135 protein-coding genes, 3 tRNA genes and 3 pseudogenes (2 of these 141 only partly in view) are annotated in these 230,686 nt (G+C 59.0%); 57 read left to right on the forward strand and 84 right to left on the reverse strand.

Going from position 1 to position 230,686, the window contains the following annotated elements; genetic code table 11:
• On the forward strand, positions 1-339 hold the final stretch of the coding sequence (rsmA, locus tag OZX73_RS00185; RefSeq protein WP_277149514.1) for a 16S rRNA (adenine(1518)-N(6)/adenine(1519)-N(6))-dimethyltransferase RsmA. Its footprint begins 624 nt before the window's first position; the window shows 339 of its 963 coding nt (coding positions 625-963); the start codon falls outside the window, past its left edge; the stop codon is at positions 337-339.
• Positions 340-674: 335 nt separating this feature from the next.
• The gene (locus tag OZX73_RS00190) at positions 675-1,310 is read left to right on the forward strand and encodes a LytR C-terminal domain-containing protein (protein ID WP_277149516.1); all 636 of its coding nucleotides are present in this window, start codon (positions 675-677) and stop codon (positions 1,308-1,310) included.
• Between the two features lie 138 nt (positions 1,311-1,448).
• On the opposite strand, the gene OZX73_RS00195 is transcribed toward OZX73_RS00190, so the two are convergent.
• Positions 1,449-2,876 carry a CCA tRNA nucleotidyltransferase gene (locus tag OZX73_RS00195; protein WP_277150856.1) on the reverse strand — a complete coding sequence of 476 codons (1,428 nt, stop codon included), beginning with the start codon at positions 2,874-2,876 and terminating at the stop codon, positions 1,449-1,451.
• 190 nt (positions 2,877-3,066) lie between these two features.
• On the opposite strand from OZX73_RS00195, the gene OZX73_RS00200 reads away from it, so the two are divergent.
• The 6 genes from OZX73_RS00200 (at position 3,067) to OZX73_RS00225 (ending at position 14,512) form a co-directional block, all read left to right on the forward strand.
• Entirely contained in the window at positions 3,067-3,723 is a 657-nt protein-coding gene (locus OZX73_RS00200; RefSeq protein ID WP_277149518.1) for an NUDIX hydrolase, read from the forward strand.
• A complete protein-coding gene (locus OZX73_RS00205; protein WP_277149520.1) occupies positions 3,720-6,569 on the forward strand; it encodes a DUF6049 family protein in 2,850 nt (949 codons plus the stop codon). The genes OZX73_RS00200 and OZX73_RS00205 overlap by 4 nt, the downstream gene beginning before the upstream one ends.
• Complete coding sequence (locus OZX73_RS00210; protein WP_348519454.1) at positions 6,566-8,857, forward strand: lipid II flippase MurJ; 2,292 nt, start codon at positions 6,566-6,568, stop codon at positions 8,855-8,857. Before OZX73_RS00205 ends, OZX73_RS00210 begins: the two co-directional genes overlap by 4 nt.
• A 215-nt stretch (positions 8,858-9,072) precedes the next feature.
• Positions 9,073-11,682, forward strand: a complete 2,610-nt coding sequence (locus OZX73_RS00215; RefSeq protein ID WP_277149523.1) for a hypothetical protein — start codon at positions 9,073-9,075, stop codon at positions 11,680-11,682.
• A gap of 178 nt (positions 11,683-11,860) precedes the next feature.
• The gene (locus tag OZX73_RS00220) at positions 11,861-13,225 is read left to right on the forward strand and encodes a PLP-dependent aminotransferase family protein (protein ID WP_277149525.1); all 1,365 of its coding nucleotides are present in this window, start codon (positions 11,861-11,863) and stop codon (positions 13,223-13,225) included.
• 183 nt (positions 13,226-13,408) lie between these two features.
• Positions 13,409-14,512, forward strand: coding sequence for a D-alanine--D-alanine ligase (locus tag OZX73_RS00225; protein ID WP_277149527.1), 1,104 nt, complete (start codon positions 13,409-13,411; stop codon positions 14,510-14,512).
• Between the two features lie 285 nt (positions 14,513-14,797).
• Here the strand turns inward: OZX73_RS00225 and OZX73_RS00230 are convergent, their stop codons facing one another.
• The gene (locus OZX73_RS00230; protein WP_277149529.1) at positions 14,798-15,541 is read right to left on the reverse strand and encodes a rhomboid family intramembrane serine protease; all 744 of its coding nucleotides are present in this window, start codon (positions 15,539-15,541) and stop codon (positions 14,798-14,800) included.
• Positions 15,542-15,763: 222 nt separating this feature from the next.
• On the opposite strand from OZX73_RS00230, the gene OZX73_RS00235 reads away from it, so the two are divergent.
• Both OZX73_RS00235 and OZX73_RS00240 read left to right on the forward strand, forming a co-directional pair.
• A complete protein-coding gene (locus OZX73_RS00235) occupies positions 15,764-15,979 on the forward strand; it encodes a hypothetical protein (protein ID WP_277149531.1) in 216 nt (71 codons plus the stop codon).
• Between the two features lie 232 nt (positions 15,980-16,211).
• Positions 16,212-16,628: a sterol carrier family protein gene (locus OZX73_RS00240; protein WP_277149533.1), complete on the forward strand. Its 417-nt coding sequence runs from the start codon at positions 16,212-16,214 to the stop codon at positions 16,626-16,628.
• A 286-nt stretch (positions 16,629-16,914) separates the two neighbouring features.
• On the opposite strand, the gene OZX73_RS00245 is transcribed toward OZX73_RS00240, so the two are convergent.
• A complete protein-coding gene (locus tag OZX73_RS00245; RefSeq protein WP_277149535.1) occupies positions 16,915-17,325 on the reverse strand; it encodes a DUF3073 domain-containing protein in 411 nt (136 codons plus the stop codon).
• Between the two features lie 152 nt (positions 17,326-17,477).
• On the opposite strand from OZX73_RS00245, the gene trpS reads away from it, so the two are divergent.
• Positions 17,478-18,587 carry a tryptophan--tRNA ligase gene (gene trpS, locus OZX73_RS00250; RefSeq protein ID WP_277149537.1) on the forward strand — a complete coding sequence of 370 codons (1,110 nt, stop codon included), beginning with the start codon at positions 17,478-17,480 and terminating at the stop codon, positions 18,585-18,587.
• A gap of 101 nt (positions 18,588-18,688) precedes the next feature.
• Here trpS and OZX73_RS00255 read toward each other — a convergent pair whose 3' ends face one another.
• Positions 18,689-20,245, reverse strand: coding sequence for an ATP-binding protein (locus tag OZX73_RS00255; RefSeq protein ID WP_277149539.1), 1,557 nt, complete (start codon positions 20,243-20,245; stop codon positions 18,689-18,691).
• A 273-nt stretch (positions 20,246-20,518) separates the two neighbouring features.
• A complete protein-coding gene (locus tag OZX73_RS00260; RefSeq protein ID WP_277150857.1) occupies positions 20,519-22,180 on the reverse strand; it encodes a threonine/serine exporter family protein in 1,662 nt (553 codons plus the stop codon).
• Positions 22,181-22,844: 664 nt separating this feature from the next.
• On the opposite strand from OZX73_RS00260, the gene OZX73_RS00265 reads away from it, so the two are divergent.
• The 5 genes from OZX73_RS00265 to OZX73_RS00285 all read left to right on the forward strand — a co-directional run bounded on the left by OZX73_RS00265 (position 22,845) and on the right by OZX73_RS00285 (position 30,899).
• On the forward strand, positions 22,845-25,712 hold the full coding sequence (locus OZX73_RS00265) for a phosphoenolpyruvate carboxylase (protein ID WP_277149541.1): 2,868 nt from the start codon (positions 22,845-22,847) through the stop codon (positions 25,710-25,712).
• Between the two features lie 215 nt (positions 25,713-25,927).
• Positions 25,928-26,146, forward strand: a complete 219-nt coding sequence (locus OZX73_RS00270; RefSeq protein ID WP_277149543.1) for an ATP-binding protein — start codon at positions 25,928-25,930, stop codon at positions 26,144-26,146.
• Complete coding sequence (locus OZX73_RS00275; protein WP_277149545.1) at positions 26,130-27,560, forward strand: ATP-binding protein; 1,431 nt, start codon at positions 26,130-26,132, stop codon at positions 27,558-27,560. Before OZX73_RS00270 ends, OZX73_RS00275 begins: the two co-directional genes overlap by 17 nt.
• Before the next feature lie 738 nt (positions 27,561-28,298).
• The gene (locus OZX73_RS00280; protein ID WP_277149547.1) at positions 28,299-29,618 is read left to right on the forward strand and encodes an ATP-binding protein; all 1,320 of its coding nucleotides are present in this window, start codon (positions 28,299-28,301) and stop codon (positions 29,616-29,618) included.
• A 33-nt stretch (positions 29,619-29,651) separates the two neighbouring features.
• Complete coding sequence (locus OZX73_RS00285; protein ID WP_277149549.1) at positions 29,652-30,899, forward strand: AbiH family protein; 1,248 nt, start codon at positions 29,652-29,654, stop codon at positions 30,897-30,899.
• A 54-nt stretch (positions 30,900-30,953) separates the two neighbouring features.
• On the opposite strand, the gene OZX73_RS00290 is transcribed toward OZX73_RS00285, so the two are convergent.
• From OZX73_RS00290 to OZX73_RS00300, 3 genes are all read right to left on the reverse strand, one after another.
• On the reverse strand, positions 30,954-32,144 hold the full coding sequence (locus OZX73_RS00290; RefSeq protein WP_277149550.1) for an ATP-binding protein: 1,191 nt from the start codon (positions 32,142-32,144) through the stop codon (positions 30,954-30,956).
• A gap of 595 nt (positions 32,145-32,739) precedes the next feature.
• Entirely contained in the window at positions 32,740-34,554 is a 1,815-nt protein-coding gene (locus OZX73_RS00295) for an FAD-dependent oxidoreductase (RefSeq protein WP_277149553.1), read from the reverse strand.
• A 150-nt stretch (positions 34,555-34,704) separates the two neighbouring features.
• Positions 34,705-35,268 carry a redoxin domain-containing protein gene (locus OZX73_RS00300; protein WP_277149555.1) on the reverse strand — a complete coding sequence of 188 codons (564 nt, stop codon included), beginning with the start codon at positions 35,266-35,268 and terminating at the stop codon, positions 34,705-34,707.
• Positions 35,269-35,828: 560 nt separating this feature from the next.
• Here OZX73_RS00300 and OZX73_RS00305 point away from each other — a divergent pair.
• Positions 35,829-36,590, forward strand: coding sequence for a carbonic anhydrase (locus OZX73_RS00305; protein ID WP_277150858.1), 762 nt, complete (start codon positions 35,829-35,831; stop codon positions 36,588-36,590).
• Positions 36,591-36,689: 99 nt separating this feature from the next.
• Here the strand turns inward: OZX73_RS00305 and OZX73_RS00310 are convergent, their stop codons facing one another.
• The 4 genes from OZX73_RS00310 to OZX73_RS00325 form a co-directional block, all read right to left on the reverse strand.
• The gene (locus tag OZX73_RS00310; RefSeq protein WP_277149557.1) at positions 36,690-39,044 is read right to left on the reverse strand and encodes an alpha-galactosidase; all 2,355 of its coding nucleotides are present in this window, start codon (positions 39,042-39,044) and stop codon (positions 36,690-36,692) included.
• Positions 39,045-39,148: 104 nt separating this feature from the next.
• Positions 39,149-40,081 (reverse strand): carbohydrate ABC transporter permease, encoded by a 933-nt coding sequence (locus OZX73_RS00315; RefSeq protein WP_277149559.1) that lies wholly within the window; start codon positions 40,079-40,081, stop codon positions 39,149-39,151.
• 6 nt (positions 40,082-40,087) lie between these two features.
• Positions 40,088-41,011 (reverse strand): sugar ABC transporter permease, encoded by a 924-nt coding sequence (locus tag OZX73_RS00320; RefSeq protein ID WP_277149561.1) that lies wholly within the window; start codon positions 41,009-41,011, stop codon positions 40,088-40,090.
• Positions 41,012-41,167: 156 nt separating this feature from the next.
• Entirely contained in the window at positions 41,168-42,433 is a 1,266-nt protein-coding gene (locus OZX73_RS00325; protein ID WP_277149563.1) for an extracellular solute-binding protein, read from the reverse strand.
• 251 nt (positions 42,434-42,684) lie between these two features.
• Here OZX73_RS00325 and OZX73_RS00330 point away from each other — a divergent pair, with 251 nt between their 5' ends.
• A complete protein-coding gene (locus OZX73_RS00330) occupies positions 42,685-43,704 on the forward strand; it encodes a LacI family DNA-binding transcriptional regulator (protein ID WP_277149565.1) in 1,020 nt (339 codons plus the stop codon).
• Between the two features lie 55 nt (positions 43,705-43,759).
• On the opposite strand, the gene OZX73_RS00335 is transcribed toward OZX73_RS00330, so the two are convergent.
• Complete coding sequence (locus OZX73_RS00335) at positions 43,760-46,294, reverse strand: leucine-rich repeat domain-containing protein (RefSeq protein WP_277149567.1); 2,535 nt, start codon at positions 46,292-46,294, stop codon at positions 43,760-43,762.
• Positions 46,295-46,621: 327 nt separating this feature from the next.
• On the opposite strand from OZX73_RS00335, the gene OZX73_RS00340 reads away from it, so the two are divergent.
• Positions 46,622-47,959, forward strand: a complete 1,338-nt coding sequence (locus tag OZX73_RS00340; RefSeq protein WP_277149569.1) for a hemolysin family protein — start codon at positions 46,622-46,624, stop codon at positions 47,957-47,959.
• Between the two features lie 6 nt (positions 47,960-47,965).
• On the opposite strand, the gene OZX73_RS00345 is transcribed toward OZX73_RS00340, so the two are convergent.
• A complete protein-coding gene (locus OZX73_RS00345; protein ID WP_277149571.1) occupies positions 47,966-48,499 on the reverse strand; it encodes a DUF1643 domain-containing protein in 534 nt (177 codons plus the stop codon).
• Positions 48,500-48,648: 149 nt separating this feature from the next.
• Here OZX73_RS00345 and OZX73_RS00350 point away from each other — a divergent pair, with 149 nt between their 5' ends.
• The 4 genes from OZX73_RS00350 to OZX73_RS00365 all read left to right on the forward strand — a co-directional run bounded on the left by OZX73_RS00350 (position 48,649) and on the right by OZX73_RS00365 (position 52,784).
• Positions 48,649-49,719 carry a Fic family protein gene (locus tag OZX73_RS00350; RefSeq protein ID WP_277149573.1) on the forward strand — a complete coding sequence of 357 codons (1,071 nt, stop codon included), beginning with the start codon at positions 48,649-48,651 and terminating at the stop codon, positions 49,717-49,719.
• 189 nt (positions 49,720-49,908) lie between these two features.
• A complete protein-coding gene (locus OZX73_RS00355) occupies positions 49,909-50,127 on the forward strand; it encodes a hypothetical protein (protein ID WP_277149575.1) in 219 nt (72 codons plus the stop codon).
• 228 nt (positions 50,128-50,355) lie between these two features.
• Positions 50,356-51,879 (forward strand): PadR family transcriptional regulator, encoded by a 1,524-nt coding sequence (locus OZX73_RS00360; RefSeq protein WP_277149576.1) that lies wholly within the window; start codon positions 50,356-50,358, stop codon positions 51,877-51,879.
• A 407-nt stretch (positions 51,880-52,286) separates the two neighbouring features.
• Complete coding sequence (locus OZX73_RS00365; RefSeq protein ID WP_277149578.1) at positions 52,287-52,784, forward strand: DNA starvation/stationary phase protection protein; 498 nt, start codon at positions 52,287-52,289, stop codon at positions 52,782-52,784.
• Between the two features lie 347 nt (positions 52,785-53,131).
• Here OZX73_RS00365 and OZX73_RS00370 read toward each other — a convergent pair whose 3' ends face one another.
• Both OZX73_RS00370 and OZX73_RS00375 read right to left on the reverse strand, forming a co-directional pair.
• Positions 53,132-53,959: an SDR family oxidoreductase gene (locus tag OZX73_RS00370; protein WP_277149580.1), complete on the reverse strand. Its 828-nt coding sequence runs from the start codon at positions 53,957-53,959 to the stop codon at positions 53,132-53,134.
• A 440-nt stretch (positions 53,960-54,399) separates the two neighbouring features.
• Positions 54,400-55,002 carry a SprT family zinc-dependent metalloprotease gene (locus tag OZX73_RS00375; protein WP_277149582.1) on the reverse strand — a complete coding sequence of 201 codons (603 nt, stop codon included), beginning with the start codon at positions 55,000-55,002 and terminating at the stop codon, positions 54,400-54,402.
• A 167-nt stretch (positions 55,003-55,169) separates the two neighbouring features.
• Here OZX73_RS00375 and OZX73_RS00380 point away from each other — a divergent pair.
• Both OZX73_RS00380 and OZX73_RS00385 read left to right on the forward strand, forming a co-directional pair.
• Positions 55,170-55,243 (forward strand) — tRNA-Ile (locus OZX73_RS00380).
• 57 nt (positions 55,244-55,300) lie between these two features.
• Positions 55,301-55,373, forward strand: a tRNA-Ala gene (locus tag OZX73_RS00385).
• Positions 55,374-55,723: 350 nt separating this feature from the next.
• Here OZX73_RS00385 and OZX73_RS00390 read toward each other — a convergent pair.
• Together OZX73_RS00390 and OZX73_RS00395 are read right to left on the reverse strand one after the other, a co-directional pair.
• The gene (locus tag OZX73_RS00390; protein ID WP_277149584.1) at positions 55,724-56,011 is read right to left on the reverse strand and encodes a CopG family transcriptional regulator; all 288 of its coding nucleotides are present in this window, start codon (positions 56,009-56,011) and stop codon (positions 55,724-55,726) included.
• A gap of 3 nt (positions 56,012-56,014) precedes the next feature.
• Complete coding sequence (locus tag OZX73_RS00395; protein WP_277149586.1) at positions 56,015-56,287, reverse strand: hypothetical protein; 273 nt, start codon at positions 56,285-56,287, stop codon at positions 56,015-56,017.
• A gap of 428 nt (positions 56,288-56,715) precedes the next feature.
• Between OZX73_RS00395 and OZX73_RS00400 the strand changes: the two genes are divergently transcribed.
• From OZX73_RS00400 to OZX73_RS00410, 3 genes are all read left to right on the forward strand, one after another.
• The gene (locus OZX73_RS00400) at positions 56,716-56,955 is read left to right on the forward strand and encodes a ferrous iron transport protein A (RefSeq protein ID WP_277149588.1); all 240 of its coding nucleotides are present in this window, start codon (positions 56,716-56,718) and stop codon (positions 56,953-56,955) included.
• A 435-nt stretch (positions 56,956-57,390) separates the two neighbouring features.
• Positions 57,391-59,805, forward strand: a complete 2,415-nt coding sequence (feoB, locus tag OZX73_RS00405; RefSeq protein ID WP_277150859.1) for a ferrous iron transport protein B — start codon at positions 57,391-57,393, stop codon at positions 59,803-59,805.
• Entirely contained in the window at positions 59,802-60,194 is a 393-nt protein-coding gene (locus OZX73_RS00410) for a hypothetical protein (RefSeq protein ID WP_277149590.1), read from the forward strand. Before feoB ends, OZX73_RS00410 begins: the two co-directional genes overlap by 4 nt.
• Before the next feature lie 215 nt (positions 60,195-60,409).
• Here the strand turns inward: OZX73_RS00410 and OZX73_RS00415 are convergent, their stop codons facing one another.
• From OZX73_RS00415 to mscL, 6 genes are all read right to left on the reverse strand, one after another.
• Positions 60,410-64,399, reverse strand: a complete 3,990-nt coding sequence (locus OZX73_RS00415; protein WP_277149592.1) for a CshA/CshB family fibrillar adhesin-related protein — start codon at positions 64,397-64,399, stop codon at positions 60,410-60,412.
• 1,123 nt (positions 64,400-65,522) lie between these two features.
• A complete protein-coding gene (locus OZX73_RS00420) occupies positions 65,523-69,017 on the reverse strand; it encodes a CshA/CshB family fibrillar adhesin-related protein (protein ID WP_277149594.1) in 3,495 nt (1,164 codons plus the stop codon).
• Between the two features lie 516 nt (positions 69,018-69,533).
• Entirely contained in the window at positions 69,534-72,920 is a 3,387-nt protein-coding gene (locus tag OZX73_RS00425) for a CshA/CshB family fibrillar adhesin-related protein (protein ID WP_277149596.1), read from the reverse strand.
• Positions 72,921-73,488: 568 nt separating this feature from the next.
• Complete coding sequence (locus OZX73_RS00430) at positions 73,489-77,436, reverse strand: CshA/CshB family fibrillar adhesin-related protein (RefSeq protein ID WP_277149598.1); 3,948 nt, start codon at positions 77,434-77,436, stop codon at positions 73,489-73,491.
• 526 nt (positions 77,437-77,962) lie between these two features.
• Complete coding sequence (locus OZX73_RS00435) at positions 77,963-78,988, reverse strand: helix-turn-helix domain-containing protein (RefSeq protein ID WP_277149601.1); 1,026 nt, start codon at positions 78,986-78,988, stop codon at positions 77,963-77,965.
• A gap of 293 nt (positions 78,989-79,281) precedes the next feature.
• Complete coding sequence (mscL, locus tag OZX73_RS00440; protein ID WP_277149603.1) at positions 79,282-79,791, reverse strand: large conductance mechanosensitive channel protein MscL; 510 nt, start codon at positions 79,789-79,791, stop codon at positions 79,282-79,284.
• Positions 79,792-80,240: 449 nt separating this feature from the next.
• Here mscL and gdhA point away from each other — a divergent pair, with 449 nt between their 5' ends.
• Complete coding sequence (gene gdhA / locus OZX73_RS00445; RefSeq protein ID WP_277149605.1) at positions 80,241-81,587, forward strand: NADP-specific glutamate dehydrogenase; 1,347 nt, start codon at positions 80,241-80,243, stop codon at positions 81,585-81,587.
• 111 nt (positions 81,588-81,698) lie between these two features.
• Here the strand turns inward: gdhA and OZX73_RS00450 are convergent, their stop codons facing one another.
• From OZX73_RS00450 to OZX73_RS00560, 23 genes are all read right to left on the reverse strand, one after another.
• A complete protein-coding gene (locus OZX73_RS00450; protein WP_277149607.1) occupies positions 81,699-83,249 on the reverse strand; it encodes an ATP-binding protein in 1,551 nt (516 codons plus the stop codon).
• 705 nt (positions 83,250-83,954) lie between these two features.
• Positions 83,955-85,187, reverse strand: a complete 1,233-nt coding sequence (locus OZX73_RS00455; RefSeq protein WP_277149609.1) for a VanZ family protein — start codon at positions 85,185-85,187, stop codon at positions 83,955-83,957.
• Between the two features lie 335 nt (positions 85,188-85,522).
• The gene (locus tag OZX73_RS00460) at positions 85,523-86,086 is read right to left on the reverse strand and encodes a DUF3566 domain-containing protein (protein ID WP_277149611.1); all 564 of its coding nucleotides are present in this window, start codon (positions 86,084-86,086) and stop codon (positions 85,523-85,525) included.
• 163 nt (positions 86,087-86,249) lie between these two features.
• A complete protein-coding gene (gyrA, locus tag OZX73_RS00465; protein WP_277149613.1) occupies positions 86,250-88,880 on the reverse strand; it encodes a DNA gyrase subunit A in 2,631 nt (876 codons plus the stop codon).
• 103 nt (positions 88,881-88,983) lie between these two features.
• Positions 88,984-91,026, reverse strand: coding sequence for a DNA topoisomerase (ATP-hydrolyzing) subunit B (gene gyrB / locus OZX73_RS00470; protein WP_277150860.1), 2,043 nt, complete (start codon positions 91,024-91,026; stop codon positions 88,984-88,986).
• Positions 91,027-91,372: 346 nt separating this feature from the next.
• On the reverse strand, positions 91,373-91,870 hold the full coding sequence (locus OZX73_RS00475; RefSeq protein WP_277149615.1) for a DUF721 domain-containing protein: 498 nt from the start codon (positions 91,868-91,870) through the stop codon (positions 91,373-91,375).
• Positions 91,867-93,096, reverse strand: coding sequence for a DNA replication/repair protein RecF (locus OZX73_RS00480; RefSeq protein ID WP_277149617.1), 1,230 nt, complete (start codon positions 93,094-93,096; stop codon positions 91,867-91,869). Before OZX73_RS00480 ends, OZX73_RS00475 begins: the two co-directional genes overlap by 4 nt.
• A gap of 112 nt (positions 93,097-93,208) precedes the next feature.
• Positions 93,209-94,333 carry a DNA polymerase III subunit beta gene (gene dnaN / locus OZX73_RS00485; protein WP_277149619.1) on the reverse strand — a complete coding sequence of 375 codons (1,125 nt, stop codon included), beginning with the start codon at positions 94,331-94,333 and terminating at the stop codon, positions 93,209-93,211.
• 649 nt (positions 94,334-94,982) lie between these two features.
• Positions 94,983-96,767, reverse strand: coding sequence for a chromosomal replication initiator protein DnaA (gene dnaA / locus OZX73_RS00490; RefSeq protein WP_277149621.1), 1,785 nt, complete (start codon positions 96,765-96,767; stop codon positions 94,983-94,985).
• A 393-nt stretch (positions 96,768-97,160) separates the two neighbouring features.
• Complete coding sequence (locus tag OZX73_RS00495) at positions 97,161-102,923, reverse strand: BspA family leucine-rich repeat surface protein (protein ID WP_348519455.1); 5,763 nt, start codon at positions 102,921-102,923, stop codon at positions 97,161-97,163.
• A gap of 575 nt (positions 102,924-103,498) precedes the next feature.
• The gene (locus OZX73_RS00500; protein WP_348519456.1) at positions 103,499-109,477 is read right to left on the reverse strand and encodes a BspA family leucine-rich repeat surface protein; all 5,979 of its coding nucleotides are present in this window, start codon (positions 109,475-109,477) and stop codon (positions 103,499-103,501) included.
• Positions 109,478-110,119: 642 nt separating this feature from the next.
• On the reverse strand, positions 110,120-115,831 hold the full coding sequence (locus tag OZX73_RS00505) for a hypothetical protein (protein WP_277149623.1): 5,712 nt from the start codon (positions 115,829-115,831) through the stop codon (positions 110,120-110,122).
• A gap of 108 nt (positions 115,832-115,939) precedes the next feature.
• On the reverse strand, positions 115,940-116,266 hold the full coding sequence (locus tag OZX73_RS00510; RefSeq protein ID WP_277149624.1) for a hypothetical protein: 327 nt from the start codon (positions 116,264-116,266) through the stop codon (positions 115,940-115,942).
• 85 nt (positions 116,267-116,351) lie between these two features.
• Positions 116,352-117,782: an ATP-binding protein gene (locus OZX73_RS00515; protein WP_277149627.1), complete on the reverse strand. Its 1,431-nt coding sequence runs from the start codon at positions 117,780-117,782 to the stop codon at positions 116,352-116,354.
• 877 nt (positions 117,783-118,659) lie between these two features.
• Complete coding sequence (locus OZX73_RS00520; RefSeq protein WP_277149628.1) at positions 118,660-118,782, reverse strand: hypothetical protein; 123 nt, start codon at positions 118,780-118,782, stop codon at positions 118,660-118,662.
• Between the two features lie 35 nt (positions 118,783-118,817).
• Positions 118,818-124,046, reverse strand: coding sequence for a BspA family leucine-rich repeat surface protein (locus tag OZX73_RS00525; RefSeq protein WP_277149631.1), 5,229 nt, complete (start codon positions 124,044-124,046; stop codon positions 118,818-118,820).
• Positions 124,047-124,464: 418 nt separating this feature from the next.
• Positions 124,465-125,262 (reverse strand): hypothetical protein, encoded by a 798-nt coding sequence (locus tag OZX73_RS00530; RefSeq protein ID WP_277149633.1) that lies wholly within the window; start codon positions 125,260-125,262, stop codon positions 124,465-124,467.
• Positions 125,255-125,476, reverse strand: a complete 222-nt coding sequence (locus OZX73_RS00535) for a hypothetical protein (RefSeq protein WP_277149635.1) — start codon at positions 125,474-125,476, stop codon at positions 125,255-125,257. The genes OZX73_RS00530 and OZX73_RS00535 overlap by 8 nt, the downstream gene beginning before the upstream one ends.
• Before the next feature lie 574 nt (positions 125,477-126,050).
• A complete protein-coding gene (locus tag OZX73_RS00540; protein ID WP_277149637.1) occupies positions 126,051-131,459 on the reverse strand; it encodes a BspA family leucine-rich repeat surface protein in 5,409 nt (1,802 codons plus the stop codon).
• 426 nt (positions 131,460-131,885) lie between these two features.
• A complete protein-coding gene (locus OZX73_RS00545) occupies positions 131,886-133,553 on the reverse strand; it encodes an ATP-binding protein (protein ID WP_277149639.1) in 1,668 nt (555 codons plus the stop codon).
• A gap of 531 nt (positions 133,554-134,084) precedes the next feature.
• Entirely contained in the window at positions 134,085-139,838 is a 5,754-nt protein-coding gene (locus OZX73_RS00550; RefSeq protein WP_277149641.1) for a leucine-rich repeat protein, read from the reverse strand.
• 1,049 nt (positions 139,839-140,887) lie between these two features.
• Positions 140,888-141,160: a hypothetical protein gene (locus OZX73_RS00555; protein ID WP_277149643.1), complete on the reverse strand. Its 273-nt coding sequence runs from the start codon at positions 141,158-141,160 to the stop codon at positions 140,888-140,890.
• A 13-nt stretch (positions 141,161-141,173) separates the two neighbouring features.
• Positions 141,174-141,350 (reverse strand): hypothetical protein, encoded by a 177-nt coding sequence (locus tag OZX73_RS00560; RefSeq protein WP_277149645.1) that lies wholly within the window; start codon positions 141,348-141,350, stop codon positions 141,174-141,176.
• Positions 141,351-141,739: 389 nt separating this feature from the next.
• On the opposite strand from OZX73_RS00560, the gene rpmH reads away from it, so the two are divergent.
• From rpmH to OZX73_RS00600, 8 genes and pseudogenes are all read left to right on the forward strand, one after another.
• On the forward strand, positions 141,740-141,874 hold the full coding sequence (rpmH, locus tag OZX73_RS00565; RefSeq protein ID WP_277149647.1) for a 50S ribosomal protein L34: 135 nt from the start codon (positions 141,740-141,742) through the stop codon (positions 141,872-141,874).
• A 17-nt stretch (positions 141,875-141,891) separates the two neighbouring features.
• Positions 141,892-142,338: pseudogene (gene rnpA, locus OZX73_RS00570) on the forward strand (ribonuclease P protein component); the annotation flags it as partial.
• A 320-nt stretch (positions 142,339-142,658) separates the two neighbouring features.
• Entirely contained in the window at positions 142,659-142,949 is a 291-nt protein-coding gene (yidD, locus tag OZX73_RS00575) for a membrane protein insertion efficiency factor YidD (protein WP_277150863.1), read from the forward strand.
• Positions 142,949-143,971 (forward strand): membrane protein insertase YidC, encoded by a 1,023-nt coding sequence (gene yidC / locus OZX73_RS00580; RefSeq protein ID WP_277149649.1) that lies wholly within the window; start codon positions 142,949-142,951, stop codon positions 143,969-143,971. Before yidD ends, yidC begins: the two co-directional genes overlap by 1 nt.
• Before the next feature lie 107 nt (positions 143,972-144,078).
• The gene (locus tag OZX73_RS00585) at positions 144,079-144,753 is read left to right on the forward strand and encodes a R3H domain-containing nucleic acid-binding protein (protein ID WP_277149651.1); all 675 of its coding nucleotides are present in this window, start codon (positions 144,079-144,081) and stop codon (positions 144,751-144,753) included.
• 191 nt (positions 144,754-144,944) lie between these two features.
• Entirely contained in the window at positions 144,945-145,631 is a 687-nt protein-coding gene (gene rsmG / locus OZX73_RS00590; protein ID WP_277149653.1) for a 16S rRNA (guanine(527)-N(7))-methyltransferase RsmG, read from the forward strand.
• Positions 145,632-146,441: 810 nt separating this feature from the next.
• Complete coding sequence (locus tag OZX73_RS00595; RefSeq protein WP_277149655.1) at positions 146,442-147,389, forward strand: AAA family ATPase; 948 nt, start codon at positions 146,442-146,444, stop codon at positions 147,387-147,389.
• Position 147,390: 1 nt separating this feature from the next.
• On the forward strand, positions 147,391-148,719 hold the full coding sequence (locus tag OZX73_RS00600; protein WP_277149657.1) for a ParB/RepB/Spo0J family partition protein: 1,329 nt from the start codon (positions 147,391-147,393) through the stop codon (positions 148,717-148,719).
• Between the two features lie 235 nt (positions 148,720-148,954).
• On the opposite strand, the gene trxB is transcribed toward OZX73_RS00600, so the two are convergent.
• The 3 genes from trxB to OZX73_RS00615 form a co-directional block, all read right to left on the reverse strand.
• The gene (trxB, locus tag OZX73_RS00605) at positions 148,955-149,998 is read right to left on the reverse strand and encodes a thioredoxin-disulfide reductase (RefSeq protein ID WP_277149659.1); all 1,044 of its coding nucleotides are present in this window, start codon (positions 149,996-149,998) and stop codon (positions 148,955-148,957) included.
• Positions 149,999-150,390: 392 nt separating this feature from the next.
• Positions 150,391-151,467, reverse strand: a complete 1,077-nt coding sequence (locus OZX73_RS00610) for a class E sortase (RefSeq protein WP_277150864.1) — start codon at positions 151,465-151,467, stop codon at positions 150,391-150,393.
• A gap of 431 nt (positions 151,468-151,898) precedes the next feature.
• A complete protein-coding gene (locus OZX73_RS00615; RefSeq protein ID WP_277149661.1) occupies positions 151,899-152,774 on the reverse strand; it encodes a DUF881 domain-containing protein in 876 nt (291 codons plus the stop codon).
• 83 nt (positions 152,775-152,857) lie between these two features.
• Between OZX73_RS00615 and crgA the strand changes: the two genes are divergently transcribed.
• The 6 genes from crgA to OZX73_RS00645 all read left to right on the forward strand — a co-directional run bounded on the left by crgA (position 152,858) and on the right by OZX73_RS00645 (position 165,400).
• Positions 152,858-153,493, forward strand: a complete 636-nt coding sequence (crgA, locus tag OZX73_RS00620) for a cell division protein CrgA (RefSeq protein ID WP_277149663.1) — start codon at positions 152,858-152,860, stop codon at positions 153,491-153,493.
• A 1,711-nt stretch (positions 153,494-155,204) separates the two neighbouring features.
• Positions 155,205-157,484, forward strand: coding sequence for a hypothetical protein (locus tag OZX73_RS00625; protein WP_277149665.1), 2,280 nt, complete (start codon positions 155,205-155,207; stop codon positions 157,482-157,484).
• On the forward strand, positions 157,382-159,235 hold the full coding sequence (locus OZX73_RS00630; protein WP_277149667.1) for a hypothetical protein: 1,854 nt from the start codon (positions 157,382-157,384) through the stop codon (positions 159,233-159,235). Before OZX73_RS00625 ends, OZX73_RS00630 begins: the two co-directional genes overlap by 103 nt.
• Before the next feature lie 859 nt (positions 159,236-160,094).
• The gene (locus tag OZX73_RS00635) at positions 160,095-162,011 is read left to right on the forward strand and encodes a SpaA isopeptide-forming pilin-related protein (RefSeq protein ID WP_277149669.1); all 1,917 of its coding nucleotides are present in this window, start codon (positions 160,095-160,097) and stop codon (positions 162,009-162,011) included.
• Between the two features lie 251 nt (positions 162,012-162,262).
• Entirely contained in the window at positions 162,263-164,095 is a 1,833-nt protein-coding gene (locus OZX73_RS00640) for a SpaA isopeptide-forming pilin-related protein (RefSeq protein WP_277149671.1), read from the forward strand.
• Positions 164,096-164,305: 210 nt separating this feature from the next.
• A complete protein-coding gene (locus tag OZX73_RS00645) occupies positions 164,306-165,400 on the forward strand; it encodes a class C sortase (RefSeq protein ID WP_277149673.1) in 1,095 nt (364 codons plus the stop codon).
• Between the two features lie 322 nt (positions 165,401-165,722).
• Here OZX73_RS00645 and pknB read toward each other — a convergent pair whose 3' ends face one another.
• The 13 genes and pseudogenes from pknB to OZX73_RS00710 form a co-directional block, all read right to left on the reverse strand.
• Complete coding sequence (pknB, locus tag OZX73_RS00650) at positions 165,723-167,777, reverse strand: Stk1 family PASTA domain-containing Ser/Thr kinase (protein WP_277149675.1); 2,055 nt, start codon at positions 167,775-167,777, stop codon at positions 165,723-165,725.
• Positions 167,778-168,340: 563 nt separating this feature from the next.
• Positions 168,341-169,192 (reverse strand): annotated as a pseudogene (locus tag OZX73_RS00655) (serine/threonine-protein kinase); the annotation flags it as partial.
• Positions 169,189-170,658: a penicillin-binding protein 2 gene (locus tag OZX73_RS00660; RefSeq protein WP_277149677.1), complete on the reverse strand. Its 1,470-nt coding sequence runs from the start codon at positions 170,656-170,658 to the stop codon at positions 169,189-169,191. The pseudogene OZX73_RS00655 and the gene OZX73_RS00660, both read right to left, overlap by 4 nt.
• Positions 170,655-172,370, reverse strand: a complete 1,716-nt coding sequence (locus OZX73_RS00665) for an FtsW/RodA/SpoVE family cell cycle protein (RefSeq protein ID WP_277149678.1) — start codon at positions 172,368-172,370, stop codon at positions 170,655-170,657. The genes OZX73_RS00660 and OZX73_RS00665 overlap by 4 nt, the downstream gene beginning before the upstream one ends.
• A complete protein-coding gene (locus OZX73_RS00670) occupies positions 172,367-174,409 on the reverse strand; it encodes a PP2C family serine/threonine-protein phosphatase (RefSeq protein WP_277149680.1) in 2,043 nt (680 codons plus the stop codon). Before OZX73_RS00670 ends, OZX73_RS00665 begins: the two co-directional genes overlap by 4 nt.
• A gap of 7 nt (positions 174,410-174,416) precedes the next feature.
• Positions 174,417-174,980 carry an FHA domain-containing protein gene (locus tag OZX73_RS00675; RefSeq protein ID WP_277149681.1) on the reverse strand — a complete coding sequence of 188 codons (564 nt, stop codon included), beginning with the start codon at positions 174,978-174,980 and terminating at the stop codon, positions 174,417-174,419.
• Positions 174,981-175,005: 25 nt separating this feature from the next.
• Positions 175,006-175,707: a DUF3662 and FHA domain-containing protein gene (locus OZX73_RS00680; RefSeq protein ID WP_277149683.1), complete on the reverse strand. Its 702-nt coding sequence runs from the start codon at positions 175,705-175,707 to the stop codon at positions 175,006-175,008.
• Between the two features lie 253 nt (positions 175,708-175,960).
• Positions 175,961-176,920: an Abi family protein gene (locus tag OZX73_RS00685; RefSeq protein ID WP_277149685.1), complete on the reverse strand. Its 960-nt coding sequence runs from the start codon at positions 176,918-176,920 to the stop codon at positions 175,961-175,963.
• Positions 176,921-177,478: 558 nt separating this feature from the next.
• Entirely contained in the window at positions 177,479-178,858 is a 1,380-nt protein-coding gene (locus tag OZX73_RS00690; protein ID WP_277149687.1) for an AAA family ATPase, read from the reverse strand.
• A gap of 483 nt (positions 178,859-179,341) precedes the next feature.
• A complete protein-coding gene (locus OZX73_RS00695) occupies positions 179,342-183,604 on the reverse strand; it encodes a BspA family leucine-rich repeat surface protein (RefSeq protein WP_277149689.1) in 4,263 nt (1,420 codons plus the stop codon).
• 880 nt (positions 183,605-184,484) lie between these two features.
• The gene (locus OZX73_RS00700) at positions 184,485-185,909 is read right to left on the reverse strand and encodes an RNA-binding domain-containing protein (protein WP_277149691.1); all 1,425 of its coding nucleotides are present in this window, start codon (positions 185,907-185,909) and stop codon (positions 184,485-184,487) included.
• 356 nt (positions 185,910-186,265) lie between these two features.
• Entirely contained in the window at positions 186,266-188,701 is a 2,436-nt protein-coding gene (locus tag OZX73_RS00705; RefSeq protein ID WP_277149694.1) for a PASTA domain-containing protein, read from the reverse strand.
• A gap of 90 nt (positions 188,702-188,791) precedes the next feature.
• Positions 188,792-190,918: a PASTA domain-containing protein gene (locus OZX73_RS00710; protein ID WP_277149696.1), complete on the reverse strand. Its 2,127-nt coding sequence runs from the start codon at positions 190,916-190,918 to the stop codon at positions 188,792-188,794.
• Between the two features lie 46 nt (positions 190,919-190,964).
• Here OZX73_RS00710 and OZX73_RS00715 point away from each other — a divergent pair, with 46 nt between their 5' ends.
• The 3 genes and pseudogenes from OZX73_RS00715 (at position 190,965) to OZX73_RS00720 (ending at position 194,514) form a co-directional block, all read left to right on the forward strand.
• A complete protein-coding gene (locus OZX73_RS00715) occupies positions 190,965-191,399 on the forward strand; it encodes a hypothetical protein (RefSeq protein WP_277149698.1) in 435 nt (144 codons plus the stop codon).
• Between the two features lie 166 nt (positions 191,400-191,565).
• Positions 191,566-192,216: pseudogene (locus OZX73_RS08810) on the forward strand (peptidase); the annotation flags it as partial.
• Positions 192,205-194,514 carry a prolyl oligopeptidase family serine peptidase gene (locus tag OZX73_RS00720; protein WP_348519465.1) on the forward strand — a complete coding sequence of 770 codons (2,310 nt, stop codon included), beginning with the start codon at positions 192,205-192,207 and terminating at the stop codon, positions 194,512-194,514. The pseudogene OZX73_RS08810 and the gene OZX73_RS00720, both read left to right, overlap by 12 nt.
• Positions 194,515-194,609: 95 nt before the next feature.
• On the opposite strand, the gene OZX73_RS00725 is transcribed toward OZX73_RS00720, so the two are convergent.
• Genes OZX73_RS00725 through OZX73_RS00735 form a run of 3 tightly spaced genes read right to left on the reverse strand, consistent with a single transcriptional unit; the run spans position 194,610 to position 196,232 of the window.
• Positions 194,610-194,768: a hypothetical protein gene (locus OZX73_RS00725; RefSeq protein WP_277149702.1), complete on the reverse strand. Its 159-nt coding sequence runs from the start codon at positions 194,766-194,768 to the stop codon at positions 194,610-194,612.
• Between the two features lie 40 nt (positions 194,769-194,808).
• Entirely contained in the window at positions 194,809-195,720 is a 912-nt protein-coding gene (locus OZX73_RS00730) for a GAF domain-containing protein (RefSeq protein ID WP_277149704.1), read from the reverse strand.
• On the reverse strand, positions 195,717-196,232 hold the full coding sequence (locus tag OZX73_RS00735) for a hypothetical protein (protein ID WP_277149706.1): 516 nt from the start codon (positions 196,230-196,232) through the stop codon (positions 195,717-195,719). The genes OZX73_RS00730 and OZX73_RS00735 overlap by 4 nt, the downstream gene beginning before the upstream one ends.
• 307 nt (positions 196,233-196,539) lie before the next feature.
• On the opposite strand from OZX73_RS00735, the gene OZX73_RS00740 reads away from it, so the two are divergent.
• Together OZX73_RS00740 and OZX73_RS00745 are read left to right on the forward strand one after the other, a co-directional pair.
• On the forward strand, positions 196,540-197,820 hold the full coding sequence (locus OZX73_RS00740) for an alpha/beta hydrolase (protein WP_277149708.1): 1,281 nt from the start codon (positions 196,540-196,542) through the stop codon (positions 197,818-197,820).
• A gap of 127 nt (positions 197,821-197,947) precedes the next feature.
• Positions 197,948-199,159 (forward strand): aminotransferase class I/II-fold pyridoxal phosphate-dependent enzyme, encoded by a 1,212-nt coding sequence (locus OZX73_RS00745; protein ID WP_277149710.1) that lies wholly within the window; start codon positions 197,948-197,950, stop codon positions 199,157-199,159.
• Positions 199,160-199,285: 126 nt separating this feature from the next.
• Here the strand turns inward: OZX73_RS00745 and OZX73_RS00750 are convergent, their stop codons facing one another.
• The 5 genes from OZX73_RS00750 to OZX73_RS00770 form a co-directional block, all read right to left on the reverse strand.
• Positions 199,286-199,543, reverse strand: coding sequence for a Txe/YoeB family addiction module toxin (locus tag OZX73_RS00750; protein WP_277149712.1), 258 nt, complete (start codon positions 199,541-199,543; stop codon positions 199,286-199,288).
• A complete protein-coding gene (locus OZX73_RS00755) occupies positions 199,540-199,851 on the reverse strand; it encodes a type II toxin-antitoxin system prevent-host-death family antitoxin (RefSeq protein WP_277149714.1) in 312 nt (103 codons plus the stop codon). Before OZX73_RS00755 ends, OZX73_RS00750 begins: the two co-directional genes overlap by 4 nt.
• Positions 199,852-200,002: 151 nt before the next feature.
• Positions 200,003-201,001 carry a 2-dehydropantoate 2-reductase gene (locus OZX73_RS00760; protein ID WP_277149716.1) on the reverse strand — a complete coding sequence of 333 codons (999 nt, stop codon included), beginning with the start codon at positions 200,999-201,001 and terminating at the stop codon, positions 200,003-200,005.
• A 105-nt stretch (positions 201,002-201,106) separates the two neighbouring features.
• Positions 201,107-201,418, reverse strand: coding sequence for a hypothetical protein (locus OZX73_RS00765; protein WP_277149718.1), 312 nt, complete (start codon positions 201,416-201,418; stop codon positions 201,107-201,109).
• A 66-nt stretch (positions 201,419-201,484) separates the two neighbouring features.
• Entirely contained in the window at positions 201,485-202,489 is a 1,005-nt protein-coding gene (locus OZX73_RS00770; RefSeq protein ID WP_277149720.1) for a ketopantoate reductase family protein, read from the reverse strand.
• A 362-nt stretch (positions 202,490-202,851) separates the two neighbouring features.
• Between OZX73_RS00770 and OZX73_RS00775 the strand changes: the two genes are divergently transcribed.
• Together OZX73_RS00775 and OZX73_RS00780 are read left to right on the forward strand one after the other, a co-directional pair.
• On the forward strand, positions 202,852-203,424 hold the full coding sequence (locus OZX73_RS00775) for a TIGR00730 family Rossman fold protein (RefSeq protein ID WP_277149722.1): 573 nt from the start codon (positions 202,852-202,854) through the stop codon (positions 203,422-203,424).
• A 628-nt stretch (positions 203,425-204,052) separates the two neighbouring features.
• The gene (locus OZX73_RS00780; protein WP_277149724.1) at positions 204,053-204,217 is read left to right on the forward strand and encodes a hypothetical protein; all 165 of its coding nucleotides are present in this window, start codon (positions 204,053-204,055) and stop codon (positions 204,215-204,217) included.
• Here OZX73_RS00780 and OZX73_RS00785 read toward each other — a convergent pair whose 3' ends face one another.
• Positions 204,218-204,823 (reverse strand): recombinase family protein, encoded by a 606-nt coding sequence (locus tag OZX73_RS00785; protein WP_277149726.1) that lies wholly within the window; start codon positions 204,821-204,823, stop codon positions 204,218-204,220. It lies immediately after the preceding gene.
• 233 nt (positions 204,824-205,056) lie between these two features.
• The gene (locus OZX73_RS00790; RefSeq protein WP_277149728.1) at positions 205,057-205,650 is read right to left on the reverse strand and encodes a hypothetical protein; all 594 of its coding nucleotides are present in this window, start codon (positions 205,648-205,650) and stop codon (positions 205,057-205,059) included.
• Between the two features lie 120 nt (positions 205,651-205,770).
• Between OZX73_RS00790 and OZX73_RS00795 the strand changes: the two genes are divergently transcribed.
• Positions 205,771-206,295: a hypothetical protein gene (locus tag OZX73_RS00795; protein WP_277149729.1), complete on the forward strand. Its 525-nt coding sequence runs from the start codon at positions 205,771-205,773 to the stop codon at positions 206,293-206,295.
• Positions 206,296-206,317: 22 nt separating this feature from the next.
• Here the strand turns inward: OZX73_RS00795 and OZX73_RS00800 are convergent, their stop codons facing one another.
• The 6 genes from OZX73_RS00800 to OZX73_RS00825 form a co-directional block, all read right to left on the reverse strand.
• Entirely contained in the window at positions 206,318-206,827 is a 510-nt protein-coding gene (locus OZX73_RS00800; protein WP_277149731.1) for an RNase H family protein, read from the reverse strand.
• 509 nt (positions 206,828-207,336) lie between these two features.
• The gene (locus OZX73_RS00805) at positions 207,337-208,404 is read right to left on the reverse strand and encodes a hypothetical protein (protein ID WP_277149733.1); all 1,068 of its coding nucleotides are present in this window, start codon (positions 208,402-208,404) and stop codon (positions 207,337-207,339) included.
• Positions 208,405-208,537: 133 nt separating this feature from the next.
• Positions 208,538-210,007, reverse strand: coding sequence for a plasmid recombination protein (locus tag OZX73_RS00810; RefSeq protein WP_277149735.1), 1,470 nt, complete (start codon positions 210,005-210,007; stop codon positions 208,538-208,540).
• Positions 210,008-210,036: 29 nt separating this feature from the next.
• On the reverse strand, positions 210,037-211,119 hold the full coding sequence (locus OZX73_RS00815; protein ID WP_277149737.1) for a hypothetical protein: 1,083 nt from the start codon (positions 211,117-211,119) through the stop codon (positions 210,037-210,039).
• Positions 211,116-211,703, reverse strand: coding sequence for a hypothetical protein (locus tag OZX73_RS00820; RefSeq protein WP_277149739.1), 588 nt, complete (start codon positions 211,701-211,703; stop codon positions 211,116-211,118). Before OZX73_RS00820 ends, OZX73_RS00815 begins: the two co-directional genes overlap by 4 nt.
• 197 nt (positions 211,704-211,900) lie before the next feature.
• On the reverse strand, positions 211,901-212,188 hold the full coding sequence (locus OZX73_RS00825; protein ID WP_277149741.1) for a hypothetical protein: 288 nt from the start codon (positions 212,186-212,188) through the stop codon (positions 211,901-211,903).
• A gap of 125 nt (positions 212,189-212,313) precedes the next feature.
• Between OZX73_RS00825 and OZX73_RS00830 the strand changes: the two genes are divergently transcribed.
• Positions 212,314-212,775, forward strand: a complete 462-nt coding sequence (locus tag OZX73_RS00830; protein ID WP_277149744.1) for a helix-turn-helix transcriptional regulator — start codon at positions 212,314-212,316, stop codon at positions 212,773-212,775.
• A 32-nt stretch (positions 212,776-212,807) separates the two neighbouring features.
• A complete protein-coding gene (locus OZX73_RS00835; RefSeq protein WP_277149747.1) occupies positions 212,808-213,917 on the forward strand; it encodes a site-specific integrase in 1,110 nt (369 codons plus the stop codon).
• 101 nt (positions 213,918-214,018) lie between these two features.
• On the opposite strand, the gene OZX73_RS00840 is transcribed toward OZX73_RS00835, so the two are convergent.
• From OZX73_RS00840 to tgt, 3 genes are all read right to left on the reverse strand, one after another.
• Positions 214,019-214,101: transfer RNA gene (locus tag OZX73_RS00840), tRNA-Leu, on the reverse strand.
• A 238-nt stretch (positions 214,102-214,339) separates the two neighbouring features.
• Positions 214,340-215,212: a nitroreductase family protein gene (locus OZX73_RS00845; RefSeq protein WP_277149749.1), complete on the reverse strand. Its 873-nt coding sequence runs from the start codon at positions 215,210-215,212 to the stop codon at positions 214,340-214,342.
• Between the two features lie 83 nt (positions 215,213-215,295).
• Positions 215,296-216,585 carry a tRNA guanosine(34) transglycosylase Tgt gene (gene tgt, locus OZX73_RS00850; RefSeq protein ID WP_277150865.1) on the reverse strand — a complete coding sequence of 430 codons (1,290 nt, stop codon included), beginning with the start codon at positions 216,583-216,585 and terminating at the stop codon, positions 215,296-215,298.
• 765 nt (positions 216,586-217,350) lie between these two features.
• Between tgt and OZX73_RS00855 the strand changes: the two genes are divergently transcribed.
• The 4 genes from OZX73_RS00855 (at position 217,351) to OZX73_RS00870 (ending at position 225,987) form a co-directional block, all read left to right on the forward strand.
• Positions 217,351-219,639 (forward strand): trypsin-like peptidase domain-containing protein, encoded by a 2,289-nt coding sequence (locus OZX73_RS00855; RefSeq protein ID WP_277149751.1) that lies wholly within the window; start codon positions 217,351-217,353, stop codon positions 219,637-219,639.
• A gap of 750 nt (positions 219,640-220,389) precedes the next feature.
• Positions 220,390-222,897 (forward strand): heavy metal translocating P-type ATPase, encoded by a 2,508-nt coding sequence (locus tag OZX73_RS00860; protein ID WP_277150866.1) that lies wholly within the window; start codon positions 220,390-220,392, stop codon positions 222,895-222,897.
• 65 nt (positions 222,898-222,962) lie between these two features.
• On the forward strand, positions 222,963-224,264 hold the full coding sequence (locus OZX73_RS00865) for an adenylosuccinate synthase (protein WP_277149755.1): 1,302 nt from the start codon (positions 222,963-222,965) through the stop codon (positions 224,262-224,264).
• Positions 224,265-224,463: 199 nt separating this feature from the next.
• Positions 224,464-225,987 (forward strand): ClC family H(+)/Cl(-) exchange transporter, encoded by a 1,524-nt coding sequence (locus tag OZX73_RS00870; RefSeq protein WP_277149757.1) that lies wholly within the window; start codon positions 224,464-224,466, stop codon positions 225,985-225,987.
• Between the two features lie 210 nt (positions 225,988-226,197).
• Here OZX73_RS00870 and OZX73_RS00875 read toward each other — a convergent pair whose 3' ends face one another.
• Positions 226,198-229,509 carry a BspA family leucine-rich repeat surface protein gene (locus tag OZX73_RS00875; protein ID WP_277149761.1) on the reverse strand — a complete coding sequence of 1,104 codons (3,312 nt, stop codon included), beginning with the start codon at positions 229,507-229,509 and terminating at the stop codon, positions 226,198-226,200.
• Positions 229,510-229,902: 393 nt separating this feature from the next.
• Positions 229,903-230,686, reverse strand: the 3' end of a protein-coding gene (locus OZX73_RS00880; RefSeq protein ID WP_277149763.1) for a BspA family leucine-rich repeat surface protein. Its footprint extends 2,513 nt past the window's final position; 784 of the gene's 3,297 nt are visible here — the last part of the coding sequence; its start codon lies beyond the right edge, outside the window — the gene reads right to left on this strand; the stop codon is at positions 229,903-229,905.

A 230,686-nucleotide genomic window follows, 5' to 3' on the forward strand; every position in this document is an offset into this window, starting at 1 on the left:
TACGGCACCCCAAGCGTGAAACTGGCGTGGTACGGCCATACCGAACGCGTCGGGCTCGTTGGCCGCAACGTCTTCTGGCCCGCGCCGAACGTCGACTCCGCGTTGGTCTCATTCACCCGGTACGGCAAAGACGACAAACGAAACATGGCCGCAAAAGCCAATCGCGAGAAGGTGTTCCAGCTCATCGACGCCGCCTTCGGCCAGCGCCGCAAGACCCTGCACGCGGCCTTGAAAAAACTGGTGCCAGCCGAGGCGTTCGCAAAAGCCGGTATCGACCCGACCAGGCGTGGCGAGACCCTGACCATCGGCGAATTCACCTCCCTTGCCGCTGCAATCTAGTCAGGTAATGTTGCCAAGTTTCAGCGCTTTGACGGCGCGAATCAGCGGCCCAAAAATGGCGATAGCTGAAACTTGTGCCATAAACAAGCCACTCACCGCCACCCAGCGATGCAAAAATGGCGCAACTAGAAATTAACGCCATAAATAAGCCGCTTGATGCGACTCAGTGGCTTATTTATGGCGCAACCGTAATATGCTGCGCCGGGCACACTAGGCCACCTCACGCGTCAGACTCTCACGGTAGAGTGAAACCGTCGATATTTCGCCAAATCCCCTACGCGTCGGGGCAAACCCACGCGCTGAAAAGGAGACGGCACGGTTGACAGGAACGAACAATGCAGCAATTTACCGATGAACGCCAGGCACGCAAGCAATATGTGCATCACCGCCAGGTGCGCATATTCTCGACGATTGCGGCGGTCATGGTCGTCGCGCTCATCGCCTCCGTCCTCGTCTTCTTCCACACCATCGGCAAAAGCAACGCCGGCGTGCCGCAGGCGCAAACGAATTTCGGAGCACCGCTGGTCTGCGCCTCCAACGCCGCGGATAAGAGCGTGACCTTCTACCAGCAGAACGGGAATGTGAAGGTCAGCGTTTACAACGGCACGAAATCCGTCGGTTTCGCCAGGGCCGTCGGCGACGCGCTGCAGAACCGGCATTTCAACGTCGTCAGCGTCAGCAATTTCGATTCCCGCAAGGTGGAGCGCACCACCATTTACTACGGGCAGAACAACATCACCCAGGCGTACACGGTCTACGCCAATTTCACCGATGCGAAACTGGTGATGGACAACAGGACGGACGATGTCGTCAGCGTGGTGCTGGGCTCGACGTTCAACAACCTGGCCAGCAAGGAATCAGTGCCGGCGCCGGGCTCTCAAATCAAGAACAAAGACGGTTGCACGCCACCTGATAAGGTCAACAAGGCGAAGCTTCCCGCCGACGTCACCCGTCCAGCCGCCCAAAAGTAGCCGACGAGAATCATCCGCTCCCGCTTAGTTTTTAACTTCCGCGCAGCTTGATTCATCACAAATTCAAGAGGCCTTAGAAAAGCCATGAGTTTGTGCGGCCGCTGGCTTTGAAACCACAGACCGCACGCGTTTCCCGCGCTATTCGGCGATCAAACCAACTTCCGAGGCCCAACGCTTGAGCTCGGCGACAGCGGTGTCGTGGTCGGCGGGGCCGTGATCCAAGCGGTAGTCGAGCATGTGCTTGTAGGCGTGGCCGACTTCGGGGCCAGGCGCAATTCCCAGGATTTCGATGATTTCGTTGCCGTTGATGTCCGGGCGAATCGCGTCGAAGTCCTCCTTCTCCTTGAGCTCTTTGACGCGGGCCTCGAGCTCGTCCATCGCGTCCGAGAACATCAGCGCCTTGCGCTTGTTCTGCGTGGTGGCGTCAGCGCGGGTCAGGCGGTTCAGACGCTCGTAAAGATGGCCGGAATCCTTGACATACCGGCGCACGGCCGAGTCCGTCCAAGGCTCGTCGACGTAGCCGTGGAAACGCAGGTGCAGGTTCACCAGTTCGCTGACGTCAGAGACGATATGGTGGTCGAAACGCAACGCCTTCAAACGCTTGCGCACCATCTTGGCACCCACGGCGTCGTGATGGTGGAAGCTCACCTTGCCATGCGGCTCGAAGCGACGCGTGGCGGGCTTTCCAATATCGTGTAGCAGCGCGGCCAAACGCAACGTCAGGTCGGGAGCCGGCACGGGGCCGTCGGGGCCGGTTTCCAGAGCGATCGCGCGGTCGAGCACCATCAGCGTGTGCTCGAAGACATCCTTATGACGGTGATGCTCGTCAATCTCCAGCTTCAGCGCGGGAATTTCAGGTAATACAATATCGGCCAAGCCGGAATCGACCAGCGCCTCGATGCCCTCGTGCGGGCGTTCGGAAAGCAGCAGCTTCGTGATTTCGTCACGCACACGCTCGGCGGAGACGATGGAGATGCGGTCGACCATGTCGGTGATGGCCTCGGCGGTGTCCGGCTCGATACGGAAGCCGAGCTGGGCGACGAAGCGCACCGCACGCATCATGCGCAAGGGGTCGTCCTCGAAGGATTGCCGCGGATCGACCGGCGTGCGCAGGATTCCCTTGGCCAAATCGCTAGCCCCGCCGAACGGGTCGACGAATTGCAGATCGGGCACACGCAGAGCCATGGCGTTGACGGTGAAATCGCGCCGCGAAAGGTCGCCTTCCAGCGAATCGCCGTACTCAACGGCCGGCTTGCGGGAATCGGGATCGTATTTGTCGGAGCGGTACGTCGTGACTTCGACCTTGACTTCGGTGCCGTCCTTGCGACGCCGCATCGCGCCCAACGTGCCGAATTTGCGGCCCATATCCCAAAAGCCGTCGTGGCCGAACCGCTTCAGAATCGGCTCGAACTGCTCAGGCCGCGCGGAGGAACAGAAATCGAGGTCATGGCTTTTGCGGTGCAGCAGCAGGTCGCGCACGGGCCCGCCCACCAGCGAAAGCTCGTAGCCTTGCTCTGCGAACATGCGCCCCAGCTCGATGGCCTCAGGCCACACCTCAAACTCCACGATTTGCCTCCAACGTTCGAATTTCACGCGCTTCCAGCATACCGTCACCGTTGCACGCATGTGCCATTACTGAACACATACCTTGATATATAGATGAACGACGCGAAACGAGCGGGCACGACTGGCCGGTTTTGTGCCCTTTGATAAGCCGTTACCCTACCTGCACATCCGTCTGAGTAAGCTGGGTTGTATGATAACGCCCGCAGACCTGGCTCGCATGATAGCCAACGCCTCGGGCGAGCGCGCCCAAAATGGCGAGAAACATGACAAGTTGCTGTATACCTCGCAGTCCGAGGAGCACATCGTCCGCTTCATCGAGCCGGACGGGGCGCCGACACCGAAGATGATGCCGCACCACCGCGCCGCCCACGGGCCCACGAAATTCGCCACGCTCGACGCCCAGGAACTGCCGGTCGCCCGCGAATATTCAGCCGGCGGCTTGATTTTCGACGACCGCAACCGCGTCGCGCTCATCGCCCGCCATTCCCGCAGTGGCCACCTCGAGTGGTGCCTGCCGAAAGGCCATATCGAAAAGGGCGAGACGCCTGAGCAGACCGCCGTGCGCGAGGTGCACGAAGAGACCGGGATATTGGGCGAGGTCGTGGATTCCATCGCCACCATCGATTATTGGTTCACCGGCCAGTCCGAGCGCGTTCATAAATTGGTCCATCACTTCGCGCTGAAGCAGATCGGCGGGACGCTCACGGTGGAAGGCGATCCGGACCACGAGGCCGAGGACGCCATCTGGGTGGATTTCGATGACCTTGACAACGTGCTGAGCTATCCTAACGAACGTAAAATCGCGTGGCTTTACGCCAAGAAACTGAACAGGCAGGCAGAAGGTTGAAACACTCGCACCCCTGCGTCACCGACGCCAATGCGCCCGGCTTGCGGCCAGCCATATCCAAGCGGATATCGGCTGTTGCGGCGACGGTGACCGCGATGCTGTGCGCTTTCGCCTTGATGGTGCCATCGGGCGCGGCCTTCGCGAGCAACCCATCGGAGGCGGATCCGCCGGAAAGCTCCTCGGAGGGCGGCGGCTCGGTGGATCCGAGCAGCTCGCCCGAGACGCCTAACCCCGGTGAATCCGGCGGCGAGCAACCCAAGCCGGCGACACCGACGCAACCAACGACCCCGCAGGGAAACGCGACTTCCAAAGAGCCATCGCCAAACCGGCAGACGACATCGCCCCGCTCCTCGAATTCCTCGGTATCCAGACAATCGACGCAAAGCGGCTCACAGGACGACACGGCGGCCGACGACCAAACCAGCGATGTCGATGACAAAACCGCCAAGCTCACCATCGACGCTTCGACGCCCGTGGTCACTTCGAACTCCGGCTATCACCTGAGCGTGACCATCAAGAACATCAGCGACGACGCGTTGCCGGAAGGCACGCTGACGGTCTCCGTCAATGACTATTACACGTTCGCCTCGCGCTCGGACCTGCAGCAATGGGCGCAGGGCAATTCGCGGATCCAAGTGCCCAACCAAATCGGGCAGGTCGCCGTCCCGTCGATCGCGAAAGGCGAGAAGACCAGCCTCACCATCGACGCGAATCCGGACCAGCCGAGCCTCAAGAACATGCTCTCGTGGGGGCCAAAGCCGGTCCGCATCGATTACTCATTCGGCACGCTGCCGCAAAGCAACGGCAGGACCCGCACGTTGCAGAAGCAGACGTACCTCAACACCACCCACACCTTCCTGACCCGGTCGACCGACGGCCTCAAAACCGCCAACACCCCGCCGATGGACATCACCCTCGCCATGCCGCTGACCAGCGACAGCTGGCAGACCGACGGCAACAAGATGACGCAGCTGATGACCGCGGGCGAGGTCGATGCCAGCAAAATCGTGAACGCAGGCAAGCTTTCCCAAGCCGTCGACCAGCTCATCAGCAAGCACCAGAACCTGCAGGTGATTACCGACCCGACGCTGGCGCAAAGCCTCGCCGTGCCGCCGTTGTCGAGCGGGATCATGCAGCCGGGTGATTTCGACATCACCACGTATTCGGCGATCAACGACGGCGCCGCCTACGAAAAGGCCGGCATCGCAGCCAAGGCGTGGAATGCGGAGACCGGCGTGCAAGAATACCGCGCGGCGCTCGGCGACAACAAGGCCAATCCGGCGCTTTACGCCTGGCCGGGCCACGGGCAGTGGACGATAGCATCGCTGGAAGCGGCCAAAGCGCAGGGTTATTCCACCGTCATCGCTCCCGACGCGACAGGCGCCGCAGATAGTAATACAAATTCCACCATCCGCACGGGCAAGTACATCATCCATACCAACGCTGGCGACATCACCGTGCTCACCGCGCAGGACGAGCTAAGCAGGCTTGCGCAAGGCAAGCCCACCGACAAGAAGGTGGACGGGGAATCGAGCGCCGCGGGCAGGCTCGCCCGGTTCATGGCCCAAAGCGCCTTCTACCAGATGGAAAGCCCTTACGCCACACGCAACCTGCTGGTCTGCTTCGACACCAGCACCGCCAATTCCGAAAGCTCGGCGCAGGACGCGGGCACCCTGATGCAGACCGTGGAGCAGGCCCCGTGGCTCAAGCTGAGCAATCTGGGCGAGCTGAACCAGGCCGAAGCCTACCTTTCCGGGGAGAAGGCCGCCGCGATGGTGCCGAGTTCGCCGGACATCCACGCTTCCGCGCTGAACCGTACGCGACAGGCCCTTTCGGATCTCACGGCCAGCGAAAACGACATCGACCGCTTCAACACCTCCATCCTCGACGAGTCTTCCGCCCAATCGTCGACGGGCAACGGCGAGAAAAGCGGGCAGACCGGCTCTTCGAACGGAACGGGTTCAGGGGCGGATTCGAAATCGGGTTCGGGGTCGCAGTCCGGGTCGGCTTCGGATTCCAATTCAAGCTCGAGTTCCGCTTCGAGCTCGGACGCAAATTCCGGTTCCAAAACCAACGGAGACACCAGCGGCAAATCAGGCCAATCAACGAATTCCAGTACGTCCGGCAACGCCGACAAATCCGGCAAAACCTCCGATTCCAGCAAATCCAACGATTCAGGCAACGCCTCGTCCTCAACGCCCACGAACGGCAGCGGCAATGGCAACGGCAATGCAAACAACCAAACCGACACCGGCGACGCGCAGGCTCTCGCCCGCCAGGACGCCGACGCCACGGCCAAGCGCTCCAAAAACGGCTGCGACTGGATCGCCGCCATCACCACGCTGCAGAACACCATCGCCCTGCACGCGCTTTCGACCAGCGACGTCGTCACCAAACGGATGACCGCGAGCGCCCAAAACCTCGCCGCCCAGCTGATGAACGGCATCACCATCACCCCTTCGGAGTCCATCACTGTCCTGAGCGAGACCGCGAAAATGCCAGTGACGGTGAGCAACAACCACCCTTACCCAGTCAAGGTGAAGATCTCATCGCTTTCCGATTCGATGGAAATCGTCACGTCCCGATTCGCCACGCTTTCCATCCCCGCCCGCAGCGAAGCCCAGACCACGTTCAACGTCCGCGTCGCCACAAGCGGCACGGCCACGGCGCACCTGACGCTCACCGACCGCAAGGGCGACGCCTTCTCCGCCCCGCAATCGACACGCATCACCAGCACCTTGCGTCTGAGCGACAAGAGCGGCATCATTTTCATAGCCGTCGCGCTGGTCCTGGGCGCGCTCGGCCTGTGGCGCCAATTCAACCGTAAGAAAGATCCTGACGAATGAGCTCTTCTGTAGGTCATAATTCCATGGTCATGGCCGTGGGCACGGCGGCGAGCCGCGTCACCGGCCAGGTTCGCACGATCCTTCTGGCTGCGGCACTCGGCACCACCGGCCTCGCCGCGAACGCCTACCAAGCCGGCTCCACCATCCCGCAGGTCATCTTCACGCTCGTCTCCGGCGGCATCTTCAACGCCGTGCTCGTCCCGCAGATCGTGCGCACGCTCAAGGCCAAGGACGCCGAGGACCGGCTCAACAAGCTCATCACCTTCGCCATCGTCCTTTTGGCGGGCGTCACCGCGCTGGTCGCCGCGCTCACCCCGCTGCTCGTACGCCTCTATGTCCATGCGGGTTCGGACATGATGGCCCTGTCGACCTCGTTCACCTTCTGGTGCGTTCCGCAGATCTTCTTCTACGGCCTTTACACGGTGGTCGGGCAAATACTGGCGGCGAAGGACCATTTCGGCACGTACGCCTGGAGCTCGGTAGGGGCCAACGTCATCAGCTGCATCGGCTTCACCGCCTTCATCCTGATGTTCGGCCGCGCCAGCCACCAGCCGCTGGGCTACTGGACCCCAGACAAGATGGCGCTGACCGCCGGCACATGGACGCTCGGTGTGGCCTTCCAGGCGCTCATCCTCTTCGTCCCGCTCTTCCGCATCGGCATCCATTACCGCCCGAGCTGGGGCGTCCGCGGCATCGGCCTGCGCTCGATGGGCTCGGTGGCGGGCTGGAGCCTCGGCATCGTGGTCATCGGCCAGATCGCCAACATCGTCAACACCCGCATCCTCACCAGCGCGCCCGAAAAGGCCGCCGCGATGCAGCACATCAGCCAGTTCGACATCGCCGGCAACGCCTCGTACCAGAACGCCTACACCATCTACATCCTGCCGTATTCGCTCATCGCGGTGTCGGTGGCCACGGCCATCTTCCCGAAAATCGCGCAAGCCGTCGCCGACCACGACATCGCCGGCGCGCGCCGCGACCTGAGCGAGTCGCTGCGCAACGTGTGGCTGTTGATGTGCTTCTTCACCGTCGCCTTCGTGGTGATGCCCACGCCCATCGCGCTGGCCCTGCTGCCGAGCGTCAACGTCAAGGAAGCGATACTGATGGCCGGGCCGATGAGCCTGCTTTCGCTGAGCCTGCCGATTTCCTCGGCCTACCTGCTCATCCAGCGCACGTTCTACGCCTTCGAGGACGGCTACCACCCCTTCCTCTTCGTCGTCCTGCAGAATGGCATACAGATCGTGCTCGTGCTGGTTGGAGAGCTGTTCATCTCGCCGTTCAACTGGGCCTCGCTGATGGCGTTCTCCATCTCCATCAGCTACGTGCTCGCCTTCCCGCTACTGCTGGTGATGATCCGCAAGCGTTTCAACGGCAACATCGACGGCAAACGCATCACCGCCAGCTTCGCCAAGGCCATCATCGCCACGTTGGTCGCCGTCGCCGGCGGCTACCTGCTGCGCTACCCGGTCTACGGGCTTTTCCGCGCGGACATCGAGGCCGGTGCCGGGGTACGCGGTGGACACATGAACTGGTTCCAGGCTGTGGGCGTCTGCTTCGTGCTCGCCATCGTCGTTTTGGTGCTCTATGTGGGTACATTGTGGGTACTTCGTACACACGAATTGATGCCCATCGCACGCATGCTGGCCGGCAAGTTCGGCATCAGAATCCCCGGCGGAGCGCACGCCGAGAGCAACGAAAACACCGAGCATTCGGAGCATGGCGTCAGAGTGGTTTCCAGCAATGGCGCCAATAGCGTTATCGGAAACAGCGATGACATTGAGAACCATGACAACGACATCGACAGTTCACGGCAGAACAATAATTTCGGCATGACCGAGGAAATCGAGAACGCCGGAATACCCGGTAATTACGGTGTCCCCGATGAACCCGAAGCGCCCGCCAACGACGATGACGATGACAACAATTCCGGCAACGCCAATAGCAAAGGCGCCAAAGCCGCGCCGACGACCCCAAACCCGAACGCTTCATCCGCACAACCAGCGCGACCGCAAGACGGAATTGCGGAACCGACCTCTTCCGATGATTCAATTCCAGCGCTGCCCATCGAACCGCTTGAGCCCAACGATTCCAACGAATCAGGCAACGGTGTAGCCCCGTTGATCGACGTGTCCGACTGGCCGGTCCCGCGCAGCGAGGACGCCCCGCAAGCCACGCATGCCAACAACGCCAGCTGGCTCACCCCGCGCTCTCTTGGCCTGCCCTACGACATCGACAACGTGCTCGACAAACCGCAGCAATCACTGGTGCCCCGCCACGCAAAGGACTGAGACCCGGTCAGGGTCCCTACCAAGTCCAAAACCATCACCCCGCCAAACCCGGCACAATCGCCCGTCAACCCCATCGTTTGTAATACAAAACCAAACCAACACAAAACCTTGCCAGAAAAACTTTCGCCACGGCCACGGCCACGGATAGAATGAAAGGGCGGTTTTGCCGTCGGAGTCCGTTTACACAAGTTTTCGCATGTAGGGTCGAGGATATTATGAAGCCACAGCTGGGAGACATCGTCATCAGCCGATACACGTTGGTGACGCCGCTGCGTAGCGTGCCCGGCCTCGAGGCATGGAAGGCCAACGACCGCATCCTCGCGCGCGACTGCCAGCTCTTCATCGTCACCGACAAGGCCGCTATCCCGAGCTTCGAGGCCATCGCGTCCACGCTTACCCTTTCGCGCAACCCGCATTTCACACAGGTCATCCAGATCCAGCACGTCGGCGACCTGCCCGTGCTCATCACGCATCTCGACCAGGGCCTTTCGCTCAACAATTTCCTCGGCCACGGCACCCGCAAGCTCGGCTACGAGGCCATGCGCTCGATCGTCGCCGAGACCGCCGACGGCCTGGAAACTCTGCTTCACGACGACTTGAAAATGGACGCCTTGGGCACGGACATCATTCGTATTACATCAAAAGGCGTGCAGATCGCCGACGCCCCGCTCGAGGCCCTGTTCGCCGACACCCTGCACATGCCGCACATGGATCCGGAGATGCTGGCGGTCCACGAGCTCGCCGCGTTGCTCTATGCCATGATCGTCGGCGAATGGACCACGGAGATCAAGGGCTTCGACCTCTCCGCGCTGCCCGACGACGTGCCCGAGGAATTCCGCATCATCTGCGAGCGTGGCCTCAAGGTGCAGGACATGGACGGGCAGTCCACCCTTTCGATGGTCTCGCTCGCCGAGCTCGTCGCACTCCTCGGCGATTGGAAGCCGCTCGCCGATCTGCCGGCCAGCGAGGTGAAACGGCCCACCAGCGACGGCGAGGCCTCCATCCTGCGCCTGCCGCTGCGCCATGTGAAATCGAGCGGATTGCTTGATTTCCCACAGAACCTTTCATCCAGCCAATTGCAGTTCCGCGCGAGGCAGGCGGCCAGCACCGCAGGCTCCACGGCCGCCGCGAACGCCGGTGCCGCTGCGCTTGCAGGCGCTGACGCCGCCAGCGCTGGTTTGGCCGCGATGGCCAATCAATCGAAGAAGCAGGCAGGCAAGGCCGCTTCTTCCGCCGGTTCCGCCGCCAACAAAGCTGCTGCCGCCAATTCATCGCCTTCAGTCTCAAATGCGGCCAACGCCACGGCAAACTCCAAATCCGCCAAGATAACAGGCAACGAAAAATCAGCCAAAAACGCGAGCGTCAAAGCCGATGCCGCGAATACGACGAATGACACCGAGGCCACTTTACCCGGCAAAGCCATTTCATCGAAGACCTCTCCAGCGGTTGTGAACACAGGCAAGGGCACGGACGCCAGCGCAAGCAATAAAGCCGCCGATACCAATAACAATGCCTCCAACAACAAAGGCAATGCCAGCAACGCGACCGAATCAACCGCTAAACCCGCCACGCCCAAAGCCCCCGACGCCTCCGCTCCAGTACCGCAAGACAAATCCAACAAGTGGTGGCGCCAGCGCGGCCGCAACCGCAACGAGGAGCAGGTCAACCTCGACTCCGGTCTCGACGGGGAAGGCACCGTCCCCCGCATGGATATACACGACCTGACCGCCGCGGAAATGGCCGACGCCTTCAAATCCTTCGATTCAACCGCCGACGACTCGATCTTCCCCGATTTTGGCCCGGGCACCACGCAGAACACGAACCCGACGATGCAATTCGACTTCGCGCTCAAGCCCAACGGCGACGCGCCCCACGTCGACGGCCCGATGAACCGGACCGAGGCGACAGGCCGCATCCCGCTGCTTGACACCGACGGCAACCTCATCGAGCCTGGCCACGAGTCCGCGCAGGCGCTCGAAGCCGAGCAGGAGGCCATCGCCGCCGCGAACCCGGCAATCACACCCCCCAGCTTCACCCCGCAGCACAACGGCCAGGCGGCCCAGACGGGCAATCCCACCGACGATGACATCGCCGACACCCCGCTTTTCGGCAAGCTCAAGACCAAAGTGGTCGCCATCATCGTCGTGGTCGTGTTGATCATCGCGGCCGCGGGCGTCGCGGCGTACGAGCTCATCAGCCACAACCAAGCCAAGCCCAGCGCGGGCACGACGTCGTCGCAGTCCAGCTCCAACCCATGGCCCGACATCGACGTCAACAAGGTACCGTTCGGCGCCCAAGGCAACGGCAGCGAAAGCGAGAACGGCGGCGAAAGCGGCACAAGCGGCGAATCCGGAAAGAGCGCCGACACCAGCAAGCAAGGCAAGAAGGGCAGCGGCTCGTCGTCGAAGAGCGGCGAAAAGTCCGGGGCCTCGTCCAAGGTCTCCAACGCCGACAAGATCGCCAAGGCCGTGCCCGCCCCCTCGATCCCGGTGAACAACACGCCGCTGACCATCGACAAGCAGGAGTTCTACCACAACCCCGCCGGTCAGAACGGCCTTGCGTATTACATGCATCTGAGCAGCCCCGCCGCGGTCACCCGCTTCGAGGTCCAGATCCGCACGTCCGGCGGCACCGGCTACCTGATCGCCAACACCGCGCAGGACCCCAACGCCGGCCAGCAGGTCGCCCAGTTCACCTTCGACCAAAGCGGCACCACCGAGGTCAAGCTCCAGAAGCCCGTCAACTCGCAGGACTTCTTGCTCTGGGTCCCCATGGACTCCCTGCCAAACCACTCCCTCTACATCCAGCACGTCCAGCTGTTCTAGGGTTCACGGCCAAAGAACCACCGGAAGCGTGTTGAAGCGGTGCTGTTTTCACTTGGGCGTTTACGGGACGGCGGATGACGACTAAAATCCTCTCTTATATTCTTAATCACATGAAGTAACTGATTGATAGGTCGCGGCCGGACGAACCCGGTTGTAGCCGAAGAAAGGCATGAAATCAATGTCTGAGCCCAAGAACATTTCCGGAAGTTCAAGCGAACCGAAAGCCACAAGCACGAAGGCCGCGACCGCTGAGACGAAAACTCCCGAATCCAAGGTCTTCAAGAACGACCCATGGTATGACTCCTACGCGGCACGCGCCGACAATATGCGTGCCTCCGAGATCCGGGCTTTGTTTGCGACCGCCTCGCGCCCAGACGTGGTCTCGCTGGCCGGTGGCATGCCCTATTTGGACTATCTGCCATTCAAAGAGCTTTCGGAGCTTATCGCCAAGATGCTCGTGGACAAGGGCGACGTGGCCTGGCAATATGGCTCGGCGCAAGGCGACCCGCACCTGCGCGAAGATGTATTGCAAATCATGGCGCTTGAGGGCATCAAGGACGTGCAGCCTGACGACGTGGTGATCTCCAACGGTTCGCAGAACGCCATCGATCTGGTCACGCGCATCATGTGCGACCCGGGCGATGTCGTGATCGCCGAAGCCCCGAATTACGTGGGTGCGCTCGGCGTCTTCTCGTCCTTCCAGGTCGACGTGGTCAACGCACAAACCGACAAGGACGGGCTGATCCCCGAATCGTTCGAAAAGACCATCAAGGCCCAGCTTGCGGCCGGCAAAAAGGTCAAGTTCCTCTATACCGTCCCCAATTTCCACAACCCCGCCGGCGTGACGATGAGCGTCGAACGCCGCCCGCGCATCATCGAAATCGCGCGCAAATACCACGTGCTCATCGTCGAAGACAATCCTTACGGCCTGCTCGGTTTCGACGGGCAGACCTACCCCGCGCTGCGTTCGATGGACTCCGAAAACGTCGTCTACCTTTCCAGCTTCTCCAAGATCATCGCGCCAGGCATGCGCATCGCGTGGATCGTGGCGCCTCCGGGAATCCGCAAGAAGCTCATTCTGGCCAACGAGGCGTCGATCCTCTGCCCGCCGAACATGAGCCAGATGACCATCACCACCTACCTCGACAACTTCGACTGGAAGAACCAGATCAGCCAGTACCGCGGCATGTACAAGGAACGTTGCGACACCATGGACGCGGCGCTGCGCGAGTATTTGCCGTACTGTTCGTGGAACAAGCCCAAGGGCGGCTTCTACATCTGGCTGAAGATCCCCGAAGGCCTGAATTCCAAGGAAATGCTGCCTCGCGCCATCACCGCGAAAGTCGCCTACGTGGCCGGCACCGGCTTCTACCTCGACGGCAGCGGCACGCACCACATGCGCCTTTCGTTCTGCTACCCGACGCCGGACAAAATCACGCTTGGCATCAAGCGACTTGCGGGCGTGATGAACAACGAGCTCAAGACCGCCGAACTCTTCGGCACCGCCAAGGCCGACGCGGACAAGACGAACAAGAAAGACTGAACGGAAATGACGGCAAGAAGCTGCACACGAATCGCACAGCACGAACGGAAGGTGCTTTCCGGCATGGCCATCGCACCATTCTCCCGCCTCCGCCGTCGACCCGTACGCCTCACCGAAAACGTCCGGTATCATTCCTAAATCGCAATAATCATCAACTTATATTCATTATCGAAAGGTGATATCATGGCACGTCATATCAAAGCCAGCAGCACCGCAAACGCGAGCAAAGCTGCCAGTCTCGCCAAGTCCCCTTCAGATTCGGCGTCCCTCAAGGCGCGTCACGGCAAGCACAGCGCGAACCAGCACGAGGCCATCAATCACGCGGCGACCAAAGTGCTCGTCATCTGCGGCGGGATGAGCCACGAACGCGACGTCTCGCTCGACAGCGGCCACCGCGTCGGCGGCTACCTTGAGGAGGCCGGCTGGAACGTCGCCATCCACGACATGGACAGCGAGCTGCTGCCGTACCTGAGCGACCCCGAGACCCGTCCCGACATCGTCTGGCCGCTCTTGCACGGGGCCAACGGCGAGGACGGCTCGATCCGCGACATCCTCGAGATGGAGGGCCTGCCCTACATCGGCTCGCGCGCGAAGGCCTCGCGCACAGCCTGGAGCAAGCCCATCGCCAAGAACGTGGTGCGCAAGCTCGGCGGGCTCTCCACCCCGGTTTCGGTGGCGCTGCCCGAATCGACGTTCCGCGAGCTGGGCGCGAAGAAAGTGGTCGATCTGCTGGTCGATTCGCTGAAACTGCCACTGTTCGTCAAGCCCACCCAAGGCGGCTCGGCGATGGGCTGCACGCATGTCGACAAGGCGTCGGAGCTCCCGCAGGCGATGGTCAACAGCTTCGCATACGGCAACGTGGCACTGGTGGAGAAGGCCGTCATCGGTACCGAGATTTCGGTCTCCGTGCTGGAGATCGACGGCGAGCCGCTCGTCCTGCCACCGCTCGAGGTGGCCACGCCCGACGGTGACTACGATTACGAGGCCCGCGTGACTCCCGGCCCGACCGATTTCTACGTCCCCGCGCGCCTGCCCGAAGCCGTTCTCGAAGCGGCACAGGAAGCGGCGCTCACGGCTCACAACACGCTGAGCCTGCGCGACATCTCCCGCACCGACTTCATCGTCGACGAATCTGGCACCCCGCAATTTCTCGAGTCGAACGTGGCCCCCGGCATGACCGCGACCTCGCAACTTCCGCAGGCCGCCATCGCCGCCGGCTACCAACTGGACGACCTTTACTCGCAGCTAGTAGAGTCCGTCCTCCGCCAGCATCGCGCGGAGAAGTAAGAACCTAGCTGATTCCTGCTGGCCAACTCACCTAAAAATGTGCAATCTGCTTTAGGTAGGTTGCACATTTTTCATGTAATACGTTGACTATGTATATCTACACAAACTTAAGTTGCACTTTCCAAGTCGGCGTCAGAAAAGTGCAACTTGTCCACTGCAAAATGCACTTCCTGAACGTTACCGTCGAGAAAATGCGCTTAACCAATGTCAAAGCGCACTTTCCTAATAATTACGTCGAAAAAGTGCGACTTAATACCCGCCCGCCACCGAGCAGACGAAGCAAGCTCAGCGCCCGAAACGCAACACCCACGCCGGGGTCAGCACCACCGCGAGGATGACGAGCAGGACCACGACGATCGCGCCATAGACCAGCATCCGCGCCCAGAGCGGGCGGCGACGCAACGCGGGGACACCGTCAAGCAACAACCACGTCAGAACGATTCCGACGACGAACCCGCCGACGTGGGACTGCCAGGCCACGCGCGGCACGAAAAGCGGCATCGCGAAATTGATGGCGACGCACGCCAGCATCGCGCGGATGTCCGTGTGCGTGCGCCGGAAAACCAGCAGCAGCGCGCCGAAAAGCCCGAACAGCGCGTCCGAGGCGCCGTACGCGGAGATGGCCCAGTTCTGGGTGACCGCGCTATACACCATCAGTCCGTCGGAACCGCCGAGCCCGCAGATGAGGTAGAGCGCGAGGAAATTCCAATGACCGAGCAGCCCCTCCAAATACGGCCCGATGGCCACCAGCGTGAGCATGTTGCACAGGACGTGCAGCACGTTCGGATCGTGCAGGAACATCGAGGTGAACCACGTCCACGGCTTGACGATCGCGAGGCCGGGAATGAACGACCCGCTGTAGATGATATTGGCGAATTGCCGCGGCGCGGCGTACCTGCAGAAAATCTCGACCAGCCACATCGCCACGCAGATCACGACGATCGCCCACGTCACGACCGGCCCGCTGGCCCGCCATTCATACCGCAGTTTTCGATACCCGCGCTGGATGGCGCCGCTCTGATTGGTCATTGCTCCATTTTATCGGCGAACGGGTACAAGGCGTTCGGTTTCACCCCGCATTTTCGTTGCGATTCCAACGAATTCCCGAGCTTGAAATCTTGACTTCGATATCAAGAAACCTTGAACTTTTCGTTTTTCATGGGTTTTCCACCCAATTGTCACAAAACATCGGCTAGGATAGAAGCAACGTTGGCTTGGACGCGCAAGCCGGCACTTAAGAAAGGAGCCGTCATGGAGAACAAGTCTTCTAACGGTTGGAAGTTCTTTGCGCTGCTCTTCGGCGGTCTGCTCGCTGCAGTCGTCGGTCTGTACATGTACAAGCAGCAGAACCCCGACTATGATCCGTGGGAAGAGCCGTGGGAAAACAGCTCATCGCCAGTCGATTTGGGTCTGGATAAGGAAGCCGATCCGAAGCCCGAAGAGGGCCCGGAAGCCGCTACCGCCTGATTCGTATTTATTTACGTTTTCAAAACCGCCGCATTGCCTTGGGGTAGCGCGGCGGTTTTGTTTTGCTTGGCAAGCCTTCTATCCGCGCCAAACAGACTTCGTTTCAGAGATTACCAACAGGTTTAAAGCATTACACCTTTTTTGATTACATCCAACAGAACGCAGCAGCACAACGGATTGGCCACATTACTTCTCACCTCATCCCGTCCACAACGCGAGGGACGATGGCGCTATGGCAGCGATACGGGAACAGGATATTTCGAAGGGCATGGCGGCGCTCGACCAATGGCGCAAGGCGGCGGACGCGCACCGTGGCGATCCGCTTGAGGCAAGACTTGCGTTTTCACCAGACGACCTGCCGCGCAACACCTGGGCGATGGCCGTGCGATATTCGCTCTATCTCTTGGAAAACAAAGCTCCCGGTCCTGGCGTCGAGGTGCGCGTGGCACCTTGGGGCGCAGTGAAAATCCTCGACGGACCCGCCTCAGACCCGCATAACCTCACCCCGCCGGACGTCATCGAGCTCGACCCGGACGTGTGGCTGCGACTGGCCTGCGGCTTGACGAAATGGGACGAGGAAAAGGACGCCGGACGCATCAGCGCCATCGGCGAGCGCGATGATTTGAGCGCGCTACTTCCCTTGGACTAACCGTCTCATCCCGATGATGCCGCGTTGCGCCATAATCAAGCCGCTGAATGCGCACCAAAGGCTCAAAAATGGCGGAAATATAAAATTACGCCACATCCAAGCCACTGAGCACACACCAATGGCTCAAAAATGGCGAGATTATTAATTTGCGCCATAATCACGCCACTCACCAATCCGCACTGGCTCAAAAATGGGGGAATCTCAAAATTGCGCTACATTTGAGCCGCTTACCATCAGGCAGGGGCTAAATATGGCGCAACTTTATTCAATTAGGACAAGAATCGACTCAGGCCGCGCTGGCACTGGGCTTTGGCTTGCGCAAAGCGCTGGGAACGGGCATGTGGATGGGCTTGTGCGGCTTGGGCGCCGCGACTTTCTTGGCACCGGACTTGGACTTGTCATCGCTGGAAGCCTTGGCTGCGGCCTCGGCAGCCCACTTGGCGTAATCGTCCAGATCATCGTCGGCAACCGGCGAATCGTCATGCTGGCCCGCAACGTTCACGCTCTCGTCTTCGTCGACCTTGCCGTGATTGCGGGAATATTCCTTTTCGACTTCGGTGAAGGGATCGGCCGAACCGCTCCCTGGTTCCTGCGCGCCAAGTTCTTTGGCCAGCTCGTCATAATCGGTGTCGGTTGTCAAATACTTAAGCTTACGGGCTATTTTCTTCTGTTTCGCCTTTTGACGTCCGCGGCCCATTTGACCCCCCGAATAATTTTCAGTCGCATTTAATCCATCAATAAGTAGGATACCACCCAATCCGTCACGTTTCATTGTCGGCTCAGACTTTTACCATAAAAACAAGATTTCAAGCCATTTTCTACAGAACAGTAAACGATTGAGGACGGGCCATGGCGGACACACAAAACAGCGGAGAAGACGAACAGGTCACGGCGGCGGGCAACGAGATCAGCGCGAGTTTCGTCGCCGCGAAGAAACGTTCGGACGCCGTTTCGGCGGAGCTTGAGAAGAATCCCGGCAAGTTCACCATGCTCACCGGCGATCGGCCGACCGGGCGCCTGCACCTCGGGCATTACTTCGGCACCATCCGCGAGCGTGTAGAGATGCAGAACAAGGGCGTGCACACCAACGTGCTCATCGCCGATTACCAGGTCATCACCGACCGCGACACCACCGAGCACATCCAGGACAACACACTCAACATGGTTTTGGATTATCTCGCCGCTGGCATCGACCCGAACAAGACCATGATCTTCGCACACTCCGCGACGCCGGCCGAAAATCAACTCATGCTGCCGTTCTTGTCTTTGGCGACTGAGGCGGAACTCCTGCGCAACCCGACCGTCAAGGCCGAAGAAGAGGCGAGCGGCCATGCCTTGACGGGTCTGCTGTTGACCTACCCCGTCCATCAGGCTTGCGACATCCTTTTTTGCAAGGCCAACGTCGTGCCGGTCGGCAAAGATCAGCTGCCGCACATTGAGATCACGCGCACCATCGCACGTCGGTTCAATGAGCGGTATGCGAAGAAGAATCCCGTTTTCCCCGAACCGACGGCCATCCTTTCCGACGCGCCAGAGATTCCGGGACTCGACGGCCGCAAGATGAGCAAGTCCTACGGCAACGCCATCTCGCTGAGCGCCACTGCGGAGGAGACCGCCAAGCTCATCAAGAAAAGCCCGACCGATTCCGAACGTCGTATTACATTTGATCCGATCAACCGCCCGCAGGTTTCGGCGCTTTTGACCACCGCCGGCCTCGTCACCGACCGTGACCCGAAGGATATCGCCGAGGAAATCGGTGACGCGGGTGCAGGGGCTTTGAAGCAGTATGTCATCAAGTCCGTCAACGAATTCCTCGCCCCTCACCGTGAGCGCCGCGCCGAACTGGCCAAGGACATGGACTCGATCCGCGACATCATCCACGACGGCAACCAGCGCGCCGAAGCCATCGCCGAGGAAACCCTCGACCAGGTCCGCGAGGCCATGGGCATGAAGTACTGAGCCTCAAAATTACTCGTCGAACATCGAACCAAAAGGTCGGTCGATACGAAATCCGTCAATGGCAATCATCCATCCCTAATTTGTATCGACCGACCTTTCTGCTATTCGACCGCCCGGTAGGTCTGCTTGCTACTGTTCGGTTTCTCCGGTATCCCCAATGCCAACTTACCTTCGCGCACCAACGGATTCACGTATCGTTGCATGGTATATCCACTGCCCAAACCGACAAATTCCGAAAGTTCCTTACGGGTACGCGGTATACGACAATATTCAAGTATTGCTTCAGGATTACGATGAGAATCCTTTTCTTGCAGCATTTGCACCGCAGACATGCCCAAACCAATACCGGGCGCACCATAAGATATGGGGTTGTTGGTTTCTGCTGCAAGCTCAGAAAGCCCTGTTCCTCTACGACTAAGTTTTCTTGCCAGATTCTCGCTCTTCGACAATCTCAGAATCGCCCGAAACTCACCATTCTTGCTTTCAAATTCCGGCGCGGGCAAACCAGCTACCTTGGTCAAGTAGCGAACGGCAGGAATACCAGAATAACGGTTTTCTGTTAATCCCATAATTTCCATCGTATTCGCGATGACCGGGTTTCTGGTGTCCGGTTGCGCTTTTCCGAGTTTATCCACCGTCATGCGCCCGTACAAGCCGCCAGGATTGGTGACTACCAAACGATCAGCAAAAATCTGCAACTGAATTGGCATACCTTGGATATGAATGCTGTAATCCCTGTGGACAAGGGCATTGAGGATTAATTCTCGAACAGCATCCAACGGATACTGTGGCCGGTCAACCCGCTGACCTTCTTTGGTGATTGTGACGGATGTCCTTATATTTTTCCGCACAAAATCCATTGCCTCTTGGAGCTGCTGGTCAAGCGTGCCATCAATTCTCTGATTATCGACAAAACGTTCGCCTGAAACCCCAGCCTCTCCAACTTCGGTTCCCGGCAATACAGTCGCAATAATGTCAAGCTGAGGGAAGAAAGCCTGAGGGTATTCTCCTAATATCAACATGCCGGCGAGTGTCGGTGCCCCATCTTTAGTCATTCCCATAAGATCAAGAACTCGGGAATCGTCAAGCTTTGCCAGATTTGGTCTGCCTTCAACCAGCTTCGCTTTATATTCCATCAATTTTACAGTCGAAAAATCCTCTATGCCAGCTCTTTCAACCGGCCTCAATTCATCTTCATACTTCTTGCGAAACGCCTCATAACCATAAATCTCATTCTCATCCATAGGCTCATCGGCATCGCCTACACGAACATACGAGCCTTTGTAACGTCCTTTGCTCGCATAAAAACATGGACGCTCGGAGACATCGAGTGAAGGGATTTCGGCGCTAACAACCGTTTTGCCATCAATATTACAAAGGGTAAAAACCGCACGGACTTTAGGTCGCATCTGATTGCATTGCTCAGTGACACGTTTTTGTAAATCTTGGGCATCATAGACACCACAAACCGCATAATCTTCCTTTTCATCGATTCCAAAGACGATGGTCCCGCCAGCATCCTGATTTGAAAAACTCGATAACGTGTCATAAAGATGCGTTGGACAACCAGACCTTGCGGCTTTAAGCTCAATCGTCGGTGATTCTGCTTTTACCTTTTGAATTTTCTCAACCAAACTTTGCAATTCGATTTCTATCACGACAATCCTTTGCCTAAATTTATTAAATCTTAATTTCAAATTTATCAAATTTGTAAAAATTTATCAAATTCTTGTACACAGTTTATCAAATTTATTTTTAAAGAATCAAAATTCTATAAAATTCTGTTAATCGATACATATAATTCTAAGAATTTTACTGCATATTCTAAGAATCTGATTAAGAGTTCTTAGAATTATAAATCAAGTTTTTAGAATTCTAAGAATTCATAAAATCAAAACCATCAACATCGGTTTTTCGACAAATCTCCCGTTTCACACGTCGTAGCGCCAGGACTTGTCGGTGATCACGCGGGCCATCGCCAGGCCGATGGGCAGGCAAAGGATGACCATGAAGGCGCGGAAGGTCCAGTCGAGGGCGTTCAAGGTGTCGAACTGGCCGAGGTAGAACATCGCGCGGTACATATAAAGGCCGGGCACCATGATGACGATGGCCGGAACGGTCAGGCAGATGCGCGGATAGCCGAGGTAGGGCGGCAGAAAGCCGTGGCGCACCGACGAGCGCCAAAGCGAGGCGAGCAGACCGGCAAGCATCGCGCCCAGGAACGCGGCGGCTTCCGGCGGCATGCCCATGTCGACTATCGTCAGACGCAGGGTGTCGGTGATGGCGCCGATGACGGCGGCAGTGAAGCACATGCGCTGCGGCGAATTGAAGAGGACCGAGAAGCCCCAGACCCCTCCGAACGCGGTGAGCAAGCGCAGGCCGGCGTTGACCCACGGATTGAGACCGAGCGGCTCGAAACCTTGCGGATTGAGGTGGACGATGGTCGCGACCATCCAACCGGCGAGCGTGGCCATCAAGATGAGCGCCATCGTATAGACCAAGCGCTGAATGCCGCTTGGCAGGTCCATTTTGGCGATGTCAAGACCACCGGTGATCAGCGGGAAACCGGGGATCACGAAGAGCATCGCGCCGATGTAGGCGGTGTCGTGCCGGAGCGCGACCGGGTCGATGAAACCTATAAGGCGTAGTGTGCCAATACAGGCGAACGCTGCCGCGGCGACGGCGACGAAAGTGACGAAGAATTGGTTCAGATGGTAGGCAAAAAGCCGCCGACGAGCCCACTGGCCGATACCCGCGCCCACGAATGCGCCAATCATGTCAAACGGGCCGCCGCCGAGCAGGAAAACGAAGGATGCGCACGCCACGGCCGCCGCGAGTCCCGAGAACCACGGGGCGTATAGCGGTTTGCGGTGCTGGATCAGGCTCAGTCGCTCGTGCGCCTGCCGCACGGTGATGCCGTGACTGGCTTTTGCTGTGACCTTAGGTTTGGATTTAAAGTCTGTTGTTTTCTTGGAAACCGTTTGTGATGCTTGCTGAGATTGGGCAACCTGCTCGGCTGCGACGTCTTCGCGCGTCTTGCCGATGTGCTCGAAATGCTCGGCATACTGGCCTTTCGGCGGGCGGAAACCGCGCTTTTTAACGCGCTTGACGGCCTTGTCGTGGACACGCTTGCGCTTCTCGAGTTCGCGGTGGGCCTTTTGCGTGGCCAGCAACACCGAACGCTGGGCTTCGGGATTATCCAGCTGTTGCACGACCTCCTGCGAAACCGTGGGCTGGGCGTGATATGTCGTCCCAGGCTCGCCGATATTGACGCTGAACCAGTCCGCGAAATGCTCAAGCAGCCAGATCCGCTCCGTATTGACTCCGGTCGTCGGCAAATCGACAACCTGCGTGATCCTGCTGACGCCATCGCTGCACGACGCCTCCATGTCAGTCAGGTTGACGTTCGCGCGGACGTGCACGCCAAGCGGAAAACCGATGCGGTGCATCATCTCATGAACGCGGAAACTTCCGGTGCCCGCACCGAGATCGAGCAAACCGACCCGCACGATGATGCTGGCCTTCGCCGCGATACCAGCGTCGACCACCGGCATATCCCAATCCCGCTCGATGTCGGCGGTGTCCAACGGCATGTAATGCGTCAACCGGTCGTGCACTTTGGCCCGGTGGTCGCCGCGAGCGCCAGAACCTGTGGCATCGCCCCTGCTTTCGCCATCGTCAATAGAGGCCACCGCTTCGGCCACGCGCCTGTATTCCTCGGAATCGGATTCATCCAAATCCCCAAAAATGTCATCCAGCCCGGAATCGTCTCCACCTTCAGCGTCGTCATCGCCACCGTTCACCGTTTTCTCGATGTCCTCGGCCACCGCGTCCCTGCCGATTTCCTCGTCCTTGTCGCCGTCAATCGATCCGGAATCTTTCATCGTCATGCTGCTTCCCCGTGTTCTTCTCGCCATTTCAGTGTCTCTCGCGCCAATAAGCCGAGTTCTCCGCACTCACGCTTCATTGGAATTTAATAAATATTGACAAACCACATAAAACTGGCATATCTCGATACACCATTTTTAGCACGCTCGCCCTAAGTTCGCGCCCATGCACAGTAATCGGCGCCAATACGTCCGGAATATGGCCAATGTCGGGTTTCGTTACGCAAATGTCGGTTAGGTCACCCTACAATCGGAAACGTACTCGCCAGGCAATGGCTTTGGGTTCGCAACAGATGGCACCACAACCGCGGAGGAGCCGCGGAACGCCAACAGATCGAACAACCGGACGCTTGGTTTGAAGGAGGTCTGAATGGCTAAGAACACCAAAAATCAGCCAGACAACAATCAACCAATCACGCAGCCCGATGCCGCATTATTCACATCCGGAGTAGGGACCAAAGGCCCCGAGGAACGTGATCTTCCCCAATCGCTCAAAGACGATCTCGCGCTGTGCCTTGAAATTCTGCGCACCGTGCTCGGGGAATACGACAAGAACCTGCTCTCCACGTTCGACACCGTCCGCGACTATGCGGTCAAGGCGAGCGCCGAGCATTACGCGGAGACCATCGGCAAGGAAAAGCCCAAGGAAGACAACCTGGAGAAGGCCGAAAAGGTCATCGACAGCCTCGACGTCCACGAAGCCCAGCTTCTCGCGCGAGCGCTCACCACGTACTTCCACCTGGCGAACCTCTGCGAGGAGAACTACCGCGTCTCCGTGCTGCACAAGCGCGAATCGAACGTGGGCGAGGACGCGGCCACCGATCCGGTCAACGAACTGACCGGCGCCTACCACCAGCTCATCAACGAGATGGGTCCGGCCAAGGCCAAGAAGCTTTTGAACAAGCTCGAGTTCCACCCGGTCTTCACCGCCCACCCCACCGAGGCCCGACGCAAGGCCGTCGAGGGCAAGATCCGCCGTATCGCCACGCTTCTGAGCGCCGGCAAGCTGCTGGGCGGAAGCGACAAGAAAGAGAACTACCGTCGCCTGTACAACGAGATCGACGCGCTTTTCCGCACCTCGCCGATCGGCGCCAAGAAGCCGACACCGGTCGAGGAAGCCGACACCATCATCGACATTTTCGACAACACGTTGTTCGACACCATCCCGCAGGTCTACCGCCGCTTCGACGATTGGATTCTCGGCGATCAGGCCGGAATCTCGGAGCCGCAGTGCCCCGCGTTCTTCCACCCTGGCTCCTGGATCGGCACCGACCGCGACGGCAACCCGAACGTCACCGCCAAGGTCAGCCGCGCCGTGGCACGCAAGTTCAGCGACCACGCCATCGAGGCGCTTGAGAAGGCGACCCGCACGGCCGGCACGAACCTTACGATGGAAGCCGTCACCACGCCTCCGAGCGACGAGCTCGTCAACCTCTGGAACCATCAGAAGGAGATGAGCGAGCGCCTGACCGACAAGGCCGCAGCCACCTCTTCGCACGAGCTGCATCGCGCGGTCATGCTGGTCATGGCCGACCGTTTGCATTACACTGTGGTGCGCGACGCCGATCTTATGTACAAGAGCTGCGACGACTTCATCACCGACCTGAAGATCGTGCAGCGTTCGCTGGCGGCCGCCGGCGACAAGCGCGCGGCTTATGGACCGGTGCAGGATGTCATCTGGAAGGCGCAGACCTTCGGATTCCATCTTGTCGAGACGGAATTCCGCCAGCACTCGCTCGTCCATTCCCGTGCCCTGGAGGACATCCGCGAGCACGGCCTGCACGGCGAACGTGGCGAACTGCAGCCGATGACGCACGAGGTGCTCGACACCTTCCGCGCACTCGGCGCCATCCAGAAGCGCAACGGCCAGAAAGCCGCACGCCGCTACATCATCTCGTTCACCAAGTCCGCGCAGAACATCCGCGACGTCTATGAGCTCAACCGCATGGCGTTCTCGAACCCCGAGGACGTGCCGACCATTGATGTCATCCCGCTCTTCGAGCAGCTTCAGGATCTCGAGAACTGCGTCGACGTGCTTGACGAAATGATCAAGATCCCCGAGGTGCAGGCCCGTCTGAAGGCGACCGGCGGCAAGCTCGAGGTCATGCTCGGCTACTCCGACTCCTCCAAGGACGCCGGCCCCACCACCGCGACGCTCGCGCTGCATTCGGCGCAGGGACGCATCGCACAATGGGCCAAGAAGCACGACATCGACCTGACGCTCTTCCACGGACGCGGCGGCGCTGTCGGCCGTGGTGGCGGCCCTGCGAACCGCGCGGTGTTGGCCCAGCCGAAGGGCTCCGTCAACTGCCGCTTCAAGCTCACCGAACAGGGCGAGAGCATCTTCGCCCGCTACGGCAACCAGGCGCTGGCCATCCGCCACGTCGAATCCGTCGCGGCGGCGATCTTGCTGCAGTCGGCTCCGAGCATGGAGAAGACGAACACCGAGATGACCAAGAAGTACTGGGGCATGGCCGAAAAGCTCGACGAATCGGCGCACAACCGCTTCCTCGACCTGATCAACGCCCCGGACTTCGCCCCATGGTTCTCCACGGTGACGCCGCTGACCGAAATCGGCCTGCTGCCGATCGGCTCACGCCCCGCCAAGCGCGGCCTCGGCGCCAAGTCGCTCGACGACCTGCGCACGATTCCGTGGGTGTTCTCCTGGGCTCAGGCTCGCATCAACTTGGCCGCCTGGTATGGCCTCGGGACCGCGTGCGAAGATTTCGGCGACCTCAAGACGCTGCGCAGCGCCTACAAGGAATGGCCGGTATTCTCCACGTTCATCGACAACATCGAGATGTCGCTGGCCAAGACCGATGAGCGCATCGCCAAGATGTACCTGGCGCTGGGCGATCGCGACGACTTGCGCGACAAGGTCTTGAACGAGATGGAACTCACCCGCAAGTGGGTGCTCGCCATCGTCGGCGACGACTGGCCGCTGCAGCACCGCCACGTGCTCGGCCAGGCCGTCCGTGTGCGTTCGCCGTACGTCGACATTCTTTCCGTCATCCAGGTGCTCGCCCTGCGCGACCAGCGTGCGTTGCAGAAGAAGCAGGACGCCGAAAAAGCCGCCAAGGCGAAAGCCAACGGCGAGAACCCGGCCGAGGCAGGCGCCGTCGAGCCCAAGAAGACGGACAACGATGAGCTGGCCCGCGACCAACAGCGCGGCGGCTACACCTACCTCATCCTCTGCACGGTTTCCGGCGTGGCCGCCGGCCTGCAGAACACCGGCTGAGTTACTCTGTCAATAAGCGCCAAGCGAAGTCCTGCTGAAACGAATCCTTTGGATTCCAGCGGGGCTTCGTCATATCAGGCAGAAACCTCTCTCGTTGAACTCACACATTTAAATCATTGTTTCAGAAATCCCCAATCCAATTTTCATAGATAAGCTTCCACGTATAATAAAAGCCATACAGAATTGGCGAAGGAAACAGGGAGGGGATTGATACTGTGCCAGACGAGGACGACTTACAGCTACTGAATGAACTTATCAGCGAATGGGAAAACGAAATCGTCGAGTTCAAAGAAGCGAGCGGTAATTTCTCCACCGACGAAATCGGAAGGTACTTTTCTGCACTTTCCAATGAGGCAAACCTCCGCGGAGCAGCAAGTGCATGGCTCGTCTTTGGCGTCAAAGACAAGATGCACCAAATTGTCGGAACACCTTAACCAGCTCAAAGCCCAAATAGCACAGAGCACCGAACCGACTTCTTCGTTTCGAAGCATCCGAGTCGTCGATACCGTCCAAGGCCGCGTCATCCTTTTCGAGATTCCTCCAGCGCCAAAAGGCCTGCCGGTTTCCTGGCATGGCCATTGGTACGGGAGGCACGGCGAAAGCCTTTCACCATTGGAAATCGGGAAAATCGAGAAGATACGGTCACAGACAATCGCGACAGATTGGACCGCAGAAATCATTCCCGGGGCAACCGTTGCCGATCTGGACAAAGAAGCACTCGCCCATGCCCGTGCGGCGTTTGCAACAGCCCATGCAAACCGTATTGACGAGAAAGAGGTCGAGGCTTGGAGCGACAAGGAGTTCCTTGCGAAAGCTCATATCACACGTGACGGCGGCATCACGCGGGCATGTTTGTTGTTGCTCGGTTCTCCGGAATCCGCTTTCAACTATCTACCCGCATACATGCTTGAAATCACTTGGAAACTAGTCGGGCAGGAACAGGCTTACGAGCACTTCGGGCTACCGTTCCTTCTGAGCACCACGACGTTGTACCAACGAATTCGCAACGTACAGATCAGACTTATGCCTGCTAATCAGCTACTTCCCCAGGAAGTTGCGAAATACGATGAGAAATCAGTGTTTGAAGCAATGCATAATTGTATTGCACATCAGGACTACACGCAGCGAGGTCGCATCGTCATCACCGAGTATCCCGACAAACTCACCTTCGAGAACCTTGGCTCTTTCTTCGACGGCGAACCCGACGACTATGTGCTTCGCAATCGCACACCGCGGCAATACCGGAACCCGTTCCTCGTTTCTGCGATGAAGGAACTCAACATGATCGACTATATGGGTTATGGCATCAACAAGATGAACCACGTGCAAGCCAAGCGCTATCTACCATTGCCCGACTACGATTTGAGCGAACCAGGCGGAGTGAAACTCACGATGTATGGGGAAGTAGTCGACCCTGCATACACGCAGATGCTTCTGCAACGCACGGATCTCGAGTTTGAAGACGTGCTCGCGCTGGATCGCGTGCAGAAGGGCCTGCGCATACCACGAGATGAGGCCAGACGCCTGCACAAAGAAAATCTTATAGAGGGACGCTCACCGCATTTGAGCGTAGCAGCTCAAGTCGCTGCCGCCACAAACCAGCAGGTTTCTTACATTCGCAATCGAACTTTTAACGACGAATACTATATGAAGCAAATCGTTACCTATTTGGAGAGCTTCGGGAAAGCCACCCGGAGAGATATCAATGAGCTAATAAAACCAGAGCTGGGTGACAACCTAAGCGACGAACAGAAGAACCGCAAAGTTCATAACCTTTTGAGTAAAATGCGCATAAACGACATGATTCATTCTCACGGGTCGCGCCGCGACACTATATGGACCTTATAACAAATAGAAATTTAACAAATAAAAAAACAATGGAATTAACCAATAAATTAAAAGCGGCGCACATTGGTTCATACCGTTATAAGCTCTCAAAACCTTTGATTTCACGGGGTTTGCGGTCTTTCAACAAAAATAAAACTAAGTTAAATTAGGAGCAAATTAACCAATACTAAACCATAAAATTCCCCAATAGATGCTTTAGATTGTTTCAATTGGAACACAGGTATCGCTCAAATTCTTTATTTCACAGGGTTTTCGAGCTTTTCTACGCCAAACAGGCATCGGGGAAATTAACCGAAATTAACTAATCCATTCCCCTGATATTTAACCAACTTTTACCCCCTATCGGCCGAATCCATGAATCGTCTCAACCGCGAAAACGGCTATCCCACTGGGTTTCGACGCCGGCAAGGGCGAATGTGGTTTAATGTCAACCAACCGAAATCAACCGACTATTTAACCGGCTATTGACGCTACCCAACACGACAAGAATCACAAGCTGGCATATTCGCAGATTTTTCCGACTTGATTTTCCATACCCTTCAATCACTAAAATCAGTGAAAACGTGTAAGCAAGTGCCCAAAATATTAGTGAAAACGTACATAAATCTACCTAAAAGTGCAATGAAAACGTACATGAAACAGCTCAAAACACCAATGAAAATGTGTATGATAGAGATAGAAATAGGTATGAAAGCGTGCAGCACTACTCTAAAAACGTTGGAATAAGGCGGAAACGACATGAAACGACAATTGATGGCAAAATTGGCGGAATGGAAAGACAGTCCACAACGTAAGCCACTGGTACTTGATGGCGCCCGCCAAACTGGCAAAACATGGCTCGCCCAGGAATTCGGACACACTCATTTCAAGCACCTTGCTTACGTTTCGCTGCAAGACAACGAAGCCATGAAAACGCTGTTCGAAGGTTCATTGTTGCCAGAGCGCCTAATTCCTGGTATCGCGTTGGCTGCCGGTACCAAAATTGACCCAAATGACACTTTGATCGTGCTTGACGAGGTGCAGGAAGTACCGCGTGCAGTGGAATCGCTGAAATACTTCGCTGAAAACGCACCGGAATACCCAATCATCGCAACCGGCTCGACACTCGGCATCACTATTCACCGCAACGTTTCATTCCCTGTCGGCAAAGTCGATATCCTGCGCCTTTATCCACTAACGTTCCGGGAGTTCCTCGACGCTTGCGGCCAGAATGAGCTGTTGCAGATTCTTGACAACGCCGACACCGACATGATGACCGTGTTCCACGAGAAGTTCATGGAATATCTCAAGTATTACATGGTGGTTGGTGGCATGCCTGAGGCCGTACAGACCTTCGTCAATACTTATCCTGGCGTCGATTTCTCCGCTATCACGCGCATCCAAGCCGCCATCGAACGCGGCTATCGTAGCGATTTTTCGAAATATCCCGATGACATGCCGCAAGGTTTTCCGTTGCGTCTGGCACAATTGTGGGATTCTCTGCCCCGCCAACTCTCGCATGAGAACAAGAAATTTGCGTATAATGCCATCAAGAAAGGCGCACGAGGACGCGAATACGACCTTGCGATCCAGCGTTTGCAGGATTCGTCACTCGTCACGAAGATTCCGCGAGTGCAAACCGTCGAATACCCGCTGGCAATATTCGAGGACCAATCCGCCTTCAAACTTTTCGTACTCGACGTGGGCCTATTACGCGAAATGAGCGGCATCGCGCCGCAAGTCATCCTCAACGGCGACGAGGTATTCCGTACAGCCAAAGGCGCGCTGGCCGAGCAACTCATCTGCCAAGAACTCATCGCTGCTGGTTTCACACCCTATTATTGGACCGACACCAACGCCACCCACGAGCTAGACTTCATCATCCAGCTCGCCGATAAAGTTATGCCGATTGAGGTCAAAGCCGGCACAAACCTCAATGCAACCAGCCTCAAATACGCGATAAAAAAGTTCGGCCTACCATCCGCCGTCCGTTTTTCATCCCTCGCCCCACGCCACGACGGCTCCATCTACGATTTACCGCTGTACGCCGTGGCTGTATTAAATCAACAAAATATATAACGATATATTCTCAAATGTAGTATGGTATTCTTCATGGTCAAAGAACTAGACTCATCACCAAATCAACTTATAATTCTTGGCAATGGATTCGATCTCGCTTGCGGACTTAAATCCTCTTACTCTAGTTTTTTCAGAGATCGATACAGCTTACATCATTGGAATACAGAAAGCACTGATATAGGAATCATCAACGACCTACTCTTAAAGAGTGGAACACTAAGCACTAAATTTTGGAAGATAGATTCGCCAACTATATGGGACATTATATTTCTTTCAAATTGTAAAACTACTCAAGAAAGCGAAACGAATTGGTGCGATATCGAAACGCTTATTCAAAGTTCAATTGACTATTGGTATAGTGAACCATATTGGGATGATTATTCGCCCGGACCATGGACATTACAGTATTGGATAAATGGTGGAAAAGAACATTCGGACCATCCTGAATTTGCATCTTATATTGAAGATTTCCTTATTCATGAGGGGAAACTAGTGAACGCCTCAGCAAAAACATTTCTCAATGAATTAAAGACTCAACTCAATCAACTTGAAAAAGCATTCGGCCGTTATCTTAATACTTACTATGCTTTTACTAAATTTCCTGGCCAATATTCCAACCCAAACAAAGAAGATGAGCGTCAAAAACAAGTACAAAATCAGAAAATACCTACTTATCAAAAATACGCAAGGGGATTGTTGAAGACCATACGCGGTAAAAATATACGTGGGAATCCACAATTATGTTCTGTTTTATCGTTCAATTTTACGACGCCTTTCACCGAGAACGCGAAAAATAATGATCTCGTTCGCAATATTCACGGGATAACAGAATATCCAATTTTCGGTATCGATCCTGTTTACACAGACCGAGATGGCACTACTCACGTTATTACCGATGAGAGAAGTGCCTTCACTAAAAGTTTTCGAGTCCTGGAGCTACCTACAGATCGACGATACGAAAAAACCCTTCATCCATTTAGAAGTGATGAACCACTTGATTTTATTAAATTCTTTGGTCATTCACTTGGAGATGCGGACTATTCTTATTTCCGCACACTTTTTGATGACGTTGATTTAGTAAACGGTAATACCGCACTTATGTTCCTCTACACAGATGACAGTGTAAGAACTGACCTAAACACAAACGTAACACATCTCATTAATAAATATGCTTCCGACCTCCCTTCACAAAATCAGCGTACAGATTTAATGACTAAGCTGATGCTCGAAGGAAGACTCAGCATTTTAAAAATTCAAGATCCGAAAGAAACGAATCAATAAAAAATATTCCCGTCGCCTCTTGCGCTTATTGACGCGCAAAAGATTCTGGCCTCTTCACACCACAAGCTGAGCAGCATCGTCCAGCGTTAGCAACCGACCGAAACGGGTGGTGAGGGGTTGATCGCCGCCGTAGACGACGATGCGACGGTCGGTGGGTAGGCCGATGGTTTCGCCTAGCTCGTCGACTCGAGCGAAAGCGTGCAAATCGTAGGTGGCAGAAGCTTTGACTTCGACCAGATACTGAACCTCGCCGCCTTTTTCTATTATCAAGTCGACTTCCTTTTGGTTGGTGTCACGCCAGAAATAGAGGGTCGGCTTTCGGCCGCGCACGTAGTATTCCTTGGCGACCGCATTGATTACCGTGTTCTCGAAGAGCGGCCCACGGTACTTGCTCAAGGCGAGGCTTTCCGGTGAATCGATACCCAGCAGGTAAGCGGCCAATCCGGTGTCGTAAAAATACAGTTTCGGAGTCTTCACCAGACGCTTGCCATAATTCTTGTAATACGGATAAATTCGATAGACAATGAAACTGGATTCGAGCACGGAAAGCCAGTCCTCGACCGTTTTCCTGTCGATTTCACAAGCCTTGGCCAACGCCGAATAATTAAGTAGCTCACCGTCGCGCACTGCACATTGCACCAAAAAGTTCTCAAAAGCCGCCAGTTTGCGTACACCGAGCTCGGCCCGGACATCACGCTCGAGGTAGGTATTGATATAGTTCGGGAAATAATCGGCTGGTTTGATTTTGGAATCGTAAAGCCTGGGATATCCGCCTCGCCACATCCATTCGTCCATCGCACCGGGGTTCCTACCGGCATCCTTGAGCTCTGCCCGAGAGAAGGGCATAAGGTAAAGTAGCGCGACACGACCGGCAAGCGATTGCGAGATCGACTTCATCAACAGAAAATTCTGCGAGCCAGAAAGGATGAACTGCCCGGGTTCCTGCCGGCGTTCGTCGACAATGCCCTGAAGGTACGAGAAAAGTTCCGGCACACGCTGAGCCTCATCGAAAATGACGTGATTGCCATACTGACTGAAGAATGTGTCGGGATCGGTCTGCGCGAGTGCCCGCAGTTTCGGATTCTCAAGCGAAACATAGGTGTAGTCACTGAACACTTCGCGAAGCAGAGTGGTTTTGCCAGTCTGCCGTGCGCCAGTAAGCGAAATGACAGGAAACTGCTCGGCAAGTTCCCGCATTTTTGCCGTGATTTTCCGAGGAACCATTTTCACGTTAACTTCACTCATAATTGGCCTATTCTCAACAATTATCGTCACCTATTCCACAATTAACATAAGTGCTACTACCCAATTAACATAAACCCTACTCCACAATTAACATAAAGTCCATTCCACAATTAACATGGGTTCTACTACCCAATTAACATAAACCCTACTCCACAATTTGCATAAATATCCACGCCTAAGCCAAGCGGCAAGAACACAAATATGGTCGGTCTCATCGCCGAACGTTCAGTAAACTTAGACATCAAGCTATATATCGGTTTCGTTGTGTATCGGCAGATACAAGATTGATTCAGCCTTCCTAGAATGCGAAAACAGCCAAAACCACCATTTAGCTCACAAAAATTCTTCCCCTAAAGTACGAAATCGGTCAAAATCGATGCTTAGCACATCGAAATTAACGTTCTAAAGTGCGAAAATGGCCAAAACCATCATTTAGCATACCAAAAGCGACAGCCTAAATAACGAAAATCGGCAAAATCAACATTTAGGTTGATTCCTGCTTGAACTAAATGATGATTTCTGCAGAAAACAATGTTTAACGAAAAGACCTCCGCGGAATCAGCCGGGGAGGTCTTGGGAATGGTAGTTTATTCCGCTACGCTTCGTCGATGAGGTCGAGCATTTGCGGGACCGTTTTTTTGCCGAACTCGACCTTTTGGGTGGTCTTGCCGGAAGCGTCGGTCTTGTTGACGACGATGCAGGGGACGCTCATCGCGCCGTATTGGCTCTGCAGTTCGGGGAAGTGCGAGATGTCGTACGCCTCGGCCTTCACCTTCGGGTTGCCAGCGGCAATGCGCTGTGAGGAAAGCACCGTGGTCGGGCACATCGTACAGGTCAGCGAGACGAGCACCATCACGTCGGTGGTGCCGCCGTCCGCGTCGAGCTTCTCGATGCGTTGCTGGGTGTCGTTGTCGACGGACTGGCCGGGGCCAGCCGCGTTGTAGAGCCCAAGCACGAACGAATTGAATTCGTGACCGCTCGGCACACCATGGAACGCAAGCCCGGTAGGTTGCGACTTGCCGTCGGAACCAACCTTGCACAGACGCACGCAAGGACGGGCCATCGGCATCACGCCTTCGACATCGAACGTGGCACGGCCTTCCGCATCCTCCTCGCCTTCAGCCGGATCGGGCGCAACGACGGAAGAAAGCTTGCCGCCGCTCAGAGATACCAGCTCATCGATGAAACCCTTGAGTTCCTGCGAAAGCTTGGTCTTGTCGAGCGAAAGCTCGAGCACCAGTGGCTGGCTCATGCGGCCGAAAACCACGTCCAGCTGCTTGCGGATGGCGTCGTCAAAGAACCCGGAGGTCTTGACTGGACCAGCGGCCTGACCACCAGTTGCGACATCGGAAGCAGCGGCCGGAGCCGGGGAAGTCCCGGAATTGGCGGCTTTCTTGGCTTGCTCGGCCTCACGCTTCTCGTAATTCGAACTGGTCGGGCGAGGCGGCACAAGGCCAGTCTTCTCACTCAGATCCTTGGCGTAACGCTCAAGCTCGACGCCCGCGACGGCGCCGTCGGAAACCGCGGTGACCACCTGGCGCAGGTTCTTCTCGCGCAAATCGCCGGCGGCATACACCCCGGCGGCGGACGTCTCAAGATAATCATGCGTAATGACGTACCCATGCTCGTCGAGATCGATGACGCCCTTCAAAATGTCGGTCTGCGGCACATAACCCGCAAAGACGAACACACCGAAGTTCTTGCTCTTCGTGGGCTTCCATTCGGTGTCCTCACCGGTTTTGCAGTTGTGGAACACGGCGCTGACCAAGCCGCCCTCTCCAGCCGAGACCGACTTCATCTCGGTGTTGTAATGAATCTCGATGTTGGGGTCGTTCTTGGCCTCGTTGGAAACGGAAGCGTCGCAAGTGAAATCGTCCCCGCGCACCAGAATCGTGACTTTGCTGGCGTATTTGGTGAGGAACACGGATTCCTCGGCAGCCGAAAAACCGCCGCCAACGACGACGACTTCCCTGCCGTTGAAGAACTCGCCATCGCAGGTCGCGCAGTAGGAGATGCCACGACCGGCGTATTCCGCCTCGCCCTGGAAGCCAATCTTGCGCGGGTTGGCGCCGGTGGCCACCAGGATGCCGAAGGTCTTGAGGTCGCCGCGGTTGGTGTGCACGGTTTTGATATCGCCCTCGACATCAAGCCCGGTGGCGTCGGCCGCCATGAACTCGGCGCCGAAATCCTCGGCCTGCTGACGCATGGTCTCGGTGAGCGTACGGCCGTCGATTCTGGCGATGCCGGGATAATTCACCACCTCATTGGTGATGGTGATCTGGCCGCCGAACTCCTCTTTCTCGAGGATGAGCACACGGTAGCGCGCACGCGCCAAGTAGAGCCCAGCGGTAAGTCCCGCGGGACCTCCGCCAATCACCACAACGTCATACAAATCGTCTTGTTGCTTCATAGTTTCCTTTAATATCCATTCCTGCGAACACCGCTACCGGACCAATCCACGCTATTCCGCCATATTCAAGCCACTGACGCTGCCTAAGCGACCCGAAAATGGCGGAAACGGAATGGAACAGCCTTCACGCTCCACCAGAATCGGGAATGATCAGAGCTGGCCGACGAGGTCGAGGCTCGGGGCGATGGTCTCGTCGCCCGGCTCCCACTTCGCGGGGCAGACCTGGTCGCCGTGCTCGTAGACGAACTGCGAGGCCTCGACGCGACGCAGAATCTCTTCCGCGTTGCGGCCGACGTTGGAGGAGATGACCTCGTAGGCCACGACCTTGCCTTCAGGACTCAGGATGAAATCGCCGCGCTCGGCCTGGCCGTTGACCTCGTCATAGCTGTCAAGATCGCGGGAAAGCCGATTGGTCGGGTCGGCGACCATCGGGAACTGGATCTTCGCGATCTTCTCGTTGGCCTCGTGCCAGGCCTTGTGGACGAACTCGGTGTCGTGGGAGACGCCGTAAATCTCGCAACCGGCCTTCTTGAAGTCCTCGTAATGGTCGGCGAGATCCTCGAGCTCGGTGGGGCAGACGAAGCTGAAATCGTTCGGGTAGAAGAAAACCAGGGACCAGTGGCCAAGCAGGTCCGCCTTGGTGAGTTTGCTGAACTCGTTGTTCTGATAGATATTGGCCGTGAAATCGGTGATCTCATGCTGAAGCATCGTCATAATGTGTACCTCTTTACCTCATACTGAATGCGTTTGCACCACGCGCGAACCAGCCCATATTCCTATGCTTATCCGCCAGCGCCCTGTTACGAACATCTGAATCCGCAGGTTTGGCACTCGGCCATTGACCTGCGGAACCTTCATCGCCGTGGAATTCCATGCTATCGCGATAAATTGCATCCCCACAGTGACTATGCGTTTGCAGGCACATTTTTTCGTGAACCGCAATACCCTTGCGCGCAACGGTATCTTTTGCCCAATAAATAAGAAAATCAGTACCACTATATGGACAATTCGCACATTTTTTCTGTTACTTTTGGACCGTCTGTCTATCACGCGCCGATGATTTTCCGTTCTACGATTTCCGAACTCTCGAGACCCAAGAAAGGAGTAAAGTCGGTTACATTATTCAGTATCGCTATTCTCATTCGCTGAGCGCTTTCACGCCCGGAAGGAACCACATGACAGACGACATCCGGCATACCGACAACGCATCCCGCGACCCGCAAGGCGAGGATCCGAACTCCGCCGAATCCACAGCCAATGCGACCTGGAGCCGCATGCTGCAGGGCAACTCCCGATTCGCTTCCGGGCAGGCCGAGCACCCTTGGCAGGACAAGGAGACGCGGGAGTCGCTGATTGACGTTCAGCACCCGGACGCGGCCGTGCTTTCGTGCTCGGATTCACGCGTACCGCCGGAGATCATCTTCGACCAAGGCTTGGGCGACATGTTCACCGTGCGTACGGCCGGGCAGACGTTGGATGACGCGGTCATCGCCTCGCTGGAATACGCCGTGACGCATCTGGGCGTCAGCGTTTTGGTCGTGCTTGGCCACGAGCATTGCGGAGCCGTGGCGAGCGCCGTCGCAGAACTCGACGCCATCGCTTCCGGAGCGGGCATCGACCTAGGCGCGGCCTTCGCGGCGGAAGTAACGGATTCCGAAATGGTCGATCCGGCCGCGGGTGACGCTGGCGATATGCCGGAAGGCAATGATCACAACGATTCGGATGACTCCGAATCCGACGCGGCCACGGTCCCACGCACCGGCATCGACGCTGATGACGTCTTCGACAACATGGAAGAGCTGGTCGCCGCCTCCGAATCCGTGCTGGTACGCTCAGTCGGCGCTTCCGTCTTGGCCGCGCAGGAAGCGGCGCTGAGCAGCACCGACGATTTCGAACGCGTCCACATCGCGCGCACCATCGAGGCGCTGGTCGATCGCTCGACCATCATCCAAGAAGCCCTCGCCGCGCAACGCCTCTCCATCGTCGGCGCCCGCTACCAGCTAACCACCGGCAAAGTCGAAGTGCTCTCGTTCTGAACGGACACTGTAAAAGCCGCGGTTTTCAAAACCAACTATCAGCAATACCATTTAGTTGTTTTCGAGAACCGCGGCTTTTCTTTGCTCTAGAGATAACGGTTATTGCCTCACGATGTCGATGAGACGGGCGGTTTCGGGGCGGCAACGCGGAATCCAAACGCCCTCGTTCGCCAGATAATTTCCGGTCACCGTGGCTTCGCCAAGCGGACCTGCAGGGTCCAGCGTCTCGAGCTTGGCCGAAGGCGGTTCGGGACCAGTCCAGGTGAGCCGGTACCTCGCATCGGGCACAAGACCGGGAATCCTCAGCCAAACGCCGCGGTTGCTGGGGCTCTCATCCATCTGCACATGCTCTATGATGGCGCGCGAGCCATCCTCGGCGACCACACCGTATGCCAGCACGGCATCGTCCGCCACGTCAAGCCGCACGTAATCGCCGGAATGCAGGAAACCGCGTTCCGCCTTATACCAAGCGACCCAGGCCTTCAGCTGTCGCAAATCCTCCGGCGACGCCTTGCGGATGTCCCATTCGATGCCGAAACTGTAGAACGCCGCCGTGGCCGCGCGGAAAGCGGTGGTGAAAGTGCGTCCGGTCTGGTCGGAGGTCGGCGAGGAGACGTGCGCCCCCAGCAGTTCGGGAGCCACGATCTGGGTGGTCCAACGCTGGATTTCCTGGCGAGAAAGGGCGTCGGTCATGTCGGACGTCCAGAAACGGCTCACGTGTTGCACGATCCCCAGATCGATGCGGCCGCCACCGCTGGCGCACGATTCCCATTGCACGTTCGGGAACCGCGAGCGCAACGCGTCGAGCAAGCGATAATAAGCCCGGGCTTGCGCATGTGCCGCTGGAGCGCCGCCACGCAGATTGCTGCCGGGCTCGAGGAAGCTGCGGTTGCAATCCCATTTGACATAATCGACACTGGTATGCGCCAGCACTTCGCTGACGTGTTCCAGAACATAATCGAAGGCATCCTGGCGGGTCAGATCGATGACGTATTGGTGCCGTTGGAGTAGCGGACGACGGTTTCGCGCCTGCAAGATCCATTCGGGATGATCGCGGAACATGTCCGAATCGGGATTGACCATCTCCGGCTCGAACCACAGACCGAACTCCATGCCCAAACTCCGCACGCAATCGGCCAGCGGCGCCAATCCCTGCGGCCAGACCTCGGGATCGACCCACCAATCGCCCAGCCCGGCATCATCGCTGCGACGTAGATGGAACCAGCCATCGTCGAGCACGAAACGCTCCACGCCGATGTCGGCGGCCCGATGCGCCAAGTCGGAGAGCACCTTGAAATCGTGATTGAAATAGACAGCCTCCCACACGTTGAGCGTGACCGGCTGGCGTTTGGGGTGCGTAGGCAAGCTGCGCTCCCAGCGATGCAACTTGTGGGCCACGCCATCAAGGCCATGACCCGAAGCGGTGACCACGACCCACGGCGTGCTATACGATTCGCCTTTCGCAAGCGTGACCTCGCCGGGCAGCAAGAGCTCACCGGCCGAGATCGCCGCGCAATCCTCATCGTTGCGCTCCACGGCCATCACGGCGTTGCCGCTGAACGCCGGCTGCACCTCGATGACCTGCCCATGGCCGAAATCGAAACCAGGCCTGCCGGCGATAAGGGTGGTGCCCTCAAACCCAGGTCTGCCGTGGCGGTATTCGCGCAGCCACATTCCATCCGCCACGTCGTGACGCTGTGGCGTACGCTCACGTTCATGGCGACCGGTGAAATCGAGGAATTGCGTCTGGTCGTCGCGCAACGGCACCCGCACTTCCAGCCCTTGCAACTGGTAGGCACCCGGAGCGGCGTTGGTTAATGTATGACGAATCCGAAGCGAGCCGCCGACCATCGTCTCGATATCAGTGACGAGGCGCAATCCCGCATCAACATCTTCGGCCTGGAACGTGAGACGTTGCGTTGTCCGGGCAACTCGGCGGCTTCCAGTTTGGGCAACATCAATATTATCAATGCGGCAGTTGCCACGAGCAAACCCAGCCGAATCAACACTATTGGCGATGCCATCCTCAATATCCTTGCTAGCATCCACTTCTGTAATCCGCGGGGAGGAAGTCAGCACAAAACGCGGAGACCAATCCGCACCAGTCTGAACTTGGGTTTGCTGCGCGCCACCGATATTGCCGGCGTCACTCGTCTCGTCAGCACCGCCGGTATCGCCAATATCGCCACCAACCGTGCTGACGAAAATACGTTGCCCGCGCAAATTCGGCCGGCAGAACGAACCGCGCGACTGCTCAAGCAGCAACCCACTCAGATGCATGCCCGGCTCGGCGTCCTCGTCATGCTGGTGGATCGCAGGAAAACCACCAAACGACAAGGGGTCCGCGATGTCGAAGACACCATAAGCGAGCGGCAGTCTGTCGCCCACCTTCACGTCCTGCAACGCGATGCAGGTCACCGAACGCCCGGTGTGATTGGTTGTTGGGAATAACAAGGCACGACTCCTTTTGCGTTTTACGGTCATACGGTTACGTTTCGACCAGCGCCACACTGTGCCGACGCTTTACAACTCAGTTACATTTAAGCGATGACGATGCGCTATTTCTCGACCCCCGCAACCATACCTTCGATGAAGTAACGCTGCAGGAACAGGTACGCGATGACCACCGGCAACGCGCCAATCAAGGCGCATGCCGCGGCGACACCCAGGTTATTGGTCTGTGTGGCGAAGAACGCCCCCACCCTCGGCGCGATGGTCTGCATGGATGGGTCGGAGAGGATGTAGTTCGACAGCGAATAGTCGTTCCACACGTTGTTGATGGTCATGATGACCACCGTCGCAGTCACCGGCTTCAGGGTGGGCAGGATGAGGTCGACGAAAATGGTGAAGCGGTTCGCGCCGTCGATCATGCCGGCCTCGTCGATCGCCGTTGGCACCGCGCGGATGAACGAGGCGTAAAGGAAGATGGAGAGCGGCAGGTTCATGGCCGTGAGCACCAGGATGATGCCCCAGTAGGTGTTGACACCACCCATTTTCACCAGCATGGCATACAACGGCACCAAAATCGAAAGCGGCGGCACCATCATCACGGCCGTGATCAATCCGAAGATCAGCGAGTTTCCGCGGGTCTTGCGGCGGGCCAGCGGGTAGGCGGCCATCGCGCCGATGGCGCAGACCAACGCCGTGGCGACCACGGTGACGATGACGCTGTTGAGGATGGCCCGCAGGATGCCGCCTTCATTGATCGCGCGGCTGTAGTTGCTCCACGCGATGTCATGCAGACGCGGAATCAGCGAGCTGGAGAGGTCGTCGGCGGGCTTCATCGAAGTGGTGATCGCCAGATAGAACGGCAGCAGCTGGACGATCATGATGATGATCAGGAACACGTAGACCGGCACTCGCCTCACGCCTGCCGCGACGCCGTTTCCGGCGCCCTGGCTACGCGCGCGCATCCGCTTCTCGGCGGCCTTGCGCTGCCTACGCTGGTACTTTTCGACCTGTTGGGTTTTGATTGCTTCTTGTTCACTCATAATCGGCTACTCCTGACGTCCGAGCTTGTCCATGCCGCTGTTGAGCAGGTAGGTGATCACCGCGATGAAGACGAAGAGCACCACACCCAGCGCCGAGGCATAGCCGGCGTTCTGGTCGCGGAAATACGTGGTGGAGATGTAGGTCGACATCGAGTTGGTGGCATATCCCGGGCCACCACCCGTGAGCACGGTGATGATGTCGTAAAGCTTGAGACCACCGATGAGGTTCAGCACGACACTGGTCATGAACGCCGGCTTGAGCTGGGGCAAGGTGATATGGAAGAACATGTTCCAGCCATGCGCCCCGTCGAGTTCCGCGGCCTCGACGACGGAATGGTCCATGCCCTGCAGACCGGCCAGGTAGATGATCATCGAGACACCGAAGAACTGGACGGAGTTGATGATCACGATGATGGCGACAGCCAACCCCGCATTCTGGAAGTAAAGCAGGCGTTTGCCACCGAACGCCGCGATGATGGTGTTGAGTGCGCCTTGCTGGTATTGAAAGATGAAGTAATACATTGTGCCCATGATGACCGGCGAGACGAGGGCCGGCAGATAGACGATCGCGCGCATGAGGTTGCGGCCGTGGATCTTCGTATTGAGCAGCAGCGCCACCCCAAGCCCGAGCACCTGCTGGATAATCGTGGAACCAAAGCCATAGACCAACGTGTTGCGCAGGATGGGCCAGAAGTTCTTGTCCTGCAGCATCATCTTGTAGTTCGCGGCGCCAACGAAATCCTTCTGCGGGTTAAAGCCGTCCCAGTTGGTGAACGACAGGCCGATGCCGCTGATCAGCGGGTAGACGATGAACACCACCAGCAGGATAATCGCCGGCAGATAGAAGAGATTGATGCTTCCGCCTTTGAACCTATGGGCGAAACCTTGCCGCGCCGGGCTCGCCGGGCTCGCAGCAGTTTGCGTTACCATGCCTTGCACTCCTTATTTCATATGTGTTTTGGTGAAGGAGCGGTGCGGCTCCATGCAGCAAAGCGATGTACCGCACCGTTGTTCGCCCGATTACCGAGCCAGCCGATTACCGGCTCGCCATCACCGGACCAATCCGTTACCAAACCGGCAGAAACCTTATTTCGCGGTCTTCTTGTAAAGTCCGTCGAACTTGGTCTTCATCTGGTCACTGGCGGACGCAGGCGTGGACTGACCCGTCACAACGCCGTCAGCGGTGGTGATGATGGTGTTCCACATGCCGTCGGGCAGGTATGCGCGATCGAAGATCTCCTGGGTGGGGACCTTCTTCGTCTTCGACCAATAGTCATAGCTTTCCGTCGCCTTGCCCAGCGTGCTCGGAACGTCATTGAACGCGGTAGGCTGCGAGACCGCGGCGGTCAGCTTGGTCATGACATCCTTTTGCGCCAGGAAATCGATATATTTCAGCGCCTGGTCCTTGTGCTTGCTGGTCTTCGAAACGCCAAGCGCCGTGAGCTCGCCGGCCGCGAAATAATGTTCGGTCTTTTGCGATGGATAAGGCATAAAGCCCACATTCGCGTTGGGAGCATAGGACTTGAGGCTTGAAAGGAAGTCAAGGCCCTGGAACGAGAACGCAAGCTTGTTCTGCCCCATCAGGCGGTACATGTCATCGGGCGAGGCGGAAACATAGTCGACATTGATATACCCCGCGTCCTTGATGTCCTTGATATTCTGCAGAACGGGTTCGTAAAGCTTCGGATCGAACTTGCCAGCCAGCAAATCCTTTTCCTGGGCCTTGGTATAGAAGCCCATCGCGGTCATGTCGGCGACATTGCCGGTCCACCAGTTTTCTTTGCCGGGCAGCCCAAGAGGCGTCGCGCCGATCGCCTTTATTTTCTGGCAAGCGCCCATGAAATCGGCCCAGGTGTTGATTGACTTTGCATCGACGCCAGCTTGGTCGAGCACGTCCTTGTCATAGAGCACACCATTGGCCGCGACCGCGAGGGGCAACGCGTAGAGGTTCTTGTTCTTGGCACGCATCACGTTGTTGGCCGTGGGATTAAGGCGCTTGGCCCATGTACGGGTCGAGAGATTCTCAAGGAAATTCGCATACCGGTTTTTCGACCAACCATGCGTGTTAAAGATATCGGGAGCATTGTTGGCGGCGAGACGCACCTTGATGTCCTGTTCATACGATGTCGCGCGCGGGACCAGTTTGATTTTGACGTCGGGATTCTTCTTTTCGAACTCATCCGTCACTTTTTGCAAGGCTTTGATCTGGGTGGACCCAGTGTCCATGCTGGTCCAGACCTCCAGGGCATCGTTCTTGCTGTTTGACGAACCGCCACACGCGGCCAGTGGCGTAATCGCCATGGAACCGGCCGCGAGCAAGGCGACGACTTTCAATACCTTTGATGCTTTCATTTCCAATCACCTCGTTGTGCCAAACGAAACACGGACATCATGGGCGGCAGATCCTTGTGTCCGATTGAATAATCATCCAATCGATTCAGAGTCTACTCGAGTAGATTACATTTTGCAAATCGCGTGATTTATTATCATAAATATGATGTTTCATTCCAAGTTTATTAATCTACACGAATAGATTTTTAAGTTCACTGGTTGTTAGTATCATAGGAAACCAGTAATCGTAAAACGCAGATAACCGAGGAACGATGACGCGCAGCCGCAAACCCAACCGATCGACACGATCCGATGTCGCCAAACTCGCCGGCGTCTCGACCGCCGTGGTGAGCTACGTGTTCAACGACGGCCCCAAACCCGTCGCCGCGGACACCAAGCAGAAAGTGCTCAAGGCCGCGGCCAAACTCAACTACCAGCCCAACTCCATGGCCAAGGCGTTGCGCGCCGGGACCTCAAAACTGTTCGGTGTCATCGTGCCGGATTTCTCGAACCCGTTCTTCGCCAACATGAACGATTCGCTGGAAAAGGAAGCCACGAAGGCCGGCTATTCCGTGCTGTTCATGAGCTCCCACCTCGACGGGCTGACCGAGCAACGCTGCATCTCCCGCCTGCTGGCGCGCGACGTCGACGCGGTGTTCGGCGAGTTCCCGCAATCCGGCGAGGTCTTCCAATCATTGGACGCACGCGGTTGCCCTTTCATTCTTTTCGACTATTCGCGCCAGGCGGTGGGCGCCAAAGTCGTCTCCTCCGATTTCCGGCAGGCGACGCAACTCGCCACAAACCACCTGCTCAGCCACGGCTATCGGCATATCGCCATGCTGCTTGGGCACGGAGCCGACCCCTCCGATCCACGCGTGCAGGCTTGGTCGGAGGTGCACCACGCGCACAAACTGCCCGTGGGACCAATCGTGCGATCCGACTTCACCCGCGAAGGAGCCTACAAAGCGACGTTGTCATTGCTGGACAACGCCACGGACGAAACGGGATCGGGAGTCCGGCCGGAAGCGATTTTCGCCTGCTCCGATCTTGAGGCCATTGGTGCGCTCCGCGCGCTGCACGAGCGGGGTATTCGCGTCCCGGAGGATATGGGGCTGATCTCCTTTGATGGCACCAAGGAATGTCTCTATACATACCCGCAGCTCAGCTCCTTACGGCAAGACACGAAATCCATCGCGAAACTCGCTGTGAAAACCGCACTGAACCCAGATGCGGCTCCGGACGTGCAGCTGGTCCCGGTCCAGCTCGACCTGCGCCGCTCCTGCGGACATTGAGTCGACCCCCAACCCTGTTGTATTATGCTGATTCGCCAATACCCATCCGCGTCGCTTACTGTATGGTGGTGTGTCTCCTCAGCAACCTACTGCCCAAAGCCATGCACAGCGCGAGGACGGCAAGTCCGCCAAGCCACAAATCTTCCCGATAGGAGGCCCCGGTGAGCGGAAGTTCGTCGGCCATGCGCATCCAACCCGCATGCAATGTCACATCTTGGGTCACCGTCGTATTCGCGAAATCGAACGTATCGCCGACTCCCGCCCCCGACGAGTTCACCTGAGCGTACCAGCCGGTGAAGCGATATCCCGCACGTGTCGGAGCGGCAGTCGGAGCCTCGATCTTGTAGCCGCTATGCACTTGAACCGTCGACGGCTGCGCGGACGGCAATGTGCCCCCACTAGGGTCAAACGTGACCGTGTGCTGCGCGACCTTGTAGTACCCGGTGATGGTGCCTGAAAAGATTCCGTAGGCATTGGCAAATTGCGCGTATGAGTTAAACGATTGATTCAACTGCTTCGGAGCATCTTCAGGGGCGAACGGCATGGGACCGGTCCACGTGAGTTGCTGGCGGTCGGCATCGAATTGGCTCCCCACGGGCAAGGTGGGCGAATAGGATCTCGGATCGACGCCCACACTGGTCACCGAACCGTCAGCCGACTTCTTCAGCGACACCGCGGTAGGCACCGACAGCCCCGGATCGGCCGTCAACGTATCCGACAAGGTCACCGTCTGCTTGTCGGCACAGAAGCTGGAATCCCCGGAATCGCAACCATCGACGATGCCACCAGAACTCAAATTCGTCAGAGTCTTCAGAGGCGAGATATCGCTGATATGGTTGCTGCCGAGAAAAAGCGTGTTCAGGTGCGTCAATCCCGCCAACGACGACACATCCGAGATGTTGTTATAATGCAACCACAATTTCGTCAGAGTGGTCACGCTGCCCAATGAACTGACATCACCGATATGATTGTTGGATAATCCAAGCACGCCCAACCACGGAAAATGCGCACCATTGATGACGCTGATATCTCTGATTTCGTTGTTATCCAGATACAGCGCATATATTTTCGTCAACGACGTCAACGAACTGATGGATTGAATGTGGTTGTTCTTCAGTTGCAGCGTATTCAACGCATGCAGTTGCGCCAAAGACGACACATGGACAATCGCGTTGTGATTCAAATACAGTTCTGTGAGATTGGTCAATTTTACGGTAGGAGACGCGATCAAAACCGAAACATCGGTAATGCTGTTGTAGTCCAAATCCAAAGTCTGCAAATTCGACAACCCGGAAAGACTACTCACGTTGGAAATACTATTGTCCGACAGGTTCAGATGTACCAACTTCGACAACCCGGAAAAACCACTTACATCGGAAATGCGATTGTGGTCCAAATCCAGATCTGTCAGATTCGTCAACCCGTCAATACTACTCACGTCGCTAATGCTATTATTATCCAGATCCAGAATCTGCAGCTTCGACATCCCGGAAAGAACACTCACATCGGAAATATCATTACCAGCCAGATGGAGATTCACCATATCCGGAAACCCGGAAAGATTGCTCAAATCGGAAATCCCATCATAGCTTGCAAAAAGATTATTCAGTTTGGATAGATATTTCAGCTGGTGCAGATCGCGGCTGTGCTCATTTAGGGTGTACCCTGGCTTGTCGCTGATATGCAATTGCCCCAGACCCGTGAGCGTCTGCAATCCATCCAGCTCGGTGATTTGCAGCCTATTATCTTCCGGCGTCGTGTTGTAATTGAAACTGCCGAAATTCAACGCGGCGCGCTGCGTCCATACATCCGAAGTCTTAAGACCGCTAGGGGCTTGCGGCTCACCGATCACCTGTTGCGCCAAATTCTTGTCGGGGAAGCACGTGGCGACCGTATCAATACCCATGACGCACCGATGCCCGGCCGAAGCGTCCTCATAACCCCACAGCGCCCATACCGTCTCGTCACCAGTGACCGGAGCCGTCAGATCGAACGAAGTCATCTCGCCCTCACCAGTAGCATCCGTACTGTTTTTGCTCACACCCCAGCCCATGAACTGGAGGCCCTGGTTATAAGGAGTCGGCGACGTTGGAGGTGAGGCATAACCGCCATCAGCCACGGAGTCGGTTTTCAACGTGATCGCCCAACCCGCAATGCCGCTGGCGTCCATCTGCGTCTTGAACGTCACGGTATGGTTGCCCCTCACCGATACCCCATGTGCGGCAACGGCTTTGGTCGATGGTGTTCCTGTGCCGCCGTTCGCATCGTACGCCGACGGATAGGTCGTGTTGAGGCTGGGACGATCGACGGCGTGATCCGACGAGTTTGCTCCGTTAGAAATAGCACGATTCCTCGTTTTTGGCACCAAGCCCCCGGAATGCCGCTTGTGTTTTGTCAAGGAATTAGTGCCGAAGATACCCACGCGCTTCTGCGAAACCGAAACGGATGACGTATCCTTCGCGGACTCAGCAGCCGCGTAACCATCCGAAGCGGGCTTCTCCCGGAAAACGATGACGGATACGCCAAGGCACAAAGCAGGCAACAACACACCCACGGCAATCCACAGCCATATACGCATCCACTTCCGCACAATTTACCCCCTTTCAGCGGCCTGGCACATCGCGCCTCAATTTGCGCGTTCGGACGCGCGCTACATTCGCGATGCAGGCATGCACTGAAATCATGCAGGCATACAATTGTTTCTACAAACAATCCCCCAATGACGTATTATCGTATAATATATCGACGTTATATTACGCAACTATGTACTTTTTAACTAAATAAAACGTTACAAACAGGCCAAATGTGCGGCAAATAACGCATTACATCAATGCTTCAAACGCTTTACTTTAAGCGAAATTCGGCGCACGGCCATCCAAGGGAGCATTTTGCCCCGCCGGTCTTCTAGACTGGAGGCATGTCTTTGGCCCTGGATATCGTCTTCGTTTTCGTATTCCTGATTATCGGCGGCGTGTTTTCGTGCACCGAGCTCGCGCTGGTGAGCCTGCGCGGCTCGCAGCTTGACGAAATGGAGCAGGAGGACGCGCGCGGGCAGAAGGTGGCTCGCATCGCGCGGGATCCGAACACGTTCCTTTCCACCGTGCAAATCGGCGTGACGCTTTCGGGCTTCTTCTCGGCATCGTTCGGCGAATCCGCCATCGCTCCTTGGGTCGAGCCGGTCGTTGAGAGCTGGGGGATTCCGCACCATATCGCTTCTCCCGGCACTACCATTGTGCTGACGTTAATCATCTCATTCTGCGATATCGTCATCGCGGAAATGGTGCCGAAACGCATCGCCATGCAGCGCACCGAGCAGATCGCGCGCGCCGCGGTGCCCGCCATCGACATCTTCGCCAAAATCTGCCGGCCGATCATCTGGCTCATCGCCAAATGCACCAACGGCATCGTGCGGCTTCTCGGCTTCGACCCGAGCCAGACCGAAACCGAGGTCAGCGACAAGGAACTGCGCGTGCTGGTCAATTCCAACACGAACCTCAGCAAGGACGAGCGCACCATTTTGGACGACGTGTTCGACGCCTCGGAAACCATTGTGGCGGAAGTGATGCGGCCACGTGCCGACGTGGTCTTTTTGGAAGGCTCGCAACCGATCGAGGAAGCCGCGAAATACGTGCGCGAGATGCCGTATTCCCGCTATCCCGTCACCGGCAAGGACTTTGACGATGTGCTCGGCTTTGTGCACGTCCGCGATCTGCTTGACGTGCGCGACCCGAACGCCAAAACCGTGGCCGACGTAACGCGCGAGGGCATTTCGCTGCCTGGTACTTCGAAGATTTTGCCAAGTTTGGCTTTGCTGCGCAAACGCGGGATTCACTTGGCCGTCGTCATTGACGAATACGGCGGAACCGACGGCATCGTCACGTTGGAAGACATGACAGAGGAGCTGGTCGGGGACATCCGCGACGAGTACGATCTGCCCGAAGATAACAACGGCGTCGCGGCGAACGGCGTAGGCGACGGCCGCAACGGCGAAACCGCATTCGTCGACGGCGTGGTCACGGTCGACGGCGGCATGACCATCGAGGATTTCGCCGACCTCACCGGCATCGAGCTGGAAGACGGCCCCTACGAGACGGTCGCCGGCTACTTCCTAGCCCACACCGGCCGCATGGGCGAGGTGGGCGAAACCCTCCACTCCGACGACGGCTACGACATGGTGGTCACCAAGGTCGACGGTCGCCGCATCGAGACTATCGAGGTCCGCAAGAGCGAACAAGAAAATTCAGATAACCAGTAAATAAGGTTATCGCATGTCTGCAATGTTCCAAGATTCCAGCTCTTGACCATAAGGAACTTGGTATTGACGAGCATGCGGATGCCGAGGGCTTCCGTCAGCATTTTTCTTTAGGCATTCAATTTTTACATTACCAAGCAACTGAACGACTTTACGAATTCTTTCTTTTGGCCGATTCCCTCCCCAACCTACGACAATGTGGTTAACTAAACCATCTCGGAACGCAGCTCCAAGCACACGAAATTGATGATCATTTTGCGGGCCGATAGGATACCCAAAGGCAGCTAGCTCTTCAGGATCAGAAGTCGTGAAGGCATACAGATTCAGGATGATAATCCCACCTGATTTTTCAGCTTTCCATTGCTTGACATATTCTATACAGCATTCAACTGTCGGATCGTTCTTTTCTGCATCTGCAGTTGAAGGATTTAAAAGTATAAACGCTGCCTTAGGAAGAGAGTCGTCCCAGGTTCTAGTGAGTAAATAACGATATCTATATACCTCATCCCCAAATTCAGCTGTACCTTCCACCTTTGTCATCATTGACTCCAATCAATTAATATTTTTAAAACAATTAAGTAATCAAAATAATTTTAATCTAGGTTTCTGCCTCATCCAATATTTTTCTGCATCAGATTGGTATAATATGATGCAGAAAAGTAATTGATGATGCAGAAAATGGTGCAGATAAGATGCATATTTTTGACTATGAGAAATCAGGGCACGAGCTGCTGACGCCGCAAACCGTGAATCTGCTCAATGCAATTCACGAAGCTAAAGGGCAACAGAATGTGCAGCTGCAAGTTAGCCCTGATCTTGCGGAGCCGCTGATCAACGTCGCACGCATCCAAAGCACTGATGCATCAAACCGCATCGAGGGAATCTCAACTACCAATAAACGTCTGGCTGGTATCGTCAGCGAGAAAGTGGCTCCACGAAACCGTAACGAGGAAGAAATCGCCGGCTATCGCGATGTGCTCAAAACTATTCACGAAAACTACGCGTATATACCGCTAGAACCGAACGTCATTCTGCAATTGCACCGCGATCTGTTCAAACACACGCCACTTGCCTTCGCTGGCCATTGGAAAGATACCGACAATATGATTGTCGAATCGGACGGAACAGGGCACGCAAGAGTCAGGTTCACACCACCATCGGCGCTCCAAACGCCGGAACTCATGGCGGCAGCTTGCGACGACTACAACAAAACGAACGAAGCCGGTGACATTGATTCCCTGTTGCTGACCTGCATGTTCGTTTTCGATTTCACCTGCATCCACCCGTTCAATGATGGCAACGGCCGCATGAGCCGGCTGCTGACGCTGCTCTTGCTTTATCGCTCCGGTTACGAAATCGGAAAATATATCAGCATCGAGCACCTTATCGAGCAAAGCAGAGCCACTTACTACGAAGCTCTAGCAGCGAGTACCGTCGGCTGGAACGAAAACACCAATGACTATGCGCCATTCGTCAATTACCTGCTCGGCATCATTCTGGCTGCCTACCGCGAGTTCGACGAGCGCGCCACAATTGTAAGCACACCCGCTTCCTTGCATCACCCGATAACCAAAAAGCAGCGCATCGCTGACGTCCTGAACCAAAGCCTCAGCCCACTCTCCAAAGCCGATATCAAGCAAACACTTCCAGACATCAGTACCTCAACCATCGAGCGCACGCTGAAAACCCTGCTCGACGACAACCAAATCCAAAAGCTCGGCGCAGGCCGATCCACCAGATACGTCAGCCTGCATCGCCAATAGAGGAACCGAAAATCCACTCGATTCCCGGTAATTGGGATATTCTATATTGATAACAAATAACTTTATTTAGAGCATTTTAGAAGACTAAAAAGGCCGATTACGACACTGCCCAAACTGGCGGAATAACAGGGAAACCAGCACCTATGTTCAAAAAAGCAAATGGTCGACTACCAAGTTTGCAAATGCTTGATGTTCAAAAAAGCAAATAGCTCACGTCAAAGTTTGCAAATGATAGACGCTCAAAAAGCCAATGTAAAACTACCAACTTTGCAAACGCCAGACGCCCAAAAAGCAAATCAGCGACCCTCAAGTTTGCCAATCATCCGGTATTTTAAAAACCAGAACAAAGATCAAGCCAAGATGCTACCAAAACGTTGGAATAACAAGGAAACCGGCACCGACCTTTAAGAAAGCAAACAACTAACCTTCAAGTTTGCAAACGTGAGACCTTCAAAAAAGCAAATGCTCGACCTTTAAGTTTGCAAATTCATAAATATGCAAAACTGTCTCCAAAAAGCCGACCACACTCCATATCTGAGACGTGAACAGATCGATTTTGACATCCAGCGGCGAAGCGATACCATTTACTCTCAGTAAGAGTACTAATAGTTAGAGTAATTAGATTAGAGGTGCATCATGGCGCTGCCTTCCATTGAACTCATGACGCTTGGAGCGTTGAAAGACCATCCGATGAGCGCTTATGACATCAACAAATTCCTTGCCTCACGCGGCGTGAGCAACTGGGTTCAGGTCAGCGAGCAATCCGTCTATCGAATCGCGATCAAGCTTTGCGACGACGGCTATACCTCAATCGACGCAGAGGATTCCGCAGCCTCCTCGCAAAAGCGCGTCTACTCCATAACGCCGAAAGGCGCACAGCATTTCGACGAACTCATGGATGAAATCGCCTCGGCGCCGCCGCATATCACCTTCGACTTTGTGGCCATGGTTGCGAATCTTTATCAGACCGACGAAGCAACCGGCCGTCGGCTGCTCACGACGCTTGAAACCAACCATCGCAGCGTAGCCGAGTGGCTGCGGAGCTCAGTTGCCGGTCTGCCGTTCAGCGAGGCAAGCGAAACCGTGCTGCTTTGTGCCGATACATACGCTCTCATCGCACGTTGGGCACATCATTTTCAAGAGAATTTCTATCATGACTCGGAATCTACCAATATCGCTGAGTCTAATAATGACAACGATAACAATGCGAAAAACACAGATTCCCAAAACAAATCAACCGATTTCGTCATTGTCACTCCTCACCAAGCAGCGCCACAAAACGACTCAGTAAGAAAAGAAACTAAAATGCAGGAACAAAACGGGCCAGCTGAAGAACCCAACGACGCAACAACTTCCAACCACGAATCCGATAATGACAAACCTGGAGCAAACACCACTTCAAGCGATTCGGCAACTTACAAGACCTCGACCAGCCAAGCACCAAACCAAAATAAGTCCGATACCGGTGCAAACGAGAACGACACACAAAACAGCCCGACCGTCATTGTGAAAAACCAACGGTTTACTGGCTCACTACCGATTACGAAACTGGATTTCCATTTGCACTCGATGGCTGGCAGAATCACCACCCAACCAAGCGATTCCGGCGCATTCGAAATCAAATTCCACCATTGCAAGGCCGCGGACTTCCAGATTGCGAACACGGCCGGTACACTGCACATCGCCAATACCGGCACACCTTGGGAACACATGTCTTTGATGGACGTTTTCAATCCCACCCAATGGAATGCCTATGTCGAAGTAATTATCCCGGCCGCACAACCGTTAGCGCAAACAACCGTCGCTCTTAATAGTTCAAGTCTCGTCATCGCGGGGCTAGAAAGCCACGACTTCGACCTCAATCTGCACAGCAGTTCCGCCAAAATCAACGATATTTCGGTTGATGCCGCCTCCTTAATAACCCACGGCGGAAGTGTGAAATGGAACGGAACCGTGCACAACAACTTGGATATCGATTGCCATAACAGCAGTGCTCACATCACTGGCCTACCAAGGAATTTCGGTTATCTCGCAGAAATCCATAGCAGCACTCTGACAGTCGACGGCCAACCAATCATCGCCGACAGACACTCCGCCAGTCGGCCAGGAAAGCCGATGGTGGATGTCAATTTACATTCCAGCAGTATTTCACTCGATTAAAAACATATGGCTGTCGATATCCTTCTGCGGAAAAAACGATACCGTATTCAGATAATTTTCTTGAATCCAAAATTTCTCTGCAAGCTGGGTTGAGACATTTCGTAACACATTCGCCATAATCGGATTGCGAAACGACGCCGCGCAACGCAAAGGAAAACCGCGAAGCGCAACGCAAATCTGGACGTTGAACGGGATTTTGTCAGGCAAACTTGCAGATGACGTGGCGAACCCTTCAATACACGCAAACTTTGGGCTCGATAACCGCCAACAATTCACCTTTATTACTCACAAAACCGCGACATTTCAAGGGTTTCGGCGCAATTGGGCTCATGATGAACCACTGAGACGCACGCCACAATTCACTAGAATAGTAATTAGCAATATTCGCAAACAGGAAGGAAACCACTATGGCAAATGAATTTTTGAGCCCCGGCATTGATCAGGCAGCATCCGATAAGATCGTCTCGATTCTGCAGAACCGCTTGGCGCAGGAGGAAGAGGCTTCGCTGATTTTGAAGCACGCGCACTGGAACGTCGCGGGCCCGAGCTTCATCGGCGTGCACGAAATGATCGACCCCGAGGTCGATGCCGTGCGCAACATGGCCGACGAGACCGCGGAACGCATCGCCACCCTCGGCGGCAGCGCCGAAGGCACCCCGGAATCCATCATCAGCAACCGCACTTGGCGTGAGTTCAAGCTCATGGGCCGCCAGAACACCCAGGATTACCTGAAGGCTCTGGTCGACTACTACAGCGACTTCATCGTCGCCGAGCGCAAGGCCTACGAGGAACTCGATCCGATTGACGTCATCAGCTCCAACATCATGCAGGACCACGTGCAGGAACTCGAGCACTTCAACTGGTTCATGAACAGCCACCTGATCGAAGAGCAGGCCCACGCCTGAGCTTTCGAGCTTTAGGGCTGTTTGGTTTTAAGCGAATCGCTTCATAAATTTGCTTGAAACCGCAAAGTATCAATGCCTCGCCATTCACCCTCATCCTGAATGGCGAGGCATTTTGCGTTGTATAGCACCGTTGTATAGCACCATGGATACGAAAATGCGCAACGCTGAGACTAGAATAAATTACTAGTTGCGCTCATCCTGGTAATGAGTAGACGCCTGCATATTCATGCACGGAAGAACCGAAAAAACGCCGCATTTCGCAGTAGATAGCGCGACAAAGCATTGTGCCTCCACCCAGCGAATCTGGATGAAGGCACAATGCCATATTGACGAAGTTTCGCGCAAACTCAGCTTTCGCGATAGACCCGCTGGGCCGAGGCCTGGGCGCGCGGACGGACCACGATCGAATCGATGTCGACGCTGTCGGGCAGGTCGAGCGCCCACTCGATGCACTCGGCGATGTCGTCGCCGGTCAGCGGGCTCGGCACCCCGGCGTAGACGGCGTCGGCCTTGGCCTGGTCGCCATGGAAGCGGTTGAGCGAGAACTCCTTGGTCTCCACCATGCCGGGTGAGACGTCGATGACGCGCAACGGCTGGCCGACCTGCTCGAAGCGCAGCGTCTGGGCCAAAACCCGCTCGGCGGACTTCACGCCGCAATATCCGCCACCGCCCTCGTAAGGCTCGATGCCGGCCGTCGAAGAGACGACGACCACCGTACCGCCGCCGGGCGCCTTCTTCAGCGCCGGAAGCAGCTTCTGGGTGATGCGCAGCGTGCCGAGCACATTGACGTCATACATTTTGCGCCAATCCTCGACGTTGCATTCCTCGATTGGATCCTGCCCGATCGCCCCGCCGGCGCAATTGACCAGCGCCTTCACCGGCCCGCCGCGCACAATCCTCGTCACCGCGGCCTGCGTCGAGGCCTCGTTGGTGACATCGCACACCACATATTCACAGGCGTCGCCGAGCTGGTCGGAAAGCTCAATGAGCTTGTCCTTGCGCCTTGCGAGCGCCACGACCTTCCAACCGACCGACGCCAGCTGCAACGCCGTCGCACGCCCGATGCCGCTGGATGCGCCCGTGACCACCGCCCGTTTCGACGTCACGGTATTGCCGAGCCGAATCTCGGATTTTCCTTCGTTTTCCGCCGTGTTTCCGGCTAGCGTTCCCACCATTGAAAACCTCCTCGCCACTCTTTCGAGCATATTTCCATCGCGTCGCCCGCGTCGGCGATGCGGCAATCATTCATTACTAACGCTACCGCAAAACCCGACAATCAACCCTCGGCACACCACATAGAAATGCATAAATATTACAGAAATTCCTCTTCCTTACCAAATTTCAAGACCGGCCAAAATGTGTGTCTGAAATCGGGTTTCAGGTATTCTGCAATATGGTTTTAGAGCTGTTCAAAATCGACGCCAGAAAACCTGAGCTATATATTCGTTTACCGCCACAAAAGCCCAAGGCTGGTTGCAAACGCGCATCTGGGCGGATACATACGAATCAACTCACAAATAAAACGGAGCTCACACAACTTACGATCATCAAAAGTAACCACTTGAAATTCGCAAGACGTCTTTACAATGCATGCAGTAGCGCGAATCCGCTTCCGTCACCACACCATTTCGCGGTTCAAATCACGCCGCAGCACACGCCAATCAGGCAGATATTCGCCCATCCGACGTTGGAATTCCGGGCCATGGCCGTTCGCCCACAAATGCGTCATCTCGTGAACCAGCACGTATTCGAGGAACCGCGGATCCATCAGCCCGAGTTGCAGATTCAGGCGGATCCGCCCGGTTTTGGGCGTGCACGATCCCCAGCGCGAGGTCATCAACCGCAGGGTGATATGCGTGGGCCTACGCCCGATAACCGGCACCCAGCGCTCCAGCAGGGCCGGCAGTTGCGCATGGATATTGGCCTGCGCCGCACGCTTACGTTCGTCCGTCCATTCAAATGCAGGCGAAGCGGCCTTCTCCTCCACCCGTTTTCTCTGCCGCTCAATCCAACTGCGACGCTCACGTACGAACCCCACAATCTCGGCATCGCTTATCCGCGCCGGAGCGGTCACTTCGATCTTGCCGGTCGGCGGCTTGATACGCAGGTACATATTCCGCATGGTCTTGCGCGTCACACTGATTTCCAGGTCATCGACGCGCAACATGGCGCTTGAAACGGTTCTGGCCTTGGACCGGGAACGACGGCGATAAGTCATATCCGCATTGTCTCGCGTGCGATTGACCTGACATTTCAATTTGTGCACTAATCATCGAACGCCCTACGATATCTTCAACAAACGTTCACGACACGCATGGACGTTGGGTTGACTATCCGCACCCAGCTGGTAAACTATTCCTTTGTACGTCTCAAAGCGTGCTGATTGGGCCCGTAGCTCAGCTGGTTAGAGCGCATCCCTGATAAGGATGAGGTCGGAGGTTCAAGTCCTCCCGGGCCCACGCAAGGTTCTCAAGTTCAAATCCCAAAGGTTTCATCAAGAGAATCGTTGTGTTTCTGGGGCTATGGCGCAGCTGGTAGCGCATCTGCTTTGCAAGCAGAGGGTCGCCGGTTCGAACCCGGCTAGCTCCACTTTAGAACGTTGCGATTTCAATGTTTTCATGGATTTCTCAAAATACATTAATTGTCTACTGGTAGTAATTAATAGTGCTGACTATACGAAATCCTGATTACTCATGGCTTTCTATATATCTCTAGCCTCGCCGCCACTCCATTGGCTATAGTCCTTTTCCAGAACGTGGCGAGTAGTCTCTTCGAAACGGTCCAGCCACAACTCGGCATAAACGTCCAACATCTTTGCTGCAGCGGAATGACATATCAGGTTCTGCAATGTCTTCGCATCGCATCTAAATTCCCCTAAATATCAACAAATCTTTGCATATCAGATACAAATTGTTCTGGCACGCAAATTACTCTAACCGCTATGCTGTCTGGCGCCCGAGCTCTCTGTGGCATGCCTCGCGCATAAGATCAGCAAAACTCACGCCACGCTTGTCGGCGGCTTTGCGAAGCGCCTCAGCCTCGCTACCAGGCATACGGAACGTCACTGGAACCATCGGCTCCTCATACAGCGGAGGACGGCCAAGCGGCTTATTGACAATCAACTTGCCAGGAGCGCCGTGATAGACGCCATTGTCGGCGTCCCTGTCCCACCGGTCAATCATCTCGTCGGTGACCTCGACCCCGCCTTTTGCCCTGTAGTCTTTCATGGGTTATCTCCTTCCCAACAACTGACGAATCTCGCCCCCGCCGAACCCCATCTCGGCGAGGAACTTCTTTCTTGCCGGCACGACGTGGAAAATGATCCATTCGTCATCTTCCATGCCCGCATACGCGATCATCTCGGTCAACCTGCCATGCCAGTCCCAGCCAATGGCGAGCATCTGGTCCGGCTCATAACCGCCCTGGCGGGGAAGCATGCGAGCGGCATTAGTCCACGCCGCGACGATCTCTTTCTCATCAAGCCAAGGACGTTTCTCCAACACCCTCGGATGCAAGCAAACCGGCAACTCCCCACCTCTTTTCTTTTTGTATACAGAAAGAATATCTTTTCGTATACAAAAAAGCAAGACAATCCTCTGTCAGCTACAGAAGAAGACCCCAAACACAAAATCGCAATAAGTTCCGTGAACAATTCGATGATATCAAATCAGAAATTTCCTGAACCACCATTTCACCCATCCCTCATCTCAGCAGTAAAAAGACTGCCATATTAAGGATTTCAACTTCATTCCCTTATTTATTCCAATTTATTCCGCTTTATTCCATCTTTGAGATCCAACATAAATCGTGAAACTCGACATTACATCGCAATTTATGCGCGCCAACAAATCTCAATAATTAGTTCGAGAAAAGTTGAGATTTTCGAGAAAAACTCTTTACTCGGGACGTGCAATGAACTATTCTCCGAAGTATGACCGAATCGTTGCGAACCTGCCCACTTGGCGTGGATGTGGAGATATGCAGGATGGACTTCGAGGCCCGCAGCCGCTTTAGGCTCAACGAGCTCGGGTTCCGCGTGCATGAGCCGGTTCGCGTCATCCAAAAGGCGATGTTCGGCGGTTGCGTGGTGGCGCACGGCGGCGAGCGCATCGCCATCGACGGGGCCACCGCACGGCATATCTTCGTGGCCCCTCGGACGCAACGGTTATAGTATCAAAGAACACTATCGACGAGACCTGGCGGGCAAATTATGGACAAAACAACTACGGCCACATCACCCGCCGATACTTCCAAATTAGACAAGAGCTCTCCAGCCACCGAAACGATTGATGACAACGTGGCCGCAAAAGTCTCCGAAACAGTCAGAACACACAAAACCAAAGACCTCAACGATTCCGATTTGATGCCGGAACCGGCGGATTGCTGCGGGTCTGGTGGATCCGTCAGCGGGCCCGAAGGCGGGCATGGCGCGGGCGACGGAGACGCGGACGGAGAAGGCCACGCTGGACATGGCGGCCACGGCGGGCACCATCACCGGCGCGGACTTGCGGTTCTGCTGCCGCAACGCCAGCCTCATCACGACGGTCACAGCAATGGGCACGGCGGCGAATCCAGTCATACGGACGGCATGAACGGCATGGAGGGCATGGCCGGGAAAAACGGCAAAGCCTCGCACGCCAACCCACGTATCGTGTTCGTTGGCAATCCCAACGTCGGCAAATCGACGCTTTTCAACGCTGTGCTCGGCGCGAATGCGACAGTGATGAACGCACCTGGTACCACGGTTCTGGTGGAGTCCGGAAGCTTGCAGCGCGATGGCGAACGCTGGGACTTCATCGACACCCCTGGGACAGCTTCGCTCGACGCCTATAGCCCGGACGAGCAGGTCGCGGGCGAGGCGGCGATGGGGCGGCGCAGTTATGCCAAGCCCGACGTCATCGTCTTCACGTTCAACGCGACTTCGCCTTCGAAATCGTATTACCTTTTGAGCCAGCTGATGGATCTGGGATTCCCAATCATCATCGCGGTCACCATGCTCGATCTGGCGGAAAAGCAGGATTCGCCGGTCACGTTGCAGCGGCTCAAACGCACGCTTCCCGGCATTCCGATGGTTCGCGTCGACGGCCGCACCGGCCAAGGCAAAGCCGAATTACTAGACACCATCACCGCGACACTGACCGAAGCCAACGCGCAACAAGCTGAAAACGGCAACGAACAAATTGGTCCATCGGCAAATTCAGCGGCGCGGACAAATATAACCGAGAATGCAAAACAATCGCAAAAATCGTTGGAAACTGGCGATTCCAGACCAAATCCAACTCAAACGAATTCGTACAATGATGTTTCCGCAGACTCAGACGCCAACATAACCAGGCAGCGGCATACAACAAAAGAATCAGACAACATTACAGATTCGTATGAAGCTCTGGGTAAGACCACCGAAACTACTCCTCAAACATTGCCAGAAACAGCGAAAGAAGCTGTAACAGAAGCCGCCCACAAGGCTTCGGAGGTCGTGGAGACCACACTAACCAAAGCCAATTATGCGACACCGTCTTTGGATGACGGTGGAGCTTATGTTTCACGCGAGATTCATGTGCAACTTGAACCCAAACCAGTCACCAGCATTCCCGCACCGCCCGCGAGCGCCTCGCAAGAGGAAGTCTCGCAGTGGGTACGGGCGACCTCGGACGAACGCTTCGAATGGATCGCGAAGAAACTCAAGGAAATCAACAAGGGGCTGCCACAAGGCGCCGTGACCACGGCGCACCGCGAGACGTTCTCCGACAAGCTCGACCGCGTGCTGCTCCACCCGGCGGTCGGCCTTGTCGTCTTCCTGATCACCATGTTCCTCGTCTTCGAGGCGACCACCACGCTGGCTGGCCCCCTGCAAGACTGGTTCGACGTCACCCTGCGCGGCTGGTGTACCGACGGCATCGCCTGGATCTTCACCGCCATCGCCGGCAAGGGCGCACTTGACGGATGGCTCTATTCGCTGATCGTTGACGGATTCCTGAACGGCGCGATTACAGTGTGCACATTCATCCCGCCGATGGGCATCATGTTCATCATCCTCTCGCTGCTCGAGGATTCGGGCTACCTGGCGCGCGCGGCGTTCGTGATGGACCGCGCGATGCGTATGGTCGGCCTCGACGGACGGGCGTTCCTGCCACTGGTAGTCGGCTTCGGCTGCAACCTGCCCGCGCTGGCCTCCACGCGTACGCTTCCGGATTCGCGGCAACGCCTGCTCACCGGCCTGCTGATTCCGTTTACCTCCTGCTCTGCGCGTCTGAGCGTCTACGTGGTGCTGGCCTACGCGTTCTTCGGCAAGTTCGCCGGCCTCGCCATCTTCCTGATGTATGTCAGCTCCATCGCCATCATCCTGGCCGTCGGCTTCGCGCTTCGCAAAACACAGTTCAAAGACCTCAAAACCCAACCATTCGCCATGGAATTGCCGCCTTACCAGATGCCGCGTCTGCTGCAACTGCTCAAATCCGTGCTGCAACGCCTCTGGTCGTTCATCACCGGCGCGAGTTCCGTCATCGTCACCATGCTCATCGTCGTGTGGGTGCTTTCCGCCATCCCGATTTCGGCGGGCGCGGCCGGCACCAATTCCTTCGGTCACGTCGACAAGGTCGAGAATTCCGTCTTCGGCGCGGCGTCATCGGCCATCGCGCCGGTCTTCGAGCCTGCTGGTTTCAACGATTGGCACGCTTCGGCCGCGCTCGTCACCGGTTTCGTGGCCAAGGAGGTCGTGGTCGGCTCGCTTTCGCAGAGCTACGCCATCAACGATTCGGGCAACGAATCCGAGCAGGCGGAAGGCCAGGGAAGCCTCGGCCAGGCGGTGCACAAGAGCTTCGAGAAGTCCAGCCACGGGCATCCCAATGCTGCGGCCGCAGCGTTCATGATCTTCATCCTCGCCTACACGCCGTGCCTGGCGACGGTGGCTGAGATGAAGCGGCAATACGGCATGAAAACCGCGCTGCAATCGGTGGCAACCGGGCTGATAGTGGCCTATATCCTTGCCATTATCGTCTTCCAAGTCGGGCGATTATTATGACTTCCGCGCCCCTCGATAATGATGGTTTCCGCAAAGTATCTGGAAGCTCTGCAAAACTATCGGATTCCGATAACCGCATCGCTGTGGACCATCGCGCTTCCTCATCCGTTGCCCAGAAAATCATCGACGGTCTCACGAACGGCCAAACGCCGCGCATGATTGCCACCGGCCTCAATCTGCCACTGGATTTCGTCGACCTCGTCATCGAACAGGAGCGCGCGGCCGGCCGTCTCAACATCTACGACCTGCGCTCATGTAATACAACCACCGGCGAAGGCTGCGATCCCGACCCGGACTCCCTGGTCTGCGCCGGCTGCCCGATCCTGCCGAAAACCATCCGCCAGCGCCAGTCCGTCTTCGGCCGCCTCAAAGCGAAGTTACATCGATAAAAATTGCCTCTATCCTTAAAACTTACGGATACGACACTTCGCAGTGGGTTTGAGGCATAAAACTGGGGTGACAGGAGGATGAGAGCCCTGCCGTCCCAGCTGGTTTTTTATGGACGCTACCGATCAGTGTCAGCGCCAGCCTTAGTCAGCACCGACTAGCCGCCGACGCCCCGCGAGAGGCAATCGGCAGCACCAATCAGCACCACTAGAACCAATCACCGCCGATGGGCGGCGTGCTCCTGCGGTTTGCCGTGGCGCTTGACGGCAGCGGAGATGGCCAGGCCGAGCAACAGCGTGACGACGGCGATGACGACGATGAGCGCCACCGCGGCACCGGTCTCAGAGAGCCCGCCCCGACCCAGTATCCAGTCAGTGGAGTTCTCGGCGTTGGTGCCGCGGCGCACCACGGGCGCCTTGCCCTCACGGAAGGCGACGAACGTGTTCAGCCCGTCCTCGCCTTGCGCCGCGCCGATCGAAAGTGTGAAGGCCGGTGAGCGCCGGTAGCCGCGAGGCGCGCGGATCTCGGCGATCGTCCAATTGCCCCACTTGAGGCCGGTGACCCGGAACCTGCCAGCCACCGGGTTCTCGTCGGGCCCAGTGCAGCCGGCGAAGGTGCAGTCGCGTACATCAAAGCTCTGTCCGTCAGGCCCGGTGAGCCTCCACACGGAGCCGCGCAACAGCCGCCTGCCGCTCGGGTCGGTGCGCGCCCAGGAAAGCGTCGCCGGCAGGTCCACGTCCTTCAACGTGACCACCACATCGGCGTCCTGTGGCACGCTGAACGAGCCATCGGAGGCGACGCTGATCGGCGCCCCGGAGGCCAGCGCGACCTGAAGAGCGCTCTGCCGGTACCCCGCGTTGAGCAATTGGCGCACGGAATAGGTGCCGGAAGTCTCGAATTTCGCCACGTCGAGCGTCACGGCCTGCGCGGAGCCGCCCCGCGGCACCAGCGAGATCCGGGAGCCGTCACCCGAGGCCGTGCCTCCGTAGCGGTAGTCGCGTTCGAGCCGCACGGTGAGCTTGGGCTGGTGCCCCCGAACCGTGCGCACGCCGGTGACGTCGCGCCCGTTGCGCAACGCCTGCTGCGCCTGGGCGAGCGTGAGCGGATGCGCCCGCGCAACGTCGCTGTTCAAGTAGTAGACGATGTCGCCGTCCTGCGCGTAATCGGCCCGCGACGAGCCAGCCACCGTGAAATGGGTGGTGTCCGGCACCTGCGCGGCGCCCTGGCTGAACGTCTGCGTCGGCCCACCGCCCGCGCTCGGCGAGACGGCAACGGTGAAGTCCGAGGGCCGCGCGTCGCCGTTGCCGGTGACGTTGGTCTCGAAGGTGAGCGTCTCGTCTGTCTGCGGCTCCACGGTCTGCTCGCACACCAGGCTCTGGTCGTTGGGCAGGTCGGCCTGGTCGCTGGTGATGGTGATGTCCTCGGAATCGTTGACCACGCAGCTCAGGTCGCGCGAGACCTTGTAGCCCGGCTCGATGGACCTGTCGGTCGAAATCGTATAGGTGCTGGCGGGCACGCTCAGCGTCGTGCTATCCGGCAAGGAACGCGGGGCGCCGCTGGTCGGGGTGATCGTTATCGGGAAGTCCGCGGCGGTCGCGTCGCCTCCGCCTATGACGTGCGTGATCATCTCAATTTTCGCTGGCTTCGAGCGCACCGTGCGCACGCCGGTGACGGTGTGGCCAGTGGGGATGACGATCTGCTCGTTCACAGGCGTGATCACGGAATGGGCGGTGTCATCGTAATACGAAATCTGGCCGTCCTGCGCATAGCCCGCGGGCAGATCCTCGCCCTTGATGGTGTATTTGCCGGCGTCGATGGTCTGCTGCGCACCTTCGGTGAACACCGTCTGATCGACGCTGTCCCTGCCGTCAAGCGTCACGGAGAAGTTGAAATCACTGGGCCGCGCGGTGCCGCCCTCGCTGTTGTCGACGACGGTGCTGAGCTTGAGGTGGCTGGGCATATCCTCCACAACTCGCGTGCCGATGACATGCTGGCTGAGCCTCAATTGCGGCCCGTCGCCCACCATGGTCGGGGGCGCTCCGGTGAAGTCGTCCACGTATTCGATCGGCCCCACTTGCTGGTATCCGTCGGGCAAAGCCGAGCCAGTGATCGTGTAATCCCCCGCGGCGACCCTGTGCGAGTCCCCGCCGGCGGTGTTGCTGTATGAGTAGGAATGGCCCGGCGTGGTCGCGGTGAACGTGAAGTCACCGGGCGTCTTGGTGCCGCCATAGCGGTTATGCACCACCGTTATCAGCGTCAGCGCGGGGTCAGGGAAGGCCTTCTCCCTGAAGGTGCATTGCACATTGGAATCGTAGTTATTGGGTATCGTCAGCCTGCCGCCCGGGCTGATGGAGACCGTGGAATTGTCAGACAAATCCACGCATTTGACGGTTTGGGCATAGTCCCCCGGCGCGCTTGGCGAAAGCGGCGCGAGCGCGTCGGTGATGTCGTATTCGCTTCTCGGGGAGACGCTTCTGGGCCCGATCTGCACGGACTGGATGCCGTTCTCGCTGCCGGTCGTGGTCGCGTCGAGGTTACGCGTCGAACCGACGGTCACGGCCTGCGCCGTCATCTTGAACTGGTCGTTGCCAGCCTTACGGTCGCCGACGATGTTGGTGAGCACGCTCAGGGTGGGCACGTGCACGTCGGCCTTGTAGTCCTCGACCTCGCCGCCGGAGCCGCCGGTCATGCCGGTCGGCTGGATATTGGAGGTGGGGTCATTTGTAATACGTAAACGCAAGTACGAGGGATTGCCCTGGGCCGAGATCTGGTTCTGCGCGTCGTCCGGCACCTGCCAGGTCAGCGTCGCCGTGTTGGAGGAGGTGGAGCAGGCCACCTGGTCGCTGGCCTCGGCGGTCACGTCCGTGCCGCCGACGGTCGCCTGTTGGGGACTGAACGTCCCGTCGTGGTTCCAGTCGATCCATCCGCGCACATTGCCCGTGCCGTGGCATCTCACTGTCAGCCGGTAGATACCGGATGAGTTGGGCGTCACGTTGATGGCCTTGGTGCCCGGCGGTATGTCGACGCCGTCCTCGTCGTTGATCACATGGCCGCTGGAGTCGAGGTCGCCGTGGGCATCGTCCCAGTTCGCGCCGGAGCTGAAATGCGGCTCGGCCTCGGAGTCCTCGCGGTCGCCCAGCCTCGGAGTTGGTTGCGCGAAACTCGCCACGTGGTTCGGGTTGGTACTCGCGGTATTGCGCGCGTCCGAAAGGTTGAAGAGCGTCCCTCCGACCATGGATAAGTCGGGATCGATCGGATCAGGGAAGTTATAAGGCGTGCCGGAAATATCGGTGCCGAGCGCGCCGCCCTGCCAGGTCGGCTGGAACAGCGAGCCCGCGGCGCCGTAGCTCGCGGGGGCGTCGCCGAAGTCGGACGCCACGATGCTGCCGAGTGCCACGGCCGTCTCGCCGCCGCCACGAAGCGTCACGGTCGCGCCGGTGGAGCCTTGCATGAACATCACCGAGGAAGGCCCGGTGCCGCCACGGTTCGCGCATTGCGGCCCGTTCGAGCGGAACCGCAACGTGTTACCGTTAAGTTCGGCCATGGAGCTTGTGGTGCATCCGGGGTTGCGATAGCTGTCGAGCAGACGCCAGGTAGGGCTGCCGACGGTCGGCGTGGCCTTGATGTATTCCTGCTGGTGCCGTGTCCAATTGTTGGACTCGGCGTCGGCGAACACCAGGCCCTGCAACGCGACGGAATGGAAGCCGGGAGCGGAGGTGTTGGTGCCGTCATTAAGCGTCGGGGTGGTCCCCGAGTCAATCAGGTAGGCCGCGCAGCTGAAGTTGAAGCTCACGGTCTCGCGGTTGTTGACATTGGCCAGCCCGGCCGTCATCTTGTTCGTGTAGCCGGAACCACCTTCGTAATACATTTGTGCGAGCGCGTCGCCGCTGTACACGCCGGTGCGGTAAGCCTGGATCGGCAGTGAGGAGGACATCGCGGTAGCGGGGTCGGACGAAGGGGCCAGCGCGCATCGCGTCGAGCTCCAGTGCCCCGAACCGATTTCGACGGGCGTGGTCCACGTGACCTTAGGACCCGTGATCTGGCTGCCCTCTGCGCCCCATTCCACCCAGTTGATGTCGGGGAGCATACGGCCGTTGCCGCCGGTCGCCGAAGTCGCGTTCGCGGGGCTGGCGACCACCAATCCCGCCAACGCCATCGCCACGGCGCCGATGGTCGCCGCCGCTTTCACCAGTCTGCCGTGTGCCATTCGATGTTTAGACACTTCTTCGTCCCCTATCTCAGATGTGCGCGCAAAACAGAGTATTATCCGTTTTTAAATCTTCTTATCCTTCTATAACTTTCTCACGGTTCATACACCGTCTTTTCGTTTTCGCAATAGGAGAAGCCGAATCCGCCCGCATTGCCCAGCAAACAAGACACAGTCATATTGATTTCGCAGCAAACCATGCAAAACAAAGAAAATATCTATTCCCGACACAAGCGTAAGACAATACGCCCCAACCACGGCAGGATGGCGCTGCCGGCCTTTCAACGGTCGCACTCCGCCATGACTCGATGAAGATCCAGCGATAACGCGTTGTACGACACGCCGAAAACGATTTCAAAGAAGATTGCAAAAAATCGTCTATCAGTATCACGCAAAACTCACGTAAATGCTGAGCCTTAACGACAAATTTTTAAAGACCGATTAATAAACTGCCATGTCTTAATCTTAATTTTTACACATTTATTCTATTTATGCCTATTTAATGTGTTATAGTTAATGCGTTCGTTGGTTGAACCTAAACCGCAATACGGATATCAGGCTCACGAACGACCACCAAGGTACGCGACACCGCAACGGTCTCATCGCCGCAGCAACACGCACCACATAATTAAAGACTTCCCGCTTGGTATGTTTAACACCCAGCCAAGCGGGACCGATTCGGGTGCTCGCATGGGAACAAACCCAAACCAAACCCTCCCATGCGGCACCCTTCTTCATCCGTACAAGCATCGGAAGTCTGCCAGGGATTCCTTGTCATCAAGGTTTCTGGCGGGCCTTCACCGCCCACGTTGGATGATGCCTACTATATCCCAAAATCGAAACACATTTTCTGTATTCCGGTGCGCCGTGTTCGTCTATCTGATGGGCAAAAAACGCGGCCAAACACCATGGCAGAGAAACGAAAGACTTCCCGGCCGGCCTCGACACCGCCGGACGGGAACCAACCGGGCGCCGGCGGGGGCTACAAACCTAAACCAACCTCCCCCGCCGGCTCCCACCCACCCTTTACATACGTGGGCGGGCCGATGGAATCATGTCCATCAGCCACCCACAGGATTTTTATTGATTACTGCCGCCAGCGCAAAGCCAATCAAAGGCATCTTCACCACTCCTTGCGCCGACGCAAGGCCATGTGTGTGCCGACTGCGGTCACGAAGCCGAGCCCCATCGTCACGAATGTGATCATCACGACAATGGTGACACCAGCACCAGTGGAGACAAGCCCGACATAACGAGCACCGTGCCTGCCACGCGCCTTGGACCCACCTTTCCCAGACCCGCCAAGCCCCAGTCCAACTTGCCCAAGTCCGCCAAGCCCTGGCTCATGACTCACGGGGTCGCCGCTCTCGAAGAACGTACTCTGGCGCGGCCCGTCCGGCGTGCTGGCGGGATCGGAGGGATCCAACGTCAACGCCTTTGGCCCGGTGAGCCCATAGCCCACAGGCGCACGTGTCTCGGCGATGGTCCAGCCGCCCCAATGAAGGCCGGTGACGCGGAACTGGCCGGGCCTGGGATCCTGATCCATTCCAGTACAGGTCGCCTCGGTGCAATCCTGCACGTCGACCACCTCGCCGTGAGGACCGGTCAGCCGCCACTCGGAATCGCGCAGCAACAAGCCGGTGAACCGGTCGGTGCGCGACCATACCAGCGTGCCGGGCATGTCCACGTTCTTCAGGGTCACGACCACATCGACATCCGGAGGCGCCACGAAGCTGCCGTCCGAGTTGACCGTGACCGGTGCGCCGCCCGCCGTCACTTCGATATCGGTGAGCTTGTAGCCGTGATTGAGGAACTGGGCCACGGCATAGCTGCCATCCGGCATGTATTCGTCTTGGTCGAGCGTCACGTTCTGCTCCAAACCACCCCGTGGGGTCAGCGTGATCCTAGAGCCATCGCCCGCGGCCGTGCCGCCGTAGCGGTAGTCGCGGTCGAGATGGACCCTCAGCTTCGGGCGGTGGGTGGTGACCTTGCGGATGCCGGTCACGCTCTCGCCGTTGTCCAGCACGATCTGCGCCTGCGCCAACGTCATCGGGTTGGCGTGTGCGACATCGGTATTCTTGTAATACACAATGTCGCCGTCCTGCACATAGCCGTCCTTGGAGGAACCGGTGACGCTGCCGATGCTGCCCGACGGCGTTTGCGCCACTCCCTCCGTGTAGGTCGTTGCCGGACTGGAGCCAGCAGCAACGCTAAAGTCGAAATCGCTTGGCTGCGCGTCGCCGCGCTCAACCTCCGTCTTGAGCGTCAAGGTCGCCGAACGAGGCGTCACCGTCTGCTCGCACACCACGTTGTCGCCGTTGGTCAGCGCCACCGTGCCGGCCGTCACACTCACCGGAGTGGAGCCAATCTTGCAGCTCAGCGCGCTCATGACCTCGTAGCCCGGTTTGTTGGACATGTCCGTTGTGATCTTCCAGGAACCTTCCGTGAACGACACAGGAAAACCGTCAGGCAATGACGTCGACGAGCCGCCAACAGAAGGCTTGGTAGAGGTCGGGAAATCGCCGGCTGTCGCATGGCCGCCGTTGACATGCGTGGTCACCTGCAACGTAGGATTGGAACGTTTCAAACGCGTGAAGGTGCACTGTACGTTGGAATCCGCCGGCATCGTGAATTTACCATTGGCGTCAACACTGACGGCCACGCCACCATGGGCCAGGTCAACGCACGAAAGGCTCTTGGAATACCGGTTCTCGCCGCTGACCGAGCCTCCCGCAAGCGGGGCGAAAACCGTGTAGTCAGATCCATAGGCAAGATATTTGGGACCGATATGGTTGGCCTGCACGCCTGTCGAGGAGCCAGCCGTAGTGGCGTTGGCGACCTCGGTGTTCGTCAAGTCTTCTGCAGACATCCTGAACTGGTCGGAGGCATCGTAACGCCCGCCAGGCAAGTCCACCTGAAGTTTAAGCATCGAGACATGCACATCGACCGCGTAATCCTCGACCTCGCCGCCCGTGGTCACGCCGGTCGGGGTGAGCCGCACGATGGCACCGCCCATGGAAACCGTTTGATCGGTGATACGCACGCGTTCGAACGACTGGGTTTGTGTCCCTTCATTCTTAACTGCCGGCTGGGCACCATCGGGAACATGCCATGTCAATGTGGCTGATTGCCCCGTAGATAAATTCGACGGATCCAGCGAGCACGCAACCTGGTCGCTTCCCTCGTCGGTATCGTCAAAGGCCCCATCATGGTTCCAGTCGATCCAGCCCTTCACCTCGGCGTCCGCCGTGGATTTGCAGCTTACTTTCTGCGTGAACGTGCCTGTTGCATCCGGATTGATTTTGATGTTGTGGGTTGTGCCATCACGAGGCGCATCCGCCAAGCCGTCCTCATCGTTCTGAACAGTGCCCGAGACCTGGTCAGCGTGAGTGTCGTCCCAATCGGCATCAGCGGAGTGATGCGCCTGTGATTCAGAATCCTCGTGCACGCCCAGACGAGGTGTCGGTTCGCTGAACCCGGCAAGTTTGGAGCTATTCGTCGCAAAGTCATCCCTGGCTTGCGAAAGATTGAATATCTGCCCATTCTCCATGGTGGTATCGGGATCGAGAATATCAACGGGGTTATATAACGTGCCAGCAATATCCGCGCCAAGCTTGCCACCGGTCCATTGCGGCTGGAACAACGAGCTGGCCACGCCATAGCTTTCGGGCGCATCGCCGAAATCGGGGAGCGCGATGCTGCCCAAGGCCACGCCGGTCTTGCCGCCGCCTTTGAGCGTCACATGGGCCCGCTGCGAGCCCTGCAGGAACATCACCGACGACGGACCGCTATGCGTATAGAAAGGCAACATGTTGGCGCATTGTGCAGCGTCGGAACGAAAACGCATGGTGTCACCCTTGAGCTCCGCCACCGAGTTCGTGGCGCAGCCAGAAGTGCGATAGCTGTCAAGCAGACGCCAAGTGGGTGTTTGGCCGATAATGCTGGATTGCGGCGTGGCCTTGATGTATTCCTCTTGCTCGTAATAACCGCCGCCGGAGATGGGATATTTGACCCAGTTGTTGGACTCGGCATCAGCGAAAATCAAGCCTTGCAACGGCACTTCCGTGAATGGAGCGACACTGGTGGTCTCATTCAACGTTGATGACGGATCGCTGGCCGATGGGATGAGATACGCGGAGCAGCTGAAATCGAACGAAAGCTTCACCCCGTCGTCTTTGTTTTCCAAACCGGTCACCATGGTGTTGGAGGAAGTGGATCCCCCTGGAGATACCCCTTGGTTGTACATATATGGCAAACCATCGCCTGGCCATCTACCTGTCCGGTAGGTCCTCATCGGACGAGCGGCGGAGTATTCCTCGCCAGGCCCTCCCGCAGGAACCACCGAGCATCTGGTAGAGAACCAATGATCACTGCCGACTTGGGTTGGAGTGGCCCATACCACCTTTGATGTGGTCACGTCCTCTTCTTCGGTGTCGCTCCATTGCACCCAATTGATGGCATCGCGCAACCTGCCTTGGCCGCCTGTAGCCATCTCCTGCGGGCCAACCACCGGTGCAGGGCCAGCGTTCGCCGTTCCCGACACCACTACCCCGACCAGACCTATGGCAAGCGCGCCGACCAACCCGGCCAGCCTTGCAAGGCCTCTATGCCCCCGCATCTTCGGCTCCTCTCATTGAACCTTCTGAAGATGAACATCGACTTCTCAACCAATGCCTTTGAACTACAAAGAATCACTTCCATAATGCCACGTTCGACATAAGGCGTGAAAATTAACAGACAAAATACGCCATCAAATTATATTTAGGAATCAACGAATTAATATCAATCGTTATAAATATTGAGCTATGAATGAATCATATCATATTCGTCAACGTTTGACACTGCCAAAACAAACCGAGCTACATTCGTAAGACATTGCCCAAAATCCCAAAACATCCGAATATTCATTGCCTAATTTTTACAATTTTATTACATTTTCAATGGAAGAAACGGATGAAACCAACAATCGTACCCATATACAACAATTACACCGCCCGCTTCACACATAATACGCGAATGGACGGCTGGGGGTATCGCTACCCTCGCCGTCCATTCGCGTCATTCACCACAGGCTGGCACCACCACCGACTCCGTCAGCGCCGGCACCAACCGTAGGCATCATCAGCGCTTGCGTTCACTCCTCACGCCGACGCAGCACCGAGGTGGTGCCGGACGATGCGGCGAAGCCAAGTCCCAATGCGACGAAGGCGATGATCACGATCATCGCGACCCCGGAACCGGTGGTGGCCAGGCCGTGTGTGCCGTCCTTGAACCAAGCCGTCCTCAGCAAGCCATTCAGGCCCTTGGAGGGATCCAGGGTGAGCGTCATCGGATTGGCGAGGCGATGGCCCGCGGGAGCCTTGATCTCGGTGATGGTCCATTTGCCCCACTTGAGGCCGGTGACCCGGAACTTGCCGGGCGTCGGATCCTTGTCCAAGCCCGTGCAAGTCTCGGCCGTGCAATCCTGCACCTCGACCTTCGAGCCATCAGGGCCAGTGAGCTCCCAGATGGAGCCGCGCAGCAAGGTCGTGCCGTCCTCATCGAAACGGGACCATTCCAGCGTGCCAGGCTGATCCACATTCTTCAGCGTGATCACCACATCGGCGTCAGACGGGACGTTGAACGTACCATCCGGGTTGACGATGATCGGGATCCCGTTGACCTTCACATTGAGGTCGCTCTGCTTGTAGCCGGCGTTCAGCAGCTGCTTGACCGAATAAATGCCGGGAGCCACGAACTCAGGCTGGTCGAGCGTCACATCCTGATCCGAGCCACCCTGCGGGGTCAGCTTAATCTTGGAGCCGTCGCCCGCTTCCGTGCCGCCGTAACGGTAGTCGCGGTTGAGCTTGACGGTCAACTTCGGCTGATGGGTGGTGACCTTGCGGATGCCGGTCACGCTCTCGCCGTTGTCAAGCGCGGTCTGGGCCTGCGCCAACGTCAGTGGCGTGGTGTGGTTGACATCGCTATCCTTGTAATACACAATGGCGGCAGATTCAACATAATTGGCCTTGTTGGAACCGACGACGCTTGCGATGCCTCCGGCCGGCGGGGCCTGCCCGACACCTTCCTCGTAGGTCACCGGTGCGCCGCCCACGGTCGGTGTCACAGTGAAGTTGAAGTCACCGGGCGTCGCGTCGCCTCGCTCGACCTCCGTCTTGAAGGTCAAGGTCGGCGTCTTTGGCGCCACGGTCTGCTCGCAGACGACATTCTGGCCGTTGGCGAGCGCCGCGGTCGCGTCGGTCACCGTGATCGGCGTGCTACCGGCGAAGCAGCTCAACGCGCTGGTGACCTCGTAGCCGGGCTTGTCACTCATGTCGGTCTCGATCTTGTAAGAGCCTGCATCGAAGGTGGCCGCGGTGTTATCGGTCATCGCGGTTCCGCTGCCGCCACTCGTCGGCGTCACCGTCACCGGGAAGTCGGACGGAGTCGCGTGGCCGCCGTTGACATGGGTGATGACCTTCAGCGTTGGATTCGCCAACTTCGTCTTGACATACGTGCACTGGATATTGGAATCGTATGTCGTCGGCGTCGTGATCTTGCCATTGGTCACCGTCACTTGCGTAGCAGGATTAGTGGCCAGGTCCTGGCAGCTGAGTTCGGTGGAATACCGGCTCTCTTCGCTGGCCGAACCCGCGTCAAGAGGAGCGGCGAGCGTGTACTGCGTGCTCGGGTCGACCCGTGTGGGTGCGATCTGGGCCGATTGCTGGCCTGAGGCGCCGCCAGTCGTCGTGGCATTGCCAACAGTGCCACCCGCCGAATCCTTGACGGACATCGCGAATTGGTCCGTGCTGTCTTGGCGACCATTGGGCAGATTCATCAGCACGCTGATCATGGGGATATAGACGTCGACCGCGTAATCCTCGACCTCGCCATTGGTGGTGGTGATGCCGGAAGCGGCAAGCGTCCCAACCGTACCGGAACCGAGCGGGCCGGTGTCGCCGGTGATGCGCACGCGCTCGAACGTCTGGCCGCTTGCGGTCTCGCCTTTCACGGATCGCTTGGCGTCGGTCGGAATCGTCCAGGTGAGCGTGGCGGTGCCTTGGGAATAATTGCCACCAGACGGAACCGAACCCACGCAAGGCACCTGGTCGCTCGCCTCGGTGGTCTCATCGAACACGCCGTTGTGGTTCCAGTCGATCCAGCCCTTCACGCGCGCAGCGGCGGTGTCGGTGGCGCAACTGACCGTCTGGGTGAATGTGTTACTGGTCGGCAGAATCTTGACGTTTTTATCAGTCGGAGTGTTGTTGTGCGGCGCGGCGGCCAACCCATCCTCGTCGCTCAGCGCCTTGGACGGGTCGGAGGGATCGGTCTTGCCGTTCAGGTCATCCCAATCGGCGTTGGTGGAGAAATGGCGCCGGGATTCCGGGTCCTCCCACTGGCCAAGCCTCGGCACGGAAGCGGCCATATCAGCCACCTTGTTGTTGTCACGCGCCTGCGAGAGGTTGAACATCGGCGAACCGATCATACCCGGATCAGGGTCCTGAGGATCATTCGGGGTGGTAGTGGTGGAAACGATATCGGTACCGAGCTCGCCACCCTCCCATTGCGGCTGCATCAACGCGCTGCCGACTTTGTAGTTGGCCGCGCCGGGTAAAGGCGTGACACCAGGATTGACCCCGGGCGCATCGCCAAAATCGGTGGCCGCCACGACGCCAAGGGCAATGGCGGTGACGCCGCCACCCTTGATTTCCACATCGGCCTTCTCCGAATTCTCGAGGAACATGACCGAAGACGGGCCCTTGGAAGGCCCACTATTGGCGCACTGCTCATCATCTGAACGGAAACGCATGGTGTCGCCATTGAGGTCCGCCACAGAGTTGGTGTTGCATCCGGTGGTGCGATAGCTATCGATCAGACGCCACTTTGGCGTCTTGCCGACTTCCGGAACAGGCGTGGCCTTGATGTATTCGTGCTGGCCACCCGCCTGCCAGTTGTTGGACTCCGCATCGGCGAAGACCATGCCTTGCAACGGAACTTCCTGATACGGCGAGGTAGGCACGGTCTCGGTGGTGTAGACCGGTCGTGTCGCGGATTGGATGAGATATGCGGTGCAGGAATATTGGAAGCTGACCTTCGCCGTCGGGGCCGCGTTCGCCAGGCCGATGGTCAACGTGTTCTCGTCGGCTGGATTCGAGACCCTGTTGTTATACAGTTGGACCAGACCATCGCCATACCAATCGCCAGATCGGTATGATTCCAGTTGATTGCCGGCGCTGAGCGGGAAGCTGCCGCTCGGGTCTATCTCACAACGGGTGTTAAGCCAGTATCCGTTGCCGGCATCCGTGGATTTCATCCATCTCGCGGTATGGCCACTGAAGGCGGTCCCCGTGCTTGTGTCCCATTCCACCCAGTTGATGGCGGCGCTCAATCGACCGTCGCCGCTGGTGGCTGAGACTCTCGGGCTGATTCTAGGCGGATTCGCGTTCGCGGTGTTGGCGAACGTTATCGCGCCGGTCAGGGCCATGGCGGCTGCGGCCACAATGCCGGCAGTCTTGGCCAACCCTTTATGTCTGAACATCATGTCTCCTCTCGTTGAGACTTGTAGCGAAAGGTGAGTCACCGTTGTATCAAAGAAAGCTCACCTTTGAATTATTTAAACGCTACTTCGATAATGCCACAAAATGATAGTCGCCCGCCAATTATGCGGAAAATGAAACTTCTCATGCGTTTGCTGATTGTCGAAATGAATAGGATTAATCGTTATAAACTACCTAAACATTAGGTAAACCGCGGTCTTTTGCCGATACAAGCAAACGAAACACAAAACCCGTCGCACGAAGCAGCCCGACTTTGGGCGCTGCACGACATGGTTTTTGGGACTATAATGCTCTTTTCACTTCGCCTGCAGCGCCCGAAGCCCGATGGGCCATATATAACCAGACATTCCGGCCAAACCCGACACAAAAAGCCGATAAACCCCAAATAAATCCGACCGAGACGAATAAAAAGTGGGGCAACGGAAAGTGACTTCCGTTGCCCCACTTGGGCTAGTGGCTATTTTCTACTTCACCGCCAGTCGATGCGCGCGTGGATGGCGCACCGTGGCTGATGACCCGATTCGTGCGGCCATCAGCAGCCATGCGCTAATTTCACTCCTCACGTCGACGCGCCACGATGGTCTTGCCGATCGCCGTCAACAGGCCGAGCGCGGAGGTGGTTGCGGCCGCCACGACGACGACCCCGACGCTCGAACCGGTCTGGGAGAGCCTCGGCCTGGCCCCAAGTTCCGTGGACTGCGGGCCGGGCGTGATGATGCGCGGCCTGTGGCCGTCCTGGAACGAGGCGCGCTGCAAGAGGCCGTCGGTCGGGTTAAGCGGCAGATGGAGGGGCGAGGTGAGCTGGTGGCCGGCCGGGGGCGTGATCTCGGTGATCGTCCATTCGCCCCACGCGAGGCCGGGCACCCGGAACTTGCCGGGCGTCGGGTCCTGGTCGAGGCCGGTGCAGACGGATGCCGTGCAATCGGTGACATCGAAGCTCGCTCCGCCGGGCCCGCTCAGGTGCCAGGTCGAGCCGGGCAAGAGCGTCGTACCGTCCTCATCGAAACGGGACCATTCCAAGGTTCCCGGTATGTCCTCGTCCTTCAGCGTGATGACGACGTCCGCGTCCGGCGGCACCACGAACGTGCCGTCCGGGTTGACGGTGATCGGCGTGCCGCTGACGAGCGCGACCTTGAGGTCGGTCTGCTTGTAGCCCGCGTTCAGCAACTGGCGCACGGAGTAGGTGCCGGAAGCGACGCGCTGGCCCACGTCGAGCGTCACTGGCAGAGTGCCGCCACTTGAGGGGACCAGGGTGATGTAGGAGCCGTCGCCCGCCGCGGTGCCGCCATAACGGTAGTTGCGCTCGAGATGCACCGTCAGCTTGGGCTGGTGGCTGCGCACCGTGCGCACGCCGGTGACGCTCTCGCCGTTGGAGATCGCGACCTCGGCCTGCGCCTGGGTCAGCGGGACGCTGGGATCGGTGTCCTTGTGGTAGACGATGTCACCGACCTGCGTGTAATCGGGCTTGTTGGAGCCGGAAACGGTGAAGTTGCCGGTGGGCGCGTTCTGCGAGGCACCCTCCGTGAAGGTCTCCGGGCTGCCGCCGGACGGGGTGACCGTGAAGTCGAAGTCGCTGGGATGCGCCGTGCCGTCGCCCTGCACCACCGTGTTGAAGGTCAGGTGCGCGACGCCAGGCGTCAGCTCCTGCGTGCAGACCACGTTCTGGTCGTAGTTGAGCGGCACCTTGCCCGCGGCAAGCGGCACCGGCACCGAGCCGTTGAGCACGCAGCTCAGCGGGCTGGTGACGACATAGCCCGGTCGCGCGCTCAGGTCGGTGGCGACCGCGTAGTCGTTGCTGCGGAACGGATGGGCGGTGCTGTCTGGCATGGAGACCGCCGTGCCGCCCGTAGGCGTGGCCGTCACGGGGAAGTCCGAAGGAACCGCGGTGCCGCCGTTGACCCTGGTGATGATTGTCAGGTTCGCGGGCTTGCTGAACACCTTGCGCACGCCGGTGACGGACTGGCCGTTGGCCACCGCGATCATCGCGGCGACCGGGGTCAGTGGGCTTCCGGTGGCATCATCGGTGTAGGTGATGTCGCCATCCTGCTGGTAACCGGTCAACGAAGAACCCACGACCGTGTATCGGTGCGCGTTGACCTCTTTTTGCTGGCCTTCGGTGTAGTTGACCGTGTCGGTTGAGTTGCCGCCTTCGGGCGTCACATCGAAGTTGAAGTCGTTGGAGGTGGCCGTCCCGCCGTTGGCGTTGTTGACGATCGTATGGAGCTTCAGCTTGCCCGGCATGTCACGCACCACCCGCGTGCCCGTGACGTGCTGGCCGGGAGCCAACACGAGTTTCCCGCTCACCGGGTCAAGGGATACAGGCGAGCCCGTATCGGTATCGACATAAGTGATGGTGCCGACCTGCTCGTAGCCCGTGGGAAGCCCTGAGGGCGTCACCGTATAGTTGTCTCTGGGAATCGTATGCGAATCGCTACCGGTGCCGTCCGTGCTGTGGAACGCGTGCGTGCCGGAGGTGTCGCCCGTCACGTCGAAGCCGAAATCATCGCCGTTCTTGGTGCCGCCGTGGTTGTTCTGCACCACGGTGTTCATCACCAATGCCGGATCGCCCAAACGTGTCAGTACATAGTCGCATTGCACGTTGGTGTCGTAATCGTTGGGCGTGGTCAGGTTTCCGCTGGAATCCACCGCGACGGGAGCGCTGCCATTGGACAAGTCGACGCACGATATCGACTGTCTGTAATACGACGGTCCACTGCTGCCGCCGTAGGTGACCGGCGTATCAACGACATATGCGTGGTTGGGAGCCACGCTTCGAGGCACGATTTGCACCGGCTGCAAGCCACCGACGTTCCCCGTGGTGGCGGCCGTGCTGATTGGCGCGCCACCACTGGTGAGCCTGATGTTCATGGTCACTTGGTCGGCGGGATCCTTGCGGTCACCGACGACCGTGGTGCGCACACTCATGGTCGGCACATGCACGTCGGCCTTGTAGTCCTCCACTTCGCCCGAGCCACTGGTCACGCCAGTAGGCTGCATGTTGATGATGCCGCCGCCTGGGTCCTGCTGATTTGTAATACGTATACGCATATACGACGGCTCGTCGTCTGCGGAAATCTGGCGCTTGGAGTCACCGGGGACAATCCAGCGCAAATTCGCCGAATAGCCGGTGGGCGACGAACCGTCCGCCACGCAAGGCACCTGGTCACTTGCCTCGGCGTTCCTCTGTCCGGGTGACGTAGCCTGGGCCGCCTCGAATTGCCCGTCATGGTTCCAATCGATCCAGCCGCGCACATCGCCGCTGCCGTGACATCGCACTTTCTGCGTGAATGTGCCATCCGTAGAGGGCAGCACCTTGATGGCGTGCGTGCTCGAGGGGATGTCGATGCTGTCCTCGTCGTTGGTCACCGGACCGGAACCGCCGGCGAAGGCGCTGTCGCCGTTGAGGTCATCCCAATCGGCGTCGGCGTCGAAATGCGGCCCCGTCTCGGCGTCCTCGTTGGCACCGAGCCTGGGGTCCGGCGCCGCGGTATCGGCGAGCAGGCGCGCGTTGCTTCCCACACCGTCCTTGGCGGCGGAAAGGTTGAACTGCTGACCGCCGACCATGGTTGTGTCGGGATCGTAGGACGCAGGAGTGGAGTAAGTGGTGCTGGGCAAATCACCGGTGCCAAGCCCGCCGCCCAGCCAGCTGGGCTGGAACATCGAGCCGGCCACGCCGAAGCTCTCGGGGGCGTCGCCGAAATCGGACGAGACGATGCTGCCCAAGGCCACGGCCGTCTTGCCGCCGCCCTTGAGCGTCACGGTGGCGCTGGTGGAACCTTGCAGGAACATCACCGAGGACGGACCGGTGCCGCCGGAATTCGCGCACTGCGGGCCGTCGGAACGGAAACGCATCGTGTTTGCCTTGAGTTCGGCGATGGAATTCGTGGAGCATCCGGGCGTCCGGTAGCTGTCGATCAGACGCCAGATGGGACTCACGCCGTCTTTTGGCGTGGCCTTGATGTACTCGCTCTGGAAATAGGTCCAGTTGTTGGATTCCGCGTCGGCGAAGATCAGGCCCTGCAACGGGATGTTCGTGAAGTCCGATCCGCCGGTGTTCGTGGAGGCGTTGAGATTGCTGGTCGGGTCGGTCGGCGAATTGATCAGATACGCCGAGCAAGCGTAATCGAACGTCACTTTCTCGCCATCGGCGGCCGTCGCCAGCGCGGTGTCCATGATGTTGGTATGACCCGGGCCTCGATTGTAATACATCTGTGCCAAGCCATCACCGCCGTATGTTCCCGGGCGGTATACCACCACCTTATTGCTCGAGGAGAGGGCGTCACCCGCGCCGGCCGTGGGTTCAAGCGAGCATCGCGTCGACATCCAATAGTTCGGCCCGGCCGCTTGCGGTTTGGTCCACGTCACCTTCGAGCCGGTGACCACATCGTCCCTGACACCCCACTCGACCCAGTTGATTTCCGGACCCAAACGGCCGTTGCCACCGGAGGCGGGAATGGCGTTCGCTGTGTTGGTCAGCGATCCGAACCCAGCCAGGACCATGGCCACCGCACCGACAAAAGCGGCGATTGTGGTGAATATTTTCTTGAATATTCGATGGTTAGTTGAATGTTTAGACACTTCATTGTCCCCCGTTGTCTTTTTGGTTCACTTCACGGGAAGTGAGCTATTTCAGCTACTTTCAGCTACTTTTAACAATGACACAAGGAGTTTTTCAGAAATGATGTTTGTAAATATTATGCGATAAGTGAAGCCAAATATACAGTCTTTGTATAACAAATTCACCGTGAAAAAAGTGCCGTGCAATACAATAGACACTTCAGAATTATTTTTGCGTTACAATTTGGAATCCGACACGCCGATATTAACGACGCATATGGAAACAGGACCTTATCACAATGAAATAACGTTTGGCAAACCCGCCCACATTACTTATTGCAGACCTCATATAGGTAAAACATATTGGCGGAAACACATGACGGATAGAAAAAGCATGGCAAACAGAAATCGCGGCTGGCCCAGAAACAACCGTTAACTCGCCAACCGCACAACATGTGGTTCTGCGGCCTTATTCCTCACCGCCGTCTTCCATTTCCTCATGGATCTTCAACGCGCGGCGCAGGGACGAGACCGAGCCGAATCCGCAGCGATCCCCGATCTCCACCAAGGTGAGCGAGGGCTGGCTTTTACGCAGCTCCAGCGCCGCTTCGGTGCGGGCGCGGCGGACGAGGGCGGTGAAATTGGTGTCCGCCTCCTGCAACGCCAGCTGAACGGTGCGCACGGAGACGTTCTCGTGCGCGGCGGTCTTGGTGACGCTCAACGCGGAATCGGTGTAGTTCTCGGCGACGTATTTGCGAACCCGCTCGATCAGCGGCATCACGCTCATGCCTTGCCCGAAGCACGCGATCAGCAGCGAGCGCGCGACGTCGTTGGCCACGGTTTCCAGCGTATCGACCATCTGCGGGCGCTGGTTGTTGAGGTTGCAGGCGCTGACCACGAAGGCGAGCAATGGCTGCAGCGAGACGACGTCGAGTTTGGAATTCTGCCCCATCATCGAATAGGTCTTGTAATCAGGCAGGATAGTGGCGAAAAGGCGCGAGGACAGGCTCACGCCGATGAGCTCGTTGGCGGAGGCCGCGGTCTTGAAAACGACATCGCCGGTTTCGGGCGGGATGAGGAAGACGCCCGGACGGCGCTTCAAGATCTGGTTGTCTTGCGTGGCGATCTCGACGTGGCCGTGGAGCAGGAAGGTCATCGTGGCCATTTTCGCCACCGCCCCTTCGCGTCTCCAGTCCATCACTGTGGCCGGCAGGGTCATGTGGGAGAACGTCACTTCGGGGAAGATCGCCGAGCGGGACACCACCTTGCCGCGTTCCGGAATGTCGCGGAAACGCACATTGCCCATGGTCTGCGCCTCGCCAGCGCCTTGGTTGGGCTGACCAAGTTGGGCTTGTTGGCCGGACTGGGTGCGCTGGCCGGAAGACGAATATCCTGCGGCGCCCCGGGTGTCGGTACGCGGAGGCTCGTTGCCGGACTTGACGAAACGCACGTTCCTGAGCTTTTCGTTGTTCAGCAATTCGTTGCGGTCAAACATATCCGAACCCTACCGTCCTTCGCTGATAACCATCCGATTACCATATATAAAAACCAAGCATAGTGGATTCGCGCCGATGGGCAACCTTTTCCAATGACCTGGACAACTGAAATGTGGTCACCATGTCTGAACACGTCGACAAACCCTTGCACAAGTATCAGCCGAAACAAAACACAAATGACTTGCGCGTAATCGTGCCTGCTTACGTCGGGCGAACCCTCGCGTAAGCGCCAACCGAAACGAGAATGATGAATGACTTACCGCGTAATCATTACTTACGCAATTTGACGGACTTACTTGGTGGACACTCCCCTATCGCTATCTGCCGAGGCTTTTTCACTGGCGGAACCGCCGCCGTCTACCGCAGTACCAACCACCGCAGCGCCGCCGGCCTTGATGTCCTTGAGCTCGGCGGAAATCTCTTTGAGAAGGTCGACGGTCTGCTGGTCGGTGCTGATTTCCTTTTTCTCGTCTTCGTCATTCTGCTTTTTGAACAGCTTTTCGGACATATCACGGAATTTGTTGATCGGCACGAGAATGCAGAAGTAGACAGCGATGGCGATCAGCAGAAAATTAAGCAGAGCTCCGAGAATCGCACCGATGGAAATGACGGCGTTATGGTTCAGCGTGAACTTAAGAACGTTATCAAGATCAGGTTTGCCGAAAATCGCCGCGACCAGAGGATTGATGAGGTTTTTGACCAGCGAATTGACTACGGAGGTCACCGCGGCGCCCATGACCACGCCGACGGCCATGTCGATCATGTTGCCGCGCGAGATGAATTTCTTGAATCCCTTGAACATCGTGCCCTCCCAACGTCGTATTACTTACATTCTAGCGGTTTCGGGCCATGGCACCATACGCAAAGCGCCCTGTTTCGCCCAATCCGTAAAGGGTGAACTCCACCTCAGCAGCTTGCTTTGCATCCGCTATAATCCATATACCCCATAATCCGCCATAAATAAGCCATTAGGTATTCCCCAACGGCCCAATTATGTCGTAACCAAAACTTTCCGACATATTCAAGCCACTGAGCACACGCTAACGGCTTATTGATGGCGGATTCCAAATTACGTCCCGAATTAGGCTGACGGGTTGGGAAGGATTGCGCGTGGCATCACACGTTATTATTTATGTTTCCGTTCCGTTAACGGTATGAAAAAACATGCGGTTTTTTTGAACTCGCCCTTTCACCAAACCCGCGAGATTCTTACAATAAAAACGGCAATATTCACTCAACAATGGAGTATCAATGCTGACCAATGACTATGTCAAGCGCGTCTATGCGCAGGTTGAAAAGCGCGACGGCGACCAGCCGGAGTTCCTGCAGGCCGTCCGCGAGGTCTTCGAGACGTTGGAGCCGGTTGTGGAGAAACACCCGGAGTACGAGAAGAACGGCATCCTCGAGCGCTTGGTCGAGCCTGAGCGCGCCATCAAGTTCCGCGTCGCCTGGGTCGACGACGAGGGCAAGGTGCAGGTCAACCGTGGCTACCGCATCCAGTTCAACTCCGCCATCGGACCCTACAAGGGCGGCCTTCGCCTGCATCCGACCGTCACTGAATCCGTCATCAAGTTCCTCGGCTTCGAACAGGTCCTCAAGAACTCGCTGACCGGCCTGCCCATGGGCGGCGCGAAGGGCGGCTCCGACTTTGACCCGCGCGGGCGTTCGGACGGCGAGGTCATGCGCTTCTGCCAAGCCTTCATGACCGAGCTGCAGCGCCACATCGGCCAGTTCACCGACGTCCCCGCCGGCGACATCAACGTGGGCGCGCGAGAGATCGGCTACATGTTCGGCCAGTACAAGCGCATCCGCAACGAGTATTCCGGTGTGTTGACCGGCAAGGGCCTTGAGTTCGGCGGCTCGCTCGCCCGCACCGAGGCCACGGGCTACGGCCTTTGCTACTACACGCAGGCCGCGCTGCGCACCTTGAAGAACGATTCCTTCGAAGGCAAGACCGTCGTCATCTCCGGTTCCGGCAACGTCGCCATCTTCGCCATCGAGAAGGCGCAGGAACTCGGCGCGAAGGTCGTCACCTGCTCCGATTCCAACGGCTATGTCTACGATCCCGACGGCATCAAGCTCGACGTGGTCAAGGACATCAAGCTCGGCCACCGCGGCCGTATCAAGGAATACGCCGATCGCGTGCCAGGTGCCGAATACCACGAAGGCAGCAAGGGCGTCTGGACGGTTCCGTGCGACATCGCACTGCCCTGCGCCACCCAGAACGAGGTCGACGGCGAATCCGCGGCCGCGCTGGTTAGTAACGGCTGCAAGGTCGTGTGCGAAGGCGCGAACATGCCGTCTACGCCTGAGGCGATTTCGACCTATCAGAAGGCCGGCCTGCTCTACGGACCCGCCAAGGCCTCCAACGCCGGCGGCGTCGCTGTCTCCGGCCTTGAGATGAGCCAGAACTCGTATCGTCTTTCCTGGACGTTCGACGAGGTCGACGCCAAGCTCAAGGACATCATGGAGAACATCGTCGCCAACTCCCTGGCCGCCGCCAAGGAATACGGCCACGAAGGCGACCTGATGCTCGGCGCCAACGCCGCCGGCTTCGTCAAGGTAGCCAACGCCATGGTCGCCCAGGGCGTCTGCTGAATTTCCTATTCGTCTGGTTACTTTAAAAGTAGGCCGCTGATATTTACTCAGCGGCCTACTTTTCGTTTAAGTTCAAATTTAAGTAATACATACTAGGCAACTACTCGGAAACTACTCGGAAACTGTAGATTTACCAAGCCTGTCATTCAAGGAATAATACTGAGAAGGATCCTTCGGACTCGAACCATGCCATTGCAGAACATTTTTATCTCTCAGACCCTTCAAAACTTTTCGGACTGTTCTGGAACTACGATTAATGCGTTCAGTTAATTTCTTTACCGTTACTTGTCCCTCAGCATAAGCTAACTGGACTGCAGCCATCTCATATACGGACAAAGCATGAAGCACTTCTGGACTAATTTGTCGTTCGAGGGAATCATTGTTGCGCAACACGCGAGAAGTAATGCTATTCTCCAAAGTCAGCTGAACTTTCGCATGCTCAGGTTCTGAATAAACCGGATCGTTCAAAAATGCACTTTGCATCTCGGTATAAATACGCTGGACACCCTCATTAAGTTCTCGAGCCCAACCAAATTCTACTAAAGCACGGGCGATGCGCGGATTACGGGCATAACGCGTAGTACGCATATTGTCAAGAGTGACAATGTTAGGCAACGGACCAGGACTCAATACTTCCAACCTGTCGTCATACATAGAGATACGGATATAATCACCTTGGAATGCGTAATCACGGTGGATAACAGCATTAACCAGACCTTCAAACCATGCGAATTCAGGATATTCGGGAATGGTTCCAAAACGACCATCTTCACCCAGATATTGGAACTCCCTGAGCATACTTGATATCAACGCGGATGCATTTTTGATCGTTTTTGGTATAGGACTATCAAATGATTGATCTTTCAAAATGTTGATTTGCCGACCTGTCCTCATATGATTACCTTCAAATCGAAGGACACGCACTCTCGCTTGAGGAAGGAATTGCGTCGGATCCTTTGCAAATAAAAGCACTCCAGCATTGGTAAGATGATCCCCTATCAAGAATTTACGGCTTCGAAGTACTTGCTCATCCGAGAGATCACTGCCGTGAATTTTCTGTTTATAATCATCAAGCACTTCATGATCAATATCTTCAATATTTGACCATTGAACTACTTCATCTTCAAAGATGCGCTGATTCTTATCGTATTCCAAACGCATAATCTGGCTATGAGCCAGCGCAACACTTTTATCGCCGACACGTAAATAAACATTCTTGTCATCTTTACGATGAATCACACAATCATTTGAAGCAGCAACATCCAGCAATAATACTTCATCATCTTCACCGTTATCATTAACCACGGGAATATGACGCGTTGAAACGATTGGTGCTGGTTCACACTGAAAGATATAACAGCGTTGGAGTTCTTCAATATCCTGAGAACCATCAAATTTGAAACCACTTACCTTACCGTCATCTTCAATTCCTACAGCAATAGTTCCACCAGAAGCATTGGCAAAAGCACAAATATGCCGTGCAAGATCTTTAAGATGAATACGCGCACTCTTCCGATCAAAATACTGCCCCTCTGGTAAGGAAATTAATTGATTGATATCAGAAGAAACAATCATTTGTTTCTTATCACCATGTTTCACAATTGTCATCTCTTCCTCAATCGCTCCTGCTTTGCCAGCAACAATTAATACGATAATTGCCACAATTCTATACGATTGCTAGATGCACGATTTTGACATTAAAATAATTATTAATCTTCATTTTACTAGGAAATTACTCGGCAATTACTCGGCAACTTTCTTCACCGTCATCTTCTTCTAACAGACTATTCCAAGTAACATCCAAAACCATCAACTCTGAAAATATGTGATAAATAAATATTTGGTATCGGCCTGAAATCGCGGTTATTACACAAATACATGTTCACAAATCCAGTCATCCCAATCAGGGCAAACTGTAATACATACTAGGAAATTACTCGGCAATTACTCGGCAATCCAAAGTACATCTATTCTTAAACGCCTCGAACTTGTACATTTCAATCATCACAATGTGCCGAACATCAAAAAAAGTTTTCAAAAACTATACTTTCATCAACCAAGACAAGCTAATCCGCCCCTAACGCATGCCCAAATTCGACCGAACTATAATCATCTTGTGCGAATTCAACATTGTGGAAAAACACACTTTGCGCCCTGTTGGTTCTTTATAGCCGAATTTTTTTTGTATTTTCGGATTGATTTTGCAAACTTTTCGCACAAACCTCGGAATTCTAACGATTTCCTTTTTACAATATAAATGTATAGTATTACAAAATAGTGTTTCAATTCCGATACCAAGCCGTGACTTAGGATTCTGTAGCACCACGTATTTCGGTAATCATCGTGATGACCTGTTGCTGCTCGTCCTCAAGGCTGGAATGCAGGTGGGTTGTTGCTGTAATAGCCGCCGGCATCATTATCGTAGCCACCAGCAACGTTGCCCCCGTAACCGTTACTATCACGACGATCATCACCACCGACTTTGTTTCGTCCATCATCTCGATAATCATCACCGTCGTGATAGTAGCCGGAGTCCCAATCGCGGCCGGGGATGAGGTCGTAGGGCATTTGGTGGGCGACGAGCCAGAAGACCACCAGCGCGATCAGGACGATCACGCCAAGCTGGCGGGTGGGGGCCGCGAAAAGCATCGTGGCAAGCACCAGCACCAGCAGACGCACCACGTAGAACAGCGCGCGGGCGAGGCCGTGGCGCTCTTTGGTCTCGCAGCTCATGTGCGTGAACCGGCCGCCGAGCGTCTGGCCGCGGTGCGTCACGGGGATGAGCACCTCGAAGACGACGAACGAAAACAGGGTGAAGAACTGGGCCAGGCCGTCCGATACGCCGGTGCCGAAGGCGTGGCCAAGGAAGAGGTACGTGCCGTTGGAAAGGTACCTGGAGGATTTCTGGAAGAGGTAGATCGAGCCCAGCGTCAGCGAGATGTCGACGATGGCGATGAACACCAAATCGATCATCAGCGCGACGGCACGATGCAACAGCCCCGGCTTTTCGATGACCTCGCGCTTGTCCTCGATTTCGCGCACCGGCACCAGCGCCCCGTAGATCCACGCGATGAAACAGCCGATGATCGCGCCCAGCGTGTTCGTGAGCAGGTCATCGACGTCGAACTGGCGGTAGGCACAGGGATAGATGCCCCAGACGCCCGTGAGCTGCGAGGTCTCGATGAACAGGGACACCAGGAACCCGGCGGGGACCACGGCGTAGAACTTCCAGCGGGCCCAACGCGTGAGCGCGAAACCGAGCGGGATGAAGAAGACGACATTGAGCAAAAGCTGCAGCGCCGCGGCCTTGCCACCCGTCGCCAGATCGCTTGCGAATTGCATTACATTGAGCTGCGGGTGATGCGCGTGCGTCAGGCAGTATTTCGCCGGGTCGTCGGGCATCGGGTAAAGCGTGAACGTGACGAGGCCAAGCGCATAGAGCACACACAGATAGGCCGTGAGCACCGCCGTGGAACGCAGGCGATGGTAGCGGTGGTACATCATCGCGAGAATCGGCAGGGTCAGCAAGGCCGAAAGGAACGGCCAGATCGCCATCGCGAGGATGAACGAGGTGCTGAAATTCCTGATGTAGGCGATCACAACGGCCACTCTAGCGGACGAGGCTTACGAAACACTGCGAGCCGGCCGCAACAGCAGTCTTGAATACAAAGCACGCGTTTATTACGAAACGCTGCAATTCGCTTCGGCGTCAGCTCTGGATACAAAGCAAACAAGGCTTATGAAACACTTCGAATTCCCTTGGCATCAGTCCTGAATACAAAGTGGACGAGGCTTACGAAACGCTGCAATTCGCTTCGAAATCAGCTCTGGATACAAAGCAAACAAGGCTTATGAAACACTTCGGCATCGGCCTTGAATGCAAAATGCCCGCAACCATGGAAGCCGCGAGCATTGTATAGCGAATGTATTTGATATCAGTCGTCGCCGAGCGTGACGTGCACGCCTCCGACCAGCTGGCTAACAACGTTGTATAGCGCGGCGATGATGACCGCGAACAGCGTGGCCACCACGACCTCGACGATGGACAGGATGGTGACGGCGCTCAGCACCGTGCCCAGCGAGAAGATGCTGGCCAGGTTGAAGCCGCCGGTGTCAAGGCCGGTCGAGGAGACGATCTGCGTGACCTGGTCGAAAACGCCGACCACGTTGAGCAGGGCCCAGATCAGTGCGACCGCGACGATCTGGATGATGCCGCCAGCCACGGAAAGCAGGAACGTCACCTTGGCCACGGACCAGGCATCGAGACGGGTGAGCGAAAGGCTCATGCGGCGCGCACGCGGGGTGCGCGGATGCGGACGTTTGACGGCGCCGCCATCGCCGTTGCCCAACGGCCAAGACGAGGACTTCGCGGGGGCCGCGGCGCTCTGACTTTCCCCGAAAACGGAACGCGCGACACGGGGGGAGCGGTCGGATTGCGCCGCATCGCCGCCACTGTTTTTGGCCTGGCGCGGCTCGTTGTCATCAACGTTTTCGTTCATCGTTTCTCCTTGACCCGCCGCGTGGATGTTGGCGTTACTGCCGTTTTCGCGCGATATAACCTGCTATGAGGCTACCAGTCTTCGGGGACGAGCAAGACGCGGTTTCCGAGGCCATTGATGTCTTTTTGCACACTTGCTCTAGGACACTGGGGCTTTCAGAAATTTACGCCTTGTCCGCGTCATCGCTTCCGTTGTCGTCGCCCTCATCCTCGTCGTCATCCGTATCGGTGTTGCGTGCGATGGAGAGGATCTCGTCGCCCTTGTCAGGCTTGGCGAGCGTCACACCTTGTGTATTACGACCGGTGCGCTTGACCTCATTGACGTCGGAGCGGATGACCTTGCCGGACTTCATGATGGCGAGGATCTGGTCGGAGTCGGCCACGATGACCGCACCCACCAGTTCGCCACGGTCCTCGTTCATCTGCAGCGCCTTGACGCCGAAGCCGTTGCGGCCTTGGAGGCGGTACTGGCTGATGGAGGTGCGCTTGGCGAAGCCCTCGTTGGTGACCACGAGAAGGCTCAGCTCGTCTTCCATGTCGGCGCGGACCACGTCCATCGCCAGGAGCTCGTCGCCGTCGCGGAACTTCATGCCCTGCACACCGGCGGTCTGGCGACCCATCGGGCGCAGCTGCTCGTCGTCGGCCTTGAATTTGAGGCTCATGCCGTGCTTGGAGACGAGGATGATGTCGTCGTCCGCGTTGCACAGCGTCGCACCGATCAGCTCATCGGCCGGCTCGCCGGTCTCCGGGTCCTCCATCAGGCGCACGGCGATGAGGCCGCCCTGACGGGTGGAATCGTATTGCGCCAGCGGGGTCTTCTTGACCTTGCCGGAACGGGTCGCGAGCACAAGATACTTGGCAACTTCGTAATCGGGGATGGAAAGCACGGCCTGGATGGTCTCGTCGGGGGAGAGCTGGAGCAGGTTGGCCACGTGCTGACCCTTGGAATCGCGGGAGCCTTCCGGCAGCTCGTAAGCCTTCAAGCGGAAGACGCGGCCGCGGTTGGTGAAGAAGAGAATCCAGTTATGCGTCGAGGTGAGGAAGAAGTGGTCGACCACGTCGTCCTGACGCAGCTTGGCGCCCTTGATGCCCTTGCCGCCGCGGTGCTGGGCGCGGTATTCGTCGGCCTTGGTGCGCTTGACGAAACCGGAGTGCGTCACGGTGACGACCACGTTTTCGTCGGCGATGAGGTCTTCGTCGCTCATCTCGCCGGAGAACGGCAGGATCTTGGTGCGGCGGTCGTCGCCGTACTTGGCCACGATCTCGTCAAGTTCGTCGCCCACGATCTTGCGTTCGCGTTCGGGGCTGGCGAGGATATCGTTGTAATCGGCGATTTTCTTCATCAGCTCGTTGTGCTCGTCGACGATCTTCTGGCGTTCCAGAGCGGCGAGACGGCGCAGCTGCATGGCCAAAATCGCGTCGGCCTGTACATCGTCCACACCAAGCAGATCTTCAAGGCCGGTGCGTGCGGTTTCGACGTCCTTGGAGGCGCGGATCAGGGCGATGACTTCCTCGATCATATCGAGGGCCTTCAGGTAGCCCTGCAAAATATGGTCGCGGTCTTCGGCCTCGCGCTTCAAGTAGCGGGTACGACGGTCGATGACTTCGAGCTGGTGGTTGACCCAGTGGCTCACGAAGGCATCGAGCGAAAGGGTGCGCGGCACGTTGTCGACCAGCGCGAGCATGTTCGCGCCGAACGTCTCTTGCAGCTGGGTGTGCTTGTAGAGATTGTTCAGCACGACCTTCGGCACGGCGTCGCGCTTCAAGATGAGCACGAGACGTTGGCCGGTGCGGCCTGAGGTCTCATCGCGCATGTCGGCGATGCCCTGGATCTTGCCGTCGCGCACGGCGTCGCGGATCGAGGCGGCGAGACGGTCGGGGTTGACCTGATACGGCAGCTCGGTGACCACGAGGCACATGCGGCCCTTGATCTCCTCGGTGTTGACCACGGCGCGCATGGTGATGAGGCCACGGCCGGTGCGATAGGCCTTCTCGATGCCCTTGTGGCCGAGAATCGTGGCACCAGTGGGGAAGTCCGGCCCCTTGATGCGCTGAATCAGCGCTTCAAGCAGCTCTTCCTTGGTGGCGTCCGGGTGATCAAGCGCCCAGTGCACGCCGTCGGCGACCTCGCGCATGTTGTGCGGCGGGATGTTGGTGGCCATGCCCACGGCGATGCCGGAGGAGCCGTTGACCAGAAGGTTTGGGAAGCGCGCAGGGAGCACGGTGGGCTCCTGCGTCTTGCCATCGTAGTTCGGCACGAAATCGACGGTGTCCTTGTCGATATCGCGCACCATCTCCATCGCGAGCGGCGCCATACGGCACTCGGTGTAACGCATGGCGGCTGCAGGATCGTCGCCGGGTGAGCCGAAATTGCCCTGTCCATCGACCAGCATGTAGCGCATCGACCACGACTGGGCCATACGCACCAACGTGTCGTAAATGGCGGAATCACCGTGTGGATGGTACTTGCCCATGACGTCGCCGACGACGCGGGAGCACTTGTTGTAGCCGCGGTCGGGGCGATAGCCGCCGTCATACATCGCGTAGATCACACGGCGGTGCACCGGCTTCATGCCGTCACGCACGTCGGGGAGCGCACGCTCGACGATCACGGAAAGGGAGTAAGCGAGGTAGGAATCGCGCATCTCCTTGCCCACGTCGATCTTCTGGATGCGTTCGCCCTTCATCAGGCCGTAATCGGTGTCGTCGGCCTCCTGCGGGCTCAATGGTTCGAGTGCGCCACCGGGGATGTACTCGTCATCGCCGTCATTGTTATTGTTGTTTTCGTCTGCCACTGTAAATCCTTATGTCTTTAAAAATCACTCAGTTAGATTGCTATTCATTGATTTCGAATAACATCAGACGTTACGCGTCGATACTGCGCCGTCTGTTCATCTCCTAGGCGTCGATGAACTTCGCACTCGGGGCATTGCGCTGGATGAACTCGCGGCGCGGTTCGACCTCGTCACCCATCAGCATGGAGAAGGTCTCGTCGGCCTGTGCCGCGTCATCGATCGTCACCTGCTTCAAAATGCGGTGCTCGGGATCCATGGTGGTGCCCCACAGCTCCTGGTAGCTCATCTCGCCCAGGCCCTTGTAGCGCTGGATGCCCTCGCCCTTCGGCAACTGGCGTCCGGACTCCTTGCCCTCTTTCAAGACACGGTCACGCTCGGCGTCGGTGTAGACGAAGCTGTGTGGACCCTTGGTCCACTTGATGCGATACAGCGGCGGCATGGCGACGTAGACGTAGCCGGCGTAGATCATCGGCCGCATATAGCGGAAGAAGAGCGTCAGGTTGAGTGTCGCGATGTGCGCGCCGTCGACATCCGCATCGGCCATGATGATGACCTTGTGGTAGCGCACCTTGTTCAGGTCGAAGTCCTCGCCGTATCCGCCGCCGACGGCTGTAATCAAGGCCTCAATGGTGTCGGACTTCATGATGCGGTCGATGGAGGCACGCTCGGTGTTCAGGATCTTGCCACGAAGCGGCAGGATAGCCTGCGTGATCGGGTTGCGGCCCTGGATGGCGGAACCGCCTGCGGAATCGCCCTCGACGATGAACAGCTCGCATTCCTCGGGGTTGTTGGACTGGCAGTCCTTCAGCTTGTCGGGCATGCCGGCGGTCTCGAAGACGGACTTGCGGCGCGTGTTCTCGCGGGCCTTCTTGGCGGCGATACGCGCGTGCGAGGCTTCGAGCGCCTTCTGGATGATGTTCTTGGCATCGCTTGGGTGGGCGTCGAACCAGTCGCCGAGGCGGTCGGTCATCACGCGCTGCACGAAGGTCTTGGCTTCGGAATTGCCGAGCTTGGTCTTGGTCTGGCCTTCGAACTGCGGGTTGGTGAGCTTGACGGACACCACGGCGGTCAGGCCTTCACGCACGTCGTCGCCGGAGAGGTTGTCGTCCTTGTCTTTCAGCAGGTTCTTGTCGCGCGCGTAACGGTTGACCAAGCTGGTCAGCGCGGCGCGGAAGCCCTCTTCGTGGGTGCCGCCTTCGGTGGTGGAGATCGTGTTGGCGAAGGTGTGCACGGCCTCGGAATAGGCGGTGGTCCACTGCAACGCGATTTCCGCTGAAATGCCAAGGTTCAGATCCTCGGCCTCAAGGTCGATGACCTCGTCCTCGATCGGCGTGGCCTTACGGGACTTGACCAGGTAGGCGACGTAATCCTTGATGCCGTTCTGGTAGCAATAGGAGACGGTTTCCGGCTTCTCTTCGGTGGCATCGTCCTCGCCGGCGACCTCATCGCCCGCGACGTTGTGCTTGCGCTCGTCGGTCAACGTAATACGAAGACCCTTGTTGAGGAACGCCATCTGCTGGAAGCGCGAACGCAGGGTTTCGAAGTCGTATTCGGTGGTCTCGAAAATCTTGGGATCGGCCCAGAACGTCACGGACGTGCCGGTGGACTCGCCCTCGGCCAGCGGAGCACCCTGCTTCAGCGGGGCGGTGGCCTTCTGATCCTTGAAGCTTTGCGTCCAGTGATAGCCCTGGCGGCGCACCTCCACGTCGATTTCGGTGGAAAGCGCGTTGACCACGGAGATGCCGACGCCGTGCAGGCCGCCGGAGACCGCGTAACCGCCGCCGCCGAACTTGCCGCCCGCATGCAGCTTGGTCATCACCGTCTCGACGCCGGAGACGCCCTCGCCGGGCACTTCATCGACGGGGATGCCGCGGCCGTTGTCGACCACGCGCACACCGTTGTCTGGCAGGATGGTCACTTCGATATGCGTCGCATAACCCGCGAGCGCCTCATCGACGGAGTTGTCGACGATCTCGTAGACCAAGTGGTGCAAGCCGCGCGGGCCGGTGGAACCGATGTACATACCCGGACGGATACGCACGGCCTCAAGGCCTTCAAGCACCCTCAGATCGCTGGCGTCGTAATGATCGGGAGCGAGCGAATCATCAAGCTGGGCATCTTCGAGTTCGTCGGTTTCCGCTTCAATCTGCGCTTCGGTTTTGGGTTCGTTGCTGTCATCATTGGCGGTATCGGTGTTCTCATTATTCACTTCAGAGTCTGCCACAAGGTTCCTTCCTGCATTTTCCCTCGCACGAAAGGCTTCTTGCGCGGGCGATACACTCTAGAAAGCAAATAATGGGGCCTTCTAGAGGTTTAACCATATAGAGGCCATTTTACTCAGATAAGGGGACATTCAAGGTATTACCCCCCAAAGATGAAATTTTGATAAAACGGATGCCATTAAGCCGCGATATTAGACAAATATTCGCAAATGAACAATCGACAGTGTTCCTTGACCTTGGATACTCGGATTCATATCCATCCGAAGCTTGTCAGTACCGCATATAGCGGTTCGGATAGCGTCGACCACCGGCACCGCGCCTGAAATTGTGCGACTGCGGGCCGGTGACGCGAATGTCACGAATCTCAAGGCCCTTGAGCCGTTGGCGAATGGTTGCGGTGAGCTGGGGGATGAGGTAGGTCAACTGGGTGGCCCAGGCGTTGGATTCGGTGTTGATGGTGAGCACGCCGTCATTAAAACTGGTGACCACGGAATGGTTGGCGATGGCCGGTCCAACCACCTGGTCCCAGTGGTTACGCAACTGCGCAAGTTTAAGGTGAGGGGTCCAGTCGCCGTCGGTGGCGATGACGGACATGACCCCGCCGAGCCTGCCCGGGTCGCGCCCGGGCTTGCCGAAGTTGTTCCATGCGCTTTCCTCGCGCGCCTTCCAGTCCTTACGTGCGCCAGCGCGGGACGAGAGCCTGTTAAACACTTCAGCGGGCAGTTTCCGTTGGTCAAGATGCAGTTGTTCGGCGATCGGCGGCTTCATGATCGCGCTCCATCACTGTCATCATCCGAATCAACTGTGTTGTTCTTCCGAGCGGCTTGCAGTTGCGCCACCAGATTCGCGTTCTCGTCTTGTGCGCCGGCTTTGAGTTCGGCGACGTTAATGATGGTGGCGTCGCCACCTCGAGTCGCGTCCGAAGGAATATCGCCAGCGGCGGCCACGGTGATGAGCACTTGGTCCTGCTGCATCGCGAAATCGAGGATCTGTTTGCGCCTGGTCTCATCAAGCTGGGCGAAGACATCATCGAGGACGACGATGGGCTTGACCCCTTGCACCTCGGTGATTTCGTCGAATAGGGCCATCTTCAACGCGAGCGCCATGGTCCACATCTCGCCGTTCGAGGCGAATTCGCGGGCGGGCATCCCGTCAAGCGTCAACGTCACATCGTCGCGGTGCGGCCCAATGAGATTGCGCCCGCGCGCGATCTCCCCGTCATACAACCGTTGGTAATGCTTGCTGATCTCCGGTTCGGGCTGCTCGAAATCAAGCACTTCCTCGAACGATGGCGCGTATTGCAATCCCGCATGCTGCGGCTTGCCGGCCAGCTCATCGTAAATGCGCGAAAATGGCCCAGCCAACTGTTCGATCAATCCAGCCCGTGCGCGGGTCAGGGCGACGCCGACGGCGATGAACTGACCGGTCCATATCTCCAGCCCGTTGAGCGCGGCGTTCTTCGCGTCCACCGGTTCCCCGCGTTGCCCAAGCTGCTTCAACAGCGCGGCACGTTGCTTGGCGATTTTGTTGGCGTTGGAAAGGTTGGCGGCATATCCCGGAACCAACAGCGACCCGGCCTGGTCAAGAAACCCACGCCTCCCAGCCGGATCGCCCGCCACCAACCGCTGGTCATCCGGCGTGAATGAGACGCTCGGCACTTTACCGACAATATCCCGCATATACAGTGAACTGCCACCATTGATGCGCCCACGGTTGGCCCCCCGCGCCGCGATGGTCACTTCATAGGTTGTCCCTGTATCAGCACCTTCATTGACATTGGCGCGGATGGTGGCCCTGGCCTCGCCGCGCTCAATCAATGGCAACGAGCTGGAGACACGGTGGCTGGAGCCGGTGGAGAGCACTTCAATGGCCTCCACGATGTTGGTCTTGCCAAGTCCGTTCGCGCCTTTGAGGATGGTCACCCCAGGCGTGAAATCCACGACAAGGTGCGGCCATGAACGGAAATGGTCAAGCGCCAGCCGCGAGATGTACACGCGAACTCCTTACCTTGTATCCAATATCTGCGAAAAATGAGGTAGAAAGAAAAATATCTTACGGTGTGCAACTAAATTAGTGAACACCGTAAGATAAATTTCATATCGAAAATCAGTTGTTGAAGCGCATCGGCACAAGCAGGTAGCGGTAATCCATCGACTCGTCGGAATCGGCTTCCTGCTGTCCGTTGAACTCGACCGGCTTGACGGCAGTGGTCATCTTCATGCGCACGAACGGCTCGGTGATCGCGCTCAATCCCTCAATCAGATATGACGGGTTGAAGGCGACGGTGATGTTCTCGCCATCCATGTCGATGTCAAGGACCTCCTTGGCCTGCGATTCGTCGGCGGTGCCGGCGGAAAGCGTCAACGTCTGGCCTTCGAAGACCATGCGGATCGGTGCATTGCGTTCCGCGACCAGCGCCACACGCTTGATGGCGCCCAGCAGCGCCTCCTTGTTTAGGACGGCCTCGATTGGGTATTCATCGGCGAACAGCCTGTCGACCGCGGGGAACTCCCCATCAATCAGCTGCGAGGTCGAAACGCGCCCAGCGTTCTCAAAACCAAGCAATGACGGCTTTTCCGTGTTGAAATCGATGATCACGTTCTGGTGCTCGTCGACGGCGCGGGCCACATCGCGCAAAAGCGAGCCACGGACCAGCGTCTCGGTTTCGAGATCGCTGTCCTGCGGCGTCCACTTGAAGGTCGAACGTGAAAGCCGGAAGCGGTCGGTGGAGGTCATCACGACTTTCTCGCCGTTGAACTGGATGCGCACGCCGGTCAGCACTGGGCGGTTCTCCTCACGCGAGACGGCGACCGAGGCCTGCGAGACGGCCTGCACGAACGTGGGCGCATCGACCTGGCCCAGCATCGCCGGGGCTTCGGGCAAGTCCGGATATTCAGATTCGGGCATGAGCTGCAGATTGAACGTTGACTTGCCGGAGGTGATGGTCAGCGTCGTATCCGACGTGGACAGATAGGTTTTTTGCTGTGGCAGCGCCTTGGTGATGTCAGCGAGTAGTTTACCTTGTACGAGAATGCTTCCGGCCTCGTCGACGCCCGCCTCGATGTGGTGTTGAGCGGAGATTTCGTAGTTGAAGGCCGAAAGCTGCAAGGTGCCGTCGGCTGCTTTGAGTTTGATGCCTGCGAGGATCGGGTTGGCCGGGCGTGCGTCGATGACGCGGGTGGTCCAGGCAACTGCGTCCGCCAGGGCGGTGGAGTTGATTTCGACTTTCATAAGGCTCCTACTTTGGTGATTAACTGGTTTTTATTCTAGTTGCTTTTGTTCATCGTGAGATACAGATTCAACTTGCTCACTTCGCTGACCACGATGAAACGTAAGTTTGCTTAAGTAATCAGGATAATAAGCACGGTGAATATGTGGATAACATGCTTTATGCCTTATAAACAGCTTTATCCACAAGCATTGCGTATGTGGATAACCCGGCGAAGAATTGTGGATAAACCCTTGAGTTATCCACCGGCAAGGCTTCGCGCTTTTTCTATCCACCGTTTTTCGAGACGTGTCCACGAGTTTTCCACAGCAGTTAAGGCGAGTATCCACGCGTTATCCGCAGAGTTTACCCCCATTTGTGAATAACTATGTGGATAAATATCGCCAATAAATTTTCCACTGCCGGTGTGTCGCGCGGTGGAAAACATGAAAATCGTGTGAATTTGCCTGTCAAAGGCAACGTGACAGATAACGCGAAAGAATCAAATAATCGCGAATGTATTACATAAAATGTTGTTTGGGGGTGTCTCTTCAGTTGACAATTACCTCAAGAAAGCGATCCGACACACCATAGATGGCCGACTGACATCATTCGCCATCCATTAGCGATGTTGTTAAGCTCCGAACCGTACAGATACCCAAATCAAGCCGCTTAGCCCTCCGGGTGCTGCTTCAGGCGCACCGTGAGCTCCATGACGTAGTTGTAGATTTCCTGCTTCTCCTGCATTTCGTTGGAAATGCGGGTGTAGGCGTGCATCACGGTGGTGTGGTCGCGCCCGCCGAAGACCTCGCCGATGTCCACGAGGCTCATGCTGGTCATCTCGCGGGCCAGGTACATGGCAATCTGCCGCGCCAGCGCGACGTTCTTGGTGCGTGCGCGGCCGACAAGGTCGTCGAAGGTCAGGTGGAAATACTTGGCCACCTGCCCGATGATGTCGGTCGGCTTGATCTCGACGTCCGTGGTGAAGAAGTCCTGCAGGGTCTGCTCGGCCAAGGCGCGCGAGACCGGCTGGTTGCTGAGCGACGCGACGGCGGTGACGCGGGTGAGCGCCCCCTCGAGCTCGCGGATGTTCTCGGTGAAGCGTTCGGCGATGAGGTCGAGCACGTCGTTGGGGATGTTGGAATGGTTCATCGAGGCCATCATGCGCAAAATGGCGATGCGGGTCTCGAGATCCGGCGGCTTGACGTCGACGGTGAGGCCCGATTCGAAGCGCGAGATCAGGCGTGCCTCGAAGCCCTTCAGGTTCTTCGGTGCGACATCGGAGGCGATGACGATGCGCTTGCCGGCCTGGTAGAGCGCGTTGAAGGTGTGGAAGAACTGCTCGAGCGTGGCTTCCTTGCCGCCCAGGAACTGGATGTCGTCGATCAGGAGCACGTCGACCTGCCGGTAGCGGCGGTTGAACGCGGCGATCTGGCCCTGGCTCTGGTTCGGGGTCTGCAGCGCCTCGATGAACTCGTTGGTGAACTCCTCGCTGGTCACGTAGCGCACCTTCAGTGTGCTGTCCTTGACCAGTGCGTAGTTGCCGATGGCGTTCAAAAGGTGGGTCTTGCCCAGCCCCGAGCCGCCGTAGATACACAGGGGGTTGAAATCCTTGCCGCTGCCCTCGGCCACCGCCAGGGCCACGGTGCGCGCGAAGCGGTTGGAATCGCCGGGCACGAAGGTGTCGAAGGTCGCGTTCTTGTTGAGGTGCGTCTCCGGGTCGCGCGCGGTCTTCTGGTCGTCCACCTCGAAGGCGGTCGTCGATGCTGAGGTGGGCGCGGATTGCGCCGTCGCGCCCGCCTGCGGCTGTGTCTGCGTTTGTCGTTGCTGTGTTGGCCGCGTTTGCTGCGATGCCTGTTGCGTTTGGGGTTGTGGCTGCTGTGGCTGTTGCGACGGCTGCCCGGCTTGTGGCTTCGGGTTCATCGCCGCCGTTTGGCCATCGCGTGCGTTCCCGTACCTGTTCTCGCGCCCGGGCGCGGCGGGATTTCTCATCTCGTCGGGCACATCAAAGCTCAGTTGCGACGCTTGGACCGGCCCAGATTCGCGCGCGTAGTCATAACGATAGGCATCGCCGCTGGCGGTCTGTCCGGTCTGGTTTTCACCGTTGAAAGGCGTGCTTATTGCCTGGTTGGTGCCATTTCTGTTCCCGTCGCCATTCCCGTCGGCAACATTCTTGTCCTCGAGCGCGGCGATCTTGAACGCCGGGAACATGTCGTGCCCGGTCACGAGCCTCAGCGCGCCGAGCAGCGCCTGGTTGAGCTCGCCCTGCAGCGCCTGCTGGGTGGCCGCGTTGGCCACGCACAAAACGATGGTCGGGCCGAAGACGCCCTCGGGCCGCACGCCCTCGAGCCAGCCCTTGCTGCGCGGGGTGACCGAGCTGTCCTGCTGCAGCACCGCGAGCACGTCGTCCCAAATGCGTATGGCTTGGGCCATCGGGTCGTTCGACTCATCTGCCATTATGGCCCTTTCTCGATCGTTCTGTACGTTTCCGGCATCGTCGCCTCCGCCATCGTGCCGTCAGGGTTTTTGGCACAACATATTCGACTTCGCGATGCGATATTCTATATGTACTCCTACGCCCCGAAGTTATCCACAGTCTTGCGTGTTGGAAACATTGAATTGTGAATAACATCCATGTAATTTGTGGATAACTGGCCCTCGTATCCCCATCGTTGCAAGGCTTTGCGAGAACCCGGTATCTTCACATTTATATATGTTACTTATCCACAATCATCTGATCTTTGAGATGCTTCAGTATGGGCGAACAAGAAAAAACCGGCACGGATTAGGTTGGATTTCCGTACCGGCTTCTCTTTGGGTTTTGCCTAGCATCTAGGTGTTGTTCGCGCCTTATCTGGAGGAGCCTTGGCCTTGTTCGCGTCTCTTGTCGCGTAGTTTGGTGGCTGCGGCGAGCAGGAGGAGGGTGGCGCCCAGCAGGAGGGCGAAGAGGGTGGCGAGGCGTCGGGCCGTGCCACCGGTCAGCGGCAGGGCGTGCAGGATGGTGGCGCCGGCGGGGATGGTGACGTCCTGGGTGGCGGTGGCCTTGGCGTAGCGGTGGGCGACGCCGCGCCAGGCGCCGTCGTCGCCGACGCTGCTGGCGGACACCCGGTAGCGGCCGCCCTGGGGAATCCCCGTGCCGGGCAGGGTCAGCGTCCAGCCGTGCCTGGTGGCGCCGTCGTAGGCGCCCGCCGTGTTGAGGGTCGGTGCCTGGGCGGTGCCGACGGCGCTGCCGGTCTGGCCGTCGAGCCCTGTGGCGGTGGCCTCGACGGTTTCGTCGCTGGTCCATGGGGTGGCGCCTCCGGTGATGGTGACGTTCTTGGTGGCGGTGTCACGGCTGGCGGCGTCGATGGCGGGTTGGTTGAGTGTGCGCCATACGGCGTGCAGGGTGGTGTCGGCCTCGGGGGATCCCGCGGGCGCGCTCAGGGTGGTGGTGCGGTTGCTGGGGTCGCCCATGCCGGTGTCGGGCGCCGTGGCGCTCTGCGTCCGGCTCCAGCCGAGGAACACCGCGTCCGGGGGCTCCATGCTGCTGGTGGGCCGGGCGAGGGTGAGGTCGCTGGGCCGGCTGGCCTGGGACGTGTCGACGAGGCTCTTGCCCGGGTCGGGCGCCGTGGCGCTGGCCCCGCCGGGCATGTTGGGGTCGTAGGTGGTCTTAAGCCAGGGCAGGGTGCCGGCGAGTTCTGCGGCGGTGCTGTGGCCGCCCCTGCTGTTGGTCTGCGTGGCGGTGAAGTGGTGCTGGCCGTCGGCGCCGTACCGGCTGGTGTACTGGCTGGCGGGGAAGCTGACGCTCCAGTCCCAACTGGCCGCGGTTGGTGTGGCTGGTGTGGCTGGCGGTGTGGCGGTGTAATGGTAGCGGTTGTAGATCTTCACCGGCGTGCCTATCTGGTCGGTGGACATTCTAAAAGCGGCGTAGGCCCAGATGTCATAGTAGCCGTCGCCGTTCTTGAAGTCCGCGTCCTTGGTCGTGTGGTCCGTGTCCTTGGGCGCGGGGTAATAGCGTCCAGTCCAGGCGACATTGTCGTTGGCGCCGGTCCAAGGTAGCACGTTGTCGGTGATGTTGGTGGTGATCTCGCTGCAGTCGGTGGGTACGTCACCGGCGGTGGGGGCGGGCGTGCCGGCAGGACAGATGCGGATATGAGCCGCAGTGCCATCGGGGCTGGTGAACGTGGTGTCGCGATCGACGCGGCCGGTGATATTGATGCTGCCTACATCGGCGGGGTCGACGGTGAAGGTGTTAACGCGAGGGTTGCCGGTGGTGACGGGTGTGAACTCGCTGCCGGGCGCGGGCTCGGGCCCGGGTCTTGGGTTGGGAGCGGAGGTGCGGCAGGTGTCCGTGCCGCCGGTTCCGTCGGTCATGCAGGCTTTGACGGTGTCGCCGCCCGTGCCCATGGCCTTGCCCGTCAGGGTCACGGTGTCGCCGGTGTGGTGGTAGGCGGCCGCCAGATCGGTGGGGATGGACACGCTGCCCCATTTGGCCGTGAACGCGATCGTGGTCTCGGACTGCCCGCCGGACGTCCCGTAGGACGTGGGTATGGCCACGGCGCCGGGCTGCCAGGTGCGTTCGCCGCTGGCCCAGGCCGCGAACAGATCGCCTGAGGGGCCGGCCAGGCCCGTGCCCGGGGGCAGGGTCAGGTAGGCGGTTGTACTGGCGGTGTCGACGAGCTGTCGGATGGTGGCGGGTGTGGTGCCGGTGCTGCCCGGGTCGAGCGCGAACGTGGCGGTCATGTAGGGCAGAATCCCGGTGGCCGTGGCGCTGCCCGTCAGCGTGGCGCCGGTGTCCGGGTCGGTGGCGGTGACGTCCATGGTGACGGTGTAGGTGCTGCCCGGCGTCGGGTCCACAAGACGACTGATGGCAATGTTGTTTGCTCTACATAAGCGACTGTTGCATCGGATGGGTATCGGCCCGACCCCGGATCTCGCGGTGGCCGTCCATCCGCTGGGCGTGTCGGAGGCCGTGATGAAGGTGAGGCTGACGGTCTGGGCCGCGCCGGGTATCGCGCGGACGGTGATGTCTTTGAGCTTGAGGCCGATCGATTTCCAGAGTGCGTCGAGGGTTATCGTATAGTGTCCGGAGCCGTCGTCGGCCGCGTCGGCGGTGGGAATCTTCTGCGAGCCCGTGCCGTACGTGTTGCCGGCGGCGGTCCATCCGCCGAACATCTTGTTGGCGGGCGAGGTCATGCCCGAGCGCCCCGGCAGGTCCAGCAGCGCGCCCTGTTGGGATTCGGCCGCGGTGGTGTCCACGAAGCCTTTGGTGTCGTTGGGCGGGGTGCCGGTGCCGTCGCCGGTGGTGAACCGGGCGGTCATGTAGGGCAGGACGCCGGTCTTCACGGTCTGCTTGGTCATCATGGCGCCGGTGTCGGGGTTCCTGAAGCTGCCCGTGGCGGTGATCGTGTAGGTGCCGCCGGGCGTCGGGTCGCTTTGGAGGCTGGCGATCGGCAGGCCCGTCACCTCGCAGTAGGGCGTGTCCGTGGAGCCGGACGTGTAGGGCGGGGAGGTGTGGCTGCAGGAGCCGCCCAGGCCCGTGCTCATCGAGATCGTGCCCGAGTGGTCCGGGCTGCCGGCCTGATCGGCCTGGATGTGAACGGTCACGGGGCTGCCGGCCTGGAGTTGCTCGACGCCGGCGTAGACGGAGGGGGCCGGCATGGTCTTCCACTGGGCGGTGAGGGTGACGGTGGTGTGCCCGGTGCCGTCGGTCGAGCCGTACGAGGTCAGCAGCGGGTTTTCGGTATTGGCTGCCTTGTTTGGCGGCCAGCTTCTGCGGCCTGTGGTCCAGGAGTCGAGCCAGGTGTATTGGTCGGGCGCCATCGTCCCGGACCGCCCGCCCGGCAGGGTCGGGGCCACCCAAGACCACGGTCCGTAACTACCGGTGGTGTCGACGAGGGTATTGATGGGGGCTGGCGCGTTGCCGGGGACGCCGTTCTTGTCGAAGTTGATTGTCATCCAGGGCAGCACGCCGGTCAGCTGGCCCTCGTCGCTGGTGACCTGCTTGTCGGTGGCGGGGTCGGTGATTGTGGTGGTCGCGGTCATCGAGTAGGTCGAGCCGAACGCGGTCGGGTCCACCAGGTTGGTGATCGGCCAGTCGTAGACCTGCCAACGGCTGTCCTTGCGATAGAAGGTGTAGCTGCCGCCCCTTCCCGTGCGGACCACCATGGAGGTGCCGAAAGTGCCATGGCTCTTGATCTCGAAATCGACTGCTCCCGCACGGCTGCTAGGGGGGGCGGAGACGGTGGGCGCTTTGACCTTGAGGTCTTCGATGGTGGGGGCGAACGAGGCCCATTGGGCGGTGAGGGTGACGGTCTTGCGGGGCTGGTACTGCCCCTTGTTGAAATGCAGGGATGCGTTACCGTCGATTGTGCTGTTGTCGCGGCTGTCCTTCCAGCCGACGAAATACCTGTGGGCCGGGTTGGTGAGTATCTTCTCGTCGGGATTGAAGTCTTGGGCCGAGGAGCTGGTGTCGATGATGTAGGACGGGGTGCTGGTGGCGGCGCCCGTGCCGGGGTCGATGATGATCTTGGCGCCGGAACTGGCCAGCACGTAGTAGCCGGCGGGGTTGGTGGAGGCCTTGGTCTTCAGGGCGCCTGTGTCGCCGACCAGGCCGACCAGGCTGGCGCCGGCCGCCAGGCCGGTCCTCTGGTCCCATATCAGGTTCGCGGGCACCTCGGCGAAGGCGGCGGGGTCGAGGCGCGTGGAGGCGCCCAGGCCGAGGGCGGTCAGGCCGCTGGGGAGCATGCTGGCCATGTTGGCGGGCAGGGGCGTGACCCCGCTGGTGTTCCAGCTGGACAAATCCAGCGTGGCCAGCGCCGCGTCGCCTTGGAACATGTTGGCCATGTTGGTGACGGCGCTCACGTCCCACTCGGCGGTGTTGAGGGCGGCGAGTTTCGGGCAGTTCTGGAACATGGAGTGGGTGTCGGTGGCGGCCGCGCCGACGAAGCCGTTGGGCAGTTTCAGCGTGGCCAGTTCGGCGTCGCCGTTGAACATGTCGACCATGTTCTTGGCCTTCCCCACGCCCGTCCAACTGGACAGGTCCATTGATCCCATTCTGGCGCAGTTTTTGAATGCCCCCTCCGCGTTCGTGACTCCGCTGAGGTTCCAGTTTGACAGATCGGCTGTGCTGAGGAGTGAGCATCCGTCAAACATGTGACTGATGTCGGTGGTCGCGCTCGTGACCAATCCAGGCAGCGTAACTTCTTGAAGACCGTTGTCTCCTTGGAATAGGGAGGTAAGGTATTTACTGTTACTCCGGTTAAGCAGTTTCAACGTGTTAAGGCCTGAGTTTTTGAACATGCCAGTCGCGTTTTGTCCAAGACTAACAAGTGTAAGGTCATGCAAATCTTGACAGTTGGCAAACATATAGGAACTGTCATCATCCACATTTATCGCAAACTCTTGTCCGTAAATGGATATGAATCGTAATTTAGTGCATCCATAAAACGTGTAGCTGCCACCATTTGTGACATTACTTACACTTACTAAATTCGAGTCCCCTGCGAATGCGCGATAGGCGCTGGTTCCATCTCCTCCGGCAGTTGTGCTGAAATTTACGAATGTTAAACTGTCGTGGGTATCTACATATTCGAGATTCGGCATATTCGAGAAGAAGCCATCTGGGCTGGAATAGTCGAGCTGTAAATTGTACTCAATACTCATACCATGCCCGGGACCATGCCCGGCGGGAGCTTCAAATACAATTCCGGTAATTTCGGCACTGTAGGGTTTCCACCAAGCTGTTGAATTGCGTGAAAAATATGCGTCTGGTATTTGTAGACCACCACCTCCGTCAATATAGCCTATATGAAGAACGCAGCTGGAATCAATGGCCCACGCCATTATGATGTGGCTGCCGGGCACTATTGGAAGTAGATTTAGGCCTGTACGGTCTCCTCCTGTTCCTGCGTAGCCGTTGACTCCGGCGTTTGAAGGTACAGGGGTGCAGCTGCTTTGTGGGGAGGGGCTGGGGTCGTCCTGTGGCTGCGGTGTCTCGGGCTGGTAGGACGCAGGTTGTGTTGGGTGGGCTGGCGGCGCGGCTTTGCTGTTCTCGGCGTGTGCGGCCGCCGGGATAACCGGCCCGGAAGAGCCGACTGCCTGTCGTTGTTCGTTTCCTGTTTTGTCGGGTGAGGCGGGGGCGGCGGGCTTATCGGCGTGGTCGGTGATGGTTGCCATGGCGCTCACCGGGCTGTGGCTAGCGGGAAGGGCCGCCGGCTGGGCGCGCAATAATGGCGTGGCGTTGGCCGCGCCGTCGGATTGCGCGGCGGGCAGCCCGTCGGCCGCTCCGGTCCTGGTTGTCGGGGACGCGGACGGGTGGCCGTTGGCCTTGCCGGGTTGTGCTTTCGTGCTCGGGGACGGCGTTGTCCGGGAGTGTGTGGCGCCTGGAGCGGGCCGGGTATCAGGACGGGTGGCGTCTGGCTTGGATTGTGTCGAGGAATGGGCAACAGCAGACTCGGCAGGGTGCGCGGCGGCGGACGCGTCGGTGTCGCGCCGCAAAGGCGCGGTTTGGCTGGAAGTCGGGGGATTGGCCGGCTGGGCTGGCGGATTCTGGTGACCAACCTGCGGGGAGGGAGCGAACATCGTCATGGCTACGCACAACGCAAATGCCACGATACTGTGGACAATACCCATAAGGAAACCAACCTTTTCAACCAATACAATCCCACAATGTATTACATTGCGGGATGCACTACAATCAAACCCAATTTGCAAGGTTAGTGGCTTTCCCGCCTGATTTCAACCGGATGTCCACGGATGACCCGTCTGCGGCCCGGATGTCCCGAGGGCCCGCGTCTATGCGGAGGAGAACTTTTCAAAACGTTTGCCGCCGCGGATTGCCTTACATTTCGGAGGGTGCGACGGAAGGTTTTTGTCGTTTTGTTTGATGCCTGAGAGTCGGCTTTTTGAGCCTTCTCCCCCGGCGTGTCGCAGGCGGCGCGTAAGTGCCTGGGCGTTGGCTGGTTGGCCCTTCCTTGGGTCGTTTGCCTATTGGCCTATCGCGTCCGGCCGCAGGTCATTTCATGTTTGAGGTGGATTCGGTATGGGTGGCTTTCGGCATGCGGGATTTTGGTGTATCGGAGGTTGGGGGTAGGTGGGGGTGGGCGCCGGCACGGGGTTGGTTTGGGTTTGGTTTCCGTGCCGGCGCCCGGTTGGTTCCCGCCCGGCCCATGGGTGGGGGCCGGGCGGGAAGTGTTTAGTGGCGCGTCTTATCTGGCGCGTCCTTGCAGTTGCTCTCTTCTCCGGTCGCGGAGCTTGGTGGCTGCGGCGAGGGTGAGGAGGGTGGCGCCGAGCAGGAGGGCGAGGAGGGTGGCGAGGCGTCGGGCTGGTCCGCCGGTTAGGGGCAGGGCGTGCAACATGATGCCGCCGACGGTGACGTCCTGGGTGGTGGTGGCCTTGGCGTAGCGGTGGGCCACGCCCCGCCATGCGCCGTCGTCGCCGACCGCGCTGGCGGACACCTGGTAGCGGCCGTTGCGTGGGAGGCTGGCCTGGGGCAGGGTGAGCGTCCAGCCGTGCTGGGTGGCGCCGTCGTAGGCGCCGCTGGTGTTGACCGTCGGTGTCTGCGTGGTGTCCAGGGCGCTGCCGGTCTGCCCGCTGGTGGCGTGGATGAGGAGCTCGACGGGTTCGTCGTTGGTCCATGGGGTGGTGTTGCCGGTCAGCGTGGCGTCCTTGCTGGTGGGGTCGCGTTTGCCTTTGGCGTCGATGGTGGGCTTGTTGAGCTTGCGCCACACGGCGTGCAGGGTTGTGTCGGCCTCGGGGGATCCGGCGGGGGCGCTCAGGGTGACGTCCCTGCTGGAGGGGTCGCCCATGCCGGTGTCGGGCGTGGTGGCGCCCGCGGTGGCGGACCATCCGAGGAAGACCGCGTCGGCGGGCTCCATGCTGTCGGTGGGCCTGGCGAGGGTCAGGTCGCTGGGCCGTGACGTCTCGGACGTGTCGACGAGGCTCTTGCCGGGGTCGGGCGCCGTGGCGGTGGCTCCGCTAGGCATGTCGGGGGCGTAGGTGGTCTTGAGCCAGGGGAGGACGCCCTGCAAATCGGCGGTGGTGCTGTCGGTGCCCAAGCTGGTCTGGCTGGCGGTGAGGTGTTGCTGGCCGCCGGCGCCGTACCTGGCGGTGTAGTCGGCGGCGGGGAAGCTCACGCTCCAGTCCCAGGAGGCGGCGGTGGGCGCGGCCGGGGGCGTGTTGGTGTAGTGGTAGCGGTCGTAGACCTTGACTGGCGTGCCCATCAGGGGAATGTTGGTCGTGCTGGGCCCCCAGGCGTCGTAGGCCCAGATGTCGTAGTAACCGTATCCGCTTTTGAAGTCGGCGTCCTTGGTCGTGTGGTTCTGGTCCCTGGACCCGCTGGCGCGTCCGCTCCAAGGGAGGTTGTCCCTAGCGCCGGTCATGTAGCCGCTCGGGCCGCCGGTGATGAGGGTGATGATCTCGCTGCAGTCGGCGGGCACGGCCCCGGTGGCGGGCGCTGGCGCGCCCGCGGGGCAGACGCGCACGTGGGCCGTGGTGAAGTTGGAGTTGGTGAATGTGGTGTCGTGGTCGACCTGGCCGGTGATGTTGATGCTGCCGGTGTCGTTGGGGTCGACCTGGAAGGTGGTCACGCGGGGGTTGCCGGTGGTGATGGGCGTGAACGCGTCGCCGGGCGGGAGCTCGGGCGTGGGCTTGGGGTTCCGGGCGGTCCGGCAGGTGTCCGTGCCGCCGGTTCCGTCGGTCATGCAGGCGGTGACGGTGTCGCCGCCCACGCCCATGGCCTTGCCCGTCAGGGTGACGGTGCCGGCGGCGTGGTGGTAGGCGGCCGTCAGGCCGGTGGGCTTGGCGACGGTGCTCCAGGTGGCCTTGAACGCGACGATGGTCTCGCCCTCGCCGCCCGCGGCCCCGTTGGCGGGGACGAACTGGACGCCGGGCTGGCGGGAGCCGCCGCCGGACTTCCAGCCGGTGAACGCGGCGCCGCCGGGCCCGGTGAGGGCGCCCGCGGGGTCGGGCAGGTCGATGTAGGCCCCGTGGTCGGCCGAGGTGACGAGGGCCTTCCTGTCGGGGATGTCGTTGCCGGTGCCGCCGCCCTTGGCGAACGTGGCGGTCACGTAGGGCAGGATGCCGGTCGTTGTCTTGGTGGCGGTGACGGTTTGGCCGGTGTCGGGGTTGGCGGCGGTGATGGTGGCGGTGACCGAGTACCGGGTGCCGGGCGCGGGGTCGACGAGGTCGGAGACGGGCCCGGCGAAGCTGCAGGTGTAGGCGGTGGCGTAGCAGGTGCCGGCCAGGGCGCCCACTGCGGAGGCGGCGCTCATCGACCAGCCCGCGGGCGCGCCGATGGGGTCCCTGACGTAGAGGGAATAGGATGGCGTGGCGCCGGGCCTGGCGGTTACGCTGGGCGCGTCGAAGCTGAGCGCGAGCGTGTCCCATTTGGCTTTGAGGGTGAGGGTGGTGTGCGCGCCTGTGGTCGTGCCGCCCCTGAGGTAGACCAGGTGCGTCGCGTTCGCGGGGTATGTGTTGCCGTCGGACGCGTTGGTCCATCCGCCGAGCCAGGAGTCGCCGGGGCCGGTCAGCCCGCTATGGCCGGGCAGGGCCAGGGTGGCGACGTTGGAGCTGCTGTTGCTGAGCTTGCCGTCGATGATGGCGCTGACCGGGCCGGGGGGCGTGCCGGTCCCGCCGTTGGCGGCGAAGGACACGGTCGCCCAGTCCAGCTGGCCCGTCAGGATGCGGGTCTTGGTGATCCGCTGGCCCGTGGCTGGGTTGGTGACCGTGGTGGTCCCCGTGACGGTGTAGGTGCTGCCGGGCGTCGGGTCGACGACCCGCCCGATGTCCCAGCCGTCCGGATAGTTCCCTATGGCCTGTTCAGGGTTTGTATAGTAGCTGCTCCCGGCCAGGTCGCCGCTGTTGAGGTCGCCGTTCGGCCGCCCGGTCGACAGGCTCTCCGAGACGGACAGGCCCGCGGCCTTGATGATGGGGTATTGGTTTGGATCGGTTCCGAGCGCAAGACCGACCTTGTTCGCGGGTTGTGAGTCGGTGCTGCCGAACGCGCTCGGCTTGGAGATGTCAGGCGCGGTGAGCGTCGACCATACGGCGGTGAGCGTCAGCGAGGTCTTCGCTCCCGACGTGTACCCCAGTGACTTGGAGATGGCGTCGTTGCTGCCGGGCGCGCGCGTGCTGACGGCGCCCGCCCAGCCGGACAGGTACGTGTCGCCGCCCGGCCCCGTCATCCCCTCCTGCTTCGGCATGGTCGGGTAGGCGGTGCCGTCGTCGGTGTTGATCAAGGCGTTGGTGGTGGGGGGCGGCGTGCCTGAGCCCGTGCCGCTGGTGAAGGAGACGGCCATGTAGGCCAACGTCCCGCTTTTGGTGCCCGTTGGGCTGGTGACGTCCAGATTCGTGTTGCTGTCATGGGTGGTGTATGTCATGTTTATCATGTACGACGAGCCGATCGACGACTCCAGGCTCGACGCCGGGAAATTGATGATCGTGCAGCTGCTGCTTCTGTAACCGATGGCGCAACTGGCGTGTCCGCCTATGCCCGTGGTCATGTTGATTGTGGTGTTGACTTCCCCGTGAACTGTGAAATTAACGTTTGGCGTGTAACTCATATAGGAGCGGACGTTTATGTCGCTGATCGTCGGTGTGGCCATCGCCTTCCACTGCGCGCTCAGCGTCATGGTCTTATGATCAAGATAGTTGAAAGTCAAAGTCGCGTCCAGGTCATAGGTGGTGCCGGTCGTGTTGTCCTTCCAGCCCGTGAGCAGGCCGTGGGGCGCATTCGCGGTGAAAGTGACTGAGGAAAGGCTGAAGGTGGCTCCCCCTTGGTCGGTTTTGATGGTGTATTGCTGAGGGGTGCTTATCGCGCCTCCATTCGGGTCGATGGTGATCGTCGAAGTGCAGGTGAGGACCTTGTCGACGTAGTAGCCGGCGCGGTCGCTGCCCGCCGCGCGCGTCGCGAGGGCCGAGGTGTCCCCGACCTCGCTGACGAGCTGGGAGTCGTCGGCGAAGCTGCTCATCTGCCTCCATGTGATTGTTGGGGACACCTTCGCGAATGCGTTGGTGTCAAGCTTTGTGTTCGGCCCCAGCCGCAACCTGCGCAACCCGGACGGCAGCATGTTCTCCACGGGCTTCTCTGTGCTGCTCGCCTGGTGAGTCGTGTCGAAGCTACTCAAATCCAGCGTCATCAGTTTGCTGCACCCTTCGAACATGCCACCGTAGTGTAGGTACGGTTCATTGAAGTACTGGACCTTAGCAGTGTTGAAGTGGGTGACGTCGAGGTTGGTGAGTCCGCTGCATCCTTCGAACATGCCACACATCCATATGACGTTGGTGGTGTTGAAGTGGGTGACGTCGAGGTTGGTGAGTCCGCTGCAGCCTTTGAACATGCCAGCCATGCTCACGACGTTGGTGGTGTTGAATCCGGATACGTCGAGGTTGGTGAGTCCGCTGCATCCTTCGAACATGCCAGTCATGTTCCCGTCTTTGGTGGTGTTGAATTTTGATACGTCGAGGTTGGTGAGTCCGCTGCAGCCGTAGAACATGTACAATGTGAGTATGACGTTGGTGGTGTTGAATTTTGATACGTCGAGGTTGGTGAGTCCGCTGCAGCCGTAGAACATGTATCCTGTTGATGTGACGTTGGTGGTGTTGAATTTTGATACGTCGAGGTTGGTGAGTCCGCTGCAGCCGTAGAACATACTACTCATATTTTCGACACTGCTGGTGTCCCATCCGTCGATCTGGAGGTTGGTGAGTTTGTTACAGCCGTAGAACATCTCTCCCATATTGTTGACATGGCTGGTGTTCCAGAAGCTCAGGTTGAGACTGGTGACTTTGCTAGGATATCCCTGCGTACCACCGTAGAACATCCTGGTCATGTTGGTGACGTTGCCGGTGTTCCACCCGCTGGTGTTGAGGCCAGTGATTGTACTGTTTTCGAACATGCTGGTCATGTTGGTGACGCTGTTGACACTGAGATTACTGAGATCCAGATTGGTATTTCCCAATTGTTCCGAAAACATCTTGGTCATGTTGGTGACGTTGCCGCTATTCCATCCGCTGATATTGAGGCTGGTGAACCCACAACCTTGGAACATGCTGGTCATGTTGGTGACGCTGTTGACGTTGAAGTTGCTGAGATCCAAGCTGGAAAAATAGGCGTAGCTGAACATGCCGGTCATGTTGCTGACATGGCTGGTGTCAAAGTTAGGGATGCTGAACGCACCACCTTGCCAACCAGTGTCAGAGAACATGTTGCTCATGTCTGAGATCCTGCTATTGTCCCAGTGAGCGATATTGACTGATTGAAGTTGTCTATCTTCAGAAAATAGGCTTATTCCTGCGTTGCCGGATAGCCGCAAGGTGCCACCTGTTACACTGGTGAGTTTTGAAAGGCTGGCGAACGCTCCATGCGTGCTATTAGTGGTTTTTAAGGTTAAATCACCGTCGATGCTGATGGAGGTAATTGAGTTTGCGTAATCCTTCCAAGGGGTGTCACCGCTATATGGGGCGCGAAAGTCGTAGTCAGGGCTTGTGCCGCCAGAAAGGTGGAGGGTGCAACCGTTGTCGACATACCAGGTAACTGTTGATGGATTGTCCCAAATCCATGGATCTGTTGGTGTGCAACTTGCTTGGGGCCCGACCTGCGCCTGACTCGGTGTCCTTGGTTCTGGCGAGGGATGTTCGCTGGCTGGTCTGACGATGTGCGAAGCTGTCGTTACGTCAGTGTTGACCGCTGGACGCGCTGTCTGTGTCGTCGGAGACGCGGAAAGGTGTTGGGTTGTTTCGGTGCGCCCTGCCGGTGCCACCGGAGACGGCCTGGCGGAGAGGGGCGGAGCCGCAGCGGCCACGCCGGATTTTGATTTCAGAAGTGTGGTGGGTTGCTTGCCATTTTTGCCGGGGTGCGTCGTCGCGACTTGGGCAGAGTCGGTATCAGGATTGGATTGCGCCTCTGGCCGCGCGCTGGGATTGGATGGCGTGGCAGGCGAGGATTTGGCGGCGGTTCCGGATTGTGGTTGTGGGTTGGACTGAGTGTCGGGCTTGGACGGCGAGCCGGGTTTGGATGGTGTTGAGGAATGGGCGACGGCGGATTCGGTGGGGTGGGCGGCGTTGGACGCATTCGTGTCGCGCCGCGAAGGTGCGGCCTGGCTGGAAGTGGGGGTGTTACCGGGTTGGGTTAACGGGTTTTGGTGACCGGCCTGCGGGGGGGGGTCGAAATCGTCATTGTTATGCACAACGTGAGCGCCACGATACTGTGGATAACTTCCATGGGAAACCAACCTTTTTCAATTACAAACACAGTTCCGCGATGTAATACATCGCGGAACGCAACCTGTGTCTTACGTTACCGTTTCCCCTGTCCAGTTTCAACCCGGCCGGCCACGGCCGTCCTGCTTCCCGGCCGGCGGCCATGAACGCCCGCTCCGGTGTGGCCGGGAGCTTTTCGAAACGTTTGCTGCCTTGTGCCGCTTGGTGTCCTGGATGGTTTGCCGGGAGGTTTCCGGCGTCGGGCCCGGTGTCCGGGAATCGGCTTTCCGGGCCCTCTCCCCCGGCGTGTCGCGTGCCCGGCCTCTCCGGCGGCTCGGTTTCCGGCAGGCCTGGGCGGGTGCCAGTTTGGTATGCGGGAACGCGCGGCTGTGCGATGCCAGGCAAGCAAATTCCGGGCGCGGATGGGTTGGCCTGCTTGCTGGCCGGGATGGTAGGTGGGGGTGGGCGCCGGCACGGGGTTGGTTTGGGTTTGGTTTCCGTGCCGGTGCCCGGTTGGTTCCCGCCCGGCCCATGGGTGCAGGCCGGGCGGGAAGTCTTTAGTGGCGCGCCGCCGGGCTGCGCCGGTGGCGGCCGGTGTGGCCCGGCAGCGCCGCGTGTAGGGTCACGTCTTATCTGGTGTGTCCCTGTCCTTGTTCGCGCCGCCGGTCGCGCAGCCTGGTGGCTGCGGCGAGCAGGAGGAGGGTGGCGCCCAGCGTAAGGGCAAGCAGGGTCGCCGTGCGGCGGGCCGTGCCGCCGGTCAGCGGCAGGGCGTGCAACGGGATGCCGCCGGGGATGGTGACGTCTTGGGTGGCGGTGGCCTTGGCGTAGCGGTGGGCTACGCCTCGCCAGGCACCGTCGTCGCCGACCGCGCTGGCGGACACCCGGTAGCGTCCGCCCAAGGGGATGCCCGCGCCGGGCAGGGTGAGCGTCCAACCGTGCCTGGTGGCGCCGTCGTAGGCGCCCGCCGTGTCCAGCGTGGGTGTCTGGGCCGTGCCGACGCTGGTGCCGGTTTGTCCGTTGAGGCCGGTGACGGTGGCTTCGACGGTCTCGTCGTTGGCCCATGGGGTGGCGCCGCCGGTCAGTGTGACGTCCTTGCTGGCCAGATCACGGCTGGTGGCGGTGTCAATGCTGGGCTGGTTGAGCGTGCGCCATACGGCGTGCAACGTGGCGTCGGTCTCTGTGGAACCGGTGTCGCCGGTGAGTTCGACGTCTCTTGCGGTGGGGCTGCCCATGCCCGTGTCGGGTGTGGTGGCGCCGCCGGTGAGGCTCCAGCCCAGGAACACGCCGTCCGTGGGCTCCATGCTTTCGGTGGGCCGGGCAAGGGTGATGACGGCGTGGTGGGGGCTTTGCGAATCGACGAGCCCCTTGGCGGCATCGGGTGCGGTGGCTGTGGCGCCACCGGGCATGTCGGGCGCGAACGTGGCCTTGAGCCAAGGCAGGGTGCCCTCAAGGGTGGCGCCGTCGCTGTTGGCCCCGTCGCTGATCTGGATGGCGGTGAAGTGGTGCTGGCCACCGATGCCGTACCTGCCGGTGTAGTCGCTGGCGTTGAACGTCACGCTCCAATCCCATGAGGCCGCAGGCTGCTGAACCCTGTAGGGGTAGTTGCCGTAGACCTTGAGGGGTGTGGTTATCGATCTGCTCATGATGTTGTAGCTGAAAGCCCAAATGTCATAGAGGCCAGGGCCCGCTGTGAAATCAGTATCCAGCGTGGTGACGTTTTTATCCTGTGGAGTGGGTGATACACGGCCATTCCATGGGGCGTTCGTTGCCGGGCCCATGCCTATCGTCGTATTTCTCACATAATTCGTGATTAAGGTGCAACCCGCAGGGGAGGGAGCCGCGCTGGTGGGGGCTGGTGTGTCATGTGGGCAAACGAGCGTTCTTTCCTGAATGAAGGTGCCGCCGGCGATATCGACGGTTCCGCCGATGGTTATTTTGCCTGGGTCGGTCGGGTCGATGTCGAATCTTTCCACACGCGGGTTGGTGCCTGCGGGGAGTGTGGCGGGTGCTATCGCCGGCCTTGGATTGGTGGCGGTCTTGCAGATGTCGTCGCCTCCGGATCCGCCCGTCATGCATGCCTTTACCGTGTCGTCGCCGGTGCCCATGGCGGTGCCTTTGAGGGTCACTTGTCCAGCGTGGTAGCTGGCCGTCATGCCCGAAGGCACCGCGATGGTGCGCCAGGTCGCGTCGAGGGTCACTGCGGTCACGCCGTCGTTGGTGGTGCCTGCGCTGGCGGGAATGTAGGCGTGGCCGGAGGGCCAGGTCGCGTTCGCGGCCGTGGAGTGCCAGCCGCCGAACGACGCGCCTGCCGGGCCGGACATGCCGGTGCCGTTGGGCAGGTCGGGGGCCGCCGCGTGCGTGCTCGAGTCGGCCAGCACGTTTATGGTGGCCGGGGCCGTGCCCGAGCCGCCTGTGCCGGTCGTGAACGAGATGGCCATGTAAGGCAAGGTGCCCGTGGCCGGCGCGCTGTGTACGATGCCGATCACCAGGTTGTTCTGTCGGACCGTTGTGGTGGCTGTCAGCGAATACGGCACCCCCGGTGTCGCGTTGATCAGCCCTGACACTGGTCCGCGGTAGGAGCAAGTCGAACCGCAACCGTAATCATAGGAGAGCCCGGTGTCGGATGCCAGCGATGTTGCGCTGGATCTTGGGTTGGTGTGTGGAGCGCCAGGATTACTGGCGGAGACATTGAGGGTTGTGTCGCTGCCGGCTGAAACGCTTGATAACACGAGGTCGATGGTGGGCACACTGAGCGCGGCCCATTGCGCGGTCAGTGTCAGCGAGGTGCGGCCGTCGCTGTCCGTCGTGCCTCGTGACACGTCGATGGTCGGGGTATCGCCCGGGTTCCACGTATCGGTGCCTTCCTTCCACCCGGCGAGGTAGGAGTTGCCAGGCGCGGTCATGCCGCCGAGTCCCGGCAAGCCGGCACGCAACTGGGCCTTCTGGCTGTTCGTGTCGACGGGCGCGGTCACCGTGTCGGCGGAGCCGGTGCCGCCGTTGGGCGCGAACGACACGGCCATGTACGGCACCGTCCCCGTCAGGATGGCGGTCTTGGTGGCTCGTTCGCCGGTGTCGGGGTCGTTTGCGGTCACTGACGCGTTAATTGAGTAAGCGTATGTCGAGTCCTGGCTGAGATCTATGAGCTTGTCCAGGTCCCATCTGGCTTGGCAGGTGTTGTAATCCATCGTGCTTGTGTTGGTGACTGTGCATTCCACGCTGCCGCCGCTTCGGCTGGTGTCGAATTTCACCGTGCTTGATCCGGCCGGCAGGTGCGAGGCGCTGATTCTTATGTTGACAACTGGCGTCTGGCCTGGCGTCACGGACACATTGATGGAATCGAGGCTCGGGGGCGCGAGAGCGTCCCAATCCGCCGTAAGCGAGATTACGGTTTCCGCGCCCGTTGTCGTGCCATCTGACTTGAGCAACAACGAGCGCGCGCCTCCCTGATGCACCAGACCTGTTTTGATGTTCTTCCACCCATGGAATGACCGGCCGGCCGGGGGTATCATGCCCGATTGGCCCGGCATGGTCAGTGTCGCAGAGCCATTTGTGGTGGAGGTGTCAAGCAGTCTTTGCATTTTTCCGGGCGCGACTCCTGTCCCCGTGCCCTTGTCAAAATTAACGGTGACATAGTCCAGCACGCCGCTTTTCGTCGTGGTCTTGGTGATGGGCCGCCCGGTGTCGGGGTTCGTGGCCCTGCTGGTCGCGGTGATCGTGTACGTGTCGCCGTATTCCGTCTGGAAATCCGAGGCGGGAACGGCACTGGCCGTGCAAGTACTGTCGGTGCAGGTGGCCGACGACCAACCCATTGACGTGGACGCCGTGTTCGTCCAGCCGGCTGGAGTCAGATTGTCGCCGAACTTGAATCCAACTGTTTGGGTAGAACCATCGACTGACAGGTCGGTGATTTTCGGCGCTTCCATGGTTCTCCAGTGGGCGGTGATGGTGACGGTCGTGTGGCCGCCGGCATCCGTGTAGCCGTGGGAGGCCTCCACATAGAAGACGCCGCTGCCGTTGCCGGTGATTTGGGTGTTGTCGGAATAGGCCCATTCACCGAACCAGGTGTCGTCCGGCACGGACAAGCTTCCGCGCCGCGGCAGGGTCACTGTCGTCTTGCCGTAGCCGTCAACGAGCCCGGTGAGGTCGTTGGGTGTTGTGCCGCTTGGGTGGGTGCCGTCGGCGAGGGTGCCGGCGGCGAATTTGACGGTCATCCATGGCAGGGTGCCGGTGCGGGGGTCGGATGAGGCAGAGACCTGTTTGCCGGTTTTGGGGTCGGTGCCGGTGGTGGTGGCCGTCACGGAGTATGTCGCCCCCGGTGTTGGTTCGAGGGAGGCGACGTCGTCCCAGCTTATCATGCATGTGGAGCCGTTCGTGTTGATGGCGTTGCAGTTGCCGGTGCCGCCGCGGCCGGTGCGCGCGCTGGTCTGCGACCCGGCCGGCGCCGCCGCGTTGATGCCCACGTTGAGCGACACGGCTGACCCGTTTCGGTACGCTGCGCCTACCGATGGCGCGAATGGTTTCCATTGGGCGGTGAGTTTGTAGTAGGTGTATTTGCCTTGCGGCATGGTGAAGGTGTTGTTGGTGTCGGTGTAGGTGGTGCCGTTCTGGTCTTTCCATCCGGTGAACAGGCAGCCTGGCTTGTTGGTGAGGATGCTGGCCGGCACGCCTACGGTTTGCTCGGTGAGCTTGTTGTCGCGGGTGTAGGAGGCGGGGCTTGCGCTGCCGCCGGCGGGGTCGATGTCGACGGTGGACTCCACGTGGACCAGTGAGTCGTCCACGTAGTAGCCGGCGGAGTTCGTGTTCCACAGGAGGTGCCTCAGGTTGCCTGTGGTGCCGATTTGGCCGAGGTAGTCGATGTGGTCACCCAAGCCGCTTGTCCGGTCCCACGTAGTATCTTTACCTTCTAAAGTACTAAGCGGATCACTTTCGAGCTCGCCGGGGCCGCCCCTCTCGGAGCCGCCGATAGCCAGCTTTCGTAGCGAGGCGGGGAACGTCACATTGTAGCGTGCAAAAGTAGTGGCTAGGTTTGAGCTGTACATGTCAAGTGAGACAAGACTATTGCAACCGTCTAGAAGGCCCAGTCCTATGCCTTTGAAATTGTGTAGGTTCAGTGTGGTGAGGCTGCTGCAATAATAGAACATTGAATATGCTTGGCCCCAGCCTGTGAAATTGTGTAGGTCCAGTGTGGTGAGGCTGCTGCAGTTGTCAAACATGTAGCCCAAGGATGTGGCGCCGCCTGCGTCCCAGTTGGACAGGTCGGCGGTCGCCAGACTCGTGTCGCTAGAGAACATGCCGAAGGTCGCGTTGTCCTTGAGGTGGACGGGGGCGCCGGGGGTGACGGAGCGCAGGGACGTCATACCACTGAACATGCCGGAGTGATTATAGCCGTTGTCGTAGTGGCCGTTCAGGGTGAGGTCGCCGTCGATGTGGATGGTGGTGACGGTGGTCTTCAGCGAGTTCCAGGGCATGGCGCTGCCGTCGCCGGTGTGGGTGCCGCCGGAGAGGTGGAGGGTGCAGGTGGCGTCGATGTTCCAGGTGACGTTACTGGTGCCCAATGCGGCGGGCGTGGTGGCCGGGCACGTGTCCTGCGGGCCCGCTTCCGGCTCGTCCTGCGCCTGCGGCGTGCCGGCCTGCGCGCCGTCGTGGTCGGCGGCCGCGCGCGTCATTCCCGTGGCCCCGGTTGTATTCGTGCCTGTTGCTGTGTTCCTGTGTCGCGCCCGTTTGCTGGGGGCGGCGCTTGTGGCCGTTGGCCACTGGCCGACGCCGCTGGTGCCGGTGGGTTCCTGCGCGGCCGTGTCCCGTGTTTGCGGCCGTCCGGCCGTTTCGCCGGCGTCCGGGTCTGCCTGTGGGTCGGGCGTCGGCTCGGTGGTGGTGAGTGCCGTGTCATTGGTCTTGGCCAGTACGGGGCTCTGGGTCGTGGGCAGCGTGGCCGCCTGGATACGCAATGACGGTATGGCTTCATCATTGGATGTGTCGTCGGATTGCGCGGCGGGCGACGGCGCGACGGATTGGGTTGTCGGGGACGCGGACGGGTGACCGTTGGTCTTGCCGGTTTTGCTGGGTTGTGCTTTCGCGCTCGGGGACGGCGTTGTCTGGGAATGCGCGGCGTCTGGCGCGGATGGCGCGTTGGGGTGGACGGCGCCGGGCTTGGATGACGCGTCTGATTTGGATGGTGTGTTGGAATGGGCGACGGCGGACTTGGTGGGATGCGCGGCCGTGGACGCGTCGGTGTCGCGCCGCGACGGTGCGGCCTGGCTGGAAGTGGAGGTGCTACCGGGTTGGCTTAACGAATTGTGGTGACCGGCCTGCGGGGGGGGGTCGAAATCGTCATTGTTATGCACAACGCGAGCGCCACGAGACTGTGGATAACTTCCATGAGTGGACCAACCTTTTTCAACAAACGTAATTCCGCGATGTATTACATCGCGGAACGCAACCTGTGTCTTACGTTACCGGTTTTCCTGTCCGGTTTCAACCCGGCTGGCCACGGCCGTCGTGCTTCCCGACCGGCGGCCGTGAATATCCGCGCCTGCGGGGCGGGATCCTCTTGAAACGTTTGCCGCCGCGGATTGCCTTGCGTTCCAACGGGTGCGTGGGAAGGTCTTGACGCCCTCCTGGAGCCTGTGGGCCGGTCGTTCAAGAGCCGGATTACCGGGCACCTTCTCCGGCGTGTCGCGTGGCGGCGCATGGTCGGCCACGCGCTGGCTGGTTGGCCCGCCCGGCTGTATTCCCCCGTCGTCGCGGGCGTGTCCGTCGCCACGCGGTCCAGTCGTCACGAGACGAACAGCGCCTCATCCGTCATCGTCGCGAACGTCCGTGCCCCGCGGACCAGCCGCGACGAAGCGAATGCCGTTTCATCGGTCACTGCCGGTACAGGTCGTCGGTCGAGAGGAACAGCGGGCTGGGACCGTCTTCCGCGATTCTCCCGCGGATGGTCTCGGCGACTGGTCTCTTGCTGAACAGCGCCAGACGTGTCCGCGCCGCCGTGAACCCGGGCACCAGGCCGACCCGGCCCTCCAGCTTGCCGATCGCCTCTGTCACGTTGAAGGTGTTGCGCCATTTGCATTCGCCGATAAGGAGCTGTCCGTCCCCGTTCGCCGCGACCACGTCGATGTCGGTCTGCTCGTGCGCCGCGGGGTTGTTGCCCCACCATTTGCCGAACCGCGTCACGGGGAAGGGCAGGTCGCCGGCGCGGCTGCGTCTCGCCACCCACTGCAGGCAGACGCTTTCGAACCGCTGGCCCACGTACGTTGAGAACGCCTCGCCGGCCAGTGTCTCTTCGGCTGTTTCCGGGCCTTTCCCGTTTTCGATCACGTCCACGTTCGTGCCCACGAACCGGAACCAGAAGGCGAAGAACGGGTCGGCGATGACGTACATGCCCTTATGGGATTTCTGCGGGTTGTCGCCGAACGGGAGGTTGCGTTTCACCAGCCCCAGATCGGCGAGCACGTTGAGGTATCTGGCGACGTTGGAGGCGTCGACACCCGCGTGCTCGGCGATGCGTTTCGGCGTGGAGCTGCCGTTCGCGATGGCCTGCAGCACCGAAAAATACGAGGCCGGCTCGCGTGTCTCCTCGCGCAGGAGCATGGTCGGCTCCTCATAAAGCAATCCGGCCTTGCGGAACATCAGGTCGGTCACGTTGCGTTTGAACCCCCGTGAAGGCCGCAACCGCGCCAGATAATATGGTGTCCCGCCGAATGTCGCGTAATACCTCACCCGTTCCTCGTTCGAGACGTCCGGCAGGAACTTCGCGGCGTCGTAGTAATCGAACGGCTCAAGACGGATCTGCCCGGTCCTTCTTCCGTACAGCGGGCTTTTGCCGCCGAGGACCTCGCTTTCCATGAAGCCCTGATTGCTGCCGGAAAGGATCATCATGACCTCGCTCTGTTTGAAGCCGTGGTCGATGGCGTTCTGCAGGACCGAGGGCAGCGTCGGATCGGCCTGCGCCGCGTACGGGAATTCGTCGAAGACGAATACGAAGTGCCCTTTTCCGTTTTCCTGGCTGGTCTTGGTCATCCGGACGAAAAAATCGAGCGCGCCGCGCCAGTCGGTGAACGCCGGCAGTTCCGGAATGCCGAAGAAGCGGAACATCTGCCTCGAGAAGACCTCAAGGTTCAGCTTGGTGCTTTTCTGCGAGGCCGTGAAATAGAAGGTCCACTTATCTTTGGAGAACTCGTCGATGAGGGAGGTCTTGCCGACGCGGCGGCGGCCGTAGATCACCATCATCTCGTACCGGCCGCTTTCGTACATGTCCTCCAGGGCTTCCAGCTCTTCCTCGCGTCCGACGAACATCGGGCCTCCCTTCGTTCGCGCTTTGGGGATCGGTATCGCCAACCAAGGCGCCTCCGTAAACGTATCCTTTTATATCGATCATAACAACTTCGGTATACAGAACTTCGGTACATAGAAGTTCGGTATACCGAAGTTCATAATCACGCCTTCGTCATGGCCCCCGTTGACGGCGGTCACGATGCCTTCCTGAGCCAGTGGTTGCTTACGGGCACGTTTGGAATGAATGGAGGTCGTATGGTTTTATATCTTGCGTGCGGTTGCGGGGATGGTTGTTCTGCGGTTGTTCACTGTGAATTTGCGCAAGTGGCCAAGAGTAGTTTGCATAAGTAACCAAGCAAATCGGATAAGTAACCCGGTATTTTGCACAAGTAACCAGTCAGATTGCATAAGTAACCCGGTATTTTGCACAAGTAACCAAGTAGATTGCATAAGTAACCCGGTATTTTGCACAAGTAACCAAGTAGATTGCATAAGTAACTCAGTATTTTGCATAAGTTGCGAAGTAGTTGCCGAGTAGATTGCCAAGCTTCATGAAACCATCACATTATATCGGCGGAGGATGGTGGCGTGGGGATTGAAGGTGACGCACTTGGTAGGCAGGCTGGGTGGTGGGGCCCGTTGATGTTTTGTCGTTTATCTGTGTGGTGGGTCTCGGTGTTGGTGGGTTGGGTGTTGGTGTGGTGGCGCGGGAGAAAAGGTAGGTGGGCGCCGGCACGGGGTTGGTTTTGGGTTTGGTTTCCGTGCCGGCGCCCGGTTGGTTCCCGCCCGGCCCATGGGTGTGGGCCGGGCGGGAAGTCTTTAGTGGCGCGCCGTCCGGCTGCGCCGGCGGTTCGCGCTGGTGGCCGGTGGCGATGTGGCCGATGGACTCGCGGGGCAGCTATGACTCGCCGGCGTGGTTCCGGCCTTGCCGCCGTGCGTTCGCGTCGTTGGCGCCGCGGGTGGGGTCACGCCTCATCTGGCTGGGCTTGGCTGCGTTGGCGCGCCGTGGGTTGTTCCCCATCGGGGAAGGCCTTGCTGACATCGTGGAACCACATCTCATCTGGAGGAGCCTTGGCTTTGCTCGCGTCTTTTGTCGCGGAGCTTGGTGGTTGCGGCGAGGGTGAGGAGGGTGGCGCCGAGGAGGAGTGCGAGGAGGGCGGCCAATCGTCTGGCGGGTCCGCCGGTGAGTGGCAGGGCGTGGAGGATGATGCCGCCGGCGGGGATGGTGACGTCCCGGGTGCTGGTGGCCTTGGCGTAGCGGTGGCTGGCGCCGTGCCAGGCGCCGTCGTCGCCGACCGCGCTGGCGGTGATCCGGTAGCGGCCGCCCTGGGGTATGCCCGCGCCGGGCAGGGTCAGGGTCCACGCGTGCCTGGTGGCGCCGTCGTAGGCGCCCGCCGTGTCCAGGGTGGGTGTCTGTGTGGTGCCGACGGCGCTGCCGGTCTGGCCGTCCAATCCTGTGGCGGTGGCCTCAATGGTCTCGTCGTTGGTCCATGGGGTGGCGGCGCCGGTGATGGTGACGTCCTTGGTGGCGTGGTCGCGGCTGGCGGTGGCGTCGACGCTGGGCTGGTTGAGTGTGCGCCATACGGCGTGCAGGGTGGTGTCGGCCTCGGGGGATCCCGCGGGCGCGCTGAGGGTGACGGTGCGGTTGGAGGGGTCGCCCATGCCGGTGTCGGGCGTGGTGGCGCCCGGGGTGGCGGACCATCCGAGGAACACGCTGTCGGTGGGCTCCATGCTGTCGGTGGGCCTGGCGAGGGTGAGGTCGCTGGGCCGTGACGCCTGGGTGGTGTCGACGAGGCTTGTGCCGGGGTCGGGCGCGGTGGCGCTCGTGCCGCCGGGCATGTCGGGCTGGTAGGTGGTCTTGAGCCAGGGGAGGGTGCCTTGCAGGTCCTGGCTGCCGCCGTCGGCGCCCTGGCTGGTCTGGCGGGCGGTGAAGTGGTGCTGCCCGTCGGCGCCGTACCGGCTGGTGTACTGGCTGGCGGGGAAGGTGACGCTCCAGTCCCAGCTGACTGTGGTGGGGGCGGCCGGCGGGGTGGCGGTGTAGTGGTAGCGGCTGTAGATTTTCACTGGCGTGCCCATCCGGCGGACGGTGGTGGTGCTCGCCCCGAAGGAGGCGTAGGCCCAGATGTCGTAGTAGCCGTCGCCGCCTTTGAAGCTGGCGTCGTTGGTGGTGTGGTCCTGGTCCCTGGGCCCGGGTTGGTAGCGCCCGTGCCAGGGGCTGTTGTCGTTGGCCATGGTCATGTAGCCGTTGTTGACGTTGGCCACGATCTCGCTGCAGTCGGCGGGCACGTCCCCGGTGGCGGGCGCGGGGGTGCCGGCGGGGCAGATGCGTACGTGGGCCGTGGTCATGAGGGGGGTGGGGAAGGTGGTGTCGCGGTCGATGTGGCCGGTGATGCTGATGCTGCCCACGTCGGTGGGGTCGACCTGGAACGTCTCGACGCGCGGGTTGCCGGCGGTGACGGGTGTGAACTGGCTGCCGGGCGCGGGCTCGGGCGCGGTCCTCGGGTTGGGGGCGCTGGTTTGGCAGGTGTCGGTCTCGCCGGCGCCGTCGGTCATGCAGGCGGTGACGGTGTCGCCGCCCACGCCCATCGCCTTGCCCGTGAGGGTCACGGTGTTCCCGTTGTGGTGGTAGGCGGCGGTGAGGTTGGTGGGTTTGGCGACGGTGCTCCAGGTGGCCGTCAGGGTGACCACGGTCTCGCCGGTGCCGCCCGGTGTGCCGGCCGTCTGGGGGATGGCCTGCGCGGGGGCGGGCTGCCAGGTGCGGCCGCCGGCCTGCCAGCCGGTGAACGCGGCCCCGCTGGGGCCGGTCAGGCCGGTCGGGTCGGCGATGTCGAGGTAGGCCTTGCTGCTGCTGGTGTTGTCGATGAGGGCCTTGGCGTCCGCGGGGGTGCTGCCGGTGCCGCCGCCCTTGGCGTAGCGCAGGGTGAGGTAGGGCAGGACGCTGTTCTTGGTCGTGGTGGCGGTGAGGGTCTCGGAGGGGTCGTCGGGGTTGGGCGCGGTGACGGTGGCGGTGACCGCGTAGGCGCTGCCGGGCGCCGGGCTGGTCAAATCGGAGACCGGGCGGAAGGAGCTGGTGTTGCAGGGGCTGCCGCTGGCACAGGAGAACAGGGTGGTGCCGGTGGTGGCGGAGGCCACGCTCATCGACCAGCCCGAGGGCGCGTTCCCGCCCGGGGAGGCGTACATCCTGTAGGTCGGCGCGGCGCCCGCGGGCGCCTGCACGGTGGGGTCGTTGAGTGTCGGGTTGGCCATGGTGTTCCACTTGGCGGTCAGGGCGAGCGTGTAGTGGGCGCCGCCGTCCAGGCTCGTGGCCTCCGAAGCGGGGAGGTTCTGCGCCCCGGGCTGGTAGGTGGTGGACGGGCCGGCCCACCCGCCGAGCCAGGAGGCGCCGTTCGGCGGGCGCATCGTCCCGCGGGCGGGCAGGGTCAGCCAGGCCGTCCGGAAGGAGGTGTCGAGCAGGGCGTCGGCGGTGGGGTCCGGCGCGGCCGATCCCGTGCCGGCGTCGAAGGAGGCCTTCATCGAGGCGAGGGTGCCGGTCGTGTCGCCGGTTTTGGCGATCCGCTGGCCGGTGGCGGGGTTGGTGGCCGTGGCGGTGACGGCCACGTCGTATTGGTAGCGGTTGGCGCCGGTCAGGCTCGTGAGCCGTTCGGCGGGCCAGCCGTTGGTTTGGCAGTATTGCGTGGCCCGGCTGATGGTGCAGGAGCCGGTGCCGGAGGGCTGGTGGGTGTCGATGGAGTAGGAGACGGTGAACCCGTCGGTGAACAGGGTCGAGAGCTCCGCCGCGGCTGTGCCGGTGTAGAGCAGGTCGACGGTGGGAGCGTCGCCGTTTCGGGCGTGCACGCTCACGCTGCTCAGCGTGCCGGCCTTGAGGGCGGTCCATTGGGCCGCCATCGTCTTCGCGTACTGCCCGTTGCCCATGTAGGATCCATCGCCTTGGGTGAACACGTCCGTTTCGCCCGGCGCGTAGTACTGGTTGTACCAGGAGGAGAGGTAGCTGCCGGCCGGCCCGATCAGCCCCTCCTGCCCGGGCAGGGTGATCCTCGCGAGTCGGGTGCGTTTGTCGATGAGGGCGCTCCTGCTGGCTGGCGGCGTGCCCGACCCCTGGGGGCCCGCGGTGAAGATGAGGGTCACGTAGGGCAGGTAGCCGTACGCGTCGGCGGTGGGCCCGGAGACGGTGCTGGCGGTGTACCTGTCGGTGGCCTTGACGACCGCCTGGATGTGGTAGCGGGTGCCGGGCGCCGGGTCGGCGAGGCTGGACAGGGGCATGGACACCGTGCAGGATGTCGGGTCGGCGCAGCGGCCGCTGCCGCCGGCGCCCGTGGTGGCCTCGAGCCAGCTGTCGCCCGTGTCCGCCGGCCGCGCCGGGACGCTGGCCGCGAACCCGGCCGTCCACGAGCTCCCGTTCAGGGACGCGTCCGCCTGCCCCACCGTCGGCGTCGCGATCGACGCCGGCTTCCATCTGGCCTTGAGGGTGTGGGTCGCGTGGGTGTGCTGGTTGAACGGCCACTGGAACGACGGGGCCGCGGGGGACTGGGCGCCGTCGAAGGCCCACCCGTCGAAGAGCATGCCGGCGGGGTTGGTCAGGATCGAGGCCGGCACCGTCACGTCGAACGTCCCGGACGCCGGGGGCGCCGGGTGGGTGTCGACCGTGTAGACGGGCACGCTGGTCGTGCCCCCGTTCGGGTCGATGACGATCTTGTCCAGGTTATGGACATACGGGTCGGCCATGTAGAAGCCCGACGGGTCCGACGAATCCAACTGGTCCTGGAAGTCCTCGGCCCCGGAGTACTGGCCCAGGCAGTCCGTGTCCGTGTCGTTTAAGTCGCTGGTCTTATACCACTTCGTCCCGGCCGCTATGTTGTTGGTCTTGTGAGGGGGCAGGATGGTCTTGGGGCCCAGGGCCAGCATACGCACCGTGGATGGTATTTCGTAGCCTTCCCCTATCCCATCGGCGATTAGCGTGCCGCACAACTCATTTTTATGGGCTTGGCAGAGGGTGTCGATGCCGCGCATATCCAAAGCGACCAGCGGGGGGTCTGACTCTGGAAGCTTTATCCTGCACACGTACCAGCATGTGAACAAGTCGATCAGCCCTTCTTCGTTCCAATTGCTGATGTTGATCCTGGTGAGCCGGGTGCACGCGTTGAACATCTGGTTAGTTACTAAGGGCCTCCAGGTTGAGAGGTCCAAGGAGGTCAGCCCGCTGCACCCCTCGAACATTCCCATCATATCGGCGGTGATCGAGGGGAAAAGTTTCAGCCCTTCGGTTGTCAGGCTGCTGCATCTCTCGAACATGTAGCTGGCATCCGTGAGTTGGCTGGTGTCCCAGTTGGACAGGTCGGCGGTCGCCAGGCTCGTGTCCCCCCAGAACATGCTGATAGCTGCCCTCTTTTTGAGGTGGACGGTGGCGCCGGTGGCGACGGAGCGCAGGGACGTCATGCCTTTGAAAATGTTTGGGTCGCGGTTGTCGCCGCCGTCTAGGGTGAGGTCGCCGTCGATGTGGATGGAGGTGACGGTGGTCTTCAGCGAGTCCCAAGGGATGTTTACGTCGTAATCGATGGTGTGGGTGCCGCCGGAGAGGTGGAGGGTGCAGGAGCTGTCGACGTACCAGGTGACGTTGCTGGTGTCCCATGCGGCGGGCGTGGTGGCCGGGCACGTGTCCTGCGGGCCCGCCTCCGGCTCGTCTTGCGCCTGTGGCGTGCCGGCTGGCGCGCCGTCGTGGTCGGCGGCCGTGCGCACCGCCCCCGCGGCCGTGTCTGCGTTGCCCGCGTTCTTGCGCCGCGCCCGCCTGTCCGCGGCAACGCCTGCGACCGCTGGTTGGCGGCCGGCGCCGCGCGCGTTGGCGGGTTTTTGCGGGGTCGTGCCTTGTGTCTGCGGCTGTCCGGTTTCGTCATCCGGATTTGCCAATGGGCCGGTCGTTGTCTTGTTCGGGGCGAGCGCTCCGGCGTCGGTTCTGGCGTGTACGGGGCTGTCGGCCATGGGCAGCGTGGCCGCCTGGACGCGTGGTGATGGTGTGGCCCAGGCGGCGGATGTGTCGTCGGGTTGCGCGGCGGGCGCGGCTTCTGCTTGTGCTTGCGGGTTGTCCTGGGCGTCTTGTTTGGATGGTGTGTCTGGCTTGGACGGGGTGTCGGAATGGGCGACAGCGGATTCGGTGGCGTGGGCGGCGTTGGACGCATTCGTGTCGCGCCGCGAAGGTGCGGCCTGGCTGGAAGTGGGTGTGTTACCGGGTTGGTTTAGCGGGTTTGGGTGACCAACCTGCGGGGGGGGGTCGAAATCGTCATTGTTATGCACAACGCGAGCGCCACGATACTGTGGATAACTTCCATGGGAAACCAACCTTTTTCAATTACAAACACGGTTCCACGATGTAATACATCGCGGAACGCAACCTGTGTCTTACGTTACCGGTTTCCCCGCCGGGTTTCAACCCAGCCGGCCGCGGGCGGTTCGCGCGCCGGCCGTTTGCTTCGGGCGCCCGCGCCGGCGGGGGCGGGAGCTTTTCGAAACGTTTGCCGCCGCGGATTGCCTTGCGTTCCAACGGGTGCGTCGGAAGGTCTTGATATCCTCCCGGAGCCTGCGGGCCGGTCGTTCAAGAGGCGGGTTCCCGGGCCTCTCCTCGGCGTGTCGCGCGTCCGGCCTCGGCTTCGGCCTCTCCGGCGGGCGGACACCGTCCCGCGTGGGCCCGATGCGCCGGTTGGCCCAGCATGCCCTAGAATTTTCTGAGGCTGGCTCGGTCTGAGGTGTCGGCTATCTTTTCTTTACCTGAGATCGTCAACCCCATTTTTTCCAGCTGCGAGGCCGCGATCTGAGGGTTGTCGCGAATCATGGCCCGCAGCTGCAGCTCCCGGTAGGACGCCCTTCCTTCGTCGATGGCGGACTGCCAGCCTGGTTGGGTGGCGATGCCGAACTCATAGACCAGCATTTGCAGCACGTCTTCGAGGCAAGGGCGGAACTTGCTGCCGCCGACGGGGAAATGCAGGGAAGAGAAGGTGGGGAAGAAACCTTCTTTCAGGAACTTTCGTCTTCGCTCCCTGCCTCTGTTTTTGATGCCGCAGGCGAGCATGACCCTCACCGCGTCATCGTTGCTGGCATGCACGTTGATGTGCGCGGAGGGAATGTCTCCAGACGGATCGCGTAGGTAATCGTAATGGAAAATCGGGGTATGGCTCCTAAAGGTGCTGATGGTGATACTTGAATCATCCACCTGCAAAGGGGCGTCTAAAGCCGGGCAGGAGCAACGGTAGTTATATTGCAATATAAGGATGGCGCTGTGTTCCTGTTGGTCGTTTTCTGCGTAAAGCTCGATGCCGTTTTCGTCGATGTTGGTGATGACGCAACGTGAACTGCCGCGAACGCTTTCGAGCTTTGTGTATGCGGTGCCGCCGGGCTCTGAGGGATTCTGCTCGATGACGTGATGGAGCACATGTTCGATGCGTTTCGCGAATTCGGATGTTTCTTTGAGGCTTTTCCGCCTTAGTTTTTCATCGGTGTCGTCTTTGTCAGCCATTGGTGATTTGGCCTGCAAGGTAATCAAGGTTGTTGAGGTCTTTCAAGGCGTTGCGCTCGTCAAAAGACAGGCCGGTGAAGTTCCGCTGCCTGATGAGCTTGTCGCGGCTGCCGTATTTGGCGATGATCTTTTCACGGCGGCGGGCGACGTCGGCCTGGCTGAGCGTGACGATTTCGAGCTCTGGCTTCCGCGGAGCCTTTGCGATGGTGACCATGCGTCCTCCTTGGGCCGTTCAGTTGCCGGGTTGGCGTTTGGCAACTGAGCAAAACGTTGACTTACCGATAAGGTTAGCATACGTTCGCCGGCAGGTATGGTTGGTGATTTGGCCTGTCGTTGAATCGTCCGCGCGTGGCCGGTTCGACGGGCGATGATCCGCGAAGCGATTGGTAAACAGACTTTTTGCGATCGGTCAACGTGTGTACGCGACCGAAAAGACTGTGTACGGGCGGTTGGTGGGGTGGGTGCCGGCACGGGGTTGGTTTGGGTTTGGTTTCCGTGCCGGCACCCGGTTGGTTCCCGCCTGGCCCATGGGTGGGGGCTGGGCGGGAAGTGTTTAGTGGCGTGGCGCCGGGCTGTGCCGGTGGTTTGCGCCGGTGGCGGCCGATGTGGCTGCTAGCCCCGCGGGCGGCTATGGCTTGCCTGCGGGGCTCGTTCGCGCCGGTGGCGCCGCGTGTGGGGTCACGCCTCGCTTGGAGGCGCTTTGGCCTTGTGGCGCCGCCGTGGGTATGGCCGAGTCTCGTTTTGAGAGGGGTGGCCTTGGCCGTGCGGAGCCGTGGGTGCGTCACGTCTCATCGGGTGCATCCCTGTCCTTGTGGTTGTTCGCGTCTCTTGTCGCGGAGCCGGGTGGCTGCGGCGAGCAGGAGGAGGGTGGCGCCGAGGAGGAGGGCGAGGAGGGTGGCGAGGCGCCGGGCCGGCCCTCCGGTCAGCGGCAGGGCGCGCAGGATGGTGGCGCCGGCGGGGATGGTGACGTCCCGGGTGGTGGTGGCTTTGGCGTAGCGGTGGGCGGCGCCCCGCCAGGCGCCGTCGTCGCCGACCGCGCTGGCGGACACCCGGTAGCGGCCGCCTTGGGGTATGCCGGTGCCGGGCAGGGTGAGCGTCCAGCCGTGGCGTGTGCTGCCGTCGTAGGCGCCCGCCGTGTCCAGGGTGGGCGCCTGCGGGGTGCCGACGCTGGTGCCGGTCTGGCCGTCCAATCCTGTGGCGGTGGCCTCGACGGTCTCGTCGCTGGTCCATGGGGTGGCGTTTCCGGTGAGCGTGACGTCCTTGCTGACTGGGTCGCGGCTGGTGGTGGCGTCGACAGCGGGCTGGTTGAGTGTGCGCCATACGGCGTGCAGGGTCGTGTCGGCCTCGGGGGATCCGGCCGGCGCGCTCAGGGTGACGGTTCTGTTGGAGGGGTCGCCCATGCCGGTGTCGGGCGTGGTGGCGCCCGCGGTGGCGGACCATCCGAGGAACACCGCGTCCGGGGGCTCCATGCTGTCGGTGGGCCTGGCGAGGGTCAGGTCGCTGGGCCGTGATGTGTCGGATGTGTCGACGAGGCTTGCGCCGGGGTCGGGCGCGGTGGCGCTCGTCCCGCCGGGCATGTCGGGCTGGTAGGTGGTCTTGAGCCAAGGGAGGACGCCCTGGAGGTCCTGGCTGCCGCCGTCGGCGCCCTGGCTGGTCTGGCGGGCGGTGAAGTGGTGCTGTCCGCCGGCGCCGTACCGGTCAATGTAGTCGGCGGCGGGGAAGCTCACGCTCCAGTCCCAGCTGGCCGTGGTGGGCGCGGCCGGTGGCGTGGCGGTGTAGTGGTAGCGGCTGTAGACCTTGACGGGCGTGCCCATTTGGCTGATGTTGGTGCGGTTCGGCCCGGCGGCGGCGTAGGCCCAGATGTCGTAGTAGCCGTCGCCGTTCTTGAAGCTGGCGTCGTTGGTGGTGTGGTCCTGGTCCATGGGCCTGGGCATGAAGCGGCCGTGCCAGGGGGCGTTGTCGTTGGCGCCGGTCGTGGCGCCGCTGCGGATGTAGGTGAGGATGTCCGTGCAGTCGGAGGGCACGGCCCCGGTGGCGGGCGCGGGCGTGCCGGCGGGGCAGACGCGCACGTGGGCCGTGGTGGTGCCGGGGTTGGTGAACGTGGTGTCGCGGTCGATGTGGCCGGTGATGGCGATGCTGCCCACGTCGGCGGGGTCGACGCTGAACGTCTCGACGCGGGGGTTGCCGCCGGACGCGGGGGTGAACTCGCCGCCGGGCGTGGGTTCGGGCGCGGTTCTCGGGTTGGGCTGGGAGGTTTGGCAGGTGTCGGTCTCGCCGGCGCCGTCGGTCATGCAGGCGGTGACGGTGTCGCCGCCCACGCCCATCGCGCTGCCCGAAAGGGTCACCGTGTCGCCGTTGTGGTGGTAGGCGGCCGCCAGGTTGGTGGGTTTGGCGACGGTGCTCCAGGTGGCCGTCAGGGTGACCACGGTCTCGCCGGTGCCGCCCGCGACGCCGGCGGTCTTGGGGACCATCTGCGCGGGTCCGGGCTGCCAGGTGCGGCCGCCGGCCTGCCAGCCGGTGAACGCGGCCCCGGAGGGGCCGGTCAGGCCGGTCGGGTCGGCGATGTCGGGGTAGGCCTTCTTGCTGGTTTCGCTGCTGCCGCCGCTGTTGTCGATGAGGGCCTGGGCGCCGGCGGGGAGGGTGCCGGTGCCGCCGCCGTTGGCGTAGCGGAGGGTGAGGTAGGGCAGGACGCTGTTTTTGGTGGCGGTGGCGGTGAGGGTGTCGGAGGGGTCGTCGGGGTTGGGCGCGGTGACGGTGGCGGTGACCGTGTACGCGCTGCCGGGCGCCGTGCTGGTCAAATCGGGGACCGGGCGGAAGGTGGCGGTGTTGCAGTACCTGGGTATGCTGGCGGTGGCTTGCGTGCAGGAGAGCAGGGTGGTGCCGGTGGTGGAGGAGGTTACGCTCATCGACCAGCCCGAGGGCGCGTTCCAGCCCGTGGAGGCGCCCATGGAGAAGGTCGGCGCGATGCCCGCGGGCGCCATCACGGTGGGGTCGTCGATTGACGGGTTGGCCATGGTGTCCCATTTGGCGGCCAGGGCGAGGGTGTAGTGGGCGCCGCCGTCCAGGCTCGTGGCCTCGGTGAGGGGGACGGCCTGGGTGCCGGGCTGCCAGGTCCTGGCCGGGCCGGCCCAGCCGGCGAACCAGGCGTTCGGGCCGCGCAGGTTGCCGCGCGCGGGCACGGGGATCGCGGCGGTGGCCGGGTAGGTCGTGGTGTCGGCCAGGATGTCGTCGGTGATGGCGGGCTCGTCGCCGGTCACCGGGCCGCCCGGGGTCGTGCCGCGCGCGAACGTGGCCCTCATCGAGGCCAGGGTCCCGGTCTGGTCGGTGGACTTGGCGATCCGCTGGCCGGTCGTCGGGTTGGTGACCGTGAGCGTCACGGTGACGCGGTACTGGTAGCGGGCGGCCGCGCCGCGCGCGGTGTCGGTGAGCCGGCCGGCCGGCCAGCCCGTCGCCTGGCAGTCGGTGGCCGACGCGGTCGGCGCGCAGGTGTCGGTGCCGTCGGCGCGATGGGTGTCGAGGTCGAGCCTGGCCGTCAGCCCGTCCACGAAGACGCCGATGTTGCTGACCATGTCGTAGGAGAGGTCGGCGGTGGGCGCGTCGCCAGGCCTCGCGTGCACCGTCGCGCCGTCGAAGCGTGCCGGCCCCACGGCCTGCCAGTGCGGCGTCAGGGTGGCCCGCGCCACGCCGTCGCCCGCGTCGTCGCCGATCACGTAGTCGTATGGGCCCGGGGCGATCGTCTGGTAGCCGATCACGCTGTTGGTGTAGGTCCAGTAGTCGAGGTAGGTGTCCCCGCCCGGCCCGGTGAGCCCCTGCTGGTTGGGTATGGTCACGGACGCCTGGTTGTAGGTGGTGCCGCCGGTCCTGTAGCTGTACATCAGGGCCTTGATGTCCTGCGGCGGGGTGCCGGTGCCCGTCCCCCGCGAGAAGGTCAGGTGCTCGTAGGCCAGGTGGCCGCGCTGGGTGGCGGAGCCCGTCGCGACCCGCTGGCCGGTGTAGGGGTCCGTGGTGGTGGTCGCGGCGGTGGCGGTGTACTGCACGCCGGGCGTGGGCTCCACGCTGGCGGCCGGGATGGTCACGCTGCAGTACCTCGTGGAGGCGGAGACCGAGCACGAGGCCGACCCGCCGCGCCCGGTCGTCACGCCTATCGTCTCGTAGCCGGCGGCGGCCGCGTCCTGGACCGTGAACTTGACCGGCCCGGACGGGCCGCCGTCGGGCATCAGCCGCTGCGGGACGTTGATGAAGGACAGCGACGTCGCCGGCGGGGTCCTCCACTTGGCTTTCAGCGTGAGGGTGTCGCGGGCGTGGGAGGTGAAGTTCCAGGAGGTGGAGGACGCGGCGGCGAACTGGTACTGGTTGCTGGGGCCGTAGGTCCAGCCGTCGAAGAGCTTGCCGGCCGGGTTGGTCAGGATGCCCGACGGGACGCTCACGGTGAACACGCCGGAGTCGCGGGTGTGGGTGTCGACCGTGTAGGACGCCACGCTGGTGGTGCCCCCGTTGGGGTCGATGTTGACGTGGCTGAGGTTGTGGACGTACGGGTCGGCCATGTAGAAGCCCGACGGGTCCGACGAGGCCAGTTGGCGCTGGAAGTCGTCGGCCGTGGGGTACCGGCCCAGGCAGTCCGTGTCTGTCTCGTTGAAGTCGCTGGTCTTGTACCACTTCGTCGCGGCCGCTATGCCGCTGGTCTTGTCGGACGGCAGGATGGTCCTGGGGCCCAAGCCCAGCTTGCGCACCGTGGACGGTATCTGGAAACAGTCCTCGAAATCATGGCTGTTGCATTCAATGCCGGAAGTGGCGCCGGCGGGGCAGCCGGTGTCGACGTTGTGCATGTCCAAAGTGACCAGGGGCGGCATCGACCATGGCAGTTTATTGGATTCCCTAGCAAGGAACATATAAATTACGCCGTCTTTGCTCCAGTTGCTGACGTTGAGGCTGGTGAGTCGGGTGCACGCATTGAACATCATAGCTGTGGAGAGGACGTTCGCCACGTTCCAATGCGAGAGGTCCAGGGAGGTCAGGCTGCTGCACCCCTCGAACATCATCATCAAGTGCTTATTATTTCCGACGTCCAACTGGAAGAGCTTCAGTCCTTCGGTGGTCAGGCTGCTGCACCCCTCGAACATGAAGTCCATATAGATGGCGCCGCTGGTGTCCCAGTTGGACAGGTCGGCGGACGCCAGGCTCGTGTCGCCCTCGAACATGCTGTCGGCCGCCCCGTTCTTAAGATGGACGGTGGCGCCGGGGGCGACGGAGCGCAGGGACGTCATGCCTTTGAATGTGCCGAGGCTATAGCCGTCCAGGGTGAGGTCGCCGTCGATGTGGATGGTGGTGATGGTGGTTTTCAGCGAGTCCCAGGGTATGGTGCCCCAGCCGTCGGTGTAGGTGCCGCCGGAGAGGTGGAGGGTGCAGGTGGAGTCGATGTTCCAGGTGACGTTGCTGGTGCCCCATGCGGCGGGCGTGGTGGCCGGGCACGTGTCCTGCGGGCCCGCCTCCAGCTCGCCTTGGGCCTGCGGCGTGCCGGCCTGCGCGCCGTCGTGGTCGGCGGCAGCGCGCACCGCCCCCGAGGCCCCGGCGGGATCCGCGCCTGCTGCCGCGTTCCCTCGCCGCGTCCGCCTGCCTGAAGCGGCGCCCGCGGCCGCCGAGCGCAAGCCGCTGCCGCTTGTGTCGGCGGGCACCTGCGGGATCGCGTCCTGTGTTTGTCCGGTTGTCCCGTCGGTGTCGGGGTCTGCCTGCGGGCCGGTCGTTGTCTCGGTGGTGGTAAGTGCCGTGTCAGTGGTCTTGGCCAGTACGGGGCTCTGTGTCGTGGGCAGTGTGGCCGTCTGAATGCGCAGTTGTGGCGTGGCCTCGTCGTCGGATTGCGTGGTGGGCAGCGGCGTGACGGCCGCGTCTGCCTGGATGGTTGGTGGAGTGGATGGGATCCCGCCAGTCTTGTCAACTTTGCTGGTCTTGCCGGGTTGTGCTTTCGTGCTCGGGGACGGCGTTGTCCGGGAGCGCGCGGCGTCTGGCGCGGATGGCGCGTTTGGCTTGGATGGTGGGTTGGAATGTGCGACGGCGGACTTGGTGGGGTGCGCGGCCGTGGACGCGTCGGTGTCGCGCCGCGAAGGTGTGGTTTGGCTGGAGGTGGGTGTTTTACCGGGTTGGGTTAACGGGTTTTGGTGACCAGCTTGCGGGGGGGGGTCGAAATCGTCATTGTTATGCACAACGCGAGCGCCACGATACTGTGGATAACTTCCATGGGAAACCAACCTTTTTCAATAACAAACACGGTTCCGCGATGTATTACATCGCGGAACGCAACCTGTGTCTTACGTTACCGGTTTCCCTGTCCGGTTTCAACCCGGCCGGCCACAAGCGTCGTACTCACCGGCCGGAGGCCCCGGGCGCCCGCTCCGGCGTGGCCGGGAGCTTTTCGAAACGTTTGCCGCCGCGGATTGCCTTGCATTCCAACGGGTGCGTGAGAAGGTCTCGACGCCCTCCCGGCGCCTTGGGGGCAGGTCTTTCGGGGACTGGTTTTCCGGGCCCCTCCTCGGCGTGTCGCGCGTCCGGCCGCGGCAGACGAATCACCGCCCGGTGCGGCCACGCTTCGCCCCGGCAGACAGATCACCGTCCCGGCACTGCTACGGCGTTCACTCTATTTTGATATACGCCCTTGTGCGGCTTCTCGGTTTTCCGATGGCCTGCGCCTGCCCAACGGCGATGAGCGTCTTGAGCGCGCGTTGCACGGTCTTGGTCGATGTCCCGGTTCGTCGCGCAAGCTCCTTGGCGGTGATGGCCGTGTCCGGCGGCATGGCCTCACGGATGGTGGCCAAGGTGCCTTTTTTGACTTGGCTTATCGAACCTTGAGCGCCTGCCGTGCCTCTTCCGCTTTTGTGGGTTTTGCGACCCTTGGGAATTCCGGAATTTTCGTTTGTCTTGCCTGTCGTCGAGGGGCTTGTCATCGAAGAGCCGCCGCGCCGCCCTTGCCTTGAAGAAGTCAGAGGAGTGGCGGAGCCGGTACTTTCGGATTGCCCTTGGCGCGGTGCCCGAGGCGCCGGATTCCCGCGCCACAGAATGACGGTGAACTGGTCGGCGGCGGCGCGGAACGTGGGTCTGGGCAGGCCCCGCCGTTCCAACTCCCGCAGCACAAAGGGAATGCCGGAGCCTTGTCCCTCGACGGTCGTCGCCGCGCCCTCGCCGGGGATCGGGGCGTCGCGCACCAAGCCGATAAGCGCGGCGTTGCGGCAGCGGGAAGTGCCGTCCGCGAGGTTCTCCGTGGTGGCCCCGCCCCATAGTCCGCCGGGATTGCTGACCTCGATGCGGTCGGGGTAGATGTCGACGCTGACCGGCTGGCCACGGAAATATTCGTGGTATTCGCGGTGCACCACGGCGTTGGCGATGACCTCGCGCAGCACCTCTTCGGGGATCTCGAGCTCGTCGGTGCGCCCGATGCCCTCGATCAGCGAGTAGGTGCGCAGGTTGCGCCGTACCGCCTGCAGGGCCAGGTTGAGCATGACGGGAATGGGCCCGTCGCATTGCGCGCGGTCGAGGAAGCGCAGCGGGCCCGGTTCGGATTTGGCGTTGCCCGGGTGGGCCGCCACGTCGATGATGAGCCTTGGGAAGAACTGTTGCGGGTACTGCCCCGTCGCGAGGAGCCCGCCGAGCAGGACCTCGCCCTTTTTATCGGTGATGTCGAGCCTGGCGAGTTTCTGCTGTTTCGTCTTGGCCCCGTAAAGCGCGCGGGAGTTCCTCTTCGCCTCAAAAATGAGCCGCAGTTGCTGGTCGTCCAGATCCCCGGCGTCGCAGCCGGACACGACCTCCATGTCGGCGTAACTCGGCGTGAGCTGGTGCCGGTATTCGTATATCTCCGCGGCCGAAAGACGGATGTCCTTGTCATCGATGCGTTTGTAGCTGCCGTTTTCGATGCCTTTGGCCGTCACATAACAAGGTTTCTTGCCGATGTCATTGGCGAAGATGGCCACCGCGAGGATTTGCCGGCCGTCGAGGGTCTCCCGGCGCATGCGATAGGTGGGCGGATTGGTGAGCCTGATCCCGTCGCTGCCGCCGTCGCCGATGCCCTCGACGAATTGGTCGCGGGTTTTGTTGATGTCGAAGCCACGCGCCGGCGCGAACCCACTCATCTCGTCCAGCCCGAGCAGCAGGACGCCGCCGGACGAGTTGGCGAACGAGCTCACGGTGTCCCAAACGCTGGCGCTCAGGCCGTGCGCGCAGGCTTTCGCCTCGTAGTCCGCGTCGTCGGTTCGCTGCGACCGCAGCCGCCGGACCGCTTTCGCCAAGGGCTCGTTCAGGATCGCCATCGCCGCCTTCTTTGTCGTCTATCTTCGTCATCGACATTCTATCATAGACATTTATCTTCGTCATCGAAATCATCTTCGACATCGTTGGTAGTGCGGCGATTTTCTGCGGGGTGACAGGATATTATTTGCATCTTCGATATTTATCTTCGACATTTTTATTTTGTCGATGACGAAGATAAATGTCTAAGATGCCAACCGGATTGTGTGTCGGTTTGGCGGTGTAGGAGGGAAAGGTGGGGGTGGGCGCCGGCACGGGGTTGGTTTGGGTTTGGTTTCCGTGCCGGCGCCCGGTTGGTTCCCGCCTGGCCCATGGGTGGGGGCCGGCGGGAAGTGTTAGTGGCGTGGCGCCGCCGGGCTGCGCCGGTGGTGGCCGGTGTGGCTGTTGGCGCTGGTGTGGCCGTTGTGGCTTGCAGCGCCGCGTGTAAAGTCACGCCTCGCTTGGGCCGCGTCCGTGGCCTTGACGGCGCCGTGAGTGTGGCCGCGCCTCCTTATCGGGAGTGGCTTTGCCGGCGCCGGCAGGTGGGTCGTGTCTCATCTGGCGCGTCCCTGTCGTTGCTCGCGCCGCCGGTCGCGCAGCCTGGTGGCTGCGGCGAGCAGGAGGAGCGTGGCTCCCAGAAGGAGGGCGAGGATGGCGGCCAAGCGCTGAGGCGTGCCGCCGGTCAGCGGCAGGGTGCGTAGTTGTTTCGGCAGGTTGAAGTCCCTGCTGGTTGTTGCGCTGGCGATGCGGCTGGATCCGCGCCATGCGCCGTCGTCCTCGGTGGCCGCCGCGGTGACGCGGTAATGGCCGCCTTGCCGCAGCGGGATGGTCACGCTCCAAGTGTGCTCGCTGTGCCCGTCGTAGCCGCCTGGGCCGCCGAGCGTGGCGGCTTGGGGTGTGCCGAGCGCGTTATCGCTCTGGCCCTCCAGCCCGGTGGCGGTCGCCTGGTAGCCCTCGCTGGAGGTCCATGGGGTGGCGGTGCCGGAGAAGGTGGTGCCGGAGAAGGTGGTGTTGGCGGTCGCGTTGAGGCTGGGCGCGTGGAGCTTGCGCCACACGGCGTGCAGGGTCGTGTCTATCTCCACGTCGCCGGTGTCGGCGTTCAGCGTCACCGTCCGCCTTGTCGGGTCGCCCATGCCGGTGTCGGGCGTGGCGGCGCCTTCGGTGGCGCTCCAGCCCTGGAACGCGGCGTCTGCGGGCTCCATGCTCTCGGTGGGCCCGGCCAATGTCACATCCGCTGGCCGCGACGCGTCATCGATGTCGATGAGGCCGGTGGCCGGTTCGGGCGCGGTGGCCGTGGCGCCTCCGGGCATGTCGGGCGCGAACGCGACCTTGAGCCAGGGCAGGATGGCGATGGAGTCCGTCTTGCCGCTGACGAGCTGCCCGCTGGTCTGCTGGGCGGTGAAGTGGTGTTCCGCCCCGACGCCGTAGCGGCTGGTGTAGTCGCTGGCGTCGAATGACACGCTCCAGTTCCAGGGGCGCAGCGCCTGCGCGACTTTGTAGGGGTAGTTGCGGTAGACGCTGGCATGCGAGAGCGGGGTGCTGTTGGTCATGAGGTTGGCCACGGCCCAGATGTCGTAGAGTCCCGGCCCGGCGGAGAAGTCGCCGTCTTTGGTCGTGTATTCTTTGTCCTTTTCGTGGCCGCGGATGTAGTGGCCGCCCCACGGCACGTTGTCTTCCGCGTTGGTACGCATCATTTCGCTGTTATTCCTGGCGGTGTCCGGCCTGAGCATGGGGGTCACTAGGGTGCAGCTTCCATCGTAGTGACCCCCGTCGGTGGGTTCCGTGGCGCCTTGGGGACATATCACGATCTGTATTCGTGTGTTGGCGTTGTTGTTGACGCGGTCGATGTGACCTTTGACGGCTATCTTGCCGGGGTCGGTCGGATCCGGGGTGAAGGACTCGACCCGTGGGTTGCCGCTGGTGACCGGTGTGAACGGGTCCGCCGCCGGCCGTGGGTTCGTGGCGTCCTTGCAGGTGTCCGCGCCGCCGTTGCCTCCGGTCATGCAGGCTTTGACAATGTCGCCGCCGGAGCCCTGCGCGGTGCCGGACAGGGTCACCGTGCCGTTCCCGGCGTGGTGGTAGGCCGCCGCCAGGTGCGTGGGGCCGGGGACGGCGACCCATGTCGCGTCGAGCGTCACCGCTATGTGCTTGGCGAGCATGGTGCCCGCAATGCCCGTGGCCGTGCCCGCGTTGGCGGGGATGTTGGCTTGCCCGGCGGGCCATGTCGTGTCCGCGGCGGCCGAGTTCCAACCCGAGAACGACGTGCCGGTCGGCCCGGCGAGCCCGGTGGAGTCGGGAAGGGTGGGGACTGCCGCGTAGCTGCCGGTGTCGGCCAGCACGAGCAGGGGGGTTGGCGGTGTTCCCGTGCCCCCCGTTCCCGGCGTGAAGTTGATGGTCATGTAGGAGAGGGTGCCTGTCTTCGGCGTGGTGGTGGATATCGGCTGGGCGATTACCAGGCCGTTGCTCTTGTAGTTCACGGTCGCGCTGATCGAGTATGGCGTGCCCGGCGTGCCGTCCAGCGGTCCTCCGGAGAGCGGGCCGGAGTACTCGCATGCCCCCGAGCGGAATGCGCAGGAGACCAAGTGGCCCGCCGAGCCGAACACGGCCGTGCTGCCGTCCGGGGCGCCGGCGCTGGTGACAAACACGCTCAGGCTTTCGGTCCCGTTGCTCGAGACGCTTGACCTGGGCTCGCTGATGGTGACCGCGCCCATCGCGCTCCACTGGGCCGTGAGCGCGATGGTGGTGTGTTTGGCGGCGTCGGTGGCGTCGCCCTTCGCGACGGGGATGTCGCTTACGCCCGCCGGCCACGAGTCCGATCCCCTGGCCCAGGCCGAGAGGTACGAGCCGGCCGCCGGCGACATGGAGCCCATGCCGGGCAGCGCCGGCGCCGCCGTCGAGTCGGCGGTGTCCACCGGCGCGGAGGCCGGGTCGGGGGCCGCGCCGGCGGCGGTGCCCTTGTCGAACGTGACGGTCATGTAGGGCAACGCGCCCCGCATGGTGCGGGAGCGGGTGACGTTCAGCCCGGAGCCGGGGTCGATCGAGGTGATCGAGGTGGTGATCGCGTACGTGTAGGTCGAGCCCTGGCCCGTGTCGGCCAGCTTGTCCAGGTCCCACGTGACCGTGCACTCGCTGGTGTTGTTGGAGCGGGGCGTGTTCGAGCAGTTTGCGTGCCCTCCGGTCCGGCCGGTGTCGATGGTGATCTCGCTGTTGCGTGTGATGTTCTGGGAGATCACGTCGATGTCGACGGTCGCCGTGTGGCCGGCCTTCGCGTGCACCACCGGGTCATGCACGGCCGGGGCCTCGAACGAGTACCAGCTGGCCGTCAGGGTGAACGAGTAGCGGTGGCCGTCGGCCGTGGTCTTTTCCTGGCTGAGCCCGAACGATGATCCCGGATAGACGACCCCGGAGCGCGTGTCGCTCCATCCGCGGAACGACCCCCCGGAGGGTGGCGTCATCCCCGACTGGCCAGGCAACGATATGAGGGTCATGCCGCCGCTGACTGTCGTGATCAACGCATAGACAGGCCCCGGGGCGCTGCCGCCGCCCTCGCCTTTGTCGAACGAGACCTGGTAATAGTCCAGCACGCCGCTTTTCGTCGTGGTCTTGGTGATGGCCCGCCCGGTGTCGGGGTTCGTGGCCCTGCTGGTCGCGGTGATCGTGTACGTGTCGCCGTACCCCGTCTGGAAACTCGAGACGGGGACATCAACCGTGCAGGGGTCATTGGTGCAGGCGGCCGATGACCAGCCCGTCGATGTGGACGCCGTGGTCGTCCTGCCGTCCGGGGCTATGCCGGCGCTGATTTCGAATTCCACCGACTGGCCATCCATGCCCACTGACAGGTCGGTGATTTTAGGTGCCCCCATGGTCTTCCAGCTGGCGGTGAGGGTGACGGTCATGTGGCCGCTGGCGTCCGTGTTCCCATGGGAGAAGTTGACCATGCACGAGCCATATTGGCAGCCGGAGACTTGGGTGTTGTCGGAATAGGCCCAGCCGTCGAACCAGGTGTCGTCCGGCACGGACAGGCCCCCGCGCCGCGGCAGGCTTGTGGTTATGTAGCTGTCATTCTCGGCGACGAGTCCGGCGGTGAGGTCGTTGGGTGGTGTGCCGCTTGGGTGGGTGCCGTCGGCGAGGGTGCCGGCGGAGAATTTGACGGTCATCCATGGCAGGGTGCCGGTGCGGGTGTATGGGGCCGAGACCTGTTTGCCGGTTTTGGGGTCGGTGCCGGTGGTGGTGGCCGTCACGGAGTATGTCGCCCCCGGTGTCGGTTCGAGGGAGGCGACGTCGTTCCAGTTTATCCTGCATGTGGTGCCGGTTGTGTTGGTGGCGTTGCAGGTGCCGGTGCCGCCGCGTCCGGTGCGTACGCTGGTCTGCGACCCGGTCGGCGCCGCCGTGTTGATGCCCACGTTGAGCCACGACCCTAACGAGGTTCTGTATCCGTCCCAGGAACTACGCACGTGTGGCGCGTCTATGGACGGCGCGAACGGTTTCCATTGGGCGGTGAGTCTGTAGTAGGTGTATTTGCCTTGCGGCATGGCGAAGGCGTAGCCGCCGTCGGAGCTGGTGTAGGTCTTGCCGTTCTGGTCCTTCCAGCCGTCGAACAGGCAGCCCGGCTTGTTGGTGAGGATGCTGGCCGGCACGCCTACGGCTTGGTCGGTGAGTTTGTTGTCGCGGGTGTAGGAGGCGGGGCTTGCGCTGCCGCCGGCTGGGTCGATGTCGACGGTGGACTCCACGTGGACCAGGGAGTCGTCCACGTAGTAACCGGGGGAGCTCGTGGTCCACAGGTGGTACGCCAGGTTATACGCCGGGTTATTTTCTTCGGTGAGTTTGCCGAGGTAGTCGATGTGGTCGCCCAGCCCGCTTGTCTCATCCCACCACGTAGAACTACTTATATTCATCAACGGATTTACTTCATTTGGTCCCGAGAAGGGGGGGCCGCTTCGCCCCGCACCAGTGATAGCCAGCTTTCGTAGCGAGGCGGGGAAATAGGTATCAACGCTTGAAAAATTGTTGATGTCTGCGCTGTATAAGTCAAGCGAGACAAGACTGTTGCAACCGTCTAGGAAATATATCCCACCGCCTCCGAAATTGTGCAGGTTCAGTGTGGTGAGACGGCTGCAACCATCGAACATATAATGTCCGACGCTGCTAGACGTGAAATTGGGCAGGTCCAGTGTGGTAAGGCTGCTGCAGTTGTAAAACATGTAGTTCAACACTGGATGGACGTCGCCGACTATGGTCGTGTACCAGTTGGTCAGGTCGACGGTCGCCAGGCTCGTGTCGTCTCTGAACATGCTGGCGGCCGCCCAGTTCTTGAGGTGGACGGGGGCGCCGGTGGCGACGGAGCGCAGGGACGTCATGCCACTGAACACGTATCCGCTGTTGCTGCCGGCGTCCAGGGTGAGGTCGCCGTCGATGTGGATGGAGGTGATGGTGGTCTTCAGTGTGTCCCAAGGCATGGCGCCGGAGGTGTTGCTGGTGTGGGTGCCACCGGAGAGGTGGAGGGTGCAGGTGGCGTCGATGTTCCAGGTGACGTCGCTGGTGTCCCATGCGGCGGGCGTGGTGGCCGTGCACGTGTCCTGCGGGCCCGCTTCCGGCTCGCCTTGCGCCTGAGGCGTGCTGGCATGTGTGTCATCGTGGTCGGCGGCCGCGTGCACCACTCCCGTGGCGCCTGCCGGTTCCGCGCCTGTTGTCGTGTTCCCGCGCCGCGTTCGCCTGCCTGAAGCGGTGCCCGCGGCCGCCGAGCGCAGGCCGCTGCCGCTTGTGTTGACGGGCTCCTGTGGGATCGCGTCCTGTGTTTGTCCGGTTGTCCCGTCGGTGTCGGGGTCTGCCTGCGGGCCGGGCGTCGTCTCGGCGGTGGCGAGTGCCGTGGTGTCGGTCTTGGCCAGTACGGGGCTCTGGGTCGTGGGCAGTGTGGCCGACTGGACGCGCAATGACGGCATGGCCTCATCCTTGGATGTGTCGCCGGATTGCGCGGCGGGCGACGGCATGACGGATTGGGTCGTCGGGGACGCGGACGGGTGGCCGTTGGCCTTGCCGGGTTTGTTTGGTTGTGCCTTCGCGCTCGGGAACGGCGTTGTCCGGGAGCGCGCGGCGTTTGGTGCGGGCCGGGTATCAGGACGGGTGGCGTCTGGCTTGGATGGTGTTGAGGAATGTACGACGGCGGATTTTGTAGTGTGCGCGGCGGCGGACGCATTCGTGTCGCGCCACGAAGGTGCGGCTTGGCTGGAAGTGGTGGTTTTACCGGGTTGGTTTAACGAATTTTGGTGACCGGCCTGCGGGGGGGGGTCGAAATCGTCATTGTTATGCACAACGCGAGCGCCACGAGACTGTGGATAACTTCCATGGGAAACCAACCTTTTTCAACAAACGTAATTCCGCGATGTAATACATCGCGGAATACAACCTGTGGCTTACGTTACCGGTTTCCCTGTCCGGTTTCAACCCGGCCGGCCGCGGGCGGTTCGCGCATTGTCGGCGGCTTCGGGCGCCCGCACCGGTGTGGCCGGGATCCTCGCGAAACGTTTGCCGCCTTGTGCCGCCTTACGTTCCAGATGGTTTGCCGGGAGGTTTCCGGCGCCGCACCCGGTGCCGGCTGGCCGGTCTTCTGGGCCTTCTTTTCCGGCGTGTCGCGTGACGGCGCGTGGGTAGGCGTGTGTTGGCCAGTTGGCCCGTCTCCGATTTATTCCCCGTCGTCGTTGTGGACATCTATCGCTCTGCGAATTGGCCCCATTGCCATTTTGCTAGCATTTTTCACGATGTGCTTTCTCTGTGTTTTTGGAACATTCCGTACGCGCTGTGTTGTTAGTTGCGGCCTGAGCCTGAATTCATGGGATCAAAGACGCGCGGCTTATGCTTTGGAGCTTGCAGGTCTGAGATTTTCCCATCTATGAAACGTATAAGGTCATCGATATCAGCCAACTTGTTTTTGAAGCGGGGGTCATTGAGGCCCGTCTCGCTTGCGTCCAACATCAGTCTGCTCGACATTTGTCCTCTTCTCTGCGAGAATTACTGGTATTCACTTTATGTATTACCCTGCAAATCCTGATAGCCAGCCTTCAGAACTTGCAGCGTAAATTGTAACACAAAAACTATCGGATATTTCTAACGACAATATAGTTCCGTGTCCGTTTCCACGTTTGGTTTGCCATGAGAGCGTCCCCCGTACGTCATGTTCAACAATATTATTTTCTCGGTGGTATCCGCCTCGGGTGCGCCAGTAAGGCCCATTAATAACTCCTTGGCGTTTTTTGCGCTTCCTCGCCGGTGTACCTCACGGTTTTACTGTCATCTCAATGCAATTTTCGGTCTTTTTTGTATTGTCTGATTCACTTGAACATGGTTTCTTTCTAGGCTGGGCCTATGCCGAGGGATTCGATTTTGCAAGGCGTGTATGCAGCCAGGCCGGCACCTTGAACTGCATTGGCTTGCTATGATGGCCGAATTTCTTTGGATCCTCCTCCGGAGCCTGCAGAATCGTCTGTACCGCGGCGTCAATGTCCGTGGTGCCGGTGACTCTCATCAGCATTTGGTTGACGTGCTTTTGCCCTTCTTCTCCGGTGTATTCGATGGCTTTGCTGTCATCCCAACGCCACTTCTCGTCGTTGCTGCGCTCTTTGCTTTTTTTAAACACCTCTGTCTCCGTTTCAGTCTTTATCCCAGAAATTGCCTTGTTCCGCATTGACGTGGAATATGATGAGCCTGCCGTTCCTCGCTATTCTCATCATCACTTCGATAGTTTGGACAAGCGGATCGCCATGATATTCGCCGGTAAGTTTCATATACCATTCGCCGTGATGCTGGAATTCGTCGTATTTTGTCATGTGTGTGCATGCGTAAATTGCGTCATCCAAGTTGTATCCGTGCTTGCCGGCTGAATGGGTAAACGTCACCCCATTCGGCCGAACGTTCCAAGATAACACCGTCTGCCCTCGATTCCAAATCGCTCCTGAACTTCGCTGTTAATGTCCAGTGAACACGAAAAAGAGCGATTAGCGAGGGAAAACAGGGTACTGTGGTCGAACGCTCGGGGTTATCCACATCCCGGGCGTGTCGCGAAAATTATCCACAATGAATGTGGATGACCTGTGCGTTGACTTGCCGAGATTCGGCGCGTGTTTTGACTTGGGACTAGGGGTAGGAGTAATTTGGTAGAGCTTGACTCATGAGGAGCCATGCCTTGGCATGGCTGAAAACAAACCGGGAGCATATTATGAAGAGGACATTCCAACCGAACAACCGCCGTCGCCACATGAAGCACGGCTTCCGTGCCCGCATGCGCACCCGCGCCGGCCGCGCGGCCCTGAACCGCCGCCGCGCCAAGGGCCGCAAGAACCTGGCTGTCTGATCAGACCGCGGCAGGGCATGGAGCGGCTGAAAAGCCATCGCGATTTTGTCCGGGTGCTGAAGCGTCGCAGAAAAGTCACTGAAAAGGATATCGTCGTGCATTTCTTGGTGTGCGACGATTCTTATTGCGAACGCGCCAAGGGCCGTCATGCCGCCACAGCACAAGCAGAATCGAACGGCGAGGTCATGGGATCTACGGGTGTTTCCGTATCCGCAGACGCGGCCCGGCAGAACGTGCCGGGGCGGCGCCTCGGGCTCGCCGTGTCCAAAAACATCGGTAACGCCATCGCGCGCAACCATGTGAAGCGTCGTTTCCGCGTTCTGGCGAGGACTTACGAAGACCGCCTGCCGCAGCATTGTGACATTGTGATGCGGGCCAAGCCGAGCGCCGCGCGTGCGGACTTCTCCTCACTGGATCGTCAGGTGGGGGAGTTGTTCGCCGCGGTGAGCCGCAAGGCCGCGCAGGGCGATGGCAAGGCTCTGCAAGGCTCGAGCAGGTGGCAGGACGCGAATTCGCAAGTCAATCGGCCAGGCTCGGGCCAGCGAAACGCAAGTCCGCAAGCCATCCGGCAAGGCGGCCAGTCATGACCGCCATCACCGCATCCACAGCTCAACTGGTTCAGGGCGTTTCCGGTTCCCGTTCGCAATCTGTCGCATCTGCCAAGGTCGCAATGGCAGCAAAGGCGAACCAAACGGCTCCTACGGCCGAGATGGCCGAGACGCAGGCTGATACGAAAGCAGGCGTCTCGCGCCCGAACGCTTCCCGCTCGCCTATCGCCAGTGCGATGCTCGCCGCCGTGCGCTGGTACCAGGTCCATATTTCCGCCGGAAACCCGCCCTGCTGCAAGTATTACCCGTCCTGCTCCAACTACGCGATCCAGGCGGTGAGCCGCTACGGCGCCGCACGCGGCGGATTGCTTGCGCTGCTCCGCCTCTTGCGTTGCCGGCCCTGGAGCAACGGCGGCATCGACGACGTGCCCCAGCGTTATTCGATATTCTATAGATTTTCCTGGTCCAAGGCTCACGAAGAGCCACGACTGACACCATTGGCCTCAGACGTGAAGGAGACGGCCTAATGCACTTCACCAATCCCGATTACAACCACTTCCTTCTCGACCAAGGTCTGTTTGGTTGGGTCTACAAGATTCTCACGCCCATCGAATGGCTGATGAGCGAGATCATGTCCTGCTTCCACAGGTTCATAGTCCTGCTTGGCCTGCCGTCCAAGGGCCTTTCGTGGATCCTCGCCATCGTCTTCCTTGTGCTCGTCGTCCACGCCATCATCCTGCCGATGTACATCAAGCAGATGCGCGGCATGGCCAAGATGCAGGCGCTGCAGCCCAAGATGATGCACATCCAGAAGAAATACAAAGGCAAGACGGACCAGGCCAGCAAAGAGGCCATGAGCCGCGAGACCATGAAGCTCTACGAGGACAACAAGGTCAACCCGATGGGTTCCTGCCTGCCCATGGTCATCCAGGGCCCGGTCTTCATGTGCATGTTCTACATGCTTTCGGCTATTCCTTATATCGCGCACGGTTCGCGCGGTACGCTTGGTGCGTTCGACAAGGCCACCGCGGCGGAGTTCGCGGACACCCATCTCTTCGGGCTCAAGATCTCCAACACCTTCGGCATGGCCGACACGTCCGGCAAGATCATCATCGGCATCTTCACCTTCCTGATGTGCCTGGCGATGTGGTACATGCAGTTCAACAACATGCGCAAGAACTTGCCGCCGGCCTCCATGGAGGGCTCGCAATACAAGATGCAGCAGGCGATGACCTGGGTCTTCCCGCTGATGTACATCTTCTCGGCCGTCTCCATGCCGTTCGCCGTGCTCGTCTACTGGCTCACGAACAACATCTGCAACATGCTGCGCTCGCTCTGGCAGGTCCACGCCTTCCCGACCCCCGGCTCACGCGCCGAGGAGGAGAAGAAGAAGCGCGACCACACCAAGGAGAACAAGCGGCGCGAGAAGGCCGGCCAGATCTCCCTTGAGGAGGAGGCGCTGCAGAAGGCCCAGGAAGAGGTCAAGCGCCGCGAGGAGCAGGGCTTCCAGCGCGAGCAGCCCAAGCGCAAACGCAAGAAGAAAAAGTAAGAAAAGTAAGGAATTATCCGGTCCCGATAGTTATGTATTACATTGGCCGGTCGGGGCCGGGTATGGTTTAGACTTGACAACATTACGTCGGTGATAAGGAGTGTGTTATGGCACGTGACGAGGAAAAGACGGTGGAGCAGCTCAATGACGAAGCTGACATCGCGGCTGACTATCTTGAGGGATTGCTTGATATCGCGGACTATGAGGGCGATATCGAGATGGGCGTGCGCAACGGTCGCCCGACCGTCCAGATCGTGGCCGATGACGACGAGGACATCAAGAACCTCATCGGGCACAAGGGCGAGGTCGTTGATGCATTACAATTACTGACCAGACTCGCCGTCCAGCAGAAGACGGGAGACCGTTCCCGGCTGATCCTTGACGTCGACGGTTATCTGAAGAAGCGCCGCCAGCACCTGCGCGACATGGCTCTTGACGTCATCGACGAGGTGCGCGAGACCGGCGAACCGGCCAACCTCGACCCGATGAACTCCTTCGAGCGCAAGGTCGTGCACGATTTGGTCCGTGAGGAAGGGCTCAAGTCCCGTTCGCACGGCGAGGAACCGCATCGTTACGTCACCATCTATCTGAAGCCCCGTCATTCGGATGATGAGCTTGACGATGAGGATGTCGATGAAGAGGATATTGTCGATGCCGACGTCGATGAGCGTGATGAAGCTAAGGATTCTCGTCGCCGCCGTCATGATGACGTTGAGGAAGCCAACGACATCGCTGATGAAGACGACAATGCTGTGGATGATGACGATGTCGATGAGGAATGATGATAAGGACCGTTACTGAGCATAATGATCAGTAATCGGCTCTGAAACGTGAATCATCTGATATTCATATTTATTTGAAAGCCACGGTTTAACACCGTGGCTTTTTGATTCGCTTTTTGTTGGTTTTGGTGTAATGGACATTGTTTCTGATAGGTTTTCTCTAGTAGTTGCCTTCGTGATTAGGGGATGAGATGGATACACACATGCATACCGATGAGGAGCTGGAACAGTCCTCGGTACTCAAGGATGTCTTTGGCCAGGCCTTCGACCAACTGCAGATTTTCAAGGACAAGCTCGCCAAGGAAGGTGAGGAGCGGGGGATCATCGGTCCCCGCGACGTCGACATCATCTGGGAACGCCACATCCTCAACAGCGCGGCCATTGTCCCCTTCATCGAAGCCTCAACTGAGAATGAACGTTTCAAGACTGTGGCCGATGTTGGCAGTGGTGGTGGCTTCCCCGGCATCGTAGTAGCTGCTTGTCTTCCAGACCATGAACTCACGCTCATCGAACCGATGGAACGACGTGTCGATTGGCTCAATGAATGTGTTGAAGAACTCAAGCTGGACAATGTCAATGTCGTGCGCGAACGCGCGGAGGATTACATCAAGGAAATGAAGCATAGCAAGGAGGTGCACCCGTTTTCTGTGGTCACATGCCGAGCCGTCGCTCCCATGACCAAGCTAACCGGATGGACATTGCCGCTTGTTCGCCATGGTGGCCAGCTCATCGCGCTCAAGGGTCGTTCGGCCCCAGCTGAGGTTCGCAAGGCAGCCAAGGAGATACAGAAGAACGGCGGCCGTAATCCCGAAGTTCTGGACGCGCCCATCGCTGAAGGTTTTGAACCCACGCATGTGGTCATTGTCAACAAGAAGTGATTGCGCTTTGAGATAGGAATGTTTCACGTGAAACATTCCTATTCTTTTATCTACCGCACATTGTTTCACGTGAAACAATCAGCTTTGCTTTACCTTGAATATGATTCGACGTGATTCGAAGTTCATTTTTTCGATTCGCTTGTGTATGATGCATCATTCACGATTGCTTCATGTTTTTGCATGAAACACTCGTTGAAAAAAATTTCAGAACTTGTCCATGTTGCTGATAAGCCAATTGCATGAATTGTTTCATGTGAAACAATCAATTTTCACCTTGAACTCGACTCACTCCGATTTAGTTGGTCGTTCAATAGCAATTTACATTTGAACGATTGATGATTTGGCCCTCAATAATGTTTCACGTGAAACATCCCATTATAGAATTCAATATTAATTGATTGGCTTATCTCATTCAGCATGCAGATTGTTTCACGTGAAACATTCTCAATTTCGTACCGGTCAAGTTGTTAAATTTTTCGTATGAAAAGATGTTGATCGATTTCTTTGCAATGTTGGTAGGATCGCAGACTTATCCACATTTCCAGACTTCTGAAAAGTTATCCACAATTTCGAAGTGAAGATGTCGTATTCTGAAAATTGTTGAAATTCCAACTGTTTTGCGAACAAATTTTCGAGTGATTGAACTTGTCCACAAAAGTTACGCACACTTATCCACAGTGGTGTGGATAAGTGTGTAGACGCGGATTCTGTCCATACGAATGACGAAACTAGAATGACTAGTCCAAAAGAAGCTGTGCGCATTTCCACAGTTGATGATTGACGGCGGAGTGTCGTAGGGAGTTGAGGGATATGGAATCTGCCTCCGAAACCATCAAGCGTATCTTTGGTGGGAAAAGCAACTCGGTCGGTTCTGAGATGGCCGAAGTCTCCTCACGATACGAAGCCTTGGACCATGTCCGTTTCCCCAAGCCCGCTGAGACCCGCTACATCGCTGTGGCGAATCAGAAAGGCGGGGTCGGCAAGACCACGACGGCCGTCAATATCGCAGCGGCTCTGGCCTACGCGCATTCCAAGATCTTGGTCATCGATATGGATCCCCAAGGCAACGCCTCCACCGCGTTGGGAGTCAAGCATAATGGAGGGGAGCTTTCGACATACGACGTGCTTGAGGGAAGAAAAGGCATCGCAGAGGTGAAGCAGCCCAGTCCAGCCTTCAAAACGTTAGAGGTGGTTCCGGCCTCCATCGACTTGAGTGGCGCGGAGCTCGAAGTCGCGGATATGCAGAACCGAAACAACCTGCTCAAAGACGCGCTTTCAGATTTCATTGAGTCTTCGAAGACACATTATGACTATGTCATTATTGACTGCCCTCCGAGTCTGGGTCTGCTGGTCATCAACGCGATGTGCGCGGTCAACGAGGTGCTGATTCCCATTCAGGCTGAGTATTATGCGCTCGAAGGTCTTGGGCAGCTGATTCAGACCATAGGTCTAGTGCAAAAGCACTACAACCCTAGCTTGCTGGTTTCCACCATGCTGGTGACGATGTTCGATCGTCGTACGTTGCTCAGCAAGGAGATCTACGACAAGGTTCGTGAGCATTATCCGCATATTGTGCTTGAGACGACGATCCCTCGGACGGTGAAGATCTCAGAGGCCCCGAGTTTCGCGAAAAGCGTCATAGAATATGATCCGCATGGCATGGGGGCTGTGGCGTATCGTGAAGCAGCGTTGGAGATAGCCCGAAGGTCACCTGCGGTGTTGAAGACAATACAGGCCAGAAAGCAGAGGAGTAACTGATATGGCATCAAAGTCGCGTTTGGGAAAAGGCCTTGGTGCGTTGTTCCCCGCATTGCCCGGCGAGCCGGTATTCGCTGACGAGAACTCGTCGGAGGTCGCAGCGGATGAGTCTCCAAAGTCCACAAAAAATTCAAATAAAAAGGCCGCTGTAAAGGCATCCTCGAAGAATGTTTCACGTGAAACATCGCCACGCTCCGCGAAGAGGCGCAGGATGATGCCTTCGTTGAAAGAGGGGATGGCTCATCCCAGCGATCTGTTCTTTGGCAGCACGGTGGAAGATAAGTCCCCGAGCAGTGAAGTCGTTGAATCAAAGACCGCCAAGGAGAATGCCAGAAGTTCGGCGGGTGAAGTACGGGCTTCCGATTCCTCACCGAAATCGAACGTTGAAAAAGATAACCCTGAAAACAAGGGCTCAGCCGGGTTGAAGCCTGTGCAGGGTGGGTACCTGGTCGAGCTGAAACTTGACCAGATTGGCCCGAACGCCAATCAGCCACGAACCATCTTCGATGAGGATGAGCTCAAGGAACTCGCCGCCTCCCTCAAGGAGGTCGGCGTGCTTCAGCCGGTTGTCGTGCGCAAGCGACCGGCGAACCAGAAGGCGAAGCAACCAGCTACAACCGCAATTGGCACTTCAAGCAAGCACCTCCAACAAAACATGGACAGCGAGTATGAGCTGATCATGGGGGAGCGGCGCTGGCGTGCCGCGCATCTCGCCGGCTTGGACACGATTCCCGCCATCGTGAAGACGACCACGGATGACCAGATGCTCCGCGACGCCTTGCTGGAGAACCTGCATCGAGTGGCGTTGAACCCGCTTGAGGAATCAGCGGCCTACCAGCAGATGATGGAGGACTTCGGCCTGACCCAAGAGCAACTTTCCAAGTCGGTTTCCAAGTCGCGCTCGCAGATCGCCAACACACTGCGTCTCCTGAACCTGCCACCATCGGTGCAGAAGAAAGTCGCCGCTGGCGTGCTTTCTGCAGGACATGCGCGTGCGTTGCTCGGCCTTCCCAATGAGGAAGAGATGGAGAAGCTGGCGAACAGGATCATCGCCGAAGGGCTTTCGGTGCGTAGCACGGAAGAGATCGTCGCGATGAAGTCCAACGGCGACGGTAACGCCAAGAAGCAGAAGTCCAGGAAGGACAACCCTTGGGCGCAATCTCCGATCCAGCATAACCTGGAAGACCGCTTCGACACCAAAGTCTCGATCAAGGGCAGCAAGCAGCGCGGACGCATCGAAATCGTGTTTTCCTCGTCGGAGGACATGAAGCGCATTGTCGGTCTGCTGATGCCTAAACAGCAGAACAGCCAACAAAATGGTTGGGTGTGAAGCTCGGCTACATTCTAAACTGGCGCAAAGGCAGAGTGATACGAGGTAGGAATAAAACTTGTATCCGTGGGAATCTGTATTAGCGTCTCAGATATGTTTTCAGTTGAAAACAAAAACCTCCTGGGTACATCGTCACAGTCGATGATGTGCACCCAGGAGGTTTTGCATTGATGGGAATACAGAACTACTTATGCAAAATAATGAAGTGTAAGTCCTTGAAATTGCTCGGAATCAATCACTTGAGGCCATCCAAGTAATCCTGGGCGTCGAGCGCGGCACGGCAACCCATGCCAGCGGCGGAGACCGCCTGACGGTAGACGCTGTCGACCACGTCTCCAGCGGCGAAAACTCCCGGCAAAGATGTGCGGGTGGAAGCGCCGTCGACCTTGATATAGCCTTTCTCATCAAGCTGCAGGGCCCCGTTCAGGAATTCAGTGGCGGGGGTGTTTCCGATGGCCACGAACACGCCCTCGGCCGGCACCTCAGTGGTCTCGCCAGTCTTCACGTTGCGTACGGTGACGGACTTGGCGCTGCCGTTCTCGCCGTTGACCTTATCGACCACGGAATCGAGGATGAACGACATCTTGTCGTTGGCCTTGGCGCGGTCGACCATGATCTTGGCGGCGCGGAATTCGCTACGACGATGAATCAGCGTCACCGAAGAGCCAAAGCGGGTTAAGAACTCGGCGTCGGTGAAGGCGCTATCGCCACCGCCGACCACGACGATCGGCTTGCCGCGGAAGAAGAAGCCATCGCAGGTCGCGCAGTAGGAGACGCCCTTGCCGGAGTATTCTTTCTCACCCGGCACATTGAGTTTGCGCACGTTGGAGCCGGTGGTCACCACAATGGCCGGTGCCTGATAGGTGTCGCCCTGGTCGCAGGTCACGCTTTTCAAGGCGGCCTTATCCGAGCCGTCGCCGAAGTCAACGGACACCACATCGTCGAAGACGATCTCGGCGCCGAACTTCTCGGCCTGCTTCTGCATGCTGTCCATAAGGTCCGGGCCCATCACGCCGTCGGGGAAACCGGGGTAGTTCTCCACCTCGGTGGTGTTGACGAGCTGGCCGCCAGGGGTCAGGGCTCCTGCGATGACGAGCGGCTTGTAGCCCGCGCGCCCGAGGTAGATGGCCGCGGTATAGCCCGCAGGGCCGGAACCGACGATAATGACGTCGCGTATGCTGTGCTGAACGTTATTCTCAGCAGTGTTCGAAGTTTTATTGTCAGCGTTGTTTCCAACCGCATTCAGAAGGTTGATTTGCTGTGCATGTTCTTGAGTCATGGAATCACTCTAACATTCGGCGCGGCTTAGAGAAACCTCAAGCGCACGGTATTGATTTGAGGGCGGAAAATCGCGTTACGAGCCGCAATCAACGTATCACCTCATGCAAAAAGGTCAAAAAGCGGAGCGGTACCTCGCTAATGTAATACAATCAAGAAATCTTGTAAATCGAAACTGCGAAGGGCATAGGTCGTCAGGTTAAAGCAAGAATACAAGTCATTCGCTGTGCCCTAATTCACTGAGCCGGCTCTGTACCCCGTAAGTTGCGTCTGTTCGATCACAAAACAAGTCATGAATCAATAAGCACAGCCACAAAAGCGCTACTTGATCACGGCCCCAAAGCGCTAATTCGTCACAGTTGTAGGCCGCTACTTGATTACGGCCCCAAGAAGTCACTTCGTCACGGCCACAAAATTAGACATTTGCCGCAATAATGGAATATTCGCTGCAGCCCAAGGGCATCCCCACTGCACGACGGCGACAGCGGCCGCGAAGATCAGAATCAACAACAGCAAAATCCGCACAGGCTTGACGCCCGGTTGCAGCCGCATCAGCCCCCCATAAATGCTCGCCGTGGGCCGTTTGACCTCACCGTCGCGAATCGCTCGCCGAAGCGGCCAGCGCCACAAAAGCGCGGCCATGACGAACAGCACGAGATACACAATCAGCGCCGCCACCAGCACAGGAACGAGCGAGGGGAGTTTGGAGGCGAAGGACTGCTTCTCGTTGTTGATGAACTGGACCGCCCCGCCCGGCCCCTGCTGCTTCGTCAGCTCGGCAGGCACGCCGTCGGAGACCTTCGCCCAATATTTCAGCTTGCCGTAAGAGATCCAGCGGTGCGAGGCGGGTGCGCTGTATTTCGGCTCGCAGGTGGTCAGGGTGATCAGGCGTTCGGTGGGCTTGGTCCCCGGGCTGTCCGGGTCCGGCGCCACCACCCCCACGTCGTCAGGCGAGACGATGGTATAGCGCGTGTAGGTATAGACGTACCAATAATCCTTGGTCCGCAGCACGATCGGGTCGCCGACCTGCAGTTTGTCGACGTCGCCCAGCGGCTGCCCGTAGCCGGCGCGATGCCCGGCCGCCGCGAAATTGCCGAGCGCCCCCGGCATCTGCGTGTAGGTGTAATGCCCGATGCCGTGCGCGTTGAGCTGCGGCATGTCCGTGCCCTCGACGATGTTGCGCTGCCACTGGTCGCCGAAACGCGGAATGTAGATCTGCGCGATCAGGTCGCCGGTATTGGCCTTCTCAGGTTGCACCGGGGGAGTGCCGTTCTGCGGGCTCGCGATGCTGACGCCCTTCGCGGAATTCGCCGATTTGCTCGGGTCGCTCCACGAGACGGATTGGCGCTGCTCGACCTGCGTGTGCTCCGATTGCACGCCCGTCCACCACATCTGCCAAACGATGTAGAGCGCGCAGATTCCCGCCATGGTGAACAGCAGTTCCGCGACGATGCCCAGCACCGTCCACAAGCGTTTTGAGGCGGAGTGCGAGCGCGAGTATGAGCGCGAGTATGAGCGTGAGTATGAGTTCGACCGTCTTGAACCGTCGCCTGTCGTCCCGCGCCCTCCGCGTGCATGTGAGGCGGCATGGCCTGCGGCACGACCTCCGTGCTGGCTGGGATCCTCCTCACGATACGCACGTTGCGCTGTGGTGTCGTCGATCAAGCCAGCAAAATTGTCTTGGTCCCCGTCCTGGCCCTGAGCCGGTTGCCAATTCGTGTTCGCCGTTTCCGGTGCCTGCCCTTGGCCAGGCATGGTCTCACCGAAATCCGCGAAGGCGTCGTTCAGATCGGTGGTTTCAATGTCATCGTCGTGTCCGGCAGATTCGCCGCCCCGGCGCTCGCGGTCATCGTCCAAATCGTTCGTGTCTCCTATACCTTCCATGCCGTTCATCCCGCGCTTCATTCTTTGTCCCCGCTGCCGTTATTGCCGTTGCCGCTGTTGCTGCTGCCGTTCCCATTTCCGCTGTTGCCGTTCCCGTTACTGCCGCTGCCGTTGTTTTCCTCGCCCCCGGCTTCCTTGCCCTCGTTCTTCATCACTGTGGCGTAGCGCAGCGTCTGCAGCACCGGCGCCTCGGGGAAGCGCAGGTTGTCCTTGTCCTCGACCTTCCACCCCAGCCCGAACGCGCTGACGTATTCCTGGTAGGTCTGGATCGCCTTCGAATTGCTGAGCGCGTCGCGCATGGCCGCGTTCGGCCCGATGGCGGAGATGGTGTACGGCGGCGAATACTGCTTGCCCTGCAGCATCAGAATGTTGCCCTTGCAGATGATCGCGGAATTGTAAAGCACGCGCTGGTCCTGGATCATCATCGCCTCCGCGCCGCCCCGCCAAAGCGCGTTGACCACGGACTCGATGTCCTGCTGGTGGATGACGTAATCGTTGATGTTCGCGGCCGTGCCGGTGCCCGAATCGGAGACCATGTGCTGCCAAAGCGGCGAATCGTTGAGCGTCACCGAAATCCCCGGCCCGGTGACCGCCGGAAGCATCGTGCCCGCGCCCGGGTCCTCGCTGGAATTGCCGGTTTTCGAGGCGTCCTTGCCGGCGTATTTGTTGAGCGTGTTGATCTGCGTGCCGAGCGATTTGACCTGTTTCTGCAGTTTGTCGACCTGGGCGACGCGCTGTTGCACCAGTTGCGCGGTGTCGGAGGAGACGACGCTGGTCTTGTTGACGCGCAGGTTGGTCATCAGAAGGAAGCCGGTGAGCGCGACCACCACGAATACGGCGACCCCGCCAAGCCGCGAACGCCTTGCCTTGTGCCTGCCCGGAGTTTCCTTCATTATTCCAATTTCCTTGACTTACTTTCTCTTGTTTCGAGTGTACACTAATATGTCGTTTAGCCTATTGAATGGAGACTACGCTTATGGCTGACGAAGAGCTGGACAAGGGCACGGATGCCGCCTCGACGCAGGATGAGGGGCAGAAGGCATGGGACGAGCCCGAAACGCAGACGGATGATGACGCCGCCGCCGAGACCGACACCGAGGTGACCGAGACGGCCGAAGTCGCCGAGGACACTGAAGACGATAAGGACGACAGCAAGTCGGCCGCTGAGAAGGACGCCGCCGAAGCCTCCAAGGCCGAGAAGAACGCCAAGGCTGACGAGTCTGCTGACGAATCTGCTGACGATTCCGACGCGGCTTCCGACGAAAAAGAAGCCGATGACGACGATGACGACCTTGACCTGCCGATGGACAAGATCGATGCGCTTCTGAGCGCCACGAGCACCGACAAGAAGGCGATGACCCCGCAGTTGCGCCGCGTCGCCCAGCGCCAGGCCGAGAACAGCAAGCGCGTCGAGGAGACCATCAAGGGTACCAAGGCGAACCCGGCTTGGTTCGTGCCGCTTTTCTGCTTCCTGATGATCCTGGGCCTCGCGTGGGCCGTGGTGTATTACCTCACCAGCAAGTACCCGATTCCTGGCATCGGCGCATGGAACCTCTTGATCGCCTTCTGCATCGTGATGGTAGGTTTCATCATGACGATGTGGTGGCGCTGATTTCGCGTCATTTGTTATAAGAAAACAAGACGTCGAACTGAATACTGAATCACAACGCGTTTTCCGAGCATCGGAAGGCGCGTTTTGTTTTGATATCCAGAATAAGTGGTGTGGGACGATGGATGAGCGACGTCGGATGATAGACGAATAGTGCGGAAAACTTTGAGAATCCGATAGTGGAATCCCTCGTAAATCGTTTCGATTGACTTGTCTGCCTGTACTACATACAATAGGCTTATATTGTAGCCAGATATGTGTCGTTGCATAGCGGGTAGTTTTGTGCGCGCGTACGTAGGATTACTGATGCGAGAGAGAGTGAGGAATCATGGCGGATTTGAAGAGGCGTTTGTCGCGTGTCCGTGAGGGCAGGAGGCCAGCGAGGCATGGAGGTCTGCTTTCTGCCGTGGTGGCGTTGATTGTCGGCGTGGCAATGGTGCTGCCGACCGGTGCCGCCGTGGCCGATCCCGCTGAAGGCAGCCAGGCTCCCAGCCAGGTGCAGTCTCAGTCATCCTTCCCATCGGCCCAAGGTCTGACCCCTCGTGGCGGTGGTAGCCTTCTGCGCTCTACGTGCCTTGTCACCCCGACACCGATTAGTACCTGTTTTCCTGACCCTGCTCTAAGAGATAAGGTTCTTGCCAAGATTAATAGCGCGTTGGGCACGAGTTATACGCTTAGTGAGTATTTCACGCAAACAATGGCTGATTCCGTTGACACGTTGGACATGCAGTTCAGCGTGATTAGGGGTAACGATGGTGGCTTGGAAGGTCTGGAATATCTTCGTAATCTGACCAGTTTTACCGCGGAGCACACTTGGAATCTTACCGATGTCTCGCCTGTGGCTAATCTGACGAATCTCCAGACTCTTGATTTGTTTAACGCTCGCATTTCGAATGTCACGCCGTTGTCTGGCCTCGTGAGTCTGACGAGTCTTAACCTAGGCAAGAACCGCATTTCGAATGTCACGCCGTTGTCTGGCCTTGTGAATCTAACGAATCTTAATCTTTCCAATAACAGTATTTCATCTATTTTAGATTTGGCTAGTCTTACGAATTTGACGACTTTGAATCTGGAGCATAACCGGATTACGGATGTTTCGGCGCTGTCAGGCTTGAACACAAATTTGAGAACCCTTGATTTGGCTCAGAATATGACGCTTTCGAATGTCGCGCCGTTAACGAGTCTCACAAATCTGGCTTCACTTGATTTGCAGTTTGACCCGATTGGAGACGTGGGCTTGAGCTCGATAGCTGGCGCTCTTGGAAACCTGACCACGCTTAAGGTGGCACAATGTGGCATTACGAACACGACACCGCTGTCCAGCTTGACCCAATTGCAGCATCTTATAATTTTCCGAAACAACATCTCGAGTGTGTCAACGTTCGCCACCATGTCAAGTCTCGTCGAACTTGATTTGGTCGAGAACCATATTAGTGACATCTCGCCTTTGACGGCATCGACTTCCTTAGGCTCGTTGACGACGTTGCATTTGCTGGGTCAGACGATAACGCAGACGCCGGACGCCACTTCAACCGACTTGACGGCTAAGTCAGGCAAACTGACCAGTTCCCCTGACACTTATGCAGCCAATGATACGACTGTTGCCCCGACGACCCCCAGCTCCGGTACTTATAGTGGGTCCACTGGTGTTATGACATGGCCGTCATCAGTGCCGCTGCCAACAACTTTGAGTTTTGGATTCTCTGAACCATCCGTGTCAGTAGGAAGTGCTTCTACGACATACAGCGGCACGGTGACGCGTGGCGTCACTGCCGAGTCGACGCATTCGGTGACGTTCGAGCCGGGGCCGGGTGCCTCGTGGTCGTCGGTCTCGGGCACGAACCCGTTGACGGTCAATGACGGCGACAAGGTGCCCGCGGCGCCGTCGATCGTGGGCCTGGTGCCTCCGTCTGGCTATCGCCAGACCGGCTGGGAGTATGCGTCGTCGCACAACGGCGCGCGGGTCGGCGATTTCCTGTTCGGCCCGTCGGGCACCGCGGTGACGTCGGACCTGTATGTGCGCCCGGTGTGGGGGCGCGCCTCGTACTCGATTTCGTATGATTGGAACGGCGGCTCGTGGGCTGGCGGCTCGCTGCCGGCGTCCGCCGTGTATGGCGATACCGTCAACGCGCCCGCTTCGGCTGGCGCGCGGGCGCCAGCGCACCATCATTTGGATTATTGGGAGTATAAGACTCCTTCCGGTTCGTGGACGGCGTTTACGGGCAGTTTCGCGATGCCGGCCGACAATGTCTCGATCCGCCCGGTGTGGGCCGAGTCGACGCATTCGGTGACGTTCGAGCCGGGGCCGGGTGCCTCGTGGTCGTCGGTCTCGGGCACGAACCCGTTGACGGTCAATGACGGCGACAAGGTGCCCGCGGCGCCGTCGATCGTGGGCCTGGTGCCTCCGTCTGGCTATCGCCAGACCGGCTGGGAGTATGCGTCGTCGCACAACGGCGCGCGGGTCGGCGATTTCCTGTTCGGCCCGTCGGGCACCGCGGTGACGTCGGACCTGTATGTGCGCCCGGTGTGGGGGCGCGCCTCGTACTCGATTTCGTATGATTGGAACGGCGGCTCGTGGGCTGGCGGCTCGCTGCCGGCGTCCGCCGTGTATGGCGATACCGTCAACGCGCCCGCTTCGGCTGGCGCGCGGGCGCCAGCGCACCATCATTTGGATTATTGGGAGTATAAGACTCCTTCCGGTTCGTGGACGGCGTTTACGGGCAGTTTCGCGATGCCGGCCGACAATGTCTCGATCCGCCCGGTGTGGGCCGAGTCGACGCATTCGGTGACGTTCGAGCCGGGGCCGGGTGCCTCGTGGTCGTCGGTCTCGGGCACGAACCCGTTGACGGTCAATGACGGCGACAAGGTGCCCGCGGCGCCGTCGATCGTGGGCCTGGTGCCTCCGTCTGGCTATCGCCAGACCGGCTGGGAGTATGCGTCGTCGCACAACGGCGCGCGGGTCGGCGATTTCCTGTTCGGCCCGTCGGGCACCGCGGTGACGTCGGACCTGTATGTGCGCCCGGTGTGGGGGCGCGCCTCGTACTCGATTTCGTATGATTGGAACGGCGGCTCGTGGGCTGGCGGCTCGCTGCCGGCGTCCGCCGTGTATGGCGATACCGTCAACGCGCCCGCTTCGGCTGGCGCGCGGGCGCCAGCGCACCATCATTTGGATTATTGGGAGTATAAGACTCCTTCCGGTTCGTGGACGGCGTTTACGGGCAGTTTCGCGATGCCGGCCGACAATGTCTCGATCCGCCCGGTGTGGGCCGAGTCGACGCATTCGGTGACGTTCGAGCCGGGGCCGGGTGCCTCGTGGTCGTCGGTCTCGGGCACGAACCCGTTGACGGTCAATGACGGCGACAAGGTGCCCGCGGCGCCGTCGATCGTGGGCCTGGTGCCTCCGTCTGGCTATCGCCAGACCGGCTGGGAGTATGCGTCGTCGCACAACGGCGCGCGGGTCGGCGATTTCCTGTTCGGCCCGTCGGGCACCGCGGTGACGTCGGACCTGTATGTGCGCCCGGTGTGGGGGCGCGCCTCGTACTCGATTTCGTATGATTGGAACGGCGGCTCGTGGGCTGGCGGCTCGCTGCCGGCGTCCGCCGTGTATGGCGATACCGTCAACGCGCCCGCTTCGGCTGGCGCGCGGGCGCCAGCGCACCATCATTTGGATTATTGGGAGTATAAGACTCCTTCCGGTTCGTGGACGGCGTTTACGGGCAGTTTCGCGATGCCGGCCGACAATGTCTCGATCCGCCCGGTGTGGGCCGAGTCGACGCATTCGGTGACGTTCGAGCCGGGGCCGGGTGCCTCGTGGTCGTCGGTCTCGGGCACGAACCCGTTGACGGTCAATGACGGCGACAAGGTGCCCGCGGCGCCGTCGATCGTGGGCTGGTGCCTCCGTCTGGCTATCGCCAGACCGGCTGGGAGTATGCGTCGTCGCACAACGGCGCGCGGGTCGGCGATTTCCTGTTCGGCCCGTCGGGCACCGCGGTGACGTCGGACCTGTATGTGCGCCCGGTGTGGGGGCGCGCCTCGTACTCGATTTCGTATGATTGGAACGGCGGCTCGTGGGCTGGCGGCTCGCTGCCGGCGTCCGCCGTGTATGGCGATACCGTCAACGCGCCCGCTTCGGCTGGCGCGCGGGCGCCAGCGCACCATCATTTGGATTATTGGGAGTATAAGACTCCTTCCGGTTCGTGGACGGCGTTTACGGGCAGTTTCGCGATGCCGGCCGACAATGTCTCGATCCGCCCGGTGTGGGCCGAGTCGACGCATTCGGTGACGTTCGAGCCGGGGCCGGGTGCCTCGTGGTCGTCGGTCTCGGGCACGAACCCGTTGACGGTCAATGACGGCGACAAGGTGCCCGCGGCGCCGTCGATCGTGGGCCTGGTGCCTCCGTCTGGCTATCGCCAGACCGGCTGGGAGTATGCGTCGTCGCACAACGGCGCGCGGGTCGGCGATTTCCTGTTCGGCCCGTCGGGCACCGCGGTGACGTCGGACCTGTATGTGCGCCCGGTGTGGGGGCGCGCCTCGTACTCGATTTCGTATGATTGGAACGGCGGCTCGTGGGCTGGCGGCTCGCTGCCGGCGTCCGCCGTGTATGGCGATACCGTCAACGCGCCCGCTTCGGCTGGCGCGCGGGCGCCAGCGCACCATCATTTGGATTATTGGGAGTATAAGACTCCTTCCGGTTCGTGGACGGCGTTTACGGGCAGTTTCGCGATGCCGGCCGACAATGTCTCGATCCGCCCGGTGTGGGCCGAGTCGACGCATTCGGTGACGTTCGAGCCGGGGCCGGGTGCCTCGTGGTCGTCGGTCTCGGGCACGAACCCGTTGACGGTCAATGACGGCGACAAGGTGCCCGCGGCGCCGTCGATCGTGGGCCTGGTGCCTCCGTCTGGCTATCGCCAGACCGGCTGGGAGTATGCGTCGTCGCACAACGGCGCGCGGGTCGGCGATTTCCTGTTCGGCCCGTCGGGCACCGCGGTGACGTCGGACCTGTATGTGCGCCCGGTGTGGGGGCGCGCCCCATATACAGTGACATACGAGCCTGGGACTGGCGCTTCGTGGACTCCGTTGCCGGGGACTGGTTCAGTGCTTTATGGTTCGACAATCCCGTCGGCGCCGTCGATCGCGGGCCTGACGGCTCCTGCCAACAAGGTGCAGGACGGCTGGTTGTTTGCCTTGTCAAATAATGGACCTGCTACGACGTTCACGTTCGGTACAACGACGATGCCTGCGCATGACATCTGGATTCGTCCGAATTGGGTACAAGCGGTTCATTCGGTGACATTCGAGCCCGGGCCGGGTGCCTCGTGGTCGTCGATCTCCGGTAGCAACCCGCTTCCGGTGAACTATAGAGGCACGATTCTTACGGCACCGGTGATCACCGGTCTTTCCAAGCCGGGTTATCACCAGGATGGCTGGGTGTCGTCTGCGACAAGTAACGGCTCCCCGACGTTGGTGTTCAAGTTTGGTCCGACCGGCGTGGGAACTTCGGTGATGTCTGACCTGTTTGTGCGCCCGAACTGGGTGGCTAATGGTGCTGTACCGAATCCTCCGCATAACACTTCGTCGGGGCAGCTAGGTTCTGGCCAGCCAAATGGCGGCGCGAAGTTGTCAAAGACTGGCTCCGCGATCGCCATCCCAGCTGGTTTGGCAATATCCTTCCTGGTATTGGCAGCTGGGCTGGAGGTTCTGCGGAACTCCGAGTCCGAATCGAGCCGACATCGTCGGATGGATTGATGGATAAGGATGTAGGGCTCTAATAAGCCAGACATGAAATGGGATGGACACAAGGTGTGTCCATCCCATTTTGTTTAAGTATTCGACGCTCAACAAGAAACGCCGTAATGCATCTTTAGAAGTGAAGAAACTGTGATGGATTTTTCTATTAGAGTTTAGTCTCTATCGATAAATATAAGAGACTTGGAGATATGATAGGTTGGCTTTTTGGAATCGATCGTCGCAATATGCTCAATGTTTTGCGGATGATTAGTTGAGCATACATCTCAGTATTAATAAGTCAGCGAACAGTAATTGAGTAATTGCCCATTTTAAGGATTGCTTTGTGTAAAGTTATCCACTGAATATGAATAATTATTGTGGGGCGCTGTGGATAACCACAAGATAATTCTTGATATGGTAGCGATATGCAAAGACCTGTGTGTAATTGTTATCCACATTGTCCACATTCAAAAAACATTGTGAAATAGGGGATTTGGAAAAGCAGTGTGGATAAATGAGTGTCTTTTCCCCATTGCTTCCACTGGTTATACCCAAGTTATCCACACTTTTCTCCACAGTTGTGGAAAACTACACGCGTGTAGTTACATGTTATGTAACCGATATCAACATTCAGAAACGTAGGTTTTGTAGTTAAACAAGTAGGACTGATAGTTTTTAGAACAATGAATCATTAATACGTAAACACGTTAGAATCGAATAATTTTGGCGATTTCTGTCGTTGGAACTGGCTAGCTTTGTTATCGGTATGGAAATGTCATGCTAGTATGGGTGTATAACAAGGGAGCGTGTTAGGCATTCGTCGGCATTGCTTGGGTAAGAACTTAAGTGGGGGTTGTGCCTCACCAGGGAGAGAGACATGGCGATACGTAAAGGATTGCGCAACGTTGCAGCAGCGGCGCTGAGTGCTGCGATGATACTGGCATGCGGGGTCGCCGGCGTTGACAGCGCTAATGCGGATGAAAATGTTGATGTGAGTCATCGTGTTGGGCAAATTAAGGTTGATGAGGCAGCCGAGGGCCATGTCTTCAAAGCTATTCGGATAGGTAGCTATACTTCTGCCACGAAAACTGGGACAATGGTCACAGAAATTGATGTGAGTACTGTTTCTGCGCCCGCCGCAGTCGTCAATGCAATCGGTAACGCATACAGGAGAGTGAGTAGACGTCCCTCAGTACCTTCGACAGCATACTGTCATTCGGACACCATGTGTTGGATATCGCGTAACTGGCTTGGATACCTTAGCGAAGCTGAAAGTGAAGATACAACCTCGAATTCTCATCCGTTTACAGGTAAGTTGCGTGAGTTTGTGACCGAGTTGCAAAAGGATTCTGGTTTTCAGGCGGCAATAAATACTAGCGTCAGGGCAAGTGTGGCTCCAGGGTCGAGCACGGCCTCTTTTGATAATTTGGATCAAGGTATCTATGTTATTGAAGACACAACTGCTGTGCTGCCGAACGGTGTTTCTAATTCAATTCCTATGTTGGTCGGTACTACGGTGGGCGATAGCCATCTTCAAGTGGTCAGCAACCCTGTGACGCCTATGCTCGGCGAGATTAAAGTGAAATCTGATACGCCAACAGTTGATAAGGAATTGGATTCTGTCACGGACGCAGCGGGATGGCCAGTTGTAGGTGATCCTAGTGACGGTGATGTTATGCATTTTATTTTGACTTCTATGGAACCGATGACAACAGGATTTAGTCGGTATTTCTTCCAAATTACTGATAAAGCCAGTGCTGGTTTGCAGTATGTTAACGGCTCTGCACACGCAACTGTGGATGGCTCTGATGTCCCACTGGCACCTGTCCCGCCGACACCACCCTCACCAATGGTTGACGAAGTGTATTTCGCGCAGTCTGATATTTCTGGTTCGCATTATCTTACGTTTACGTTCCCCAATATTACGGCTTACTCTTCTACTGCTGCGCTTCAAGTCGAATACGACATGAAGGTTGTTGGAACGGGAATAATAAGCAACGATGCAGGCGTTAAATGGTCGAGTGATAGCAGCCATCAGCCAGAGCCCACTTGCGTAGCAAATCCCGCAACGAATTGTGGTGCTGTGGAGAAAAATGATACTGCTTCCAGCTACAGTTTCTCTTCGTACTATATGATGCTGGAAAGCACCGATGGTATGAATCAGAGCTTGCCGCTCGGCGGCGCGACTTACGAGTTGCTCAAAGATGACAAGCCTTTGTCGTTCAGGCAATTAGGTGAAGGATATTACGTCTATCATCCGAGCGAGGACAAGGAATCGCACACTACGACCAAACTCGTCACGTCAAGTCACACGCAGGTGGTGCAAGGCGCTCGGGCCGCCTCTTTCATTGAGCCGCGGACGCAACAGGCGGTGGACCGAGATCAAGGTCTTGGCTCGTTGAAGATTGATGGCCTTCCTCTTGGCATCTACACGGTCAAGGAGACTGCGCCACCCACCGGAAAGCCGGATGCGGAGTTGTTGAAGTTCGATGTCAAGTACACCAAAGATGCCAGCAACAATGGCACATACGTTAGCTTGCTTCGGGACTACACGGGTGGGTTGGTGCAACGGCCCATCGGGACAAGGGACCATCTTGGCGCCAATTTCTCGTTGAACGTGGCTAAGAAGCGTGGAGGTTTGTTGGGTGTGTTCGGCGCGTTGGGCACTGGGATGTTCGGTCCTGGAACCTTGGCACGGACGGGCGCGTCAATCGTGGTCTTGCTCATTCTGCTGTGCTGCTTGATAGCAATCGGCACGGCGATATTGAGTCGGCGTCATCAGATCAGCAGATAAGAAGGGGATAAATATGTCAGGGTGCAGAAGCAGTTAGACAAAGTCATGACTTGTAGTACACTATTGAGTAGTGCGTACTATAAGCCTAAAACTTCAAGCTTAAAGGCCTGTCGGTTACGCGCAAGGAAATGCTTCTAAGGAGTTAGGCATGGAGATGTGATGTATTTGGCAGAGCATCAGGGGATGAAAGTCCTGTTGAGAGCTTGAACAATTCAGAAATGTATTTCCGGAAAATACAAGGAGAAATAAAAATGAAGTTAGGAAAAGGGTTACGTGGTGCAGCAGCCATGGTGTTGTCTGCCGCCACGCTCCTCGCGCTCGGTGTAACCGGCGTGGGTTCGGCCAATGCGGCTGATGTCGAGCAAACCATTAATGCTAATGATGGTACAATCACCATTACTGGTGGCAAGGGCCATGATTTCCAGGTTTCTAGGCTCGCTACCTATACCAACGTAGCTGCCGATGGCAACACTTCGACCAGCAACATCACTGGCATCGCTGTCACTACGGATGACGCGACAAGAGTTGTTCAAGCTATTACTTATGCAAACAATGGTGTCCCAACTGATACCAGTTATGATGCTACAAACCCTATGAACTGGGTGGCACAGAACTGGCTCGGATATAACGGAACCGATTCGACCTCAAGTGACAGTACAGCGAACTTAGGAGATCCTGATCACGCAACAGCGAAGAAGCCATACAGCGGCAAACTCCGTAACTTTGTAACGGATTTGACAACTGGGACTCCGGCGATTGCTTTCACGGCTCCTACTCAGGCTAATTCCGGCACTAATGACAAAACAATCACCGGCCTGACTGAAGGTATTTATGTCATTATTGATAAGACCGCTAATAGCAATACCGCAATTCCGATGCTCGTTGGCACCACTGCGGGTTCGAATGCTCTGACGAATTCATCGTCAAAGACCAACATGGTCGGTAAGATCGAGCTGAAGCAGAAGGATGTTACCGTCACTAAGACGGTGACTAAGCTCAATACTAATCCCAGTAACCCGTCTTCGACAACGAATAATTCTCCTACCGATGCAGAGTGGAGAGCTGCGCCTCTCAATTCGATGTTCGGCTTCAGGATTACCGCGCATGTGCCGATGACGACTGGATTCAAGAGCTACCACTTTGAGGTGAAGGATACCCCAACTGCTGGCTTTAGTTTGCAGTCTAGTCCGGCGCCGTTTGCAGACCCAGTGGTAAAGATAACTGATAATGGTGTTACTACCACCTTGGCTGAAGGGACTGATTATACCTACACTGCCCCGTCAGGGTCGAATCTTTCGTTTAGCTATGATTTCTCTCGCAGTGTTTTGAAGTGGAGCTATGATTCGGAGATTACCATTGATTACACGATGCAGCTCACCGCGACGGGTAATCAGTCCAATGATGCGACCGTGATTCATAGTTCTGATCCTACCAATCCCTCGCAAACCAGCGAGACTACGCCTATCGTAGATCCGACGAATCCAGATAACAGCTCTGAGGTTGCGCTGTCTACTTATACGATCAACTTGACTAATACCCTGAGGAATAGTTCTCCTACGGCTTATTTGCCTGGTGCGCAGTTTACCGTTAAGAATGCTTCCGGTGATGTTAAGTTCTCGATGACTGGAACTGATTTCACTTATGATCCCAGTGGCACCATTACTTCGGTAACCACTGACACCAATGGTAAGTTGGTGATTGATGGCCTTCCACAGGGTACTTATACTTTCACTCAGACGGTAGTGGGTACGCATACTCCGACCATTTCGGAAGCTATCAAGCCTACGTTCACAGTGGAAATTGCAAACGGAACTCCTTCAGGATCCACTCCGGGTACGAAGTTCACGTTGACTCAAGATGTTTGGCATCTCGCCAAAATCACTGATGGCAGCGGCGACACTACTAAGGACAGCACCGCTAAGACTGTCGCGCTTCAGCTTGAGTCTGTGACCAACCTCGCCTCCCTGCCTCTCACTGGTGGCGCGGGCCTCGTTCTGCTTGCGGCTCTGGTTGTGCTCAGCGGTGGCATCGTGGTCATCACTTCGGTGGCTCGCCGTCGCAACATGGCTTCCTCTCACAAGTGAGGTTTCCATTGTTTAGAAAGTTCGATTCATAGTTGAACTTTTAAAGACAGCTAAAGGGTGGTTTGGTCTGGAATCAAATTTCGGACCGAACCACCCTTTACTATATGTAAAGCATGGAAATCGCAGTAAACTACTTTCTGTTGTCTTCTTTTTGCGAGACAATAGCGGAAATACTTTTAGGTACTTTGAGCTGACCAGTGGAATGGACGAATGAAGCGTAAGAAACAAAAGCAACCGGAGACCCTAGCGGCTCTGCCTTTTGATGACGTCATCAAGCCCCACAGAAAACGTGGACAATACGTCTACCGTATCTTTATCGAGCTCGTCCACGACATCTTTGTCATCCTTACCGTCATCCTCATTATGTGGGCCCCTGTTCATTGGGCTGTCAACTCGAGAACCGAGTCGTTAGCCGCCATTCAGGCTGAACGAGACGTGTTGAAATGGCCTCGCGGCGACGTCGCCAAGGAGTATCATGCTGCGCAACGCTATAACGAGCAGATCGCCGCTTCAGGGCAGTTGACGTTGGGGGAGGTAAAAGATCCTTTTGATCCCCAGCCTGACGAGGACACCGAATCAGTAAAAGATCAGACATACCAATCGATACTGAAAAGCCCAACGGGAGTGATGGGCACGATTCGCATTCCCAAAGTCTCCATTCATTTGCCGATTTACCATGGCACCTCTCGCTCGATATTGCAGATAGGTTCCGGACATCTTTACGGCACCAGCGTGCCTGTAGGCGGTAAATCAACAAACGCTGTGCTCACAGGCCATCGTGGGTTACCGGATGCCTTACTCTTCACAAGACTTGATGAATTGAGCAAAGGGGACATCATCTACATCAAGACGATGAACCATACCATGGGCTATCGTGTGACGGCCATCCACGTGGTCAATCCTGACGATGTACATCTTTACAAGGTTGTTCCGGGCCAGGACCTGCTGACGTTGATGACATGCACGCCATACGGTGTCAACACTCAGCGACTCGTCATCACCGCCAAGAGAGGGAACATCCCGCAGAACATCCCGCCGTTGGAAGATAGCGCCGCCGACGCGAAGCTGTATGGCCTCCTGACCATCGTGGTGGTGCTGATTATTGGTTTCATCCTCGCCCTGCGCAAGAACTACCGTGAGCTGGTGCCACCGCCGTGGCACTACGATGGCACCCCGATTCCGCCATCGCTGCTCCTCCCACGTTTCGTCGACGAACGCGGCCTGCCGCCAATGGGCGTCCTGGCCCACCGCAAGCGTCCGCGCCATCAACAGCGCCCACGCCCGACTCCGCCCAAGAAAGAATAGCGTTCGACGTATGTCAAGAGTCTCCCAGACCCAGAAGTGGTGGTCTGGGAGACTCTTTGCTATACAGATGACTTTGTATATGTCGAACAAAGACAGACGTATAAAAGGCAGAAGATAAGCGGTAATCAACTGAGGTTGATCGTTACAAGTAGGGGAATAAGAGGCATGAGTGAGGATGAGCAATTCTAAGAATGAAAGAAAAATGACCAGCAAGATTAGGCGCGATTGATATGAAAATGGTGCTTCCGAAACCGATTCCGGCTTCGCAAGCACCATTTTCATTGGTTAAAGTGGCAGCTGGTTTGTTGAGGCTTGGCTTCGATCAGTGACCGGAGGGCTGCGGGGTGTTGCCTTCGCCGCCACTTGGGGTGGTGGGCTGGGGAGCGGCCTTGGTGCTCAGGGTGATGGTGCTGCCCTTGTCGACCTGCTGGCCCGGCGAAGGTGACATGCCGGTGACGATGGCGCTGTCATCCTCGGGGTTGCCCTGCGTGACGTTGATGGTGAAGCCTTGCAGCAGGCCGCGGGCCTGGCCCAAGGTGGTGGTGCCGAACGAGATGGTGTTGGGCACGATGACCTTCGGCTTGCCTTGGGAGACGTAGACGGTGATGCTGCCCTTCTGGGCAAGGCTGGCGCCGGCGCCTGGGTTGGTGCGCGTCACCAAGCCCTGGGCCACGTTGTCGGAAGCCTCCTGCTGGACGACGACGGTGAATGCCTTGAGCTGGTTCAGCGCCTGGTCCTGCTGCTGGCCCGAGACATCCGGCACCTTGGCCATGCCGGAGGAGATATAGAGCATCAACGAGGTGCCCTTGTCGGCGGCCGTTCCGGCGGCCGGGTCGGTGCGAGTGACCATGTCCTTGGCCACATCCATGCTGTCCTCGGTCTGCGCGGTGGGCGCGACCTTGAAACCGGCCTTCTCGAGCACTTTTCGGGCGTCGTCCTGCGACTTGCCCTTCACGTCGGGTATCTGGCCGGACTGCGGGCCGGCGGAGAACCAGACCTTGACGGTCGAGCCCTGTGGGGCTTTCGCGCCGCCCTTGGGCGATTGCTTGGTGAAGGTGCCCTTGGGTTCGCTGGAGTCGTTGTCCTGCTCCACCTTCATCTTCAGGCCGACTTCCTCAAGCTGCTCCTGGGCGCGCGCCTGCGTGGTGGTGGCGTTGAAGGTCGGCACGCTCACCATCTCCGGCTTCTTCATGTGCGTGACGCCGAAGACGATGCCCGCGATGGCCAGAATGGCCACGATGCCGCCGATCACGGAGCCGATGATGATCTTCTTTTTCTTTTTCGCCTTCTCTTCGGCGGCCTTTTCGGCTCGGGTCTTGACGGCGGTGTTGCCGCCGGGCTCAAGCTGCGTCGCCGCGGTGTCGCCGTAGGTTCCCGTAAGCGGGTCGAAGGCCTGCGTGGCCGTGGTCTCCACGGGGTTCATCGCCTCGGTTGCCGCGGTCTGCTCGGCCTGCTTGCGCTCCTTCATGTTGGCGAGGTCGGTCAGCGGGTTGAACGCCGCCGCCACCGGGATGCCGCCGTTCATGTAGGTCAGGATGTCGTTGCGGAACTCGGCGGCAGTCGCGTAACGGTTCTGCCGGTCCTTGGCCATCGCCTTGGCGCAGATCTGGTCCCACATCTTGGGAAGTCCTGGCACCAGCGTGCTGGGCGGTGTGGCTACTTCCGAGACGTGCTGGTAGGCGATCGCCACGGCCGAGTCACCTTGGAAGGGAGGGCGTCCGGTGAGCATTTCGTAGAGCACGCAACCGGCGGAATAGAGGTCGGAACGCATGTCGACGGTCTCGCCTCGGGCCTGCTCGGGGGAGAGGTACTGCGCGGTGCCCACCACGCCCTGCGACTGGGTCATCGTCGCCACGGAATCGTCAAGCGCGCGGGCGATGCCGAAGTCCATGACCTTGACCATGCCCTGCTCGCTGATCATGATGTTGCCGGGCTTGATGTCGCGGTGGATGATGCCCATCCGGTGCGAGTAATCGAGCGCGTTCAAGACGCCCAGCATCACCTGCTCGGCGTCGCGCTGGCTTAAGGGGCCGTTCGCCTTGATGATGTCGCGCAGGGTCTGGCCCTTGACGTACTCCATCACAATGTAGGGCACGCGCTCGGTGGAGCCGTCCTCGGCGGTGATGGCCTCCTCGCCGGAATCGTAGATGTTGACGATGTTGATGTTGTTCATCTGCGCGACCGAGTGCGCCTCGCGGGCGAACCGCTTGAGGAAGACGTCGTCGTTGGCCATGTCGGAGCGCATGATCTTGACGGCCACGACGCGCCCCAAGCGTGTGTCCTGCGCGATATGGACCTCGGCCATGCCCCCTCGGCCAATCAGTTGCCCCAGCTGGTAACGGCCGTTTGCCAGTGATGTTGGCATATTGGTGCTCATTGCTGCTCCTCCCGGTTGCGCGTGGTTGCCGACGAGTCGGCATTGTCTTGCGTCAAGTTGTTTGAAATTCCGATGTCTTGGATGGCGTGGACGGTCGCCGTCATGGTGTTCAGCGCCTCTTGCACTGCCGGCGGGTAGTGGCTGCCTGTGGTGCCGTCGTCTTCGGCGTTGCTGGAGACGGTGTTGATGGTGTTGCCCTCGATGGAGCTGTCGGCGTGATTGGCGTTGCTGGCGCTCGCGGTATCACCGCTGGTGCTGGCTGTATCGCTGGTACCGAGGGCGGTTTGGTCGTCGGCAACGTTGCTTGTATCGCCTGCATTCTCGTCATCGTCGATGCCGACGATCTCGGTACTGCTGACGACGAGCGCCTTTCCCGTATCGTCCGAGTGGTCGTTGGCCTCAAGTTGAGGCGCGGGCGTGGATGCCGATTCGGTGGACTCGGCCGACACCGGCGCGGATTGCTGCGGATGGAACGCGGAGGCGTTGCCGCCGGCCACCCGTCCGTCGGCGGAGTACGGAGCACTGACCACGCGGCGCGCGATGCGCCCGTCGCGCGAGACCATCGTGGTGTCGTCCAGCGCGGCCTGCTGGTCCATCAGCCGGCGTTCGATGTGCGAGAGCGTGCGCGAGACGACCAGCGCGTCCTTCGGCCGGTCGAGCGGGTTCTTGGAAAGCATCGACATCACGAACTGGGCCAGCTGCACGTCGACCGTGTCCGGCAGCGGCGGAACCGCGTCGTTGACGTGCGCGGCGGCAATGTCGACGGGAGTGGCGCCGGTGAACGGGCGATGCCCGCACAGCCCCTCATAGGCCACCACGCCCAGCGAATAGATGTCGGACTGCGGCGTGGCCTTCTTGCCCTGCGCCTGCTCCGGCGAGATGTATTGCGCGGTGCCCACCACCATGCCATCCTGCGTGATCTGGGCCTGGTTGGTGGAGTAGGAGACGCCGAAATCGGTGATTTTCACCTCGCCGTCCTTGGAGACCATGATATTGGCGGGTTTCACATCACGATGTATTACACCGTGGGAATGCGCGACGTAAAGCCCGCGAGCCACCTGCACCAAAATCGGCAGCAGCTCGAGCGGGTCGATCGCGCCCTTCTCGCGGTACATGTCGGCCAGCGACTCGCTGTCGACATACTCCATGATCAAAAAGCCGATGCCGTCGTGCTCGTAGTAATCGAAGAGCGCGGCGATGTTCGGATGAGCCAGATCGGCGGAATTGTGCGCCTCGATGCGCAGCCTGCGCCGCTTGGCCTCCACGTCGGTGAGGTCGCCACGCAACGCCTTGATGGCCACGACACGTCCCAGTTGGATGTCGTAGCCCTTCCAGACCTCGCCCATCCCGCCTTGCGCGAGCCGGCGATCGAGGCGGTACCGGTTGTGAATCAGTTGACCTTCAACGAGCTTCATTTGCCCAGTGCCTCCCTCATTATCGCCTTCATGATCGGGCCGGCAGCGGAGCCGCCCAGTTGGTCGGTGCTATGGACGACCACGGCGACCGCGATCTTCGGGTCGTCGGCGGGCGCGAAGCCCATGATCCAGCCGTCGTTGCTTTGGTTGCCCACGCCGATCTGCGCGGTGCCGGTCTTGGCCGCCACGGAGACGCCGGGAATGGCCAGGTTCGGATTCTCCTTGGTGATGACGGCCTTCATCATCTCCGTCAATTTGCCGGCCGTGTCCTTGCTCATCGGCTGGCTCATCACGCCCGGGCTGGTGGTCGAGATGACCGTGAGGTCGCTGGAACGCACCCGGTCGACCAGCGTCGGGCGCATCAGCGTTCCGCCGTTGGCGATGGCCGAGGCGATCATCGCGTTCTGCAACGGCGTCTCCTGGGTGTCGCCCTGGCCGATAGACGCCAGCGCGAGGCGGTCCGGGGACGGGTTGTCGGGGAATTTCGAGGCGATGGCCTGCATGGGGTCGCCCGTCGAATTCGAGCCGTCGATCTGGATGGATGAGCCGAAACCGAACTTCTTGGCCGTGTCCTCGATGGCCTGCGCCCCGAGCGCGCCGCCAAGCTGCGCGAAGGCGGTGTTGGACGAGTAGGCCAACGCGTCCTCGAACGAGATCTGGCCGTCGGCGCCGCCGTTCGCCGCGCTGCCGGTGTTGGTCAGCTTCGTGTTGGTGTTCGGCAGCGTATAGCTCGCGCCCGCCGGGATGCGTGTATCCAGCTGGTATTTGCCGCTTTCCAAGGCCGCTGTGGCCACCACCGTCTTGAAGCTGGATCCAGGTGGATAGAGCTCGGAGATAGCACGGTTGAGCATCGGGTTCGCCTTGTCGGCGGTCAGCTTGGAGTATTCCTGGTTGACCTTGGTGGTGTCATGGCTGGCCAGCGTGTTCGGGTCGTAGCTCGGTGTCGACACCATCGCGAGTATCCGGCCGGTCTTGGGCTCGAAGGCGACTGCCGCGCCGCTTCTGCCGGCCAGCTGGTCGTAGGCGACGCGCTGGAGCTTCGTGTCGATGGACGTCTCGATGGAGGCGCCCTTGTTGGCCGATCCGGTGAACAGCGACTTGAATTGCTGCCAGAAAAGCTGGTTCGACTCCCCGGTCAGGAGCTTGTTGCGTGAGTCCTCGATGCCGCGGTCGGCGCGCTGGCTGATGGAGAAGTAACCGGTCACGGGCGCGTAGAGCGGGCCGTTGGAGTAGGAGCGTTGGTAGGCGAACGGGTCGTTCACCGGGTCGGATTTCGCCATCACCGTGCCGTCGGCAGCCAGGATGGGGCCGCGCGGGGCGTTGAACTCGTGGTAGAGGCCGCGCTGGTTGCGTGGGTCGTTGTTGAGCTTGTTGGCCTTGATGGCCGTGATCATCGTGCTGGAGAGCCCGAGGATCGTGAAGAGGACGACGACCGCGGTGAAAAGCTGGCGCAGGTATTTGTTCATCGCGCGCCTCCCATCAGATCGTCAAAACTTAAGCTTTGGATCCCCGAATCCTCAGGACTTTGACCTGCGGCTGCGGGCGTATTGCCGGCGTTCCCCTGCGTTTGGGCTTGCGGATCGGCGGCGACTGGCTGAGACGGCGTCTGCGGCAACACATCCGAAGATGAGCTCGACGCCACGCGCGGGCCCGCTTGCGGGACGGGGACGGTTTCGGCGCTCGCCGGCGCCTCGGCGTCGCGTTGCGAAACTGACGAAGCCACCGGGAAGCTGGACGTCGTCGGCTGTGTCTCATCCGAATTTGAATCCGAGTGTGAACGGGAACGCGAATGGCGGCCTTCATTGCGCTTCTTCTGCGCGCTGCGCTTGTTCAACGCCTCCATCGCCTCGTATTGCATGGTGTTGGAAAGCTCGCCTTCGGGCTCCGGCTTGTTGGCCTCGTTCGAGATGACGATGAGCAGCGCGGCAAGCAGGTAATTGGCCACCAGCGACGAACCGCCGGCCGCCATGTACGGCATCGTGAGCCCCGTCATCGGGATGACTAGCGTGAGGCCGCCGACGACGGTGAAGACCTGGAAGGCCATGGTGAAAACGAGGCCACTGGCCAAGAGCTTGCCGAAGCCGTCCTTGATTTTCATCGCCGTCAGAAGGCCCGAGGTGATGATGATCAAATACAGCATCAAAATGGCCATCAGACCGGACAGGCCCAGCTCCTCGCCGAGGGAGGAGTAGATGAAATCGGAATTGCCCAGCGGGGTGAGCGCGGGGTGGCCCTGGCCGATGCCGGTGCCGAGCAGACCACCCGAGGCGAGGCCGAAGAGGCCGGTGACCAGCTGGTAGGAGCTGCCGTACCTGCGGTTGTAGACGGCCGCGTCGAAGGGGTGGAGCCAGCCGTCGACGCGATAGCCGACGTGCGCGAATACCTTCACGGAGAAGACCGCGGCGACGACGAAGGCGATGCCGCCGATGATGAGCCAGCTGCCACGGCCGGTGGCGACATAAAGCATCGAGACGAACATCGCGAAGAACATCAGGGAGGTGCCGAGGTCATGCTGGACGACGAGCACGCCGATGGAGGCGAACCAGACGAGGATCAACGGACCCATGTCGCGCACGCGGGGTAGCTGCAGGCCGGCCACTTTCTTGCCGCCGACGGCCAGCTGGTCGCGGTGGTTGAAGAGGTAGGCCGCGAAGAAGAAGGCGAGGAAGAGTTTGGCGAATTCGCCGGGTTGCAGGGTGTGCGAGCCGAAGCCGATCCAGATGCGCGCGCCGCCGATCTCCTTGCCCAGGCCGGGAATCATGGGGGAGAGCAGCAGCACCAGGCCCACCACCATGCTCACATACGAGAAGCGGCGCAGGACGCGGTAATCACGCAGGGCGACGATGAAAACGCAGGTCAGCGCCAGCGCGACGCACACCCAGATCAGCTGGCGGAAGGCCACGGAGGTCTTCTTGTCGTAATCGATGCGCGCGATCATCATCGTGCCGATGGCCGTCAAGAGCATCACGCACGGCAGGATCTCCTGGCTCGCATAAGGCTGGAATTTCAGCAACAGCGCCCAAAGCAGGATGAAGAGAGCCGCCACCACGCACAGGATAGTGACGTACTTGGCGGGGAAGCCGCTGTAGACGCGCGCGAAAAGCTGGAAAAAGGCGATGCCGCTGATTGCGATGGCGAACAGCAGCAGGCCGATCTGACGGAAGCGAGTGGCGATCATGCGTTCGCCGCCTTTGCGCTGGTGATGATTGCGGACGGGGTTTCGGCGCTCGCCGACGGAGCCGCGTTGGGGCTCAGGTTACTTGTGTTGGCGCCCTCATCGCCGGAGCCGGAATCGCTGGGATTGGAGCCTTGGTTGTCGGAACCGTTGAGAGTGCTGAGCTCGGCGTCGTTTGGCGCGCTTGAGCTGTTCGCGCCGCTCGCACCGGAACCGTCTGTGCTTTCCTGGCTTGCCCACGGCCACGGTGTGGTCTTGCCCTTTGATTTGGACTTGTCGAGGGTCTTGGCCTCTTTCTTGATCATCGCGACATGGCTTTTAGCCTCGTCGAACGAGTCTACGGTGATGCCTTGGTTGAGCTCGTCCGTCCAGGATTGCGGCAGGTTGGAAAGCTTGATGTCGGTGGATTCGACCTTGTGGGAAAGCCGTGCGCCGAAGAGGTTGGTGTTGACGCCCTGGTAGATGGCCACGGCCCCGTCGCTGGTACCAATGTAATACTTTGTCTGGCTCCAGCGGTAGGCCCCGAAGCCCACGCCGAGCACGGCGGCCAGGGCCACGACGAAGGCGACGATGACCGCTATACGTCCACGGTTGCGTTTGCGGCGTTCGTTTTTGCGATTACGTAGATGCTCACGACGGATGGCCCGGGCGACCTCCGGGTCGTTGGGATCGGCTGAGACGCGGCCGTCCTTCTTGGTGACCACCGGAATCTCGCCGGTGTCCATGTTGGCCTTGTCGTCGTTTTCGTCGCGCACGGCCGAGGGCTGCGCCACATGGACGATGCTGCCGCCTGCGGCCGAGGTGTCTTGCGCATCCGGGTTTTCCGACTCCTGGCCGGTGCTGGAAGCGCTGGCTTCCGGGGCTTCGCCGGTATTGGAGGAATCGTCGGCCGCGCTGTTGCTTTCGGCGTGGGAGAGGGCTGCGGCGCGCTGCGCGGGCGACTGTTTGCCCAAGCGCAACGCGGGCGAGGAGGCGACGGGCTCCTTGATGATGTCTGCGATGGCCTCGAGGTTCGAGCTTGCGGCCCCGCCGATCAGCGGCGTTTGATGGGGCAGGTCGAAGGAATCCGCGTCGAGCGCGAGCGTGGCGTCGGCGATCACCGCCGTGACGTTGTCGGTGCTGCCGGCCTTCAGAGCCATGGCGACCAGCTGTTGGGCGCATTCCTCCTCGTCAGAGACCGTGGCGAGCATGGTCTCGAGGGTGTCGTCCTCCAGCACGCCGGAAAGGCCGTCGGAGCAGAGCAGCCAGCGGTCGGATGGCTGGGCCAAGAAGATGCCGATGTCGGGGTGCGGGTCGATGTCGAAATCGCCGAGCACGCGCATCACCACATTGCGTTGCGGGTGGTTGCGGGCTTCGGCTTCTGTAATACGTCCGGTGTCGATCAGGTGCTGGACGTAGCTGTGGTCCTGCGTCATGCGGCGGATCTTGCCGTCGCGCAGCAGGTAGGCGCGGGAGTCGCCGATGTGGGTGACGACCCAATGGCCGTCGACCAGGGCCACGGCCGTCACCGTGGTGCCCATGCCGGCCAGCGTGCGCTCGCGTTTCGCCTTCCCGACGATCGCGTCGTGGGCCGCCATCACGCTGGTCTCCATCATCGAGGCGATGGACGCGACGTCGTTTTTGGCGCCGCTCTGCTCGATATGCGCCAGCGAGCGGATGGCGATGGTTGAGGCGGTGTCGCCGCCAGCGTGGCCGCCCATGCCGTCGCAGATGGCGACGAGGTGCTCGCCGGCGAACGAGGAATCCTGATTGTTGCTGCGCACCGTGCCCACGTCGGAGACCGTTGTGGAATAAAGGAAGAGTTGTTGCTGAGGCTGTGCGCCCAAGCTGTGGTCGAGGATATGCGCTGTGTTGGCGGTTTGGGCTGAGTTGGTCGCGCTGGCTTGGTTAGTTGGGGTCGCGTCCGGCGTCTTACGGACCGGATGAGCGTTGGAAGGCGCAACAGAAGAAGGACTATCGATCCCGCTCACCGGAATCGAAGGTGGCATGTTGGCATTATCCGGATTTTCCGGTGTCAATGAGGAATCTGAGGTGTCTGGCATATCGCGGTCACCTCAATTCGAACGTCGTGGCGCCGATGCGCACCGGCACGCGCGCGGGCAGGACCACGGGCGAGGTGATGCGGCGGTGGTTGACGATGGTGCCGTTCGTGCTGCCAAGGTCTTCGATGGCCCAGGAGCCCGAGGCGGGGTCGGCGTAGACGCGGGCGTGCTGCGAGGAGACGAATTCATCGTCAAGCACGACGGTGTTCGAGCTGGAGCGGCCGAGGGTGATGGTGCCGTTGCTCAACGGAACGGAGGAACCGGCGAGCGGCCCGTCGATGATGGTCAGAAGCGTCGGTTTGGCGTTGACACCGGCTCCGCCAGCGCTGCCCATTTGCATGCCTGGGTTGCCGCGGTGCGAGGTGGCCATAGGCGCGTTCGCCATGGCGGGCATCGGGTTGGATTCGGCGGCCTTGCGCGCGCGTCGTGCACTCTTGCGGTGCGACCACGATTTGTGCGGGCTCAGTGTGTCGACGTCGCGTTTCAGCGAGCGGACGGCGAGCCATACGAAAACCCAGAGCAGGGCGAGGAAGCCATACTTGAGAATCGCAAAGGTAAGTTCGGTGATCATTGGCGATGTACCTGGCGTCTGGCCGTTATTCCTGATCCTGCGATGAAGCCCAATAGAGGATGCGGGTGCGGCCGATAGTAATGGTGTTGCCGTCGAGCAGGGTCGCCGCCGGCACTTGGTGCCCTTCCACGTAGGTTCCGTTGGTGGAGCCCAAATCGCGGGCGATGGTGCCGTTCGGGGTGATGTCGATCTCGAGGTGGTTGCGGGAGATGCCCGGATCGTCGATGACGATGTCGCAGCCGGAGCCGCGGCCGACGATGGTCTTGTCTTTGGTGAGGAGGTATTGGTTGCCGTTAATCTCAAGCATCGGGCTGTCTTGCGACTGGTTCTCGGTGGTCACGGGAACGGCGTTGCCTTGCACGGATTCGCTAGTGAGCTTGAAGTTGCCCTTGCTCAAGTCAAGGTCTTCCTCGAAGATGACCACGACGGGGCCGACGAAGGCGTAGTGCTGGCTTTTGGCGTATTGCGTGAGGTTGTCCGCGAGCTCGTTGGCCAGCGTCTCGCTGCCCCATTGCTCGATGCGGTCGAAGTCGGGCGTGCTCAGCTTGAAGCGGTATTCGTTCGGGGCGACGGTGCGGTCGCGCCCGACCGGCATGGCCTCGGCGTCGATCTCGCGTTCGAGAGCGCTGGAGAGGTCGACCGGCTGGAGGTCTTTCGAGCCGAACTTCGAGAAGACGCCGTTGACGGCTCCCTCAACGCTTTTCTCAAAACGATCAAAAACGCTCATCCGAGCCCCTTTCTATCCGTACCCATCTTACGCGAGGCCTCAAACCAGTTGCGATTTTGCCCCCCAATCCGTGCAATTTCTTCATTGTGCGCGTCTATAGATGCGGCAAGTGCGGGCCCTTATTAGGGACTAGCCTTTAGTCGATAATTTGCTGCAGGTCGTGCAGGAAGAGCAGGGGCCCCATTTGGTGTTGAATGACTGGTCACCGCCGTAGACCACGATGCGGTGGCCCTTGTTCACGCCGAGGCTGATTTCATTTCCAGAGGTTCTGGTCCCGCCAGTCGAGCGGGAATCCCATTTGGGTGACCGGAATGTGGGGGTTGTCGTCCATGAGTTTGATGAATTTGTCTTGCCAGTTGTTGGTGCCTTCAATCTGTTTGAGCAGGTAGTTTTCCATGGTGATGAACGTTGCCGGGCCTTGTCGCCCGCGCAGGAAGTCCCAGTCGTGGCCCCACCAGTCGCCTTGGTATGTCCGTGTGGGAAGGCTGTCTGGAAGTTTTGGCGCTATTAGATTTGATTTGGAGTTCCATAGGCGGTCGTGGTGGGCCGTCATGTTTCTCACGCATCTGATGGTTTCGAGCCATTGGTCAAGGCGTTTCACGTCGCCTCTCTCCGATGTCTGGGGGTTTGAGCTGGGCATGCCGAGCCTGCACGCCAGTTCGTTTTTGATGTGTTCCGGAGCTCCTTGGTATAGGAAAAGCTTCAGTGTGCCGTAGTCAAGGCAGCCGACGAGCATCCAGTATGGCGGCAGGGGATTGCTGTATGTCTTTCTGAAATGTCTGATGTAGGGTAGTTGTGAGCGTGAGTAGGAACGAAGGAAGTTCTCAAGGGCGGCGTGCCAGCCCTGCGGGCCACCGTCAGATAGGTTTGGTAATCCTGCTTTCTCCATGTAACCGAAAGATCCGTGGAAGAGGGCCAGTTTGGTACCGAGGAAACTTCTCAGAAAAGCCTCTATGGTGATGATTCCGTCGAATACCACGACTCTTAGTTGCTGGTCGAAGATGTAGCGTTCCCAGATGTCGCTGAAGTCGGTATTTGGAAGGAATGGTAGGTTCCGCTTACTCTGGTTATCGTCCTGGGGTGTCAAGAATGGATACCAGTAGCCTTTGAGCCGATAGTAGCCTACGCGTTGTATCCGGTTGGCCAAGTCATCGGAGGTTATACCTTGCAGGCCCTTGTCCATGAGTCGTGAGGCTAGCTGTTCGGGAGCCATGGCCTCGTGTGAAGGGTAAGGAATAAGGGGTCGTTCAGCCACGGTGCTGTCCTTTTCGCGTATGAAAATGCCACCCTAGGATGTCCCCTTTCGGAGTACTGGTGGCTTTTAACAACTTAAGATTATCGAAAAGTCAAATGGCGCCACGCGTATTTACAAAAATTTCACATATATATTGGTCGATAAGACATATTTTATCTACTTTCTTGGAATGTCTGGAATGCCTAGAAAAATTCGACGAAAACGTTGGTAAATCGATGAAAATAGTGTCCGGAATAATGCCTGAAATGTTCACAAAGATGCCTTGATTTTCTATCCCGCCATGCTGAATATGGGTGTACGTATGTCGATGGTTACGGGGCTGAGCTGGTCGACGTCCGCTTGGTCGATGATTTGCTGCAGGTCGTGCAGGGAGAGTAGTCGCCCCGATCTTTAGCGAGGTCTATTCCATAGATTTAGCAATATCTACTCCCGAAGTTCTATGCAGTCTGCCACAGAAATTTCAAGAGACATGTTTTTGGAATCTGCTGAGAATTATCAGATTTTAGATACTCGATCCTAAAGCAGCCCTGCCATGTAGAGGGGGAGGCGCACCACGTCACCGTTTACGCTGAGTGGCTTGGGGTGCAGGATGTAGCGTGTGCCGACCTGGGGGCCGAATTTGGCCTTGAATTTGTTGAGTGAGATTGTGGAATACCGTTTTCCGGACTTGACCTCGATGGGACTCACTCGCGCTTTCATGCCGGCGTTCTTGTAGAGCTCGACGATGAGGAAGTCGATTTCCATGCGGTTTTCGGCGTGCTCGCGGTCGCTGCGGGAGTAAAAGAACAGGCGGTGCCCCGATGTGCGAAGCAGCTGCGCGACGACGTTTTCGACAAGCATGCCTTCGTTCAGGCTGACGTTGCCGAGAAGCACGTCGCGGTACACGTCGCTGGTGGTGATGTCGGCGTCGGAGAGGGCGAGTGAGACGAGTAGTCCGGTGTCTGCCAAGTAGCATTTCACCGTCGAGTGGTCCTCGCTGATTTTTAGGCCCACGCCGGGGTCGGTCGAGTTGAAGCAGTCGTTGGTGACGAAGGCGTCGGAAAGCCAGAAGAAGGCGTCGTCGTAGTCGCGTTTGCGCGCGTCGGCGCCGAGTGAGGTGATGTTGAAACGTTTCTCCTTTTTGGAGAGCTGGCCGACGAGGTTGTCGAATATCCGTGTGACTCGTAGCTGGCTGGTGCCGCCGTGTTTGGCGATATCTTCGCGATAGAGTTTAAGAATGAGGCGTTTGGTCCGGTCGACCGCGCCGAAGTCGTGCGTTCGGGCGTAGGTCGTGACGGCCTGGGGCATGCCGCCGACCAGCATGTATTCGCGGAAAAGCCGTGTGGCCTTGCGGTGCACCGCATCTGGTAACGGCTTGAGTTTGGCGAACGAGGTATGGATGGCATCGGCGAGAGGGCGCTCGTCAAGCGCCCAGAGAAATTCATCGAAGTCCATCGGGTCGAGGCGCATGGATTCCTCTTCCGAGGGGATGAGGATGTCGCGCACGTTCTCGCGGATGGATACCAGCGAGCCGGTTTCGATATAGTCGTAGCGCCCGTCGGCGATGAGCTGCTTGATCGCCTCGCGGGCCTTGGGGTAGAGCTGCACCTCGTCGAAGATGATGAGGCTGTCGCGTTCGTGCAATTTGACTCCGTAGAATGCGGAGAGGTACAGGAAGAAGGTGTCCAGATCGTTACGCAGGTCGCGGAAGTAGCCGAGGACGTCGTCCGGAGCGGTCGAGAAATCGACCAGCAGGCAGGAGGCATAGTGCCGCCTGCCGAACTCGGTGGCGAGCGTGCTTTTGCCCACGCGCCGTGCGCCTTCGATGAGCATGGCCGTGCTGCCGTTCGACTCGGCTTTCCATTGCTCCAGCCGGCCGAGGGCCTTGCGTTCGAAAACGGGAGTTTTCTCCATCATATTCTCCATTACCGGTTTCCGTTGCAATAACTGGGTTTCTCACGGAATCAAGGATATTAACGCCTTTGATTATACACGAAATCAAGAGTATTCTTACCGCAATAATACACGGAATCAAGGGTATCAAGATAGCTGATTATACACGAAATCAAGAGTATGGCGTTCATGGGATTGACGGGAACGGGTCGGGGTTGTGTGTTTGCGTTTGGTGGAAGTGTGGGTGGGTGCCGGCACGGTGGTTGGTTTGGGTTTGTTGGTTGCCGTGCCGGCATCCGGTTGGGTTCCCGTCTGGTGTACCAGGCGGGAAGTGTTGTGTGGCGCGGGTGGCCGGGCTGTCATCGGGTCCGGTGGGGTCCCACGCTGTTGGTTAGTGGGGCGGGTTGGCGCCCCGGGTCTGTGGGGTGTGGTGCCGCCCTGTGTTTGTGGGTCGCCCGTCGTGGCCGTTGGCCGTGACGTTGGCCGGGGGGGCGGTCCAATTGCGGTTTATCTGCTGTGGCGAGCTTGGCGCCTGCGGTTGCGCAAGGCGGTGGCGGCCATGAGCAAGATGAGGACGATGTCGAGGGCCAGCACCATGGCGATTCGCCATGACCTGCCTCCGGTCAAGGGCAGAGCGACCAGTTCGGGTCCGCTAATGAAGACATTGGGGGTGCTGACGCTGTTGCTCACGGTGCTGTTGGCCGGCAGCCTCCAAGTGTCTTTGGTCTTGATGGTGGCTGTCAGGTCGTAATGGCCGCCGGATGGCATGTCGCTTTCCGCAATCGTATGAGTGGATTCGTGCTCCGTGGCGCCGTCCCACGAACCGGCAGAAACCGTGTCGTCCCAGCAGGTGGCCGGGAAGCTGCCGCCGTCGACGGCGGAGGGGGTGATGCAGTAGTGGATGGTGTCGCCGGCGGCGAGTGGCTTGCTGGTTGCCGTCACCGCGACTTTATTGCCGTCGGCGGGTTTGCGTTCGGCGGTGACAGAAGGCTTGGCAAGCGTGCGCCACACCGCGTACAGAGTGGTGCTTTTGCCGGCTTCGGTGGTGCCTGTCAACGTCTTGTCGGGGTCGTAGGTGCTGTCCGACTGAGTGGCGGAGTTGCTGGTGGACCAGCCGGCGAACAAGTCGCTGTCACCCTTGGTGGGGATGGTGTTGCGGGGGATTTTCACGTAGGTCTGATGGGTGGAGGAGTCGGCGAACGCGCTGATCGCGGCGGGCACGCCTGCCGTTGCGCCGTTGCCGTCGAACGTGGCCTTTGCATATTCCAGGTAACCTTGTTTGACATCGGTTCCGCCAGACACCGTGTTATGAGTGTTCGGGTCGGTGATGAGTGGGGCCGAAGCCGTCAGTGTGTATTGCGCGCCGGGCGTGGCTTCCAGGTTCACAACCGGGTCGTTCACCGTGCAGGTGCCGTTGACGCAGGTCCAGCTATGGGTGGGGTTGGTGCTGTCGGCGCCACTCGTCAAGGTCGTTGTCTCTGTGGCGGTCACTTCGAAGGTCGCGGTGCCGTCGTTGGCTACGTGCGTGGTCACGTCGCCGATTGACGGTTTTGCCGATCTCCACTGCGCGTGTAAGACCATGATGCGGCATGGATTGTATTGGGTTTGAGAGAGATGAATTACGCTGCCGGCGGTCACAGGGTTGCCGTAATCGTCTTTCCAGCCCGTGAAGAGGCTCGCGGCATTGTTGCTGGTCAGCACCTCGCCTGTAGGTACCGTCGCGTTGGCTGCACCGCTTGTCGTGTTCGTTAAGGCTGGCTGGAAAGACGTGGTTCCACCGTTGGCATCCACTTCGATTTGCAGGCCGGGGAGAGTGCTGTCGACGTACACGCCTTCCGGATTCGATGCCACACGCGTTGAAAGGCCAGCCTTGGTTGGGAAGGTATCGGTCACTGTCGCATTGACGCCGTAACCGCTCAGGCGTTTCCATGACGTGGCTTGCACCAGAGCAAATGCGTTGGCATTCGTGAGTTTGGTGTTTGAGCCCAGCACGAGCACGCGCAACGCTTCCGGCATCATGTAGCTCATGTTGGTGGTTTTGCGGGCGTCCCAGCCGTGCAGGTCGAGGCTGGTGAGGTTGGTGCAGCCCATGAACATGTAGCTCATGTCGATGGCTTTGGCGGTGTTCCATGCGTGCAGGTCGAGGCTGGCGAGTTTGGTGTCGTCCCGGAACATCTCGCTCATGGTGGTGGCGCTGCCGGTGTCCCAGCCGCCGAGGCCGGTGATGGTGGTGAGGTTGGGGTTGTTCTCGAAGAGGTTGCCCATGTAGAGCACGTTGGCGGTCTTCCAGCCGGTGGCGTCGATGCTGGAGATCTTGGCGTTGTAGAACAGGGCGCCGATGTTGTCGCCCTTGCCGGTGCCGGGCGTGGCGGCGAACTGCCAGTCGCGGGCGTTGAGGGTGGCCAGGCTGGGGAATCCGGCGAACCAGCTGAGGGTCGAGTCGGTGTTGCGGGAGAGGTCCCAGCCGCTGGCGTCGAGGGTGGCCAGGGCGGGTGCCTTGGCGAGGATGGCGAGGCCCATCCTCTGGTGGGCGGTCCAGTTCCTGGCGGTGACGGTGGTCAGGGCGTTGTCGCCGGAGAACGCGTCCCGCCAGCGGGCGGTGTCGGTCGTGTTGAAGCCGCCGAGGTCCCAGCCGGAGAGGTCCAGGGATTGCAGGGACGTGCAGCTCCGGAACGCGGAGTCCATGTTGCTGAGGTGGCTGGTGTCCCAGCCGGAGAGGTCCAGGCTGGCCAGGACGCTGTCGCCGGAGAACATGTAGGTGATGTCGGTCAGGGCCGGGGTCTTCCAGCCCGACAGGTCCGCGCTGGTCAGCCCGGTGCAGCCGGCAAACATGGCGGCGGTGCTGGACAGACTGCTGACGTTCCAGCCGTGCAGGTCGAGTGTCTGCAGTTTGGTGTCGCCTACGAACATGTAGGTCATGTTGTTGGTGGTGCGGGCGTCCCAGCCGTGCAGGTCGAGGCTGGTGAGGTTGGTGAGGTTGGTGAACATGTAGCTCATGTTGGTGGTTTTGCGGGCGTCCCAGCCGTGCAGGTCGAGGCTGGTGAGGTTGGTGCAGCCCATGAACATGTAGCTCATGTCGATGGCTTTGGCGGTGTTCCATGCGTGCAGGTCGAGGCTGGCGAGTTTGGTGTCGTCCCGGAACATCTCGCTCATGGTGGTGGCGCTGCCGGTGTCCCAGCCGCCGAGGCCGGTGATGGTGGTGAGGTTGGGGTTGTTCTCGAAGAGGTTGCCCATGTAGAGCACGTTGGCGGTCTTCCAGCCGGTGGCGTCGATGCTGGAGATCTTGGCGTTGTAGAACAGGGCGCCGATGTTGTCGCCCTTGCCGGTGCCGGGCGTGGCGGCGAACTGCCAGTCGCGGGCGTTGAGGGTGGCCAGGCTGGGGAATCCGGCGAACCAGCTGAGGGTCGAGTCGGTGTTGCGGGAGAGGTCCCAGCCGCTGGCGTCGAGGGTGGCCAGGGCGGGTGCCTTGGCGAGGATGGCGAGGCCCATCCTCTGGTGGGCGGTCCAGTTCCTGGCGGTGACGGTGGTCAGGGCGTTGTCGCCGGAGAACGCGTCCCGCCAGCGGGCGGTGTCGGTCGTGTTGAAGCCGCCGAGGTCCCAGCCGGAGAGGTCCAGGGATTGCAGGGACGTGCAGCTCCGGAACGCGGAGTCCATGTTGCTGAGGTGGCTGGTGTCCCAGCCGGAGAGGTCCAGGCTGGCCAGGACGCTGTCGCCGGAGAACATGTAGGTGATGTCGGTCAGGGCCGGGGTCTTCCAGCCCGACAGGTCCGCGCTGGTCAGCCCGGTGCAGCCGGCAAACATGGCGGCGGTGCTGGACAGACTGCTGACGTTCCAGCCGTGCAGGTCGAGTGTCTGCAGTTTGGTGTCGCCTACGAACATGTAGGTCATGTTGTTGGTGGTGCGGGCGTCCCAGCCGTGCAGGTCGAGGCTGGTGAGGTTGGTGAGGTTGGTGAACATGTAGCTCATGTTGGTGGTTTTGCGGGCGTCCCAGCCGTGCAGGTCGAGGCTGGTGAGGTTGGTGCAGCCCATGAACATGTAGCTCATGTCGATGGCTTTGGCGGTGTTCCATGCGTGCAGGTCGAGGCTGGCGAGTTTGGTGTCGTCCCGGAACATCTCGCTCATGGTGGTGGCGCTGCCGGTGTCCCAGCCGCCGAGGCCGGTGATGGTGGTGAGGTTGGGGTTGTTCTCGAAGAGGTTGCCCATGTAGAGCACGTTGGCGGTCTTCCAGCCGGTGGCGTCGATGCTGGAGATCTTGGCGTTGTAGAACAGGGCGCCGATGTTGTCGCCCTTGCCGGTGCCGGGCGTGGCGGCGAACTGCCAGTCGCGGGCGTTGAGGGTGGCCAGGCTGGGGAATCCGGCGAACCAGCTGAGGGTCGAGTCGGTGTTGCGGGAGAGGTCCCAGCCGCTGGCGTCGAGGGTGGCCAGGGCGGGTGCCTTGGCGAGGATGGCGAGGCCCATCCTCTGGTGGGCGGTCCAGTTCCTGGCGGTGACGGTGGTCAGGGCGTTGTCGCCGGAGAACGCGTCCCGCCAGCGGGCGGTGTCGGTCGTGTTGAAGCCGCCGAGGTCCCAGCCGGAGAGGTCCAGGGATTGCAGGGACGTGCAGCTCCGGAACGCGGAGTCCATGTTGCTGAGGTGGCTGGTGTCCCAGCCGGAGAGGTCCAGGCTGGCCAGGACGCTGTCGCCGGAGAACATGTAGGTGATGTCGGTCAGGGCCGGGGTCTTCCAGCCCGACAGGTCCGCGCTGGTCAGCCCGGTGCAGCCGGCAAACATGGCGGCTGCATTATTAAGAGTGATGTTTACGTTGGATGTGGTGTTTACGTTTTGCAGTGAAGGCCATGATTGGAATGCGTTGGATACTCTGATGGTAAGGTCCCCATTAAAGACTACTTTGGTGGCGTTGTGAGCTACCGTGTTTGCCGTGCCGCTGTTGCCGAAGGCGGTTTGGCTGCTGGTGCTGCCGGTGTCGCCGGCCCCGATGGTGAGGGTGCAGTCGCCGCTGAGGCTCCATGAGGCTGTGCCCCATTTGGTGCCCGGTGTGCTGTTCTGCGGTGTACATGTTGCTTGCGGTCCTACTGAAGGTTGCTCTCTCAGGAGGGATTCGGAGTCTAACGGTGTGGGCGCGGAAGTTGCTTGATGGTCTGGGTTTGCAGGTTGCGACGGTGTGGGAGCAGATTGCGCGTGGTGGGTGCCGTCGAGCTGAGAGGTAGGTGGATTTGCCGGTTTTGGTGCGGGCTTGGTGTTTGCATCGTTAGGGTCTTCGGTGACCTTTGAAACGGAATGGACAATGGTGTTTTGGAGATGTCTAAAAGTGAGTTTGGGGGATGAAGTGGATTGTGCGGTGCTGTTTGGCGAGCCAGTATCTTCAGTTACATAACGGACCTGCGGGGGGGGGTAATATTCGCCAGAGTTATGCACAGTGACAACACGACCAGATTGTGGATAACACCCATAAGGAACCAACCTTCTTACTCAATGTCGTTGTGCGATGCAATGCATCGCACAACGACGGTAATACTTCAACTTCTTTTATATTACATAGTTTCCCGACCGGATTCAATCTTCAGGCCGGAAACATCCCGTTGGGACCGGTCCCATTGATTGTTGGCGCTGGATAGATTTGTCGTCTATTGGATTCAGATGTTTCAGGGTTTCAGCGGAAGGTTCCACGTGTCCTTGCAGCTGCTTGTGGTCCGGTGTAAGCCGTTTTCGCCCGGCGTGTCGCGTATTTTGTGGATGGGCCTTTGCCTAGACGTTTCAGGGTCTGGTTATCGACGAGTGAACTGAGGAGACGGGAAGCTGCAGGTTTGGAGAGTCCCGTCAATTCCGCCGTTTGACTTCTGTTGATTGAGGGATGTTCTTGCAGATAGGTGAGTATCAAATTGGTGCGGTTTGCAAAGTCATCATCGAGAATGGTTGGTGGTTTGCTGATTGGTTTATCCTTGATTGCACTGGTTTCGGTCTCATCTCCCTCATAACGTTGGGAAGGCAGGATAAGTTTGAAACTGTGACTGGCTATCGAGATTGTTGGCTGTTTTTCAAAGCCCTCATACATTTCGAAGATTTTCGGGATTCCCATTCCGTATGCTTCCACGAGATGGAGCCGATAGAAGATGTTCGCGAGTTTTGGATTTCTTTTTGAGGAAAGCCCGTTGATGATGTCGTCTTTGCCCACGCCTTTGCGCAGGCCTCCGAAATTGATGAATTCAATGCGGTCATCGTAAACGCTGATGAGCGCAGAATCATGATAGGTGTAATCGCGGTGGATTAATAGGTTTAATACTGCCTCGCGTAAGGTGGCTGGCGGGTAATCGTAGAAATCCTCGCGATATATCGACCCGATCGTCGAGCTGACCCGGTTGTAGGGGCCTAAAAATTGCAGGATTTGTTCCAGCTGGATAAATAGGGAGCCGGTAAATTCGTAACGGTTGCTTATTGTCATTTTGCGGGTTCCTTGGAATTTGGCGGCTTTTACGGAAGCTGTGCATTCGTCAGAAAGCAGCCAGGCAAGGTTGGTGTATAGACCGTCGGCGTTGATTATTCCAAGTGTGCGATAGCTGTTGTCGTTGAGCGGAACGTCATGCTTCTCGAACATATTTCGTAAGGCATTGAAGGAGAGACGCTGTTCCAAGCTGACCGCATCTTCGAATGAATTGCCTGAGGTCTCCCGGACCATATCGAGTATTGCTGTTTCACTTGCGGGAATCGACGCGGCGCCCGAGCGGATATAGACGCCTGCCGGTCTGAGGCCTTTGTCGGAAAGATAATAAGGACGATCGGTGCCTCGGCTGACTTGGGCTTGCACGATTTGCTGCCCGTTCATAGTTTCGGTGGTTACTGAAAGGAAAGCAATGATATCAGGGCGTATGGCGTTGGCCGCAGCTTGGGTGACCTGTCTCATTGTCTCGTCTGGATTGGCGAGACCTGTTACTTGGCCTGTGTCGTCGATGCCGACGTAGATGGTTCCTCCATCGGTGTTTGCGAAAGCCGCCAAGGTACGTTTTGCGCTGTCTGACCATTCGCGTTTGAATGCTATGTGTAGGCCTTCACGCAATGGTTCGGTCTTTTCCTTAGTCATAAATAGAATCTTATCATATCTTATCGTATCGTTTTGATAAGATACGATAAGATAGTAGGATTTGTAAAAATCAAAAAGCATATTTTTGTTGGAATAGCAATGTTTCTGAGCTATCTTATATCTTATATTTTTATCTTATAAATTATACGATACGATACGATATTTTGATAAGATAAACCGGTCTTTTTGTGAGGGTATAAGCTCAATTTTCGTTGGAATTACAACGTTTCTGCGCCTATCTTATAATCTTCTATCTTATATTTTGTATCGTATCACCTATCCGATCAAATGATACGATAGCCTGCTATATCGCGGCGGCGATTGTGGATTCCTTCGTTACCAGGTGCTGCGGCTTTCTACTCCTGCAAGTGGTAGACGCTGTCGTCGCTTGGGGCCGAGTTCATGTGGTAGCCGACCACATAAAGGTAGGGTCGGTCTGTTTTTGCCGCCGTCGCCGGGCCTTGGGCTGGGTCGAATAGAGGGCTGGAGATCGTTGATGTGTTGGGGTTGTACCAGCCTGATGTATCCGCGTTTTTGAAGACGTAAATCGTGAAAAGGGGCTTTTGGATTTCGGCTTCGCTCGCTCCGCTGTCGTAACAGAGTTGTGAGCCCGTTCCCGCGGCGCATTTGTAATCGCTGTCCGGCCCGATAAGGCTCAGATAGGGTGAGTCTAGCTTGCTGTTGTGGGCTTGGTCTCCCCATGTCTCGTTTGAGTTCGCAAGGTGGAGCTGGTTGCTTGGATGGTCCGATGGCATCCCTGTGATGATGCCTGTCTTATCGAGTTGGGCGCATTTGCCGGAGTCGGTGCAGTACTTGCCGGCTATCAGCGAGAAATCGCCTTTTTCTGCGGCCGCCGTGATTTGGTCCGGGGTCGCGTTCTTGGAAGTGGGCTTCGGATCGGCCTTGCTGCCGTCCTTCGAGATGGTGAACTCGGGCAACGAGCTCCAATCGAGCTGCGGGTTTTCGACCAGATAATAAGCGGTTTCGTCGGAAGGCGCGGGCTTGGTGGCGACCATCTTGTGGCCCGGCTGCTCTACTTCCGGGACAAACGGGTTGGGGGAGTCCAACGTGGGGACGTTGACTTTCGTGGTCTTATAGAGGCTTTTGTCGCGGCGGATGAAGAACGGGCGCGAGGTGTCGACGTCTTTTTCCTTGGCCGCCTCGGCTGTCGCGTCCTTGTCGAAGTATCCGGAATCGATGACCCCTTTCACGTCGGAACCGACCGGGAAGTAGACGTAGTGGGTTTTCATCTCGTAACTTGCCCCAGACATCGGCGCGTTCTGGCTCGGGTAGTCGTGGGATAAGTGCCCGTTGACGCACGTGTCCTCTGGATCCCAGCGGGGGATTATGTCCGTGCCGCAGGTGATTTGGGAAATGGTCGAGTCCATGAGTTCGAACGCGCCCTTGTTTTGATAATACAGTTCTTCGCGAGCACCTTTCTTCGGGTCCGTGTTTGCCGGGCAGCCGGGGTCGCCGCCGTTATGGCAGAACAGCAGCGCGTGGCCGGTTCCGGTGCCGTCGGCGGAGTCATCGCCATTGCTTTCCGAACTTTTGACCCAGGATCGGCCGCCATCGTCGCCTGAATTTTCGCCGGGGCTCAAGGTGATGCATTTGTCGTCGTTGGTGCAGTATGTTCCCTCCACCGGTGCCAAGCCGGCATTGACGCCGGTCATGTTGATGTCGCTGTTGGTGGGATCAAATCTTACGGCGTCGTTCATGCCATTGGCGTCGATGCCGTAATAAAGCGTCAGGTTGCCGCCGGTGGCCGCGCTGCCGGGCTTGGGAGAGGAATCGACGACTTTGCCGAGCATCTTCTTGCTGGAGAAGCGGGGGACAAGCTTCACGTTGAAACCCTTGCTGGCGTACTGCTGCTTGGCCTCGCTCTTGTCTTGGCCCACGACGTCGTAATTGATGCCGCTGCCCGAGGTGGCGACGCCCACGTCGATGCCGGTTTTGCTGTCGCTGACCGCCTGGCCGTCGTTGGGGTAGGAGGCGATGACCGTGCCCTCTTTGGTCTTGTCCGTGTTGGTTATCACTTTGTAATAATGCACCGGAACGCCCATGGATTTGAGGCTGTCGGTGACGTTTTGCACAGGTTGGCCGCTGGTGCCTTTGGGCACGCCGGGGCCGCTCGAGGCGATGACGGTGATGGGCTGGCTGCGGGTGCTGTAACGCTTGCCGGACTCGATGCCGCGATATTTGAGGAAGCTGCCTTTGGGCTTGGCCGAGAAGGTTTGCTTGGTGACGGTTTTGAAGCCGCGTTTGTGCAGCGATTTCTCGACGTCGGAGGCGCTGAACTCATCGGTCTTGCCTGATTTGACCACGCCGAGGTCGGTTGGGTTCGGCACGGTTTTGCCGCCCCACAGCTGGGCTTTGTAGGTGCCGAAACCGACACCCGTCACCACAAGCGCGGCGGCGACAATGGAGGCGATGATGATAATGAGGGTTTTCTTCGTGTGGACTTTTGCCGCCGTGGTTACGGCCGCGCCCGCAGCCGTAACCACGGGGTTGGGTGCGCCATGGGGCAGGGGTATGGATGAGGTCGGGCCTTGTGCGGGCTGGTTCGGTGCCGGTTGCGCGGCGATTGGCGTGTTGTTTCCTACCGTGTTGCCGTTGTTGCTTCCAGCACCGCCAGTGCTGCCAGCGCTGCAGATGCTGCCGGTGCCGGTGCCGGTACGGCCGCCTCCTATGCCGTTATTGTTCCCGCCCACCGTCGGCGCCGGGGAGCCGCATTGGGTGCAGAACGCTTCATCGTCATCCATCCGGTGCCCGCAGCTATTGCAGAATTTCATCTTCACTCCTCAATACGGATTTCCGTTGATACGAATGCTGCGCCCTGGTTTTCCGCAATTGGCAAAAGGCTTGCAGCGCAAACTCAGCCGTCATTCTTTGAGATAGTAGACATCGTCCGGATGGGGCGGAGCTGTCGACGTGGTGCTGTGGCTGTTCATGACGACCAAATACGGCCTATCAGTAGGGGCCTGGGTGGGGTCATCGGCTCCGGCGACGAACAAGAAGCCAGGATTTTCGATGGACTGGTCATTCTCTTTGTACCAAGCCGAGGTGTCCGCACCCTTGAAAACGTAGAGGAGCTTGGTCGGGGTGGTGGCCATCTGATTCATCTGGACGTCGGCGCATTGGCTGAGCCCCACGCCGCCGTCACAGGTGTATTCGCTGTCTGGCCCTGTCAGGAAGAAGAAGGGCCGTTTCGCCGAGTATGTGGTTCCTGCGGATCCGTTGCTGGTGTTGTCGAAGGAAAGATGGCTGCCTTCGTGCGCGATCATGTCATAATCTTTGCTCACTCCAGTCAACACGCCTTGCTTGCTCAGCTGCATGCATTCCCCACTGCTCAGGCAATAGCTCCCGGCGATCGGCGTGAAGTCCCCCTTTGCCATCGCCGCTAAAATCTGGTTGGGCGAGGCATCTTTGGAGGCAGATTCGGTCTTTTTGCCATCATTGTTCCCATCGCTGAAGACGTAATCCGGCAATGAACCCCAGTCAAGTTGCGGGTCCTCGACCAGGTAATAGGCCGTCTCGTCGCTGGGGGCAGGCTTGAATGGTTCCAGCTTCTGCCCGTTAAGGGCGGCGAAAGTCGGGGCGAAGGGATTGGGGGTGTCGAATGTGGTCACCGGAACGCTGGTCTTGTCGTAGAGCTTCTTGTCACGTCTGATGAAGAACGGGCGTGAGGTGTCTACGGCCTTCTGCTTCTGTGCTTTGGCGAGTTCATTGTTATCGAAATAATTCGCGCCGGTTACTTTGGATACGTCGGAACCGACCGGGAAATAAATGTATAGGGGCCCCATGTCGTAATTCGCCCCGGACATCGGGCTGTCAAAGCCCGGGTCGCCTGTGTAAATGGTCTTGCCATTGATGCATCCACCGTCTTCCTGCCAGATGCCGCCGCATTCGAACCCGACGGCCATCTGGTAAGGTGCGAGCTCGAACGCGCCGGAACCCTTGGTGTAAAGGGATTGCAAGTCGTTTTCTGTTGGGCAATACGCCTGTTGCACTGATCCGCAAAACAGCAGGTCCTTGCCAAAGTCTTTGCTTCCTTGGCTTGGGAATTCGGAGCTGATGGTGGCGGGCATTCCCTGTCCGCTATCGGACGGGTTCGTGAAATCGATGCAATCTCCCGCATTGGTGCAATATTTGCCCGCCACCGGAGCGGCCGATCCCACAAGATCATTGGGCGAACCGTAGGGGTCATCCGGATATGCGTTCTTGCCGATTACCGCGTCCTTGAAACCGCTGGCGTCGATGCCGTAGTAGAGGGTGAGGTTGCCGCCGTTGGCCTCGGAGCCGGGCTTCGGGCTGGAATCGACGATCTTGCCGAGGCGCGCCTTCGAGGAGAAGCGGGGCTTCAAAGTGACGTTGAAGCCGGCGCTTGCGTACTGTTGCCTGGCCTGGTCCTTGTCCTGGCCTACGACGTCGTAGCCCACGCCTTTGGCCTGCTCGGCCACGCCGATGTTGATGCCGGTTTTGGTGTCGGTGACAGGCTGGCCGTCGGCGGGGTAGGAGGCGACGACGGTGTCTGGCGCGGTTTTCTGATTGGTGACGACCACCTTATGGAAGTGGACGGGGACGTTCATGTCGGAAATCGACTTGCGGATCTTGCGCACCTGCTGGCCTTGGGTGCCTTTGGGCACCCCCGGCCCGCTCGAGGCGAAGACGGTGATGGGGTCGCCGGTGCTGTAGCGCTTGTTCGGGTCGATGTTGCTGTACTTGATGAAACTGCCCTTCGGCTTGCCCGAGAACGTCTGCTTGGTGGTGGTCTTGAAGCCGCGTTTGTGCAGGGATTGTTCCACGTCCGACGCGGTGAATTCGTGGGTCTTGCTTGACTTGACTACGCCGAGATCGGCTGGTTTCGGCACGGTTTTGCCACCCCACAGTTGGGCTTTGTAGGTGCCGAAGCCTGCGCCAGCCACGACGAGCGCGGCGGCGACGATGGACGCGATGATAATGATGAGACGTTTTTGGGCGTTCGCCTTGACGGCTGTGGCTGCTGCCATGCTCGCTGGGCCTGCGGTTGGGCTTGCCTGCGTGTTTGCTCCGCCCATGGCTGGGCTTGCTGCTGTCGAGCTTACCGGTGCGCTTGTTGCCGCGCTTGCCGTTGCACCCGTGACCGCGCTCGGAGCCACACTTTCGGTTCCTGCGGTTGCTGCTGCGCTGGCTCCTGCGGCTGTGGGTGCGTCTGTACTTGTGGGGGTTGCCGTTGTCGCGTTTGCCGGTGCGTTTGGAATGTCGCTTTGTGGTTGTGGTACGTTTTGTGACGTTGACATAGACGGCGCGGGAGCCCCGCATTTGGTGCAGAATTTCTCTTCATCAGCGAGCCTGTGCCCGCATTTGTTGCAAAACTTCATCGTTTCTCTTTTCCCAGTGTCTCATACACCAACTCTTCAATATATATGCTACGACTTCCAGTGCCGAAATGTGGTGAGTCTAAGTGCAAGTTGGGAATTTAAAAGTAGGTTATTATGGAGAAGTCAATAGAGAGCTTCTAACAAGGGCACTTGAACGGCAGCGTTTATAGTCTTTAGCCCAATCTCTGTTGATGATAGCTGGCCTTCGGGCTGGAGTTACTTGATGGAGCCGGTGTAAAAGCCGGCTCCTTGCATTTGCGGATGGCCGTGTGAGGCTCGTTCTTTATACTGGAACCATGACTTTAGGTGAGACTCGACATGTTGACGGTTTGGATCTGCGGGCGAAGGCGATTGCGGAGTTTCCGGGGCGCAAGGCGCGGACGCTGCGGTTCACGGGTGGGGCGCCTCGAGCGGCGCGAGCGATCGGCGACGGGTCGCGGGCGTTGTTTCTGCGTTCGGACGGGCCGGAGGATCTGGTCACGTCGCTGTGGATGAGCGTGATTGGCCGTGACGGTTCTCATCGCGAGGTGCTGCTGGCCGACCCACGTGAGCTGCTTGCCGATGCGGACAACGAGGATGTGCCAGCCGAGGAGAAAGCGCGGCGCGAGCGTGCCCGCGAAGGTGGGCAGGGCATCGTCTCGTACTCCGTGGATGACGCTGGGCGGCGCGTGGTTTTCACCATTAACGGCCAGCTCTTCGTCAGCGAGATCGACGAGGACGGCGACGGCGCTCGCACGCGGCAGATTGCGGTTGGCGGCGCTGATGATGGCGGCGAAAATGGTCATGACGATGCCGCGAATTCCAATGATGACGATGGCGTGACCGACGCCAATTCGAAGGCTTCGTCGGCAGGTTGCAAGTGGCTGCCGGTGTTGAACCCGCGGATTTCACCGGATGGGCGGCATATCGCCTACACGACGGGTTCACGGCTGGTGATGGTGGATATCGCAGATTGGGATGATGCTGGATTTGCCGATACCGCTGTAAAACAGGACGATGATGGCACTGATTCTCGTGCCGGCGATGTTGCTGATGACAGCGTTGCGGAAGCGGATGGTGGAAGCTCGGCAGGCGAACAAAGTGCCGGTGATGCTATCGCGCGTCATTCGCATCGTAGTGTTCACCCGCACACCTGCGCGGCCGAGGCGCATGAAGCTTACGAAGCTGGAGATGTCAATGATACCAACGCTTCCGGCGATAGATTCAGCACGGTTTGGAGCGTGGGAAACGACCCGGGCGGAACGCTGAAGATCGGCTTGGCCGAATTCGTGGCCGGTGAGGAAATGGACCGCTACGACGGTTTCTGGTGGGCTCCCGATTCGCGTGGTCTGTTGTTCGAAATGTATGACAGTTCGCCCGAGCCGATTTGGTATATCAGCGATCCGGCCGATCCGAGCAAACCCGCGACCGGCCGGCGTTACGCGCGGGCGCTCACGAAGAACGCCATCGTGCGGCTGATGTTGGCCCATCTTGAGTTCGGCGAATCGTCCAAGGCTATGGGCGGCGATGGCTACGGTGCCTATGACGATGGCGGGAACAGTTATGACACCGAAGGTGGCAGCGCAAGCGAACAAACCGGAAGCTATAGTGGAATCGGCGCAACGCATTACATTGGTTGCGATGTACAGAACGTCTCATGGGATCGCGAGACTCACGAATACATGGCGGCGGTGAGCTGGATGGCCGGCCACGAGCCGCTCGTGCTGGTGCAGAACCGTCGGCAGACGCGCGACCAGGTGCTGGAAGTCCAGCCTGACGGGCGGACGAAGGTTCTTGAAGAGCACGCCAACGATCAATGGATCGATCTCGTACTTGGCACCCCGGCCTTCACGCCGGATGGCCGGCTGGTTTGTGCCTTGAATGATATGGACACCGACACAAACCGGTTAACCGTCGACGGCAAGCCATTCACCCCAGCTGATTGGCAGATTCGCACTGTGCTGGACGTGGGCGACGAGAACGTGCTCGCGGTGGTCCAGCGCACGCCGCATGAGGTTGCGGTGGATGAAAATGTGTCTGGTTCACCGACCGAGGCGGGTCTTGCGGGAAGTGTGGCCGTTACCGACGCTATTGGAACTGTGGCCGAATCCGAACCGTTATCCAAATCTAATAACGTGGATTCCTGCATTAGCCGTAATGCTATGGAAATTCCGTCGGAACGAGGCTCGCTTCCCGCAGTTCCTGCGGCCTGGCTGGGCGACGAGGCGCTGCACGACGCCCGCAGCTACGATGTGGTCACCATCGATTTCGACGGCAACATCACGCCGGTCACGGCTCATCCGGGAGTGTGGAGTGCAAGCCGCGCGGGCGATGGCATCGTGGTGTCCGGCCGCGATATGACGCATCCCGGTTCGTTGATGATGCATGCTTTAATGGGTGATTCTGTTGATGATAAATGTGTTGACAACGCACTGACGAACGACTCCAGGTATGGAACGCAAGCCGCCATCGCCAGCTACGCCGAGACCCCCGGTTTCACACCGAACGTCGAGTTCATGCGGCTGGGCGAGCACCGCATGTTCACCGCGATCATCCGGCCAAGCGCTTCCAGTAGATTCGCCGGCGCAACCAAGCTTCCGGTGCTGCTCAAGCCTTATGGCGGACCGGGCGCGCAGCAGGTCGTCTTCTCGCAGGCGGCTTACACGGAATCGCAATGGTGGGCCGACCAGGGCTTCATCGTGGTCACCGCCGACGGCCGCGGCACCACCGGTCGCGGGCCGAAGTGGGACCGCGAGATCTTCGAGCGCATGAAGGATGTGTCGCTGGCCGACCAGGTCGAAGCGGTGCATGCGTTGCCGGACGTCGCGCCAGATGCGGACCTCGACCGCGTCGCGATCATCGGCTGGTCGTATGGCGGCTATCTTTCGGCGCTCGCGGTTTTGGACGCCCCCGACATCATCCACGCGGCCTGTGCCGGTGCGCCTCCGACCGACTGGGCGCTTTATGATACGCATTACACCGAGCGCTACCTCGGCCTCGACCCGGCGGTCTACGAGCGCAACTCCATCATCGCCGACGCCCCGAAACTCGCCCGTCCGCTGATGCTCATCCACGGTTTCGCCGACGACAACGTCACCATCGCGAACTCGCTGCGTCTCTCGCAGGCCCTGATGGAGGCCGGCCGCCCCCACACCTACCTCCCGCTGACCGGCATCACCCACATGACCAACGATCCGAAGGTCGCCGAAAACCTGCTCACCCTCCAGCGCGACTTCCTCTACGACGCGTTGGGAATAAATAGTTAGAATCTGGTTGCGTGTTTCTACGAGCGTGAAAACAAATATCGGTCATATTTGAATACGTAAAAACGTGACCGATATTGTAAGGTAATAAATATTTTTTAGTTTTTAAAACCCGCTTGTCGGCTGAAGTATTCGCGATCCTGTTGCATGTTTTTTCGGATTTCTTCTTGGTCCCTGCGGATAAATTCTAACCAGTTTTGTACTTCTTTAGGCTGTTTGCTTAAATCCACACCATTGGAGAAATTAGTATTGCCCATTTGTCCGTTCCTTTGTCTTGTTTGATTATTATAAGTTACGCTAAAGAGATTCGTGATCATTGTTGCCGTGCGTGATATCAAGGGCGATGGCCAAACTTAGAATATGTGCTACTGCTTCAATGGTTCGGCAATCATTTTGTAGAAAGTCGCCGGATTTATTGGTGTCAACTGTAAGCATTCCATAGATTTGTCTATTGTAAATGATTGCCGATGAGATGTATGTTGTGTAGCCATTTGTGATTCCTTTGAATTGTTTGTCTTTGTGAACGTCAAAGGCGAAACGTGAGATTCCGTTTTGGTCTTGTAAGGTGTCTGCATTTGCTTTCAGATCGCTAAGCCATTGCAACACAGCGGTTCCTCTGCCATTTTGATCTTTTCTGAATGGTTTTGGTATGGATTCATTTCTACCAAAAGTTGCGAATGGCTCAAGATAGGCCATGTGGCGTTTGGGGTGTCGAACTCGGTAGATTGTAGCTCTGGGAGAAGTTGTTGAACTTCGTAAAGCGCCCCAAAGTGATGTGACGCAGCTTGTGCAGAATTGCTTCATCGAAAAAGCTTCTTTGGGGTTTCCGAAGAAGCCTTGGTTGAGTTGCCTAACAAGATTTGTAACGCAATACGTAATGATTGAATATAGTAATAAAGGTCTGTCTTCTAGTGTTTCGCCTACTTCGTTCAAGGCATCATCAACGAGAGATGATAGCCATATCATTCCCAAGGCAAAAATCGACAGTAACGCGAGAACGATTCCAGCAACGAGTTGTTGTTTGAGTGTGAAAGGTAACAAAGGGATGAAAGCCAGCGAGACAGAACAGATACCAGCAAAACATGTGAATCCTGCAGAATAATGCTTTGCCTTTCTCTGTAATTTAGTGATGTGCAGTAGGCCTTCAGCTTTCTGCTTATTGGCATAGTTGGTTATTTGGGCATTGATGTAAAGAATTGGATGGATCACGATAGCGCCTCACTGTCATCGGTCTCATCGTCGAACGGCCAGCACGAGTGGTATTCATGGATTCCGTCGTTGATGACCACTTGGGCTTCGAAGTAATTTTCCAGATCGGGGTATTCCACTTTCCGGAAAACAGCGCGTATCGTGTCATTCAGAGAATCCTGATTTTGGGGAATTTTGGCTGCGAGGCCTTTGACGATTAAATCTTCGACTGTCGTCTCTTTGTCCCTGGTGGTAGCAAAATAGGCCAGTATTTCTTGCTCGTCGAAAATAGCCACGAGTCCTGAATCCGCTGCGAATCGTCCGAGCTCTTTCGATTCATCTTCATCTGTAAGGATTTGAATCCAATCTCCGTAACCGGTATCAGTGCACATCAGCGAAGGAAAAGCGGGGCTGAAGAGTTTGTCATTCTCGATAAAATTGGTCCATTCGTCTTCAGCGATGATGTAGCAAGGGTCGGTGATGATGACGTCATGGTCAAAACTATGTTCTTCGTTGAAAGGTGTTGAGCTCATGTGTTTATTTAAGCCCTGATTTGGAGCGAATGCAAAACAGAATTATAAAGAATGTGGATATGTGGATAACTCGGTTCTGGTAGCTATCTTGGTGTTGGAGCTATTGCTGCATTTATTCTGTTAAAGTGCGTCATAAGAAGCGCAGATTATAGGTGTAATTAAACAAAGCATGACTTGTCAGGTGCAAAAATCATGATGGGAAAATCCGTCAAATCCTGATGTAAAGACTATGAAAATCGTAACTTGGGAATCGAATTGAAACCAAAGCAAAAGTGCCGGCGGATACCGCTAGACTGGAGGTGTGCGTATGCCATTGATTGACGAGAACCATTATGCCGTTGTGATGCGCGATACCGTGTTGCCGGCGCTCGCTGGTTGCCGCGAGGAGGGCTGGATGTCGCCTGCCGGCGTGGCCGATACCGTCGCCGCTGCCGCCTCGGCGCAAGGTGGGGCACCGGATGGTGTTGATGCCAATTCCCAAAGCGCAAGTTCAACTTCCTCGGCCGCCCCGAGCGGCACCACGCACGTCGGCATGGGCGACGCGGGAATCGGGGTCAGCGGAGCCGGCATCGATACCGGGCCCGACGAAGAGGAAGAGCAGCGGATCATGCACAGCAAGCTCTTCGGCATCTCATCGCTCAAGAAGCCGCCAACGCCAGGCAAATTGCATTACGTTTGTTTTGACGCGCATAAGTTCGATACCTTGAATATCCCCGGCGCGAGCGCCAAGTTCCGCGGGTCGATTGTCTTTTCGTTTGGTTTCACGGAATTCGCGGCCAAGCACGCCGAGATGACCTGGTATTTCCTGCTCGCGGGCTATTCCGTCTGCATCCTCGAGCATCGTGGTCACGGCTATTCGGTGCGTGATGTCTCGAACCCCTCGTTGGTCTGGATCGACGATTGGCGCCGGTACGTCGCGGATCTGGCCAAGTTTTCGCAGACCGTCGGGCGCCTGTATGCTGGCGACCAACCGATGCACCTTTATGCGCATTCGATGGGCGGCGGCATCGCGACGGCGGCCCTCGAAAGTTTTCCCATGCTTTTCGACCGCGCCGTGCTCTCATCGCCGATGATCGAGCCGGTCACGGGCATGCCCAATTCCATCGCTGGACCCGTCACCGCGATCGCCAGCGCCATCGGGCTTTCGCGGCATCGCGCGCCTGGCCAGACCGAGTTCTCGCCTACTATGAAACTTAAGGGCTACGAAGGCGCGGAGCAATCGCGCGTGCAATGGTATTTTGATTTGCGCAAGAAAGATTCCCATTATCAAACGAACGCCGCCACTTTCGGCTGGGTCAACCAGGCGCTCAAGATGTCGCACGCGATCTTCTCGCGCGAGGCCTGCTCCCGCATCGAGACGCCGATTCTGCTGTTCCAGGCCGGCCGCGACACATGGGTGCGCAATTCCGCGCAGAACCGTTTCGTCCAGCGCGTCCGCGTCGAAAGCGGCGACGTCGTCCTGGAGCGTGTCGAACCTGCGGTCCACGAGATCTTCAGCATGCCGAACGCCATCCTCGGCCCCTACGTCGACCGCATCATCGACTTCTACGGCGAATCCGTCGAGGATATGGTCGCCGAAGAGGAGTGATGGCTTTTACTCCTATCCGATACATGGCCGTAGCATTTCGTGGCACTTGGCCATGTAGAGTAGGCATCATAAGGAAGCAATGGCGTAGGCGCGCAGCGCTGTGGATCGCCATATATAAGGAGTGAAGATGAAGTACGATTTCACATCGATTATGGATCGGCACGGCAAGGATGCCATCGCGGTTGATGGGCTGGGTGCCGCGCCCGGATTCGCGCCGGATCCGCCGAAGGACGGGTTCGATGTTATTCCGATGTGGGTGGCCGATATGAATTTCCCCACCGTTCCGACGATTCAGGACGCGATCATCGAGCGCGCCAAGCATCCGGCGTTCGGGTACTTCAGCCCAACTGACGAGTATTACAATTCGATTATCGACTGGCAGAAGACGCGCAACGGTGTCACCGATCTGAAGCCGGAGGATATTGGGTATGAAAACGGCGTTTTGGGCGGGGTCATCTCCACCGTCACCTCATTCGCGGCTCCCGGTGATTCTGTTCTGTTGCATAGCCCGACCTATGTGGGCTTCACCAATGCCATCGAATCCAACGGCTACCACATCGTCCACTCGCCGCTCAAGCGCGACGAAAACGGCGTATGGCGCATGGACTTCGAGGATATGGATAAGAAGCTCAAGGAAAACAACATCCACGTCGCCGTCTTCTGCAGCCCGCACAACCCCTGCGGCCGCGTCTGGGAACGCTGGGAGATCGAAAAGGCGATGGAGGTCTATCGCGAAAACGATTGCGTGGTCATTTCCGATGAGATTTGGTCCGACATCATCCTCGGCGACCACAAGCACATCCCGACCCAGTCTGTGAGCGAGGACGCACGCAACCGCGTCGCCGCAATGTATGCACCGAGCAAGACCTTCAATCTGGCCGGACTCGTGGGTTCGTACCATATCATCTACAACAAGTACCTGCGCGACCGCGTCACGTCGAAGGGCGCGAAGCCCGAGTATAACGCCATGAACGTGCTCTCGATGCACGCGCTGATCGGCGCTTACAAGCCCGAAGGCCACGAGTGGGTGGACGAGCTGCGGCAGGTGCTCACCGGCAATGTCGATTACGTCTGCGATTACTTCGCTGAGCACTTCCCGGAGGTCACGTTCGGCCATCCCGAAGGCACCTACATGCTCTTCCTGGATTGCAGCGCCTGGTGCGAGGCCCATAACGTCACGCTCGACGAGCTCCTGAAGTGCGCATGGAACGTCGGCGTCGCCGTGCAGGACGGCCGCCAATTCAAGGCCCCGTGCGCCATCCGCATGAACGTCGCCCTCCCGCTCTCCCGCGTGCAAGAAGCGATGGCCCGCCTGTCGAAGTACGTCTTCGTGGACTGAGTTTTATCGTTTTGCTTAATTGTTGATAGTGCGCCGCTCAAAGATATTCGAACGGCGCACTATTTGTTCTGATTCGTCATAGTGACGATATTGTCGCAACGAGAATAATGCATTACGTAAGACGCGTTATTCGTAATGGTTGCGCGCCGAAAGAATACAAATCTCGTTGTCGGAAACGGTGTAGATGATGCGGTTTGCGCTGTCGATGCGTCGCGACCAAGCGCCCTCCAGGCCCCACTTCAGCGGCTCGGGCTTGCCGATGCCCTCGAACGGGGTTCTCAGCATGTTCGTGATAAGCGTGTTGATTCGTCTGAGGGTTTTCTTGTCTTGCCGTTGCCAGTGCAGATAGTCGTTCCAGCCATCTTCGGTCCACGCGAGGTTCATCCTTCCGTTCCGTTTCTCTTGGCTGGGGATGAATAAGAATCTTCAGCGTCTGGATCGATGAGACTGTACTGCCGGACGCTCCCGTCCCTGACCTGCTGCAAGCCTTTGGTGATTTTTTTGTGCAGATAGGGATTCTGGTAGATGCGCATCGTTTCCATCAAAGATTCGTAGTCGTCGGCGCTCATCACCACCACGTTATCGTCTGGATTCGGGTTGGTGATAAGTAGCAAGTCCGCGTCCTCGTTGACTTTGCGCATATATGATTTAAGGTCCTTGCGAAAATTGCTATACGCTACTGCTTGCACCATGATGGACTCCTTGACTGTTACAAAGTTGTACAAGATATTGTACCATATAAATAGCGGCGGCAAAACAAAAGCCATCGTCATTTCAATCTTTCCAGATTGATTTAGCGATGACTTTAAAAACTGGTAACAGGCTTGGTGGTCAGTAATTTAATTACTTGGCGTCGGCCTTTTCGGCGGCTTCCTTCTTGTGGATTTGGAAGGCGAGCTCGGCGACGTGGACGCCGTTGGTCACGAACTCGTGCACGCGGCAGGGGCAGTCGTTCTCGCGGCCGACCTTGGCGATGTAGCCGTTGATGTAGTCCACTTCGGTCTGACGGCCGGTGACCATGTCCTGATACATCGACGGATAGTGCAGCGGCATCACGACTTTGCTGGAGTTCTCGACTTCGTGGATGGCCTCGGCGCGGGTCTGGATGGGCTGGATTCCGCCGCGTTCCAGCGCGTCGTAAGCCTCGTTGACCAGCTGCGCGGTCATGTCCATCGCGCCCGGGTAGGAGATGAACTGGCCCATGCGGATCTGGTACATCGTGCATAGCGAGTTAACCACGGAATTGAAGATGATCTTCGCCAGGCAGGTGCCTTGCAGATCGGTTGAAATTATCGGATTGAAATGAGCCTTTTCGAAGTCATCGACCAGCTCCTGCTCCACCGGTGTCACTTCGCCGCTCATCGAGCAGATATGCATGCTTCCGCCGCCAAGCTTGCCTTGGAAATCGACTTCGCCGGGTCCGAGGAAGGAGCTTCCGAGCATTGCGGTGCCGCCATAGACGCGGTCCTCGGGGAAGTATTTGAGGATTTTTTCGAAGTGGCCCCAGCCGTTCATCGCGCTGAAGACGACCTGATGGTCTTTGAAAAGTCCGGCATCGGCGCAACGGGTGAGATAGTCCTGCAGTTGCATCTGCTTGACCATGATGATCCACATGTCCGGGTCGCCGCCCTTGGCCGCGTACTCCTCAGGCGTATAGACGTTGACTTTTTCCAGATGACGGTTTTCATAGTCGCGGGAAACGTAGACGCCGCCCTGCTCCTTGATCGCCTTCAGGTTCGGCTCCCAGATATCGATGTAATCGACATCGCGGCCCACCAGATTGTGGAACAGCACTCCAAACCTGAAGCCCATAGAACCCGCGCCGATAATTCCGTATTTCATAGTCAACTCTTTTCATGTTCGATTTTGTCGTCTCCATGCCTTTTGGGCGGGGCCGGGCGTCGCGCAATCTTGTGGATATGAAAGCGATACCGTAGATTATTAGAGTTAAGTCGCCAAGCTGGGAATACGCAGTTTATGGTCAAATAGTGGATGAGTTTCTAATTTTGTGTTGTGGGGCTTTCGTTTTGCCGGATCTAATGAAAAATCGTCGCGCTTGACATTGCCGCAAGGTTCGCGCCGCCGCTTGGCCTGAGTGCGATCGCCGCCATGTCGCCGGCCTGCTGTTGTAGAACGCAAATATCCCGCTGGAAAACGCACGAAACCAGTTTGGGGATGTGCGTTTTCCGGCGGGATATTTGCTTCCGTTACCGTATGCTTAACTGCCTGCCCGGTCTTGCCGGCCTTTGCCGGGCTCAAGCTTTGGCCGTCTTGCTGACTTTGTCAGCGCAGATAAAAAGCGGTATTTGGCGATTTCGCTGGGGTTTATTTGGTTGCCGTGGCGGCGGCCTCGGCGGCTTCCTTCTTATGGACCTGGAAGGCGAGCTCGGCGACGTGGACGCCGTGGGTCAGGAACTCCTGGACGCGGCAGGGGCAGTCGTTCTCGCGGCCGACCTTGGCGAGGTAGCCGTTGATGTAGTCGACCTCGGTCTTGCGGCCGCGCGACATGTCCTGATACATCGACGGATAGTGCAGCGGGTTGGCGACGCGGCTGACGTAATCGACTTCCTCGATGGCCGAGGCTCGGTCCTGGATGAGCTGGAATCCGGCGCGCTCGCAGGCATCGTAGGCCTCGTTGATCAGCTCGGTGGCCATGTCCTTGTAACCGGGATACGAAACGAACTGGCCCATCGTGATCTGGTACATCGTGCACAGCGAATTGATGACGGAATTGAAGATTATCTTCGCCAGGCAGGTGCCGCGGAAGTTCTGTGTGATCTGCGGGTGGAAGCCGGTTTTGTCGAGCTCCGCGACCATCTGCTTCTCGATGTCGGTGACCTCCTCGGTCATCGCGCAGATGTGCATCGTGCCCGCGTCGAGCTTGCCGATGAAATCGACGTCGCCGGGGCCGTTGAAGACGGAGGCGACCATGGCGGTGCCGCCGTAGATGCGCTCTTTCGGGAAGTATTTGAGGATCTTTTCGAAGTGGCCCCAGCCGTTCATCGCGCTAAAGACGACCTGGTGATCCTTGAAGATGCCGGCATCGGCGCAGCGCTTGAGGCGTTCGTCAAGCTGCATCTGCTTGACCATGATGATCCACACGTCCGGTTCGTGACCGGTTTTGGCGTATTCTTCGGGGGTGTAAATATCGGCTTTCACCAAGTGGCGGTTTTCGTGGTCGTTCGAAACATAGACGCCGCCCTGCTCGCGGACCTTGTCGATATTCGGCATCCAGGTGTCGACGTATTCGACCGGCTGGCCGGCGAGTTCCTGCAGCACAACGCCGTAGCGATAGCCCATGGCTCCTGCGCCGATGATTCCGTATTTCATGATGTTCCCTTCTCGTTTGTCCCTTGTGGGTCTGCGGCGCGTGCCGCAACAATCTTGTGGACAACATCATGCGGCATCGCCGTCAACTCGCAGTATGCGTGATGGCAGTAGGGTTTCTCAGCTTCGTTTCGTATCGTGGACGATTTTTATGCCGTTTTTGAGACAGTGGGTGGATAAGATTGGCGAGGATATAATGGCTTATTCATTATTGAATTAATTGTTGATTTACAAGAGATGGCGCTCTGATATGTGGCTGAACAAGTACTATTGAAACCTGAACGCAGCGCGTGGAACATGTCGGGAAGTATGGATGATATGGCCTCGGCTGGTAATGACGGCGATATAGAAAATAAGGAGTACGCATGAAGATCACGGTGTATTGCGGCGCGGCGAGCGGGGATAATCCGAAGTATGCGGCTGCGGCAAAGCGGCTTGGCGAGTGGATCGCGGCGAACGACGACGAGCTGGTCTACGGCGGTGGCGGCGTTGGCCTGATGGGCGTCGTGGCGCAGGCGGTGCTCGACGGTGGCGGTAAGGTGCATGGCATCATGCCGCAGATGCTTATTGACCGCAATGCCGCGGCGAAGGGCTTGACCACCATGGAAGTCGTCGACGACATGGACGAGCGCAAGCGCCGGATGATGGAGCTTGGTGACGTGCTCATCGCCTTCCCCGGCGGCCCCGGCACGCTGGAGGAAATCGCGGAGGCCTTCTCCTGGGCGCGAATCGGGCTCAACAACAAGCCGTGCGTTTTCTTCGATTTCGACGGCTACTGGCAGCCGATGGCCCAGATGTTCGACGCCATGACCGCCGCCGGTTTCCTCACCGCCCCCGACCGCGCGAAGCTCCTCTTCACCGATTCCTACGACGAGATCACCCGCTGGGCCGTCACCTACCAGCCCCCAAAGATCCGCACCTTCCCTGTGCGGAAGTAAATGCATCTTGGCCCCGGTGTTGTTTTCGGGCATCGGGCCAGCATAATAACAAAGATGTCAACTTTTTGTCAACATTATTTGCCGACGAGAACTGTGAAAACCTCCGAGCCGTTGGTATTTCAACGATTCGGAGGTCTTTTTGATGGTGCGAGTAGGGGGAGTTGAACTCTATATTGGATTATTGGGGGATTAGCGGTTTTAGCGTAGAAACGTTGAAATTCCAACGATTATGTGATTACTGCGATTTGCCAGAATTATCGTGTTTTTAATAAATTGTGGGCAATTTGTGGGCAAAAAGTGGGCAAGAATTTTAAGGAGGCCGGGTACACCTTGGCCCCGGTATTCGTTTCCGAACATCGGGGCCAGCGGCATACATTGAAAAGGACTTGCGTCCCCATATCAGTTGTGACCCCTTCCGGTAAAAGCTTTATTGCCCGCCTAATGGTCCGGAAAGTTTCCGATGCCACAACCAATAAAAGCATTATATCACCGAAGGTATGATATTCATCTTTCGCGGTAGGATGAGCCTGTTGCGTTCTGCTTTTGCAGGCGCAATCATGCGGTTTTCCGGCCGCATGACCTCGCCGCGTCCATCGTGGCGCGGCATACATTGAAAGGACATTCAATTATGTCCCATAAAAGAAAGGGCTCTGACGGGCCTGAGGCTATCCAGGCCATCGTGGCGCTGGCTGTCGTTCTGGCGGCCAACGCGGACAACGCGGTGGTGGACGTGCTGCTCGCAATCGTTGTCGGTTGCGGGCTGGTCGTCATCTGGAGGTGGCGCAGGCGTTAGTTAGGGCCGGCCCGGCGCGGGGCGACCCGCGCCGGGCACTTTCTCTTTCTCATCTTTGGTGTTGTCGAGTGCACGGTAGATGGTGGTGCGTCCGACGTTGAATTGGCTGGCGATCTCGTTGACGGTGACGGTGCCGGAGTCATAGAGCTCGCGGGCGCGTTTTGCCTGGGCCTGGGTGAGCTTGGGCTTGCGCCCGCCCTTGCGTCCGCGACGTCGGGCGGCCTGGAGGCCGGCGTTGGTGCGCTCGCGGATCAGGTCGCGTTCGAACTGGGCCATGGCGGCGAAGATGTTGTAGACGAGCATCCCGCCCGAGGTGGTCGCGTCGATGCTCTCCGTGATGCTTCTGAAGTTCACCCCTGCCTGTTGGAACCGGTTCATGAGGTTGACGAGGTTCTGGAGGCTGCGGCCCATGCGGTCGAGCTTCCAGACGACCACGGTGTCGCCCTCGCGCAGCGACCTGAGCATCTCGTCGAGCTGCGGCCGGTGCTCCTTCGCGCCGCTGGCGTGGTCGGTGTAGATCTTCTCGCAGCCAGCTTTCTTGAGCGCGTCAACTTGGAGGTCCTCGTTCTGCTCCAGCGTGGAGACCCTGGCGTATCCGATCAGCATTCCCGAATCCTTCCGTACCGAAACCCGTTACTGTCCCATTATATCGGACATTGAATACGGTACGGGTTATGGTACATCGAAAGCGTAACAAACTCGGTCGGAACCGGGATGGATCGGACTTGTCCCGTAAACGACCGTTTATGGGACACTCGGAAACGGTCGTTGAAAAGAAAAGGGAGCGACGCAACGGACTCGATCCGCTGTGCCGCTCCCTTTCGAAGGTTTGGAGGCTGTCAGTTCTTGGTATTGGGGTCCTTGCTGACGGCCTTCGCGTGGTCGATGGCCTTCTTCAAATTGTCGCGGGTGGCGTTGTCGGCCACCTTGCCGTCGCTGTCCTTGTAGAGTTGTTCGGCCTTGGCGAGGTCGCCGTCGAGCCTCTTGTGAGTGGTCTTGTCCATGTCATTGACGAGCGCCTGCTGGTGCCTGGTTATATCCGTGTTGCCGGTGTATTGGGCGGCGAGGTCCCGGTTGTCGATCGCGGTCTGGCGGATGTTCTTGGTGGGCCCGCCAGTGGGGCAGGTGACGGCCTTCGGCGCCTTACCAGCCTTCGAGTTGTCTTCTTTGACGGCTGTCAGCAGCTTCCTGTCGGTGATCTCGCCGGGCTTCTTGGCGTCCTTGGCGAGGCTGGCGCCTTTGGCGAGCGTCGCCTGGCGTTGTTTGTAGGAGGTGTTGACGGCGGTCTCGCTTTGCCGGCAGTCGGCCAGCGCCGCCTGGTGGTCGGCCCGCACGCCGAAGTAAACACCCACGCCCAGCAGCGCGACGACCAGCAACGCGACGATGATGCTGGCAATCCTGTGGTTCCTGATGTATGAGGTGGTGGCTTCCATGCCCGTTCCTTGTCTTCTCGCCTTCCGATGTCTCGTATCACATCATACGCACACCGGCGGAAAGGTTATCCGTGGGCGGCACCGGCCTGCAGGTCCCGAAAAAGGGCTATCATGTAGGACATGACCAAGAAGAGGAACGCAAGGAAGATTCGCCCGCTGCTGGCGGGAGCCGCCGTGCTGCTGCTGGCCGTGGGGATGTTGGCCGGCGGCGTCGCCGACGCGGCGTCCCCGGCACCGGCTGGCGGCTACCAGGCCTATGACACAGCCGACAGCCAACTGGTCGAAGCGATGAACGCCGTGGATGGTTCCATGCAGGCCAAGGCCGCCGCCGACACGCAGGCAGCCGCCGACGCACAGGCAGCCGCCGATGCACAAGCTCAGCTACAGGCGCAATCCACGGTAGGCGGCAATGCAGGGTCTTCAAATTCCTCAGGCTCTTCGAGTTCAGGACGTGGTGCAATTGGTCAACGTCGGACACGTGGCTCATCGGGTTCAGGCGGTGGTTCAACGAGTTCAAATGGTGGTACGACATACACGCCACCCGCGCCTTCAGCACCATCACAAAGTGGTACGCCCTATTTGCCGTTTACATGCACTGACAAAGCGCATGAGCTTACAGGATGCACTTCTGCCGATAACCACTGAGCTAAAGGCATGGGTCTTTAATTCAGGATTTGAGTGCCGTCGATTCCGCGATGGCCTTGTCTCCGGCTGGTGTCATGCAGTGTGGTTTCGCGTTGCGTCTCACGTCGAAAGCGTAGCTTTTGGCCAGGGTGTCGCAGCGCTCGTTGCCTTCGGTGCCAACGTGGGATTCGGTCCACTTGACGCACACGGACCCATGCCGGCGCTCAATGGCGTCGAGGATCGCGTCCAGCAGGGCGGGGTTCTTGACCTCGTCCCGTCCCGTGCCCCTGGATTTCGGTTTGGTCCATCTGTCGGCCCTCCATTGCGGTGCTTTCTTGATGGCGTTGACGCTGTATTCGGAATCCGAGAAGATTGTCAGCGGCTCGTCGCCGGGGTGGCTTTCGATGGCCGATTCGATGGCGGTGAGTTCGCCGATGTTGTTGGTGCCGGATTTCGACCCGCCGCTTTTCTCGTTGCCATCCTCGTCGTGCCAGGCCCAGCCGATGGGGCCGTGGGGGTTTAATGCAGAGCCGTCGGTGTAGCAGATGATCATGGGGATGCCTTCCATTCGTGTCGGTGGTTTTCATGGTGCAAGTGTCCGCTCATCGTTGTCTTGCGTTGGTTAAACGTGGCCTGGCAATCATCATGGCCGGCAGCGGGTGGCGGCGTGGATTTCCGGCACGGGGAGGCGGCCTAACTGCGTTAGCCCTTGCATTTAAGGGCTAAGCCATGACCGAGGTCACCGCACTGGCGTGCGGCCCTGCGGGTGGCTTAACCCTGAAATGGCCAGGGGCTTGCGCCCCCGACACCCCTGCGCCTCATATACGAGAGCGTGCGGCACCAACCCTGTGCAGGTTGGTGCCGCACGCTCTCGTCTTCGGCTCCTCGCCGCCGTGCCGCTGGCGGGTGGGTTGCGTCATGGCGCGGGCCATGGCTTCCCACCCGCCTGCGGCACGGCGTCTGCGGCCAGGCGCTCCGCCCTGGACCAGGCGAGGGAGCCGATAGGCCCCCGTCGACCCGCGTTCACCCGCATTCCGACGCGGGGCGTCGGACGCGGACAGGCTAGCAATCCGGTTCCGGTTCGGTGGCATGCGTCGCCGGGGGCGACGGGAGATTGGCCGCGGGTTGGACCGTGGGTCCGTTCAGGGCCTGAGACGCGCGTTCGATTTCCTTCTGCTGTTCCTGAAGGAGCTGGTCGCTGACGTGTTTGAGGTCCTGGGAGAGGTAGGAGAGGCGTTTGTAAAGCGGCTGCCAGCCCTGCTGGTCCGCTGGGCTCAGGGACCGGTAGCCTTCCCCGGTCATCAGACGCTCGTCGCCCTGTTTGAATCGCAGGTCGAGGTATTCGTCCGCCCAGTTCAGCCCATAGATGCTGTTGTGCAGGGAGACCTCGGTGAGACGGTGCTGCCCGGGAAGCCGGTGGAGGACGGTTTTGTGGCCGAGGATGGTCTCGCAGGCCAGGTGGATGAGCCGCTTCAGTTCGCGGTTGTTGCCGTCCATGTTCGCGGCGAACTCGCGTTGCTCGCGTAGGGTCGTGGCCTCGTTGATCAGGCGTTCCGCCTTTTCAAGGAGCTGCGCGGCTTTCTCGGTTTTGCGTTGTTCCTCACGGATAAGACGGTCGAGTTCCTTCCTCCGCTTCGCCGCCTCGTGCTCACGGAGCAGCAGGTCGTTGATCCTGGAGGCCAGGGGGCGCAGCATGGGCAGGTACTTGGCCGCGAGCCGCACTACATGCTCTTCGGGCTCTTCGTCGTGTTCCTCGTCCCGCTTGCGGCGGTGGTGGAGAAAACGGGGAAGGAACTGGGCGGTGGGCCCGTCGCCGCCCGTGTCGCCGCCATCGTCGTTGGACCCGGTGTCGCCGGTCAGGCAGGCGAGGACCAGCCTTGCGACTTTATCGCCGTCCGAATCAGGGTCGAGGTCCGGGATGCACGACTTCAGGACCATGTAGCAGATCAGGCCGTCGAGGCCTTCCGGGCTATGGTCTTCGTCCCTGAGTTCCGGATGCGACTCGCACAACCGCGTATACTCTTCCTGCCGTGTCGCGAACCATCCAGGGTCGAGCATGTCCGCCGCGATCCTGTCAAGCGGGTCGCCGCCGGCGGCCGTCACGTTGTCTGTGTTTTCGTAGGGTGCCATCTTGGCGCTCCTTTCCGCGCGGCTTCCCGCGCATTATCGCCCGCCGGTATGGCGGGCCGTTCTTTGGCTTTCGTCCGGCCGTGCCCGGCCCCGTGGCGAATCACGTCACGGCGGCCGGGATGTGGTCGGCCGGTCACAGGGCACGCCCATGGCCCGCCTCCCGGTACGCCTGCGGCGGCGCGACCCCCTGGACGGTGAGCGCGGCACGCCTGGCGGGCGGCAACGCGGCCCACTCCGCCGCCGTGTACGAGACCTTCGGACGGCCCCCGTCCAACGGCGACGCATAGTCCTCGCCGAAACCGCGCCGCAACTCCTCCACGGCACGCAACTGCACGTCCGACACCGACCTGGCCACAGGCGCTTCGGGGGCCGTCTCGCGGGCCCTGACACCCTGCTCGACACCCGCCTTGTAGCCTTCCGCGCGGCCCGTCTCGTAGCCTTCTTCGCGGGCGCGGGCGAACACCTCGCGGGCCTTGGCGAGCTCCGATTCGAGCCATGTCCTCAACCGGTCGATGAACCTGGCCTTCAGGTCACGCTCCCAGGACGCCACCCGCTGCGCGAACGACGCCTCACGCGCATCAAGCACCTGCTTCCTAGCCATGCTGCCGGCGTCCCGCCGCCGCACCTTCTCCAACGTGGCCGCCGCCTCACGACGGTCCGTGTCAGCAGCTTCCGCCTGTTCGCGGGCCTTGGCGGCCAAGGGTTCCGCCTGTTCGGCGACCGCGCTCTCCAGCTTGAGCTGTTCCACCTCGGCGCTGGTGGAGTATCCGTGAGGGGCTTCAAAATGACTGTGGTAGCGTGTGCGGGCGAGTTCCTGGATGCGCCGGTTGGCCTCTTTCAGCCATGGTCGGGTGATCAGGGCGGCCGCGCAGAACCATTCGCCTTCGGGCGCGGGCCCTTTCCGCCGTCTGGACCGGGGAGGCTTGCCCAGGATGGCCGTGAGCTCCTGGGGTGTGAGGATGGTTGTCAGCTCGATATGGGCGTGGACGCGGCTCATTCTCTGGACCGGTGGGTCGCCGGGCTTGGGCGGGTGGGATTCAGCCGTCAATATAGCAGTGCTTATGTAATACAGATGTTGCTCGTCCCGGTGGACCTGGATGCCGCAAAGGTTCTTCTTTCCGCCGCACATCCCGGCGAGGATCCCGGCGGCGTCGATAAGGAACCGGTTCTCCATCTCGATGTTGCCTTTGTAAGGGAAGTCCTCGGGAACGGAAACCACTGCGGAGACGAGTTCCTTGGTGGCGGAACCGTAGCGGCGTCCCTTGGGCTTGTGCGCCTTCACGGAGGCGACCCGCCTGCGGAAGCGCGTCAGGGGGTCCTGGCCGTCGATGTGGATGTATGTGTTCAGGTTCGAGCGGCTGGCGTCGATGTCCTTGTTGCTGTGGCGGGCCGACAGCCGCTCGCAGTGACGGAGCGACGCGAGGGCCGTGTTGTGGTCCATCTTCTCAATGGGTATTCCGGTCAATGTCCGGCTCCTTTCCGATGCTCGTGCGATGGCTGCCTGTGCTCTGGCCTCTTCGGGGTCCATGTCAGGATGGATCTTTTGAAGTATCGGGCAGCGGTTCTGCAGGCGGTAGGGTTCGGGCAGCTTGGCCGTGGTCATCGACCGGATGGAGCGGCCATGATGCGGACTCAGATTAGGGTGTTGCCGTCATGGATGGTCCTGAACCGGTCACAGTCCTCGCATCCGTCCACCCAGCCATAGGGTTGCGCGGGGTCGGTCTGATGGTGGTCATCGGCCATGTGGGTCGCGGCGCCCGAGCCGTAGAGCGGTGTGAGGTGCGCCAGGGCGCGGCCGCGCATGACTTCTTCGCGGTCGGTCTCGAGCTTCGGCGTCTGGCTGCTGTGGTGGCGGCAGCTTTCGGGGAGATTGTCCGCCAGGTAGTCGCCGATCAGCACCGCCGTGAGGGTCTCCAGCGATTCGGTGCTGCCCTGGTAGGCTAGGTCCAGGCGTGACGTCAGCTGCCTGGTCTTGTCGCCGTTCCGTATCGTGACGCCGCTCGGAACGGGCCATGTCTTGGTCCGGCCTTCGGGGATTGGCTCGGGCCGGTAGAGGTCGTAGCCGTGGCGCAGGTAGGCAGCGGGGTTCGACGGGTCCTCCACATAGCCTTGGACCCTGACGGCGCATTTGAGTCGGCGAAGTACCTCGTCCATGGCGTTCTGATGGGATTCGGATCCGCGCGTGTAGTAGACCAGGTCGCTCAGGGCCGACGAGGTGGTGATCTCGATCACGTACGGGGCGACCACGCCACCCTTGTGGTATCTGCCATCGGTCTGATGCTGGTTCGCCGGGTCGGTCAGTTGCAGGAAGGTCTGGAAATCCAGCGTCTGCGGCCCGATCTCGTCAAGCAGCAGAATCCCCTCGTTCCTAAAACCCTCCAGCGGATGACTTGGCGTACTGTCGTACAAATATAGCCCGGTGGCGGCGGCAAGCCGCTTCGCGCCGAAAGTCTTCCCGCTGCCGGCCCCTCCCTGCCAGAAGACGGTCGCCAATGGGATGCCTTCCGACAGGCGGCGCTCGACTTGCATGCGGGACTCGTATTTCTCGGCGTTCTCGACCGCGCGGTCGACTTCTCGCTGCTGGCTGACCGTCAGGTCCGTGTACGGGTCGTGCAGGTACGGGTTGGTATCGATGTCGTTCCGTGTGATAAGGCCTTTCCGTGCCCACTCCTTGAGCCGTTCCATCGTCGCCTTCCTTGTCTGAGATGACGTCATCGGTTGCCCTTCCTTCCCGCCGCCAGCCATTCGGCACGGTGTTCTGCATAGATTTTCCGGTAGTCCTTGCCTCTGGCCGTGTAGACCTCGCCGGGGTCGTAGACATGCTTGGTGCCGGCAGCCTGGTACTTGATGTGGGTGAGATAGGCCAGCCAGTCCATCCAGCTCCACCGGCGGGAACGGGCGATCTCGATGCAGCCGGGCGGCGCGCCCAACCATTCCGATAGGCGGCTCGCTGTCACGCCAGTGTCATCCGGCGCAAGGCGCACCGCCATGTGGATGTGAGCGGGCTTCGGCGTCCCGGGCATACGGAACTCGGTCGGCGGGTGTGGGCCCAAGTAATCAGCCACGTTCGTGACGTCTTTGTCATGATTAATCGAGTAGACCTCCGAGGGGTGATGGCCGTGCTCCTCGAGGACCTGGATGACCTTTTCCGTGACTTGTTTGGCATCGACATGGCCTTTGATCAGTGGCCAGTATTCCGGGTCGAGCCTCTGCGTGAGCATAAATTCACGCAGATACGACTCGCGTTTGTGCGGCGTTCCGTGGCCGTCGCTCATGGGGGATTGCATGCTATCGTCCATACTGTTCCTTCCGTAATTCTTATTTAAAAATCGCCATAAAACTGTGTCCGGAAACACCGCCGCCGCAACGCGCCGGGCGGTGTTCCGAAACTCGACAAGCCCAGTCGTTGCAAGGCGTCCGCTGGTATCGGCTACGCAGATGCATAGAGCACAATCGGATCGCCGAAGACCGAAACGATATAAAAGTTTTGACAAGATTACCGGCGCTCCATTCGCGCGTTGTCGATAACGTCGGCCGTCGAAACACGAACCGACGAGGCAAGCCAGTCGTCCACATCACCCTTGCAATACAAAACGGTCCGTGGGGAAGGCTTCAAGTACCTCGGCCCGGTGCCCCTGTAACGCATCTGCGCGAGCTGCTGCTTGGAGATTGGGATATAGGCAGATGCCTCATCGGTTGTCATCCGCAGCTTACGAGGATCCGGAGATGCTTCGATACGACCCATCAATTTCGTGTAAATGTCAGTTGGACCGTTGCCCTTCATATTAATTTGCTCCTTTGGAAGATGTGGATATTTATTTCATATTTAAGAATGGTAATATCAATTATCGATTCTGTCAATAAAATTAATTTTTCAATATATCTTTTGTATGTGTTAAAATAAATAGCATGATTAAAGATATTTATGATGACCAGTTGATAGGATCCAATGTCTCCCGCTTGCGTGAAGAGGCTGGAATGACGATGGAAATGCTTGCGGCGAAGATGCGAGACAAAGGCAGCAAATGGACAAACGTCACAGTATCCAAAATCGAAAAAGGCGAGCGCACTCTAAAATATCCTGAAGCCATGCGAGTGCTGGAATGCTTGGACAAAGATCCAATCAACGATAGTTCTCAACTCATTGCTACTTCTCCCGATGTAACAATTCGCGCAGCTATGAGACGGGTTGATGACAAAAACAGTGTCTTGGAGTCAGATATAAGTGCATTACAGAAGTCGATAGAAAAGCTCAGGCAGACTGTGGGCGAGGAGCGGGATGCAAGGCAAAAGACAATCGATGAAGCCCAGCGGCTTATAAACAAAACGCAGGAACAGATACGGAGTATCCGGGGTGCCGTGATTGATTAAGCAGCCCAGTTATAGATGAAATGAGATAATGAATGTCCTCGATCGAGCCTTATAAAACAGCGAAAGGTGAAAAACGGTGGCGCGTCCGCTACCGCAAGCCTGACCACAGCAGCACCGATAAACGTGGTTTCAAGCGTAAGCGAGATGCCGAGGATTTTCTTGCGCGTCTTACCGCTGGTCTTAACGACGGCAGTTATATCGACCCACAGAAAGGACGTGTGACCATAGCTGCGCTTGGCCCCGAATGGCTTAAAGGCAAATCGGCGGTACTTAAGCCAAGCTCATATCATGCACTTGAGGTGTCGTGGAACAAGTGGGTGAAGCCGCAATGGGGGCGGCGTGCGATCCAAGGGATACGTAAAAGTGAGATACAGACTTGGGTCAGTGAGATTGCTTCAGAACGGTCGGCCTCGATTGTGTTACGTGCTCATGGTGTTTTGGGTGGAATACTGGAGATGGCGAAAAATGACGGCATGATTCGGGCCAATCCGGCTGAGGGACTTGACTTACCCCGTAAAAAGGCGAAACCTCGTCACTACCTGGATGCCCAACAAGTAATTGATTTGGCCAACGAGTGCGGCGAGTACCGGCCATTGGTGCTCGTACTTGGTTTTTGCGGGTTGCGCTGGGGCGAGGCCATCGGCCTGGTAAATGATGATATAGACTTCGCCAAGAACCGTATTCATGTACGGCGCAGCGCTACGCGAGTCGCAGGCAAAGTCGTTGTTGGCTCTCCCAAGAGCGGTAAAGGCCGAGAGGTTCCTATGCCAAGGATTGTTGCTGAATCTCTACAAGAAGCTTGCAAAGGCAAACATTCTGATGAATTGGTGTTCACGTCACCGCAAGGCGGGTATGTAAAACAGCAAAGCAATGACCGGCGGCACCGAGGATGGTTCCACAAAGCGCTTGATAAACTCGGGATTCCTCCGATGACCGTTCATGACTTGCGTCACACAGCGGCCTCAATAGCCGTACATAATGGGGCAAATGTCAAAGTTCTGCAACGTATGCTTGGCCATGCCTCGGCCGCGATGACCCTTGACAGATATGCTGATCTGTTCGATAAAGATTTGGACGATGTGTTTGGCTCTCTCGATGCTGAGGTTTCCACAATTATGCAGCACGCTCAACGAGTCGATTGAAAATAAAATGTGGGCAATTTGTGGGCAAAACTGCTTGATGACGAAAATCAAAACTCTCGAAAACCTTGATATTCCAACGTTTCCGAGAGCCTGAAATCTCGTGCGAGTAGGGGGAGTTGAACCCCCACGAGCATACGCTCACTGCCACCTGAAGACAGCGCGTCTACCATTCCGCCATACTCGCAGACAAATAATAAGGTTACTGCTCAGTGCCGACGAGCGCAAGGGGTTTCTGCGGTGCGTGTTGCTTGGTATTCGACTTGGACCAGAAAAGGACTGGCTGGCGACGGAATCCGCCAAGGTCCTGGATGCGACCAAAAGCACGTTAAGGCACTGAACGCGACGAAAAGCACGAAAAGTGGCCGAAAAACGTGCTTTTGGTCGCAGTAATCAGTCGGATGAGCGCTGGGGGATTTAGAACATCAGTTTGACCACTTGAAGCTGTCGGTGCCCGCGCCGATTTCGAAATTGCGCTTGGCACAGCCCAGGCCGACGTGGGCGAATAAGCCGGGAGTCGCGCGGGCGCTGACGATGGGCAAAGGCTTTTCACTGGTTACGGCGGGGCTGGCTGAGACGGCTGAACTGTCGGTGGCATTTGTGTCTTTCAGCGTGAAGTGGAAAGGTTGCTGGCTCAGCGATGTCGGGGCGAGAGAAGCGGCTTCGATACCGCGCCGGAACCAGTCAGGGGCATCGGCGAGCGTTGCGTTCGGGCCAAGGTTTGCCGGCAATGAACACAGCGAATCCAGCGGTTTGCTATGGTGCTTGGCGCCGGCCCGTGCGGGGTGGCCGAACGCGAGGACCCACACCACTCGTTCACCCGGCTCGAGCTTCCACCAACCGGTCGCGGCATCGTCCAGCACGGCCCACGAAGTCGCCAGCCCCAGTTGCACGAGTTTCAGCGCAAGTTGCTCTCCGTAATAACCTACCTTTTCCTCGATTCCGGCTTCCTCGGGCGGAATCGGGTCAGTAGTCGGTTCGGCTGCATTCGGAGCTTTCTTTGCCGGATGCAGATCGTAAGGTTTGTCGATTTTGGTGACCAGAGCGATGGCGTTATGGACCCCGCTGAACCGTCCGTAATGCGTTTTGTAGCCGCAGAAAGCGTCCTCGAGTCCCGCGGCCATCTGGAAGTGCAGGCCAGAGGCGGCATTGCAGCGCTCGACTTCGGCGGCGATGTCATCGAGCTGAGTCTTGTCGACGGGCTCATCGGTATACATACGTACGGAATGGCGCTCTGTCATCGCCTCGTTCAGATCCATCTTGCCCCTCTGCCAGTCATTAGTGAACAGTTTCATCATACCGATTGGCTTGGTGCTCTGTGGTTATGTGCGGCCTGTGTGGCATAAAAGTGATGAATGACACACCACGCATTCCAGCAGCTTCACCCCTTGGAACCGTGAGCGTAGTAACGGGCCAGGGTTTCGTCGCGGAACTCGTTGAAGTAGCCGCCGTCGATGGAGGCGCGGATGTCGTCGAGCAAGCGGATGAAGAAGCGCTCGTTGTGGATGGTGGCCAGCGTCGCACCGTTGATTTCGTGCGCTCGCAGCAGGTGGTCGACGTAAGCGCGCGAATAATGCGTGCACGTATAGCAGTCGCAACCAACCTCCAGCGGCCCGAAGTCGCGTTTGTTGGCGGCACGCTTGATGTTGTATCGGCCGTCGCGCGTGTAGATGGCGCCGTTGCGGGCGCAGCGGGCGGGAGCCACGCAGTCGAACGTGTCGCCGCCGTTTTCGACGCACGCGAAGATGTCATCGACGGCGGCAATCCCCAAGACGTGCCGTGGCCGGGATTCCGGCATCTCGTCGCAGATCCACGCGCAGGTGTCGCCGATGACCCGCTTTTCGATGGCACCGCCGATACCAACACCGTCGAAGTCGAGCGAGGCGATTTCGGAGGCCGCGTGATGTCGCAGATCCTCGTAGTTCGCGCCCTGCACCACGCCGTAGAGCGCCTGATACGGCTTGCCGACCCGTTCCGCGGTAAGCCGTTGGTGTTCGGCAACGCAGCGCTTGGCCCAGCGGAAAGTGCGTTCGACGGAGCGCTCCTGATAGCCGTGCGTGTTCATCAGCGTGGTCAGTTCGTCGAAGGAGAACATGATGTCAGCGCCGATTTTGTGCTGAATGCCCATGGAGATTTCGGCGGAGAACCGATGCTTGGAGCCGTCGAGCGGCGACTTGAAGGTGACGCCATCCTCGTCGACGAAGGCCTTGCGCTCGCGGCCGGGCGCGATGACGTCGTCCGATTTCATGCCGGTGACGTCCATCGCCAGCGTTTTCTTGAACCCGGCGCCCAGCGAAAGTACTTGGAATCCGCCGGAATCGGTGAAGGTCGGTCCGTCCCAATTCTCGAAGCGCGCGAGCCCGCCAGCCTCGTTGATGATGTCTTCGCCGGGACGTTCGAAGAGATGGAAAGCATTGGAAAGCAGGCATTGCGCGCCGAGAGATTTCATGGTCTCCGGCAGCACGCCCTTCATGGCCGCCTGCGTGGCGACGGGCACGAAAGCCGGAGTACGGATATCTCCGTGCGGAGTATGGATGACTCCGGTCCGTCCGTAGCGTGCGCCGCCGCGCCCCTTCCCGGAAGCAGAATCTGAAAGCCGCGTGTGCTGCTCGAGATAGAACTTACTGCGGTCGCCGGGCTTGCCCGGTTCGGCGCCAAGCGGGTGCTCCAAAAGTCCGGAAGCGCTCGTCGCAAGCTGTGAAACCGAACTACCGGAACGCGTCTGCGCGTAAGTGGTGGCCTCTGAGGCGACATCTTTCTGGCCAGGAATATGATTCTGGGAATGACTTTGCTCATGGCTCCAAGCTTCATCGGAAGCCGACCCTTTCCCGGTATCGCTTTGTCCATTTTCGCCAGTTCGTCCGTTGGCACTATCGGTTTCGGCGTTCTTGGCTTTGATATCGTCAGCTTCAGTGTGCTCATTAGCTTCGCGCAAAAATACAGGTTTGTTGCGGTTTTCCGCACGTTCGGCTTGACGGTAGGTCGTGTCGTGCTTGGGATTGATGCGATCGTGTCCAGCGGTGTCACCGTTTTCTTTGTTCATAATTGTCATACTTTTACTCTCGGGCTGAGTGTTGGCCGCCTTGTTTGCTGAAGTGTCCATGTCCATTTCCATTGTGTGATTCCGTATCATCCGTCTCGCCTTGCCGTCCATGCCGATGGTGGCGTACGGTGAAAGCTGGTCCTAAGTTCACTTTAGGCGAAGCCATACCATAAGATTTCCGGACCCGATTCGGTTCATGGGGGCCGATAAAATTGCCTAGAAACTTGGATTTGGCGAGAATATCAGGGTATTGGAACAAGGTTTGGAACTTCCTTTCAACCAACGTTCAGGAAACGTTCAGAACGGTTGCCTTTACTCGTTACTAGCGGTTCACGAGTGGTGGCGCGCGGAAGTGCAAGACGTGGCCATCCGGGGAAAACATAAGGAGCAGCAATGGCTGAAGACAACAAAGACGAGTGGAGCGGCGGTCAGCCTGCACGTCCGAACGAAGACACGAATACCAACAATGCTGGCGCGACACCGAATTTCGTCGTGCCGAGTTTTACGAATAACGGCAATGCAGACAGTTCCGTTCAGGGAACCGGTTCCGCTGACGAGGCGCAGGCTGGCGAAGGCGCGGATGAGGGTAATCACGTTGATGGCGGAAACGCTGAGCCGAACGGGAGCGCTGTACTGAATGGGAACACCGGATCGGTCGGGAATGCTGAATCCAGCGGGAGCGCCGATACGCAGTCTGCCGCGACGCAAAACAACGACACCCAGAATTTCAACACTTCAAACTTTGGCTCGGCGCCAACCGAGGTGTTCAGCACCGATTATCGGCCTGATGACGCAGACGCTGAGGATGATGGATTGCTGACCGGCTTCGGCCCCTCGTCTTACACCTCCACGTCCTCTTCCGCCCCGGCATCTTCCAGACCTGCGGCAGATGACACAAGCGCTTCCAACGATTCTGGTGCTTTCGCGTCCACTTCTGGCGTTTCCGACGCTTCCAACACCGAGGGCTTGTCCGCGTCGGAGATGTCGAGCGACAGCCCCTATCGTCCGGCTCCGGAATACGGCGCATACGGCCCGGTGCCGAACCAAAATGGGAATAACGGCAACGCGAACACCCAGAACGGTTCCGGCAACACCGGTAACACGATGCCATGGAACGCTCCGGGCAACAATGGCCCGCAAAGCTCGCCGAACATGCCTTGGAACGGTATTTTTGGCGGCAACGGCAATAACGCGAACTCCGGCCAAAACGTCAACGGCGGCGGCAACGGTAACGGTTACGGCAATCCTTACAACAACGCGCCCGGCCAGCCAGGCGGCGCCAACCGCAATGGCAATGTCAACGGCGGCAACTTCGGCGGCCCGAACATGCCCAATGGCAACGGTTACGGCAACCCCGGCGGCTACGGCAACGGAAACGGCGGCAACGGCAATGGGACTTACGGCCAGACCAAGTCGCACAGCAACATCATCACCGCCATCGTCGCGGCCGTGGTCACCGCGGCCCTGTGCCTCGGCATTGGTTTCGCGGCCATCTCCAACGGCTGGATCACCATCCCGTCCTCGAGCTCGATGTCCGGCATCACCTCCAACAAGTCCGGCTCCGGCTCCGCCACCGTCAAGGGCGGCCAGGCTCCTGACTGGGCCGCTGTCTCCTCGAAGGTGTCCGATTCGGTGGTCTCCATCACCACACAGGTCAGCCAAGGCATTGCCAAGGGCTCCGGCGCCGTGATTGACGACAAGGGCCATATCGTCACTAACAACCACGTCATTTCCGGCGGCCAGAACATCCAGGTCACGCTTTCCAACGGCCAGATGTACAAGGCGAACGTCGTGGGCACCGACAGCACCACCGATCTCGCGGTCGTGCAGATCCAGAACGCGCCGAGCAGCCTCAAGCCGGTCGAGTTCGCGGATTCCAGCAAGCTCGCGGTCGGCGAGAATGTGATGGCCGTCGGCAACCCGCTCGGCTACGACGACACCGCCACCACCGGCATCGTCTCCGCGCTTAACCGCCCGGTCTCGGTGATGGACGACAACAATTCCGAAATCGTGACCAACGCGGTGCAGATCGACGCGGCCATCAACCCCGGCAACTCGGGCGGCCCGACCTTCAACGCGGCCGGCCAGGTCATCGGTATCAACTCCTCGATCGCCTCCGCCTCCTCGTCTTCCGGCGAGTCCGGCTCCATCGGCATCGGTTTCGCGATCCCTTCGAACCTCGTCAAGCGCGTGGCCGACGAGATTGTCTCGAAGGGCTCCGTCCAGCACGCAATGCTCGGTGTGACCATCAAGTCCGCGAACGTCGAGGCCGATGGCATCACCCGTGGTGGCGCTGAGATCACCACGCCTTCCACCGGCGGTTCGGCCGTCGTCAAGGGCAGCCCGGCGGACAAGGCCGGCCTCAAGGCCAACGACACCGTGGTGGCGTTCAACGACCAGGCGGTCGGCAGCAGCTCCGCATTGCTCGGCTACGTCCGCGCTGCCAGCCTCGGCGACAAGGTGAAGCTCACCATCGTGCGCGGCGGCAAGACCATGGACGTCGAAGTCACCCTCGACCAGAAGGAAAGCGACGTCAAGGGCAACAACCGTTCCGAGAACCAGAAGAAGAACGGTAATGGCCAGAACGGCCAAGGCAACGGCAATGGCAACGGTCAGAACGGTGACGGCAACAACGGCGACGGAGACGGCGGCGGCCTCTTCGACCCGTTTGGTCTCTGGTAAAGCCTGAAGGTTTGCCTGCCGTGTCGCCCCTGGCTTATCGTCGGGGGCGGCACGGTACTGGCACTACTTCATCTTGCGGATTACGTACAGCAAGCAAATCAGCAGGATTGCCGTGGCCCAGGGCGGACTAACCTTGGGCGCGATCGTGACCAGTACTGTGGCCACGAGCCAGCAGAGCCCGGCGTTTCCAGGCTTGTTATCTTTGTGAGGTGCCATTTCTGGCTCCCTTCGATATGAGTTCAGCCGGCCTTATGGTCCCGGCCGGTCGCCCACACGTTTTCCGGTTCTCCGTCTCACGGGATTGACGTGCCGCGTGTGTGCGGCATAATCAACGTTGCATACATTAAATTGAGTTGCAAATTAAAACGTCAAGATTGATGAAATCTCAAGGTTTCTTGATACGGCTTGCGGCTTTATTGGCTGATGTGATACGCTCATTATGTCAGTCGGAATCGTCTCACCTCAAGACACATCCGGGTTTTATAAGCTTTCGTCTTGTTGGGTTCCGTTGATAAGGCGTTACTATCTTTTCGTCTTCGGTATGAGTGTTTGTGTGGGTCGCTGGCTTCGACTGGCGGCCCACACGAATTTTTGGGGCAGGTTGTGTGGCTCCGCTATACTTGATTGCATAATCTTTACGCCGTGTATCGGGGCCTTATGCGCCGGTGGGTTAACAAGGCGTGACCAACTTGCTTGGTTGCGCGGCTTGTGCGGCCCAGCAGTACACGCGCAAGGAGAATCATGCGGGTCATTCGCAAAGTCGCCGACATCTGCCGGCAAGTACCAATGCTTCCTGTCACCATTGTGGCCGCGCTTTTCATCGCGTTGCTATGGAATTATCGGCCTTGGCTTGATGGTATTACAGCGTTCAATATCGGTAATTTTGTGGCCTCGTCGTCGAGCACCGGGGCATGGCATATCGGGCCTTTCGCGTTCAATCCTTCCGTTGGTCAGCTCATTGTGGTGCTGCTCGTCGCGTATTCCGTTTTTGATTCGATTCGAGGTATGATCGCCTCGCTGAAAGCTGGACATGTGGGCATTGACGTGCTCGCGATTCTGGCGCTGCTTTCGACATTGGGCGTGCAGGAATACTGGGCCAGCTGGGCCGTCGTCCTGATGATTTGGTCGGGGGAGGCCATCGAATCGTTCGCGCAGACCAAGGCCGAAAGCAACCTGAGCGCGCTGGTCGCCGCCGCCCCGCAGATGGCGCATATCTCCGATTTGCCCGGTATCCACACAACCAAGAACGGCAAGGATTCTGCGGCGCATAGTGAAACTTCAAAACCGGATGACAATGCCGAAAAGGCGCATCTTGACGTGCTATTCGCCAATACCGACAAGCGTTTGGCCGATGGCTTCCGGGCGACGCTGACAGCGACATTACCCAGAGGAAACGTGCGCGATCTGGGAAACAACCTATGCGTGATTGACGCGGATGATTGCAATTGTGAGCTTTCCTCGGTGGCCAAGGACAAAGCCAAGAAGAACAATGCAAACGTCCGGAAAGGTTCGCAAAGTAGGCGTTCGCAGCCCGCTGGTTCAATGGCGCGTCATACATTCATTGGCGGATCGCTGGCAAGAAGCTCGCAGGCAGCGAAAGTGCTGGAATCGCAGGCCTCGCAGGATGCGCATTTCCATACGGTTCCGGTTGATCAGGTCGTGTTAGGCGACGTGCTCGTGGTCTTGCCGGGCGAAACGATTCCTGTGGATGGCAAGCTTTTGAGCGGAACAGCGGCGCTCGACCTAAGCGCCATCAACGGCGAGCCGTTGCCGCGTACCGTGTTCGCCGGCGCTCGCGTGATGTCCGGGGCGATCAACGGCTCGACGATGATTGTGATTCGCGCGACGCAGCTGGCGAAGGATTCACAGTACCAGCAGACCATGCAGCTGGTCGATTCCGCGCGTTCCTCGCGTGCGCCCGTGGTCAAAACCGCTGACGTGCTTGCGGTGCCGTTTACCATCATTTCCTTGGTCATTGGCATCGTCGCGTGGATGGCTTCCGGCACACCGGAACGGTTCGCGCAGGTACTCGTGCTGGCCACGCCTTGCCCGTTGCTCATCGCCGCGCCGGTGGCCTATATGGCCGGAACCGGAAGGCTTGCGAAGGCAGGAATCCTGACGAAAACGCAGGAGGTTCTGGAGAACCTCGGCAAGGTCTCGCATATCTTCTTCGACAAGACGGGCACGCTTACGGTCACGAAGCCGCAGGTTGTGCGGATCGACGTGCCGGAAGCCGCGCGTAAGCGGTTGCCTGTTGCGCTCAAATTTGACAAGGATAAGTCGGAATCGCATTCCGCGCAATATATTGAGGACGTCATCGTTGAGCTTGCTGCAGTGGTTGAGACCTATTCAGTGCATATTCTTGCGCAGGGGATTGTCGCCGCCGGAGCTACTGCGTCGAAGAAGTTGCACAACGGTCGAACCGCGTTTCCGGTGGTCAAAGGTGTTCACGAGGATGCCGGCAATGGCGTTCAAGGCATGGTCGAAGGTCATATCGTTCGGGTTGGTCGGCTGAGTTTCGTCACAAGTGCGAATGCTGATTTGTCTGAAGTGCAGCCATTCCCGACATCGCAATTCAAGCCGCGTTCGGCTGATGAAATGGCGGCGTACGTTTCGGTCGATGGGATTCTCGCCGCTCGTATCGTGTTGCGTGATGTGCCGCGCGATAACGCCCGCGAATCGTTGCGGCGCTTGTGTTCCATGGGCATCGGCAAGGTGACGATGTTGACCGGCGATTCCCTCAGTTCCGCTGATGTGATCGCAGACGAGGTCGGCATTGATGACGTTCGCGCCGATTTGCTCCCGCAAGACAAGGTGTCTGCAGTCAGGGCGGCTTCGCAAGAGGCTTTGCAGCATCCTTCGAAAGTTGAGACGTTTCTTGACCGGCTTTCCGGCCAGCCCAAGCCGCGCCCGATTTCGGTGATGGTGGGCGACGGTGTCAACGATGCCCCGGTGTTGGCCGCGGCTGATATCGGCATCGCAATGACGGATGGTACCTCTACCGCCGCCTCGCAGACCGCCCAGGTGGTCATCATGAACGACGACATCGCCGACGTGCCCAAGGCCGTCGCCATCGCCCGCCAGACCAAGCGCACCATGCTCCAGGCCGTAGTCACTGGTCTCGGCCTTGCGTTGGTCTGCATGGTCGCCGCCGCTTTCAACCTCATTCCCGTAGTGGTCGGTGCCTTCATGCAGGAGGCTATCGACGTTGTCTCGATCCTCTGGGCGCTGACCGCGCTGCGCGATCGCAAGGCATAATGTGTCGGTATAGGCGTGACGGTAGGCTGATAACGGCGGAATAACGCGTATCTCGGGAGGTTCGTATGCCTGGAATTGTTCTGATTGGTGCCCAATGGGGAGACGAAGGCAAAGGTAAGGCGACCGATCTTATCGGCACGAAGGTCGATTACGTCGCACGCTTCAACGGCGGCAACAACGCAGGCCACACGGTGGTGGTCGGCGACGAAACGTATGCGCTGCACCTGCTCCCGAGCGGTGTGGTGAACCCTCACGTCACGCCGGTTATCGGCAACGGTGTGGTGGTCGACCCCGAAGTACTGTTCGAGGAGATCGACGGCTTGCAGTCCCGCGGTGTGGATTGCTCTCACCTCAAAGTCAGCGAGTCGGCACAGGTCATTGCGCCGTACCATCGCGTCATTGACAAGGTGACCGAGCGCTTCCTCGGCAAGCACAAGATCGGCACTACCGGCCGCGGCATCGGCCCAGCGTATGCGGACAAGATCAACCGCGTCGGCATCCGCGTGCACGACCTCTTCGACGCCGAGCGCCTGCGCGACAAGGTCGAGGCGAGCCTGCACCAGAAGAACCAGATGCTCGTCAAGCTCTACAACCGCCGCCCGATCGACGTTGACGAGACCACCGACGAGTTGCTGAAGCTCGGCGAACGCCTGAAGCCATACGTCGCCAATACCTCATTGCTTTTGAACAACGCGCTCGATGAGGGCAAGACTGTGCTCTTCGAGGGCGGCCAGGCCACCATGCTCGATGTCGACCATGGCACTTATCCGTTTGTGACATCCTCGAACCCGACCGCCGGCGGCGCTTGCACCGGTACGGGCGTCGGCCCCACGAAGATCGACCGCGTTATCGGCGTGGCCAAGGCGTACGTCACCCGTGTGGGCGAAGGCCCGTTCCCGACCGAGCTCAACGATGATTCCGGCGAATGGCTGCGCACGCAGGGCCACGAGTTCGGTGTGACCACTGGCCGTCCGCGTCGCTGTGGTTGGTTCGATGCCGTCGTCACCCGTTACGCCACGCAGGTCAACGGGTTAACCGATATCGTGCTCACCAAGCTCGACGTCCTGACTGGCCTCAACGAGATTCCGATCTGCGTCGCCTACGACGTTGACAACGGCGATGGCACGCATACCCGTTACGAGGACATGCCCATCGACCAGGCCGCGTTTGTCAAGGCCAAGCCCGTTTACGAAACGATGCCCGGCTGGACCGAGGACATCTCGAAGGTGCACAGGTTCGAGGATCTGCCGGCCAGCACCCAGGCCTATGTCAAGCGCCTCGAGGAGATCTCCAACTGCCGCATCTCCGCCATCGGCACCGGCCCGCAGCGCGACCACATCATCGAGGTGCGCTCGCTCGTCGACTGAGCGCTGGGCGTTAAAATGCTGAGCGCATGTTATTGATGTCAGCGTAAGAAAAGTGCACTTTACGATTGTTAAGGTGCACTTTTCTGACGGCAACGTGAAAATAGTGCATCGTAGGGTTGCTAACTTGCATTTTTCTGACGGTAGTATCAGCAAGTGCAGGAGATAGCGGTTTCATCCGGTACCAAGAAGGGACTCGACCATGGCAACGGTGGGCATATCGCGGCGCAGCCAGTGGGTTGTGGCGGCTCGCGCGGTGGTCTGCGGCCTGATTGCCGGAGTGCTGGTCACCTGCTATCGTCAGGGCATCGAGTGGGGCACGCAGTTCGCGCGTTGGATGTACTCGCAAATCCGCGTCGATCCATGGCTTCTCGCACCTTGGGCGCTCGCGGTCGTCGTAATCGGTTTCTTCGTCGCGTGGCTGGTCAAGTTGGAACCGATGGCATCCGGCAGTGGCATCCCGCAAGTCGAAGGCGTGGTGCGGCTGGGCCTCAAAATGCGGGCGGGAATGGTCTTGATTGTCCGTTTTGCCGGCGGCTTGCTTTGCGGAATGTTCGGCCTTTCGCTTGGCCGCGAAGGCCCGTCGATCCAGATCGGTGCCGCCGCCAGCCAGGGTGTGGCACAAGGGATGAGAAGACTTCGCCATGGCAGTAAAACCGTCATGGATTCAAAAGATGCAGATGGTGCCGGCCGTGTGAAAACAGGCATTGATAAAGCCAAGATAGATGTGGACGACGAGTCGAGCAGGGTCTCGAATGCAGAAACGGGCATGAATACAGGCGACGCCGCGAACGTCGATAACCAGTTAGCTGATGCTGGCTCTTCTCGTCATCGTGTTGACGGTTGTGAAGGTGCAGGTGGCAGCAAGACTGCCGAGGCGAACATTCTCATCACCGCCGGCGCTGCCGCCGGCCTTTCCTCCGCTTTCAACGCGCCGCTTTCCGGAATGATGTTTGCGCTGGAAGAGGTGCACCACAATTTTTCGCCGGCCATCCTGCTTTCGGCGGCCGCGGCCTCGATCAGCGCCGATTTCGTCTCGAAATACTGGTTTGGCCTGAAGCCGGTGCTTGATTTCGCGCGCCTTTCGCAGCTGAGCCTGCCGCAATATTGGTGGATGGTTCCGCTGGGGCTTATCACAGGCTTGATCGGCGTGGCGATGAACAAGTTGCTGCTCGGCTTCCAGACGCTCTACAACAAATTGCCGTGGCAGATTCGTCCGATGATTTCGCTGGCCATCGCACTGCCGGTCGGCATTTTCCTTCCGCAGGTTCTGGGTGGTGGCGAAAGCCTGATTGGTTTCGCGGAACGTGCCACTGGCGGCATCGCATTTTTGGCAATCCTGTTGATCGTCAAGATGCTGTTCACCTCCACCAGTTTCGGCAGTGGCGTCCCCGGCGGCATTTTCATGCCGATTCTCGCCGTTGGCACGCTGACCGGTTCCATCTTCGGTGTCGCGCTTCACGCCGTCGCGATTAACGGAAATCCCCTCATTTCAACAAAAATCATTCCGCTTTTCGCCGTTTGCGCGATGGCCGGAGCGCTCACAGCCTCCGTCAAAGCCCCGATGACCTCGATTCTCTTGACTGTCGAGATGAGCGGCACCCTGATGCACATGCTCCCGGTCGCCGCCTGCAGCTTCATCGCCCTGTTGGTCTCCGATCTCACCAACACCGAGCCGATTTACGACGCCCTTCTCGACCGCTATACCGAGTCTCATCCCAACTGAAATGAACGTTGATTCCGCCGAGGTTGAATTTACAGAAGGCTAATTATTGGCAAAAGAGAATGAATCATGGATAAGACTGCATTGACGCCGAGGCTAGGTTGTGGCTGAACCCGAATCAGTAGCGGAAGCCGAATTGCAGGACTTGAATACGCGAAATACCTAAGCTCTGACTTTTGCCGACTTCAACAAGCTAGAAGAAAGCAGTAACCCCTATCTTGCGTGGCGGCTGTGGCGCCGCGTGGCGCGAGCGGTGGCGGCGATGAGAATCGTCAGAGCGGCCGCGAAGGCGATGAAGATGGCCGCCTTGCGTCCTGCGCCGCCGGTGAACGGCATGGCATGGATGTAATTGGTGTTCGTCAGACGGATGGTTCCGCTGTTTGCTACCTCGCTGTCCACGTTGGCGGTGCCGCTATATGCGTTGTCCCGGCTGGTGAGGGTGGCGGTGATGGTGTAATTGCCGTTCTGGAGCTCGCCGGCGTTGAAGCGCTTGGTCCATGTCTGGTCGTTGGTGCCGTCCCATGCGCCGACGACGGAAGTGACGGCCCAATCGACTGGAACGGTGTTGGAGCTGAGGGTCCAAGTCCGCTGCGGGCCAGCGGCGGGGGTGAGGGTGATGCGGAGTTGGTCGGAGGTGGACCAGGGCTTATCGGTTACCGACAGGATGACGCCGCCGGTTGAGGCATCCTGTGCAAGGGTGAGATTGGTGGGCTTGTCGACCAAGGCCCATTGCGCGGTCAGATGGATGATGGTATGCCCGTCGGCGTCGGTGTCGCCTTTGCTGGTGTTGACGGGTATGGCCTGCCCCGGATGCCATGCGCCCGTTCCCGTCGCTGTGGCCCAGTCAAGGAATTTGTAATGCGCTGGGCGGTAGATGCCGTCAGGCAAAGGCAGGTTGAGTCGAGCGTCTCCGCTGCTGTGGTCGGTCAGGGTCGTCACGGCCGCGGGCGTGGTTCCCCAGGCCGGGGTTCCGTCGGGCGCTTTGCCGTCCTGGAAGTCGGCGGTGGTGTAAGGCAAGGTGGCGTCAAGCGCGTCGCAGGCCCATGCGTCATTGCCGGTTTTGGGATCGTGCCATGCCAGGCGCGCCTCATACGGTTTGCCGATATCGGGGAACCGGTCAAGCGTGAATTGAAGCGTCTCGTTGACTGGCGTCGTACCGGTCTGCGGCACCGTGATATCGGAGCACTGTGTGCTGTTGTATCCCTGGAGCTGGCTTTTGGGCTTGATACAGGCGCGTAGCGTATCGCCCGCGTTCGAGCCGGCGAACGAGACGGGCATTTTCACCGGTTTGGGGTCGGAGGTGTTCTCCCACCACGCTTTTGAGATGCTGGCGTTGCCGGCCGTATGCCATTTGGTATAGAGGGTGGTGGTCCCTCCGGGAACCCACATGGTTGATCCCGGTGCGTAAGTGGTACCGGTGCCATCATCGTGGGTCACCCAAGTATCGAACAGTTTGCCGTTTGGGTTGGAAATGTGCTGAAGGTTGTCCAAGATGACAGTATCGGGGCTGGGAACGGTCCATCTCGGCTGGGTGATGGTGTTGCCGGTGGCCGCTGTCTTGCAAGGGTGGGGTGTAACGCTGGTGTCGCATAGCTTCACCGTCCAAGGGTTTGACCGCACGTAGACGCCTGCCGCCTGGGTCTCGTCGCCCGTATAGGAAGTGAGGTCGTCGTTGGAGCCGATTCGCAGGGCGGGGCTGACGGGGTTGTGTGCACCGTCGCCGGCCTTGTACCAAGGGGTCGAAGACGGCGAAGCGAAGGAGCCGCTTCCCAGCATGGTGTCGGCGCCCAATATTAGCAGAGGAAGATTGCCTGGTAGCATCTGTGTCGTTTCCGTCCGCCGGGTGTCGAATGTTGAAAGATTCAATGCCATGAGATCGGAGCAGAGGCCGAACATGCTGGCCATGCTGGTGACGTTGCCGGTGTCGAAGTGGCTGAGGTCGATCGAAGTGAGTTCGCCGCAGTCGTAGAACATGTAGGTCATGTCGGTGACCTTGCCGGTGGTGAAGGCGGAGGAAAAGCTGAGCGTGGCGAGGGCGGAACAGGAGTTGAACATGCTGGCCATGCTGGTGACGTTGCTGGTGTCAAAATAGTTGAGGTCGAGCGTGGCGAGTGCATAGCAGCTCTGGAACATGCTGTTCATGTCGGTGACGTTGCCGGTGTCGAAGTGGCTGAGGTTGAGCGAAGTGAGTACGTAGCAGCTTTGGAACATGCCGACCATGCTGGTGACGTTGCCGGTGTCGAAGTGGCTGAGGTCGAGTGTGGTGAGCCCGTAGCAATCCTGGAACATGTCGTGCATGCTGGTGACGTTGCCGGTGTCGAAGTGGCTGAGGTCGAGTGTGGTGAGCCCGTAGCAGCCCCAAAACATCTTGCTCATGTCGGTGACGTTGCCGGTGGCGAAGGTGGCCGGCAGGTTGAGCGCGGTGAGTGAGGGGCAAAAGCCGAACATGTTGTTCATGTTGGTGACGTTGCCAGTGGCGAAATGAGTGAGGTTGAGCGTGGTGAGTCCGGAGCAGCTTTGGAACATGTCGCTCATGTCGGTGACGTTGCCGGTGTCAAAGCTACCGAGGTCGAGTGTGGTGAGCTTGGGGCAGAAGCTGAACATGCTGGCCATGTTGGTCACCTTGCCGGTGGTGAAGGTGGCTGGCAGGCTGAGTGTGGTGAGTTCGGGGCAGCTTTGGAACATGCTGGCCATGTTGGTCACCTTGCCGGTGGTGAAATGGCTGAGGGAGAGCGTGGTGAGCGCCTGGCAGTTTTGGAACATGTAGCTTATGTTGGTGACGTTGCTGGTGTCGAAGTGGCTGAGGTCGAGCGTGGCGAGTTCGTGGCAGCCTTGGAACATGCTTTCCATGTCGGTGACGTTGCTGGTGTCCCAATTGGAAAGGCCGGTTAAGGTGGTGAGGTTGGTTTCGCCTTGGAACATTCCGGCGCATACCGAACGTGCGAGATGGAGGGTGCCGCCAGTGGTGTCGAATGTGTTCAAGTAGGTCAGGCCATCGAAAATCTTGCTCTGCACGTAGGGAATCGTCAGATTTCCCTCGACTTGGATGCGGGTGATGAGGCCGCTATAAGGGTCGTTTTGCCACGGCGGTGTGTCGTTGTGCGCGCCAAGATCGCTGGGGGTGGTGCCGCCTGAAAGATGCAGGACGCAGCCGTTGGAGTCATTGGTGATGCTCCATCGCACGGGGCTGGCGTCCCTGCCGGGGATGTCGTTGAGTCCGTTGCTGGCATTTGGCGTGTCCGGGTCGTTCAAGGTTCCGTTTGCGGGGTCGCATGTATCTTCTTGAGGGGTTATGGCCGGTTTCTTGGCGAGATGCTCGGAGGCGAATCGGGGCGCTGGGGCTGAAAAGGCGATATTTCCTTTATTTTGCTTGGTTTTGGCTTGTGTGGCTATACGGTTGACGCCAGTGACATTCGCATTGGTCGCTTTATCGTGTGGAGAAGATGTCGCTGGCGCGGCGGGAACGTCGTTGTTGGCTGCCAGGCGAATGCTCAGCGGGGAAGGAACGGCAAACAATGACGCCATGCACAGCATCATCGCGAGAATGGCACGGACAATACCCACGCGGATCAATCTCCCCTAAAACCTTTGATGTTTCGTCTCCATCGCTTTTATGACGATGGTTTTCACAAATTTTATATGATAAACACATCAGTGTACATAAAAATAGACAAAACAACCGGTAAAGATGAATTTTAAAATAAAATCATTCGTTACAATCAGGTGTAATTAGAATGTGGCGCTTACTTGCGAAGCGGGAGTGACCTGCAAAAATGACGTTGTGAATGCAACTGATGCTTGTTGGGCTGTTTTTTAGGTCGCCCAAGACAACCGTGGCGATGAGCGTGCGTCAGTCGTGGTCCATGGCCGGTGCGTCTTTCGTCGCGTGTCAGTGACGGATTGGTGTCAATTGGCTTGTCAGTGCCGGCGGAAACGGCGCCGAGGACGGTGGCGGAAATCGGCGCCTCCGGCCAACAGGATGAGCGATGAGCCTGCGATGGCCGCCAAAATAATCGCGAGACGACGTGAGCTGCCGCCGGTCAGCGGAAGGGATGAAGCATAGAGGCCGCTGATGCGTGTGCCCATAAGCGTCGCGTCCTGCGAGCTGACGATGCCGCCGGCGGGCGTGCGCCAGGTGTCGTCGATATTGAGATTGGCTTTGACGTCGTAGTTGCCGACATGGTCGAGCGTGGAATCGTGCGGGAGGTCAAGCGTCCAATTGTGGCTTGTCGTGCCGTCCCAGGCCGCCGAACTTGGATCCCAAGTGGCGTTGCCGCAGATGTAGGCGCTGGCTGCGGATTCGGAGGGTTTCACACAGACTCTCATGGTGTTGTCGGAACCTTGGGCGTTTGGCGTGACCGCTAGAGGTCCGTCGATGCCGTCCGATCCCTGGAACTGGGAGTAGACCCAGAGGTAGCGATTGGTCCCGATGTTGAGGTTGGCGGACCATTCGGCATTTACGCCTTTGAGCCAAGTCGGGAATGAAGGTTTATAGGGAAGGGCCGGGGTCGCCGTGACCTGTGAGCAGCCATTGCCAACCGAGTTGTCGCTGGAGCCCCAGCTGGTGTTGAATGGTGGCGCACCCGCCGACGTGGGGCAGGAACGTACGCGGACGGTCACGACGTTGCCTCCGAGTTCGCCCGCGGCTGTGGCGGTGCCGGTTATGGAAAGCTGTCCGTTGGGGGAGACCGCTGCGCTGGTG

Source organism: Bifidobacterium sp. ESL0775 (genome assembly GCF_029395475.1).
GTDB lineage: Bacteria > Actinomycetota > Actinomycetes > Actinomycetales > Bifidobacteriaceae > Bifidobacterium.

Excerpts from the sequence above, each read along its gene's own strand:
- OZX73_RS00315 (WP_277149559.1), bottom strand. The coding sequence starts at position 40,081 with ATGAGTGAACAAGAAGCAATCAAAACCCAACAGGTCGAAAAGTACCAG.
- OZX73_RS00285 (WP_277149549.1), top strand. The coding sequence starts at position 29,652 with ATGGTCAAAGAACTAGACTCATCACCAAATCAACTTATAATTCTTGGC.
- OZX73_RS00305 (WP_277150858.1), top strand. The coding sequence starts at position 35,829 with ATGCTGCAGGGCAACTCCCGATTCGCTTCCGGGCAGGCCGAGCACCCT.
- OZX73_RS00190 (WP_277149516.1), top strand. The coding sequence starts at position 675 with ATGCAGCAATTTACCGATGAACGCCAGGCACGCAAGCAATATGTGCAT.
- OZX73_RS00230 (WP_277149529.1), bottom strand. The coding sequence starts at position 15,541 with ATGACCAATCAGAGCGGCGCCATCCAGCGCGGGTATCGAAAACTGCGG.
- pknB (WP_277149675.1), bottom strand. The coding sequence starts at position 167,777 with ATGAGCACCAATATGCCAACATCACTGGCAAACGGCCGTTACCAGCTG.
- OZX73_RS00645 (WP_277149673.1), top strand. The coding sequence starts at position 164,306 with ATGAAGCGTAAGAAACAAAAGCAACCGGAGACCCTAGCGGCTCTGCCT.
- gdhA (WP_277149605.1), top strand. The coding sequence starts at position 80,241 with ATGCTGACCAATGACTATGTCAAGCGCGTCTATGCGCAGGTTGAAAAG.
- OZX73_RS00535 (WP_277149635.1), bottom strand. The coding sequence starts at position 125,476 with ATGGTCACCATCGCAAAGGCTCCGCGGAAGCCAGAGCTCGAAATCGTC.
- OZX73_RS00675 (WP_277149681.1), bottom strand. The coding sequence starts at position 174,980 with ATGATCACCGAACTTACCTTTGCGATTCTCAAGTATGGCTTCCTCGCC.
- rsmG (WP_277149653.1), top strand. The coding sequence starts at position 144,945 with ATGGATACACACATGCATACCGATGAGGAGCTGGAACAGTCCTCGGTA.
- OZX73_RS00260 (WP_277150857.1), bottom strand. The coding sequence starts at position 22,180 with ATGCCGTTGGACACCGCCGACATCGAGCGGGATTGGGATATGCCGGTG.
- OZX73_RS00670 (WP_277149680.1), bottom strand. The coding sequence starts at position 174,409 with ATGCCAGACACCTCAGATTCCTCATTGACACCGGAAAATCCGGATAAT.
- OZX73_RS00545 (WP_277149639.1), bottom strand. The coding sequence starts at position 133,553 with ATGGCGATCCTGAACGAGCCCTTGGCGAAAGCGGTCCGGCGGCTGCGG.
- dnaN (WP_277149619.1), bottom strand. The coding sequence starts at position 94,333 with ATGAAAGTCGAAATCAACTCCACCGCCCTGGCGGACGCAGTTGCCTGG.
- OZX73_RS00830 (WP_277149744.1), top strand. The coding sequence starts at position 212,314 with ATGATTAAAGATATTTATGATGACCAGTTGATAGGATCCAATGTCTCC.
- OZX73_RS00750 (WP_277149712.1), bottom strand. The coding sequence starts at position 199,543 with ATGAACCTCGCGTGGACCGAAGATGGCTGGAACGACTATCTGCACTGG.
- OZX73_RS00685 (WP_277149685.1), bottom strand. The coding sequence starts at position 176,920 with ATGGCTCCCGAACAGCTAGCCTCACGACTCATGGACAAGGGCCTGCAA.
- OZX73_RS00265 (WP_277149541.1), top strand. The coding sequence starts at position 22,845 with ATGGCTAAGAACACCAAAAATCAGCCAGACAACAATCAACCAATCACG.
- OZX73_RS00295 (WP_277149553.1), bottom strand. The coding sequence starts at position 34,554 with ATGAAGCAACAAGACGATTTGTATGACGTTGTGGTGATTGGCGGAGGT.
- OZX73_RS00515 (WP_277149627.1), bottom strand. The coding sequence starts at position 117,782 with ATGTTCGTCGGACGCGAGGAAGAGCTGGAAGCCCTGGAGGACATGTAC.
- OZX73_RS00210 (WP_348519454.1), top strand. The coding sequence starts at position 6,566 with ATGAGCTCTTCTGTAGGTCATAATTCCATGGTCATGGCCGTGGGCACG.
- OZX73_RS00800 (WP_277149731.1), bottom strand. The coding sequence starts at position 206,827 with ATGATCATCTGCTACACCGACGGCTCTGCATTAAACCCCCACGGCCCC.
- OZX73_RS00805 (WP_277149733.1), bottom strand. The coding sequence starts at position 208,404 with ATGGCACCCTACGAAAACACAGACAACGTGACGGCCGCCGGCGGCGAC.
- OZX73_RS00460 (WP_277149611.1), bottom strand. The coding sequence starts at position 86,086 with ATGAACGAAAACGTTGATGACAACGAGCCGCGCCAGGCCAAAAACAGT.
- OZX73_RS00595 (WP_277149655.1), top strand. The coding sequence starts at position 146,442 with ATGGAATCTGCCTCCGAAACCATCAAGCGTATCTTTGGTGGGAAAAGC.
- trpS (WP_277149537.1), top strand. The coding sequence starts at position 17,478 with ATGGCGGACACACAAAACAGCGGAGAAGACGAACAGGTCACGGCGGCG.
- mscL (WP_277149603.1), bottom strand. The coding sequence starts at position 79,791 with ATGTTCAAGGGATTCAAGAAATTCATCTCGCGCGGCAACATGATCGAC.
- OZX73_RS00725 (WP_277149702.1), bottom strand. The coding sequence starts at position 194,768 with ATGGGCAATACTAATTTCTCCAATGGTGTGGATTTAAGCAAACAGCCT.
- OZX73_RS00340 (WP_277149569.1), top strand. The coding sequence starts at position 46,622 with ATGTCTTTGGCCCTGGATATCGTCTTCGTTTTCGTATTCCTGATTATC.
- OZX73_RS00745 (WP_277149710.1), top strand. The coding sequence starts at position 197,948 with ATGAAGTACGATTTCACATCGATTATGGATCGGCACGGCAAGGATGCC.
- OZX73_RS00410 (WP_277149590.1), top strand. The coding sequence starts at position 59,802 with ATGACTTCCGCGCCCCTCGATAATGATGGTTTCCGCAAAGTATCTGGA.
- OZX73_RS00495 (WP_348519455.1), bottom strand. The coding sequence starts at position 102,923 with ATGGGTATTGTCCACAGTATCGTGGCATTTGCGTTGTGCGTAGCCATG.
- OZX73_RS00700 (WP_277149691.1), bottom strand. The coding sequence starts at position 185,909 with ATGACTAAGGAAAAGACCGAACCATTGCGTGAAGGCCTACACATAGCA.
- OZX73_RS00820 (WP_277149739.1), bottom strand. The coding sequence starts at position 211,703 with ATGGACGATAGCATGCAATCCCCCATGAGCGACGGCCACGGAACGCCG.
- OZX73_RS00780 (WP_277149724.1), top strand. The coding sequence starts at position 204,053 with ATGTCCCATAAAAGAAAGGGCTCTGACGGGCCTGAGGCTATCCAGGCC.
- OZX73_RS00200 (WP_277149518.1), top strand. The coding sequence starts at position 3,067 with ATGATAACGCCCGCAGACCTGGCTCGCATGATAGCCAACGCCTCGGGC.
- OZX73_RS00785 (WP_277149726.1), bottom strand. The coding sequence starts at position 204,823 with ATGCTGATCGGATACGCCAGGGTCTCCACGCTGGAGCAGAACGAGGAC.
- OZX73_RS00530 (WP_277149633.1), bottom strand. The coding sequence starts at position 125,262 with ATGGCTGACAAAGACGACACCGATGAAAAACTAAGGCGGAAAAGCCTC.
- OZX73_RS00695 (WP_277149689.1), bottom strand. The coding sequence starts at position 183,604 with ATGTTTGCCGGCTGCACCGGGCTGACCAGCGCGGACCTGTCGGGCTGG.
- OZX73_RS00875 (WP_277149761.1), bottom strand. The coding sequence starts at position 229,509 with ATGGCGTCATTGTTTGCCGTTCCTTCCCCGCTGAGCATTCGCCTGGCA.
- OZX73_RS00760 (WP_277149716.1), bottom strand. The coding sequence starts at position 201,001 with ATGAAATACGGAATTATCGGCGCGGGTTCTATGGGCTTCAGGTTTGGA.
- OZX73_RS00425 (WP_277149596.1), bottom strand. The coding sequence starts at position 72,920 with ATGATGTTCAGACATAAAGGGTTGGCCAAGACTGCCGGCATTGTGGCC.
- OZX73_RS00245 (WP_277149535.1), bottom strand. The coding sequence starts at position 17,325 with ATGGGCCGCGGACGTCAAAAGGCGAAACAGAAGAAAATAGCCCGTAAG.
- OZX73_RS00350 (WP_277149573.1), top strand. The coding sequence starts at position 48,649 with ATGCATATTTTTGACTATGAGAAATCAGGGCACGAGCTGCTGACGCCG.
- OZX73_RS00320 (WP_277149561.1), bottom strand. The coding sequence starts at position 41,011 with ATGGTAACGCAAACTGCTGCGAGCCCGGCGAGCCCGGCGCGGCAAGGT.
- OZX73_RS00660 (WP_277149677.1), bottom strand. The coding sequence starts at position 170,658 with ATGAACAAATACCTGCGCCAGCTTTTCACCGCGGTCGTCGTCCTCTTC.
- rpmH (WP_277149647.1), top strand. The coding sequence starts at position 141,740 with ATGAAGAGGACATTCCAACCGAACAACCGCCGTCGCCACATGAAGCAC.
- OZX73_RS00420 (WP_277149594.1), bottom strand. The coding sequence starts at position 69,017 with ATGCGGGGGCATAGAGGCCTTGCAAGGCTGGCCGGGTTGGTCGGCGCG.
- OZX73_RS00240 (WP_277149533.1), top strand. The coding sequence starts at position 16,212 with ATGGCAGCGATACGGGAACAGGATATTTCGAAGGGCATGGCGGCGCTC.
- OZX73_RS00225 (WP_277149527.1), top strand. The coding sequence starts at position 13,409 with ATGGCACGTCATATCAAAGCCAGCAGCACCGCAAACGCGAGCAAAGCT.
- OZX73_RS00865 (WP_277149755.1), top strand. The coding sequence starts at position 222,963 with ATGCCTGGAATTGTTCTGATTGGTGCCCAATGGGGAGACGAAGGCAAA.
- OZX73_RS00585 (WP_277149651.1), top strand. The coding sequence starts at position 144,079 with ATGGCACGTGACGAGGAAAAGACGGTGGAGCAGCTCAATGACGAAGCT.
- OZX73_RS00290 (WP_277149550.1), bottom strand. The coding sequence starts at position 32,144 with ATGAGTGAAGTTAACGTGAAAATGGTTCCTCGGAAAATCACGGCAAAA.
- OZX73_RS00705 (WP_277149694.1), bottom strand. The coding sequence starts at position 188,701 with ATGAAATTCTGCAATAGCTGCGGGCACCGGATGGATGACGATGAAGCG.
- OZX73_RS00870 (WP_277149757.1), top strand. The coding sequence starts at position 224,464 with ATGGCAACGGTGGGCATATCGCGGCGCAGCCAGTGGGTTGTGGCGGCT.
- OZX73_RS00300 (WP_277149555.1), bottom strand. The coding sequence starts at position 35,268 with ATGACGATGCTTCAGCATGAGATCACCGATTTCACGGCCAATATCTAT.
- yidD (WP_277150863.1), top strand. The coding sequence starts at position 142,659 with ATGCTCGCCGCCGTGCGCTGGTACCAGGTCCATATTTCCGCCGGAAAC.
- OZX73_RS00855 (WP_277149751.1), top strand. The coding sequence starts at position 217,351 with ATGGCTGAAGACAACAAAGACGAGTGGAGCGGCGGTCAGCCTGCACGT.
- OZX73_RS00635 (WP_277149669.1), top strand. The coding sequence starts at position 160,095 with ATGGCGATACGTAAAGGATTGCGCAACGTTGCAGCAGCGGCGCTGAGT.
- trxB (WP_277149659.1), bottom strand. The coding sequence starts at position 149,998 with ATGACTCAAGAACATGCACAGCAAATCAACCTTCTGAATGCGGTTGGA.
- OZX73_RS00220 (WP_277149525.1), top strand. The coding sequence starts at position 11,861 with ATGTCTGAGCCCAAGAACATTTCCGGAAGTTCAAGCGAACCGAAAGCC.
- OZX73_RS00390 (WP_277149584.1), bottom strand. The coding sequence starts at position 56,011 with ATGAAAGACTACAGGGCAAAAGGCGGGGTCGAGGTCACCGACGAGATG.
- OZX73_RS00755 (WP_277149714.1), bottom strand. The coding sequence starts at position 199,851 with ATGGTGCAAGCAGTAGCGTATAGCAATTTTCGCAAGGACCTTAAATCA.
- crgA (WP_277149663.1), top strand. The coding sequence starts at position 152,858 with ATGGCTGACGAAGAGCTGGACAAGGGCACGGATGCCGCCTCGACGCAG.
- feoB (WP_277150859.1), top strand. The coding sequence starts at position 57,391 with ATGGCCGGGAAAAACGGCAAAGCCTCGCACGCCAACCCACGTATCGTG.
- OZX73_RS00735 (WP_277149706.1), bottom strand. The coding sequence starts at position 196,232 with ATGAGCTCAACACCTTTCAACGAAGAACATAGTTTTGACCATGACGTC.
- OZX73_RS00280 (WP_277149547.1), top strand. The coding sequence starts at position 28,299 with ATGAAACGACAATTGATGGCAAAATTGGCGGAATGGAAAGACAGTCCA.
- OZX73_RS00355 (WP_277149575.1), top strand. The coding sequence starts at position 49,909 with ATGTTCAAAAAAGCAAATAGCTCACGTCAAAGTTTGCAAATGATAGAC.
- OZX73_RS00795 (WP_277149729.1), top strand. The coding sequence starts at position 205,771 with ATGACCAAGAAGAGGAACGCAAGGAAGATTCGCCCGCTGCTGGCGGGA.
- OZX73_RS00325 (WP_277149563.1), bottom strand. The coding sequence starts at position 42,433 with ATGAAAGCATCAAAGGTATTGAAAGTCGTCGCCTTGCTCGCGGCCGGT.
- OZX73_RS00810 (WP_277149735.1), bottom strand. The coding sequence starts at position 210,007 with ATGACCACGGCCAAGCTGCCCGAACCCTACCGCCTGCAGAACCGCTGC.
- OZX73_RS00400 (WP_277149588.1), top strand. The coding sequence starts at position 56,716 with ATGACCGAATCGTTGCGAACCTGCCCACTTGGCGTGGATGTGGAGATA.
- OZX73_RS00680 (WP_277149683.1), bottom strand. The coding sequence starts at position 175,707 with ATGAGCGTTTTTGATCGTTTTGAGAAAAGCGTTGAGGGAGCCGTCAAC.
- OZX73_RS00345 (WP_277149571.1), bottom strand. The coding sequence starts at position 48,499 with ATGATGACAAAGGTGGAAGGTACAGCTGAATTTGGGGATGAGGTATAT.
- OZX73_RS00715 (WP_277149698.1), top strand. The coding sequence starts at position 190,965 with ATGGCTGGGCTTGCTGCTGTCGAGCTTACCGGTGCGCTTGTTGCCGCG.
- OZX73_RS00365 (WP_277149578.1), top strand. The coding sequence starts at position 52,287 with ATGGCAAATGAATTTTTGAGCCCCGGCATTGATCAGGCAGCATCCGAT.
- OZX73_RS00790 (WP_277149728.1), bottom strand. The coding sequence starts at position 205,650 with ATGGAAGCCACCACCTCATACATCAGGAACCACAGGATTGCCAGCATC.
- OZX73_RS00375 (WP_277149582.1), bottom strand. The coding sequence starts at position 55,002 with ATGACTTATCGCCGTCGTTCCCGGTCCAAGGCCAGAACCGTTTCAAGC.
- OZX73_RS00825 (WP_277149741.1), bottom strand. The coding sequence starts at position 212,188 with ATGAAGGGCAACGGTCCAACTGACATTTACACGAAATTGATGGGTCGT.
- OZX73_RS00235 (WP_277149531.1), top strand. The coding sequence starts at position 15,764 with ATGGAGAACAAGTCTTCTAACGGTTGGAAGTTCTTTGCGCTGCTCTTC.
- OZX73_RS00690 (WP_277149687.1), bottom strand. The coding sequence starts at position 178,858 with ATGATGGAGAAAACTCCCGTTTTCGAACGCAAGGCCCTCGGCCGGCTG.
- OZX73_RS00640 (WP_277149671.1), top strand. The coding sequence starts at position 162,263 with ATGAAGTTAGGAAAAGGGTTACGTGGTGCAGCAGCCATGGTGTTGTCT.
- OZX73_RS00845 (WP_277149749.1), bottom strand. The coding sequence starts at position 215,212 with ATGATGAAACTGTTCACTAATGACTGGCAGAGGGGCAAGATGGATCTG.
- OZX73_RS00435 (WP_277149601.1), bottom strand. The coding sequence starts at position 78,988 with ATGTTTGACCGCAACGAATTGCTGAACAACGAAAAGCTCAGGAACGTG.
- OZX73_RS00430 (WP_277149598.1), bottom strand. The coding sequence starts at position 77,436 with ATGGTCCTGGCTGGGTTCGGATCGCTGACCAACACAGCGAACGCCATT.
- OZX73_RS00360 (WP_277149576.1), top strand. The coding sequence starts at position 50,356 with ATGGCGCTGCCTTCCATTGAACTCATGACGCTTGGAGCGTTGAAAGAC.
- OZX73_RS00520 (WP_277149628.1), bottom strand. The coding sequence starts at position 118,782 with ATGGGGAACAACCCACGGCGCGCCAACGCAGCCAAGCCCAGCCAGATG.
- OZX73_RS00560 (WP_277149645.1), bottom strand. The coding sequence starts at position 141,350 with ATGACAAAATACGACGAATTCCAGCATCACGGCGAATGGTATATGAAA.
- OZX73_RS00600 (WP_277149657.1), top strand. The coding sequence starts at position 147,391 with ATGGCATCAAAGTCGCGTTTGGGAAAAGGCCTTGGTGCGTTGTTCCCC.
- OZX73_RS00475 (WP_277149615.1), bottom strand. The coding sequence starts at position 91,870 with ATGAAGCCGCCGATCGCCGAACAACTGCATCTTGACCAACGGAAACTG.
- OZX73_RS00770 (WP_277149720.1), bottom strand. The coding sequence starts at position 202,489 with ATGAAATACGGAATCATCGGCGCAGGAGCCATGGGCTATCGCTACGGC.
- dnaA (WP_277149621.1), bottom strand. The coding sequence starts at position 96,767 with ATGGCAGATGAGTCGAACGACCCGATGGCCCAAGCCATACGCATTTGG.
- OZX73_RS00615 (WP_277149661.1), bottom strand. The coding sequence starts at position 152,774 with ATGAAGGAAACTCCGGGCAGGCACAAGGCAAGGCGTTCGCGGCTTGGC.
- OZX73_RS00835 (WP_277149747.1), top strand. The coding sequence starts at position 212,808 with ATGTCCTCGATCGAGCCTTATAAAACAGCGAAAGGTGAAAAACGGTGG.
- OZX73_RS00330 (WP_277149565.1), top strand. The coding sequence starts at position 42,685 with ATGACGCGCAGCCGCAAACCCAACCGATCGACACGATCCGATGTCGCC.
- OZX73_RS00215 (WP_277149523.1), top strand. The coding sequence starts at position 9,073 with ATGAAGCCACAGCTGGGAGACATCGTCATCAGCCGATACACGTTGGTG.
- OZX73_RS00720 (WP_348519465.1), top strand. The coding sequence starts at position 192,205 with ATGGTGGATATCGCAGATTGGGATGATGCTGGATTTGCCGATACCGCT.
- OZX73_RS00775 (WP_277149722.1), top strand. The coding sequence starts at position 202,852 with ATGAAGATCACGGTGTATTGCGGCGCGGCGAGCGGGGATAATCCGAAG.
- OZX73_RS00370 (WP_277149580.1), bottom strand. The coding sequence starts at position 53,959 with ATGGTGGGAACGCTAGCCGGAAACACGGCGGAAAACGAAGGAAAATCC.
- OZX73_RS00815 (WP_277149737.1), bottom strand. The coding sequence starts at position 211,119 with ATGACGTCATCTCAGACAAGGAAGGCGACGATGGAACGGCTCAAGGAG.
- yidC (WP_277149649.1), top strand. The coding sequence starts at position 142,949 with ATGCACTTCACCAATCCCGATTACAACCACTTCCTTCTCGACCAAGGT.
- OZX73_RS00740 (WP_277149708.1), top strand. The coding sequence starts at position 196,540 with ATGCCATTGATTGACGAGAACCATTATGCCGTTGTGATGCGCGATACC.
- OZX73_RS00710 (WP_277149696.1), bottom strand. The coding sequence starts at position 190,918 with ATGGCAGCAGCCACAGCCGTCAAGGCGAACGCCCAAAAACGTCTCATC.
- OZX73_RS00415 (WP_277149592.1), bottom strand. The coding sequence starts at position 64,399 with ATGGCACACGGCAGACTGGTGAAAGCGGCGGCGACCATCGGCGCCGTG.
- OZX73_RS00665 (WP_277149678.1), bottom strand. The coding sequence starts at position 172,370 with ATGATCGCCACTCGCTTCCGTCAGATCGGCCTGCTGCTGTTCGCCATC.